Origin of the sequence: Pseudomonas sp. SB113, assembly GCF_040754745.1 — a bacterium.
Classification (GTDB): domain Bacteria; phylum Pseudomonadota; class Gammaproteobacteria; order Pseudomonadales; family Pseudomonadaceae; genus Aquipseudomonas; species Aquipseudomonas grimontii.
Window position 1 is genome coordinate 1 of the sequence record NZ_JBFMHW010000006.1, and the last position, 230686, is coordinate 230686.

The window sequence follows — 230686 nt, forward strand, 5'->3', positions numbered from 1 at the left end:
GGCGATTTATGTCGGTTACCACGTGGTCTGGAACGTAACCCCCGCACTGCACACGCCGCTGATGGCAGTGACCAACGCCATTTCGGCGATTGTGATTGTCGGCGCCATGCTCGCGGCAGCGCTGACCATGACCCCGCTGGGCAAGACCATGGGCACCCTGGCTGTGGCCCTCGCAGCAGTGAACGTGTTCGGCGGCTTCCTGGTGACTCGCAGGATGCTGGAGATGTTCAAGAAGAAAGCCCCGAAAGTAAAAGAAGAGGCGCCGAAGTAATGAGCATGAATCTGGTGACGACGCTGTACCTGATCGCGTCGATCTGCTTTATCCAGGCCCTTAAAGGCCTGTCACACCCAACCACGTCGCGGCGCGGCAACCTGTTCGGCATGCTCGGCATGGCGCTGGCGGTACTCACTACCGTGGGCCTCATCTATAAGCTCGGCGCTGAGCTGGCCACTGCCGGCATCGGCTACGTGATCGTCGGCCTGCTGGTCGGCGGCACCGCCGGTTCGATCATGGCCAAGCGCGTCGAAATGACCAAGATGCCGGAGCTGGTGGCATTCATGCACAGCATGATCGGCCTGGCTGCGGTATTTATCGCGATTGCCGCCGTGGTCGAGCCGCAGTCCCTGGGCATCGTCAAACACCTGGGCGACGCAATCCCGGCGGGCAACCGCCTGGAGCTGTTTCTCGGCGCAGCCATCGGTGCGATTACCTTCTCCGGTTCGGTGATCGCGTTCGGCAAGCTGTCGGGCAAGTACAAGTTCCGCCTGTTCCAAGGCGCACCGGTACAGTTCGGCGGCCAGCACAAGCTGAACCTGGTGCTCGGCCTGCTCACACTGGGCCTGGGCCTGGCTTTCATGTTCACCGGCAACCTCAGCGCGTTCGCACTGATGCTTGCCTTGGCGTTCGTGCTGGGCGTGCTGATCATCATCCCGATTGGCGGCGCTGATATGCCGGTCGTCGTTTCGATGCTCAACAGCTACTCCGGCTGGGCCGCAGCGGGGATCGGCTTCTCGCTGAACAACTCGATGCTGATCATCGCCGGCTCCCTGGTGGGCTCCAGCGGCGCGATCCTGTCGTACATCATGTGCAAGGCGATGAACCGTTCCTTCTTTAATGTACTGCTCGGTGGTTTCGGCAATGCACCGGATGCCGGTGCTGCAGCGGGTTCTAAAGAAGCACGCCCGGTGAAGTCCGGTTCGGCCGACGACGCCACCTTCCTGCTGACCAACGCCGACACCGTGATCATCGTTCCAGGCTACGGCCTGGCGGTGGCACGGGCACAGCATGCGCTGAAGGAACTGACCGAGAAGCTGACCCACCGTGGCGTGACCGTGAAATACGCGATCCACCCGGTGGCCGGCCGTATGCCTGGGCATATGAACGTCCTACTGGCCGAGGCGGAAGTGCCTTACGACCAGGTGTTCGAGATGGAGGACATCAACTCTGAGTTCGGCCAGGCCGATGTGGTGCTGGTGCTGGGCGCGAACGACGTGGTCAACCCGGCCGCGAAGAACGACCCCAATTCGCCGATTGCCGGCATGCCGATCCTGGAAGCGTTCAAGGCGAAGACCATCATTGTCAACAAGCGCTCGATGGCCAGTGGTTATGCCGGGCTGGATAACGAGCTGTTCTATCTCGACAAGACCATGATGGTCTTTGGTGATGCGAAGAAGGTCATTGAAGACATGGTCAAGGCCGTCGAGTAGTAAACGGCGCGGTCTTGCCGTTTACCGCAGCCTACAGCAAGCTTCTGGGCATGAGTTGTACGCGCCAGAGGCTCGCGCGGAGCGGTACTGCTCGAAGACGGGATGTTAGCGTATAGTAATGGTCAGTGCGCAATCTTCTCGGCCCAGAATATAGGGCCGTGTAGGGCTGTTTGATTACGGAGCTAACATCTCTTCAAAATGGAAATGTAAAAATGCAAGATAACGAATCCACTCAGCTCGACGCTCAACCGGTAAAACGTTCGCAAAGAAAAAGCAAAAAAAATCTGGTGAGTCAGGACGAAAACTGGGATCAGCGCGTTGGTTTTCTGATGCACGATGTGTCGCGTCTGCGGCGTGTTGTGTTCGATGCAATGATGAAGCCTTTAGGTGTAACGCGTTCTCAGTGGTGGGTGCTGGCTCATCTTTCTCGCCACGATGGGATGATTCAAAGTGATCTTGCTGATTTGTTGGATCTGGGTAAGGCCGCGTTAGGTGGCTTGGTCGATAGACTTGAAGCCTCAGAGTTTATCGAGCGGCGACCAGACAGTACGGATCGTCGTGCCAAACGTGTTTTCCTTACTCGCAAGGGAAATCAGATGGTCAAGGAAATGCATCAGATGAGCCATGAATTGAGTGAGCAAATTCTTGACGGTTTTGATCAAGAGGAGCGGCTCCAACTGGCTGATTTGCTCATGCGCGTTAAGAAAAATCTTGTGCTGATCAAACGTGAAAATGACATTGATGAGAGCTGATTGTAATCAGCCTCCCATCCCTGGGTTCAGACTAAAGTCTTGGACTGCGTCTCAAAATCCAGTCCTACCCGCACCTCGTTTCCTAGACTACCTGCGCTCGGAGCGTCTGCGCCAATACAATATAGTATGTATATATACTATATTTGCTATGGCTCAGCTTCTCATTTGGGCGCGATGTCATACACCACAACAGCATGCATTCATGCTTCACCTACAGCTCCCGGAACCACGGGCGGGTCGCTTGAAATGCGAGTCCGTTCAAGCAGTTCTTCGGGTCAGTGGTTTGACGCATCGTATGCGCGAGGGGCTGTAGGCGTAAGTAGATTTCGGTAAGGACAAGCACACACCTGACATAACTTCCTCACAACTCTTAACTGAGGTGGCATTGGGAATGACAGCATGAAGCGGGTATTACTTGTCGGTGCCTCCGGCGGCGTTGGACAGGCCGTCGCCAAACGGCTGCTCAATAGCGGCTACGAGGTCTGGGGTTCGGCACATGACGCGCTTGATCTCGAACGAACTCAGCGTGATATACCCGACCTTCGCCATGGCTTTGTCGCCGATCTCTCATCCCCCGATAATGGCCGGGCACAGCTGGAAGTCGCGCTTTCGGGCAGCAAAGCTCCGCTTGTTGGGGTAATCGGATGCGCTGGAATCAGCTCGTTGGGCCCTCTGGAGACTGCTCCATTGGACGTTCTGCGCCGGGTGATGGAAGTAAATGTGCTGGGCAACCTCGCCGCGTATCAGGTCGCGATGCCGTATTTGCGAGAAACGGCAGGGCGATTCATCTTCCTCGGTTCGTTCCTGGGAAAGGTAGGTTCACCTCTAATGGGCCATTACGTCGCATCCAAATATGCTCTTGAAGGGCTGGCTGATGTAATGCGGCTGGAGGCTGGTCAATGGGGTGTTTCTGTATCGCTGATCGAGCCTGGGGGCATCAAGACATCGATGCTCGCTTCCTTCAACGAAAGTCTCGATACGCGGCTGCAAAGCATGGGGGAGGAAGAGCGGAGACACTATGGCCCGTATTATGACCAGTACAAGCAATTTTCCACCAGTTCGGAATCTGAGTTGTTGACACCCGATGATGCGGCGTGCGCGGTGCAACACGTGCTGGAAACTAAGTATCCAAAGCCCCGTTACCCCCTGGGTAATGCGGTGGGCTTGCTCGAGCAGCGCAAAATGGCCTCCGATGAAGAGATGGATGCTTTTTGGCGAGGTTTGATGCCTGGAATCGGCAAGCATGGGACGCTTGGATAGGAGTACATGGATCGACGAATAAACGCTCCGGCGTGTTGACCTCGGGGCTTTCAGGCGATTCATGGCACGCGATAACTGACGAAAGCGGTACCTGGGCAGCGGGAGCTCCCGTCGGCTGCCGAAGCATCAAGAGTATCTCCTAAAGCCTTTCCCCACTGTTCCGCCTCTTCATTTGACCAAGATGCTTGAAATTGCTCTATCTGGCGCGTAACCGACAGGTTGCTCTCGGTGTCGATCCGTTTTTATGAGCGTGTCAACGCGGCTAGCTAAGGGCTACCCAGGACTTCCCTTATGTCCTTAATATTGTATGCATCAATACGATATGCTAACTTAGTTGTGTTGTGGTCGTGATTGCATCCGCATTCACCGATGACCTGGCGCGAGTGCAATCGATAGCCAATATGCAGGGGAGAAAACATGAATTTCGAGCTCACTGAAGATCAGGTCGCTATTCGCGCGGCAGTGGAGAGCGTTTGCTCGTCATTCGATGACGAATATTGGCTACATAAAGATCAAGAGGGTGGCTTTCCCGAAGATTTCTATTCGGCGTTAGCCGGCGCAGGCTGGCTGGGTATTGCTATGCCCTCAGAGTATGGGGGGGCAGGGTTAGGGATCAGCGAAGCGGCCCTGATGATGGAGACTATTTCCGCCACGGGGGCGGGGCTCTCTGGTGCCTCAGCAGTACACATGAATGTTTTTGGACTGCATCCCGTGGTTGTGCATGGCAATGCGGAGCAAAAGGCACGGTGGCTGCCGCCGATTATCAATGGTCAGAATAAAGCCTGTTTTGGAGTCACCGAACCCAACACTGGGCTCAACACGCTAAAGCTGAAGACAATGGCCGTGCGTCAAGGTGATCGATATGTCGTAAACGGGCAAAAGGTATGGATTTCTACCGCGCAGGTGGCGGACAAGATCATGCTCTTGGCAAGGACGACGCCGATTGAAAAGGTTACGTCGCCGGGTCAAGGACTCAGTTTGTTCTATACCGACTTGGACCGCAGCAAGATAGAAGTTCGTGAAATCGAAAAACTCGGCCGAAAATGTGTAGATTCCAATCAGCTCTTTATCGATGGTTTGGAAATACCACTAGAGGATCGTATCGGTGAGGAGGGGCGGGGCTTTGAATATATCCTGCACGGCTTGAATCCGGAGCGGATATTACTAGCGGCTGAAGCTACCGGTTTAGGCCGAGCTGCCTTACGACGCGCTGCGCGCTATGCCGGGGAGCGTATTGTCTTTGATCGCCCGATCGGAAAAAACCAGGGCATCCAGCATCCGCTAGCTGAGCGCTGGGTTGATTTGGAAGCCGGCACACTTTTGTATCAGCGTGCGGCTTGGTTATACGATAATCACAAATCCTGTGGTGCAGAGGCTAATGCGGCAAAGTTCTTTTGCGCCGAAGCTGGATTCCGTGCTTGCGAGACCGCCGTACTCACCCATGGAGGAATGGGGTACGCAAAGGAGTATCATGTGGAGCGTTATTTTCGAGAGGCGATGTTACCGCGAATAGCCCCGATTTCTCCGCAGTTGATTTTGTCGTTCATTGCTGAAAAAGTGCTCGGCTTGCCGAAATCTTACTGATCTTCTTCTGAGATTTTCACCGGTAGGGTGAGCATGATTCAAGGTCTTGCCGAAGCGTTCATAGCTTCGGCGTCCTTGTTTAATAGCAAAAACTATATAAGTTTACCGGATGCTGATTATTACCGATGAAATGTCACTGAGTCAGTAAGTGCGACGCGGTCCATTTTCATGCGATTGCCGGGTGCATTTTCGTCCGGGTAGCCAAACGAGATACCAAATAGCATCTTCAGGTCGTCAGAAATACCGAGTACATCTCTGATCGTCTCAGCAAAAAAACCAAGCGAAGTCTGGGGTATACCGCCGAGGCCTCGTGCAGCAAGAGCAAGAAGAAAAGTCTGGGCATACATGCCAATGTCTCCTGCGACTCGCACGTTGTCACCAAAGGACGGCATGAATAGAAGCGCTATATGCGGTGCGTTAAAGAACTTGTAATTGTGCGCTGCGGCACGATGACGAGCTTCTTTATCGTCCCTAGGCACTTCCATGGCTTCATAATAAGCCCTGCCTTGAGCATCCTTGCGTGTTGCGTAAGCGCCATAATATTCATTCATATCAAACGAAAAATCAGGCGTGTATTGACCTGCATCGTTTTTTTCGAGCATTGCTTGTGACAGTTCGACAAGTTTTTGATCAGAAACGATATGTACGCTCCATGGCTGCGTGTTGCAATTGGACGGGGCGCGCTGAGCGTCCTCAAGTATATGAGTCAGTGTTGATTCAGGAACTGGAGTTGAGAGAAATCCACGATATGAGCGCCGCACGCGGACTGTCTCACTGAATGTAAGCGTTTCGTCTACCTGATTCGAAAACTGTGTGTCGATCATGTTTGCCTCCAGGGGAGAGTGGCTTCAATCTCGGATCATTGAGAAGCGCATTCAGGACGTTATTTGTTTAGGTCAGCGATTAGGTGGATAGGGTTGCTGTACGAATAGCAGGCCCAAAGCAGGTGTGTATCTAGCATGCTATTAAGTAGTGCGCTAGATAATACCATGCTGAAGATCCTGCCTGTCAAGATGAACTAAATTCTTAGTGCTTTGGCCAGGAGGTGGAGGTACATTTCAGCCCACGCTTCATTGCTGTCTTGGAAGGAGGGCATCGGATGCTCGCCTGAATTGCAGTCAGGATGCCCTTGGGTCTGGTGAATCACAGGTCGTGCTGACATGAGAAGTGACCCGCGCCACTCGTTCCTGCATGTCATGGCGTCCAAATCTGCGCGTCCCAAGCATCCACTGCCTTGGGCAACAGTCGGCTGCAGCCTTGCCTGCTCGTTGCCTAACAGCCTCTCGGGAGCGTTCGCTGCATTGAAAAACACATTCAGTGACGCTCCCGCAACTTCATGAGTGTCAGGCTCCACTGCGGGATCGACTTTGTTGACCCCATTACCTCGTGCTGAGTTGTTCTATGCCTCAGTCGGCGGAGTATTCAGCATGCTCGGTTGATCGAGGATTTATGGGGTGGTCGCGTACGCATCATTACACAGCAACCAAGAACGAGGCGCGCTGAGGTGCTGGCTCCACATTTGGTTATGCCTGCTATTTGAATACCTAAGATTTTCGGGTATCAGAGTCTGTTTCGCGATGCGTGAGAGGTCGCCGATCACTAACAAAAATCACTCGCTGGAGAGCCAATAATATAAGGGGGCGCTATTTTTAGCGCTAATTCTGGCTGGGGTTCTGTGCGAGGTATAGACAGAAACCAAAGCATTGGCCTGATTCATAGCGCCGGTTTTCATTTGGCGCAGTTGACCGATACGGCCAAGGCCAAGTCCGATGAATTGGTGCACGTGTCTGATGAGTTGGATGTTTTGGTTCGACGCTTCAATCTTGATTAACAGAGGAGGAAAGACCGTAGTGAATTTTATCATCGCGCCTGTTCTTTCATGTGCTATTAACCGGTGCTTAATCATGATCGCTGAAAGTTAATGGCCATTCATGTGTATCGGCTGAAGGAAATTGATGTTATGCAAATTATTGATAGTAAGGTCAGGCCATGTTCGTGGCTGACGGTTGTATCTGGTTTATCGGTTTTGTGTTTTCAACTGTCCGCCTATGCCGCTGTGCCGATAGAAAGCAAGAGTTTGGATCAACTATATCAGGACGCGAAGATTGAAGGCGGAGCATTGGTGGTCTATGCCGGGGGGGATACGCCAGGGCAGCAGGACGGTATCAAGAAAGCTTTCGAGGAGCGATTTCCCGGTATAACCTTGGATGTCATCGTTGACTACAGCAAGTTCCACGATGCGCGTATCGACCATCAGTTGGCGACCCAAAAATTGATACCTGATGTGGTCCAGTTACAGACGCTGCAGAACTATCCTCGATGGAAAGCCGAAGGTGCCTTGCTCGATTATAAGCCGCTGGGCTGGGACAAGGTTTACCCAGCGTTTCGCGATAAAGATGGTGCATGGACTGGAGTGTTTGTCGATGCATTCAGTAACGTGGTGAACACCCAACAGATCCCACAGGCCCAATGGCCGCTTGAAGCCAATGACTATTTGCGTGAAGACCTCAAGGGCAAGATTGTCGTGACCTACCCCAACGATGATGATGCTGTCTTGTTCTGGTTCAAGCAAATGGTGGATAAGCATGGCTGGTCGTATGTCGAGCGGTTCAGGGATCAACAACCTCGCTACGTGCGGGGTACTCAGGCTCCAGCGGACGACGTTGAAAGCGGACAGTCCAGTGTGACGTTCTCCACCGACGGCGCGTTGAGGCCGGACCCAGCAGCCCATTCGCGTTTTGTCCTGCCAAAACAGGATCCTTTCGTATCCTGGGCCCAGCGCGCGGCGATCTTGAAAGGCACTAAACATCCAGCGACAGCGAAGCTTTACCTAAGCTGGTTGCTGGACAAGAAAACCCAAAGTGAGGTTTGGTACATGTGGTCGGTACGGACGGACGTCGCACCGCCAAAGGGTTATAAGCAGATTTGGGAATACCCCAACACCGACCCTACGGCTTTCGAGCACTTCATGGCTGATCGTGCAGCAGTCGAGCGCTTCCGTGCTCAGATCGGCCTTTACCTCGGTGAAGTCAAAGGTGAGCCATCACCGGGTTGGCTTGGTCTTTATCCCACCAAAGCGTTGGCACACTGACCGTTTGGAGGCGAGCGCGATTTTGCGAGCTCGTTTCCCCACGCCCAAAACAAATCCAGAACCTTTCGCTATGAAGGGGGACCCGAGCGGGTAAAGGAGATCGTTCGATCTCATGTCCACGCACACTATTTCGTAGCAATGTCAATCTGGGTTACGAACAAACCCACTGCAGCCAATGCTGCCGTGTCTGTGTTTCGACGAGGCTTGTACGTTCGCTTGAGATTATCTGTTGGTGATTTATTCCAGCAGTAGGACCTTACATCAACGCCTTGAGTTAGAGTTCATATTCAGTCGAGCCTTCATTCAACGTCGACAGATCCAGCGGTCGAACCTCTCCCATCCAGATGGCATGATCGCGATGGTCAGCCAATTCGTTACGGGTGATGGGGTGAACGAAGATGACCAACTCACCCCGGTTAAGCGCCAGCCAGGGAACCAGTTCTCCAAAGACGGCCGGGCGAAAAGCTAACTGACAACTCCAGTCGGGGTGTGGCCCAACCGGCTCTGTATGCATACGTCCCATTTTTAACGTAAATAGCTTGCTGGCGTGCTCACACAAAATGCGGGCTTGCTCAAACGTCTCGGCGCTGAAATACACATGTGCGTGAAATCCACGAATTCGACTCATGAGTACATTTATCCTGTTGAATAGATCGAGCCACACTATCCTAAAGCTGTGGCGGCGCCCTCACGTTCGACCGGATGATAGTCTGAAAAACGGGCCCTTTGGGCCCTTCCTCAAGGCAACATCAATCGCCAACTGTCAGTGATCTCCCGACCAAGCCGTTTCAGGCGGGAGACCCTGGGCACTCCGGGGCAAAGCCTTTCCACCACTCTGGTCGGTCAGGTTGCTGTTGATAGGTCTGCACCTGATCAGCCGCACTGCCCAGCAGTTGCTCGACGCTGAGACCTCGTTTGACTACATATTCATCCAGCTCGCGTACAGCACGGGACAACACTTCATAGCCGCCCGTGAACACCGCGGAGGTCATCTCTGTGGCGCAGGCCCCGGACAGCAAAAAACGCGCGACGTCCAGCCCGCTGCGAGCGCCGTTGGTGGCGATCAGCGGGTAGTCGTCGCCCATGGCTCTGCGCGTCATCATCAGCCAGCGTGCGGTCAGTGGTAGTGCCCAACCCCCACCTATTGCGGCACTGGTTCCCAGCAGGGGCCGCCCGGTTTCCAGGTCCGGCAGAAAACCCATGAAACGGCCCATCATCACGACGCTGTCGGCTCCGCCCCTGCGCGCGGCCTGAGCCAGGCCAACAACGTCCTCGCTTTGCCCGGTGAGCTTGATCCACAGCGGTAATGTCGTCGCCCGCCGGATACGCGACACAATGGCTTCAATGCGTGCCGCGCCTCGCTCAAGGACGATGGCGCCCTTGGCTGCTTCTTCACCGTGAGGGGCGCCAATGTTCAGCTCCAACACTCGCAGGCCTGCCTGTTCGATCCGTCGGGCGAAGTCCGCACATTGTTCGAGGTCACTGAGGATCAGGCTGGGAATAACGTAAGCATCCTGCTGCCGAGCTTCGAGGTCCAGCTTCGCCAGGTCGTCGAGCCATTCGGCAAAACCGCGTTGTACCAAACCTGAACGACCGAAAAGGCTGGCATCCGGTGGTGGAGAGAAGTCCCACGGCAAACGGTTCCAGGTCGAATCCAGCAGCACATAGTCCGTCTTATCCAGTTGGTGCTTTGCGGCTTGCGATTCGTTGGTGGATTTGGCTACCACCGCGCCAGCACCGCTGGCCAGGGCTGCGCGGATGGCATCGCGAGTCATGGTCTGCTCGCCAGCCCCGCAGAAGACCGGATTCTTAAAAGACAGTGAACCAATCTGGGTGATAAGTCGCGTCATGAGCGTGCACTCACAGATTCATCAAGCGGGAAGCGTTACCGGAGGTCATCTTGCGAATATCCTCGTCGCTGTAGTTCAGATCCAGCAGTTGGCCAATGACATTACGAAAGCCCTCGGCGATGCTTGGATTACCTTGCTGGCCCAGGTCGGAACCGAGAATGGTCAGGCCCACGGTTCCCGCTTCGATCACTTGTTGCAGAAATTGATCGTCATAGAACTTGAACTTCGACCCGGGTACCCACATGCACATGGAGTGCTCCATGTAGACGCCTTCCCTGGCCAATTGGCGCATGTCATCGAGCGTGGCATCGACGACGTAGGTCGGATGGTTGACCAGCAGTCGTTTGACGCCACGATTGCGAGCTTCTTCGAACAACGGCCAGATTTCCTTGATGTTCAGATGACCGGCAGACAGCACCACGTCTTCTGCGGCAATCAGGTCGAGGATCGCTTTCACTTCCTCCTTCAGACGGCCGTTTTCATCGAGTACGGTCAATGGGATCGGCTGTAGCATGCGTTGGGTGGTTTGCGGGAATTTTTCGGTAAATTTCTCGTCCTGATGGTGATGGGCGATGTGGTTGGCCGAGGAAAACGTTGGCATCCAGACCAGTTTCGCACCCAGCTTCAAGCCGTGCTCGACGGCATGGACGTTGAGCCCTCCGACCGAGTTGTTCAGGGGCACGCCCGACAGCATGTGAACGTCAAGTTCGCTGAAGTGCTTGTTCAGCAAGGTCGTCACGGGTGTGCAGCTGTAATAGTGATCCTTGAGCAACACCGCCTTCAAACCAGCCTCGCTGGCTTCGCGCATGGCTTCAATATGGTCGCAGTAGCGCGGCATGACTGAGGGGCCGCTGTGGCAGTGCAGATCAATGGCGCCGCGGATGAGACTGTCGATGCGAGCCTGACGTTCTTCGTTGACGGGTGTATGGATGATGGCGTTCATGGGGTTACCTTTTGTTGTTTTGCAGTCAGCTCAGCGAGTCAAACTGTGGAAATGACGTACCTGTTGAGTCCAGCCAGTACGCAGCACCGCCTGGTCCGAGCCCAGAATGAAAAAGCGCATTCCCTTGGTGCTGAAGCGCTCCAGGTCTTCGCTGTTGGAGACAAAAATCCCGGCAGCCTTGCCGGCTTGCCGTGCAGCTTCGATCACGCGGCTGACAGCGGACTCGACGCGCGGATCATCCAGTGAACTGACGCCGAGCGAGACGGCCAGGTCGGCACGACCGACCAGCAGGCAGTCAATCTGCTCGACGCTGGCGATCGCCGCCAGGTTGTCCAGTGCTGCACGGTCCTCTATCTGGGCAATGATCGCGTGACGACCGTCCTCAGCGGCCATGTGTTCGGCGAGGTTGGCGCGGCCGTAGCTGCCAGCCCTGGGCGAGTTGGAGAAACCACGACAGCCATTGCGATACCGGGTTGCCTGCAATATCTGGCGTGCTTGAGCCCCATCGACGATATGGGGCAAGACCAGGCCGTCGGCACCCAGGTCAAGGGCTTGCAGCAAGGTCGCGGGGCGGTCATCGGCGACACGGATCAGCCCGGCGACATCAACGGCGCGGCACGCCAGCAAACCACGGTCCAGGCTGGCCGGATCGAAGGGCGCGTGTTCGGCATCCAGCACCACCGCATCCAGCCCGCACTCACCGGCGATCTCGACGACCGCATGGCTGGGGGTCTTGATAAAGGTGCTGACCAACGACTCTCCGGCACGCAACCGTGAAGCGAACCCCAGGCGGTTCATGCCTGCGACCGCTCGGCTTCGGCGAACTCGGCGGCCTGGTACTCGATCAGGTGTCGATAGTCATCGCGAATCGGTGAGAACACATCGAGGTTCATCACCACCTCGTCGCCGACGGGCTCTGCGTAATGAATCACATGCGCCGGAATGCGGATCATGCTGCCCGGGCCGCCTTCGACCACGTCGGCGCCCAGGTGAAAGCGCACGCGACCCTGCACGATGATCACCAGCTGTTCGAAGGTATGGCTGTGGGGAAACACGTCCATGCCCGGGGTCAGCCAGTTCATTACACACAGGGTGTCATCACCCCGGAATGCCACGCGCTCGACGCCTTTGCGCACAGTCTCGCGCGGCAGTTCGTTCCAATTGTGAAGCAGGGCTTTGGCAAGGCTCATATGTTGTTCCTTTTGTTTCTTTTGTAGGAATAGTATTTCTTTGTAAGATAAAGCTAGCGCTCGCAATGAGGGATCGTCAAGTGGCTTTTTCGACCTTGACAGTGAAGCCGTACAAAACCTAGGATTGAGTCGTATAAAGAAATCATGTTTCTTTCAGTGAAATAAAAATCATCCTTTGAAGGCCTTCTACATGCGCGTTATCGAATCCCTACTGATTGACGGTCAATGGTCCTCCGGAACCCATCTCCACCAGGCTGATGTGTTCAATCCCGCCACGGGTGAACAGATTGCCAAGTTGAGCCTGGCGTCCACGGCCGATCTGGACCGCGCCTTGGCAGCGGCCCAGCGTGGTTTCCAGGTGTGGCGCAAAACATCCGCCTACGATCGCTCGAAAATCCTGCGCAAGGCGGCGGATCTGGTGCGTCAGCGCTCGGATGAAATTGCGGCCTTGATCACCCTGGAACAGGGCAAACCGCTGGCCGAAGCCAAACTGGAAGCGTTCGGCGCGGGGGACCATATCGACTGGTACGCCGAAGAAGGTCGGCGTGCCTATGGCCGGGTGATTCCGCCGCGCGTCCGGGGTGTGCGCCAGACGGTGCTGCGCGAGCCGGTGGGCCCGGTGGCCGCGTTCAGCCCGTGGAACTTCCCGGTCAGCCAGTTGGTACGCAAGATCGCCGGGGCTCTCGCGGCCGGGTGTTCGATCATTGCCAAGGGCCCGGAAGAAACCCCTTCGTCCTGCATCGAACTGTGCCGTGCCTTCCAGGACGCCGGCGTACCGGAAGGGGTGTTGAATCTGGTATTCGGCGTGCCTGCCGAAGTCTCGGATTACCTGATCCGCTCGGACGTCATCCGCAAGGTCTCCTTTACCGGCTCCGTGCCCGTGGGGCGGTCCCTCGGCGCCCTGGCCGGCCAGCACCTGAAGCGTTGCACGCTGGAGTTGGGTGGGCACGCGCCGTTCATTGTGTGTGATGACGTCGATGTAAATGCTGTGGCCGCTCTGGGTGCCGGCCTGAAGTTTCGCAATGGCGGGCAGATCTGTGCCTCGCCGACGCGCTTCTACGTGCAATCTTCGGTGTATGAGCAGTTTGTCGAAGCGTTCTGCAAGGCCGGTGCCGCCATCAAACTGGGTGACGGTCACGACGCGTCGACGCAATTGGGCCCGTTGGCTAACCCGCGTCGCGTCACTGCCGTGCAGGAATACGTCGATGACGCCCTGGCGCTGGGTGCGCACCTGGCATTGGGCGGCAAGGGGACCGGCGGACCGGGTTTCTTTTACCCCGCCACGGTGCTGACGGATGTGCCTGAAGGCGCACGGGTCATGTGCGAAGAACCCTTTGGCCCGATCGCCTCCGTCGTGCGTTTCGACACCGTCGAAGACGTGATCGAGAAAGCCAACAGCCTGCCGTTCGGTCTGGCCGCGTTTGCCTTTACCCGTTCGATCCAGCGCGCCACCTTGCTGGCGGACGAGTTGGAATCCGGGATGGTTTCCATCAACCACTTCGGCCTGGCCGCGCCCGAGACGCCTTTCGGCGGTGTGAAAGACAGCGGTTACGGCAGTGAAGGCGGCAGTGAAGGCCTGGACGCTTACTTCACCACCAAGTTCGTCAGCCAGATCGGCTGAGAACCCCACGACGCATCGAGAACAATAACAATGAAAACCGTTGACTACATTGTCGTTGGCGCGGGTTCCGCCGGCTGTGCGCTGAGCGCACGGCTGGCGAGTGCGGGCAAGCAGGTACTGCTGCTGGAGGCCGGGCCTGCCGACAACCATCCATATATCCACATTCCCGGTACCTTCATCAGGGTCCATGGCACTCGCCGTACCTGGATGTACCGCACGGAACCCGAACCCTTCGTCAACCAGCGCCAGGTGTACATCCCCCAGGGCCGAACGCTGGGCGGCGGCAGTTCGGTCAATGCGATGATCTACATTCGCGGCCAAGCTCAAGACTACGACCATTGGGAGGCTAGCGGCTGCCCGGGTTGGGGCTGGCAGGACGTGCTGCCGGTGTTTCGCCGTTGCGAATCCAACGCCCGGTTGGGGGGGGAACTGCACGGTCAGCAGGGCCCGCTCAACGTCAGCGACCCCCGTCACCATCACGCCTTGAGCCGTGCTTTCGTGCAGGCGGCCGTCGAGGCCGGGGTGCCGGCCACCGATGATTTCAACGGCACACGCCAGGAGGGCGCAGGGTTCTATCAGACCACTACGTCCCACGGTCGGCGCGCCAGTTCGGCGGTGAGCTACCTGCGGCCGCTGCGTAACGACCCGAACCTGAACGTGCTTACCGATACACACGTTACCGAGTTGCTGTTCGACGGTGCGCGCGTCATCGGCGTGCAAGCCAGCGGTCGCGACGGCGTGGCGCGCAGATTCACCGCGCGTGCCGAGGTGATCGTCAGCGCCGGCGCGATTGCTTCGCCCAAGCTGCTGATGCTGTCCGGCATCGGGCCACGGTGTCATCTGGACGAGATGGGCATTACCACCCGCGTCGATGCTTCGGGTGTCGGCGAGAATTTCCAGGACCATCTCAGTGCTTCGGTCTACGCCCAGACACGCAAACCGGTGAGCCTGTTGGGCCATGATCGCGGTCTGCACGCGTTGGGGCATGGCCTGAAGTACCTGGCCAATCGCAGTGGCCTGCTGAGCTCCAACGTGGTGGAAAGCGGTGCCTTTGTCGACGCCACCGGCTGCGGCCGCCCAGACGTGCAGTTCCATGTGGTGCCTGCGCTGGTCGGCGACATCGATCGCTTGCCGCCCAGCGGTCACGGGATCTCGATCAACCCTTGTGTCTTGCGCCCGCGTTCCCGTGGCCAGTTGCGCCTGAAAAGCGCCGACCCGATGCAAGAGGTGTCGCTCAAAGCCAACTACCTGAGTGACGAATACGACCTGCGCACCCTGGTCGCCGGGGTGAAGTTCGCGCGGCGGATCCTGCGGGCCCCGGCACTGGCCAGTGTGGTTCACAACATGTTGCTGCTACCGGACCACGACGATGTGCCTGACCAGGTCCTGGAGGACTATGTACGCAGTGTGGCCAAGACGGTATTCCACCCGGCGGGCACCTGCCGCATGGGCACGGACGCCGCCGCCGTGGTCGGGCCGGACCTGCGGGTCCACGGCGTTCAAGGGCTGCGGGTGGCCGACGCGTCCATCATGCCAACCATCGTCAGTGGCAACACCAATGCGCCGAGCATCATGATCGGCGAGCGCTGTGCCGACTTCATCCTGGGGAGTGCCGCCTGAGTCACTGACCCTCGCCTTGACCGGCGCTTCTTCGCCTATACAACAATTACAAGAGTACAGCGATGAACCTCATATCCCGGAACACCTTCGACAGCGCGCAGGACTGCGCGCTCTACAATCGGATCGCCTGGCGCATCCTGCCGTTTCTGTTCGTGTTGTACGTGGTCGCCTTCCTGGACCGGGTCAATGTCGGTTTCGCCAAGTTGCAGATGGCCGCCGACATTGGCCTCAGCGACATGGCCTTCGGCTTTGGCGCCGGTGTGTTCTTTATCGGCTACTGCCTGTGCGAGATCCCTAGCAACATGGTGTTGCAGCGCGTGGGTGCGCGGTTCTGGATCACCCGCATCATGATCACCTGGGGGTTGTTGTCGATCGCCATGCTGTTCGTCAAAACCCCGAACGCCTTCTATGTGCTGCGCTTCCTGCTGGGCATGGCGGAAGCCGGGTTTTATCCCGGTGTCGTGCTGTACATGACCTACTGGTTTCCGTCCTATGCCCGTTCCCAAGGCATGGCCTGGTTCAACCTGGGCATCGCCATGGCGGGGGTATTGGGCAGCCCGTTGTCCGGCTGGATCATGCAGACCTTCGCCGGTTACGGCGGTATGGCGGGCTGGCAGTGGTTGTTCCTGCTCGAAGGCTTGCCCGCCGTATTGCTGGGCATCGTTGTGTACTTCTACCTGGATGACCGGCCTGGCAACGTGCACTGGTTGACCCCGGAGCAGAATGCCCGGGTGGTGCAGCAACTCGCCACACAGCGTCAGCAGCATGAGGCCGCGGGCGCCAGTCACAACTTTCGTGGGGCATTTGTGAACAAGGCGCTGTGGTGCCTGATCTACGTGAACTTCGCGTTACTGTGCGGCACCTATGGCGTGTCGTTCTGGTTGCCGCAGATTGTTCAGGGGCTGGGCATCAAGAGTCTGTTCCATACCGGGTTGATCGCGGCCATTCCCTTCGCCGTGGCTTCGGTGGTAATGGTGCTGGTCAGCCGCCATTCCGACAGAACCCGTGAACGGCGTTGGCACGGCACGCTGTGCAACCTGGCTTCCGCGCTGGGGCTGGCGTTCGCGGCGTATTTCCACGAGCACCCGGTGCTGTCTCTGGCGGGGCTGAGCCTGGCGATGTCCGGTGGCCTGGCAGGTTTTTGTGTGCTCTGGGCGCTGCCGGGCGTATTGTTGACGGGCACCGCAGCGGCAGCGGGTATCGCGCTGATCGCAACGGTGGGCAACCTGGGGGGGTATGCCAGTCCTTTCATGATGGGCTGGGTCAAACAGAGCAGCGGGCACTTGGAATATGGCCTGTATGTACTGGCGGCCATGACGTTGCTCGGCGCGTTCGTGATGTTTCGCGTCAAACTACCCTCGGCGCGTGCCGCCTCGGCGGTGGGCGAAGCGTCCGTCATTTGATGTCGCAGACCAACACAAGTGTTTCTTCAAGCGATACAATCGGGGCTTTCCCAGCTATCGCTTGAGGTGACCTCTTGGTACAGGATGACGAAAAGCCCAGCACCGGCCCCGTACTGCTGGAATCAGTGGAAATGGTGTTCCGCCTGCTTGATGAGCTGACGGCCGCGCGCCGTCCGCTGGGGGTGACCGAACTCGCTCATCAACTGCAGACCGCCAAGCCGAGGACCTACCGGCACCTTGCGTCGATGCGCCAGCTCGGTATTCTCGAGCAAGACCCTGTCAGCGAAAAATACCTGCTCGGTGCTCGCCTGGTGGCCTATGGCGAGGCCGCTGGCGAGCAGTTCGATTTGCGCGCCATCGCTGACCCTTACCTCACCCGTATCCGCGATGCCACCGGGCAGACCGCGTTGTTGGCGGTCGCGACCCATGACACGGCGTTGGTAGTGTCGTGCGTCGAATCCAAGGCCAATGTGTGCATTTCGGTGAAGCCGGGTAACCGCGTGCTGCCGTACTGTTCTGCCCAGGGGCGAACGGTGCTGGCGTTTGCGGACGCGGCCAGCCAGCAGCGGGTGCTGCGGCGCAAGATGCCGCGCCTGACTGAGCGTACGTTGCATGATCCCGATGAATTGGTGCAGCGCCTGGCGTTGATCCGTCAGCGCCTGTACGACGACGCCGACGGTGAAGTGACCCTGGGTATCAATGCGCTGTGCTGCCCGATCTTCCGCGAGAACGACCTGATTGTCGGGACCATCGGCATTGTTGGCCCAAGCGCGGCGATCCCATCGCCGCCACCGGCCGCCATGCTGCGCGAGTTGCAGTCGGCCGCCGCAGAAATCAGCGAACGACTGCACGCGGGTACCTACCGCCGCCTGTAGTTCTGGCTCTCCGGCCACGTCCCGCAGCGGGGCGTGGCCGGGTAATGCCTGACTCAGAAGACGTTGATCGGATACTCGGTGATCAGCCTCACCTCGTTGAAGTTCAAGCCTCGGTCCGGGCTGCGAAAGCTGGCCTGACGAACCCGGAATGACAGGTTCTTGGCCGACCCGGATTGCACCACGTACTTGGCTTCGATATCCCGCTCCCACGCGTGACCGTCGTCGGTTTTGGCGGTGTGGAAGTCGGTACCCTTCAGATAGCGCGTCATAAAGCTCAACCCCGGCACACCCAGAGCGGCAAAATCGAAGTCGTAGCGCGCCTGCCAGGAACGCTCGTTTTCGTAGTTAAAGTCCGAGTACTGCACGGAGTTGGCCAGGAAAACGGTGCTGTTGCCGTCCACGCCGTAGCTGTAGTTGCCATGGCCAGTGACGCGCTGGTGGGCAATCAAGAACGTGTGCGGGCCGGCTGCCAGCGAGGCCGAGAGGCTCCAGATGCGGTTGTCCAACACACCGCCGCGCTGCTGACCCTGGCTCTTGGTGTCATAGCCGTTGAAGTCGAATTTGGTGCTGTAACCTTCGCCCAAGGGCAGGCTGGCGGTGGCGCCCACGTAGTGCTTGCGCCAATAGTCTTCGACATCCGAATGGTAGACCCGGGCATTGAGGTTGCGGTTGATCTGGTAGCTGCCGCCAAACAGGTCGAGGGAACTGAGGTGGCCGCTGTCGTGCTCGCTCTGGTCGCGACTGCGCATGGCGGTGAAGTGGCCGGCGTGCAGCGTCAGGTCGGTGATTTCCTTGCTGGTGACAAGCCAGCCCTGAGTGGTCTCCGGCAGCAGTCGGTTGTCGCTGGTGGCTAGCACCGGCAGGCTCATCAGTTGCTCGCCATATTTCAATACGGTATTGGATATCTTGGCTTTTACCGCCACGCCGCCCTTTGAGTATTGAGATTTGGCGCCGTCACTGTCCTCTTCGAGCAGCAGCGTCCCGCCGCCCTTACGGCCGTTACCGGTATCCAGCTTGATGCCGAGCAGGCCAATGGCGTCCACACCGAACCCGATGGTACCCGTGGTGAAGCCTGATTCGAAAATCCCGATAAAGCCTTGTGCCCATTCCTCAGAATAATTCTGGGAAGTACGGTCATCGAGAAAGTTGCGGTTCATATAGAAATTGCGGGCTTTTATGGAGAAGTGTGAGTCCTCGATAAAGCCACTGTTATCGGCCAGCGCGCTCAGGGGCAGGGCGCAGGTCAGCGCAACATGAAACACATATTTGTTGTTCATTTTTATACCCCAGGTGCAGGCGCACACGCGTCGGCCAAAGAAGGCGGCCGCACGGTGCTCTTTCAGTTAGATAGTGGCGTTGCTGTTTTTATTGGAGCGCCGGGCGTCTCGTGTTGACCCAGTCGTTGTGTTGCTCATAGGCGTACGCCAGTTTGAGCAGGCCCAAGTCGTCACGGGGGCGCCCGATCAATTGCATGCCCATCGGCAGTCCTTGAGCGCTGAAACCCACCGGAATGCTGATGATCGGGCTGCCCGATAACGTCCATGGAAAGCAGGTTTCCATCCACCGATGGTAGGTATCCATCGAGCGCCCGTTGATTTGTGTGGGCCAGTGTTCGTTGACGTCAAACGGGAACACCTGGGCGGTGGGGGCCGCCAGATAATCATAGTGTTCAAACAGCGTGACGAGGGACTTGTACCAGGCACTCCGCGTTTTGCTGGCGTTGAAGAAATCCGCGGCGGAGAGCTTCAGCGAGCCTTCGATTTCCCAGATAGCCTCGGGCTTGAGCAGCGCGCGTTTGGCCTGATCCTCGTAGTATTTCAGCAGGCCATTGCCAATGCCGAAGTGGCGGTGTACCAGCCAGGTGTCCCACAGGCGTTCGGGCGCAAACGGCGACTTGAGCGGTTCGATGAGCATGCCTTGGTCGGCCAGGTTGCCCAGGGCTTTTTCACAGAGCGCCAGGATGCCGGGCTCCATGGCCAGGTAACCGTCCCAATCCCCCAGCCAGCCAATTTTCTTGCCCGTTTGTCGAGACTGAAGGACGTGTTCAACGTTTTGCGGGGTCAGTGCGGCCAACTCGGCAGAGGTTTCCAGCGACAGCGCATCGGACAGGTCCAGGCCCGACTGGGTGGCCAGCAGCAACGCCAAGTCCGGTACTGTGCGCGCCATCGGACCGCTGTAGCCAAGCTGAGAGATAAACACTTCATCTGCCGGGCTGCGGGGTACCCGGCCCTGGCTCGGGCGCATGCCGTACACGTTGCAGAATGCCGCCGGGTTGCGCAGGGAACCGCCGAAGTCACTGCCATCGGCCACCGGCAGCATACGCAACGCCAGCGCCGTGGCGGCGCCACCGCTGCTGCCGCCGCTGGTTTTCTGCGGGTTGTAGGGGTTGCGGGTAGGTCCGTACACAGGGTTGTACGTTTGGGAGCCGAGGCCGAATTCGGGGGTATTGGTTTTGCCGATCATCAACGCACCGGCAGCCCGCGCTCGGGCGACGTGAATCGAATCTACCTTGGGTTGATTTTTTTGCAGCAACGGCGAGCCAAAGGTGGTGACGATATCCTTGGTCAACGCCAGGTCCTTGGGTGCTTGCGGGATACCATGCAGCCAACCCAGGGATTCGCCCGCCTTGAGTTTGACGTCGTAGGTCGATGCCTCTTTAAGCAGGGTGTTGGAGTCGCGCAGGGCGACGAGGGCGTTATAGGTGGGATTGAGCTGCTCGATGCGCGCCAAATAGGCCGCCATCACCTCACGGCAAGACACCTGCCGCCTATGAATGGCCAGGCTCAATTGGGTCGCACTCCAGTCGACAATCTCTCCCGTCGCTTTCGCGGGTGTTTGGGGGCTGCCCACGGCGGGTTGAACGGCCGCAGACCAGGCAACGCCGGGCAGCGAACCGGCGATAACCCCGCCGACAAGTCCTTTTAAAACCTGGCGGCGGCCTGCATCGGTACCGCCCGTGCCTTGCGGGGTGTTTGAGTCGTTTTCGGTAATGGACATCAGTATTCCTGTCAGTGGCAGTTTAAAGGCTTATGGAGTTTTTCTTGTTGTGGTTGCCGGGTTTCACCAGCAAAAGGCCTAAACGTGTAACGCAAGAAAAAGCTGTCATCTCATTGGTTGGGCAGTGTCCTCGGGTCGGTTCAGATGAGGTGCATGGTGGCTCTCTGTGCTTGGAGGCCGGCGACGTGACGCAAATGGATAGGTGTTGGCAGTGAGCGAAAGTGCATGACTATCTGTTTCTCTGTGGGAAACATCATTTCTTTGTGTGTTTCGATGTTAGTAAGGCTTCGCTCAGCGTGTCAAGCACCGAATACAGGTTTCTAAGTCAGGCTTTTCAAGGGCGTGCGCCGGCCCACGGGCTTGGCCCGTGAGCGGTTGGGGGCAGGGCCTGCGAGGCAGGCCGCGGGGGTTAACTAGCGGCGGCTCACCGAGCGCGACACCAGTAGCAGCAGCGTGGCAAACAACACCATGATGGTGGCTGCCGACAGCAGCACCGGGCTCAGTGCTTCGCGGGCGGTGGTGAACATTTCGCGGGGCAGGGTGCGTTGATCGGGGCCGGCTAGAAACAGCGTCACCACCACTTCATCCAGTGAGGTGGCGAACGCAAACAAACCACCCGACACCAGTCCTGGCGAGACCAATGGCAGGGTGACTTTGCGTAACGTCATCCAGGGCGTCGCGCCCATGCTTGCGGCAGCCCATAACAAGCGTTGATTTAGACCCCCCAGCGCCGAGCCGACGTTCACCACCACAAAGGGCACTGCCAGCGTGGTGTGCGCCAGGATCAGGCCAAGGTAGGTACGGGTGAGGCCGGCGTTGGAAAATACGAAGTACATACCCACGCCGACGATGACCGCCGGCACGATCATGGGTGCGATCAGCAGCACCTCAATCACGCGCTTGCCCGGCATCGCCGGATGGCGCAGCCCCAGCGCTGCCAGTCCGCCTAGCACCACCGCCAGCACCGTACTGGCGAGGGCAATGGCAAAACTGTTGAACAGTGCGCCCAACCATTGCCTGGAAGAGAAGAAGTCCTCGTACCAATGCAGGGTGAAATGCCCCAGCGGCAATGACATGTAGCGGTTGTCGCTGAACGACAGGGGCAGCACGATCAGGATCGGCAGCAGCAGAAATGCCAGGACCAGCCAGCCGCCTAAGGACAGCCCCAGGTTGCCGAGCCAGGCAACCGGCCCGCTGTTTGGGTTACGAACCATCACTTCGCTCCTGTGGTGCGGCGCGCCAGATGCGCTTGGATAAGATAGAGCAGGGTGGTCGCCACCAGCAGCACCAGCCCCAGCGCCGAAGCAAGGCCCCAGTTCAACGTGCCGGTGGTGAACTGTGCGATGTAGAAACTGATCATCTGGTCAGCAGGCCCGCCCAGGAGTGCCGGGGTGATGTAAAAGCCCAGCGTCACAATGAACACCATCAGCGCGCCTGCCGCCACGCCCGGCAACACTTGCGGCATGTACACCTGAAAGAACACCCGCAGCGGCCGAGCGCCCATGGAGTAGGCCGCTTGCACCAGCAAGCGATTGCAACTGGACATGGCTGCGAGCAAGGGGAACACCATAAACGGTAGCATCACATGGACCAGCGCCAGGATAACGCCGAAGCGGTTGTACAACAGGTGCAGGGGGCTGTTGATCAAGCCCAGTTTCAACAATGCAGCGTTGACGATGCCATTATCTTGCAGCAGTACCATCCATGCGGTGGTACGCACCAGGATCGAGGTCCAGAACGGCAGCAGGATCAGCAGTAGCAAGGCATTGCGCATCCGGGGTGTGCGGCGGTCGAGATACGCGCACAGCGGGAACGCCAGTAGCACACAGACCAGGGTGGTGATGGCGGCGATGCCGAATGTCCGCCCTAGGATAGAGCGGTATAGCCCGGCTTCATCCTTGCTGACCAGACCTTGCTGGTAGTCGTGCTTCATGTCCACGGCGGACAACAGGTGATAGGTCCCGACGGGGCCAGAGGCACGTTTGAAGGTTTGCCAGGTGGCGTTATCCAGCCAACGTGGGTCCAGCTGTCGCATCTCTTCGGTGCTGCCCTTGAGTTTGCCTGCCTCACGCTTGGCGGCCATGAGCAGGGCGCGTAGTGCTGGCGCCTCGTAAGCCAGGCGTCGTGCGGCGGACGCCAGGTCACGCGGTGCGACGGTTTTCAGGTCTGCGATCAGCGGCTTGAACAGACGCTCGTCGGGGGCCGAGTGGCCGTCCCATTGCGCCACCGCGATGGCGGTGGCCGGCATTGCCTGGGGCAGTTCGTTGTCGGCGACCGCGCGCCAGAGCAAGGTGCCGATCGGGCCTACGAACGTCAGCAGCAAAAACACCACCAAAGGCACCAGCAGACCATAGGCGCGCCAGAGCGCGCCTCGATCCTTGCGGGCAACCACGGGCACTGAGTCATTCAAAACAATTGTGCTCATGTCGTGTACTCGATCTGCGTCACTGGGCCGACCAGGCGGTCCATTTGGCGTTTAACTCGTCGATACGATCGACCCAGAACTTGTCATTGAGCACCAGCACGTTGGCGCTGTTCTGCGGTGCACTGGGGGAATCGGCCAGGGCGGCAGGATCTGTCTCGGCAATGCCCTTGACCGAAGTGATGCCGGTCGGTTGCAGGCTTGGCCATAGCTTCTGATTTTCCGCCTTGCCCATCACGTTGAGCAGGCCGTAGGCCTTGTCGACGTTGGGCGAGTTAGCCAGGATCACCCAGCTGTCCATGGTTTGCAGTGACTGGTTCCACACCAGGCCGAACGGCTTGTGGTCCTGGTGGATGGCATTGGTCACCCGGCCGTTGTACGAGGTGGTCATGCTCACTTCGCCTGACGCCAGCAATTGCATCGGTTGGCCGCCGGCTTTCCAGAACAGCAGTTGGCTTTTAATGGTGTTGAGTTTCTTGAAGGCGCGCTCGACGCCGCCTGGGGTATTGAGGGTCTTGTAGACATCGGCCGGCGCAACGCCGTCGGCCATCAGCGCGATCTCCAGGTTACCCTTGGGGCCTTGGCGCAGCGCGCGTTTACCGGGAAAGGTCTGGGTGTCGAAGAAGTCGGTCCAGTCTTTCGGGGCACGGCTGACTTTGCTGGTGTCGTAGCCCAGCACGAAGTTATAGACCGCACTGCCGACGCCGCACTCGCTGACGGCGCTGGGAATATAGTTGTCCTTGCCGCCGATGCGCTGGAAGTCCATCGAAACAAACAGCCCTTCGCTGCACCCCAGTTGCAGGTCTTCAGCTTCGACCTGTACGACGTCCCAACCGCTGTCCGCACCTTCCGCGCGGGTGCGCAACAATCCGATACCGCCGTCCCAGCTGTCATCGATCACCTTGTTCCCGCTGGCTTGGCTGTAAGGGGTGAAGAAGATCTTGCGCTGAACATCCTGGTAAGCGCCGCCCCAGGAAGCGACTGTCAGGTCGCGGGCTTGGGCGGTGCCGTGCAGCAGGGCAAGCCCGCACAGGATGAAGGTAAAGCTACGAATGGAGCATGGATTGAACATGATGTGACTCCCAGCCATTTGGTGTGGTTATTGTCGGCAGCAGTACGGCAACAGATCGATACAGTCATTATTCTTTTGGGTGGTTCAGCGCAGGATCATTGCCTGCATGCCTGGCAAGGCCAGCGCGAGCATTTCACCCGGTATCGGCGGCGTTCGCCCCAGGCTGCCCGGGTTGTAGGTCATAGACAGCTCAGTGCCGTTGGTCATGTGCAAGCGCAATTTGCAGTGGGCACCGTGAAAAATGCTGTCGATCACGCAGGCCTGGACCGCCACTTCGCCGGGTGCGGCGAGGCGCAGGTTTTCGGGACGAATCGCCAGCGCGGCTGCGCTGCCCGCCGCCAGTTTCGGGTCGGCGCAGGACGCTTCATGGACCGAGCCATCTTCGCTGAGGCGGATCTGCGCCTGGCCACCCGAGGTACTCAGCACAACGCCTTCCAGCACATTGGTTTCGCCAAGGAAGTTGGCGACGAAGCGGGTTGAAGGGCGGTTATAGATGGCTTGCGGGGAATCGATCTGCGCAATCTTGCCTTCATTGAATACGGCGACACGGTCGGACATGGTCATCGCTTCGTCCTGGTCATGGGTGACGTAGACGAAGGTGATGCCCAGCTGTTTATGGATGGCCTTCAACTCCAGTTGCATGTGCTCACGCAGTGCCTTGTCCAGTGCCCCCAGCGGCTCGTCCATCAACAGCATGCGCGGGCGATACACCAACGCACGGGCCAGTGCCACACGTTGCTGCTGGCCACCGGACAGTTGGCCGGGATTGCGCTCTTCGAAACCCTCGAGGCGTGCCAGCGCAAGAGCTTCCTTGACGCGCTCCTTTGCCTCGGCCGAGGGCACCTTGCGCAGGTTGAGCGGGAAGGCGACGTTCTGTGCCACGCTCATGTGCGGGAACAGCGCGTAGCTCTGGAACACCACGCCCATGTCACGCTTGTAGGCGGGCAATTTGCTGATGTCGTTGCCCTCCATGAGGATGCGCCCCCGGTCCGGCGCGTCGAAACCGGCAAGCATCATCAAGGTCGTGGTCTTGCCTGAGCCGCTGGGGCCGAGCAGGGACAGGAACTCGCCTTGGCGGATGTTCAGGTCCAGGTTGTCGACCACCCAGCTGCGTTCGTCATAAGTCTTGTGGACACCTTCAAAGCGAACCAGCACCGGGCTCTGCGGGTGGGGTGAGGAAGTATCGGGTACAGGCATAGGGACCCTGGGTAGCGAGCGAATAGGCTGTGCGGTCATGGGCGGATACTCGCAAGGACTTCATCCAGTGCCTCACCCACAGCGTTGAGAATAGTCTGGATCTGATCGGCATCGACAATCAGCGGCGGCGCCATGACCAGGGTGTCGCCCAAGGCGCGTAACAGAATGGACCGGCTCTGCAGCGCGTTACTCACCTGAGTCGCCACTTTCAGCTCGGCCGGGAAAGGCTCGCGTGTGTGTTTGTCAGCGACGAACTCCAGCGCCGCCATCAAGCCGATACCCCGCGCTTCACCTACCAGAGGATGGTCGGAGAAGGCTTTTACGCCCGCCTGGAAGGCCTTGGACACTTCGACCACATGCTCGACGATATTCAATTCGTCGTACATGCGCAGGGTTTCCAAGGCCACCGCCGCTGCGACGGGATGTCCACCGTAGGTGTAGCCATGACCGAGGCCGCCGAGTGCATTGCTCTGGTCGGCGATCACTTGATATATCCGATCGCTGAGCAGCAGGGCCGAGATCGGTTGGAACGCGGCCGAGAGCCCTTTGGCGCAGGTCAGCATATCCGGCTGGATGCCCATCGCCTGGCAACCCCAGTAGTAACCGGTACGACCAAAGCCGCAGATTACCTCGTCGGCCACCATCAAAATGTCGTATTTGCGCAGCACCGCCTGCACCTTGGTGAAGTAGCCCGCCGGCGGCAGGATCACGCCGCCGGTGCCCATCACCGGCTCGGCAAAGAAGGCCCCGATGGTGTCCGGTCCGGCGTCAAGGATGGTTTGTTCCAGTTCTTCTGCCAGGCGTGTCGTAAACGCTTCTTCGGTTTCCCCAGGCAGCCCTTGGCGATACAGGTGCGGGCAGCGTACATGGATCACATCTGCCAGCGGGTCGCCCCAACCTTTATGCATGTTCGGCAGGCCGGTGAGGCTGGCGGCGGCCAGGGTGGTGCCATGGTAGCTGCGCTGCCGGGCGATGAGGCGGTGCTTGCCGGGCTTGCCGAGGGCGATGTGGTAATAGCGCACCAGCTTGATGGCCGTGTCGATGGCTTCGGAGCCCGAACTCTGGAACACCACTTTGTCGAGCCCGGCAGGCGCGTGAGCGATCAGTTCAGCGGCCAGATCAGCAGCCGGGCCGTGGCTGCGGTGAGCGAACGTTTGTTGATAAGGCAGCTTGAGCATCTGCGCGTAAGCCGCTTCGGCCAGGCGCGGCTGGCTGAAACCCAGCGTCGCGCACCAGAGCCCCGACATGCCCTCAATGTAACGCTGACCCTGGTCATCAAACACGTAGATGCCTTCCCCACGCTCGATCAGCAACGGCCCCACTTGTTCATGCAGCCGTAGGTTGGTCTGCGGATGGAGATGGTGGGCGATATCTCGCTTGGCCATCGCCGAATCACGGGCGGTCATGACGTCATCCTCTTTGTTTTGGCGTATGCGTATGCGGTACGTGGTTTTATTTTTACGATGATTGAACGCGCTCGTCAAATATTTTGTGTTTCGCTGTGGGTAATGTTGTTTCTGTTAGCGAACAATGGTTGATCGTTCTCCGACTGTGCGAGGAAGACCTATAGTTAAATCAGAGGGTTGTAGGATGAGAGCGGATTATGTGGAGTCGACGGCGCTCGCTGGGTGAATCACCAGAAGGGATCTTGTGAGTATTCATTGTGAAGCGGTATCGTTTCGCCTGTGCGAACAAGGTATTTTATTTGCAGCATAAAGCTTGCCAGGCCGACTAGCCCCACGGGCGAACGTTAAAAAAAGGGACCAACGATGAGTGATAAAATAGGTAAGGGTGGGGTCAGGTCCGTACAACTGGCGCTCGATGTATTGGAGCGTGTCGCCGGGGCCAGCGAGGAGGTGGGCGTCAGCGACTTGGCGATGCAACTGGGCACCACCAAGGGCTCTGTGTTCAGGCACCTGAAAACCCTGGTGGAGCGTGGCTACCTGAGCCAGAACCCGCAGACATCCAAATATCGCCTAGGTATCCAGGCCTACGTCCTTGGGAAAATCGCCGCCGACGGTATCGACCTGCTAAGCGCGTCGGCTGACGCGATCCGCGACCTGCGCGAGGAGTTGGGACTGTCGGTGGTCTTGTCGGTTTTGCAGGGGCGTCGCCTGATGGTGGTCGAGACCCAGTTGGGCAAGTCTACCCTCGAAATCGGCGTGCGCACCGGCACTGAATTGCAGCTGCATTGCAACGCCCAGGGCAAGGTGGTGCTGGCTTTCGCCAAGCAGTTGGGGCGGGAGCAACTGCCCCTCGAACTGCCGGCCATCACGCCCTATACCGTGGTTGACCACGCCCAACTGGCAGGCCAGATCAGTGAGGTGCGTACCCGAGGTTGGGCCACTGCGATCGAGGAAGAAACCTTGGGTATTTCTGCGATTGCCGCACCAATACTGGGCATCAATGCGGAGTTTATCGGCACTGTAGCGCTGGTGGCGACCGTGCAGAATATTTCCCGAGAAGTGAATCCTGAGCAGGTAAGGGCATTAAAAAAAGCAGCGTTGCGCGCGTCTTGGAACCTTGGGTTCAAAGGCGACTTTTGACGGGTGTAGTCATTACTGGCTAGCCGCATCCAATCGAGATGCTTCACATATACGACGTCACGAACGAGCCGGCGTAGGGTTACTTTGGAAGGGTATATGCCGATCTTCTACTGCTTCCTACTATGGGGTCATGTTCAATGCCCCTTTTGGGGTAACAGGGTTGGTATCGTATTCCGCTTTCGACATGTCCCCTTGGAGACATAGGCAGCGTGCGCGGTGCATTTGAAGATGACGATAGAGGCATTTGCCTTGAGCCCGATTTGGAGGATCACCGCGTGGACAGATCGACAATAAAAGCGCCGACTGCGGCCGTTAACCCGTCAGGGGTCAGTTATCAAAGTGTGGAAAGTGGTTACTTTGAGCAACGTCGCCTGCAGCGTCATGCAGGTTTCTTCACCCTGCTGATTCTCGGCGTCGGTGCGGTGGTGGCGGGGCAGTATTCCGGTTGGAATCTGGGTTTGGCGCAGGGCTTCGGCGGCATGTTTCTGGCCTTGCTGATCATTGCCGTGATGTACCTTTTCCTGTGCTCATCCATCGGCGAAATGGCCGCTGCGCTGCCGCATACCGGCGGCGCCTATTCATTTGCACGCACCACAATGGGCCCGTGGGGTGGGTTCAGCACAGGCCTTGCCGAGAACATCGAGTTTATCCTGGCGCCCGCAGGGAATATGTTTTTCATGGGGGCCTACCTGACCGCGATTTTCGGCACCGGCCCCGAATGGCAACCGGTGTGGTGGGTGGTCGGCTATGCCTGCATGCTGCTGCTTTCGAACCGGGGGCTGGGGGTGTCGATGCGCGCCGTTGTGCTCATCACCCTCGCGGCAGTATCGGTGTTGGTGGTGTTCTTTATTGCGGCTTACCCGCATATGGACTTCAGTGGGAATGCCCTGAACCTTGCGGCGGACGCCAGCGGTAAGGTGGTCGAGGTGCAGGGCGGTAACGGGCCTTGGCTGCCGTTCGGAATGACCGGCGTCATGCTGGCATTGCCATTCGCTGTCTACATGTTCCTGGCCATCGAGCAATTGCCGCTGACTGCCGAGGAATCGCACAACCCGACTCGACATTTACCGCAGGCGTTAGTCTGGGGCACCCTGATTCTTGCGGTGCTGGCATTGGGCGTGCTGTTTTTCAGCGCCTCGATCGGCGGTGGCAGCTTCTTCATGAGCACCTCATCGGAGCCCCTGCTCGATGGCTTCCGCGAGATTTTTGGGCACACCGCCAGCAAGCTGTTGTCGGCCGTTGCCGTGCTGGGCCTGGCGGCGTCATTCCTGGCCGGCAGCTTTGCCGCAGGGCGCAATATCTATTCGCTGTCGCGTGCCGGTTACTTGCCCACCGGGCTCTCGGTAACGCACCCAATCCGCAATACGCCGAATATTGCGCTGGCCACGGGCGCTCTGGCGGCTCTGGGTATCCTGATGCTCTGCTGGTTTACGTTCGGCAAGGACAACAACCCATTGATGGGCGGAATCCTGGTGAGCATGATTGTGTTCGCCGGCATGATTTCCTACATCCTGCAAAGCATCGCGTTCATTCGCCTGAAGCGCTCCTTCGCGGATCTGCATCGGCCATATCGCAGCCCGTACGGGATATTCGGAGCGGTCGCGGTGATTATTATTGCGACGGCTACCCTGATTTATCAGTTTCTCGATCCGCTCTACAAATGGGCGGCCCTCGCGGCTGCCGGCTGGTACCTGATCGGGATGGCCTATTTTGCTTTCTATCGTCGTCATCGCCTGGTGCTGTCACCGGAAGAAGCATTCGCCGTGAGTGGCGGTCGTGAAGGAAACCCACACAATGACTAGTGTCGAATTGTCCAAAGGTAAGGGCCGCCTGGCCGGCAAAGTGGCCATTATCACCGGTGGTGCGGGGGGTTGCGGCGCTGCCGCAAGCCGCTTGTTCGCTGTGGAAGGGGCCAAGGTGATAATCATCGATTTGAACGGCGAGGCAGCCGCCGACCTGGCCTCGGAGATTAATGCCGAAGGCGGCCAAGCCTTGGGGTTGGGCGCCGACGTCTCGCAAGGCGTTCAGGCTCGCGAAGCGGTCGCCCGAGGGCTGGCGGAATTCGGCCCAGCGGATGTGCTTTTCAACCACGCGGGCACCTTGATCGTAAAACCTTTTCTGGACGTACAGGAGCATGAGTGGGACTGGCTCATGGCCGTGAACGTCAAGAGCATGTACCTGGTCACTCAGGCGGTGCTGCCACAAATGCTTGCCAAGGGCGCGGGCAGCATTGTGTGCACCTCGTCGATTTCTGCGCAATACGCCACCCCTGGCGAGGTGGTGTATAACGCCAGCAAGGGCGCATGCCAGATGTTCGCGCGTGCCATTGCCGTCGAGTTTCGTGACCGTGGTATCCGCTGTAACGCGGTGGCCCCTGGGTTTATCCGCACCCCTCACGGCGAGCGAGAAATGCGCGAGTTGCAGCGGATGGGCGTGGACGCCAGCGAGGCGGCGATCAGCCTGCAGCAAGGGCGGCTGTGCGAGCCCGAAGAGGTCGCGCGTGCCGCGTTGTTTTTAGCCAGCGATGACGCTTCATTCGTCAGTGGCACGCAGCTGTTTGTGGACAACGGTTTCTCTGCTGTTTAAGGCAGGCGTGGCAAGAAATATGCTTGTTCTTTATCGCTGGTTCACCCTCGCGCTCACTTGGCGGAGCGCATTGGATAAAGACAAGGGGATAGCATGGCAACTTCAGTTCCGGATGGCGGATATGGCATGGATGCCGCGCCCGTCCTTGACGCATGGCACTCGGCGACGCCCGGTTTGGTCGCACTGCTGCAGTGTGAGGGGTTTGCCCGACAACTGGATGAGGCGCTGTGGGCCATGGTCAATTTCGACCAAAGCTGCGTGCTGTTCTACCCAGCGGACGGTGCGCCGGTGTTACTGCACGACAATCTGCAAGGCATTTGCGAACCGGGTGCGATGCACAGCTATCTCAACGGCACGTATTTGCTGGACCCGGTCTACACCGCCTGCGCCCACGGCCGGGCGACGGGGCTTTATCGCATGAGCGAGTTGGCCCCTGATGCTTTTTTCGAGGGCGATTACTTCAACTCCCCCGATGTTCATCCGTGTATTTCCATGCAGTCGGGCACATTGGCCGAAGAAATCGTGTTCATCTCTGTATTGCCAGGCATCGGTCACCTGGCCTATTCGCTGATGCGAATGAACGCTTCCGTGCCTTTTTCGCCTGCGCAGTTCAAAGGTTTACAACAGTGTCGGGCGATGGTCGATGTGTTGTTGCAGCGCCACTATCAAGGTGTTTGCGCGCATATCGACGACAGTGCCTCCGCGTTGAAAGAGCACTTGAACAATGCGTTTTCGCGATTCGCCGACGACCAGCTCACCCCCCGCGAACAATTGATTGTCAGCATGATCCTGCGTGGGCATTCGAGCCTTTCGATTTCACTGCACCTGGGGATCGCGGAAGGCACGGTCAAAAATCACCGTAAGCACCTGTATTTCAAGCTTGGCATTTCCAGCCAATCCGAGTTGTTTCATTTGTTTGTGAATTTTGTCCTGAGTCAAACCGCGAATGTCCCGTTTGCCAACGCTGGTAAGGTGTTGGAGTTGCATGAGGCTGCTGCCGTTTAGGCGGCTTTTTCCAGGAATTGCCCCGAATGGATCGATCAATATCACGGGTTTATCGTGTAACTTTCATGACCTCAACCAACGAGGCTCAATATCCCGTCGGCAAATTTTTCCGGCGTCTCTTGGGGTAGGTTTTGGCCAACGCCTTCCAAGACATCTCGGCGATACGGCCCGGTAAAATGACGCGCGAATGGGTCGTCCTCGGCAGGTGGATCGACCGCATGAGCACCACCTCCAGAACCAGTGAAGGGACAGTGATCTTTGGTGGCGCGGCAAGCCGGGATTCTATGTCTCGATAAGCTGAGTCACCTTCAACCACTCCGAAACGATGACGGTACAAGTGTGTGACCGCTTCAACAAAGTCGTCGTTCTCAAACGCTGCGGCAGTCGCCTCAAACGCCTCTTGTGCGAAACCCTACGTGGGGGACCACATGGGCCATGGCAAATGGCAGAATTCGTTTCTGTTCGCGGTCAATCCAGCGCGACCACTGCTACCGTGAAGATAGTACTGATACCAAAGGAGATGCTCAGCTTCGGGTGAGACAGGCGCGTGCTCTTCAGCGATATTCTGAATACTGTAGCCGCCACAGCTAACCGAACCGAAATCACGAGTCACGCCTTCGTGCCTCACGCTCAAAGCGCAGGCGCTGATTTCAATATGTTGGCGGGGTTTAGTCGCTAGCGCTCCTCCGTTAGGTTAAGGGATATGGTCATTCTAGCGAGCCGGGGGAGCAGTGCTGTCACGTATCGTTAGCTTAAAAGGCAGTATCACCGTCTGCTGGACGGTCGATTTTTTCTCGATCACGTCGATCAGCATATTTACGGCCAGGCGCCCAAATGTTTCTGAAGGTTGTGCGATGGTAGTTAGCGGTGGGTCGCAGTACTGCGCCAGTGGAATATCATCGAACCCCACCAATGAAATGTCGTTGGGTACACGTAGGCCCGCTTCCTTGATGCGCTTGAGCGCTCCAATGGCCATCTCATCGCTCTCACAAAACAGCGCTGTAGGGCGGTCCGGCACCGTCAGCAGGGTGGCGGCGCCGTCGTAGCCGGCACGCAAGCTGAAGTCTCCGTGGCAAATAATCGCCGGGTCGCAGGGGATGCCTGCCTGATCCAGGGCGGCCAGGTAACCCGCGACTCGATCCTGGGTCAGGGGGCTGGTTTGAGGGCCCTTGATCAGGCCGATCCGCCGATGGCCCAGACTGATCAGGTGTTCGGTCATTGCCTTGGCGGCTGCGTGGTTGTCGAGGCTGATGGTGGGGTGGCGTCCACCCTTGATCACTTCGCAGGCATTGACCATAGGCGGGGTCTCAAGGCTGTCGGCGGGGAAGGGGTCGAAGGCGCGCAACTGGATCACGCCATCAGCCTGGTGGGCATAGACCAGTTCGGCAAATTCACACTCGATGTCTTCGCGGCCCTGGGTGTCGCACAGCAGCAGCCGGTAACCGGCGGCCTGGGCGGCTTGTTGGGCGCCGCTGATCACACGGGCAAAAAAGGTATTGGCAATTTTCGGCACCAGGATCACCAGGTTGGCGGTGCGCCGTGAGCGAAACTGCACCGCCATCAGGTTGGGCCGATAACCGGCCTGCTCGACGGCGGCGTTGACCTTGTCCCGAGTGGCCTGGCGCACGCAATCGGGTGACTTCAAGGTGCGCGATACGGTAGCTACCGAGACACCGGCGAGCCGGGCAACTTCACGAATATTGGACAAAACCACCTCATCTTCAAACAGTGCGTCGGGCGAGCTTACAGCAGGTCTGCCTGCGCTGAAATCCTTGCGGAGGACGATCAAGTATTTGACAGGCTGCGTAACAGCGCATAGATTTCTGTTCAAATGTAACCGGTTACATTTTGGCTTCAAATAGCCATTCAACCGGCCCGAACAGAGAAGAGCAGTGATGAACACAGTGATACCTAAAATAAGAATGGGCTTTGTCGGTGGAGGGGAGGGCTCGTTTATCGCCCAGGCTCATCGTCAGGCTGCGGGCCTTGATGGGCGCTTTGAGCTGGTCTGCGGTGCGTTCAGTCGCGACGCGCAGAACAACCTGCGCACGGGCAGCCACCTGGGCCTGGCGCAATCACGCTGCTACAGCACGTGGCAATCGATGCTGGAGGCCGAGCGCGCGCTGCCGGCTGAGCAGCGCATGGAACTGCTGGTGATCGTCACCCCCAATCATCTTCACGCACCGGTGGCCAGCGAAGCATTGGCCGCCGGTTTCCATGTGTTCAGCGAGAAGCCCGCAGCCTTGAACCTGGCTGAACTGCAGGCCCTGAAAACCCGCTTGCACAGCAGTGCCGGGCTCTATGGCCTGGCCCACACTTACCTCGGTTACCCCATGGTCTGGCAAGCGCGGGAAATGGTGCGCAGTGGCGTGATCGGTGCGGTGCGTAAGGTGCTGGTGGAGTATCCCCAGGGCTGGCTCAGCCAGGATGTGGCCGGGCAGGGCAACAAGCAGGCTGAGTGGCGGGGGCAGCCGGCGTTGTCCGGGTTGGGCGGCTGCATTGGCGATATCGGCACCCATGCCTTTTCCCTGGCGGAGTTCGTGGCCGATCAAGCCGTCACCCACCTGTGCGCCAGCCTGGGCGTGCACATCGAAGGCCGTCAGCTGGATGACGACGCCGCCATGCTCTTGAAGATGGAGCAGGGCGCCAGTGGCGTGTTGATCGCCAGCCAGGTCTGCGCAGGGGAAGAGAACCCGTTGAGCATTCGGGTCTACGGCGACAAGGGCGGCCTCGAGTGGCGCCAGGAACAACCCGCCAGCCTGATTCACCGTTCGTTGGATCAACCGATGCGTGTACTGCGCTCCGGCATCGGGCAGCCGTGGTTGTGCGAGGCGGCGGCCCAGCGCATGCGCTTGCCCGCCGGCCATCCCGAGGGCTACCTGGAAGCCATGGCCAATCTGTATGGCGACTTTGCCCTGGCCATTCGCGGCAAGGTTGAAGGCCATACCGCGCCGGGTGTGCCCGGTATCGAGGTGGGCCTGCGTGGGATGGCATTTATCGAGGCCGCCATCGTCAGTCACAACAGTAACGACAAGTGGACACCTGTGGAGTGCGGCCTATGACCCAACAGACAGCTGAAGGCCTGCGTGGCCCAGGGATATTCCTGGCACAGTTCATCTCGAATGAAGCGCCGTTCGACACGCTGGCCAATATTGCCCAATGGGCAGCGTCCCAGGGCTACACAGCCATTCAATTGCCGACCTTGGGCACGCGCTACATCGACCTTGAACGCGCAGCCGAAAGCCAGAGCTATTGCGATGAACTGAAGGCCGTGTGCGCCAGCGCCGGGGTCGAAATCAGCGAACTGTCCACCCACCTGCAAGGTCAGTTGGTGGCGGTGCACCCGGCGTTCGATGCGCTGTTCGATGACTTTGCGCCCGCTCATTTGCGTGGCCAGCCCCAGGCACGCACCGAGTGGGCGATCGAGCAATTGAAGCTGGCGGCGCGGGCGAGCCAGCGTCTGGGCCTGACCGCCCACGCGACGTTTTCCGGGGCCTTGCTGTGGCCCTACATGTACCCCTGGCCACAACGCCCGGCCGGTTTGGTGGAGCAAGGTTTTGCCGAACTGGCCAAGCGCTGGCTGCCGATCCTCGACTGTTTTGATCAGGCCGGTGTCGACCTGTGCTACGAAATCCACCCCGGGGAAGACCTGCACGACGGCGCTTCATTCGAGCGTTTCCTCGACGCCGTCGATCACCACCCCCGTGCGGCCATCCTCTATGACCCCAGCCACCTGCTGCTGCAGCAAATGGATTACCTGGGCTTTATCGACCGTTATCACTCACGCATCCGCATGTTCCACGTCAAGGACGCGGAGTTTCGTCCCGATGCGCGTTCCGGTGTCTATGGCGGTTACCAGGGGTGGGTCGAGCGGCCCGGACGCTTCCGTTCGCTGGGTGACGGCCAGATCGATTTCAAGTCGATCTTCAGCAAGCTGACCCAATACGGCTTCAGCGGCTGGGCCGTGCTGGAGTGGGAGTGCTGCCTGAAAGACTCCGCCCAAGGCGCTGCCGAAGGCGCGGGGTTCATCCGCGATCACATGATTACTCGAAGCCAAAAAGCCTTTGACGATTTCGTCAGTGTGGCCAGCGATGCGGCTTCCAACAGGCGCTTGTTGGGCTTGCCTGACGCCTGAGTTTCACCAGTTTCTTTCAATAACAATAAGACGGTGACTGTTATGACCTGGATGACTGCGCGCCTGAGCGCCATGATGTTTCTGCAGTTCTTTATCTGGGGTGGCTGGTTCGTCACCCTGGGCACTTTCCTGTCCAGCCAATTGGGCGCCAGCGGCGGCCAGATTGGCATGGCATTTTCGACCCAGTCCTGGGGCGCGATCATTGCCCCGTTCGTGATCGGACTGATCGCTGACCGCTTCTTCAATGCCGAACGCATCCTGGCGGTGCTGCACCTGGTGGGGGCGGTGTTGCTCTATCAGCTCTACCGGGCGCCGGACTTCGGCACGTTCTATCCTTACGTGCTGGCCTACATGATGATCTATATGCCGACCCTGGCACTGGTCAACTCTGTGGCTTTTCGGCAGATGCACGACCCGGCGCTGGAGTTCTCGCGCATTCGCGTGTGGGGCACTGTGGGCTGGATCGTCGCGGGTGTGGTGATCAGTTTTGTCTTCGCCTGGGACTCGAAAGCAGCGATTGCTGGCGGTGGCCTGCGCAACACCTTTTTGATGGCGGCGCTGGCGTCCCTGGTGCTGGGTCTGTACAGCTTTACCCTGCCGAGTACCGCACCGCTGAAGTCCGAGACCCACCGCAGCGGCCTCAAGCAGATGCTTGGCCTGGATGCCCTGGGCCTGCTGAAAGACCGCAGCTACCTGGTGTTCTTCATTGCCTCGATCCTGATCTGCATCCCGCTGGCGTTCTATTACCAGAATGCCAATCCGTTCCTCGCGGAAATCGGCGTGACCAATCCCACGGCGAAGATGGCCATCGGGCAGGTCTCCGAAGTTCTGTTCATGCTCCTGCTGCCCCTGTTCATTCACCGCTTTGGTATCAAGATCGCGTTACTGATGGGCATGCTGGCCTGGGCCCTGCGCTACGTGCTGTTCGCCTACGGCAATAACGCCGACCTGGCCTTTATGCTGTTCACCGGCATTGCACTGCACGGTATCTGCTACGACTTTTTCTTCGTCTCCGGGCAGATCTACACCGACGCGAAAACCCCCGAGCGCTTCAGAAGCTCCGCCCAAGGCCTGATCACCCTGGCCACCTACGGCTTTGGCATGCTGATCGGCTTCTGGGTCGCGGGCCATGTCTCCGACTACTACGCCACCCCGGCGGGCCATCAATGGCAAAGCATCTGGTTGTTCCCTGCGTGCTTTTCCCTCGGCGTGGTGCTGGTGTTCCTGTTTGCCTTCCGCGATACGCGAGCCGTGGAACTGGCGCCCGCCAAGGCTTGAGCAGCCACGAATCCATAACAACAAATAAGGAAATTACGATGCGCCTACTCAAAAAAATGGCACTGGCCCCCCTCGTTGCCGGCTGCGTACTGAATGCCACAGCGCTGCTGGCAGGCCCCGCGGCCGATCGATAGATCGCCTTGCAGATGTAGGCCCTGCGCAATGTCGGCACCCTGGAGCAGCAGTTTTTCCTGGCACAGAGCGCCGGGTTTTCCGCAGTCGAGTTGGTCGGTGACCAGGGTGTCAGCGCGGATGAACCCAACCGGCTGCTGAAAAAATACAACCTGACCGTGACCTCTGCCCACGTACAACTGGAGGCCTTGCGTCGCCAGTTGCCTGAAACCATCGCCTTCAACCGTGCCGCGGTCATTAGGGTATCCAAGCTGAATTTGCAACGTGAACTGCTGCGTGAGGGCCGCGAAAGAAAACTGGAATAATCCAGCTGCCGCGAGAAGCACCGAGGAGCCAACCACGGGAGCTACTTTTCCAACAGAATCGGCCGAATGCAGTCCTCTGAGCGACTACTCAGACGTTGGATGGCAACACCAGCGAATGGATGATGGTGTGCGGCTTAGGTTGATCGTTTCCCGCTCCAAGCATTAAGAAAAAGCCACTCAATAGAGTGGCTTTTTCTTGCCTGTCATTTTCGTTTCTGCGACCGCCACCGGGTTCCAATGGCACCCACCATAAACTCACGTTATTGCAGCGGCCCCACCACTTGCCGATAACGTTCTTCCCCTTGCGGCGTCTGGCGGGTCAGGTTGATTTCCAGGCCGATGGGATCGGCTTTGCGGTTGCCGGCGAGCTGACGCCAGCCTTGGCCAGGTTCCCAGATGCGCACCTGCAGGTCGCTGACTCCGGACAGGACGGCCACCGCTTTTTTGGGGGCCGGTAACGGGTATCGATCACTGGCCGCTGATGCTGCGCGGTACAGCGTGTCACCGTCCAGCCACCAGCGCACGCGTTGCAAACCGTTTTCGGGAAGCGCTGCGCTACGAATGACATTCAGCTGAAAATCATGCCTGTCGGAGCTGCGCACGTTGATTGCCGCGAGGCCGTCCGGCTGCTCGTCGTCGCTCAGGCTTGGCGTTCTCAGTTCGATGCTGGCGCGCAGGGCCAGGTCGCGGTCCAGCTGGTTGAGGGTGCGTAATAACGCCTCGGTCTGTTCAGTGCTGGCCTGCAGATGGCTGTCGGCCCGGCTCACGCTGTCGAGGCCGCGCCAGGCAATAAGGCTGACAATGGTCATCAGCATGATCGCCACCATGACCTCAATGAGGGTAAACCCCTGTTGGTCGGTTTTCATGGTTGGTCCGCCACGCGTATTTGCCCGGTCGCCGTGCGTTGAAGGGTGAGGTGGTGCTGGCCATCCGAGAGCTGCAGTTGAAAGGGGGAGGCGAACCATTCGGCATTCAGTATCACCGGTTGCCTGGGGATTACCCGAACGCTCATCGAGGGTGTTTCCCACGCACGGGGACGCAGTTGCGGGTCGTTCATGAAGTGATCCCAGTCCTGGCCAGGCGCGTTGCGCCGACTGAAGCGAAACCCTTTATTGTCGGCCCGCCAGGTGATGGGGCGGCCGTCGGCCCGGGCTTCGGCCTGGGCGATTTGCAGCATCTGGACCACGCGGTTGGCGTCCTTGCGCAGCAATTGCAACGGGTCGGGTTTGATGCTCAGGCTGATCGCCGCTGAGGCGATGCCGATGATCACCAGGACTACCATCAACTCGATCAGGGTGAAGCCTTGCTGATTGGTCTTGGTCATGACACAACGCTCCTTCGTCGTGGGTCTCTCCTGTAGACTGCCCGGCAGGACAACAGGGAGGTTTTGTCGTGGTCGCTATTTTTCGTTTGACCGCGCCGCAAGTGGTACAGGCAATGGCATTGGCCACGGCGCTTGCGGGTGTGGTGGTCTGGTCTTCGGTGTTGTTGACGTCGGCCGAGTCCCAGGTGCCGCAGGTCGAGCCGCCGATTATGGCCGCTCGCCCGGATACCCCGGCGTTGCGGTGGTTTTCCAACCAGCCGGTGGCAGTGGACATCAAGGTCTCTGGCCTGATGGCCGGTGCGCGCGGGGCGGTGGCGATCCTGAGCCTGAACGAGGGGCCGCCGCGCAGTTTTCTGGTGGGCGAGTCGTTGGCCCAAGGTGTGCGCCTGGCGGCGATCGAGGGCGATGCGGTGGTGATTGAGCGTGGCACGCAGCACACTCGCATTAAGGTCAGCACGCTGCCGGACTTGCTGGTTCTACCGCGATTGACCCGACCCTGAGCACGCTCATGGTTGGGTTTGCCTCGGTGGGTTGAGCAGCGTTTCCACCCGCGCCAACGGCGGCGCCTCGCGCTTGCGCTCCGACACCAGCAGGGTGATACGCATCATGCGCCCATCGGCGCTCGGTGCGATGCTCTGCTCGCAACGCAACTGCAAGCGCCCCTGATCACAGTCAAACGCTTTGTGCCCCCTGGGCAGTTGCCCCTCCAGGCGCAGTTCGGCAAGCCTGCCCTGGGCCGACAGCAGCGCTAGCGAACGGTCGCGCAGCAACCCATTGCTCTGGGTCATCAAGCCTGCCACGCGGACCGCCGCCGCCATCGCCACGGCAATGATCGCCAAGGCCACGAGCACCTCGATCAACGTAAAACCTTGCTCCTTGCGCGACAGCTCCATGGGCCACTCTTGGCGTAAAAACACGCCGTAGAGTAGCACTCAGAGCGCAGCGGGCAGCGGCCAATTATTTTTGCTATCCAGATAGTTAGTTTTGTTACACTGCGCGCCGAATTAGGATCAAGCCAAGGATGGTGGATATGGATTTCGCGCGCATCAAATACGGGCCTCGCGCCCGCCACGCTCAGCAAGGGTTCACGCTGATCGAGATCATGGTGGTGGTGGTCATCCTCGGTATTCTGGCGGCGATTGTCGTGCCTAAAGTGCTCGACCGTCCGGACCAGGCCAGGGCGATTGCGGCCAAGCAAGACGTCGCCGGCCTGATGCAGGCGCTCAAGCTTTATCGCCTCGACCACGGTACCTATCCCAACATGAACCAGGGCCTCAAGGTCTTGGTCGAGCGCCCGGCAGATGCAAAAAATACCAACTGGCGTTCTTATCTGGAGCGCCTGCCCAACGACCCCTGGGGCCGTCCTTACCATTACTTGAATCCCGGCGCGAACGGCGAAGTCGACATCTTCTCCCTCGGTGCCGACGGCCAGCCTGACGGCGACGGCGTGAATGCCGATATCGGATCCTGGCAGCTCTAAGCGCCGCCATGAAATCGCACTCGCCGACAGTGGCGAAACAGCGCGGCATGGCGATTATCAGCGCGATGCTGATCGCGGCGGTGGTCGCTGTGTTCGCCGCCGGCATGCTTACCCGCCAGAGCGTTTTTACCCGTTCACTTGAGGCCGAGCAGGCGCGAGTGCAGGGCAGTGCATCACTGCTGGGCGGCCTGGAAGTCAGCCGGAAATTGCTCCGCGATGCTCGCGAGCATGATGTGCTGACGCGGCTTGACCAGCCTTGGGCCCGGCCGATCAACATCGCTCGGGACGGCGAATTCGAAGGTCGCCTTGAAGACCTGCAAGGCAAGTTCAATCTGCGTAATTTAATCGCCCAGGAGTCGGTTGATCTCGGGCAGATGCGCAGCTTTGAGCGGTTGTGCGAGATGATCGGTGTCGAGACCCGCCTGGCGCAGCGCATCAGCCAGCGCGTGATTGCGGCCTACCCACATAGACCGGTTGCCTCAACAGTGGGGCAGCCGCCCCCGCCATTACCCGCGACCCAGCCGATGCTGCGCAGTCTTGATCAATTACGCGGTATCGAAGGCCTCAATGAGCGGGTCTTGGCGCGGCTGGAGCGCTACGTCAGCATTCTTCCGGTCAACACCTGGGTCAACAGCAATACGGCCAGCGCTGAGGTACTGGCCGCGGTGGTGCCGGGTTTGTCCTTGGCGCAGGCCAAGGCGTTGGTCGCTGAGCGTGATCGTGGCCAGTGGTTTGTCAATCGCGGCGACTTCGTTAACCGTGCGCGACTGCCCAACCTGAACGTGGATGAACTCAACGTCGGGATCACCAGTGAGTGGTTCCTGCTCCAGGGTCAAGCCCGCCGCAATCAGCGCCGTGTTCACATGGCTGCGCTGCTGTATCGTCCAGAAGACGCAATGCCCAGGGTGATCTGGTCGAGGCTGGGCGTATGACGCGCCTGCGCCTTGCCTTGCCGCCGCTGGAGACCTTGACGTCGGACACCGAGCTTGAGTTCGCGCAACTGGACCGCAAGGGGCGCGTCAGCCAAACCGGCATCAGTACCCTTGGCCAGCTGGGGCAACAGGCCAAGTCTCAGGCCGTCGACTGTTTCCTTAACCCCGTGGACACGGTACTGACGCGCATCGAGCTGCCGCCTCTGTCAGCGTCCCGTATCGATGCGGCCGTTACCTGCGCTGCGCAGGCGTTGATCCTGGGGCCCAGCGAGCAGATGCATGTGGCGCACAGCGCTCGAGATGCCGATGGACAGGTGCATCTGAGCTGGCTGCCCAAGGCTGTACTGGATCGCCTCGGTCAGTTGCTTGGCCTGCACCGATTTAAGCTGAGCGGCCTGTATCCAGCGCCTTACCGCTTAGCCGTGCCAGCGGCCGGGCAGGTCAATGCGTGTGTGGTAGAGGGCCAGTTGCTGCTGCGTTTCACCCTCGCCCAAGGGGCGGTGGAACCGTTGGTTAAGGACCGTCTGGAAGCGCTCGCCGCCACCGGCGAAAGTGTGCGGTGGCCCGTGGACCACCAGCGCTGGAACGGCGCTGCACCTGGCTGGGGATTGCACGCCGGGGTCGGCCGGCGCACTGCACAGGCGGCCGGATGGGGGCGGGCGTTGGGCTGTTGTGCGTTGGCTGCGGGTGTCTGGGTGGCCGGATTCAACCTTTACGCCGCTCGCGAGGTTGCGCAAGGGCAGCAGCTCAAGCAGCAGATGAGCCAGCGCGTGAAGCACGCATTTCCCGAGCTGCCGGTGATTCTCAATCCTCTGCAACAGGCTCGTCAGCAATTGGCGACCCGGCAAGGGGGCGGGCCCGCGCAAGCCAATCACGACTTTGCTTACCTGGTGCAGCAAGCCGCCATTGCGCTGCCGTTCATGGCCGGCAGCGTCGAGCAGTTGGCCTTCAGCGAACGCCAGTTGCAGGTGCAGATGACCGCCGAAGCCACTCCCGCTACCGACGGCGCTGTACAGGCTGCCTTGAGCCAGGCGGGACTTTCCGCCCACCGCAATGAGCGCACCTGGACGCTGAGCGCGTTGGCCGAACCCGTATCGGGAGAGGGTGATTCCAGCGTGGAAAACGACGATGAATAATTCGCGGCTGATGGCATTCAGAAGACGCTGGACAGCGTTGGCCCCGCGCGAAAAAACCATGGTCAGCGGTGCGGCGGTGTTTCTCGCCAGCCTGTTGGTCTGGCTGGCGCTGATCCAGCCCGCGCTCAAGAACATTGACTATTGGCAAGCCGAAACCCCGAAGCTGCGCGCCCAGAGCCAGGCACTGGAGTTGTTGCTTCGCGAGGTCACCACGCCTGTCGGGCTGGACCTTGAACACTCATTGCGCCAATCCCTCGACGCCGCCGGACTGGCGGGGCACTACCGGTTGCAGGCCCAGGATCTGTCCTGGCTACTGACACTGGATGCGGCCCCCGCCGATGCGGTGCTCGGCTGGTTATTGAGTGACCCAAGGCAATTTGCGCTGGACGTGGTCGAGGCTCGCTTGCAACGCGCTGGCGACGCCTCGGCCGACAACATGGCAGGCACTCTCACAGGAACCGTCCGTATGGATCGGATGCACGGCGCTAAGGAAGCATCATGAAGTGGTCAGGTTCCCATTATGTACGTACGGCTGCGCCGTTTCTGTTACTCGCATTGGGTGCGTGCAGCTCGCAGCCCACGGCGGATTTACCCCAGGACAGTGAGCTCGGGTTGCCCCTGGCTACCACCCAGCGCAGCGGTGATGCACTGGTAGACCGGCAGCGGGCGCAAGTGCAAATCGAACGGCAGCCGCGGCCATTGCACAAGGTTACCAACCCCGCGCGTGGCGGCAGTGCCGGTCACAGCGGCGCTGCGCCGAGCAAGCCCTTGGGCGATCAACCGGTCACGCTGAATTTCGTCGAGGCCGACATACAAGCCGTGGTGCGCGCGTTGTCCCGCGCGACGGGGCAGCAGTTCCTGGTCGACCCCCGCGTCAAGGGCTCCCTCACGCTGGTTTCCGAAGGGCAGGTGCCGGCGCATCAGGCGTACGACATGCTGCTGGCGGCATTGCGCATGCAGGGCTTCAGCGTGGTGGATGTGGGCGGTATCGCGCACGTGGTGCCCGAGGCCGATGCAAAGCTGCTCGGCGGGCCGATCTACAGTGCCGACAAACCGAGCGGCAACGGCATGCTCACCCGCACCTTCCGCCTGCAATACGAAAATGCGGTGAACCTGATCCCGGTGCTGCGCCCGATCGTTTCGCCGAATAACCCGATCAATGCCTATCCAGGCAACAACACCATCGTTGTCACCGACTACGCCGAGAACCTGACGCGGGTGGCGCAGCTTATCGACAGCATCGATACACCGAGCGCCATCGACACCGATGTGGTGCAGGTTCAAAACGGGATCGCCGTGGATATTGCCGAGATGGTCTCGCAACTGCTGGAGCAGCCGGGCAGCGACCCGACGCAGAAAATCACCGTCGTGGGCGACCCGCGCTCCAACGCGATCGTGATTCGTGCCGGCAGCCCGGAGCGAACCGAGTTGGCGCGTAACTTGATCTACAAACTGGATAACGCCCAAGCCAACCCAAGCAATTTGCACGTGGTGTACCTGCGCAACGCCCAGGCGGCGAAACTGGCGCAGTCGTTACGCGGTTTGCTGACCGGTGAAAGCGACAGCGGTGGCGGTGACAATGCGCGGTCGGTGCTCAGCGCGATGGGCGCCAATACCTCCGGCGGCCAGACCGGGCCGGGCAGTAGCCAAAGCAGTACCACCAGCGGCAATGAGCCGGCGCAGATGAGCAGCAACTCGAGCAGCCAGCCCGGTGGACAGTCGAATGAGCAAAACGTTGCCTTCACTGCCGGTGGCGTAACCCTCCAGGCCGACTCGACCACCAACACCCTGCTGATTTCCGCCCCGGAGCCGTTGTACCGCAACCTGCGCGAAGTCATCGACATGCTCGACCAGCGCCGCGCCCAAGTGGTGATTGAAAGCCTCATCGTTGAAGTCGGTGAGGACGATGCCAATGAATTCGGCGTGCAGTGGCAGAGCGGCGACCTAGCCGGCAAAGGCGTGATTGGCGGCACTAACCTGGGCGGCGCGGGGTTCAACCTGAATGGCAAGACCAGCGTTGACGTGTTGCCTGGCGGGCTCAGCCTCGGCTTCATCAACGGTACCGTGGATGTGCCTGGCATTGGCAAGGTCATGGACCTCAAAGTGTTGGCCCGCGCGCTCAAAAGCAAAGGCGGCAGCAACGTACTGTCGACGCCGAACCTGCTGACCCTGGATAACGAGGCGGCGAGTATTTTTGTTGGCCAGACCATCCCGTTTGTCAGTGGCAGCTACGTGACCGGTGGCGGCGGTACCAGCAATAACCCCTTCCAGACGGTCACCCGCGAAGAAGTCGGCTTGAAGCTGAATGTGCGCCCACAAATCTCTGAGGGCGGCACGGTCAAACTCGATATTTACCAGGAAGTCAGCAGCATCGATGAGCGCGCGTCCAGCAGCGCCTCGTCAGCCGGGATCGTCACCAACAAGCGCGCGATCGACACCAGTATTTTGCTCGATGACGGGCAGATCATGGTGCTGGGCGGGCTGTTGCAGGACGGCTACAGCCAGAGCAATGACGCGGTGCCGTGGCTGTCGGATATTCCGGGGTTGGGGGCGTTGTTTCGCAATGAGAAGCGCAGTGTGAACAAGACCAACCTGATGGTGTTTTTACGGCCCTACATCATTCGCGACAGTGGGGCGGGGCGCAGTATTACCTTGAACCGCTATGAGTTTATGCGCCGGGCGCAGAGCGGCTTGCAGCCGGAGCACAGTTGGGCGATGCCGGATGTGCAGGCGCCGCAATTGCCGTCGGTGGAGAAGGCGATTCCGGGCGGGCAGCAGCAGGGGCCGAGGGCGGTCATCCGCGCCGTACCGGTAGGCGCACGGCCATGAGCCTGCTGTTCGCTGGGCCAAATGTGGGAGGGGGCTTGCCCCCGATAGCGGTGGGTCAGTTTGTACACCTGTGGCTGACACACCCTCATCGGGGGCAAGCCCCCTCCCACATTTGCACTGTGTATTCCTGTGGGAGAGGGGTATGAGCCTGCTGCCCTACGCCTGGGCCAAATCCCAACGCATCCTCCTGCGCCCCGGCGAGGACGGTCTGCTGCTGACCGTCTGCCCCTCAACCCCCGGTTGGTCGATCAGCGAAGTGCGGCGCCAGTTCGGTCAGTCGCGGGTTGAGCAGATACGCGATGACGAACTCGACGGCCTGCTGACCAGCGCCTATGCCGACACCGGCAGCGCCGCCGCCGTGGTCGGCGCGGCGGAAAACGAGGTCGACCTCGACCGCCTGATGCAGGACATGCCCGAGATCACCGACCTGCTCGACACCCAGGACGGCGCGCCGGTGATCCGCATGATCAACGCCTTGCTCACTCAGGCCGCGCGGGACGAGGCCAGTGATATTCACATCGAGCCGTATGAAACCCATTCGGTGGTGCGCTACCGCGTCGACGGCACCCTGCGTGATGTGGTGTCGCCGCGCAAGGCGTTGCATGGCGCGTTGGTGTCGCGGATCAAGATCATGGCCCAGCTCGACATCGCCGAAAAACGCCTGCCCCAGGACGGGCGTATCGCCCTGCGCGTGGCCGGGCGACCCATCGACATTCGTGTCTCGACGGTGCCCACCGGGCACGGCGAGCGCGTGGTGATGCGCCTGCTCGACAAGCAGGCCGGGCGCCTGCAACTGGAGACCCTGGGCATGGAGCCGCAGTTGCTCGCCCGCCTCGACACCCTGATTCGCCAGCCCCACGGCATCGTGCTGGTCACCGGGCCCACGGGCAGCGGCAAGACCACCAGCCTCTATGCGGCGCTGGCACGGCTGGATGCGAGCACCAGCAATATCCTCACCGTGGAAGACCCGGTGGAATACGACCTGCCGGGCATCAGCCAGATTCAGGTCAACGCCAAGATCGACATGACCTTCGGCCTGGCGCTGCGGGCGATCCTGCGCCAGGACCCGGACATCATCATGATCGGTGAAATCCGCGACCTGGAGACCGCACAAATCGCGGTGCAGGCCTCGCTCACCGGGCACCTGGTGCTGGCGACCCTGCACACCAACGATGCGGTGTCGGCGGTCAACCGCCTGATCGACATGGGCGTCGAACCGTTCCTGTTGGCCTCGTCGTTATTGGGGGTCCTGGCGCAACGCCTGGTCCGCCGCCTGTGCCCGCATTGCAAACAGGAAGACCCCGCCGCGCCTGGCACCTGGCGCCCGGTGGGCTGCGCGCAGTGCAATCAGATCGGTTACAGCGGGAGGACCGGTATCCATGAATTGTTTTGCGTCGACGACGAGGTGCGTAGCTTGATCCACCAGGGTGCCGGCGAGCAGGATCTGCGCGTGGCCGCGCGCCGTGCGGGGATGTTCAGCATGCGTGAAGACGGTGAGCGCTGGGTGCGCAGTGGCGCCACCGCGCCGGAAGAAATCCTGCGCGTAACACGGGACGCCTGATGAATCGCTATCGCTATGAAGCCGCCGACGCCAACGGCAAAGTCGAGGCCGGGCATTTGGAAGCCGACAGCCAGAGCGGGGCGTTTGCGGTGCTGCGCAGCCGTGGCCTGACCGCGTTGCTGGTGCAGGTCGAGGGCGGTCAGCAAAGCGCCGCCGGCAGCAGCCTGTTCAGCGCCAAGCTGTCGGACAACGACCTGGCCTGGGCCACGCGGCAACTAGCGAGCCTGCTCGGTGCGAGTTTGCCCTTGGAGGCGGCATTAAGCGCCACAGTGGAGCAGGCGGAGAAAAAACACATCGCCCAGACCCTCGCCGCTGTGCGTGCCGATGTACGTGGCGGCATGCGTTTGGCGGATGCCTTGGCCGCACGGCCACGGGACTTTCCGTCGATTTACCGCGCGTTGATCGCGGCGGGGGAGGAGTCCGGTGATCTCGCCCAGGTGATGGAACGTCTGGCCGACTACATCGAGGAACGTAACAACCTGCGCGGCAAAATCCTCACCGCGTTTATCTACCCCGGTGTGGTCGGGCTGGTCTCGATCGGCATCGTGATTTTCCTGCTCAGCTACGTGGTGCCCCAGGTGGTCAGCGCGTTCTCCCAGGCGCGCCAGGATCTGCCCGGGCTGACATTGGCGATGCTCAATGCCAGCGACTTTATCCGCGCCTGGGGCTGGCTGTGTTTCGGCGCCATCGTCGGTAGTTTCTGGGGTTGGCGCCTGTACCTGCGCAACCCCGTGGCGCGCCTGAACTGGCACAGCCGCGTGCTGCGCTTGCCGCTGATCGGGCGCTTTGTGCTGGGCCTGAATACCGCACGATTTGCCTCGACCCTGGCGATTCTCGGCGGCGCAGGGGTACCGCTGCTGCGTGCACTGGAAGCGGCGCGGCAAACCCTGTCCAACGAGCGCCTGAGCCAGTGCGTCAACGATGCCACGGCCAAGGTGCGCGAAGGCGTCAACCTGGCCCCGGCACTGGCGGTGGAAAAGGTCTTCCCGCCGGTGCTGATCCACCTGATCGCCAGCGGCGAAAAAACCGGCTCGCTGCCACCGATGCTGGAGCGGGCGGCGCAGACGTTGTCGCGGGATATCGAGCGCCGGGCCATGGGCATGACCGCACTGCTGGAACCGCTGATGATTGTGGTGATGGGCGCGGTGGTGCTGGTGATCGTGCTGGCGGTGCTGTTGCCGATCATCGAGATCAACCAGCTGGTGCAGTAGCTGCACAAAAAAGCCCTCGTCACCGAGGGCTTCTCATTTCACGGGTGACCGTGCTGCTTAGAGCTTACCGGCGCCGGCCTTGGCCTTGACGTCGGCGGCGACCTTATCTGCGGCCAGCGGGGTGTAGCTGTATGGCGGGGTCCAGCCGATGCTCGTGCTCCACGGGCAGCTCAATGCGCTGCCGTTGAGGGTCGAACCGGTGTCACGGTAGACGCTGCCACCGTAATCGCCGGCGATCTTGTCGCAACCGCTGATACCGCTGATCTCGAAGGCATTGCGCTCGGAGAAGATCTTCGAGTTCTTGCCCACGCCATGGGCGTACGAGAACGGGTACACCTTATGGCTGGTGCTGCCCACGTGGTAGTTGTTGTACAGGTGCACCTGGCCGAAGCGCACGCGTGGCGCACGGGCAGAGATGTTCTCGAACAGGGTATTGTGGATGGTGACCTTGAGCTTGCCGTCATCGGTGGTGCGGCTGTCGCTGGAACCGATCAGGTTGTTCTTCTCGTGCGACTTGAACGCCGAGTACGAGATGGTCACGTAGTTGGCGCCGTTTTTAACATCCAGCGCGCCGTCGTGATGCTGCTTCGGACGGCCGTTGGCGCTGCCGTTCTGGTCATCGGTACGGCGGCCATCGGTGAAGGTCACGTGATCGACCCACACGTTGTTGGCACCTTCGATGGTCAGGCCGTCGTATTCCGAGTTCCAGTTGCCGGCGCTGCCGTCTGTAGGGTCCCACTTCGGCTCGGGATCCCAAGGGTTTTCGATGGTGATGTTGCGGATGATGACGTCGTTTTCCTTGGCATAGAAGAAACCCTCGCGGATTTCAGCATTGCTGGTGGTACCGACGATGGTGGTCTTGCCAGGAATATCCAGGCGACCGCGGACCTTCATATCGGCAGTCGTCGTATAAGCCTTGCCTTCGCTGATATCGATGATGCCGGTGATTTTGATGATGCGGCCGTTGGTGCCCACCGAAGCCTTCAGTGCAGTTTTCAGCTCAGCCGCGTTTTTCGCCGTGTAGATATTATTCGCCGCGGCTCGCGAGCCGCCCTTGGTGCCGCCGTTTTGAGTGGCCCAGCCGGTGGTGGCTGAATCCAGCCAAATGTCCGCGGCATGCGCAGGAACGCTGGACAGCAGCAGGGCACCGATAACGGCACTGGCCAGTTTGGAGGCAGTGAAGGTTGAGGGGTTTGTCATGAGTAATCAGATCCTTGATTAACTTGAGTGTTTAAACGCGCACAGGCATGCGCGTTTCTCGAGCGGACGTCCTTGCCACTGGTGCAGCGAATCGAACGTCCGCTGCATGAGAAATACTATCATGTGTGTCCGTGTTGTCGTACAACTGTTTATAGAATAAACAAGTAAACGGTTTTGTTTACCACTCCCAGGAGATCCTTTTCACGAGTAAAAAGAGGGGCGTTTGTCGGCCCGGTATCGCTGCAAAATACTTAAATCGGCTAAAGCTTTTAAAGCACTCATTACCATTCAAGGGATTTGCCGCTGATGCTTCTTCAACCGGTAGGCAAATTGAGCGCGGCTGAGCCCCACGAGCCTGGCGGCGGCGGCCAGGTTGCCGGCGTTTTGTTGCAGCGCTTCATTGATCAGGCGCGACTCCAGGCCTTCGATGGAAAAGCCCTGATCCAACTGGCCAAGGGTGTCCAGCAGTGCAGGGCGCGGCGCTGTTGTTGTCATCTGCGGCCCTGTGTTGGACAGGCTGCCATGGTCGTCCAGGCCATAGGGATCGGCAGGCATCGGCTCGTTGCGAAACAGGTGCACGAGGTCAATGGGTTGGCCTTCGTCACTGGCGATCAGGCCGCGTTCGATCAGGTTTTGCAACTCGCGCACATTGCCCGCGAAGTCATAGCGCAGCAAAACTTTCAGGGCGCGCATGGTCAGGCCTACCGGCGTTCGCGCGTATTCCTGGCAGAAGCGCGTGAGGAACGCATTGATCAGCAGTGGGATGTCGTCCCGGCGTTCGCGTAGCGGGGGCAGGGCGATGGGGTAGACATTCAGGCGGTAGAACAGGTCTTCACGAAAGCTGCCGTCAGCCACGGCTTTGCGCAAGTCGATATTGGTGGCGGCCACTACGCGCACATCCACCTTGATACCGCGCACCCCGCCGACCCGTTCGATTTCCCGTTCCTGCAAGGCGCGCAGCAACTTGCTTTGCCCGGCCAGGCTGAGGCTGGTGATTTCATCCAGGAACAGCGTGCCGCCCTGGGCCCGCTCGAAACGTCCAGGGCGCGAGTGCGTCGCCCCGGTGTACGCGCCGCGTTCGACACCAAACAGCTCGGCCTCGATCAGGTTGTCCGGAATGGCGGCGCAGTTGAGCGCCACGAACGGGCCGTCATGGCGGCGACTGAGCTGGTGCAACTGGCGCGCAAACATCTCCTTGCCCACTCCGGATTCACCGCTGATCAACACCGTTGCCGGGGTCAGCGCGACCCGTTGCAGGGCTTGCATCGCCGCGTTGAACGCCGCACTGGCGCCCACCAACGGCTGGGGCTGGCTGATGCCGCCGCCGCTGCGCAGCGGATTGGCGAGCGTGGGGGCGGCAGGGTGGGTCACGGCTTGGGACACATTCAGGTAGCGCAGGTCCTGCTCGACGTCACCCCATTGTTCGGCGGTCTTGCCGACCACCTTACAGCTGCGATGGCCCATGCCCCGGCATTCGACTTCGCGGAAAATCACCATTTGCCCGAACAGGCCACTGACGAAACCAATGGCATAGCCGGTTTCAGTCCAGCACACCGGGTCCTGGCCAATGCCGTAGGCACTCACATGTTCATCGGCCTCGCAGGAGTGGTGCCAGAGGAACTCGCCTTCATAGAACCCTGAGTCGGCATCGAACTTGAAGTGCAGCGGTTCGACCTTGGCCATGCCTTCCAGGGTGTGCAGGTGGGTCCCGGCGCGAAACACGGCGGCGGCATCGGCCTGTGGCCAGCGCTCGCGTATCAACCGCGCATCCCGCGCGCCGGAGGCATAACCGGTGCGGGTGAACAGGCCACGCGCCTGCTCCAGCCCCAGGCGCGCGATGACCTCCCCGCGCAGGGCGCCGAACGACGAACTGTGCAGCAATACCATGCGTTGATCGTTGAGCCAGATACGCCCGTCTTCGGGCGAAAAGAACAGGCAGTCGGCCAGCTCCGCCGGCGTGGGTGAGCTGCTGTCGCTGAGTTGGCGACTGTCGCCGCGCGGATGATAGGGCGCGATGGCCACCCGGTCGTCGGGCAGCGCGCTGTGGGGATTAGTCATTGTTATGCCCCTGCAAAGCGAGTGATCGATATGAGTAACTGCTCAGATAGTTATTAAACATAACCTTATCAATTGAACAAGTGGCAGCGCTCCGGTTTTTGCAGGTGATCGGCGGGTGAGGCATGAGCGGCGCGTGGCAGGCCCCGTCCCAAAGCCCTCGACGCTTTATGTCGGCGCCGTTGCGTACAAGCGGCACAGCCTTTGCTCAAGGCTTGATGCGGCGTTTGCACCCTGTGCAGGCGATGACAATTACAAGAACCGGGAGTTGCCATGTCAGTGTCTGAAACCACCCACTTTCTACAGCGGGCCATTGAGTCCGAATGCCTGTTCAACGGCGATTGGATACCCGCCTCGGGTTCCGTGATCGCGGTGATCGAACCCGCCACCGGCGAACCCCTGATGCGCTGCGCCATGGCCAACCCGGCCGATATCGCCATCGCCTGCCGCAGCGCGGCCCTGGCGCAGCCGGCCTGGGCTGCACTCGGCCCCCGGGAGCGCGCCGAGGTGTTTCGCAAGGCGGCGGACCTGGCCCAGCAGTCCTTTGCCGAACTGGCGCTGTACGTCGCGCGGGAAACCGGCGGCGCGTTGTTCAAGGGCGAACACGAAGTACGCGAAGCGATTGTGCTGCTGCATCAGGCGGCGGGGCTGTTGTCCCAACCTCACGGAGTGGTACTGCCCAGTGAAGCAGGGCGCCTGTCCTATGCCCGGCGTCAGCCCCATGGCGTGGTCGGGGTGATTTCACCGTTCAATTTTCCGCTGGTGCTGTCGCTGCGTTCGGTGGCCCCGGCGCTGGCGGCGGGCAATGCGGTGGTGCTCAAGCCCGACCCGCAGACCCCGGTCAGCGGTGGTTTTCTCATCGCCCGGCTGTTCGAGGAAGCGGGCTTGCCCAAGGGCCTGCTGCAGGTGTTGCCCGGTGCCGCGCCAGCGGGTGAAGCGCTGTGCCGCGATCCGAATGTGCGGATGATCGCGTTCACCGGCTCCACGGCGGCGGGGCGCAAAGTCGCCGAAGTGGCCGGACGACACCTGAAAAAAGTCGCGCTGGAACTGGGCGGCAAAAACCCGCTGATCATTCTTGAAGACGCCGACCTCGACCTGGCCGCGAGCAATGCCGCCTGGGGTGCCTGGCTGCACCAGGGGCAAATCTGCATGGCGACCGGCTTGATTCTCGCCCATGAATCCATCGCCGAACGCCTCACGCGCAAGTTGGTGGACAAGGCCCGTGCGCTCACGGTCGGCAATGCCGCCCGTGGTGAAGCAGCGCTCGGCCCGTTGATCAACCAACGGCAATTGCAGCGCGTGCACGAGATCGTCAGCGACAGCCTGCACGCGGGCGCGCGGTTGGAGGCGGGTGGCGAATACGACCAGTTGTTCTACCAGCCCACCGTGCTCAGTGGCGTGCGCCCGGGCATGCGCGCGTTTGAGGATGAAATCTTCGGTCCGGTGGCCACGGTGGTCAGTTTTGCTACGGACGAGGAGGCCATCGAACTGGCCAACCGCACCGAGTACGGCCTCTCGGCCGCCATCATCTCTCCATCGGTCGGGCGCGCCATGGCCATCGGCGAGCGCCTTGATTGCGGCCTGCTGCACATCAACGACCAGACCGTGGCCGACGAATGCATCAACCCGTTCGGCGGGCGCGGCGCTTCTGGTAATGGCGGCAGCGTGGGCGGGCCGGCCGACTGGGACGAGTACAGCCAGTGGCAGTGGGTCACGGTGAAAAATACCCCGCCCAGATATCCATTCTGAGCCCTGGCTCATCGGTTTGATCCACCCATGCCTATACAAAAATAAGAGGGCTTGAACATGAACCTGCACAATAAAACCTTGATCGTCACTGGCGTCGCTTCCGGCATTGGCGCTGAACTGGCGCGGCTCGCGCGGTTCCAGGGCGCTACGGTGATCGGCGTTGATCGCCATGAACCGCAACTGACCCTGGATGGCTTTTTCCAGGCTGACCTGGGCGATCCTGCCAGCATCGATGCCTTGGTGGCGCGCCTGCCGGCGCGGGTCGATGGGCTGTGCAACATTGCCGGCGTGCCCGGTACGGCGCCCGTGCCAGCGGTGGCCACGGTCAATTACCTGGGGTTGCGGCACCTGACTCAAGCGCTGCTGCCACGTATGTCGGCGGGCGGCAGCATCGTCAATGTTGCCTCGGTGCTCGGCGCGCAATGGCCGCAACGGCTGGAGCTGCACAAGGCCCTGGCCGCGACGCAAAGCTTCGAGGCCGGGCAGCAGTGGCTGGCGGCCAATCCGGTGGAGCAGGCCAGCTGTTATCAGTACTTCAAGGAAGCGCTCATTGTGTGGAGCTTCCAGCAATCCCAAGGCTGGTTTCGCGATCACTCGGTGCGCATCAACTGCGTAGCGCCAGGGCCGGTGTTCACGCCGATTCTCGGCGATTTCGTCAGCATGCTCGGGCCGGAGCGGGTGGCCGCGGACAGCCAGCGCATGACCCGTCCGGCCCTGGCCGATGAGGTGGCGGCGGTGATTGCCTTCCTCTGCTCGGACGCCGCGCGCTGGGTCAACGGGGTCAATCTGCCGGTGGACGGCGGGTTGGCGGCGACCTACGTGTAGGGGTTGCAACAGCGATAAACCCCGGCGCGGATCCACCGTGCCGGGGGTCTTGAACAACAACAAAAATACAGGACATACAAGATGCTCAAGCCTATCTTGCGGGCGGTTGCGGCCACGACGTTTGTCGCACTGACATCGACTGCTTACGCTTATGATTTGCCCGGACTCAACCTCGGCAGCACCAGTTTCTACGACGGCTCACCGGCCCCGGCCGGCCCTGGCTGGTACCTGGAGGAATACCTGACGTACTCCCGGGCCAGCCGCTTCAATGATGCCAACGGCAACAAACTGGCGCTGCCCAAGCAGGACGTGGAAGTGGTGGCGCCTACCACGCAGATCATCTACCTCGGCCAACCTCTGGCCAACGGTGCGATGCCGGGGTTCACCCTGATCAACACCTCCCTGGCCCATGTGGATGTCGACGATGGGTTGAACAATGCGGCGCTGAGTTCTCGCGCCGGCTTTGGTGATGTGATTGTGGGGCCCTTCCTGCAACTGCCGACCCTGAGCCGCGCCGATGGCAGCCCACTGCTGACCCAACGTGTCGAAGCCGATATCTCGGTGCCGGTGGGAGCCTATGACCGCAAGCGCTCGATCAACCCCGGCAGCAACTTCTGGTCATTCAACCCATATTACGCGGCGACGTATTGGTTCAGCCCGAAGTGGTCGGCGAGTGGGCGTTTCATGTACCTGTGGAATGGCAAGAATGATGATCCGCAGGCCGGCTTTGGGGATGTATCCGATACCCAGGCCGGCCAGGCGTTGCATGCCAACCTGACGCTGCAATATGCCTTGAGCCAGCAACTGAGCGTGGGGGTCAACGGTTATTGGTTGAAGCAGATCACCGATACAAAGGTGGACGGGGATGCCGTGAGCGGGCGTCGGGAGAAGGTCTGGGCCATGGGCCCAGGCCTGGTCTATGCCTTCAGCAAGGAAGACGTGCTGTCGGTGAACGCTTACTTCGAGCAGCAAGCTGAGAACCGCACACAGGGCAACAAGCTGGTGCTCAACTGGCTGCACAAGTTCTAGGTGGTGCCTTACGCACCATGACGCTGATGATGGTCAGTGCGGCGATCACCACACCAGGGGCGGTCGCCAGCAGTACCCCGGCGGTGCCGGCGCCGGCGGCGAGCAGTTGCCCCGCCGCCAGTGGCCCGGCCACCGAACCCAGGCGGCCAACAGCCACGGCGGCACCGACACCGGTGGCGCGCACCGAGGTTGGATACGAGGGCGGTGCCGACGCATACAGCACCAACTGCGCGGCCATGACGAACAGGCCGGCGGCAAAACCGGCAATGGCCATGGGCACGATGCCCACCGACAACCCGACCCCTGCCAACGCCGCCAGCAACCCGGCATACACCGACAGCACCACTTTGACGGCATTGCACCGGTCCAGCAGCACGCCACCGAGCAGCGAACCGAGGGCGCCGCCGATATTGAAGAGCATCTGCACCATGCCCGCCTGGGGTTTGCTGAAGCCTTGTTCCAGCAACAGCGACGGCAGCCAGTTAAGCAGCATGTACATCACGGTCAGGGTGAAGAAGTAGCTGAGCCACAACGCCAGTGTGGTGCGCGCGCGACCTTCGCCGAACAGCGCCTGGCCGGTGGAAGGGCGGGCGGCGTGCGTGGTGTCGAGCTGTTGGCGAAAGGCGCTGGATTCAGGCAGCAGCAGGATCATCAACGGTACGGCCAGCAAGGGCGCCAGGCCGCCGATGATAAAGGTGGTCTGCCAGTGCTCACTGGAAAACATCGCCACCACTGCGGCCAATGCACCCCCCAGCGGCACCCCGCAGTACATCACGCTGATGGCCGTGCCACGGTTGCGTTCGCTCACCGCTTCGGCGCACAGCGCGATCAGGTTGGGCAGCGCAGCGCCCAGGCCCAGGCCGGTGAGAAAACGCACCAGCAACAGGCTTGAATAGCTGTCGACAAACGCGGTGCTCAGGGAAAACAGCCCGAACAGCAGCACGGCGCTCACCAGGATTTTCTTGCGCCCGATGCGGTCGGCGACCCAGCCGCCGAAGAACGCCCCCGGCAGCAGGCCGATGATGCCGACGCTGAACACCCAGCCGAGCATCTTCGGATCCAGGGCGAACGTTTGACGTAACCCAGCGGCGGCAGTGCCGGCGGCTTGCAGATCGAACCCCTCGATCAGCGCAACGATAAAGCACAACGCAATAGTCAGCGTCGAACGACGCGATGGACTGTCCATGGGCAAACCTCATTGTTGTTTTTGTTGTGGTGGCGAGCGCGAGTGGCTGCTGACGATTAAGATAACAAAGATAACTAAAAAATGAATCGTGGATTAAAAACACCTAAAAGACTGAATAAATTCACTGGATTCAAAAGGTTGCGATCTAGATCCATATACAACTAAAAAATAGATAGTTTTATTAATGTTCGATTATCGCTCAGTTGCGGTTGACGGGCACCGTCGGCTGTTTCCATTCTTGGCTCGCGAAGCCGACCGGGCCGAGCGTGTGCCACCCCAAAAACAACAACAAAAAATGGACATCGAACATGCCAGAACTCCCTATGGAGCACGCCGTTGCAGCGGCGCCCGTCGCCTGTGTGTCAAACAACACTCCATGCCTGCTCATGGCATGCCTGGCCTTGAGCGTGCTGCCCGCTCCGCTGTGGGCCGCAGGCTTTATCGACGACAGCCACGGCACCTTGACCTTGCGCAATTACTACCTGGACCGCGACTACAAGGACGACGGTGCGAAGACTGCCGCGCGGGAATGGGCCCAGGCGTTCATCCTCAACCTGGAATCGGGGTACACCCCAGGCCCCGTGGGTTTTGGGCTGGATGTACGCGGGCTGATGGGGGTCAAGCTCGACTCCTCGCCAGACCGCAGCGGCACCGAGTTGTTGCCGGTGTCGGCCAGCGACAAGCGCGCCGCCGATGAGTACTCGCGCCTGGCTCCCACCGCCAAGCTGCGGTTTGCGCAAACCACGGTGAAGGCCGGCGATGTGTCGATCTTCCTGCCGTTCGCCTTTGCCAGTCCGTCGCGCCTGCTGCCGCAAACCTTTCGCGGCACCACCTTGAGCTCCAAGGACATCGATGGCCTGACCCTTAACACCGGCTACATCGACCGTATCAACAAACGCGACTCCACCGACTACCAGGCCATGACCATCGCCTCGCCCAACCGGCGTTTCAACGCCACCGCCACCACGTCGCACCTGGCGTATGTGGGCGGTGACTATCAGGTCAACAAAGACCTCAGCCTGCGCGTCTATCACTCGCAGGTCGCGGACCTCTACCAACAGGACACCCTGGCGCTGCTGCATAACCTGCCGTTGGGCGATGGCGTGTTCACCAGCGACCTGCGCAGTTTTTTCAGTCGCGAAGATGGCAGTGCTAAGGCGGGCAAGGTGGATAACCGCAACCTCTCGGCGCTGTTTGGCTACCGCCTCGGCGGCCATCGCGTCAGCCTTGGCTACATGCACTCAAGCGGGGAGACGGCCACACCTTATATCTCCGGCACCGAGTTGATGGGCATGAGCGAACTGACCATGAGCTCGGACTTTCTCAACGCCAAGGAGCGCACCTGGCAGGCCATCTATGACTACGACTTCGCCGCAGCGGGTGTGCCGGGGTTGAAGACTCGGCTGCGCTATGTGCGGGGCGACAACATCGAACTGGCGGCTTTCAACGCCGAGGATCGCAAGGAGCGCGAGTTCCAGATGGAGCTGGGGTATGTGATCCAGGACGGCCCGCTGAAGAATGTCGGGTTCATGGCGCGCAAGTCGATCTACCGCAATGACTTCCCGAGCGGCGCGGCCTTTCGTGATGAAAACCAGACCCGTTTCCTGGTGCTCTACACCGTGGCGCTCTGGTAAGCCGATCAGTCCTGGTAGACCTTCTTCAGCAGGCGCAGCAGCTCTTCGCGTTCCTGGCCGTCGAGGGCGGCCGTGGCGTCCAGGTCGCTTTGGGCGGCGATGGCCTTGAGCTCCTTGAGCAGGGTTTCGCCGCTCTTGCTGAGGAAGATCCCGTAGGAGCGCTTGTCCGGCTTGCAGCGCACCCGCACCGCAAGGGCGCGGCTTTCCAGCTTGTTCAGCAACGGCACCACCTGGGGCGGCTCGATGGCCAGGGCGCGAGCCAGATCGGCCTGCATCAGCCCAGGGTTCTGCTCGATGATCGCCAGGGCCGAGAACTGCGCAGGGCGCAGATCGTGGTCCGACAGCCGGCCGATCAGGTTCTGGAACAGCTTGAGCTGGGCGCGGCGCATGGCGTAGCCGATCAGATCGTCCAGGGCCGAATCCAGCGGCGGCCGTACCTCGTCGTTGTCGGGCAGGGCCTGGCTGGCGGTGGCGATGTTGGAAGGCTTGGCCATTGGCAGTGCAATCCTCAGAAAGTGGAGGTTAAGAAGGCTATCTAGTTTGCCGGGGTTGGCGCGCTATGGCTATGCCGGGTTTTCACGGCGCCTGCACCGTGCGGGTTTTAAGCAGGAAAAATATTGGTTATCTGGATTAATAGTTAATTGACATAACTATATTTGCGGTTTAATTTCGAATCATCTTCACAACCAGAACAAGAGCGTACCGCCATGAGCAATTACGAAGGCCGTTGGACCACCGTCAAGGTTGAGATCGAAGAGGGCATCGCCTGGGTCATTCTCAATCGTCCGGAAAAACGCAACGCCATGAGCCCGACCCTGAACCGGGAAATGATCGACGTCCTCGAAACCCTCGAGCAGGACCCTGCCGCAGGCGTGCTGGTGCTGACCGGTGCGGGCGAAGCCTGGACTGCGGGCATGGACCTCAAGGAATACTTCCGCGAGGTGGATGCCGGCCCGGAAATCCTCCAGGAAAAAATCCGCCGCGAAGCCTCGCAATGGCAATGGAAACTGCTGCGCATGTACGCCAAGCCGACCATCGCCATGGTCAATGGCTGGTGCTTCGGCGGTGGCTTCAGCCCGCTGGTGGCCTGTGACCTGGCGATCTGCGCCGACGAAGCGACCTTCGGCCTCTCGGAAATCAACTGGGGCATCCCGCCGGGCAACCTGGTGAGCAAGGCCATGGCCGACACCGTGGGCCATCGCCAATCGCTGTACTACATCATGACCGGCAAGACTTTTGGCGGGCAGAAAGCCGCCGAAATGGGCCTGGTCAACGAAAGCGTGCCGCTGGCTCAACTGCGCGAAGTAACCATTGAACTGGCGCGCAACCTGCTGGAGAAAAACCCGGTGGTGCTGCGTGCGGCCAAGCATGGCTTCAAGCGCTGCCGCGAATTGACCTGGGAGCAGAACGAGGATTACCTCTACGCCAAGCTTGATCAGTCGCGCCTGCTCGACACCGAAGGCGGTCGCGAGCAGGGCATGAAACAGTTCCTCGACGACAAGAGCATCAAGCCTGGCCTGCAGGCGTATAAACGCTGAAGGGCGCGGCCGCCTGGCCGCGCCGTTGTACCCTGCTTGAACGTATTCCCGATAAAGACAATAAAGAGGAATCACCATGCTGGACGTGCCCCTGTTGATCGGCGGCCAGTCGTGCCCCGCCCGCGACGGTCGAACCTTCGAACGTCGCAACCCGGTGACCGGTGAAGTGGTCTCGCGGGTGGCCGCCGCGACCCTGGAAGATGCCGACGCCGCCGTCGCCGCAGCCCAAGCCGCGTTCCCCGCGTGGGCGGCGCTGGCGCCCAACGAACGCCGCACCCGCTTGCTCAACGCTGCCGAGCAATTGCAGGCGCGCAGCGCCGAATTCATCGCCGCCGCCGGCGAAACCGGCGCCATGGCCAACTGGTATGGCTTCAACGTGCGCCTGGCGGCCAATATGCTGCGCGAAGCGGCGTCGATGACCACCCAGATCACCGGTGAAGTGATCCCCTCCGATGTCCCCGGCAGTTTCGCCATGGCCTTGCGTCAGCCTTGCGGCGTGGTGCTGGGCATCGCGCCGTGGAATGCCCCGGTGATCCTCGCCACACGCGCCATCGCCATGCCGCTGGCCTGTGGCAATACCGTGGTGCTCAAGGCCTCGGAGCTGAGCCCGGCGGTGCACCGCCTGATTGGCCAGGTGTTGCAGGACGCCGGCCTGGGCGATGGCGTGGTCAACGTCATCAGCAATGCCCCGGCGGATGCCGCTGCGATTGTCGCGCGGTTGATCGCCAACCCAGCCGTGCGTCGGGTCAACTTCACCGGCTCGACCCATGTGGGGCGGATTGTCGGCGAGCTCTCGGCGCGTCACCTCAAGCCGGCCTTGCTGGAGTTGGGCGGCAAGGCGCCGTTGCTGGTGCTCGACGACGCCGACCTCGACGCTGCGGTCGCGGCGGCAGCCTTTGGGGCCTACTTCAACCAGGGCCAGATTTGCATGTCCACCGAACGCCTGATTGTCGATGCCAAGGTCGCCGATGCGTTCACCGCCAAGCTGGTGGCCAAGGTCGCGACCCTGCGCGCGGGCGATCCCATTGCAGCGGATTCGGTCCTCGGTTCCCTGGTGGACGCCGGCGCCGGCACACGCATCAAGGCCCTGATCGACGATGCCCTTGCCAAGGGCGCGCGGCTGGTGGTGGGTGGCCAACTGGACGGCAGCATCCTGCAGCCGACCCTGATCGATGGCGTCACCGAACACATGCGTTTGTACCGCGAAGAGTCCTTCGGCCCGGTGGCGGTGCTGCTACGCGGTGACGGGGATGAAGCCTTGCTGCGCCTGGCCAACGACTCCGAGTTCGGCCTTTCGGCGGCGATCTTCAGCCGTGACACCGGGCGTGCACTGGCCCTGGCGCAACGGGTCGAATCGGGCATTTGCCATATCAACGGCCCGACCGTGCATGACGAGGCGCAGATGCCGTTTGGCGGGGTCAAGTCCAGCGGCTACGGCAGCTTTGGTGGCAAGGCCGCGATCGAGCACTTCACGCAATTGCGCTGGGTGACCTTGCAGAACGGGCCACGGCATTACCCGATCTGAGCAGGCGTCGCGACATAACAATAACAAGGCGGCTGTGATCCGCCTTGCTGGAGGACACCCTTGTGAGTTCCGAATTCAGACCGCAACCCCAGCCCGCACCGCGATACCGCGAGGTCTCCATCGGCCACCCCCCGGTGGCGGTCACTGAAGAACACGGCGTGCTGCATATGCGCTCCCTGGAGCCCCTGGCCGAGTTGCCGGCGCGCTTGCTCGACCGCCTGGTGCATTGGGCCCAGGTGCGGCCCGAGCAGACGTTTATCGCGGCCCGCCAGGCTGGTGGTGATTGGCGCCGCGTCAGCTACCGCGAGATGCTCGACAGCGTGCGTGCGATTGCCCAGGGCCTGTTGAGTTACGGGCTCTCGGCGCACAAGCCGCTGGCATTGCTGTCGGGCAACGATATCGAACATTTGCAGGTCGCCCTCGGCGCGATGTACGCCGGCATTCCCTACTGCCCGGTATCGCCGGCGTATTCGTTGTTGTCCCAGGATTTCGCCAAGCTGCGGCATGTGTGCGACCTGCTGCAACCGGGGCTGGTGTTCGTCAGCGATGCGGCCGCTTACCAGCGCGCCATCGACGCTGTCCTGCCGGCCGAGACCCCGCTGATCAGCGTGCGCGGCCACGTGCCTGGGCGCACTCAGGTCAGCTTCGCCAGCCTGCTGCAAACGCCGGGCGGCGCCGAGGCCGATGCGGCGTTCCAGGTCACCGGCCCCGACAGCATCGCCAAGTTTCTCTTCACCTCGGGCTCGACCAAATTGCCCAAGGCCGTGATCACCACCCAGCGCATGCTCTGCGCCAACCAGCAAATGCTGTTGCAGACGTTTCCGGTGTTCGGTGAGGAGCCGCCGGTACTGGTGGACTGGTTGCCGTGGAACCACACGTTTGGTGGCAGCCATAACGTCGGCATCGTGCTCTACAACGGCGGCACCTTTTACCTCGACGACGGTAAACCCACGGTCCAGGGCTTTGCCGAAACCCTGCGCAACCTCAAGGAAATTTCGCCCACCGCCTATTTGACGGTGCCCAAGGGCTGGGAAGAACTGGTCAACGCCCTGGAACAGGACGCCGAGTTGCGCGAGCGGTTTTTTGCACGCATGAAACTGTTCTTCTTCGCCGCCGCCGGCCTGTCGCAAAGTGTCTGGGATCGCCTCGACCGCGTGGCCGAACAGCACTGCGGTGAACGTATCCGCATGATGGCCGGGCTGGGCATGACCGAAGCCGCGCCGTCCTGTACCTTCACCACCGGGCCGTTGTCCATGGCCGGCTATATCGGCTTGCCTGCGCCGGGCTGCGAGGTGCGCCTGGTGCCGTTGGACGGCAAGTTCGAAGGGCGTTTTCGCGGGCCGCACATCATGCCGGGGTACTGGCGGGCGCCCGAGCAAACCGCCGAGGTGTTCGACGAACAGGGTTTCTACTGTTCAGGTGACGCGATCAAACTCGCCGACCCGCACCAGCCGCAACTGGGGCTGATGTTCGACGGGCGGATTGCCGAGGATTTCAAGTTGTCTTCCGGGGTGTTTGTCAGTGTCGGCCCGTTGCGCAATCGCGCCGTGCTCGACGGTTCGCCCTATGTGCAGGACCTGGTGATTACCGCGCCGGACCGCGAATGCCTGGGAGCCCTGGTGTTCCCAAGGCTCTACGAATGCCGGCGGCTGGCCGGCTTGGGCGCCGACGCCAGCGACGCCGAGGTGCTGGGCAGCGCGCCGGTACGCCAGTGGTTCGGCGACTGGTTGCAGCGCCTCAACCGCGAGGCCACCGGCAATGCCAGCCGCCTGGAATGGATCGCCCTGCTCGACGAGCCGGCGTCCATCGACCGTGGGGAAATCACCGACAAAGGCTCGATCAACCAGCGCGCCGTGCTGCAATGGCGCGCGGCCAAGGTCGAGGCGTTGTATCGCGGCGAAGAGGCCACGATCCTGCGCGCCGGGCCCAAGCCTTGAGCAGCGCCGGGCAGTACTCGGCGTTTGCCGATGCGGCGATTTTCGCGGCGGTGCGCACGCCGTGGGTCGACCTTGGCGGCGCACTGTCCCAGGTGTCGCCCATCGACCTGGGCATCAAGGTGGGTCGTGAAGTGTTGGCCCGGGCCGGCATCGACCCCCAGGCGGTGGACAGCGTTCTGGCCGGCTCCATGGCCCAGGCCAGCTTCGATGCCTACTTGTTGCCACGGCATATCGGCTTGTACAGCGGGGTGGCGCAAGCGGTCCCGGCACTGGGGGTGCAGCGCATCTGCGCCACCGGTTTCGAGCTGCTGCGCCAGGCCGCTGAACAGTTGCGCGACGAGGTGCAACTGGCCCTGTGCGTGGCCAGTGAATCCATGTCGCGCAACCCGATTGCGGCCTACACCCATCGCGACGGGTTTCGACTCGGCGGCGAGGTGCAATTCAAGGATTTTCTCTGGGAGGCCCTGTACGACCCGGCCCCTGGCCTGGACATGATCGCCACCGCCGACAATCTGGCGCGCCGTTATGGCCTCAGCCGCAAGGCCGTGGACCGTCACGCCTGCGACAGCCATCAGCGCGCCTTGCAGGCGCAACGTGACGGCGCCTGGACGGAAGAAATCGTCACGGTCGATAACCAGGTGTTCGAGCTTGAGGGGTACCAGCCCAGGGGCATTAGCCTCGCGCGCCGGGCCAGTGCCGTCAGCGTCGACAGCCACCCACGGCCCACCGACCTTGCGGCCCTGACGCGCTTGCGCGCCGTGCATCCAGGCGGCGTGCAAACCGCCGGCAACAGTTGTGCGGTGGTCGATGGGGCGGCGGCGGCGCTGGTGGGGCGTGCCTCGGCCAGCACGCGTCCGGCCCTGGCGCGGCTGCTGGCCAGCGCGGTGGTCGGTGTGGCCCCCGAGTTCATGGGCATCGGCCCGGCTCCGGCGATCCGCCTTCTGTTACAACGCAGCGGGTTGAATTTGGGCGACATCGGCCGCTTCGAGATCAACGAAGCCCAGGCCGCCCAGGTACTGGCGGTGGCCCATGAACTGGAGCTGGACAGCACCCGCGTCAACGTCCAGGGCGGCTCGCTTGCGCTGGGGCATCCCTTGGCCGCCACCGGCCTGCGCCTGGTGATGACCCTGGCCCGACAACTGCGCCAGCACAACCTGCGCTACGGGATTGCCGCAGCGTGTGTGGGCGGCGGGCAGGGCATGGCGTTGCTGATCGAGAACCCTGTCTACCGCGCTTGATGGTTTTTTTGTCGAAGAGGTGTCCCGATGTGGAGCTATGAGGCGCCCCTGGGCGATATGCAATTTGTCCTGGAACACTGGTTGCAGGCGCCCGATACCTGGCAGCGCACCCCGGCGTTCGCGGCCCTGGACCTGCCGCTGGCGGTACAGGTGCTGGAGGAGGCGGCTCGCTTCAGTCAGGGCGTATTGGCGCCGTTGAATAGCAGCGGTGATCGCCAGGGCTGCCGCTGGCAGGCGGGGCAGGTCAGCACCCCGGACGGCTTTGCCGAGGCCTATCGCGCCTATGTCGACGGCGGTTGGCCGGCGCTGGCGTGTGCCGAGGAGCAGGGCGGGCAGGGCTTGCCGCAACTGCTCGATGCGGCGCTGCAAGAGATGCTCTACGCCAGCAACCATGCCTGGGCCATGTACACCGGGATCGCTCACGGCGCTTACCTGTGCCTCAAGACCCACGCCGCCCCTTGGCTGCAGGCGCGCTACCTGCCCGAGATTGTCAGTGGCCAGGCCTTGCCCACCATGTGCATGACCGAGTCCCAGGCCGGCAGCGATGTCGGCTTGCTGCGCTGTCGTGCTGAACCCCAGGCGGATGGCAGTTATCGCCTCAGCGGCAGCAAGCTGTTTATCTCCGGCGGCGAGCACGACCTCACGGCCAATATCCTGCACCTGGTGCTGGCGCGCCTGCCCGATGCGCCGTCGGGCAGCCGTGGCATTTCACTGTTCCTGGTGCCCAAGCACCTGGACGATGGCCAGGCCAACGGCGTGCACTGCGACGGCATCGAACACAAGATGGGCATCAAGGGCAGCGCCACGTGTTCCCTGGTGTTCGACGCCGCCCAAGGCTGGCTGATCGGCGACGCCAATCGTGGCCTGGCGGCGATGTTCGTGATGATGAATTCGGCGCGCCTGCATGTCGGCCTGCAAGGCCTGGGGCATGTCGAGGCGGCTTGGCAGAACGCTCGCCAGTACGCCGCCGAGCGCTTGCAAATGCGTGCGCCGTCAAGGCCGGAAGAGGTAGCGGCCCAGGCGGCTGATCCGATCCGTTATCACCCGGCCATGCGCCGTGTGTTGCTGGAGCTGCGCACCACCAGCGAGGGCATGCGCGCCATCGGCTACTGGGCGGCGCACCTGCTTGATCAGGCCGAACATGACCAGGACTCGTCGGCCGCCCAGTTGGCGCCGCTGCTGACGCCCATCATCAAGGCGTTTTTCACCGAACAGGGCTTTCGCCAGGCCAGCAATGCGCTGCAGGTGTTCGGCGGTTACGGCTACGTCACCGAGTTCGCCATCGAGCAAACCCTGCGGGACAGCCGCATCGCGATGATCTACGAGGGCAGTAACGAGATCCAGGCCAATGACCTGTTGCTGCGCAAGGTGCTGGGGGATGAGGGCCGGGCCTTTGGCTTGCTGCTGGCCGAGTTGCGCGCCGAGGCCGCGCAGGGCAGGCATTCTGTCGAATGCGCAGGCTTCTGCGGTGCGTTGGGCAGCCTGTGCGACGCGTTGGCCCGTGTGGTGAGCGCCATACGTGAACGCGCGCATGAGGACAGTGAATACCCCTATCGGGCGGCGCCGGATTTCCTCCAGCTCTGTGGCGTCGCGTTGCTGGCCTTTGCCTGGGCGCGGGCCGCGCGGGTCTCCAGGGCACTGCCCGACGATCACCCCTTGCGCGCCGCCAAGCTGCAAAGCGCCGGGTTCTTTTTCGATTACCTGCCGTCGCGGCTGGCACAGCACCTGGGCGCCATAGACGGGGCACGGGCAGCGCTGGCGTTCATCTGACGCGGCCAGGTGATTGCGGTTCTACTTGCGGTACCATGGCGGCTCACGTTTTCTGGAAGTTGCCTGGATGAGTAAACCCGGTCAATTGGTGCTGGTTGCACTGCGCAAGATGATTGCCAGCGGGGAGTTGGCGGCGGGCGAACGGCTGATGGAGATTCCCACGGCGCAACTGTTCGGCGTGTCACGCATGCCGGTGCGCATGGCCTTTCGTACCCTCGAACAGGAAGGGCTGCTGGTGCCGTTTGGCGGGCGCGGTTATCAGGTGCGTTCGGTCAGCCCCAGCGACATTGCCGGCGCCGTCGAAGTGCGGGGTGTGCTCGAGGGCCTGGCTGCGCGTCAAATCGCCGAGCGTGGTTTGTCCGACGAGGCACGCAGAGTGCTTGAGCGCTGCCTGGTGGAAGGCGATCAACTGTTCGAAAAGGGCTACGTGACCGAGGATGACCTTGAGGTCTATCACGACCTGAACATGCGTTTTCACCAGGTTATCGTCGAAGGCAGCCACAACCCGGCGATCGCCGACGCGCTGGCCCGCAATGATCACTTGCCGTTCGCCTCGGTGACCGCGCTGGCGGTGGATCGCGAGGACATGGCTCGCGAGTACCGACGCTTCAACTATGCCCACATGCAGCATCACTCGGTCTTCGACGCCCTGGTTAATCGCCAGGGCGCGCGGGCCGAAGCCATCATGCGTGAGCACGCCAATGCAACGTTGCGCTATGCCGAGATCTTCAGTTCAGCCACCGCCGCCGCGCGCATGAAGGTGATTTTGCCCGCGTCGTGAACCCTGTCAGATATCGAGCACCAGCAGCGGGGTCTTCGAGCGTGAGCAGCAGGGCGTGAACTGATCATTCAGCGCCTGTTCCTGCTCGGTGAGGAACAGGTCGCGGTGCTCCGGTATGCCCTCCAGCACGCGGGTCAGGCAGGTGCCGCAAATCCCCTGTTCGCAGGACACGGCAATCTCGATGCCATGGCTTTCCAGGACCTGGACCACGGTCTTGTCGGCGGGAATTTCGAAGACCTGGCCGCTGCTGCCGAGCTTCACCGAAAAGCCGCCGTCGAGGCTGCTGTCCACCGGGGCCGCGCTAAAGTATTCGCGGTGCAGGCAGTCTTCCTGCCAGCCCTGTGCGCGTGCGCTGTCGAGCACATGCTGCATGAACCCGCCAGGGCCGCAGACATACAGGTGCACGTCGTCTGCGGGCGCCGCCAGCACCTCGGCAGCCTTCAAGGCCGTGTGCGGCTGCTCATCGAAATGCAGGAACACCCGCTCGGCAAACGGCGACGCCTTGAGCCGCTGCACAAACGCTGCACGCTCACTGGCACGGGCGCAGTAATGCAGTTCGAAGTCGGCACCCGCATGGTCCAGGCGCTCGGCCATGCACAGGATCGGGGTGATGCCGATGCCACCGGCAAACAGCAGGCTGCGCCGCGCGTCGTGGGCCAGGGGAAACAGGTTGCGTGGCTCGCTGATGGTCAGGTGTGCGCCCTCGTGGACCTGCTCGTGCAAGGTGCGCGAGCCGCCCCGAGAGGCCGGGTCCTTGAGCACGCCAATCACATAACGATGGCGTTCCTCAGGGTGATTGCACAGCGAATACTGGCGCACCAGCCCATCGGGCAGGTGCACGTCGATATGCGCGCCGGCACTGAAGGCCGGCAGCGGCTGGCCATCGACACTGGCCAGTTCATAGCTGCAAATGTCCTGGGCTTCGTTATGACGGGATACCACCACCACATCGATCATGTTCGGTCCTCGCAAAGTTGTCGCGCTGTTCAGGCGGTGGTGGTGGTGATCAGGTGCGGTTCGAGGGCGCGTTCCCTGGCAATCAGTCGCTCCAGGATCTTGCGCGACTGCACGCCGCCCGCGTCGATATTCAACTTGAGCAGGTTGCGCTGCGGGTGGGCCAGCAGGTTCTGCTGCTGGCGCTCGAGCATCTCCAGGTCTTCACTGAAGATCTTGCCCTGGCCCTCGCGAATGCTCGCGGTCAGTGCCTCATCGTGGGGGTTGAAGTTGCGCGCCATGCCCCAGAAGTACCAGATCGAGGTGTCGGTCTGCGGGGTGATGAAGTCGACCACGATGCTCGCGGCCTTGTGTTCGGGGGCGGCGTTATAGCCACCTTTGCCGGCGTGGGCCACGCCGACTTCGATCAATACATGGCTGGGCGGGGTGAAGCGGCAGATCTGCCAGCGGTCCACCGGCACGTCATCGGCGAGGTTATTACCGCGCAGGGCCATGCGCCAGAACGGCGGGGCCATGATGTTTTCCATGTGCCGGGCAGTGACGACTTCATCGCCGTCCACCGTGGTCACGGGCGGCGCTTCGTCGATTTCCTTCTGGCCGATGCTGGAGGCGTGCACGTAGGTTTCGTGGGTCAGGTCCATCAGGTTGTCGATCATCAGGCGGTAGTCGCACTGGATGTCAAACAGCCCGCCGCCATAAGCCCATTGGTCACTCACGGCCCATTCCAAGTGGTGGATCAGCGCCGGGTCGGCCTGGGCCTGATCGCCGGGCCACACCCAGATGAAGCCGTAGCGCTCAACGGCGGCAAAGGTCTTGTTGCACGGAAAGCCGCGTACCCGCTGGCCGGGCATTTCCACGGTCTTGCCGTCGCCGCCCATGACCAGTCCGTGGTAGCCGCAGACCAGGTTGCCGTTTTCGACATACCCCAGTGACAGCGGCGCACCGCGATGAGGGCAGAAGTCCTCGACCGCCACCACGGCGCCTTCCTGGCCACGATAAAACACCATCTTTTCGCCGCAGATCTGTCGACCCAGGGGCTTGTGCGCGATTTCATCGGGGGTGCAAGCGACATACCACGTGTTCTTGGGGTACATGATGACTCTCCAGGCAATGGATTATTCTTTTAATGGATCCATTAAATGGCTGGCCTGATAGAGAGTCAATCTTGTATCGCTGTTTTATTGGGCGATTATCGGACACTTATACTTCAATGGATCCACTGGATGAAGTCAGTAGCGAATCATCACCGACTTCAGCTCGGTGTAGTCATCAATGAACGCACTGCCGAACTCCCGGCCTATCCCCGAGGATTTGTTGCCGCCAAACGGCACCGCCGGGTCCAGCATCGTGTGCATGTTCACCCACACTGTGCCGGCCTCGATGGCAGGCACCATGCGCAAGGCCTTGCCCAGGTCGTTGGTCCACAGGCTGGCGCTCAAGCCGTAGGGTGTGTTGTTCATCAAGGCCAGCAGTTCTTCTTCGCTGTCGTAGGGCAAGAACGTGGCAATGGGGCCGAAGGTCTCTTCGTTGAGCAGGGTGTCGTTGACGCTGTTGGCGAGGATGATTGTCGGCTCGACGTAACAGCCAGGACGGTCGATCAGGTTGCCACCGTGAATGATGCGGTTGTTTTCGGCGCGGGCCTTGGCGAAGAACTCGCCGAGTTTGAGTTGGTGCTGGCGGTTGGTGACCGGGCCGAATTCGGTGCGCTCATCCAGGGGCGAGCCGATGTTCAGCGTGCTCAGGCGCTGGGCCAGTTTGTCCATGACCGCTTCGATCTGCGAACGATGCACAAAGAAGCGTTCGGCAGCGGCGCAGATTTGCCCGGAGTGCAGAAAGCCCGCTTCGATGATGCCGTTGACGGCCTTGTCCAGGTCCACATCGCGCAGGAACCCGGCCGAGTTTTTCCCGCCCAGCTCAAGGGTGGCCCGGGTCAGGCCGGCGCCCATGGCACTCTGGCCCACTGCAATCCCGGTCGGCACGGAGCCGGTGAACGACACCTTGTCGGTGCCGGGGTGTTCGATCAGGCCTTTGCCGACGCTGCCGCCGCCGGTCAAGACGTTCAGCGCGCCGGCGGGAAGGCCGGCGTCAATCGCCAGTTCGGCGATGCGCAGGATGGTCAGTGGCGTGAACTCGCTGGGCTTGATGATGATGCTGCAACCGGTCACCAGCGCCGAGGCGAGTTTCCAGATGGCGATCATGGTCGAGAAATTCCACGGCACGATGCCGACCACTACCCCGACCGGCTCGCGCAGGGTGAACGCGGTGTAGCGCTCGCCGGCGAAGGAGGGCAGCGACGGGGTGATGGTCTGGCCGCTGATCTTGGTGGCCCAGCCGGCGTAGTAACGCAGGAAGTGCGCGGCCTGGTCGACTTCGAAAGCACGGGAAATCTGGATGATCTTGCCCGACTGGCAGGTTTCGATCTGCGCCAGTTCTTCGCGGTGTTGCTCCAGCAGGTCGGCCAGCTTGAGCAGCACGTTGCCGCGCACTGCCGGTGCGACCTGCGACCACTGCTTGAAGCCTCGGCTCGCGGACGCCACCGCTGCGTCGATGTCGGCCGGGTCGGCGTCGGCGACGTCGGCGATGACCTGCCCAGTGGCCGGGTTGATCACCTCCAGGCGCTGGCTGGAATGACTCTCGACGTAGCCACCGTCGATGAACAACGCATGGTTTCGACGGAGGAAGGCTTCAACCTGGGGCAGCAGTGGAATATCGCTCATGGGGTTTTTCCTGGTGGCAGACATTGAAAAAACCGAGGTTAATCCCCGTGGCCGGAACGGGCTTGACTGTGGCTGCCGAGCGGCATGTCTGTGGCTGCCAGTGCTTGTGCACGGCGGACCCGCCTGAGCCTTTGAAAAGTACAATCTTGACTCTGGAAGGTGCATGTTCTGCCTGGAAGGCGCGCTCCATACTGGCCCTGCATCCGGCGCCATGCCTCGATTTATGGCGGTGCCCGGACATCCAATAATAAGCAGGGCCATCCATGAAAAAGCCAAACCCGCTCCTCGAAGACCTCAAGTCCATCCTGCCGACCATCGCCGCCAATGCCTTTGTGGCCGAGCAGGACCGCAAGGTGCCCGCCGAGAATATTTCGCTGCTCAAAAGCATCGGCATGCACCGTGTGTTTCAGCCCAAAGCGTTCGGCGGCATGGAGTTGTCGCTGCCGCAGTTTGCCGACTGCATCGCGTTGCTCGCCGGAGCCTGCGCCAGCACGGCCTGGGCCATGAGCCTGTTGTGTACCCACAGTCATCAATTGGCGCTGTTCTCGGCCCAACTGCAGCAGGAGGTCTGGGGCACTGACCCGGATGCTACTGCGAGCAGCAGCATTGCGCCGTTTGGGCGCACCGAGGAAGTCGAGGGCGGCGTGTTGTTCAGCGGTGAAATGGGCTGGAGCAGCGGCTGTGATCACGCTGAGTGGGCGATCGTCGGGTTTCGCCGCCACAACGCCCAGGGCACCCCGGATTATTGTTTCGCGGTGCTGCCGCGCAGCGACTACCAGATCCGCGATGACTGGTTTGCCGCCGGCATGAAAGGCAGCGGCACCAAGACCTTGATCATCGACAAGGCCTGGGTGCCGGAGCACCGCATCCAGAAAGCCAAGGACATGATGGAAGGCAAGTCCGCCGGCTTTGGGCTGTACCCCGACAGCAAGATTTTCTACTCACCGTACCGGCCTTACTTTGCCAGCGGCTTTTCCACCGTCAGCCTGGGCGTCGCCGAGCGAATGCTCGAGGTGTTCCGCGAAAAAACCAAGACCCGCGTGCGCGCCTATACCGGGGCGGCAGTCGGTGCCGCGACCCCGGCGTTGATGCGCCTGGCCGAGTCGACTCACCAGGTGGCCGCCGCGCGCGCCTTCCTCGAAAAAACCTGGAACGAACACGCCGAACACAGTGAGCAGCAGCGCTACCCAAGCCGCGAGACCCTGGCGTTCTGGCGCACCAACCAGGCCTACGCGACCAAGATGTGCATCCAGGCGGTGGACCGTCTGTTCGAGGCCGCCGGCGGCAACGCCTGGTTTGAGCACAACGAGATGCAGCGCCTGTTCCGCGACTCGCACATGACCGGCGCCCATGCCTACACCGACTACGACGTCTGTGCACAGATCCTCGGCCGCGAGTTGATGGGCCTGGAGCCCGACCCGAGCATGATCTGAACCCGTTTTTGAAAACAACAATCAGGGCCGCGCCTGACGCAGCCCGGGAGTCTTGCATGTCTGAATCGACCTTCGACCCACGCGCCTTTCGCCGGGCCTTGGGCAACTTTGCCACGGGCGTGACGGTGGTCACCGCCGCCGACGCCTCTGGCCGCAAGGTGGGTGTTACCGCCAACAGTTTCAACTCGGTGTCCCTGGACCCACCGCTGGTGCTGTGGAGCATCGACAAACGCTCCAGCAGTCACGGGGTCTTCGAGGAGGCCAGCCATTTCGCGGTCAACGTGCTGGCGGCCGACCAGATCGACCTTTCGAACAATTTTGCCCGGCCCAAGGACGACCGCTTCGCCGAGATCGCCTATGAGCCGGGGGAGGGCGGGGCGCCGGTGTTCGCCGATTGTTCGGCCCGTTTTCACTGTGAAAAATACCAACAGGTGGATGGCGGCGATCACTGGATCATGATCGGCAAGGTGGTGGCCTTCGACGATTTTGGCCGTTCGCCGCTGCTCTATCATCAGGGCGCCTACTCCATGGTCCTGCCCCATACGCGCATGACCAAGCGGGACGAAAGCCAACCGCCGAGCAGCCACTTCCAGGGGCGCCTGAGCCACAACCTGTATTACCTGATGACCCAGGCGGTGCGCGCCTACCAGTCCAGCTACCAGCCCCGGCAACTGTCCACCGGCCTGCGCACCAACGAGGCGCGGATGCTGATGGTGCTGGAGAACGACGCCCGCCTGAGCGCCAGCGATCTATTGCGGGAAGTGGCGATGCCGGTGCGGGAAATCGATGACGCCGTGGCCAACCTCAAGCGCAAGGGGCTGGTCGACGACGATGAACACGGTGTGCGCCTGACCGCTGCGGGCATTGAACAGACCGAAGACCTCTGGGCCATTGCACGGGAACAGCAGGACAAGGTGTTCGCCGAGTTCAGCCAGGACCAGATCGAAACCTTCAAGACGGTGTTGAAGCAACTGATCAGCCACTGCTGAGTGCCCGAAATCCGATACCGGTAACGGCATCGGATTTTTTTGCGTCACGCTCAGCGGGCTTCGGCCAACTCATCGATCAAGCGTAACTGAAACGCCGCCAGCGCCGCTTTCGGTTGCTGCAACTGCACAAACTCCAGCATCGGGTCACCGACCTGCGTCCTGACACCCACCAATTCCTCAATGGCCGCCAACCCGCAAAACGGTACATAGGCTTCGGAATAGCCGCCTTCGTGCACCAGCACCAGACGGCCCTGGCACAGGCGTTCGGCTGCTTGGCGTACAAGACGGGTCATGTGCCGGAACGAGTCACTGTGCAACAGCATTCGCGCCAGGGGGTCGACGGCGTTGGCGTCGTAGCCGCAGGCGACGATGATCAATTCCGGCTCGAAGCGCTCCAGCGCTGGAATCACGATGCGTTCCATCGCGTGCATATAAGCCTCATGACCGCTGCCGGGGGGTAGCGGGATATTGATATTCGCGCCCAGCCCGGCGCCGCGCCCGCGATCGGCTTCACCGCTGTAACCTGCCGGGAAACAGCCGTCCTGATGCAGGGAAATCGTCAGCACGTCGCCGCGCTCTTCGAAGATCGATTGGGTGCCGTTGCCGTGGTGCACGTCCCAGTCGATCACCACGACGTTGCCTAGGCCACGCCGGGCTTTTGCGGCTTCGATGGCGATGGCGATGTTGGCCAGGAAGCAGAAGCCCATGGCGCTGTCGGCGAGGCAGTGGTGGCCTGGTGGGCGCGACAGAGAATAGGCATTGTCGACGTCGCCGGACAGCACCGCATCCACTGCCGCCATGGCCAGCCCGGCGGAGAGCCTGGCTATTTCATAACTGCCAGGCCCGATGGGCGCGTGTGGCCCCAACTCGCCGCCCCCGGCATCGCTCATCGCTTTGAAGCGTTGCAGGTAGTCGGGCGTGTGCACCCGCAGCAAGTCTTCATCGGTGGCCGCGACGGCACTTCGCACCTGTAAGTGGCGGGTCAGGCCGGAAACGTCCAGCAGGCTCTTCAAGCGACGCTTGGTTTCCGGTGACTCGGCGTGGCCGGCGGCGGCAGGCGGCTGCACCCACCCGCCCACCGGCAGGGTCAAGGCGTGCAGCCCGGCGCTGTGCCAGAGGCTGAGTTCGTCGAAGAAAAATGCACTTTTTCGGCTCATCGTCTTTCCATTTTCGTTGGGGTAAAAGGGCTTTTCAGGCACTCGGGCGGCTGCTCAGCATCAACACCAGGGACAGCGCGGTGACGCACGCCCCTGCGATCAGCAGTGATTGGAAGCCGCCGCTGGCTTCGATCATCCGGCCAGCCACGGTCGGGCCGATGGCCAGGCCTCCACCGATCACCAGGTTGGAAGCGTTCATCAGTTTCCCGGAGCGGTCGAGGTCGGCCAGGCAGGCCAGGATCAGCGGCAGGATGAAGGTCCAGGTGAACTTGAAGAGCAGCGCCGCCACGGCAAAACGCAGCATGTCGGGTTGGCCCAGCAGCAACAGCACGGCGCCTGCCATCAACGCGTACCCCAGCAGTAACAGCAACAGGCGTGGCAGACGGTCGCCGATCAGTGAGGCACAACCGGCCCCGACGATGCCCATCACCGTGGCGAGCGCCAGAATCTCACCGCTGGCCTCGGCAGAGAGGCCGGAGTGGCTGCTGATGGAGCCGATAAATGTCCACACACCGCTCAGGCTGACGTAGAAACTCAGGATGCCCAGAATGCCCAGTGCGGCTTTCCATCGGGAAACGAGGGTGGTGCGCTCGGTGGTTTTCTCAGGCGCCGGGCTGCCCTGGGGAAAGTGTCGCGCCAGGGGCAGAAAGAGCGTCATCAAGGCGGCGAGGATCATGTAGCAGGCTGACAACCCGTAGTGCTCGAACAGCTGGGGCAGGATGCTCAAACCGATCGCCCCGACCACCAATTGCCCCATCACCCATAACCCGTAGACGCGCCCGGGATTGGCCGTGGAGGCCGCACTGGACAGGCAGATGATCATCAACGAGCCGCCGGCCAGGGCGCTGCAAAAGCGCAGTGCCAGGAGTATCGGGTAGTCGTGGGCCAGCATTGAGAGCAGGTTGGCGGTGATGAACAGCAGCCCGGACAGCAAGGCGGCGCGGCGCCAGTCGACACGCTTGAGCCACCACAGTGCGGGCAGGGTGGCAAGGCTCATGGCGCCGAGTTCGGTGGAGAACAGGTCACCGATCTGCGACGGGCTCAACTGCCATTGCGTCGCCAGTTGCGCCGCCACGGCCGGTGCGGTCATCAGAATGGTCGGGGTGATGGCAGCGAACAGCACAATGGCGGCCAGCAATGCCAATGGGGATGAGGCGCGCGAACGTTCATCGGTCAGCGGTTGGGTCTGGGTGTTCATGGGCAAGCTCCGATGAGGGGGTTCAGAACACATGGACCAGGCGCAGCAGTGCGTCGGTACCGTGATAGCCGTTGTCGGTGGCGACGTTCTGCGAGAGGCCGAACATCAACTGGTTCTGTTTATCCAGCCAATGACCGACCTCGAAGCCCATCTGGGTGTAGCGCTTGTGGGTGTTGTCGATGCGCTGGTCATTGATCCGCAGTTCGCCGCCATCGGCGTGGATCAGTCGCAGTGCGCCGTAGGTGCCGGGTGTGAAGTCGTAGGAGGCAAAGGCTTGCAGGCGATACAGCGGATCCTGTTTCAGGTCGCTGCCGAAGTAGTCGTCGTTCTTGCCATAGAGTTGGGCTTCGAGGTTGGCTTCCAGCACCCATTTTTCACCGATGCCCTGGGTGTAGTTGTAAACGAAGGTGGTGCCCCAGCGATTGGCACCGGGCGATACATCGGGATTGTTGCCGTGGTATTCGCCGACTGGCAGGGTGATCAGGGTCAGTAGGCCGCTGTAGGTGCGCGAGGCAGGATCGTTGATGAAAAACACGGTACCGCCGACCTGGGGATCACCGAAACCGCTTTCTGCGCTGTGCTGGCCGGCACCCGGCAGGCGGGCGTTGATGTCGGCGAAAGGCACGATGAACTGTGGGGTACAGAGTGTGCCGCAGATGTCGGTGAAGAATACTTGGCGGTACGCCACGGCGTTGACCTTCAGGTCGGCCTTGCCGGTGCTGTCGGCCGGGCCGTGGAAGTCGCTGGCGCGGCTTGCCGGCAAGTACAGCACGCCCAGGCTGGTGCCCGAGGGGGCGCCGAAAAAATCCCGGGCATTGAGGTCGGCTGCACTGGCGTGCAGGCTCGACAAGCCGCCGAGCAGGGCCAGTGCGGTGTTGCGGGTGAAGGTCTGGGTCATGGGCATGGCATCTCTTCTTTGAGGTGTGGTGCGGCGAATGGCTCGCCCTTGGGTGGCAGAGGGACAAAAAAAGCGCAAAGGCGTCCCGTGGCCGTCAAAACGACAGCGAAAAAGTCAGCGCGGGTCAGTGGTGCCGATCAGTCAGGCGGGGCGTGCAGCAGGTGGGCGATTCGGGCTTTGTCCTTGACCCCGAGTTTGCTGTAGATGGCGCGGATGTGATGGCGCACGGTATTGGGCGACATACCCAGGTCGCGGGCGACTTCCTTGTAGGTCTTGCCTTCACCGAAACCCTGGGCCACCGCATTCTCCCGAGGGCTCAGTTGCATCAGCACCGTGCGGCTGCGGGCGGCCAGCAGGAGCAGGTCGCCGACTGTCGAGGCCTCGACCTGCAGGTGCTTGCCGTCATAGCCCCCGGCGTCCATCGCTACCGGCAGGCAAGGGCCGGTCCAGTCCGGCCACTCGCTCAGCAGCAAGTCGACGAAGCCACGTTCCGCACAGTGCAGAGTGCCGCGCTGGTCGCACACGGCAAGCGCGAGATTGCGCGGGTGGGTGAGGGCTTCGCGCATGGCCACCAGGGTGCGAATCTGATTGGCCGAGACCGCCGCCACCAGGTGCCGCATGAGGTTGTTCAACAGCAGGCAGTCCTGCTCGGTAAAGCGTGCGGCGTCGGGCGCACGGTAGAGCGCGAGGTGATCGCTGAGGTGGGTTTGCGGGTCGATGTACACCACGCACAGCAATTCACCAATCGTGTAGCACGTGCCGAGCCAGTTGAGCCCGGGGCCGTTGGCGGGGTTGCGCATGTCGACGATGACCGCTTGCCCAGGCACATCGTGGACCCTGGCGATGGTCACATCGATATGGCGAATCGATTGCCAGTCGGCCAGGTAGCTGCGGGGCAGGTTGTAGAGGTAGGAGCTGTGCTCTTCCGGCAGGCCGTCAATCAGCGCGGCTCGGCCCCACCAGGCGCTGTCGAAGGGCAGCAGCTGGCTGATGCAGCGCAGCGCCGCTTCGTGGAAATGCTCGATGTCTTTGTCCTGTGCCAGGCGTTGAAGCTCCAGTGTCATCGCGCTGAACGCCTCCAGGAGGCTGGCGTGACCATGATCATGACGGCTCATTCGTATGTACCTCTGTGCGACATTTTTATTGTTTTCGTCACGAAGTCATTAAGGGCCGGAACGTCGTTTGGACGTGGGCAGGGCCTGGGGGGAAGTATCGACGGGCTGAAAGCCGATCACCATCCTACAGATGCATGATAGCGCCCGACGCCCGGCTTTTTGTGGATGGCAGCCACGCGCAAAGGCATTGCAGGCTGGTACAAGCAATCACGCTCGGTTTGCGATCAGATCCGGGGTTTCGACTCGATCAGAAAGGGCCAGGCCGATGTTCTTCAAGAAAAAACCGCCGATGCAGGACCTTGCCGCCGTCGTCAAGCAACTGCTGATCGGTGAGGCGTTGCAAACCCAAGCGCTGCATGCTTATCCGTCGGTGCAGGCCGACTTGGAGCAACTCGCCATACAACGTGCGCAGGCTGCGCGGCAGTTGCTGTTGCTCGAGGAGTCAGCCCGCGACCAGGCTGCCCAAGGGGCGCGCAGCGAACAGGCACTTGCCGTGCTTCGCCAGCAACTGGAACAGGCCGGGCTGCGTGAACAGGCGCTGGAAGCCGAGTTGCGTGAGCACGCGCAGCGCGCCCTTGCGCATCAACACGAGACGCAGATCTGGGAGCTGCTGCTCTGCACCATGACCGAAGGCTGCTGGGACATCACCGTGGTCAACGGTGACGTGCAGGACCCCGCCAGCCGCATGCGGATTTTCAATCAGTTCCGCCTGCTCCTCGGCTACGCGCCCCATGAGTTGCCCGACGGCTGGGACGCGCAGGTCAGCATCACCCACCCCGACGACCTGCCGAAGATCATGGCGATCTTCGACCGGGAAATCCTTGCGCCCCAGGGCAGCGGTGAGTACGTGTTTGAATACCGGATGCGCCACAAGACCCGGGACTACATCTGGTGTCGCGAGCGCGGGCGAGCGGTGCGCGATGCCCAGGGCCGTCTGACGCGGGTGCTCGGCGCGGTACGGGACATCAGCGATGAGCAGTCGGCGAAGACCACTCATCAGCAGTTGCTCGAGCACAATCAGGCCACCTACGGCCAGATCGCCACGGTGGTGAGTGTGATCAAGGGCATCGCCGACCAGACCAACCTGCTGGCCTTGAACGCCGCCATTGAAGCGGCCAGGGCCGGCGAGGTCGGGCGTGGGTTTTCGGTGGTCGCCGATGAGGTGCGCAAGCTGGCGGAAAACACTCGCCAGGCAACCCATCAGATCCAGACGATGCTGCATCAGCACGAACGCTAGGAGGGAGCTGCGTTGCGCAGCTCCTGAGGCCGGTCAGAAGGGCACGGCCACGGTCAGTTGGCTGTAGAGGTTGGTGCCGTTGCCACCCACCTGGTTACCGCCGCTGTCGGCATCCTTTTTGGGTTGGTAAATGCCCACCAGCGGGCTGATGATCAGGTGGCTGTTGACCGCCCATTCGGCGTACAGGTCCAGTTCCCGGGCGTCGAGGTTCAGCGCATTGTTTTTGCGCAGGGTATTGAAGTCGAAGTACAGCGCGCCGACTGTCAGGTTCTCCAGGGGCGTCGCCTTGAGACCGACGTGATGGATGCCGGTGTTGCTGTTGAACGGGCCGGCATAGTTGGAGGCGACTTCACCCTGGAACCAGGTGCCGTAGCCGGTGCTGAGTCCAGTGAACAGCGGGTCCCATTTTTGCGAGTAGCGCGTGTAGCGGTAGGTCACTTTGGGTGACCAACCGACATCGGCGAAAGTGTAGCCGGCCTCGGCGTACCAGGCTTTTTCCGGCCCTGCGTCCTTGTCTTGCCAGGCGTATTCGAAGGCGAAGCTGGCGTTGTCGATACCGGCGCTGCCTTCGCCGCGCACGCTGTAAGTGTCCAGGCCCTCACGCTGTTTCTGGAAGTCGCTGGCCCACTGGTCGGTGACGTTCATGCCGTGGACCCAGGTCAGCCCCAGCGTTCCGGCGGCGGCCGTGTAGTCGAGGGTGCCCGCCGCCAGTTCGGTTTCGGCCTGGGCGCGGTTGTCTGACTTGAGCCACAGCACCGAGCCGTGCAGCCCCTCTTGCCCGCCCAGGCGCAGCACCGCAGTGCGGTCGAAGGCGTGGCGTGCCGCCAGGTAATAGGCGCCGCCTCGGTTCAGCGCGCCGTCAGCCGGGCCTTTGCCGAGGTTGGGGCCGTCGTCGTTGATCAGGAAACCCCGGCCGATCTTGACCACCTGGCGTCCGACGGAAAAATCCACACCGTCCTTGCCCAGCGCCGGGAACAGGTCGGCCGAGCGCCATCCCAGGTAGGCGTCTTCGATTTTGGTGGTGCGTTCGCTGCCATCGGTGTTGCCCGCCGCATCGCCGTCGCCCCAGGTGCCGGAGCTGACCCAATTGAGCGCGCCATACGCGGTGCCGTTCCCGGCCAGGCCCTGGTCGCCGCTCACCCCGTACTTGATGAACCCTTCGCGCCAGGTCGAGCCGCCCGCTGTGCCGTCGTAGTTGTGGCGGCTGTTGAACAGGCCATATACCGCCAGGAAGTCCGCATTCAGGTGGGTATCCTCGTCGGCATACAGCTCATAGGCCTGGGCCGACGAATGGCCGATCAACAGCGCGATACCCAGGCCGACGGCCAAGGACAGCGTGCGTGGCTTCAGTGTGTGCTCCATTGTTATATTCCCCAGCATGGTTAGGTCGAGGGCGCATTAAGATGACCCCAGGCGTGGGAAGTCTTTCACCTGCGTGCCATGGAATTGATCCTGCCCGCCAAGCCGTATGCCTTGGCAGGCAGCAACAAAAGCCACGGCAGACATGGGCAAGACGCTCGGTGCTCGGGAAGTGCACAGTGATTTTGCGCACGATGCCGTTTCGATCAGGGACTGGCTGGGGAGGGCTTTATCGCCGGCTCCTTGAACGGCTCGATGCATCCACTCAGAAATCCGCTTTCGAGGATCCGCACCATGTCGATCAATGACCGGCTCACACAGCATTTGAAACGCGGCAGCGTCGGGTTTCCGACCGCGCTTGCCAGCACCATTGGCCTGATCATGGCCAGCCCGGTGATTCTCACCGCGACCATGGGCTTCGGTATTGGCGGCAGCGCCTTCGCGGTGGCCATGCTGATTGCGGTGGTGATGATGTTGGCCCAGGCGACCACCTTCGCCGAAGCCGCCTCGATCCTGCCGACCACCGGCTCGGTCTACGACTACATCAATTGTGGCATGGGCCGTTTCTTTGCGATCACCGGCACGTTGTCGGCGTACCTGATTGTGCATGTGTTCGCCGGCACCGCCGAGACGATTCTGTCCGGGGTCATGGCCCTGGTGAACTTCGAACACCTCAATACCCTGGCGGAGTCTGCCGGCGGTTCCTGGCTGCTGGGGGTGGGGTTTGTCGTGGTGTTCGGCATTCTCAATGCCTTTGGCGTCAGCGCCTTCGGCAGGGCCGAGATCATCCTGACCTTTGGCATGTGGACCACCCTGATGGTGTTCGGCGTGCTCGGCCTGATCGCGGCACCGGCGGTGCAACTGGAGGGCTGGTTCGGCGTGTCGCTGGTGGGCACCGACCTGATCACCATTCTGTCGCTGGTGGGCATGGCCATGTTCATGTTCGTCGGTTGCGAGTTCGTCACGCCGTTGGCCCCGGACTTGCGCAATTCGGCCAAGGTCATGCCCAAGGCCATGATTTTCGGTTTGTTGAGCGTGGCCACCTGCATGTTCATCTACGGCGCGGCGATGAAACGCCAGGTGGAAAACGTGGTGCTGGATGCCGCCACCGGCGTGCACCTGCTCGACACGCCCATGGCAATCCCTCGCTTTGCCCAGCAGGTCATGGGGGATATTGGCCCGCTGTGGCTGGGGATCGGTTTCCTGTTTGCCGGTGCCGCCACCATCAACACGCTGATGGCGGGCGTGCCGAGGATTCTCTACGGCATGGCGGTGGACGGCGCGTTGCCCAAGGTCTTCACCTATTTGCACCCGCGCTTCAAGACGCCGCTGCTGTGCATCCTGGTGGCGATGCTGATTCCGTGCCTGTATGCCCTCTGGTTGGGCGGCAACACCGACAACATCATGCACCTGGTGCTGGCGGCGGTGTGTGCGTGGAGTTTCTCCTACCTGCTGGTGACGCTGTCGGTGGTGATCCTGCGCATTCGTCGTCCGGATCTGCCACGGGCCTATCGTTCGCCGTTTTTCCCGTTGCCACAGATTCTTTCCAGCGTCGGCATCTTGCTGGGCATGTGGTTCATTACCCCGCCGGGCATGAACCCAGCGGACATTTATGTGCCGTTCGGGGTGATGCTCGGAATCACGGCTTCATACGCGCTGTTCTGGACACTGGTGGTACAGAAGGTCAATCCATTCAAGCCGGCTTCGGTAGAAGAAGTGCTGGCCAAGGAGTTTTCCCATGAGCCTGGCAACCCTCACAACCGTTATCTCGAGCAGGCTGCAAAAGCTGTCTGAACTGTTCAGCGCCCAACGGGCCCCGTCCGGTTACCGGCCTGGGGTTACGCTTGAGTACGTGCGGCGCAACCTCGGGCTGGCGAGTTTCACCTCGACGGGGCCAGCCCAGGCAAGGTTTTGCCTGGAGGACATCGGTCTTCAGGTCGACGTTGCCGAGCGCACGGAAGCGCAATTGCTGATGCACCTGGTCATGACCGAATTCATGTTCACGGTGCCCGCCTCAGAGCAGGGCAGTGCGCGCTTTGAACTGCACCACAGCGGGTCGATTCGACGCACGGGGCTGGCCTGTCGACAACGGGCAGGAGCGCCGGTTTTGCTGGCCAGGCTCCAGGCTGCCTTGAACGACGACCCTGGCCTGCATCCAGCCTTGATGGGGCTGGACTTCAAGCAACTGCACCTCGATTTGAGCGGGCAGCAATGGCACGTACGGCTTGAACACATGGGCGGCAGCGAGGTGGTCAACCGCATGCCGGCGTTTCGGCGCTACATCCCCTTGAGCGGCGCGCAGCGAGCAGGGTTGCTGACGGTGCTCGCAGGTTTGCAGCGGGTATTGGGCGCGCTCTGAGTTGAGGAATTGGCATCATTAGTGCTTCTACAGTCGGTATCACGGACTTGTTGCGCCTATATAGATAACATGTTAACTATTAGCCAACAAAAACAAGAAACCATTGTGGAGATGCCATGAGCACCTATCAGTCTGCGCACTATGGATTGGAAACCTGGACGCGGGATCTGCGAGCGGCCTGCGGTCATTTCGACACGGAACTGGCCTTCAACCGTTCACTGTTCATCGGTGAGGTTTCCAAGCACTCCCGCGGCGGCCTGTCACTGGCCAACCTGCGGACCAATGCCGGCCTGATCAAGCGCGAGCGGCCCAATGCCGATCACGATATGGACCAGCATTGCTTCCTCGTCAGCCAGCGCAGCGGCTATTGCCAGATCACCCAGAATGGCCAGGTCATTCAACTGGCCCCCGGCGATATGTTGCTGATGGATTCCACCGGTTCGATCGAGATAAGCCCCTTTGGTCTCATCGAACATGCGTCCCTGTCACTTTCGCGCAACGAAGTGTGCAAGCAACTGGGCAGCGCCTCGAAAACCTTCGGCAAGATCTCTTCGAGCAAGGCCTGTGGGCGCATGCTCCACGTGTTGATGGACCAGCTGTGCCGCGAGGGCCTGGAGGGCCAGGATTCGATTGAAGAGGCCGAGGCGCTGCAAGCGGCGTTTGTCTCCCTGCTCGGTTCAGCCTTTGAACTGCATGACGCCCCAGGCGACAGCGCCGTGTCCTTGCAGGGCAGTAACCTGCGTAGTTATGTGCAGAAAGTCATCGACGAGTCCCTGACCCAACCCGGCCTGAGCCCGGTGGGCCTGGCCAGCCGCTTGAACATTTCGGTGCGGCATTTGTACCGCTTGTTTGAAGAGCAGGACGACAGTGTCTGCCGCTACATCCAGCGTGCGCGGCTCAAACGCAGCGCGGATGATCTGACCAACCCCTTCCTCAAGAGCGAGTCGATCACGTCGATCGCCTACAAGTGGGGCTTCACCGATTCCGCGCACTTCAGCCGCTCGTTCAAGAAGCAATTCGAGCTGTCGCCCAAGGATTTTCGTTCCACTCATCTGCAGCAAGCGGTCGGTGCGGCGTAGGGTATCCATCGATCAATGAAACCGCTCACCCTGTCGGCCCATAACATTTGCGCAGTCGCGGTCGAACACTTTGCCGCCCATGGCTATGACGCCTCATCGCTGAACGAAATCGCGGTCGGGGCGGGCATGCGCAAGGCCTCGCTGTATGCGCATTTTGTCAGCAAGGACGCGCTGTTTCAGACGGTCTTCGAGATTGCCCTGGCCCATGAACATCAGTACATCGCGCAGTGCTTCAAGGAAGAAGTCGCCCACACCCGTGTGCCGGGGCAATTGCACCTTGAGCGGTTGAGCGGGCGCTATGAAGGGTCGGCGCACCTGCGCTTCCTGTTGCGCACGGCGTACTTTCCGCCGGCGGAAATTCGCAGCGTCATTACGGCGGGATTTGAGGGTTACCTGGCCAGCATTCGCCAAGACTTTCAGCGTGCCGCGCAAGGGCGGTACAGGACGGTACGACCCGAGGCGCTTGAAGTGTTTGGCGACGCCTACCTGGGGATCGTCGACAGCTTGCATGTGGAACTGATCTATTCGACGGCCCAGGGCTACGTCAAACGGCTTGCGGCGTTGTCGCGGGTGTTCAGTGATTCACTGGCGCTGCTTGAAGCAGCCGAGCGCTATTCAACGGATACACCACGGTCAACATGTGGGAGGGGGCAAGCCCCCTCCCACAGCTGATCCGGTTTACATCCCGACAGAGGTCATTTCACCTCAGGCAGCGTCGAGCCGCCGTCCACCACGATGGTCTGCCCGGTGATGTAGGTCGCCAGGTCGGACGCCAGGAACAGCATCGCACCGGCAATATCCTGAGCGGCTCCCAGCCGTCCCAGCGGCACGCGACTGGCGATGTCGGCATTGACCTGGCTGTCGCCCAGGTTATCCATGGCCGGCGTGGCAATCATCCCCGGCTCTACGCCGTTGACGCGCACCTGATCAGCAGCCAGCTCCAGCGCGGCATTGCGGATAAAACCGTTGACCCCGGCCTTGGACGCCGCGTAGTGACTGAGCCCGGGATAGGCGACCCGTGGCCCGGTGACCGATGAGGTGACCAGCACGCAGCCACCGCCCTGGCGTTGAAACATCGGTAAGGCGGCCTGGGTCAGCCAGAACAGCGCCGAGAGGTTCACCGCCAGCGTGCGTTCAAGCATGGCCGGGGTGATCTGCGCGAACGGTGTCAACGGAAAGTAGCCGGCGTTGTGCACCAGGATATCCAGGCGACCCCAGTCCTGCTCTATGCCCTTGATGCCTTCGAACACCGCAGTCGCGTCGGCCAGGTCAAGTGCCATGGCCTCGACCAGGCAACCTCGCGCACGCAAGCCTTCGGCCAATGCCTGGGCTTGTGCCAGGCGCAGGTCTGCGATCATTACGCGGGCGCCACGCCAGGCGAACGCCTCGACGATGGCCTGGCCGATACCCTGGGCGCCGCCGGTGACCAGCACGGTCTTGCCGCTGAAATCCAAGTCTTCAGGCATGTGCGCGCTCCATATGGACGTAAGCCAGTGTGGGCACATCGACGATGCTCGAACCGCCATCGGCGACCACGCTGGCCCCGGTGATGATCGAGGCATCCGGGCTGGCCAGGAAGCGGCACACCTTGGCGATTTCTTCGGCGCTGGCGGGGCGCCGCAACGGGACGTCGGCGCACACGCGGGCATAGGCTTGCTGCAGGGTGTCGCCATGGAAGCTCATCAGCGGCTGCATTTCCTGGTCGGCCATCGGCGTGGTAACCCAGCCTGGGCACACCGCGTTCACGCGCACGCCGCGTGGGCCGTAATCCCGCGCCAGCGAACGGTTGAGCCCGAGCAGCGCATGCTTGGCGGTGGTGTAGCCGCACACGTCGGGCCCGGCGGCCAGGGAGGCGATGGAACCGAGCAGCACGATATTGCCGCCGCTTTCGATCAGCTGCGGCAGGCAGGCGCGGGCGCTGTAGAACGCGCTGTCCAGGTTGCTGCGCAAGGCCGCCTCCCAGGTCTGCGGGCTGGTCTGGGTGGCGCTGCCCACGCCATGCCCGCCGGCGCAGGCCAGCAGCACATCGAGGCGGCCGTAGCGCTCACCCATCTGCGCCACGAAACCCTCCCAGGTGGCCGGGCAGGCCGCATCGCCCACCAGCACCAGGCCACCGGTGTCCTGCGCAACCTGCTCCAGCGGCTCGCGGCGCCGGCCGATCAGCACCAGGTTGGCGCCTTCGGCGGCGTACAACCGCGCGCAGGCGGCACCGATGCCCGTGCCGGCACCGGTGATGACAACGGTGCGTGGATCAGGCATCGGGATACTCCGTGCGGTTGAGCACTTGGCAGTAGGAGCTGACCGGAAAGTTCGACAGCTCATCGAACGACGCACCGGCATAGCCGAAGATCTTGCCGTCGCTACGGTGCTGTTGCAGGTCGATCAGTACCAGGCCGAGGGTCGGGATGATCTTTTCGCGCCAGACAAACAGGTACAGCTGATCGGCGATTTTGTAGTAGTGGCAGCGATCGGTATCGCACAGGCCCTGCTCCACGCCCTTGAGGCATTGCCAGGCATAGAACTGATCGTTCAGGTAGATGTGCTCGTAGACTTCGCTGGGGCTGTAGCGATACAGGTTGCGCAGGCCGGTCAGTTCCTGGGTGGGCGCGTGCGGGCATTGGCCGGGCTGCCAGGCTTGATCGAGGCTGCCGTGCAGGAAATCTACTTCTACCGAGGTCAGGGCCTTGCCGGCCAGGGCGCGGCTGTAGAGGCCTTGCTCGGTTTGTTCGCGGTCCGGCATGCGCCCGATCACGGCGGTGAACGACGATGTGATGGTGTCCAGCACCAGGCTGATCGACCAGGCCTGGCCGGCTTCATGCTTGATGAAATCGACCAGGTACAGGCCCGGGCGTACCGAGGTGGCACGGTAGGCGGCCGAACCGCTGGAGTGGCCGTCGGCGGCGTGCCAGTGCAACTGCTCGGTGTCGAAGCGATGCTCGATTTGCCAGCCGTTGGCGAAGTGCAGGGTGAAGGCCTTGCCGTTGAGGTCGGCAAGGTTGGGCAGGATAAACGCGTCGGGGGCAAAACCGTCGGCGAGGGCGCCTACGGTGATCCAGTCGGATGAAGTGGTCATTGCATGGCTCCGGTTGATGGAATGGACGTCCCGGATCATGCGGTTGGCAACCTGGCTCGCCTATCAACCAAAGGGTTGAGGCGGCTTAAAGAAACAGCGCGGCGACCAGTTCGGTACGGCTGGTCACACCGGTTTTGCGAAACAGGTGGATCAAGTGGGTCTTGATGGTGGGCAGGCCTACATCCAGCTCCTGGGCCAGTTGCTTGTTGCTCGCGCCCTGACGTAATAACCAGGCAATCTGGCGTTCTTTGGGCGTGAGACCGGCCAGTGCATCGTCACAGGGCTGCATATTGGCCACGGCCATTTGCAGCAACGCCTGCAAGGCGTTGAGCTGAGCCAGTTGGTCGAGGGTAAACGCCCCTTGTTCCGCCGTGCGCAGCAAGGAAATAGCCGCCTGGGGCTGGTCGGCGCGATGGGCGACGATCTCCACCACATCGACCACGCCATAACGCTGCAGGAAGTCTTGATAGCGGCGGCTGTCACGCAGGGGCTGGCGGGCCATGGCGAACCCCAGCGGCACCACCGCCAGCCCACTGGACAGGCAATTGCGCGGTTGCAACGGGTCGAATTGGCGGTAGTTGTCCAGGTAGTCGCGGTGCATCTCGCCGCTCATGCCTTGCAGCCTGAAATCACGCGCTTGCAGCTGGCGGTCGACACAATAGAAGGCTGCCTGGCTGGCGGGTACCAGTTGAGTGAAAGCCTGCAGGCAATGACCGGCGACTTCCTGAGCGGGGATGGCATGCATGATCAGTCACCTGCGCCGGAACAAACGCTGCCGGCCGAAGCCGGCAGAGAGGAGCGATCAGACTACCGCGAAATAGTGCTTCACAAAACCTTCGCTCACCACCTCCCACAGCACCGGCGTGCCCTTGGTCACGAACCAGCTGTCGCCGGCTTTGTAGCGGGTGCTCTGGCCGGTGCTTTCGTCGGTCAACACCACTTCGCCGGTGACCACGGTGGCTTGTTCAGCGAACGGGTAGACCATCCGGAACTTGCCTTGGGTGGTGCCAAAATAGGCGCTGCTGACGGCGTCGGTCGGTGCGCCGAAGGTCATTTTGCCAAAGGCTTTGACTTCGCCTTCGAGGATCTCGGAACCGAGGTCGGCAACGGTGCCCCAGGCATCGAGGTCCGATAATTGGATGTCTTTCTTCAGGGTGGTAACGGGCATGGCAGTTCTCCTGTGAATGAAACAGCGGGGCTCAACGGCGACCGTTGAAGTAGCCCGAAAGTTGATGAAGGCTTTTGCCGGCCGTAAGCAGCAGCGGGCGGATATGGTCCTTGCCGAGGATCTGCGCATGTTTGACCGCGCTGATCAGGTCGTAGCGCGACGAGCCTTCGCTCATGCCTTCGGCCAGGACCTTGCAGATGATGTGGCTGGGCGTAACCCCAAAGCCGGCGTAGCCCTGCACATAAAAGGCATTCGGTCGCCCGCTGAGCGTGCCGATCTGCGGGAACAGGTTGGCCCCGGTCGCCATCGGCCCGCCCCACGCCAGGTCGATCTTGACGTCCTTGAGGTAGGGGAAAATCTTCAGCATCAGGTTGCGGTTCCAGGCTTTGAGGTCCAGCGGGATGTGCTCGACAAAAGGCGTGGCGGCACCGAACAGCAAGCGGTTTTCGTTGGTGACCCGGTAGTAGTCGATCACCGGCCGGATATCGCTGTAGGCGCCGCGTATCGGGCTGATGCGGTTGATCATCTCGTCCGACAACGGCTCGGTCATCAACTGGAAGGCATAGGTATTGACGGTGGTCTTGTGCAGTTCCGGTTCCAGCTTGTTGAGGAAACTGTCGCAGGCCCACAGCAACTTGGAGGCTTTGACCGAGCCTCGGCCGGTACGCACGGTGATGCGTTCGCCATAACTGACTTCCAGCGCCGGGCTGTGCTCAAAGATGCGCACACCGTGGCCGGCCAGGGCCTTGGCTTCGCCCAGCAACAGGTTCAGCGAGTGCACGTGCCCGCCGCCCATGTGCAGCAGCGCGCTGGTATAGGCGTCGGAACCAATGATCTGCTTGACCTCGGACCCTGCCATAAAGCGGATTTCGTCCTGGGTGTTGATCGACTTGAAGTCCTTCTCCCAGGCGCGCAGGGTTTTTTCCTGGCGGGCGTTGAAGCCCATATAGCCGTAGCCGTGGCAGAAATCGGCGTCGATCGAGTACTTGGCGATGCGATCCTTGATGATGCCGGCGCCCAGCTCACTGATTTCAAAAATCTGGCGCAGGCCTTCGTCGCCGACCTGGTGCTTGATCTTCTCCAGGTCATGGCCGATCCCCGCCATGATCTGCCCGCCATTGCGGCCCGTGCCACCGAAGCCCAGGTAGCGCGCTTCGAGCACCACAATGTTGGTGATGCCTTTTTCGGCGAGCTCCAGTGCGGTGTTGATGCCGGAAAAACCGCCGCCAATCACCACCACATCGGCTTCCACGTCCTGTTCGAGGGTGGGGAAGCTGAGGTTGTATTTCTTGGTTGCCGAGTAGTAGGTAGGCGTTTCGATATTGATCATGGCGCAGCCTGGGAAAGTGAAGGGAAACTCACTGCAGAGCCGACAAGAAGCTCTGTGCCTGTTGGGTGTATTAAGTGCCTTCCGAGCGGTAGGTGTCTTGATTCTGTGTGCCGCCACTCTTGACCGTGGCTGCCAATTATCAACCCTGAATCCGGCCGGGCGGTAAAGCTGCACACGCTGATCGGTCGCCAATGCTAGAATGTTGTTAATCTGTTAACTAATTGCGACGCCACCACCCATGTCCAAACCGCGCCAATCCCTGACCCTCACTTTGCTCCATGCGCGTGAAGCCGCCATGGGTTTTTTTCGTCCTTCGCTCAATCAACACGGGTTGACCGAGCAGCAATGGCGGGTCATTCGGATCTTGAGCCAGCACGATGAGCTTGAGATCAACCGCCTGGCCGAGCTGGCGTGCATCCTCAAGCCGAGCATGACCGGGGTGCTGGTGCGCATGGAAGCAGCGGGCATGGTTGAACGGCGCAAGGCGCAACAGGATCAACGCCGCGTGCTGGTGCGGCTGGCCGAGAAGGGCCGAGCCTGTTTCGACTCGATGGGCCAGAGCATGGAAGCCAATTACCAGCGCTTGCAGGCGGGGTTTGGCGAGGAGAAGTTGCAGACGTTGCTGACCTTGCTCAACGAGCTGAAAACCCTCAAGCGCTGAACCGAGGCCGGCATGCCGGTCAGATAAACCTGTGGCGAGCGGGCTTGCCCGCGTTGGGCTGCGCAGCAGACCCAAGACCTGACACTCTCAAACGACCTGACCCCCCAGTTGTTTTACTGGGGCCGCTACGCGTCCCAACGCGGGGCAAGCCCGCTCGCCACAGGGGGGCCTGCGTCTCTACAGGTCACTTTTCGTTCGCACTAATAGATAGCGCCGGCCGCGCTGGCAGGCGCCGGTGAGTCCTTGAAGGCCGCCGCCAGGCTTTGCAGTCCGCGCATCAGCACGGTGGTGTCGACGCCCACCGCCACGAACGCCGCGCCCAGTTCGATGTAGCGCCGGGCCAGTGCCTGGTCGGCGCTCAGAATGCCGGCGGCTTTGCCGGCGCTGCGGATGCGCGCGATGGCGTCTTCGATTGCCGCCTGCACCTCAGGGTGGCCGGGGTTGCCGCGATGGCCCATCGACGCGCTCAGGTCGGCCGGCCCGATAAACACCCCGTCGACGCCTTCCACCGCCGCAATCGCATCCAGGTTGGCCAGGCCTTCGCGGCTTTCGATCTGCACCAGCAGGCACATTTGCTCGTCGGCTTTGTCGAGATAACCGGCAATGCTGTTCCAGCGTGAAGCCCTGGCCAGTGCACTGCCGACACCACGCACGCCGTTGGGCGGATAGTGGATGGCTTTCACCAGCGCCCGCGCCTGTTCTGCGCTTTCCACCATGGGCACCAGCAAGGTCTGTACGCCAATGTCGAGCACTTGCTTGATCAACGCGGTGTCGCCGATGACCGGGCGAATTACCGGATGGCTGGGGTAGGGCGCCACGGCCTGGAGCTGGCCGAGCATGCCGCGCAGGTCGTTGGGCGCATGTTCGCCGTCGATCAGCAGCCAATCGAAACCGGCATTGGCGGCCAGTTCCGCGCAGTAGGCATCGGCCAGGCCCAGCCATAGGCCGATCTGCGCTTCACCGCTGTGCAGGCGATGTTTGAAGGTGTTGATAGGCATGTCCATGAGCACGCTCCCGTTAAACGAATCGGCAGGCAATCGATCCCAGCATGTCGTAGTCGACATGGAAGGTATCGCCTGGGTTGGCCGCCACTGGGCGGGTGAAGGAGCCACCCAGGATGATTTGCCCGGGTTGCAGGGTGACGTCATAGGCGGCGAGTTTATTCGCGAGCCAGGCCACGCCCTTGGCCGGGTGATTGAGCACGGCGGCGGACACGCCGGACTCTTCGATTACGCCATTGCGGTAGAGCACCGCCGGCACCTTGCGCAAGTCGATCTCGGTGGGGCGCACGGCCCGCCCGCCCATGACCACGCCGGCGTTGGCGGCGTTGTCGGAGATGGTGTCGAACACCTTGCGGGTCGCCTTGGTGTGGGGGTCGACCTGCTGGATGCGCGCATCGATGATCTCCAGCGCCGGGATCACCCATTCGGTGGCGTCGAGCACATCGAACACCGTCACGTTCGGGCCTTTCAGCGGTTTGCCCAGGATAAATGCCAGCTCCACCTCGACGCGCGGCACGATAAAGCGCTCGAAGGGGATGTCGGTGCCTTCATCGAAGAACATGTCATCCAGCAACGCGCCGTAATCCGGCTCGGTGATGTTGGACGAGACCTGCATGGCCCGTGAGGTCAGGCCGATCTTGTGGCCGACCAGCTTGCGCCCGTCCTTGATTTTTTGCGCGACCCAGGCGCGCTGGATGGCATAGGCGTCATCGAGGGTGATCGCCGGGTGATCGAGGGAAAACTGACGCACCTGTTCGCGTGAACGTTCGGCCTGGTCGAGGCGCGCGGCGGCTTGCAAAATGAGCGATTGATCAAGCATGGCAAGAGTCTCTTATTGAGGGTTGACGATGGCCGCTTGGGTGCGCAGCACCAGCAAGCCACCAAGAGCAATGAGCAGCGCCAGGACGTACAGGGCCAGGCTGGCGCTCTGGGTGGTGTCGCGCATCCAGCCGATGAGGTAGGGCGCGAAGAATGACGCGATGCTGCCGAACGAACTGATCAGGGCGATCCCGGCGGCTTGGGTGTTGTTGGACAGGAACGCCGGGGGCAGTTGCCAGAACATCGGCAACGCCGCGCTGGCGCCCATGCCGGCGACGATCAAGCCGCCCAGCACCACGGCCGGGTTGGCGGGGGCGAGCCCGGCGATGGCAATGCCGGCGGCCGCCATCAGCAAGGGCACGCACAGGTGCCAGCGGCGTTCACGCTGGCGGTCGGACGAGCGCCCGCAGCCGATCATGAAGAAACACCCGGCCAGGTACGGCACGGCACTGAGCAGGCCGACCTTGCCGTCGCTGCCGATGCCGGCGCCGTGGATCAGCGTCGGCATCCAGAACGCCAGGGTGTTGACCGCCAGCATCACCGCGAAGTACACCGCCACCAGCAGCCACACCTGCGGGTTGCTGAGAATCGCTGAAAACGAGGTGATCGATTTGCGCTGTTCTTCAGTGTTTAACTGTTCGCGCAGTTGTTGCTTCTGCTCCGGCGTCAGCCACTTGACCGTCTCGAAGCTGTCCGGCAAGCACTTGAGTACCACCAGCCCGAGCAGAACCACGGGGGCGCCTTCGATGACGAACATCCATTGCCACCCGCGCAGGCCGCCCAAGTCGTGAAAGTGTTCAAGGATGCCGCCGGAAAGCGGGCCGCCGATCACCCCGGCCATCGGCACCGCGATGGCAAACAAGGCGGTGACTTGCGCGCGACGGCCGGCAGGGTACCAGCGGTTCAGAAACACCAGGATGCCCGGGAAAAAACCGGCCTCGGCCACCCCCAGCAAAAAGCGCAGCACATAGAAGCCCATGGCGCTGTCGATCAGGAACATGCAGGTCGACAGCACGCCCCACACCACCATCAGCGTGGCAATCCAACGCCTGGGGCCCACACGGTCCAGGGCCATGTTGCTGGGGACGCCGAACAGCGCGTAGGCCACGAAGAACAGGCCGGCGCCGAAGCCATAGACGGTGTCGCTGAAGTTCAGGTCCGCGCTCATCTGCATTTTGGCGAAGCCGATATTGATGCGGTCGAGGTGGGCGAAGAGGTAGCAGATCAGCAACAACGGCATCAGCCGCCAGGTGATGATGCTGTGGGTTTGGTCGCGTACGACGGTGTCTAGCGTGTCGGCGGTATTGGCTGTGCTCATGGTTTTATACTTTTTGTCTGAGAGGCCGAGGGTGTGAGCGGGCAGGGCGCCTTAACCGACCTGAGCGTTGAGGAACGCGTGCACGTTGTTCTGCTTGAAGTTGAGCTGCTCGTGCAGTTCGATCATTTCAAACGACAAGGCCAGCAGGCGCTGGGCCTGAAGCTCGTCGAAGTGCTGGGTGATGACCGCGAACAGGCGCTCGGCGACTTGCTGCCGTGTGGCCAGGTCGCGGCCATGGCCGACCTTCAACGTCATGTGCACGAAGGCGTAGTCATGCTTGCCGTCGGCCATGCGCCAGGTGTCCAGGCGCACGCCACGGCTGCGGATGCCGCCCAGGGGAAACACGCCGCTGTCGCCCAGGCTGGCGTGGACTTTTTCAAACAGGCCCGGCAGGTCTGCCTGCTGTTCGATGTTGTCGGTGTATTCAGCGATGAAGTGGGGCATGGAACCTCCTGCGTCGGTAGCTTTTAGCGGCAAGCTTCAAGCGGCAAGTGAGCGTGATCGGCTTGTAGCTTGCGGCTTGAAGCTTGTAGCTGTTCTTATTCAAACCGGGAAAATGGCGTTGATCTGCCCGGTACCCGAGCTGCCGAAAGGCGCGGTGATGATCTCGGCCGGCTTGTCGTAGTCCGGCCCGCCGAGCAACCCCAGGAGCATGGCGGTGTCGTGCATCTTGCCTTCGCCAAAGCAATGCTCGGCATAGTCCGGGAGCATGGCGCAGAATTCCTTCCAGCGACCCTGGCGCCACAGCTCCACCACATGCAGGTCGACCTGCTTGTCGAATTCGCGGGTCCAGTTATGGATATTGGCTTCGGCATTGCGGTCATCGGAGAAGCGGTGCGACAGCGACCCCGAGGCCAGCACCACGACTTTACGGTCGCTCTTCTCGATGGCCCGGCGCACGGCGGCGCCGAAGGTGAAGCTGTCTTGCAGGCGATGCCAGGCACACCAGGCGGCTATCGAAACGACGTTGAATGTCTGCTCGTCCGGTACACCCATGTGCATGTAGCGCATCGGTACCAGGGTGCCGTATTCCAGCTCCAGGCTCGGGATGTTGTGGGCCAGGGTGCGCACGTCGGCGGCGTTGGCCTCGGCGGCGATCAGCTCGCCCAGCTCCGGGCAGCCGGGGTATTCGTACGGCATGTTCTTGATGAAGTGCGGCAGTTCGTTACTGGTGTAGATGCCCTTGAAGTGCTCGCCGCTGTTGACGTGATAGGCGCTGTTGACCAGCCAGTGCACGTCGAACACCACGGCGGTATCGGCGCCCAGCTCGCGGGCGCGCCGACCGATTTCCTTGTGCCCGGCAATCGCCGCTTCGCGGCAGCCGTGGTGCTTGCCAGGCAGCTCCGACAAATACATCGAGGGTACGTGGCAGATTTTCGCCGCCAGGACGACTTCGCCCATGATGATTCTCCTGAAATTGTTGTTGTTGTCTTCGGGGATTCTGGTGTGGCTCAGACGCCCCAGCGTGGAATGTGATGGCTGCCCATCGAGATGCACACGTTCTTAATCTCGGCGAACACCTCAAAGCTGTACTGGCCGCCTTCACGGCCGGTGCCGGAGCTCTTCACGCCGCCGAACGGCTGGCGCAGGTCGCGCACGTTCTGGCTGTTGATGAACACCATGCCTGCTTCGATGCCGTAGGCCAGACGATGCGCCTTGCCGATGTCCTGGGTCCAGATGTAAGAGGCCAGGCCGTATTCGGTGGCGTTGGCCAGTTGCAGCGCTTCGGCTTCGTCCTTGAAGGGAATCAGGCACACCACCGGGCCGAAGATTTCTTCCTGGGCGATACGCATGTTGTTGTTCACGTCAGCGAACACCGTGGGCTGGATGAACTGGCCTTTGCTCAAGTGCGCTGCCAGGTTGGCCGGGCGCTCCAGGCCACCGGCGAGGAGGGTGGCGCCTTCTTCGAGACCGATCTTGATGTAGCCGGTGACCTTGTCGTAGTGGGCCTGGGTGATCATCGAGCCAACCTGGGTTTTCGGGTCTTGCGGGTCACCGACGATCAGGCGTTTGGCGCGCGCGGCAAACTCGGCGACGAACTGCGGGTACACGCTTTCCTGGATAAAGATCCGGCTGCCGGCGGTGCAGCGTTCGCCGTTGAGCGAGAAGATGGTGAACAGCGCGGCGTCGAGGGCACGTTCCAGGTCGGCGTCTTCGAAGATCAGCACCGGCGACTTGCCGCCGAGTTCCATGGAATACTTTTTCAGCCCTGCGGTCTGCATGATTTTCTTGCCGGTGGCGGTGCCGCCGGTGAAGGAAATCGCGCGCACATCGGGGTGGCGCACCAGGGCGTCACCGGCGGTCGCGCCGTAACCCTGGATGACGTTGAGCACGCCTTTTGGAATCCCGGCCTCCACCGCCAGGCGCCCCAGTTCGTTGGCGGTCAGCGGCGACAGCTCGGACATTTTCAGCACGGCGGTATTGCCCAGCGCCAGGCACGGCGCGGTCTTCCAGGTGGCCGTCATGAACGGCACGTTCCACGGCGAGACCAGCGCGCAAACACCCACCGGCTGGTACAGGGTGTAGTTGAGCATCTGGTCATCGACCGGATAGCTGTGGCCGTCCATGCGCGTGCAGACTTCGGCGAAAAAATCGAAGTTGTGCGAGGCGCGGGGAATCAACACGTTTTTGGTCTGGTGAATCGGCAGGCCGGTGTCGAGGGTTTCCAGCTCAGCCAGGTGCGGCACGTTCTGTTCGATCAGTTCACCCAGCTTGCGCATCAAGCGCGCACGTTCCTTGGCCGGGGTGCCCGCCCATTTCGGGAAGGCTTCCTTGGCGGCGGCCACGGCTTGCGCGACTTCCTCGGCGCCACCGCTGGCTACTTCGCCGATGGCTTCGCCGGTGGCCGGGTTGTAGTTGACGAACACATCTTTGCTTTCGACCTCACGGCCGTTGATCCAATGTTTGATCATGCTGCTCAAGCCTCTTTACGGGCGCTGAAGAACGCCGTTTCGCTGACAATTCGGTTGACCAGGCGGCCTACGCCTTCGACTTCCACGATCACTTCATCACCGGGCACGACGTCGGCCAGGCCTTCAGGCGTACCGGTGGCGATCATGTCGCCGGGTTGCAAGGTCATGAAGCTGGACAGGTATTCGATCAGGTAGGGAATGTCGAAAATCATGTCCTGGGTGCTGCCTTCCTGGCGCAGCTCGCCGTTGATCCAGGTGCGCAGTTTCAGGTTGCCTGGGTCCGGCACGTCGGCTACATCGACGATCCACGGGCCGACAGGCGTGGTGGCGTCGCGGTTTTTCACGCGCAGGTTGGGCCGGTAGTAATTTTCCAGGTAGTCGCGAATGGCGTAGTCGTTGCACACCGTGTAGCCCGCCAGGTAATCCAGGGCGTCTTCGCGCTTGACGTTGCGTGCCGGCTTGCCGATGACCGCCACCAGCTCGCACTCGTAGTGCATGTAGGCGACGTTATCCGGGCGCCAGGTCACCTGGTTGTGGCCGGTGTACGTGCCCACGGACTTGATGAAAGCCAGCGGTTCGGTCGGTGGCTTGAACGCCAGTTCAGCGGCGTGGTCGGCATAGTTCAGGCCCAGGGCGAACATGTTGCCGGTTGCCGGTGGCAGCCATTGCACCTGGTCTTCGGCCAGCAGGCGGCCGTCAGCCAGGCGTACGGCGTTTTCAGCTTCGACCTGAACCGAATGGACTTCACCTTCAAAGCGAATACGGGCGTGTTTCATGAGTGCTCCTCTGCCTTGATGTGATTGACCAGGCGGCCCAGGCCACTGATCTCGACCTCCACGGTGTCGCCAGGCTGCACATTCACCCGGCCTTCGGGAGTGCCGGTGATCAGCACATCGCCCGCGTGCAGGGTCATGAATTCGCTGATCTCGGCGATCAGCAATGGAATGTTGCGCACGAAGTTGGCCGTGGTGTTTTGCTGGCGAATCTCACCGTTGACGTACAGCGTGATCGCGAGATTGTGCGGGTTGGAGACCTGCGCCGCAGGGATCAGCTCAGGCCCGATGGCACAGAAACCGTCGCGGCATTTGGCTTTGACGGCGGGACGGTAGTAGCTGTCTTCCGGCAGGCTGAACTCATTGACCACCGTATAGCCGGCCACGTAATCGAGGGCTTCGGCCGGGCTGACGCGGCTGGCGCTCTTGCCCATCACCACCCCCAATGCCGGCCCAGGCTGCAAGCGTTCGCCCTGGCCTGGATGCACCACCTCGGCGCCGTGTTGGTTGCGCGTGTTGGGCGTCTTGATAAACAGCACCGGTTTGACCGGCGGTTTCTGATACGGCGGCTGTTCGAACTCGGCGAGGCGCTGCTTGAGCAGCCCCTGGTAGTTCAGCGCGACACCGAAAAGGGTGCCAGTCGCGACGTCATGCAAGGCGCGGCTCATGCTTTCTCCTGGCAGAGCCATGGGGCCCTGCATTTAGTTAATGTGTTAACAGTTATAATTAAGATGTTAACTATCGTCAAGGGTGGCAGACTGTTTGTGCGGTGGTTGTGCCGCCCAAATCGGTGCAGGATGAGAGTCGCTGCACTGCAGCCATCACAATAAGAACGAGTAGCGTGCGATGAGCGACCGTCAACCCATTCCGAACATCAACATTGGCCAGGTATACGACCAGCGTTACAGCGACGCCGAAGTCCACTACGACAAACTGGCGAACCTGGCGGATTTCTTCGGGCGCAACATGCCCGTTCACCGGCATGACCGGTTCTTCCAGGTTCACTACGTAAAAAGTGGCACCGTGCGTGTGTACCTGGACGACCAGCAATACGTCGAGTCCGGGCCGATGTTCTTCCTCACGCCACCCACGGTCCCGCACTCGTTTGTGACCGAGGCCGACAGTGACGGGCACGTGCTGACGGTGCGTCAGCAACTGGTGTGGCAACTGATCGAAGCCGACGCCAGCCTGGCACCGGCCGGCGCGCAATTGCCGGCCGCGTGCGTTGCCCTGGCGCAGTTGGAGCCGCAATACGCGGGCGATATCAGCCGCTTGGATTATCTGTTCGAGGAACTGAGCGAAGAGGTAAAAGCCCAGCGTTCCGGGCGCAGCGCAGCCCTGGACAGCCTGACGCGGTTGCTCATGATCAGCCTGTTGCGGCTGTGCTCCCACTCGTTGAAAGCCACGCCTGCGCGCCACGAAGACTTGAAAATCTTTCATCGCTTCAATGAGCTGATCGAAGCGCACTACCAGCAGCACTGGCCGTTGTCCCGGTATGCGCAAGGCATCGGGGTGACCGAGGCGCGGCTCAACGATGTGTGCCGGCGCATCGCCGACCTGCCGTCCAAGCGCCTGATCCTGGAACGCCTGATGCAGGAAGCCAAGCGCCTGCTGATGTTTACCGGCAGCTCGGCCAACGAGATCTGCTATCAGCTGGGGTTCAAGGACCCAGCCTATTTCAGTCGTTTTTTCCAGCGTTACGCACAGCTCACTCCGGGGGAGTACCGCCAGCGCCAGTCGGGGTTGCGTTGAGCCAGGCATAGGGGCTTCGCGCCTTGGTTTTGTTGATCTTGTACGGATCATCATGCGCATCGCCGCGGTGCGACAGAATGGCTTTTACGCGGAACCGATTGTACTTTTCACAGCGCCAGCGCCGCTTGCAGCCGCTGGCCGACGACACTAAGCTGCCGACTCGCCCATTCAAATGGTGCCGTCATGGCCAACCCCAGACCTTCGCTGACATTGACCCTGCTGCAAGCCCGTGAAGCCGCAATGGCTTTCTTCCGCCCGGCCCTGAACAAGCATGAACTGACCGAGCAACAGTGGCGGGTCATTCGGATCCTGCGCCAACAGGGCGAACTCGAAAGCCATCAGCTCGCCCAGCAGGCCTGCATCCTGAAACCGAGCATGACCGGAGTGTTGACGCGCCTGGAGCGCGACGGCCTGGTGCGTCGACAGAAGTCCAGCCAGGATCAACGCCGGGTGTTCGTGGGCCTCACCGAGCGCGGCCAGCAATGCTTCATCTCCATGAGCGAAGGCATGGAAAGCAACTACCAGAAAATCGAAGCGCAGTTTGGCGCCGAGAAAATGGAGCAGTTGCTGGGCTTGCTCAATGAGCTGAAAAACATCAAGCCTTGAACAGGCAAAAATTTCATTAATAGGTGAACGTCTTTGCCCGCAGATGGCATCGCGGGCGCAAATCCTCACTATCCATTTTCGGCACAAATGCGCGATCTGCCCCGGGTTCGGAATGGAACTTGCGTGCGATATGACCTGTAAGCCTTGCAACTGAAAAAGGTTGGGTCAATGAACAATAATAATGTGCTGATGCCTGCGGCCTCGGTGGTGCTTCCGCCGACGTTCCCCCTCCAGCGTTTTCTGACCAGCGACATCGACGAACACGCGCGCAACATGGATGGCTGGCAGGTTCGCTACGATCAGTTATCCCCCGGCCCCTTTACCGGTGAGTTGGTGGCGTTCCGTTCGGACTGGATGCAACTGGTGCGCGACCGCTCTAATCAGGCCATGATCAAACGTGGCGCGGCCTGGAAAGGCGCAATCACCTTCAGCATTCCGTTGAGTGCCAACGGCCCGGTGTATTGCTCGGGGCATCCGATCCACGAGCCCAGCCTGTTGGTGGCCCACGGTGAAAATCTTCCCGAGCTGCATACCCCACAGCACCTGGATCTGCTCGGCGTGGCCATCGACGAACGCGCACTGGAACATGTGTTGGAGCGTCAGGGCAGTCAGTTTCGAATTACCGATCTTCCCAAGTGTTACCGCTTGGGCCATTCATCCGTGCAACGTGACCTCGCGGCGTTGTTCGATGAACTGGCGGGCTGCGATCAGGGCCGTGATGCCGTGCTGGGACACGATTCGATCCGGCGCGGCATACGCGATGCGGTGATGCTGCATGTGCTGGAGTTGATCGCGCCGGACCAGGCGCCACCCCTCAACCCCACGGCGCGCAAAAGGATGGTCGACCGCGCTCGCGAATACGCGCTGAGCCACCTCGACGAACCGCTGTCGATCCTCGACCTGTGCAACCACATCGGCGCCAGCCGGCGCAAACTCCAATACTGTTTTCAGGAAACCCTGGGCATCAACCCGGTGGCCTATCTGCGTGCGCTGCGCCTCAATGCAGTGCGTCGCGAACTGCGAACGAGCACCCAAGCCCATGGCGTACAGGAAGTGGCGGCGCGCTGGGGTTTCTGGCATTTGAGCCGGTTCTCCAGCGATTACCGCACCATGTTTGGCGAAAGCCCCTCACAGACCCTGCGTCGCACGCAACTCTGCTGAAAACGGATAACCGGCTCACGTCGCGCGTTACTAGGATGGCCCACACCACTTGATGGGAGGGGCATTCGATGATTCATAACAATAACGCAAGCGCCGCACGCATGACGCTGTTCACCCTGGGGCTGCTGGGGTGCTGCGCCAGTGTCCAGGCCACCGAGAACGGCGCGCCGACGACGGCCGTCGGGGTGTATGACTTTGGCGCAGGGATGATGCCGCCGGCCACGCCTTTTGGAACCGTGGGGCTGCGTACGGCGTTCTATTCGGCCAACGTGCAGAAGGATCGCCAAGGGCGCTCTGTCGACAACCACTTCTCACTGGATGTGTTGTCCATCGGCCTTGCCTATATGCGCATGACCGATTACAGCGTATTGGGCGCCACCTATGGTTTCGGCGCCGTCGTGCCGTTTTTCAAAATGGACGCTTCCATCAAGGTACAGACGCCGGTGGGACCGCTGAGCCTGGAAGCCGATCCGTTTCGATTGGGCGACGTGCAATTTCTGCCGGTGATCCTGCAATGGAATCTGTCGCCTAATCTGTTTATCAACACGCAGTTGCAGATCCAGGCGCCCACCGGTGACTACGACAAGAATCGTTTGATCTCCCCAGGGCTCAATCACTGGACGTTCTCGCCGATCGTCAACGCCACCTACATCACCGACAGTGGCTTCGAGGTTTCTTCCAGCTTTGAAGTCGACGTCAATACCCGCAACCCCGCGACCGATTACAAGAGCGGTGTCGAGTACCGGCACGAGTTTGCCGTGGGCCAACACGTGGGGCCATGGACCCTGGGCCTGGGCGGCTACTACTACCGCCAGTTCAGCGATGACGATGCGCCCGGCCTGCAATCAGGCAACCGCGCGCGGGTGCTGGCTGTCGGTCCGGCAGTGAGTTACTTCAAGCCCGGCCTGCCGCCCGTGTGGCTGCATGCCTATAAGGAAACCGATGCCCGCAACCGTGCCGAGGGTTACACCGTGGCGCTGCGTATTTCTCAAAGTTTCTAAGGGGCTGGCCATGAACTCATCACATTCCGATTCCCCATTGCCACGGCAAGCCACCGGACGCCGTGAAGGGCTGGTGCTGATGCTCGGCAGCAGCCTGACCATCATGGGCGCGGTCATGGTCGCGCCGATCCTGCCCAAGCTCGGCGCCGAGTTCGGCCCGCTGGAACCGCGTGCCGATCTATTGGTGCCATTGGCGGTGACCGGCCCGGCGCTGGCGATTGCACTGTGCGCGCCCCTGGCCGGCTGGTTGGCCGACCGGGTCGGGCGCAAGGCGTTGCTGCTGATCGCCACGCTGTTGTATGCCGTGCTCGGAGCCATCCCGGCGCTGCTGGATAACTTGCCCGCCATCGTCGGCGTGCGCCTGTTGTTCGGCGCGGCGGAGGCTGCGGTGATGACCTGTTGCGCCACGCTGATTGCCGACTATTGGCACGGCGAGGAGCGGCTGCGCTACATCAACCGGCAGGTGGTCACCATCGGCCTGGTCGGCTCGCTGTTCTTTGTGGTGGGCGGAGCGTTGGGTGAACACTCCTGGCGCCTGCCGTTTTTGTTGTACCTGCTGCCACTGCTGCTGGTGCCGGTGATGATGAAGGTGCTATGGGAACCCACAGCGACCCGGCACACCGTCGTAACGCCCGGCCAGGGCAGGGTGGCGATCGTGCCCTTGGTGCTCGGTTATCTGCTGATCCTCAGCGGTATGGTCCTGAGTTTTATCGTGCCGATCCAGGCGCCGATTCTGCTGGTCAGCCTGGGTGTCACGTCGAGCACGATGATCGGGCTGTCGGCCGGCTTGGGGTTGCTGGCGACCTTGGTCGGTTCATTGGCCTGGCCGCTGCTGCGCCGCCGCATCGGCATCCTCGGGTGCAATGCGTTGCTGCTGACCCTGCTGGGCCTGGGGTTATGGCTGCTGATGCGCGGGCAAAGCTACAGCGCGGTGTTGGTAGCGGTGCTGATTCACGGCCTGGGTGCGGGGCTGCTGGTACCTAACGCGATGACGCCGGTGATGAATGCCCTGAGTGCCAGCACCCGAGGGCGCGGTCTGGGCGGGTTCACCGCGTTTCTGTACTTCGGCCAATTTGTCAGCCCGCTGGTGGTGGCCGTGCTCAGTGCTTACTCGGGCGACCTGCGCCACTCCATCCAATGGCTGGCGATTGCCAGTTTCGCCTCGGCCCTGGTCTGGGCGCTGGCAGGCCTGCAAGCGCGGCGCAAAGCACACGCCCAGGCATTCGGCTCAAGTCATTCGTAATTAAGAGGAGATAAGGATGGACATCCAGAACCTGCTGGACATCGAAGACGCCACCGGCCTGGCCGAATGGGTCAGGCGCGGCGACGTGCAACCTGGCGAGCTGCTGGAGGCGGTGATTGATCGTATTGAACGGGTCGAACCTCAGCTCAACGCGGTCGCCGAGCGGCTTTATGATGCGGCCCGTACGGCAGCACTCGCATCGCGGCCGGGTCACGGCGTGTTCGCCGGGGTACCGACCTTGATCAAGGACCTGTTTTCACCGGTCAACGGCGCGGCGATGACCAATGGCTCGCAAGCGCTGGGAGGTTTTCGCGCGGACTTTGAAGCCGAACACGTAAGCCGTATCCGCCGTGCCGGGTGTGTGATTCTCGGCACCAGCACCTCACCCGAGTTCGGCACGTCGTACTCCACCGAATCCAACCGCTTTGGCGCCACGCGCAACCCCTGGAATATCGGCCACAGTGCCGGCGGTTCCAGCGGCGGCGCGGCAGCCCTGGTGGCGGCACGTGTGGTGCCGTTTGCCCATGGCAACGATGGCGGCGGGTCCTTGCGTGTGCCGGCGTCCTGCTGTGGGGTGTTCGGCCTCAAGCCCAGCCGTGGGTTACTGCCGTCCGGGCCGATGGTCGGCGAAGGCTGGGCCGGGATGGGCACCCCCCATGCGATTACCTTGTCGGTGCGGGACAGCGCCGCGCTGCTGGATGCCACGGCCGGGATCGACCTGGGCGCACCCTATGCCGCGCCGCTGCAGGCGCAACCCTATGTCACCGCGCTGCAGCGTGACCCTCGGCCGCTGCGTATTGCCCTGGTTGAGCAACTCGGGCCCTGGCCGACCTCCGGCGAAAGTGTGGAAGCCGTGCGCCAGGCCGCCAGGTTGTGCGAATCCCTGGGCCACCGCGTTGAACCGGTCAGCTTGCCGGTGGCGCTGCCGGCGTTTCTCGATCAGGTCTTCACCATCATCGGTGCAAGTACTCGCCACTACGTCGATGTGTTGGGGCAGATGCGCGGTTTCGCCGTGCAGCCTGAAGAGCTGGAAGCTCGCACCCGCATTATTTTGCGCAGCAAGGGCGATGTCAGTGGTGCGCAGTATGCGGGTGCCGTGGAGTGGATTCATGCCTTGGGTCGGCAGTTGGCGGTGTTCATGCAGGATTACGACCTGATCCTCACGCCGACCCTGGCACGCGAGCCGGTGCCGATCGGTGAGCTGGACCTGCAAGACGACCGCCTGAGCCTGGAAGAACTGATTGAACGGTTCCACAGCTACTCGCCGTTCACGGCCCTGTTCAATGCCAGCGGGCAACCGGCGATGTCAGTGCCGTTGTACTGGAGCGCTGCCGGCTTGCCGATGGGCGCCCACTTCGCCGCTCGCTTTGGCGAAGAAAGTACCTTGTTTGCCCTCGCGGGGCAGTTAGAGCGGGCCCAGCCCTGGCGCGGTCGGATACCGCCGGTCAATGCCTGTCGGTTATAAGCGTCCGAGGAATTCTGCATTGGGCGGGTAATCGACCTGCCTGATGCAAAACGCGCCCTTGTCACTGCGCTGCAAATCGGTGCCTTTTTATCCGGTACATATCACCGTCCGCATGGCTGAGCAGGGTATCGGCATCCTCCCCGTCAATCGGATAAACCGCCACGCCGATACTGCAGGACGGCATCTTCACCCCACCAAACTCGGCACCCAGCGGCTCGGCCATGACCGCGAGTATCTGCACCACCTTGGCAGAAATAGCCTCCCGCGACGGGGTATCCGTCAGCAGCACCGTGAACTCATCACCGCCCATCCGCGCCACCAGGTCGCTGTCGAGTACGCAGCGTTCCAGCCGTCGTGCAATCACACACAGCACGCGATCGCCCATGGCATGGCCATGCACATCGTTGATGCCCTTGAAGTCATTGATGTCCAGAAACAGCAATGCCAGGCTGCGGTTGCGGGACTTCGCACCGTGCAGCGCCTGGTCCAGCCGATCATTGAACAGTGACCGGTTGGTCAGGCCGGTCAGCGGATCATGGTGGGCGAGGAAGCGCAGTTCTTCCTCGGCCTGGGTGAGCGCCGTCACGTCCCGCGCGACCCCGATTCGCGCGCCCACTTCTTCGGACCAGAAGGCCGCCCACAGGATGTGCACGACACTGCCGTCCTTGCGTATATAACGGTTACGGAAGTCGACATGGGATTGGCCATTCATGACCCGCACAATGGAGGCGCGGGTGCGCGCCAGGTCTTCAGGGTGCATGTAGTGGGTGATCAGGGTGCCAACCAGTGCGTCGGCACGGTAGCCGAGCAATGCCTCACAGGCATCGCTCACGAAGACAATCTGGTTGTCACCGTCGACGACAAAGACCGTATCCAGCATCAGGTGGATCAGTTTGGGGTAGAGAGCGTGCAGGTCAATGGGCATGGGGGCATCGAGCGTCCGGTTCATATCGGCCGATCATAGCCCGATCATGAGCGGGGGCGTTGAGCAATCCTGCACATTTTAGTGCCCTCCCTGACGTTAAAACACGCAGCGCACCTTCGCCCGGTAAAAATCAAACGCATTGATCGCGCCTTGAATCGCCTGTTGTTCCTGCTCAGCATCCAGCGCCTGGCTGTCGAGTAAGGCGATGAACTGCCGCCAGTGCAGGCCTCGGCCGCCGGGATGGGCGGCCAGGTGGCTGGCGCCGTGGGTTTCGCCCAGACCCAGTTGCTGGGTTTCCTTAAACAGAAATGCCGCGCCCAGGTTGGAACCTTCGCTGCAATACAGCCAGCCCAGTGCTTCGAATGACCCGTTCACAACGGCCGGCGCGGGTGCGTCGGGCACGACCTGGTCGAGGTCCAGCAGGTCACGCTTGACGGCTTCAAAGCGTGGCAATTCGCTCAGCCCCGGCAGGCGCCGGTTAAGCTCAACGTCCTTGTACAGGCCGTCGATGGCGCCATGGAACGCATGTTGCAATTGCAGGAATTGCACGTAGCGCTCACGGCTGTCGAACGGGCGTGCCTGCATCACCAGTTCGTTGACGTTGTCGTGGTCGCGGGTGGTGGCGGCCTTGATGCGTTTGGCTCGCGACAATTCAGGGGCTTGGGGGGTCTGGGTGGTCATGCTGGCACCTGCACAATTAAGAGGCAGGAATCATGGCGAATCGAGAACCCTGCCGACAATCACGCAACTATTAAGAACGCTTCATGCAAGCGCCTAGAACGCCGACTCGCGAATCAGCACGGCCAGGATCCTGCGCCAGATCCCCATCACCAGGCTGTGTGACTGACCCTCCAGGACCACTGTACCGCGCAGCGCGATACTCGGCGTCGGGCTGCCAGGATCGGTGCGCAGCAAGGCGCGGTAAAGGGCTTTTTCCGGCTGGGGCAAGCGTTCGTGATCGAGGGTTGCGGCAATCGCGCCCTGGTACACCGAGGCCAGCTCCGGTGTGGACGTCAGGCGCCGCGCGGCGGTTTGGCCGAGGCTTTCGAGGCTGACATCGAGGGACGGGTATGCCAGGTTTTCCGGGTAGAAACGCGCACGACTGCCTGGGCTCAGGCGCGCCAGGTCCTGTTCCTCGACAAACGCCTCGACCCGCCCGCCCTGGGCGCCGGTCAACGTGCCCAGCCATTCACCGGCGGCCAGCCATTCACCGGGTTCCAGCGGCTCGGCCAGGTCGGCCAGCACGCCGTCAAACGCGGCGTATACGGTGAGCTGGCGCATCTGCTGGCGCAGTAATCGCTGGCGTTCCCGCGCAGCCGCCAACTCCTGGCGCACCACCAGCAGGTTGGCGGCGGTTTCGTGGTTGAGCACCTGGAAGCTATCCTGCCATTGCAGGGTCAGGATGCGCCGATCCAGGCTTTGCAGCTCCTGGCGCAAATCCGGTGCCTCCAGTTGGAACAGCGCCTGGCCGGCCTGCACGTGCTGCCCCGGCAGCACCTCTATACGTTCCAGGCGCGCCGCAATCGGCACATACAACCCGGCCTGTTGTTCGGCGCGCAGCAAGGCCGGGGCGTGCACGCGACTGCTCCAGGGAATGCAGGCCAGCAGCAATACGCTGCCCAGCACCAGCAAGGTGGTCAGGCCATGACGGTTCATGCGGTAGTCCTTGCGGCGCGCGTACCATTCGCGCAGTTCATTGAGGATGGGCAGCAGTACGAAGTACAGGATCTCGACGATAAACAACACAATGCCCAGCAGCTTGAAGGCAAAGTGATAGACCAGCAGCGCGATGCCTAAAAACAGAAAGAAGCGGTAGATCCAGGTGCCGATGGAATAGGCCACCAGTGTGCGCTCCAGCCACGGCTCGAAGCGTTCCGGGCGCGGCTCGTTGAAGGCGAACAGCCCTTCGCGCACGCGCCAGCGCGTCAGGCGAAAGGCGCGTTGTTGCAGGTTCGGCACCTCCAGCAGATCCGACAGCAGGAAGTAACCGTCAAAGCGCATGAACGGGCTGAGGTTAATCGCCAGGGTCAGCACCCAGGTGGTAGTCGCCAGCATAAAGGCAGCGCTGCGCAACATGCCGTCGGGCAGGAAACTCCACAGCAGGGTGGCCCAGGCTGCCAGGCTCAGTTCGGCGAGCATGCCGGCGGCACCGATGGCCAGGCGCTGTCGGCGGCTGCGCAAACGCCAGGCGCCCGAGGTGTCGGTGTAGAGCACCGGCCACATCACCAGCAGCGCCACGCCCATGGTCGCGACGCACCCACCATAACGCTTGCAGGTATAGGCGTGACCCAGTTCATGCAGCACCTTGGTCAGCAGCAGGGTCAGGCCAGCCAAGGCGGCGCCTTCCAGGGTGAAAAAGTGCAGGAAGGTGTGGATGAAACTGTCCCATTGGCGAGCGACCAACAGCAGCCCTAGCAACGCCGCGCCGACGGTCAGTCGCAAGAACCCACGGCTGTAGAACACTTGCACCCATGGCAGGCTGCGTTCCAGGAAGCGGTCCGGGCGCACCAACGGGATGCGCACGAACAAGTAATTCTTCAGCAACCAGCGACCCCAACCGGTTTTTTGCCCGTCAGCGATCCGTGCCAGCTGCGCGTTGTCCTCGTCGCCTGTGCTTTGCAGCAATTGGTTGTGCTGCAAAAAAAACTTGAGCTGTTCGACGTCGCCTTTCTCCAACCCCAGGGTGGTGGCCTGGCTGACGGCGTGGGCAATCGCCTCGGGCTCGCCCAAGGCCCAGCGTCCCAGGATCTCCACCTCGGCCCAGCCCAGGCGAAAGAACTGTCCGCGCGTCGGGTCTTCCAGGGTCCAGGAAGGAGAGCCGTCGCGATGTTGCGGGCCTTCATGCAGCAACAGTTCCTGGCGCAGCGGCGGCAGGTTCACAGGGCCAGCCAGATACGCACGGTGGCCAGGGGGCGACGCAGCAGGAAGTAGATCAGGCTGGTGCGCCCCGCATAGACCTTGGCTGTGCCTTTGAGGCCGACGCGCAGGCGCGGGTCGGCGCTATCGAATTCGGCTTTGAGACGGTACGCCATACCGCCGTCGGGCGTTGGGCTGGCGCGGTAGGCCAGGCGTTGCAAAGTGGCCGGCAAGGGGGCCGACGGGTCAGTGTTGAGGAACAGCAAGGTGGCGGCGCCCGGTTGCAGGTCGATGGCGTCGCCCACCGGCAGCAGGATTTCCAGTTGGGTCTGCTGCGGTTCGGCCACCAGCATGATGCGTTCGCCCAAGGACACGGGCCGTCCGACCCAATCACTGGAGTCGTCAAACACCGCCACGCCGGCTCGCGGCGCGGTGATCAAGGTGCGCTTGAGGTTTTCCTGGAGAAACGCCACCTCGCTTAACGCCTGCTCACGCCGACCTTGCAGTACCGCCAGGCTGGCTTTACTGCGCTCGTCGCTGAGGGCTTGCTGCTGGGCCTGGCGAAACTCCGCATCACTGATGGACAACGCCTGGCGAGAAGATTCAAGGCGGCTTTGCAGTTCACGGGCATCCAGTTGCACCAGCGCCTGGCCTTCGCTCACGGTTTGATTCGGTTGCACCAGCATACGTTCGACGACGCCCTGCATCGGCGCGCGCAGCACACTGGGGTGCAGGGCGACAATTTCCGCCGGGGCCAGTACCGACTGACGGATCGGGATAAGTAACAGCGCCAGCAACAGGCCCGCGCCGATCAGCACCTGGCGACGCTTGAAGTCGGGGCGTCGCAGGCGTCGCGTGCCCGGATTCAGCAAGGCCTGCCAGGCATGCCCGACCGCGTCCAGCCAGAGTTCCAGCAACTGCTGCTGCGCGTTGCTCAGCGGCGCGTCCCGGGCCAGTAGCAGTGCGCCCAACAGCTCGCCCGCAGGGTTTTTGATCGGCAGCCACAGCAGCACCTGTGGCAGGTACTCACCCCATATCGCTGCATCGGCAGGGGAGAGGTTGTGGCGGTCGATCGGATGGATCACCCCGGCGTTATCGGAAGCCTGCCAGTCTCGACAGCGTTGGCCGAGCCAGGTGGTGAAGGGCGCGTCACGCTCCACCACGGCCAGCCCGGACAGCGTTTGCCAGCGTTGGTCGGTACCGTGCCAAAGCAGCGCCTGGCGGTAGTCAAGCAGCAGGCGGGTGTCATTCACCAGCAGGAAACCCAGCGCCTCCAGGCCGCCGGCGGCGCGCAGGCGTTGTTCCAGGTGCAGCAGGTCGGCCAGGACGTTATTGGCGCTCATGGCCGGGGGGCGTCGGGCGGTACGAGCAGCGCATTACCGCTCATGCCGGGGAGCAATTGCGGGTCGTTGCTGGTGATACGCCCGAACACTTTGATCGACTGGCTGATGGGGTCGATCACTGAGCCCAGGCGGGTGACCTCGGCGGGATATTCCTGGGCGGTTTCTTCCAGGCGCACCTTGAACCGATGCCCAGGCTTGAGCCAGACCATCCAGTGTGACGGCACGATCAGTTCTACTTCAAACGAACTGTCGTCATAGATCGCCAGCAGCTCCTCGCCTTCTGCCACGTATTCGCCCGGTTGCGCCTTGCGTTCGGCGACGCGCCCGGAAAACGGCGCGTCGATGGCGCAGCGCTGCACCATCACCTGGCCCACGCCACGCTGGGCCCGGGCCATGTTCACTTCAGCCTGGGCCTGGGACAGATCGGACACGCTGATCGACTGCAGCTTATCCAGGCGCCGGGCCACGTCGAGTTTTTTGCCGGCGGCGGCTTCGGCGGCGGCCGAATGGGTCAACTGTGCGCGGTGCACGGCACAATCGAAGGTCACCAGGCGCTGGCCCTTCTTGAAGCTGGCGCCTTCCTTGACGTCCAACTCCAGCACCTTGCCCGCCAGTTCGCTGGACAGGACCGTACGCCGGCTGGCGCTCAGTTGCACGCGCAGTTGTGGCGAATTCGCGACCTGGCTGGAGGGCGCTTGCAGCGGTGCAGGTTCCTCAGCCACGGCGGCCATAGCGGTGAACGACAGGCACAGGGGCAACGCGACACAGTGAAAGTTACGCATGGGGCGGTGGGTCTCGGCAAATCGGGGGAGAGCCCCGGCCACCTTCGGGCGGCCGGGGCGGCCATCAGCGTTTCTGGGTGACGGGCACCACGGGTGTGCCTTGCAGAGAGCCGAGGCTGTTCCACATATCCAGGCTCTGCACCGGGCGCGGCGCTACGGCCACCGGTGCCGGCGTCGTAACGATCACGTGGCTCGGGTTGAGCCTTGGCAGGCGGGGCACCTGGGTCTTGCCCTGGGCCAGTGCGACGCCGTTGTCGAGGATCGCCTGGCTCAGCGCGGCCACGCTGTTGTCGGCCATACGCTCCGGCAACGGGTCCAGCCCCGCCGCCTGGTACACCGCACCGTAGGCGCTTTGCAACTGCGCGTAGCTGCGGTCACGAATACGTGTGGCCAAGACCGTTTCGGTACGAGTGCGCACGCGTTCCACGAGGGTTTGGGCGTCGCTTTGCACCGCGTTTTCGGTCTGGTGCAGGATGCCACGCTGGATGCGCTGCAGTTCGTTGGAGCGATCAAACAGCGTGTTGGCCTGCTGGAACTGCTGCCACGCCACGTTAACCTGGGTCAGTACCGCCATGCGCAGTGCCTGGCGGCGCACATCGGCCACCGCACTGCGCGCTTCGCCGGCACGGGTGATGACGGGGTAGGACAGCACGCTCATCAGGTTCCAGCTCACCTGCACCCCGGCATCGGCCCAGCGATTGTTCACGGCAAAACTGTTGCTGTCGTAGTTGCTGCCGACGAACAGCGAAGCCCCTGGCAGCAGGCGCAGCAACGCCGAACGGGTTTCCAGCACGACGTTGCGCGCCAGGTAGCTTTCTTCGCGCACTTCCGGGCGCTTGACCATGGCCATGGCTTCCAGATCATCCAGGCTGTAAGCCAAGGCGGGTTGCTTCATCTGCTGATCGCTTGGCAGCACCAAGCGGTAATCGGTGGCCGGCGGCAGGTTCATCAACGCGGCCAGGCGCGATTTGGCGCTGGCCAATTCGCCGTCCACGGCTTCCAGTTGACGCACCATTTCCAGCAGGCCTTTTTGGAAGCGCAGGGCGTCCAACGGTGCCAACAGACGCTGTTGTTCGGTCTGGCGCGCATTGGCCAGGGTACTGCGTGCCTCTAACAGCGCTTGCTGTACTTCTGGCTTGAGGCGTTCGGCGGTGGCCGCCTCCCAATAGGCGCTGCGCACCTGGGCGATGATGTCGGCGACGATGCGGCGGCGGCGTTCTTCGGCGGCCAGACTTTTGTTGGCCTGGGCCTTGGCGCCGAAATAACCGAGGCCGAAGTCCAGCACGTTCCATGACAGTTGCAGGTCGGCGCTGCGGCTGCTGCGATCCTGGCTGGTGGACGGCTCCAAGGACTGGTTACCGGTGCGGATCGACTCGCTGGACGACGCCGAAATGTTATCGCGACCCCGCCAGCCCGCGCGGGCGGCCAGCTTGGGCAGCATGTCGAGGCTCTGCACGTCCAGCAGGTTATCTTCCAGGGCACGCTCCATCAGGCCCAGGCGCTGTTGCAGGTTGTATTTCACCGCGCGGGCCATGGCTTCTTCCAGGCTGATGGGGCGGGTAACCGGCTCCTGGCCGTTGAACATCCGTGCACGGTCGGCGCTGGCCTGGGCGATCTGCTGGTCCAAGGTCTCGGGTTCGGGTGTCACCGCGCAGGCACTCAGCGTGAGTGCGGCCAGGCCGATAGCGAGACGTAACGGCAGGCGTTGGGCGAGCGGTTGCTGCTTGATCACATGTATTCCCCTGAAAAAGTGCGGTGCAGGCTGCCATCTTGGCGTGGCGTGACGCAGTGGCGGCAAAGATAAGAATTATTCGCAATATCGGCCATGCCGGGTTCATTAAGATTGCTTAATGAACCCGGCTGATTCAGGCGGCGTTTTTGTCGTCACCGCCCAACAGTGCGCGCAGCAACGCCTGGCCGCGCGCCAGCAGGCCGCTTTGGCCGCTGGCTTGCAGCTGCGCCTCCAGGGTTGCCTGAACCGCAGTACCGGTCTCGACGCCGGCGTTGTCCGGTACGTGCAGCTCCACTGGGATCTGCACAGGCATGCCGCGGCTGTCGCGCGTTTCCAGGTGCAGCTTCAAGCGCTGTAACTCGGCCAGATGCCGGCTTTCGACGTGGATGCGGCCGGTATGGCTGTCAAACCGAATCCATGCCGGCAGCGGCTTGCCGTCGGCCTGGCGCAAGGTAGCCCCGGCAGGGCTGTCGGGCAGTTGGAAACGTGTCAGCAGGCTGCCGCGTTCAACGGGCACCAGGGCGTGATTGGCAGTCGGGACACTGATGGTTTCCAGGCCTGCCGGATCGTGGTCACGCAAGCCATCCACGCTGCCCAGGCCGAGCCAGGTCGGCAGTGTCACCGGGTCGACCGGAGCGCGGATAAAGTCTGCCTGGGGTGCACGGCCCCAGGTGCTGGCCGGCTGCTCGCGGACCGGCACCGGTGCAATCCAGCCGGACGGCTGACCGGGCACTACCGGGGTCACCATGGGCACTGGCGCGATCACCGGCTCAGTCACTGGCTCGGTCACCACCGGCGCGGCCTCGACCTCCAGCGTCAGGGTGCGCGACACACTGGCGCCAGCCGGGTCGCTGGCGACCAGTGTGAAGGTCAGCGTGCCCGCGCTGTCGAGGGTGCCGGACAAGGTGCGGCTGACCGTATCGAAATGCAGGCTCTCAGGCAAACCGTCCACGCGCAGGGTCAGCGTATCGCCATCCGGGTCGCTGAACAGGTCAGCCGGCAATACCACTTGGTACGGTGTACCCACCTCGGCGTTCGGCGGCACATAGGCGCCGGGGCTGACTTGCGGCGCCTGGTTCGCCTCGGTGTTGAGCACTTGCAGGGTCACCTGTTGCGCCTGGCTGTTTTGCTCACCGTCGTTCAACACCACATTCAGCACGAGGGCACCCTTGGCGGTGGACATGGCGCTGTTGTTGTAGGTCAACTGATGCAGGATCGCCTGGGCCTGGGCGCTGCTGACGGTGGTGCTGAAGGTCACGGTCAAGGTGCCGCCGCTGTCGACAAAACTTGCCAGCACGCGTGTGTCTTGCAGCAATTGCCCATCAACCAGGCGGATGCCGTTGCCCTCGACAAAGCCGAAGTGATCGTCGGCCACCGCGCCGGTGCTGCGGCTGACGCTGAGGCTGGCGCCCTGATAATTGTTCGCCGCGTCCAGCTCGGCATCCGACAGCAACAAATGTTCGCTGAAGGTCACTGGTGTCGCGCCGATTTCATAAGGTATCGGCGCCATGGCCTCGGCGCGCAACACGGCAACACCTGTGCCCAGCACCAGTACGCCACCGTCAGCCGACAGGCCGATCTGCCCTGCGTTGACCAGCGCCGGCGAATCGCTGGCGCGCAGGGTGTTGATCAGGATCAGCCCCTGATTAGTGGTGTTGTAGCGCTGCACGTCGCCATCGGCACTGCTCAGGTAGAGCAACTCGCCGTTGGCCGATAAGGCGATATCACTCACCTTGCTCAGATCGCTGACGAGGGCGCCCAGGCTGGTAAAGTTGCCGTCGACGGCATTGAAGCGCAGGACCTGCACCGAACTCGCCCCGGCCACGTAGAGCAGTTGCCCGTCGGCCGATACCGCGAGGTATTTTGGATCGGCCATGGACACCGTTTTACCGGCGCTGTCGGCCTGGGTGTCACGCACGAATCCGGCCACGCTCAAGTTGCCATCAGCGGCGCGCTTATAGGCGATCAGGGTATTGGCAAGGTTGTCTGATGTGGGGTCGGTGACCACGAACACATAGTCGCCGGCCGTCACCAGCGCCACCGGCTGATGCTGGTAAGGCGCCGACCAGGCATCGTTGCCGAGGTTATTGAGGTAGCTCAACTGGCCATTGCTGCGGCTGAGGATGGTCACGCCGTTGTCGGTCAGCAGGTAGATATTCTTGCCGTCGGCTGACTCTTGCACGCTGATCGGGTTGAAGAGTGCGTAGTTGTTGCTGTCGTCACTGCTGAGGGTTTGCTGCACGCTCAGTTCACCGCTTGTTGCGTCTCGTTGCAGCACCACCAGGGCGTTGCCGCTGGCGCCGCCCAGCGCGTAGACCTGGTCGCCATCGGCCGACACCAGCAGCTGCTTGACCGAGTCCAGGCCGCTGTCGGCCAGGGTTTTCACGTAGCTCACGCTGCCCGTCACGGGATCGCGCGCGAGCAGGGCGATGGCGGCGCTGCCGTCGCTTACGTAGACGCTGCGGCCGTCGGCCGAGAGGCTCACCTCGGTCAGGCTGCCGAGGCCAGGCACCTGGGTCAAGTTCTGCACAATCGTCAGTTCCCCCTGGGACAGCAGCGGGTCGTTGCCCACCACCGGCGTGTCGTTGATCGCGGTGATGTCGAGGTTCAGCGCCAGCACGCTGGAGGTGAGGCTGCGGTCGCTCAGGGTCACACTGATGGCGACGTTGGCGGCCGGTGCGAGGCTGTCGCTGGCATAGGTAATCTGGCGCAAGGCGTTCTGCACATCGGCGGTGGTGGGGATAGTCCCGGCATCGTCGTTGAAACGGATGCTCAGCACGCCATTGGCGTTGCTCAATTGGCCGATGGTTACGCCGTCCTTTTGCAGCGCGGTGCCGTTGAGGGTCAGGCCGTTGCCCGCGCTGAAGGCCAGTTTGTCCAGGCTGGTGGCACCATTGAGGGTCACGCTGAGGGTCGCGCCGTTGTAGTTGCCCAGGCCATTGTTGAAGCGGTCCATCTGGTTGTCTTGCACCACTGCATTCGGCGCAACCGACACCGCCTCACTGCGCTCGGTGTAGCTGACGCTGCCACTGTTGGCCAGGGTCGGTGCGGTGTTGGCCTCATTGGGGCCGGCGAGGGTGACTTTGACGGTGTCGGCCAAGGTTGTACGGGTTTCACCGGTGCCGGTGTGGTATTCGTTGATACTCAGGCCGATGTTGCGGGTGCCGGCCAGGCCGGTGCCGCTGTTGTTGTAGCCGATGCTGTCAATCAGCGCGGCGGTCTCGCCAGCTTGACGCATCAGGTACAGGGTCACGGTGGTGACATTGCCGCTGATGCCGATGCTGTAGGACAGCCCGCCCGGTGTCTGCCGGGTGCCGCTGGTGGCGGTGTCGAGGTCGATTTTTTCGCCGCCCACCCGCAGCAGATCATGGACATTGGCGGCGTCGAGGGTCAGCACCACATGCCAGATCGGCTGGGTGGCTTCGATGGTATCGATGGCGGTGTCCTTGAACAGGCTGACGAACTCATCGTCCTCGTGCAGCGTCGGATCAAGCACGGTGCTGTCGAGGATCGCCGGGTCGTTGACACCGACCAGGTTGACCTTGACCAGCGCGGTGGCGCTGTTGCCGTCGCCGTCGTTCAGCACAATCGCGAAGCGTGGCGCACCGCCATTGGCGGCGGGGTCCTGGCTGCCGTTGGAATAGGCAATCTGGCGCAACACATGTTGGGCATCCGCTGCACGGGTGCTGGCGATAAAGGTCAGGCTAAGCACACCGTTGGCTGCGCTGAAACGCGCAATCGCAATACCGTCCTTGAGAATTTGTCCGTTGACCAGGCTCAGGCCGTTGCCATTGATGAAGGTGTAAGCGTCGGCACTGTTGGTGCCGTCTTCGCGGGTGATGGTCAGGCTGGCGTTGTTGTAATCGTCGGCGGCGTCCAGTTGCGCATCGGCCAGGTGGCCGCTGGGTAGCAGCGCCACGGCGCTGTCGCCCTCGGTGTAGGTGACTTCGGGCAGGCCAACGTTGAGGGTCATCAGGGTCTCGTTCCAGTTGACTGAGCCGCTGATATACAACTGTTTGCCGTCAGGACTGAGGCTGACGCTGGTGAGGTCGGCGAAACGGATATCCCACGGGTTATTCCAGCCGCTTAAGCTCAGGCGTGGGCTGAGGTTGCCGCTGCTGTCGCGGCTGAACACCTGGATCGCACTACCGATTACAAACACCGCGCTGCCGTCGGCCGAGACCTGGATGTCGGTAACGCCTTCGACCTCCAGGCTACCGACCAGGCTCAGCCGGCCGTCCGCGCCGATGGCCAGCACTTGCAGGGTTTGTTGTGTGTCGTCGTTCAGCGCATAGAGGCTTTTGCCATCGGCCGACAGGCTCAGGGCCTTGATGAAATAGCTGCTGTCAGCGCTGCTGCCGGCCAGGCTGTTGATCAGGCTCAGGCTGCCGTCTTTATTGATCTGCAGGGCGGTGGCGATGTTGTTATCACCGTTGGCGCCGATAAACAGGAAGCGCCCGTCGGCCGACACCAGCATCTGCGCCACGCCTTGCAGGCCCTCCATGCCGGCGAGGCCGTCAGTGTAGGTGTTGAGCAGGCTCAACTGGCCATTGCTGCCTTGCTCGTAGACCCGCACTTGATCCGCGCCGGCGACGAACACCCGGTTGCCCTGGCTGGCGATGGCGGTGATGGTCTGGCTATCGCCACCTTCCAGGGTCGAACCGAGGGTCAATTGGCCGCTGCTGCTGTCACGGCTGAACACCACCAGGCTATTGGTGTCACTGCCGATCACATACAGCGTGTTCTGGTCGCTGCTGATCTGCACCTTGAGTGCCCCAGCCAAGCCGGGTATGTCGGTCGCCGGCAGGCTCTGCACCTGGTTCAGGCTGCCGTCGGCGGCGCGGCTGAAAACACTGACCGAGGCCGATCCTTCAGACGGAATGCTCGCCACGTAAACAAACTTGCCATCGCTGGACACCACGCTGTCCCGCGCGCCGGCCAGGGTGCTGGCATCCGTGGTGCCGGCATAGTCCAGAGCGCCGGAGTCGCCGCCGATGCTCGGCAGTTGTGCGGGATCCGCTGCCACATCCAGGGTGCTGCTGGAACTGACGGTGCGCGAGGCGTTGGCGTCAGTCTCGTCCCCCGTGTGGGCGGCATGGCTGGCCTCGGCGCTCAGGGTCGGCGCCTGGTTTTGCGCTTCGGCCTGGGCCGCGGTATCGGCCGCCGTGGCGACTGCCGCCGCATCGAACATCATCCTGGGTTCAAGGGCCAGCGCCAGGGTATGCAGGCGTGGGGAGCGGGGCAGTGTGGGCGCAGTCATGGCGGGATCCTTGGCGGAAAGAGGGGGCGTTGGCATTACTCGATCAGCCGCGCATAGCGCTCGTGCTTGATCTTGTCGGCGATGTTTTGCAGCAAGGTGTCGATCTGGTCTTCACCCTCGACGAAGTTCTCGGCGTCAGCGAACACCATGTTTTTGTCGCCGTTGGTGCACACGCGCAGGCCGGGGCCGGCGACCCGATCAAACAGCTGACGGCCGAAATCCTGCGGGTCGCCTGGGCGCACACCGATGAAGTAGAACTTGAGGTTGCGCTGGCGGAAGCTGTCGCACAGGCGTACGAAGCGGCGCCCGGCTACGTCCGAGGACGGGGTGGTATTGCTTTCGCCATCGATGGCCTGGCCGACTTCGGCGTTGTAGCTGTCGGTGTCGAACCAGTTGCCGGTGGTATTGGCCAGCATCACGATGATCTTCACATTGTCGGCGTTGCCGTCTTCGTTGAAGTCCAGGGGCAACTCGTTGTCACCCCAGCCGTTGATGCCGCGCATGTTCGGTGACAAGGCCGAGCCGGCCCAACCCATTGCGATGGCGTAGTTGGTGTTGAAACGGGTGGTGATCAGGTCGAGGCGCTTGTCGATCTCATCGCGGTCCTGGGTCAAGGGCAGCAAGGCTGCGTTCGGGCAGCCTTTGTCGGCGACCATGAAGCGTGTATCGACCACCCCGTCGGCCTCGCCGAAGTCCGGGTTGGGCCCGCGCCAGGAAATCGCCGGAGCGCCGGGGCTGCCATTGACCGGCAGGTCATGGCGGTAATGGATCTTGAATTGCCCGGCCGGCGGCTGATCCCAGTAGTAATTCTGGCCCAGGCCCAGGCCTCGGTAGACACACAGCAGGTTGGCACGGCGATCGGGAATACGCCGGTCGGCCAGGCTGCTGTAGCCCGTGCGGAACAGGCTGCGCAGTTCAATCGGATTCAGCGCGCCGGGCGCTGCCCAGCGGTTGATGCGTTGCGGATCCTTGGGGTCGTAGACGTTCACCGATTGGCTGTAGGGAATCAGCGACAACCAGACTTTATTGTCGCTGTCCTGGTCACTTTCTTCGCCCAGCAAGTTGCCGGCGAAGGACTTGCCCAAACGCCGCAGCGCCGCGAGGTTGGGTGCTGTTTCGCTGAGGGTGGTGGGCAGGATCAGCGCGACTTCGGTGGGCCGTGACACCACTTCGACGGTGGAGTGCACCTGCTGTTGCCGACGCTCGCCGCCGATCAAAAACGCCTGTGCGTGCAGACTCACCTCCACACGCAGGGTCACCGGGGCATCGCCGCCGCCGGCGCTGCTGACTGTCAGGGAGTCGTACTCCAACTGTTCGAACAGATCGCTGTCCATGCCCAGGTTGTTCTGCACATAACCCCAGGCGATTTTTTTCAACTCGGCGGCGGTGGTGCGGCTGTCCATCAGTTGCTGATTGCCAATGGCAATCGCGGCGGCGTCGGTGGCGCGCTTGACCTGGCCGGCGTTGTTGGTCATGCGCGACAGGTCGACGGCATACGCCGTGGCAAGCAGCGCGCCGCCGATGGCCAACACCATAAACGGCGCGACGCCGCCGTGCTGCTCGCGGCACAGGCGCTTGAGGGTGTTTTTCATGTAGGTTTGACCGCAGGCAAGACGTCGCAGGGCAGGTGCAGGCCTTCGTAGGCCAAACCCGCGTTGACCAGCAAGAGCAACAACCATTGGGTGGGAAACCGGGAAAGCGGGCGTGTCATAAGGGCTCATCGTTGGCTGCGCAGTGCGGGCAAAGATAAGAACTATTCCCAATATCGGGCAATCGTCGGTTCATTAAGAATGCTTAATATGGAGGGCCAAGGCAGGCCATCAGCCCGCATCTTCGTCTTCCAGCCCAGCCTCCCGGGACAATTGCTTATCCAACTCCGGCTCGTCATACAGCATGCGGCTGAACGCCAGGGCCTCGATGTCCTTGTCCATCAGCAAGCCGCTGCCCAGCAGCAAGGTATTGGTGTTGCGGCACAGTTGCACCACCAGCAAGGAGCGCTTGCTGGTGGTGGTCTCGCCGGTCTCGTCGTTGCTCGGCGGTTGTTCCTCGGGCAAGCCGCCGACGTAGTGCTGGCCCTGGCTGTAGCTGGGGCAGATCCCAGTGACGGCGCCGCGTTGCAGGGGCTTCCAGGTCATGTTGCGGTCCAGGGACACCTTGCTGATCACCAGTTGGTAGTCGCCGAGGATTTTCGGCGACGCAGCCTGGCGCAGCAGTGCGTCGAGGCCATCGCTGTCCAGGCTGGGCTGGGCGGCGAGGACCGAGGCGATGTTGTGCACCGACTGCTCCATGTAGGCCCGCGCCTGATGCACGTTGTACAGGTCGGCGCTGACCAGTGCGGTGCCGATCAGCAGGGGCAGCACCAGGATGCCCTCCATCATGGCCGTGCCGCGTTGGCGGCGGGGCAGGCTGCGCATCAGGTGTCGTCCTCGCTGGGGTCTTCGCTGGGCAGGTTGCCCAGCAGGTGGCGGTATTGGTACTGGAAGCCGCTGCCCAGCCCGAACAGACCGGGCAACGGGGTCATGAAGGTCTGGCTGAGGTCCACAGTGATGCTGAGGATCGGCGGCGACTTGAAGTTTTGCGCCTGCTCCGCCTGTTCCGCTGCGGTGGCGCTCTGGCGGTCCTGGCCGAACAGGTGCAGGTTGTCGAACGGCAACACATCGATCTCCAGGTTGTTCTCGCCGAGAAAGCCATAGGAGTAGCTGAGCATGCGGGTCTCTATGTCGACTTGCAGGGCGTCGGCGCTTTTCAGGTAGAAGCTCTCTTCTGCGCGAAAATCCTGCACCGCATGTTCCAGGGCCAGGCTGCCGATGCCGATCACCATGGCGATACGCGCCAGTTCGAACAGGATCATCACGGCGAACAGCAGCACCGGCAGGATGAACGCGGTTTCGGTGGCAGTGACGGCATCCTGTCCGCGCCACAGACGCTTCAGCGCACGGCTCATCAACGTTGCTCGGCGAGTGCCAGGGGGCGCTGGCTCGCGGCGAGTAATTCGCTGGCCAGCGGCGCACCGTTGGCGATGCGCTCGCGGGTGGCCTGGAAGTCGCGCAGGATCGGTTCGGCGTAGCTTGGGTCGATACTTTCCAGCAGCACGCGGCGCGCGGTGTCGTCGTGGCCGTCGAGCACGTAGGCCAGGGCCAGGTTGAGTTTGAGTGAGGCGTCGCGGCTTTCCCGGGGCTGGGTGAGCAGGCCGATGGCCTTGGCGCTGTCGCCGCTTTGCAGCCAATTGAGGGCCAGGTTGTTGGTGGCGGCGACATTCGAGGGGTCGATGGTCAGGGCTTTTTCAAACGCTTCGCGAGCGGCCCGGTTTTGCCCCTGGATATTCAAGGCGACGCCCAGGCCATTGAGGTTTTGCGGGTTTTCGGGCTCCACCTCGAGGGCGCACTGGAAGTCCTTGGCCGCGAGGGCCGCGCCGCCCATGGCCAGGCGCGCGCGGGCCAGACCGCTGCACAGCGCCACACGCTGGTCGCCGGGCATTGCTTGCAGATTGCCGCCCAATTCCTGGCGGGCACGGTTGTACAGCGCAAAGGTCTCGCGGGGCGGGCGCACCTGGGCGGCGACGCTGGCGTACTCGATCAGGTACACGCCCTTGAGTTGCTGGCGCTGGTCCATGCGCTCGTAGATTTCATAGGCGCCTGGCAGGCGGCTATTGTCGCGCAGCACGCGGGCCAGGCGCAGGGCTTCCTTGGCTTCCTTGCTGTCGAGGCCGGTGACGGCAGTGGTATCATGGTTCAACGACGACAGGCTGCTGCAGCCACCGAGGGTCAACACGCTGAACAACAGCACAAAAGGCAAGGCACGGGACATAGTAGTGGGGCTCCGAAAAATCATGCTCAACTGCCCAGCAGGCGGATGATGCGCACCATCGCCGGGGCACCCATCATTGCGATGATCGGCGGCAGTATCAGGGTCATCAGCGGTACGCTGAGTTGCGCCGGCAACTTGCCGGCCTTTTCTTCAAGGTTGAGGATCAGGGTCTTGCGGCTTTCATCGGCAATCGTGCGCAGCGCCTGGGACAACGGCGTGCCGTAGCGCTCGGCCTGAATCAGCGTGGCGACCATCACTTCCACGCTGCGCACGCCGGTGCGTTCAGCGAGGTTGAGCAGGGCCTTGGGACGATCGCTGAGGATCTGCAATTCGGCCTGGGTGTAGCGCAACTCATCGGCCATTTCCACGGCCGACAGGCTCATCTCGCGGGACACCACTTGCAGCACCCGGCCCAGCGGCAGGCCGGCTTCGGCGCAGATCACCATCAAATCCAGGGCGTCCGGCAGGCTGCGATCCAGACGCCCGCCACGTTGGCCGGCGCGGACCTTGAGCCAGAGCTCCGGCAATGTGGTGCCGACAAACAATGCGATCAGGCCACCGGCGATACCGTTCAGGCTCATGCGCGAGCCAGGTTCCAGCACGCCGAATAACACCGTGCACAGCAGCGCCAGGCCCAGGACGTACTTGCCGCTCATCAACAGGCCCAGGGCTTCGCGGCTGCGAAAGCCGGCCATGCCCAGTAGGCGGCGCAAGTGTTCGCGGTCGCTGGCGGTGCCGGCCAGCTTATCGCCTACCTGCGCCAGGGGCAGCAACAGCGCGCGCAGGCGCGGTGACAGTTGCAGGCCCTGGCCACGCAGAATGTTGTCGTCGATAGGCGCGTGCGTGGCATCCATGATCTTTTTACCCAGGCGCAGGGCCAGATCGTCTGGCCGCTGCTGCCGATACGCACCGATCAGTGCAACGCCCAGGCCGCATAACAGCAGGCCGAGAGCGCCTTGGATGAGGGGATCATCAAGTGGGTTCATAGCACTCTGCGCACCATCATGTGGGTGATCAACAGGCCCAGGGTCACGCTGCCGAAGGCATAGAACAGCACGCTGTTGCCGGTGGGGTCGTTAAGCAGGAAGTGAAAATCCTTGGGCGAATTGAGGTACATGTAGCCCAGGGACAACGGCACCAGCGCGCCGACAATCTTTGCCGAGGCACGGGCTTCGGAGGTCTTGGCCTGGATCTTCAGCTGCAACTCGTGGCGCTCGCGCAGGGTGGCGGACAGCCGATCCAGGGTCTCGCCCAGGCGCCCACCGGCTTCCTGGTTGATGATCAGGATCACCGCGAAAAACCGGTACTCGTTCAGCGGCACACGTAACGTCGAATCCTGCATCACTTGGCGCAGTGGCACACCCAGGCGTAGCCAGTTGTCGATCAGGGCAAATTCCACCGCCAGGGGGCCGGGGATATTTTCCGCGACCAGCGTGAAGGCGTTGCTGATCGGCACTCCGGCGCGGGCGGTGCGGGTGATTGCGTCAATGGCCTGGGGCAGGCTCAGGCGCAGTTCCTTGAGGTGCTTGCCCAATGCGTTGCGGTACAGCACGTTGCCGATACCAAAAAAAGCGAGCAAGCCGAATAGACTGCCGAACAGCAGCGGCATCGGCGTTTCACGGCCCAGCAGCACCGCGATCATCAGGCTGCACAGACTCAGCAGGATGACGCGCGTGCGCAAGCTGCTGTGCCAACCCAGCACTCGCAGGTTCAGCCACACCCGTGCGATGGCCGGGCCAAGCACTGGCAGGGTTTCCAGGGGCGGATTTTCCAATTCGCGCAGCACGCTTTCGGCCTCGGCCAATGCTCCGGAAGGCCTGGCTGCCGGGGCTTCGTGGCTGTCGAACAAGGCCTTGAGGCGTTCCAGGCGCAGGCGGTTGGCCTCGTCGGCACGGCGTCGGCGGTTAAGGCTGCGCGCCGCCAGGAAAACCAGCAGCACCAGCACAAACACCAGCAGGGTAAACAGGTCGAGGAGGGCGTCCATCAGCATTGCCCTTCAAACAAATGGGCGTGGCTGGTATAGAACTGCGGGCGCTGGCCGCTGGCGACAAACTCGCCGATCAGATGACCCTTGGCATCGACGCTGGTGGTCTTGAAGCCGAACAGCTCCTGGGTCTGGATCACGTCGTTTTCCATGCCGCAGATTTCCGTGATAGACACCACGCGCCGCGCGCCGTCGCGCATGCGTTCGATCTGCACGATCAGGTTGACCGCACTGGCGATCTGGCGGCGGATCGCTTCCAGCGGCAGTTGCATGCTCGCCATCATCACCATGTTTTCCATGCGCATGATCGCGTCGCGCGGGGTATTGGAGTGCACGGTGCACAGCGACCCATCGTGGCCGGTGTTCATCGCCTGGAGCATGTCGAAGCTTTCACCGCCACGCACTTCGCCGAGGATGATGCGGTCGGGGCGCATCCGCAGGGCGTTGCGCACCAGGTCGCGCTGGTCGACCTTGCCGGTGCCTTCGGCGCTGACCGGGCGGGTTTCCAGGCGCACCACATGGATTTGCTGCAGTTGCAGTTCGGCGGCATCTTCGATGGTGATGATGCGGTCGGCATCGCTGATTTTCTGCGACAGGGCGTTGAGCAAGGTGGTCTTGCCCGCGCCGGTGCCGCCCGAGACGATGATATTGAGCTTGGCCAGCATCGCCCGTTGCAGCACCTCAGCCATCTGCGCCGACATCGCGCCGCGCTCGGCGAGGATTTCCAGGGACATGTTGCGGCGCATGAATTTACGAATGGAGATGGTGGTGCCGTCGATGGCCAGCGGGTAAGTAATCACGTTGACCCGGCTGCCATCGGCCAGGCGTGCATCCACCATCGGGTGGCTTTCGTCGATGCGCCGGCCGACGGCGGCGGCGATGCGCTGGGCCGTGTTGAACACATGCTCTTCGTCGATAAAGGTGATGGGCGACAGTTCCAGCTTGCCGAATCGCTCGACAAACACTTGGCCGGCACCGTTGACCAGGATGTCGTTGACCGAGTCGTCAGCGAGCAACGGTTGGATTGGACCGATGCCGACCATTTCGTTGAGCATCTCTTCGCCGATGCTTTCTTCTTCCTGGCGCGACAGCTGCAGGCGATTGTCATCGCAGATGCGGCGGATCACTGTTTCTATCTGCACCCGTAGTTTGTCACGGCCCAGGCTCGCGGCTTTGAGCGGGTCGATCTGATCGTAAAGCTGGCTGCGAATCAGCTTGCGGTGGGCGAGGGCGGTGAGGTCCACGGCTTTGCTGGCGGCGCTGCGTTGCACACTGGTGGCGCGCACTTCCTGAGGGGCAGGGGCGGCGGCAGGCATAGGTGTTGCGCGGGCCTGGGGCTTCTTCGGTTGACGGATGAGCATGCGCGGTTCTCCTTGGCTCAGGCCGCTGTACGTGGGCGCCCAAGGGCGTGCTTCAAGCGGGTGATGATGCTCAATGGGGTGCCCGAGCGTTTGGCCGGTTGGCGGCCGCAGGCGAGGTCGGCGAGGTCTAGCAGGGCGTTTTCGAACGCCGGTACGCCGGCCAGGCTCAGCGGTCCGCGCAACAGGCTTTGGCTCAGCACATTGCCGACATGGGGCAGTACCAGGTCGATGCGCCGGCCCACGAAGGCTTCGAATTGCGCCCGATCAATCAGGCCCGCACCGGCATTCCGTGTCGGGTTGACCACCAGCAGCAGGTGCTGGCCGCTGCTCTCGTCGCCGATTTCGCGCAGCAGGCGCAGGGTGTGGCGGGCGTCCTGTACGGTGAGGTCGGTGAGGATAATCCGCGTCTGCGCGTTGTCCAGTACCTCCAGGGCCCCCGAGGGCCGCCCGGCGGGCAGGTCCCAGATCACCTGGTTGAACATATGGCAAAGGTTGCCGCCCAGGTTCATCAAGTGCTCGGCATCCAGCGTCGGAGCGGAATGCAGGTTGGCTTCCTGGGCGAGCAGGAACAGGCGTTCGTTGATCTGGCCCATGGACCGTTGCAAAAAGCGCGTGTCGATTTCTTCACTGGCCAATACGGCCGTCAGTCCGGCTTCGCCCTCATAGCCCAGCAGCAATGCCTGGTCGCCGTTGGCACGGTCGAAGTCGACCACCGCGCAGTGGGTATGACGGTGCTCCGAGAGCAAGCGCGCCAGGCCGCTGACTACGGTGCTGGTGCCCGCCCCCCCACTCGCGGCGGTGACCGCGATGGTGCGGCCGGTGCGCGCGGGCAGGTGCTGATCGCTGCCGGTAGCGCGGGTGAGGGTGTCGGCCAACTGGTCCAGCGGGACGGGTTTGATCAGGTAGTCGAACAGACCATGGTGCAACAACGTGCGGTACAGGTTGATGTCCTGGCGACTGCCCAGGGCGATGATCTGGCACGCCGGATCGCAGCTCTCGCTAAGCTCATTGATCGCGTGCAGCGGCAGGGCTTCGTCGTCCAGGTCGACCAGTAACAGGGCTGGCACCGGATGGGCGCGGGTCCATTCGATGGCCGCACCGACGCCGCCGGTACGCGCGCTTTCGGCCGCGTAGCCGAGGCGTACAAGGTGTTCGCCGTAGAGCCGCGCCTGCTCGGCGTTGGCGGCAAACAGCAGCAGGTCCGGCAGGCTGCCCGAGGTTTTCGAGTCGTTCATGGCGTGGCTCCAGGGTCAGTTCTTGCTGAAGTCGATGTCGAGCAACTCGCGCGGCTCATCGTCGTAGTAGCGGGTCACACTGTTGACTGCGGTGTTGCCATCGCCACTGTCCAAGGCCTGGGCGCGGACCAGGTCACGCGGGTCGGCGACCATGCGCGCAATGTTGGCGCGATTGGCACAGCCCAGTTGCCCGGTGGCCTGGAACGGCTTGACGGTCCAGCTCTGGCCATCGGCAATGACGCAGTCCGGGACTGTCACCACCATGGCCTCGGAGACCACTTGCAGGTCTTCATCACTGGTGTTGCCGGCGCGCAGTTGTACCGGCGCGACGATGATTTGTTGTACCGGTGTGCCCAGTTCACGCAGGACCGTGGCCAGGCGTTTGCTCAGCGTTTCACCGGCCGGAGTGAAGGGCCGCAGCGTCAGGGTCTGGTTATGCAGGCGGCCCTGGCTGCGCAGCAGGGTGTTGAGGTTGGCCAGGGAGTCGGGCGTGAGGCTGCCAGTGCCATTGGTATGCAGGGCGGCCATTAATGCTTGGGGCTTGACGCTCGGCGCCTGGGCCTGGTTGTACGGCTGGAAGCGGTTTTCGCGCATCTGGTTGATCTGGTGATCGCAGCCAGCCAGCAGCAGGGCCACGGCCAGCAGGGGCAACAAGGGTTTGATCGCAGGCATGGGCATCTCTCCGTGACTCAGTACAGGTAGCCGGCGGATGCCTGGCTCGGCAGTTGGGTGTCGAGGGCGCGAATGCCGCGTCCGGGTGTCTGCAAATCGCCGGGGCTGGTGGGCTCGACCACGTAGGCGGTGGCGATGATCACCAGTTCGGTGTCTTGCTGGTCGCTGTTCTCGGTTTCGAACAGGCGGCCCAGGCCGGGAATATTTTTGAGCCCCGGCACGCCGGTGACGCTCTGGTTGATGTTGCTGCGCAACATGCCGGCCAGGGCGAAGCTTTGGCCGCTGGCCAGTTCGACGGTGGTGTCGGCGCGGCGCACCTTGAACGCGGGGATCACGTTGCCTTCCAGGGTCACGGCGCCTTCGTCCGACAGGTCGCTGACTTCCGGGGCCACGTGCAGGCTGATGCGGTTGGGCGAGAGCAGGGTGGGGGTCATGCGCATGATCACCCCGTACTGTTTGTACTCGATGCTCACGTTGTTGTTGGTGATGATCACGATCGGCACTTCGCCACCGGCGGCGAAGCCTGCAGTCTCACCCGACATGGCGGTGAGGTTGGGCTCGGCGAGAACCGTGGCCAGGCCGTCTTCGGACAGCGCGGTGAGCAGCCCGGCGACGCTGGTGGATCCGCGGGTGTGGGAGCCGCCCGCGACCGCATTGGTGGCCGTGCGCAGCGGGGTGATGCCGCTGTTGGTGGCGGTAAACAAGCTGCTGGCGTTGCTGAAGAAGTAGTTGTTGTTCTTCAGCGTGGCTTCCCAGTTCATGCCCAATTGGCTGCTCAGGCTGCGCGACACTTCGACGATGCGCACGCTGATATTGACCTGGGCCGACAGTTCCACCTTCAACTGGTTGATCACCCGGGGTGGCGGTACGTCACCGCCTGCGCCACCACCACCGCCCTGGCCACCGTTTTTGTCATCGCTGGAGCCGAGGTAGGCCTGCACGCTGCTGATCACCTGCTTGGCTTGTTGCGGGGTACGCACCTGGCCGCGCACGATCAGGCCATTGCCCGAGGAGGGGCCAAATTCGACGTGGGCGCCGGGGATTTCGTTATTGATTTGCTCGCTGAGGGCCGCCAGGTCGTGGCGGGCCACCAGGCGGATTGCCGCGATGACGTCGTCGTTGTGGTCCAGCGCATACAGGGTGGTGGTGCCAGCCCCTTCTGCAAACAGGAACACGCTGCTGCTCGAAGGCATTTGGAAGCTGGCGACCTTGGGATCGGCCACCAGCACTTTGGCCGCCGCGCGCGGTAGTTGCAGCAGGCGACCTTGCTTGACCAGCAACTGGATGTCTTCGGTCTCTTTGACCTCGGTGAGCTTGGCCGGCAAGCGCGGGTTTCTGGCCGGTGGGGTGTAGAACACCTGCTCGGCCCCATCAGCCTGGGCGTCTTCGGGCGTGTCGGGATGCACCGGGCCGATGACCTGATCTTCGGGATAGTCCTGGGCGGGTTCTTCGGCCAGGGCGATGGTTGGCCAGGTCGAGCTGATGCTCAGGGCGCACGCCAGCGTCAACGCCGGAGTCTTCGAGGCGAACTTCATGGTGTCGGGTTCCGAGTAGGCGAGTACGGCCAGCGTCACGGCTGGCTATGAATAGGGGTGAATGTCGGCTTAGTTGACCTTGACCATTTCCAGCTGGGCGCCGCGAAACGCCTGGATCGGTGGGTTGAAACCGTCGTAAATCCGGGTGGCCTGGCGCAAGGTGGTCGCGCTCTGGCTGCCTGGTTGCGGGCCGTCGCCTGAGGTTTCTGCGATGCCGCGCAGCGCCAGTTGCAGGGTGCCGATTTCCCGCGCCAGCGCCAGGCGTTCGGCCTGTGACGGAGGCACCTCAAGGGTCACGGTTTCGTAGAACTCGGTGTCGCGGCGTTGCTTCTTGCGTAAGGCCAGGTCGGCTGGGCTTTCACGCAGGCTGATGTCGCTGCGGGTAACGTTGTTCAGGGCCAGGACGCGGACGTTACGCAGCAAGGTCTGGGACGCCAGCTTCGGCAGGCCGTCGGACGCACCCGTGCTTCTTTTGCTTTCGGCGGCGAGGTTCAGGCTCAGGATCACGTCGACCCGGTCGCCGGCCGAGACCAGGCCGGAACTGCTGGCCACGGCATTGGTCGGCACGGCCACGGCACGCATCCCCGGTTTGAGCACGGCGGCGACGAAGCCAGGTTCGCCAGGACGCACCACGAGGTTGTTGATCAGCGGCTGGCCCTTGGCGATGGGTTGGCGCACGGTGGCGCCGAGCAGCACGTCGATGGTGTCCTGTTCGCGCAGGAAGTACTGCCGGGGCGAGTATGTGTGCTCGGTGGTTTGCCATTCCACGCTGGCGGTATCGATGAATTCGCCCGGCTTGATGTTGCGTGAGGCCACCAGGACCGCTTGTTTGGGCTCGGGCTCGACGACCGGCGCCACGACCTGTTGCACCACCGGCGGTTTCGGTGGAGTGGCGAGCAAGGCCCGGGCGAGCAGGGCAGCACCGCCGGCCACGACCAGGGCACCGGCCAGCAGAAGAATGGAGGGGGTTTTCATGGGATCAGCCCGAGATCAAGAGTGAATAGGAAACAACAAGGTGTAGAACGCACCGCTGGCAATGGCCAAACCGTAGGGAATGCCTTGCGGACGATCTGGCGTGAGCACCGTGGGCACTGGAATGTTCAGTTGCGGGTAACGCCGGCCGACCTTCAGCCAGCCCCGCGCGCAGGTGTTTTCCATCAGGGTCAGCAGCGGCAGTGCCAGGGCGAGCATGCCGCCGGAGAGCGCGGTAATGATCAGGAAAGCCATCAGGTCATCACAGTCGATCCACAGGCACATAACCGCCATCAGCTTGACGTCACCGGCCCCGACTTGGCCCAGGCTGAACAGGCCGTAACCCACCAGCAGCACGATGACGGCGCCGGTCAGAGAACCGGTGAGTTCATGCATGATCTCGCCGTGCCCAAACGCTGCCCACGGGCCCTGACCAAGCAATGCCATCACTGGCAAGGCGACCCACAGCGCGATCAGAGTGAGTACCAGGGTGTTGTGGATGCGCCGGTACAGCAGGTCGGTACAGATCACCCAGCACAAGGCCGGGATCAGCACCAGGAAGGCAAGCGTGGATGGCATGACTCGCTCCGTCGCCAGCGCTTACTTGCTGGTACCGGGGTTGTTGGTGTTGGTGATCTGGTCGGCGATGGACGCGAAACGTTCCTTGAGCGCAGTGACGAACACCCCTTCGGAGCCAAAGATCACACCGATCGCGGCGGCCATGGCGGCGGCGAGAATCCCGTATTCGATGGCGGTCACACCACTTTCGTCAGCGAGAAAAGCTTTAAGGCGGTTGGCCATGGAGAGGCTCCTGAAGGGTTGAAAACAAAGGGGTGCCAGGAGAAGAGACGCTCCCGGCGAGGTGGTGATATTAGGATTTATTCTCAATTGGAGATCAACAGCCGAATTATTAAGAATGCTTAAGGAACGCGCTGTTTCAGGCCGTCGGGTGCTTTTGCAGCTGGATCATGGCGCGTAGGCCAGGCTGGTTGTCTTCCAGGATCAAGTCCCCGCCGTGCAGTTCGGCAATCGCACGGATCATGGTCAGCCCCAGGCCATTGCCCGGTGTGCCACCGCTGGTGTCCAGGCGCTGGAACCGCTCAATTGCGGTAGTGCGTTGGGCTGCGGCAATGCCTGGGCCGAGGTCGGCGACACAGAGGTAGCAGTACTCCGGGTTCTGATACGCCTTGAGCGTGATGGGCAGGCCAGCCGGTGCATATTTGAGGGCGTTGTCGATCATGTTGGCCATGGCCTGGAACAGCAGGGCCTTGTCACCGTAGAGCCAGCAGTCGCGGGGGGCTTGAATCAGCAGCGGGCAGCAGCGCTCCTCGGCCAGCGGCAGGTAATACTCGACCACATCTGCCAGCAGGCCATGGGCGGGGAAGGTTTCGAACTGATAGGCCAGGCGCCCGGTCTCCACTTCGGCGACCCTCATCACCGCGCGGAACAGGTTCTGGATACGCTCACTGTCCTGCACCGCTTGCAGTAGCTCAACGCGGGCTTGGCCGTCGACCATGTCCACTGCGCTCAGCAGGCGGCTTTGCAGGCGCGTGAGGGGGGTGCGCAGTTCATGGGCGATGTGGGTGCTGATGTTCTTCACTTCGTCCATCAGCTTGTTGATGCGCAACAGGCCCTGATTGATCTCCAGGCCCAGGCGGTCGAACTCATCACCTTGTTGGGCATAGGGTACGCGCACGCTGTGATCGCCACCGGCATAACGTGCCAGTGCATCGCGGATGCTGTTGATGCGGTACAGGTTGCGCATGCTGAACGGCAGGCTGATCAACACGATGGACAGCAGGATGACCAGCAGTCCGGCACCGGCGATCAGCGGGATCATGCGCGTGCGTTCAAGCATGGGGCGCAAGTCATAGGCGCTGAAATACTGGCCACCGCCCGGCAGTGGCATCAGTAGGCCAAGGATGTCTGCTTCGCGTCCTTTGGCGGTGCGCAGCGTGCCATGGCGCCAGTTGGTATTGCACGGAGCAGGGCAGTCCATCTTCGGCAGCAGCCGGGCATCACCGAACAGGGCGTTGCCAGCTTCGTCAAAGACGATCGAGTGGCGGTCCTTGCGCACCTCCAGGGCCTGGCCGTTGAGCAGGTTGCGCGCGGCTTCGCGGGCATCGCTCAAGCGCCCGTGATATTGCTGGGTGCGTACGTCGGTGAGGATCATGTCGCGCACATGGCTGCGCATCACAACCACCAGCAACTGGTTGCTGAGGATGATCGACGCCAGGGCTACCAATAGGCAGATGAAGGCAATCGTGGTGGCTTGGCGAAAGTTACTGGTGTTGAGCAGCAGTTTCAGGTTGCGGTTAACCAAATACATAGCCGATTGCCCGAACGGTACGAATCATTGCGCGCTCGAAGCCCTTGTCGAGTTTGTTGCGTAATTTTGACAGGTGTACGTCGATCAGGTTGGTTTGTGGGTCGAAGTGATAACCCCAGACTTTCTCCAGCAACATGCCCCGGGTCACGGTCTGGCCGACATGTTCTGCCAATACCTGCAGCAATTTGAACTCTTTATCGGTGAGGTCGATGCGCCGCCCGGCACGAGTGACTTCCCGGCGCGCCAGGTCGATCTGCATGTCTTCGACCTGAATGCAGTCTTCCTGGGCGGTCTGGTTGTGACGCCTGGCCAGCAGCTCCAGGCGCAGCAACAGCTCGGTAAAGTCAAAGGGCTTGCCCAGATAATCGTCGGCACCGGCGCGAAGGCCTTCCACGCGATCGCTGGATTGGTCGTTGGCCGACAGGATCAGGATGGGCGGGCGCGCCACGCCGTGCAGGCGGTTGAGTACTTCTATCCCATCCATGCGCGGCAGCATGCGGTCGAGGATTACCACATCGAAGGCTTCATTCTTGAGAATCTGTAACGCACCTTCGCCATTGTCTATCAGCCGACAGTTGTGGCCGTAGGCATGCAATTTGCTGCCAAGCCAGTGACTGACTGAGCTGTCATCTTCTACCACCAGAACACGCATGCAGAACTCCTTTCTAGTGTGGGATAGAGGCGGGGGTCTTGTACCAAGCGCCGTGGAAAATGCTCAGTTAAGAATTGTTAAATGGGTGAGTTGAGAATCATTATCAGTTGTGGCGAGCCAGGAGTAAATGCTCCATCTGGCTTTTTTATCGTTTGGTCGGCGTGGCGAGTGCCCGGCCCAGGGGGGAGGCTGTGTTTAGCCGCGCTGGTGCGTGAGATCACCGCGCGGGTGCGCTGCGAGCTACAGGAAAGGTTGTCGTACAACCGAATGCGCTATGATGCGCGTTCCTCCGCCAACCGAGATACCCGTTCTTGATGGACAACCCGAACGTCCAGCCCACCGTTCGCCGCCGGCACCGCAGCCTGGCCGAAGAACTGGTCACCGAGCTTTCCCGGCGCATCTGTACCGGTGAGCTCCCGCGTGGCACCAAGCTGCCCACCGAATCCGAAGTGATGGCCGAACATGGTGTGAGCCGCACGGTGGTGCGCGAGGCCATTTCGCGTCTGCAGGCTTCGGGCCTGGTGGAAACCCGGCACGGCGTCGGCACCTTTGTGAAGGATATTCCCAGCCCCAGCGGGTTTCGCATCGATCCGGACACCATCGTGACCTTGCAGGATGTGCTGGCTGTGCTGGAGTTGCGCATCAGCCTGGAGGTAGAGGCCGCCGGCCTGGCGTGCGTGGGGCGGACCGACCAGCAATTGCAGGTGATGCGCGACTCGCTGGATGCGCTGAACTCGCGGGCGGTGAGTGCCGACTATGCGGTGTCGGCAGACTTTCAGTTTCATCAGCAGATCGCGTTGGCCACGGGCAATCGCTACTTCACCGATATCATGTTGCACCTGGGGGTCAACATCCTGCCGCGCACACGCCTGCACTCAAAACGCTTGGCCAACGACAACAAGGAACCCTTCCTGCAGCGCTTGAGTCGTGAGCATGAGGACATCTACAAAGCCATCCTGCGCCGTGACGCCGATGCGGCTCGGGCGGCGATGCGCCTGCATCTGTCCAACAGCCGCGAGCGTATGCGCCGGGCCTATGAAGCCGCCGCCGCCGAATTGTCGAATGGCCCGGCCGCGGTGAACGCGCCGCCCTGAAGCCCGCTGCCCGGTTCATCAGCCGCCGCTGGCGGTTGCTGCTCGACCTTGGCGCGAAACTGCTCCGAACTGTCCTTGGGTGCAAAACCCAGGTGCTCGGTGTGCCGAGTGCTCCACCAGCGATCCCGATTGGCCGACACGCCATACACCACACTGTGCCCGACGTCCTTGGCCAGCAGGGCGCGCGCCACCAGATGGTCCAGGTCGCTGTAACTCAGCCACGTCGAAAGCATCCGCCGGTTGCGTGGCTCGGGGAACGACGAGCCGATGCGCAAGCTCACGGTTTCAATCCCGTAGCGGTGAAAGTAGAACGCCGCCAGGTCTTCGCCGTAGGCCTTGGAGAGCGCGTAGTAGCCATCCGGACGGCGCTGTGAGTGCACGTCCAGTTCAACGTCCTGGGGATAGAAACCGGTGACGTGGTTGGAGCTGGCAAACACAATCCGCTTGACCCCCTGTTGTCGCGCCGCCTCATAAATGTGGAACGTGCCGCGAATATTGGCGTCGAGAATCTCCTCGAATGGCCGCTCCACTGAAATCCCGCCCAAATGAACGATGGCGTCGACGCCGTTGACCAGCGCCGCAACGGCGGCCTTGTCGGCCAGGTTGCAGGCGATCACTTCGTCGTGCTCACCACGGCTCGGCGCCATGGGGCTGATGTCCGAGACGCGGACGATGTCGGCATGGGCCTGCAAGGTTTCGCGCAGGATTTGCCCCAGGCCGCCGGCGGCGCCGGTGAGCAGAATGCGCGTGAAGGGTTTGGGTTGTGTGGTCATGGTCAGGTCTTCCATTGAACGCTGAATGCAGGTGGCTTGCCTGTCGAGCGATGCGCGCTCGCCAGGCAAGTCGTGGGGGCTTTACATGAAGTTGTACTGGATGCCCAGGCGCCACCGCGCCTGGCGGTCTTCGGACGTGGAGTTGACCTTCACATCACCAATCTCCATGAACGGAGCCCATTCCTTGGTGAGCTTGTATTTGACAGATAGGTTCTGTTCGTAATCGCTCTTCTTGTTGTCGTAGCGGATGTAGTCAGTCTTGAAGTAAATGAACTGATATTCATACGCCCACTTACTGGCCGGCGTGTAGCCGAGCCAGCCCTCGAAACGATGGGTGGTCTGGTCATCCTTGATGTGGTCGGGCAAGTCCTCGTCCACCTGATCGCGGTCCAGCTTCTTGGTATCCAGGCGATAGCGCGTGGCGGCGTAGAAGGCGTCGTTGATCTTGTAGTTGTACTTGAGGCCTAACTTGTAGGTGGTCGAGTCTTTCGAGCTGTCCATCTGGAACGCCGGAGTCAGCGTCGATTGCGCGCTGAGTTTGTAGTTGTAGCTCACGGTGAACTCGTGTCCGTTGTTGACCATGTTGTCGTAGGCGACGTCTTCCCGGTCTCCGGCGGTGCGGTATTTCATTTCCGCTTCAAATCCCAGGCCACTGTCCAGGCGGTAGTTGAGCTTGATTCGGTCAGCGTGGGCGCTGTCCTCCTCGGTGAACTGGTGGCGGTAGTTGATGCTGGCAGAGTCAGCGCTGACATACAGCGGCAGGCCGAGGGTCAGGGCAGTAACGAGCGTGCGTAGGGTGGTGTTCATACGGTCTTCTTTTTTGTTTTTGTTAGGGTCGTTTGACGGTTGCTACGGCAGTGCGTTGTTGCGTATGGATCTCATCTAAGGTGCCGATATACGTTATCGTACGACAAGACGACTCGTCTATGGGTTATCGGTGGTTTTGAAACATCTTGAAATATATGTGCCCAGTGAATAGGGCTTTTTAGCAATTCAGGTTATTCCTTGGTTGTCTTTAAAAATAAGGGTTTTGTCGGGATTTGCTGAAAATGTACACAGATGGGAGGCAGGTTATTGGGTCTTTTCAAGTGTTGTACGATGACCTATGATCGGTCGCAACAGACGACACTCCCGTCACAAATCCAATAAGAAGGCTTACGACGTCCATGAGAATCACAGCAGTCAACGTCCAGGTATTTTCCTACCCGACCCGCCGCGCAGTGGACAGTGCCGGCCATGCGCACCCGGGTGATGTCACCCAGGCGCAGATGGCTTTGCTGCGCATCCAGACCGAAGACGGCCAGGAGGGTTATGCCTTCGGCGCGCCCGAACTGATCCGTCCGTATGTGCTCGATGGTTTCGTGCGCAAAGTGCTGGTGGGGCAGAACGCCTTCGATCGCGAAAAGATCTGGCACGACCTCGCGCATTGGCAGCGTGGCAGTGCCAGCCAGTTGACCGACCGCGCCTTGGCGCTGGTCGAGCAGGCCCTGTGGGATTGGGCCGGGCGCAAACTGGGTGTGCCGGTGCACAAGTTGATTGGTGGTTTCCGCGACAAGGTGCCGGCCTACGGCTCCACCATGTGTGGTGACGAACTGCCCGGTGGCCTGGCCACCCCTGAAGACTACGGGCGCTTTGCCGAGACCCTGGTGCAGCGTGGCTACAAGGCCATCAAGTTGCACACCTGGATGCCGCCGGTGTCGTTCGCGCCGAGCCCGCGCATCGACGTCAAGGCCTGCGCTGCGGTACGCGAAGCGGTCGGGCCGGACATCGCCCTGATGCTTGACGGTTATCACTGGTACAGCCGCACCGAAGCGCTGTACATCGGGCGTGAGCTGGAGAAGCTCGACTTCGCCTGGTTCGAAGAGCCGATGATGGAAGAGTCCGCCGAGTCCTATGCCTGGCTGGCGGGGCAGTTGGATATTCCGGTGCTGGGCCCGGAAACCCTGTCCGGTAAACACCTGAGCCGCGCCAGTTGGGTCAAGCACGATGTGTGCGATATCTTGCGCGCCGGTGTGGCGGGCGTCGGTGGGATCGCGCCGTGCCTGAAGGTTGCGCATCTGGCTGAATCCTTCGGCATGGATTGCGAGATTCATGGCAACGGCGCCGCCAACCTGGCTGTCGTCGGCGCGATCAAGAACTGCACCTGGTATGAGCGCGGCCTGTTGCACCCGTACCTGGATTACGACGAAGTACCGGCTTACCTCAAGCGTCTGGTAGACCCGATGGACAGCGACGGTTTTGTGCACTTGTCCGACTTGCCGGGCCTGGGTGAAGACATCGATTTCAACTTCATCGAGACCAATACGCTTAAAAGCTTCTGACGTGCACACGGTCAGTCCGGCATGAGTCGGGCTGATCAAGAGCACCTACCAATACAAGAATAAATATAAAAAAGGCACTCTTGTTATGAGCATTTTCCCTTCGCTGTGGGCGCGGGTGTTCGTCGCCGCCCTGGCCGTTACCGCTGTACCTGCAAGCTTTGCAAAAACCCCGGCTGATCAACTGATCGTCGGCATGAGCATGATCAACCTGCTGTCCCTTGACCCGGCGGCCGCCACCGGGCTGGACGTGTCGGAGATCAACGCCAATCTCTATGACATGTTGCTGGTGCAGGACGTCGCCCAGCCGGATCGCCTGGTACCGGCGCTGGCCGAGCGCTGGCAGGTCAGTGATGACCGCAAGACGCTGACCTTCAACCTGCGCACCGGAGTGAAATTCCAGTCCGGCAATGACCTGAGTGCCGAAGACGTTGCCTGGTCGTTGCAGCGCGTGCTCAAGCTCAACCTGGCGCTGGCTTCCACCTGGAAGGCCTATGGCTTTACGGCCGAGAACGTCGAGCGCTACATGCGTGCCACGGATGCCACGACCTTCGTGATCGAGCTGCCTCGGCCGACCGACCCGCTGCTGGTGCTCAACACCTTGGCGACCTCGCCGAGTGCGTTCATCCTCGATCGAAAAAAAGTCCTCGAGCACCAAAAAGGCAGCGACATGGGCGCCGCCTGGCTGGTGACTCACGCCGCCGGCAGCGGTGCATTTGTGCTGAATGACTGGCGCGCCAACGACGTGATCCTGATGACCCGTTTCGACGGGTACTGGGGCGGCCCGGCCAAGCTCAAGCGCATCGTCATGCGCAACATGACCGAGTCGCAGTCGTTGCGCCTGATGATCGAGCGCGGCGACCTGGACATCGCCAAAGGCATGTCCGCGCCGGACATCGAAGCCCTGCAGAAAAGCGACAAGGTCCGCACCCAGACCTTGCAGCGCGGCACCCTGTACTACGTAGCCCTGAGCGTGAAGCAACCGATGTTTGCCGATGCGCGCGTGCGCAAGGCCGTGCGTGCGCTGATCGATTACCAGGGTATCAACCAGACCGTCATGCCCCATTACGGGGTGATCAACCAACGGCCGCTGCCGCTGGGCCTGGCCGCGCGCCTGCCGGATCCGGGTTACACGCTCAACGTCGAACAGGCCAAGGCCTGGCTGGCCGAGGCCGGTTACCCGAACGGTTTCAAGACCACCATCCGCGTGCTCGCCGAACCGCCGTTTATCAACATTGCCTCCAACCTGCAGTCGACCCTGGCCCAGGCCGGTATCGACGCCAGCATCATCACCGGCACGGGCAACCAGATCTACGGCGCAATGCGTGAGCGCAACTTCGACATTATCGTCGGTCGCGGCGGTGGCGGCGCGGAACGGCATCCGCACTCCAGCCTGCGTACGCTGGTGTACAACCCGGATAACCGCGATGAAGCCAAGCTCACCAACTTCCAGGGCTGGCGCACGTCCTTCTACAGTCCTGAGCTGAACCAACTGATCGAGCGCGCGGAAGTCGAGCCTGACACAGGCAAGCAACTGGCCCAATACCGCGACATCCAGGAACAGGTCGACCGGCAGGTCGGGGCCATTTTGCCGGTCTCGCAAATGACCGACACCGTGGTGGTGTACGACGACGTGGCCGACTTCCAGGGCCATACCGCCGCGACCACGCGCTACAAAGACGTCTACAAGAAGCGCTGACCGATTATCAGGAGCTCACTATGTTTGTTATGACTGCCTCTGTCATGGGCGCTCGCGCGTCCAACACAGCCCGGCGTGCCGGTACGGTGCTGGTGACCTTGCTCGGCCTGCTGGCCCTGACGTTCATCATCGGCCGGGTCATGCCGCTCGACCCCGTGCTGGCGGTAGTCGGGCCGGATGCCGACAGTTCCACCTACGATCAGGTGTACCGGTCGATGGGCCTGGACAAGCCGATCTGGGCCCAATTCGGCCTGTACCTCAATGACCTGCTCCACGGTGACTTCGGCAATGCGCTATTGACCGGCCACCCGGTACTCGACGACATCCTGCGCGTATTCCCCGCGACGATCGAACTGGCCACCCTGGCGATTCTGTTCGGCGTGCTGATCGGCTTGCCGCTGGGCGTCTGTGCGGCCAGCAACCAGGGTCGCCTCGGCGATCACGTGGCGCGGGTGATCACCTTGTTCGGCTACTCCACGCCGATTTTCTGGCTGGGCATGATGGGGCTGCTGGTGTTCTACGCCTGGCTCGGCTGGGCCGGTGGAGCGGGGCGCATCGACCTGGCCTATGACGGCATGGTGCCCGAGGTCACCGGCCTGCTGCTGATCGACTCGACCCTGGCACGTGACTGGGATGCCTTCGCCAGCGCCCTGCGCCACATCGTGTTGCCGGCGCTGATCCTCGGCCTGAACTCGGTGGCGTATATCAGCCGCATGACCCGCAGCTTCATGCTCGAGCAGCTGTCCCAGGAGTACATCATCACCGCGCGGGTCAAGGGCCTTTCCCGTCGCCAGGTGGTGTGGGGGCATGCGTTTCGCAACATCCTCGTGCAGTTGCTGACGGTGGTTGCGCTGGCCTATGGCTCGTTGCTGGAGGGCGCGGTGCTGATCGAAACCGTATTTGCCTGGCCGGGGTTCGGCCAGTACCTGACCAGCAGCCTGATGCTCGGCGACATGAACGCGGTGATGGGCTGCGTGCTGGTGATCGGCTTGATTTTCGTCGCGCTCAACCTGATCAGCGACGCCTTGTACAAGGTGTTCGACCCCCGTACCCGTTAACGCACTGCGCAGTACCGATAAAACTATAAAAAGAAGGAATTTTGCATGAAGACGGTATTTTCAACACTGCACCTTGGCCTGTTGACGGCGGTACTCGCCCTTGGGCCGATGACAGCGGCCAGCGCCAAGACCCCCGCCGATCAATTGATCGTCGGCATGAGCATGGTCAACCTGTTTTCCATCGACCCGGCCAATGCGCCCGGCCTGGATGCCTCCGGCGTCAACGCCAACCTCTATGACACGCTGATCAAGCGCGACCAGGGCAATCCGGAAAAACACCTGCCGCAATTGGCCGAACGCTGGGGCATCAGCGAAGACGGCAAGCAGGTGACCTTTCATCTGCGCCAGGATGTGAAATTCCATTCGGGCAACCCGCTGACCGCCGAGGACGTGGCGTGGTCGCTGTACCGGGTGATGAAGCTCAATTTTGGCCTGGCCACCACCTGGAAGGCCTACGGCTACAGCGTCGAGAACATCCAATCGCTGATCCGCGCCACGGACGCCCACACCCTGGTCATCGACCTGCCGCAGACCATGGACCCGCTGCTGCTGGTGGACTCCCTGGCGATCTCGCCGAGCGCCGTGGTAGTGGACCGCAAGACGGCCCTGGCGCATGAAAAAAATGGCGACCTCGGCGCCGGCTGGCTGGTGACGAACGAGGCGGGCAGCGGCCCCTTCGTGCTGACCAAATGGAGTGCCAACGATTCGCTGCTGCTGACCCGTTTCGACGGCTACTGGGGCGGCGCGGCCAAGCTCAAGCGCGTGGTGGTGCGGCACATGACTGAATCCCAGTCGCTGCGCCTGATGCTCGAACGCGGCGACCTCGACCTGGCCTACGGCATGGCGGCACCGGACATTCGCGCCATCGACGGCTCGGACAAGATCCAGGTGCAATCATTGCCGCGCGGCACCATGTACTACGTGGCGATGAGCATGAAGCAACCCGAGTTTGCCAAGCCTAAGGTGCGTGAAGCGGTGCGCAACCTGATCGACTACAAGGGCCTGGATGAACAGGTGATGCCGTATTACGGCAAGCTCAATCAGCAGCCGATGCAGCTGGGGCTGGAAGCGCGCTTGCCGGATCCGGGCTATCACATGGATGTGGCCAAGGCGAAACAGCTGCTGGCCGAGGCGGGTTACCCCAACGGTTTCAACACCACCATTCGCACGCTGTCGGAACCGCCGTTCATCGACATCGCCGCGCGCCTGCAAGCGACCCTGGCTGAGGGCGGGATCAAGGCCAGCATCGTCACCGGCACCGGCAACCAGGTCTATGGCGCGATGCGCGCGCGCAATTTCGAGATCATCGTGGCCCGCGGCGCCGAGCGTTATCCGCACCCGTATTTCAGCCTGCGCACCTTCGCCTACAACCCCAACAACAGCGATGACGCCGGCTTGCCGAACTTCCAGGGCTGGCGCGCTTCATTCTTCAATCCGCAGCTCAACAGCCTGATCGACCAGGCTGGGGTGACGCGCGATGCGGCGCAGCGGGTCAGCCTGTATCACCAGGCGCAGACGCTCTATGACCAGCAGGTGGGGCCGATCCTGATGATCTCGCAGATGACCGACACCGTGGTCAGCGCTGCCGACGTCAAGGGTTTCAGCGGTGACGATGCCGAGGCCACCCGTTACCTGGGTGTCTACAAGCAGCGTTGAGTGGGGCTGCGGCCCTTCAGAATTCACACAGAGAAGATGCTTATGAATGCCAATCTGTCTTCCATCGAAACGGCGGCGAAGCGGCCGGTGGATCGCTCGCCGGGCTCCAGTTTCGATGCCTTCTGCAAGAGCGGCCTGCGGGTGCTGCGTCACCTGTTGCGTAACCCCATGACCCTGGCGGGTCTGCTGGTTGCGCTGCTATTGGTGGTGGTCGCGGCCTTTGCGCCGTGGATCGCCACCCATGACCCGGTCGCGCAGAACCTCGCCACAGCCTTGCAGGCGCCGGGCTCGGCGCACTGGTTCGGCACCGACGAATACGGCCGGGATATTTTCAGTCGGCTGGTCTATGGCTCGCGGATCACGCTGTACATCATTGCCCTGGTAACCGTGATCGTCGGTCCCATCGGGCTGTTTATCGGCACCGTCTCGGGCTACTTCGGCGGGGCGGTCGACACGGTGTTCATGCGCCTGACCGACATCTTTATTTCCTTCCCCAGCCTGGTCCTGGCGCTGGCCTTTATCGCTGCCCTGGGCCCTGGCCTGGAGCATGCGGTGGTGGCGATTGCCTTGACTTCCTGGCCACCGATTGCGCGGCTCGCGCGGGCTGAAACCCTGTCCCTGCGCAACGCCGACTTTGTCGTCGCCGTGGAACTGCAAGGCGCGTCGCCGGCGCGGATTATCCTGCGCCATATCGTGCCGATGTGCCTGTCCTCGGTGATCATCCGCCTGACCATGAACATGGCCGGGATCATCCTCACCGCGGCCGCTTTGGGCTTCCTCGGCCTGGGTGCCCAGGCGCCGCTGCCGGAGTGGGGCGCGATGATTTCCACCGGGCGCCGCTACATGCTTGAGTGCTGGTGGCTGGTGGCGGTTCCCGGGGCGGCGATCATGTTGGTCAGCCTGGCCTTCAACCTGTTAGGCGATGGCCTGCGGGACATCCTTGATCCGCGCAGCGAATAATCGGAGAACACCTTATGTCCGCCATCAAACTGAATGTCGAAGGGCTTAATGTGCGCTTCGTCAGTGGCCAGAAAGAAACCCACGCCGTGCGAGATGTGTCCTTTACCTTGGGTCGGGAGAAGCTGGCGATTGTCGGTGAGTCCGGCTCAGGCAAGTCCACCGTCGGGCGCAGCCTGCTCAAGCTGCATCCGCCCAGCGCGAAAATCACCGCCAAGGCCATGGCGTTTGGCGAGGTCGACCTGCTCTCGGCCAGTGAAAAGGCAATGCAGAAGATTCGCGGCCAGCGCATCTCGATGATCATGCAAGACCCCAAGTACTCGCTGAACCCGGTGGTCAAGGTGGGCGACCAGATTGCCGAAGCCTACCTGGCCCACCACAAGGCCAGTCGCAGTGATGCGCGCGAGCGGGTCATGCAGATGCTCGAGCAGGTGCATATCCGCGATCCGAAGCGGGTCTACAACCTGTACCCGCACGAAGTGTCCGGCGGTATGGGCCAGCGCATCATGATCGCGATGATGGTAATCACGCGTCCGGAAGTGATCATTGCCGATGAGCCCACGTCGGCGCTGGATGTCTCGGTGCGCCAGCAAGTGCTCAACGTGCTGGAAGAACTGGTGGACCAGCAGCAGATGGGGCTGATTTTTGTCAGTCACGACCTCAACCTGGTGCGCAACTACTGTGACCGCGTGTTGGTGATGTACGCCGGGCGCGTCGTCGAATCCCTGGCCGCCTGCGACCTGCAATACGCCGAGCATCCCTACACCCGTGGCCTGCTGGCCGCGCTGCCGAGCATGGATAATCGTCGCGTGCACCTGCCGGTGCTTAAGCGCGATCCACTCTGGCTGACTCAATAAGGAACCTGACCATGCCCATGATCCAAGCGCACGCCTTGAACCTGAGCTTCGGCACAGGCGCTGCCATCAACCAGGTGCTGCACGATGTGAGCCTGAGTGTCGCCGACGGCGAATCGTTCGGCCTGGTGGGGGAGTCCGGTTCGGGCAAGACCACCGTACTGCGCTGCCTGGCCGGGCAATACCGGCATTGGCACGGGGCGCTGAGCATCGCCGGCGCGCCGTTGCAGCACAAGATTCCCAAGGAGCACTTTCGCAAAGTGCAGATGGTCTTCCAGGACCCCTATGGCTCCCTGCACCCCCGGCACACCATCGACACCGCCCTGCGCGAACCGCTGATCATCCACGGGGTAGGGGACAAGGACGACCGGATCAACGAGATCCTGCTCAAGGTCGGCCTGAACGACAGCTTCCGCTTCCGCTATCCGCATCAGTTGTCCGGTGGGCAGCGCCAACGCGTGGCGATTGCCCGCGCATTGATCCTTGAGCCCCGCGTGCTGTTGCTGGATGAGCCGACCTCGGCCCTGGATGTGTCGGTGCAGGCCGAGATCCTCAACTTGCTGGCGGACCTGCGCGAGCGCGAGAAACTCACCTATCTGCTTGTCACTCATGATCTGGGGGTGGTCACTCACTTGTGCGACCGGGTGGCGGTGATGCAGCACGGCAGGATCGTCGAATTGCTCGACTGCCAGGCCCTGAGTCAGGACCAGGCCGTGCACGACTACACGCGCATGCTGGTGCAGGCCAGCCGTGACTTCAGTCAGGAATCTGTAGGGCGTAAGGTCGGCTGATTCCTATAGTCATCGTATGACTTTGATTGAGTGATGATGCGTGTCTTCAAGTTTTTTGCACGTAATAAGCTGGTTTTATTGATTAAATTATATTGGCGCAAACAAAAGCGCTTAGAGGGTAGCTAACTCATCTGCACAGTTGTACGATGACGTACCTCTTGAGGTATTCCCTTTATTTTTCGATTTGAGGTTTGCGAACATGACGCCACAAGAACTAAAAACAGTCCTGTCTTCCGGCTTGCTCTCGTTCCCGGTTACCGACTTTGACGCGGCCGGTGACTTCCGCGCCGACACCTATGCACGCCGCCTGGAATGGCTGGCACCCTACGGCGCCAGCGCGTTGTTCGCGGCAGGGGGCACCGGCGAATTCTTCTCCCTGGAAGCCAAGGAATACACGCAGATCATCAAGACTGCGGTGGACACCTGCAAAGGCCAGGTGCCCATCCTCGCCGGTGCCGGTGGCCCTACACGCCAGGCTATCGCCTATGCTCAGGAAGCCGAGCGCCTCGGTGCCGCCGGTATTCTGCTGATGCCACATTACCTCACCGAAGCCAGCCAGAAAGGCCTGGTGGCCCACGTTGAGCAGGTGTGCAACTCGGTGGATTTCGGCGTGGTGGTGTACAACCGCAACCTGTGCCGTCTCAATGCCGACAGCCTGGAACAGTTGGCCGAGCGCTGCCCGAACCTGATCGGTTTCAAGGACGGTATCGGTGAAGTCGAATCGATGGTGTCGATCCGTCGTCGCCTCGGCGACCGCCTGACCTACCTCGGCGGGCTGCCGACCGCCGAAGTCTATGCAGCGGCCTACAAGGCCCTGGGCGTGCCGGTGTATTCCTCGGCGGTGTTCAACTTCATCCCGAAAACCGCGATGGATTTCTACCGCGCGGTGGCCGCCGACGACCACGCCACCGTGGGCCGCTTGATCGATGATTTCTTCCTGCCGTACCTGGCGATCCGCAACCGCTGCGAAGGATATGGCGTGAGTATCGTCAAGGCCGGTGCACGCCTGGTCGGCCACGACGCCGGCCCGGTGCGCGCGCCGTTGACCGACTTGCTGCCTGAAGAAGTGGAGCAGCTGGACGTGCTGATCAAGGCGCTGGGCGCCCAGTAAACAAGGCGTTCTAAAAACACTGGAGATCAATGTGGGAGCTCGACAGCTCCCACATTCAACCTGCTTGTGAGGATCCACCATGCCCCACTGCATCATCGATTGCCCAGCGGCCTTGGCCCAACGCATCGGCGAACACACCCTGCTGGCCACCGTACACGATGCCCTCGACCGCTTCGGCGTATTCAAGCCCGGCGACATCAAGGTGCGGCTCAACGGCTTCAGCCATTACCGCTGTGGCAGCACTCAAGATGACTTCGTGCACGTTGCCCTGTACCTGTTCGCCGGGCGCACTGCCGAACAACAGCGCAGCCTGGCTTCGGCGACGCTGGGCGCCCTGATTGAACTGCTGCCGCAGGTCGAGGCGCTGTCCATGGACGTGCGCGAAATGCCCCGCGAAACCTTCGTCAATCGCAGCCAATACCTCGAAGAGTCCGGGCGGCAGATGTAGCGCCCCTCGGTGTGAATACCGGCAAAAACAAGGAGAACAACATGCCGTATCAACCCTCGAAAACAACCCCGGTGCGTTGCGCGCTGGTCCTCGTGGCCCTTGGATGCAGCCCGCTGGCATGGGCGCTGCAAGCCCCGTCAAAACTGCAAGTACCGACGCTGGCTTTTGATGACCGGCAAATCATCCTGGTGTGGGAAAAGCCTGCCGAGCATGCGGGCATCAAGGATTACCGGGTATACGCTAATGGCACGCTGCTGGGCAGCGCCAATGCCAACAATGACCAGGTGTCACCGGCCAAACCCTACATCGACCAGTTTTATCGGCAAGACACTGCCAACTTCCATCATCGCATTGGCATTCACAGCTTCACCGCCCACGGCCTGAAGCCCGACACGGCGTACCGCTTCACCGTGCGTTCGGTGGACGGCAACGGCAAAGAGTCCGCCGACAGCGCCCCGGTGCTGCAACGCACTACTCAGGTTGCGGCGGTATTTGACGTGAAAAAATACGGCGCCAAAGGCGACGGCAGTCATCTCGATACCCAGGCGATCCAGAACGCCATCGATGCCTGCACCGTCGGTTGCAAAGTCTTGCTCCCTGAAGGCACCTACAAAAGCGGCGCGCTCTACCTCAAGAGCAACATGACCCTGGAGATCGCCGAAGGCGCGACCCTGCTCGGTTCCGAGCGCGCCGAAGATTACCCGTTGGCCGGCTACATCCAGTACCCGTATTCCACCACCGTGCGCCCGGCCTCGCTGATCAACGCGTTGCCCCGCGATCCACGCCAGCATCAGTCATTCGAAAACATCCGCATCGTCGGCAAGGGCACCCTCGATGGCAATGGCTGGAAGCGTAACGCCGATGTCGTCGACGAGCGTGGCCAGGCACTGCCGTTCTACCTGCCCAGCGACAATACCCGCTACGCCCAGGACGGCATCCTGGCCAAGGCGCAGGTGGAGCAGGCCGTGGCGCGCGGCATGAACGTCAAGGATGCCTACGGGCAGATGCGCTCCTCGCTGATTACCCTGCGCAATGTGAAGAACGTGTTCTACGGCGGTTTCACCGTGGTGAACCCGGCGTTCCACGGCATCATGAACCTGGAGACCGAAAACGTGGTGCTGGCCAACACCACCCACAAGACCTACGACGCCAACAACGGCGACGGCATCGAGTTCGCCAACAGCAAGGGCGCGATGGTGTTCAACAACTTCTTCGACACCGGTGATGACTGTGTGAACTTCGCTGCCGGCACCGGTGCCGATGCCGTGCATCAACCGCCGCAGGAAGACGCGTGGATCTTCAACAACTACTTCCGCAAGGGCCATGGCATGGTGGTCGCCGGCAGCCATACCGGTGCCTGGATCCAGAACATCCTGGCCGAAGACAACGTGTCGGACGGCACCGATGCCGGGTTGCGCATGAAAAGCACCAACTTCATGGGCGGCGGCGCGCGCAACGTGACGTTCCGCGACTCGGCGATCCGCAACACCGTCAAGCAGGCGTTCATTTTTACCCTCGACTACAACGACCCGAACGCCAAGCTCGACTATCAGCGCTCAACCATAGCGGGGCAGTTCAAGGACGTTCGGGTGAGCGACGTGAGCGTAGAAAATGCTCAAGGCGCGGCGATCGAGGTCAAGGGCGATGCAGCGCACAACGCCTACCATCAGGGCCTGGTGTTCGAGCGTGTGCGTTTTCGCGGCGCGGCCAAGGCGCGTATCGACGGGCTGAAAGACTCACGCTTCGACCGCGTGGTCTTCAGCCAGACCGGCGATGCCAACCCGTGGCAGGTCAGCGGTAGCCAAGGGCTGGTGTTCAAGGAGGTGGAGCCGGCGCCGTAAGCGCAAACGTTATGGTGAATGGACCCTTGTAGTGAGCGGGCTTGCCCCGCGCTGGGCTGCGAAGCAGCCCCAATAAGAACGCTGCAGTGTGCCAGACAGTTCCGGGCCTGTGTTTTGGGGCTGCTGCGCAGCCCAGCGCGGGGCAAGCCCGCTCGCCACAGGTACGGTGTTCGCTGTTAACTGAACGGCCCGCTCATCACTGGGGAATCTATTACGTCCTACGTTAATAGACCTGCGGCACAATGATTTGCGCTGGCGTCGGGCTGCGCGAGTAGTCCTCCTGCCTGACCCGTTGCGGCAGCTCGATCACCGGCAGTTCCACTTCCTCATAAGGCATCTGCCCGAGCAGGTGGTGGATGCAGTTGAGTCGGGCTTTCTTTTTGTCATCGGCCTGCACCACCCACCATGGCGCTTCGGCGATGTGGGTGCGCTCGAGCATGACTTCCTTGGCCTTGGTGTAAGCCTCCCAGCGCCGACGCGACTCCAGGTCCATGGGGCTGAGTTTCCACTGTTTGAGCGGGTCGTGAATGCGGCTGAGAAAGCGCAGGTGCTGTTCCTGGTCGGAAATGGAGAACCAGTATTTGATCAGCTGGATGCCGGAGCGGGCGAGCATGCGCTCGAACTCCGGCACGGTGCGGAAGAACTCTTCGTACTGGTCCTCGTTGCAAAAACCCATGACTTGTTCGACGCCGGCGCGGTTGTACCAACTGCGGTCGAACAGCACGATTTCACCGGCCGCCGGCAGGTGCGAGACGTAACGCTGGAAGTACCATTGCGTCTGTTCGCGGTCGTTGGGGGCGGGCAGGGCGGCGACGCGGCAGACCCGCGGGTTGAGTCGCTGGGTAATGCGCTTGATCACACCGCCCTTGCCGGCGGCATCGCGGCCCTCGAACAGGATCACCACTTTGGCGCCGGTCTTGACCACCCAGCTTTGCAGCTTCACCAGTTCGCCTTGCAGGCGGAACAATTCGCTGAAGTAAATCCTGCGCGCGGCCTTTTCCGGGCTTTCCTCGACGTGCTCATCGAACAGCGCGTTCAGGTCGTGCCCGTCTTCGGATAATTCCAGTTCCAGCTCTTCGTCACTGTGATCCAGCAGCTCTCGGTGGATGCGCTGGATCAAGGCGTCGTCTACTGCAGACATGGGAGGCACTCGCGTCGTGGGGGGATGGCAAAGTCTTAGTCGCATTTTGTTACCAACCAATTACATCGAAATGCGTGGCTGTGGCGAAAAGGAGGGGCGAAATAGCGGTTTGCCACTCAATTTTCATAAAAGCGTAACAAAGCTGCTGCAAAGTGCCGGGAGCCCGTAATCACAAGGATTTCCCTGAATGAAACGTCTGATGAAGTCAGCTGCACTCGCCGTTGCGGTTTCTCTAAGTGCCACCTCGGTATTTGCTGCCGAGAACGTCCGTCTGACAGGTTCTGGCGCCAGTTTCCCAGCGCCGATCTACCTCACCTGGTTCAAGGATTTCAGCAAGAAGACCGAGGGCGTCACGGTTGACTACCAATCCAAAGGCAGTGGCGCGGGTGTACAGGACTTCCTGAACAAAACCGTGGACTTCGCCGCCAGTGACTCGGCGATGAAAGATGAAGACATCGCCAAGGTCGCCGAAGGCGTGCAGTTGCTGCCGATGACCGCAGGCGAAATCGTGCTGGCGTTCAACCTGCCGGGCAATCCTAAAGAACTTAAGTTGCCACGCGATGTGTACTCCAACATCTTCCTGGGCAAGATCACCAAGTGGAACGATCCGCAGATCGTCGCCGCCAACCCTGGCCTGAAACTGCCGGATATGCCGATCACCGTGGTCGTGCGTGCAGACTCCAGCGGTACCACTGCCGTTTTCACCAAGCACTTGGCGGCCATCAACCCACAGTTCCAGAAGGACTTGGGTGAAGGCAACACCGTCAACTGGCCAGCCAGCGACAAATTCATCAAATCGCCGAAGAACGATGGTGTGACCGCCACCGTACGCCAGACCCCAGGCGCGATTGGCTATATCGAATACGGCTTCGCCAAGCTGGCCAAGGTTGACTTCGCCCAGCTGCAAAACAAGGCCGGCAAGTACGTGGTACCTAACGCCGAAAGCGGTGCCGAAGCCCTGGCGGCGGTGAAGATGCCGGAAAGCCTGGTGGCCTGGCTGCCGGATCCGGACGGTGCCAAGTCCTACCCGATCACCTCCTACACCTGGATGATCTTCCGCAAGGACAACGGCAACCCGGCCAAGGCCAAGGCCATGCGTGAAATGGTCGAGTACAGCCTGACCGAAGGTCAGAAAACCGCCGACTCGATGGGCTATATCCCGCTGCCGAAATCGGTGGTCGATCAGGTTCGCAAAGCGTCTGCCAACATCCAGTAACGCTCGTGAGGCCTCTCTCGGCGGGTGCTGTCAGCCTTGCCGGGAGAGTTACCCCCCTGTTCCGGAATTAGCCAATGAACACACCGTTTGTCGTACCGGGTAACCCGGATTCTGCCTGCCAGCCACCTTCTACGAAGGACTTCCTGGTTGACCGCACCTTCCGTGCGCTTGCGCGAATAGGCGTGGTTCTGGTGCTGGCGTTGGTGTTTGCCCTGGTCTTCGAAGTCGGCCGCAAGGCCCTGCCAGGCATGGAGAAGCACGGTTTTGACGTGCTGCTGGGCAGCGTCTGGGACGTCAACCAAGGCAAGTACGGCATTCTGCCGGCCATCTGGGGCACGCTTTACAGTGCCTTTATCGCGTTGCTGATCGCAGGTGTTTTCGGCGTCAGCATGGCGATTTTCCTCACTCAGGATTTTTTGCCGGCGAAGCTGGCGGCGGTGTTTCGTACCATCGTCGAACTGCTCGCGGCCATCCCCAGCGTCGTTTACGGCCTCTGGGGCATTTACGTGGTCATCCCGGCGATTCGGCCGTTGACCGCATGGTTGAACACTGAACTTGGCTGGATCCCCTTTTTCGGCACGTCCCTGAGCGGGCCGGGGTTGCTCCCGGCAGCATTGGTGCTGGCGATCATGATTCTGCCGACCATCGCCGCCGTGTCGCAGGATGCGCTTACGGCCGTGCCGATGAAAACCAAGCAGGCCGCCTACGGCATGGGTACCACCCACTGGGAAGCGATTCTCAAGGTGATGGTGCCGTCCGCCGCCACCGGCATCTTCGGTTCCCTGGTGCTGGGCCTGGGCCGCGCGCTCGGTGAAACCATGGCCCTGGCCATGCTGGTGGGCAACGCCAACAACATTTCTCTGTCGCTGTTTGCACCGGCCAACACCCTGGCGGCCTTGCTGGCGCTGAACTTCCCTGAAGCCGGGCCGAACGAGATCGAGGTGCTGATGTACGCCGCACTGGTGCTGATGTTGATCACGCTGATCGTGAACATCTTCGGCTCCATGATCATGATGTACGCCCAACGGGGTAATAAGTGATGACTGATCTCACTGCTGCAACCGACCTGACATCCCCCGCCGGCGCGATGCCCAGCCTGCAGCGCCGGTTCGAAGGCCGTGCCCTGCGCAGCCTGGTATTGACCACCCTGGTCTGGACGGGCGCGCTGCTGGCCAGCGTGCCGCTGATTTCCGTGCTCTACATGCTGATCATGCGCGGCGGCGCGCGCCTGAGCCTGGAAGTGTTCACCGAACTACCGCCCACCGGTTTCGAGACCGGCGGCGGTTTCGGCAACGCGATGGCCGGTACCTTCGTGATGGTCGGCATTGCCGCTGCCATCGCCGTGCCGGTCGGCATCATGGCAGCAATCTTCCTCGCCGAACTGGGCCCGGACAGCAAGCTGGCGAACGCCGCGCGTTTTGCCGCGAAGATGCTCACCGGCCTGCCTTCCATCCTCGCCGGTGTGTTTGCCTACGCCCTGGTGGTGATGACCACCGGCACCTACTCGGCCCCGGCCGGTGGTGTGGCACTGGCGGTACTGATGCTGCCGATCGTGGTGCTGACGGCTGAGGAGTCGATGCGCATGGTGCCCAAGATCATGAAGGACGCCGCCTACGGCATGGGCTGCACGCGCTCCCAGGTGATCTGGAAAATCGTCTTGCCCACCGGCCTGCCGGCCATCCTCACTGGCGTGATGCTTGCCGTGGCCCGCGCCGCAGGCGAAACCGCGCCGCTGCTGTTTACCGCGCTGTTCAGCAACTACTGGATCTACCACGACGGCAACCTGGCGGTGATGAATCCGACGGCCTCGCTGGCCGTGCTGATCTACAACTTCTCCGGCATGCCCTTCGACAACCAGCTTGAACTCGCATGGGCGGCGTCGCTGGTACTGGTAATGATCGTGCTGGTCGTGAATATCGTGAGCCGTATTTTCGGCAAGCCAAAATATTGAAAACGGGAGCATCTGAATCTTGAACGTATCAACTGCGCAAATAGCCGCTCCGTTTGTCACCCAGGCGCCTGTGGTCATGGACTGCAAGCTGGACAAGATCTTCTACGGCAACTTCATGGCCGTGCGTGACAGCCATGTGCCGATCGAAAAGAACAAGATCACCGGCTTCATCGGGCCTTCCGGCTGCGGTAAAAGTACCGTGCTGCGTAGCCTCAACCGCATGAACGACCTGGTCAAGGGCTTCCGTTTCGAGGGCCATGTGCACTTCCTCGGCCAGGACGTCTACGGCAAGGGCGTGGACCCGGTGGTCGTGCGCCGCTATATCGGCATGGTGTTCCAGCAGCCGAACCCGTTCTCGATGAGCATCTTCGACAACGTTGCCTTCGGCCTGCGCCTGAACCGCTACAAAGGCGACCTGGGCGACCGCGTCAAACACGCCCTGCAAGGCGCCGCGCTGTGGGATGAGGTCAAGGACAAGCTCAAGGTCAGCGGCCTGTCGCTCTCCGGCGGCCAGCAGCAACGCCTGTGCATCGCCCGCGCCATTGCCACCGAACCGGAAGTGCTGTTGCTCGATGAACCCTGCTCGGCGCTTGACCCGATCGCCACGCGCCGGGTCGAGGAGTTGATGGTCGAGCTGAAGAAGGACTACACCATCGCCCTGGTGACCCACAACATGCAGCAGGCCATCCGTGTGGCCGACACCACGGCGTTTTTCTCGGTGGATATTTCCCAAGGCACGCGCACCGGCTACCTGGTGGAGATGGGCCCGACGGCGCAGATCTTCGAGAACCCGCGTGAACAAATGACCGGGGACTACATCAGCGGCAAGTTCAGCTGATGCCCCTGCGGGAGCTCGGATGCTCCCGTATTTTCAACTGCTTATGGGAATGCCAATGCCTGCAACACGACGCCTTGATTTGCCCGCGATTGAACGCGCACTGCGTGAGGTGCAACAGCGCTTTGCCGAACTCAGCCGGGACTTTACCGAGCCGCGCGACCCGTTGACCGACGAAGTGCTGCACAACGTGCTTGAAGGCTACGCACTGATTGACGACTATGTGGCGCGGGGCGTCGACCTGTTTGACCTTCAGCAACTGAACCTGATGCTGGAGATCAACGCCATCGTGCTCTGTGGCCGCGACCCGGCGCGCCGCCTGGAATACGCCCAGCACCTGGCGGCGACCGAGGAGCACTTCTTCAACAACGTTGAGGGCGGCATCAAGGATTTGTACAACTGGTACTGCGCGTACCGCAGTGAATCAGTCTGGAAGCGTGCAGCCGGGGTATATGTACGCATCCTCAGCAAGCCGCAGTTGTTCATCGAAGGCAACAACCGCAGTGGCTCCCTGATCGTCAGCTATTTGCTGATGCGTGCAGGTTTGCCGCCGTTCGTGCTGACGCTGGAGAACGCCGAGGGCTACTTCAACCCCTCGTCGGTCATCCGCAACTCAGCCAAACATGGAGTCAAGGCGTTGTATGAATTGCCCAAGATCAAGAAAAAATACGCCGCCTTCCTGGAAGAACAGGCGCCGGATCCGATGAAGTTTTTTCTCAAGGACCAGCCCTTGCCCGTCTATCAAGGGGGCCATTGATGAGCGCTTATCCCTTGTTCGCCAGGGTAGGGCAGGCCCTCCAGCGCGTGCTCCCGATGCAGCTGGTCAAGCGCCCGCGCATCCGCATTTCGTTTGATATCGACGACACCCTGGCCTGCCAACTGCATCACTGCGACGTCGAGAAAAGCCAGCTGCCGGCCTGCGTGCACCGCTGGCTGGGTGAGCCCTTGCGTATCGGCACGCGCTCCCTGACCCGCGAGCTACGCCGCCAGGGCTGCAGCATCTGGGTCTACACCTCGTCCGGTCGCACGCCGTCGTATATCCGCCGTTGGCTGATGCTGTACGGCATCCGCGTCGACGGTGTGGTCAACAGCGTGCTGCACAACCATGCGCTGACGGCGCACGGCCTGTCGAACGCGCCCTCGAAATTCCCGCCGGCCTTCGACATCGACCTGCATGTGGATGACTCCGAAGGCGTGCGCAGTGAAGGCCATGACCACGGTTTCCGCGTGGTGGTGGTGGACCCCCAGGACGAGAACTGGGCACAGCGGGTGCTGGAGGCTGTGGCCCAGGTTCAGGCGCAGCTCGCTCGACAGCAGCCGGTCAGGCACAAAACAGCAACACAGGGTGCGCGGAGGTTTTTTCTGCCTGAGGCACTCTGAAAACCCATGCAAAGGCCATCCTCGGCGTACTCTGCGCGACACCTCAACGCTCGTCACCCAAGTCGGCCACCTCAGTCAGAGCGTGCCGCCTCCATGCCGCGCCGAATGCGCATCAGGTCCTGATACGCCTCCGTGCGCTTGGCATCCGCCACCTGTTTCGCCTCGGTAAAGCGCAACCACGCGCCGGCATCGGCCAGGCTGCTGCCAATGATGGCGTAGGCCTGCGTTTCCAGGCGGTCGGCCTCGTAGAACAGTTCGGTGTTTCTGGCCAGCGCTGTTTCCCAGCCGGTTTGCTTCGACGCTTCACGCATGTTCGCTGACATGGCCTCACCCCAAGGTCGTCATGTGCGAGCGAAGACTGCAGGGGCCTGATCAAGGCCGCCGGGTTCGTAGCTCGCATAGGAGCGACACGAGCCGTTCTCGTGTCTGATAGGTCCTTCAGTGTTGATGGATAAAGCAGCGGGATCGTTCAAATTAGTTCGGGTTGCGGGATGTGCGGTGTGCCTTGACCATTCGTCAGGCCGCGAGGTGAGGAGTTGAACGAGCCCGCGCTTGTCTCGGCCAGAGAGAACAGTCCGGCCTCAGCCGAGCCCACATTTTGAGCCGGCTGGGACGAATACCGATTCACATCACGGGGGCGCTGGGCCGTGAACAACTCAAGTGGGAGTCGGGGTAAGTCGCAGCGCACCTTGGTCAATCGGCTGGTTTGGATGTGCCCAGCACTCGATTCAGCTCGCCAGCGACAGCGATGAGTTGCTGTTCCAGCGCTTCAACCTCAGAGAGGCTGATGCCATTGTTGATAACTTGCAGGGTTTTAGCCCGCTTCTTTGGGGCGGGCGCCAGATTGTGTGCTTGTTGCGAAATCAACGCCTGACGCAACAGATTGTTGATCACGGTTTGATAGCCCGTACCGGCGCTTTCTGCGCGTTCACGGGCGGCATCGATAACCGCATCGTCAAGCATGATGGTGATGCGGGTCTTGCCCTTGTTGCTGGCGACAGCACCGCGTTTGCCGTGGGTGAAATCGTATTCGTCTTTCATTGTTCAAGCCTCCAGATAACGGCGCCGTTCATTTTTTGATGCGAGCCTGGCGCTGATAACGCGTACGAAATTTGGATCGCGGTAAGTGTATGTCACTACCAAAATTCGTCCCCTCGCGTCAGTGCCCATGGTCACCCAGCGCTCTTCATCGTGATCGTGGTCTTGTATGGTCAGGGCGATCTCATCGTTGAACACCGGTTCCGCGTCGGCGAGGCTTATACCCTTGTGCTTCTGCTGGTTGGCGATGCTCTTTGCCTCATCGTATTGAATCCTGAATGTCTTCATTATGCATACTTTATATGTATGAAAAAGCGGTTGAAGGAACCGTCAGTCAGGAAGATGGCCAGCCATAAATAGCGGTAGTGTGAATTTGCCATGTTCCGCTCGGTCAGTTGGGTCTCGATCTTGCTGAGGTTGCCAACATATTTCCGTGCGTAATGGCTAATCCGTTACGTAGAAGGATTCTGTTTTGATTGTCAGAAGAGGCGAGCTTGAACAGGCGAGTAGTCGGATAGGTCAACGTGCACGAGGCCGGGTCAATACTAAGTTTGTGCGCATTGCCCCTTTATTCCCCGGCATGCTCAGGTTACTGACCACGCCGGGGAAAGTGCCGCGAGAACGACCTTCAACGCATATGCAAAATAATCGGACTGCTGCTGGCCGGGTCGGTATGCCCGCGCAGCTTGCCGACTGCCTTGGCGTCGACCGCGTCACCGTGGTTGCCCCAGGTGCTGCGCACGTAGGTCAGCACCTGGGCGATTTCCTCATCGGACAGTTGCTCACGAAACGCCGGCATGCGGTAGGCGTCCGGTACGCCGGCGGCGACTACCCGCTGTGAGCCGTTGAGGGTGATGTTGATCGCCGAGGCGCTTTCCTTGGCCAATGCCGAGGTGGCGCCGGCCAGGGGTGGCATCCATTCGGGTTGGCCCTTGCCGTCAAGGCCATGGCAGGAGGCGCAGCGGGTCGCGTAGGTGTGGGCGCCGGGAATGTCCTGGCGTGTGTCGGCGGCCGCGTACTGCCAGGGTGTGCCGTCACGCTGTGGGTCGCCGGGCAGCGACTTGAGGTAACGGGCGATGGCGGCCAGGTCGGCGTCTTCCATGAACTGCGTGGAGTTGTTGAAGGCTTCGGTCATCGAGCCGTAGACCACCGCATGGGCGTTGCGCCCGGTCTTGAGGAACTGCACGATCTGCGGCTCGCTCCAGCGCCCCAGGCCGGTGTTCGGGTCCTGGCGCAGGCTCGGTGCGTACCAACCGTCGAGCAGGGCGCCGGCGAGGAACGGCTTGCCGGATTCGTCCAGGGCTTTTTCGTTGAAGGCCAGGCCGCGCGGCGTGTGGCAGCTGCCGCAGTGGCCAGGGCCTTGGACGATGTAGGCGCCACGATTCCACAGCGCGTCCTGGTTGGGTTTGGCCGCGTAGGTGGCGGTCGGCGCGAAGAGGCCGTTCCACAGGGCGATGGGCCAGCGCAGATTGAGCGGCCAGGGAATATCGCTGGGGATGTTGGGCTCGTTGGCCGGTTGTACGCCTTTCATGAAAAACGCGTACATCGCGCGTATATCGTCGTCACTGAGCTTGGCGTAAGACGGGTAGGGCATCGCCGGGTAGAGCCGGCGCCCGCCCGGTGCTACGCCGTGGCGCACCGCGCGGTCGAAGTCGGCGAGGCTGTAGGTGCCGATGCCGTGGGTGCGGTCCGGGGTGATGTTGGTGGCGTGAATGGCGCCCAGCGGCGTGGCCATTTCCAGGCCCCCGGCGAAGGGCGCCTTGCCCGGCAGGCTGTGGCAGGCCACGCAGTCGCTGAGGCGGGCAACGTATTCGCCGCGACTGACCTGTGCGGGGTCGACGCTGGCAGCCTGTTCCTGCGCGAACGGTGTGGCGGGCTGACGGGTGACATACCAGGTCAGTAGGCCGGCGGCGACCAGGCAGGGCAGCACCAGCCAGCCTGCGGTTCTTGCGAATCGACGGTTGTTCATGGGCGGTCTCGCTCGGTTAGCTGAAGGTGTGTCGGCTTAATGGCAGGCTGCGCACACGCTGGCCGGTCAACTGCGCTACCGCATTGACCACGGCCGGCGCCACAGCGGGGAGCGGAGGCTCACCGATGCCGCCCATCTTCTCGCCACTCTCGACGATCTTTACGTGCACCTGCGCCATCCGTGAGGGCGGCAGGATCGGGTACAGGTCGTAGTTGCGCGCCCGTGGCTTACCGTCCACATACACCGCTTCTTCCAGCAAGGTTTGCGATAAGCCCAGGGCCACCGCGCCATTGACCTGGGCTTGCACAATCGCCGGGTTGACGATGCTGCCGGGGTCGATGGCTTCCCAGATGTTGTGCACCTTGACCTGGCCGTGTTCAAGCGACACTTCGGCGATCACCGCCGCGTGGGAGCCGAACGGCGAGGCCATGGCCACGCCACGGGCGCGCCGGGTGCCGTCTTCGGCGGTGTAGGGGCCACGCTTCCAGCCACCGGACAACTCGCCCACGGCCTTGAGCAGGGTGGTCAGCCGTGGGTTGTCGCGCAGCAGGTGCAGGCGCAGCTCATAGGGATCGCGGCCGCCTTTGTCCGCCAGTTCATCGAGGAACGCTTCGTAGAAGAAGTCATTCAGCGAATTGCCCACCGAACGCCAGTAGCCGAGCATGGCCGGGCCCTTGACGTAGATCTGCGCGATGCGTTTGTTGGGGATGGCGTAGCTTTTACCCGACAGGCCTTCAAGGGCGGTGGGGTCGAGTTTTTCGCCCTGCTTGCCGGCGATGGCTTCGGTAGGGCCTTCGGTGGCGCTCACCGCTTCGATCGCCACCGGCAGGCCGTCGGCGTCCAGCGCGGCGCGGAACTTGACCACCGCGACCGGGCGCAGCACGTCGCGCAGGAACTCTTCCTCACGGCTCCAGATCAGCTTGATCGGACGGCCCACCGCCTTGGCCAACGCAATCGCCTGCGGGTAGGGGCTGGCCGAGTCATAGAGGAAGTGCCGGCCGAAAAAACCGCCCAGCAGCGGCGAGTGCAGGGTCACTTGCGCGGGGTCGAGCCCGGCGCGCTTGGCGATGTCGGCGCGGAACATATCCGGCGCCTGGTTGGGCAGCCAGATCTCCAGCGAACCGTCGGGGTTGAAGCGCGCCAGGGCTGACGGCGGCTCCAGTTGCGCATGGTTGAGGTACTGGTTGTGGTAGGTGGCCTCGACCTGGGTCTTGGCGTTTTTCAACGCGCCGGCCACATCGCCCTCGTTCTCGTCGTCACGCGCCGGACCTTGCTGGGCCGCGAGAAAATCGCGAAAGCCGTCGCTGGAAAAATCAGCGGGCATGCCGCGCACTTTTGAGTCGGCCGTCGGTTCCTGCCAGTCGACCTGGATCGCCTCCACCGCACGCTTGGCGTGCCACCAACGTTCGGCTACCACGGCCACCGCACCGGGCAGCACATGCACCGAGTGCACACCTTTCATGGCTTCGACCTGCGATTGGTTACGCAGGCCACCCACGGTCATGCCCAGGCGCGGCGCGTGCTGCACGGCGGCGTGGAGCATGCCGTCGACCTTCATGTCGATGCTGTACTGCGCCTTGCCGGTGGATTTGTCATAGGCATCCAGGCGCTTGACCGGCTTGCCGATCCAGCGGAACTGGCTCGGGTCGCGCAGGGTGATGCCGGCCGGGTCGGGCACCGGCATGTCCAGCGCGCGGCCGGCCAACTCGCCGTAGCCCAGGGAGCGTCCGGACGCGGCGTGGACCACGCGGCCGGGTTGGGTGGTCAGTTCGGCCAGCGGCACACCCAACTGCTCGGCACCGGCCTGCAACAGCATGGCGCGGGCGAGGGCGCCCAGGCGGCGCATGACCGGGTAGCTCATGCGCACCGACATGCTGCCGCCGGTGATGCGCATGCCGTTGTCCATCACCACGTAGGCTTCACCGGGCGGTGCGGCTTCGACGATGAAGGTGGCGGGGTCGGCATCCAGCTCTTCGCCGACGATCTGCGCCATGGCGGTGTGGGTGCCTTGGCCGCCTTCCATAAAGGGGCTGAGCAGGCGCACGCTACCGTCCGGGCGAATCTCCAGGAACGCCGGCACCTGGGTGCCGCGTTCTGCGGCGGCAGCCGCCTGTACTCGGGCCGAGCCCAGCGGCAGGCCAAAACCGATGACCAGCGCACCCACGGCCGTGCTGGTCAGGAAGCGTCGACGCGACAGGTTGATCGGCTCGCCCAGGGTGAGGCCGGGGATGACTTCAGGCGTATTCATCAGACGCTCTCCTTCCCGGCGGCCAGGTCATGCATGGCGGCGTGGATGGCGTTGTAGGTGCCGCAGCGGCACAGGTTGACCATGGCCGCGTCGATCTGCGCATTGGTGGGCGCAGGGGTGTGCTTGAGCAGCGCGGTGGCCGCCATCACCTGCCCGGACTGGCAGTAACCGCATTGCGCCACTTGATGTTCGACCCAGGCACTGACCACCCGCTTGCCGACTTCATCGGCTTCGATGGCTTCGATGGTGGTGATCTCACGCCCGACCACCCCGGCCACCGGCGTGACGCACGAACGCACGACGTTGCCGTCCACCAGCACCGAGCAGGCGCCGCATTGGGCCAGGCCGCAGCCGTACTTGGTGCCGGTCAGCCCGAGGTCATCGCGGATCACCCATAGCAGCGGCGTGTCCGCGTCGGCATCGACCTGATAGGCCTTTTGGTTAATACGTAATTCCATGGCTGGCTCACCTGCTGATCATCGGTTGGTAGTGCTTGTTTCTTATAAGAAAGGCGATGGGCGCCCATTGTCGAACTCTAGACCAGGGCACAAGGGCTATCTATAAAAAAGCCGGCGACTCGGAGGATCAGGCAAGTATTCAAGAGGATTGAGCCAGTCAAGCAAGGTGGTCGATCAACTTAGGCACCCGCAGCCGCTTGATGTGTGAACGTTTATTGATTTGGGTCAGTACAAACCCCTATTGGCTCCAGATAGCCGTCCGAGAGCGGTAGCGCCGTTTTCATGGGTGATATTATGGCGCCACTATCTTGGCGTGACAGGCGCCAGTCTGACCCATGGACATGAGGCTTTAGGGAAATGCTTAAGAACGCTCCGCTGCGTCTGAAACTGTTGTTGATTCTGCTACTGCCCATGCTCGGGTTCCTGACCTTGGCCGGCGTGTTTGTGGTGGACAACTACAAAACGCTGCGTGACATGAACACCACGGTGATGGCCAGCGCCACCGCGCAGAAGTTGAGCCAGTTGATTACCACGTTGCAGCGTGAGCGCGGTGCCAGTGGGGTGTTCCTCGGCAGTGGCGGCAAGTCCATGGGCGAGCGGATGCTACAGATGCGCAGGGACTCCAGCGCGGCCGTCGAGGTGGTGCGCGGTTTGTCCACTTCCGGCAATGCGAACCTGGACGACGTAGTGCGGGCCCTGGACCAACTGCCGGCCATGCGTGGGCAGGTCGATAAGCTGAGCATCAACAGCACCGAATCCGGCGCGCGTTATACCGCGATCATTCAAGTGCTGACCGGTTACACCCACTCCCTGGAAGCGAGCGTCAACAACGCAACCATCGTTTACGCGCTGGGTGCACTGAATCAATTTATCGAAATGAAAGAGCGGGCCGGGCGCGAGCGCGTGGTGCTGGGCCTGGTCTTCAGCCAGGGGCATTTCGACGAGGCCCTGTTGTCGCGCTTCAGCCGCAACCTGGGCGAGTTCGGCGCCTATTACGATGCATTCCGGCGCAAGGCGCCCGCCGCCTCGCTTGCGCAGTTCGATACGCAAATGCAACAACCTGCCGCCGTCGAAGTCGCCAAGTTGCAGCGTCTGGCGTTTGAGGTGCCGATGGGGCAGGCGCTGGGGATCAAGCCCGAAGCCTGGTTTGAAACCTCCACACAGCGCATTGACCTGATGGGCCAAGTCGAGGAAGCCCTGGGCCAAAGTGTCAGCAGCCTGGCGATGCACGAGCGGGATGACGCCAGCCGCGCCCTGTGGCTGACCGTCGGCGCAGTGATCGTGGCCCTGTTGGCGGTGGCGGTGTTGTCCTGGCTGATCATCCGCATGATCGATTCGGCGGTGCGCGACCTGAACCGGGTGCTCAACGACCTGGCACAGCGCGATCTCACCGCGCGGGCGACCTATGAGAGCAAGGACGAGTTCGGTCAGATCTCGCGCAACCTCAACCGCATGGCGCAAGAGATCAGCGGCGTGGTGCAGGAAATCGGCAACGCCACCGCGCAGGTTGCAACGGCGGCGGAGGAATCCTCGGCCGTGACGATGCAGACCAGCCAAAGCGTCGAGCAGCAGCGCCAAAGCACTGAGTTGGTGGCTACGGCGATCAACGAAATGAGCGCCACCGTGCGCGAGGTGGCACACAGCACCAACGATGCGGCGCAACTGTCGCAACGGGTCAATACCAGCACCACCCAAGGGCGCACCGAGATCGAAGGCACCATCACACTGATCCGCCAGCTCTCGGGGCAGGCCGAGGACACCGCGCTGATCATTGACGAACTCAAACAGGAAAGCGACGGGATTTCCTCGGTGCTGGACGTCATTCGCGGCATTGCCGAGCAAACCAACCTGCTGGCGTTGAACGCGGCCATCGAAGCGGCGCGGGCAGGGGATCATGGGCGCGGATTTGCCGTGGTGGCGTCCGAGGTGCGGGTACTTGCTCAGAAAACCCAGGAGTCCACGGGGAACATTCGGCAGATGATCAGCAATCTGCAAAGTGGTTCCGATCGCGCGAGTTCGTCCATGCAGGAGACCTTGGGCAAGGCCCAGGACGGTGCGCGCAAGGTCGAACGTGCGGGTGAATTGTTGTTGGAGATCGCCGAAGGCGTGGCCAGTATCAGTGATCGCAACCTGCAGATCGCCTCGGCGGCCGAAGAGCAGAGCGCGGTTTCAGAAGACATTAACCGTAACGTCAACGAGATCAACGATCTGGTCATCCAGGTCAGTGCCGGCGCCGAGCAAACCGCAATCACCAGCCAGGAACTGGCGCGCCTGGCCGAGCACCAGCAGCGTCTGGTCAATCGTTTCAAGGTGGCGTGAGGTGTGATGAGTTTCGAGGGGCGCTACGCCCCTCGGTGGCCGGTGCTCAATCCGTCACACAACCCTGGGGTTTTTTCCCGGCGAAACTGTCCAGCAGGCTCGCCACCACCATGTCCCCCATGCGCGTGCGGGTTTGCAGCGTCGCGCTGGCGCGGTGGGGTTGCAGCACCACTTGCTCATTGGCAAAGAGCGCTTCGGGAACATTCGGCTCGTCGACAAACACGTCCAGGGCCGCCCCCGCGATCTCACCGGCGGCCAGCGCGGCCACCAGGTCCGCCTCGTTGACCAGCTTGCCGCGCGCCACGTTGATCAGGAAACCGTCCTTGCCCAATGCCTGCAACACCTGGGCGTTGATAATGGCTTCAGCCTGGTCGGCGGCAGCGGCCAGGATCAGCGCGTCGCTTTGGCTGGCCAGCTGTTTCAGGTCGGCGACAAAGGTGTGGTTCACATCGCCCATCGGTTGCAAATCGGTGTAGCTGATCGGGCAACCGAACGCAGCGGCCCGGGTGGCCACCGCACGACCGACCCGGCCCATGCCGACGATGCCGATGCGCATTCCCGAGACTTGGCGCGCCAACGGCAGCGGCGCTAAAGGTGTCGGGCTCTGTGGCCACTGGCCCGAACGCACATAGCGATCACTGGTGCACAGCCCACGGCACACGGCGATCAGCAAGCCGATGGCCAAGTCGGCGACGTCCTCGGTCAGCGCGCCGATCGTTGCGGTCACGCGGATCCCGCGATCCCGGGCATAGGCCAAGTCCACCGCATCGGTGCCCACACCATTGACCGCCACCACTTCCAATCGCGGCAGTTGGGCCATCAGCGCCTGGCTGATGCCGGTATGCCCGCCGGTGATCACGCCGCGAATGTTCGCACCGTGTTCCTGTATGTAAGCCTGCTTGTCGGCCTGCTGGAAGTAGCGCCTGACGGTAAACAATTCATCGAGCCGTGCGTTGATTTCGGGGATCAGGATCGGGCTGAGCTGCAAGACTTCTGGTTTCATTGAGAACCTCGTGTAACGGAATAAAAAAGCCGGTTTAACCGCGACCGGCAAACGGCATGGCGCTGGCCATGACGGTCATGTTCAGGACGTTCGCTTCCAGGGGCAGCGCGGCGATGTAGCGCACGGCATCGGCCACGTGTTTGACGTCGACCATCGGCTCCACGGCGATGGTGCCGTTGGCCTGGCGTACGCCTTTGGTCATGCGCACCGACATCTCGGTCAAGGCGTTGCCGATGTCGATCTGGCTGCAGGCAATGTTGAATTCACGCCCGTCCAGGGCCAGGGATTTGGTCAGTCCCAACACCGCATGTTTGCTGGCGGTATAGGCGCTGCTGAACGGCCGTGGGGTATGCGCTGAAATCGAGCCGTTATTGATGATGCGCCCACCCTGTGGCTGTTGATGGCGCATCAGCCCGAAGGCGCCACGCGCGCAGAGGAAAACGCCGTTGAGGTTGGTGTCGATCACGTTGCGCCACTGCTCGAACGTCAGTTCATCCAGCGGCACGGCAGGGGCGTTGACCCCGGCGTTGTTGAACACCACATCGAGACGTCCGTACACCTCGGCAATGGTTGCAAACAGCGCGTCGACACTGGCCGGGTCGCGCACATCCGTGGGGACGGCCAAGGCTTCGTGGCCCTCGCTGGCCGCCAACTCGGCCAATGCCTGCAACGGTTCCGGCCGGCGCCCGGCCAGCACCAGGGTGAAACCGTCCGCCATCAAGCCCAGGGCCACGGCGCGGCCGATTCCGCTGCCGGCGCCGGTGACCAGGGCCACCTTCAAAAGATTCGACATGGTGTTATCTCCTTTTTCCGTTCACGGGTAGGTGTGCCGGGTTCAAGCGCGCTGGCCGACACGCATTTCGAGTTGGCCGATGCCGTCGATCCCGGCGTTGATGAGATCGCCCGGTTGCAGCATATCGACGCCCGCCGGGCTGCCGGTCATGATCAGGTCACCGGCCCGCAGCGACACCGACTGCGAGATGCGGCTGATGATCTCGCTGACCGACCAGATCTGGCTGTCGAGGCTGTCACGCTGGCGCTCCTGGCCATTGACGTTGAGCCACAACTCGCCGCTCGGGTGCCCTGCGTGGGTCACCGGCACAATGGCGGTCATGGGCGCGGCGCCGTCGAACACCTTGGCGCCTTCCCAAGGCAGGCCCTGGCTTTTGGCTACGCGCTGCACATCGCGGCGGGTCAGGTCCAGGCCGACGGCATAGCCCCACACATACGCCAGTGCCTGGCTCTCCGGGATATGAGTGCCGCCCTCACCGATGGCCACGACCAATTCGATTTCGTGGGCAAATTCTTCAGTCAACGGCGGGAACTGCACTTCACCCGTTGCATCCACCACACTGCTCGCCGGTTTCATAAAGAACACCGGCGGCTGGCGGGACTGGCCTTGGGTATCCGGCCAAGGGTAGTTGCGGCCGACGCAAAATACCCGGCCGACGGGAAAGCGCTGCTGGCGACCGGCGACCGGCAAGGTCACGGGAAGATCGGGGGTAAACACGTACTCAGTCATGGTCATTTTTATCAGTGTCCTGTTGGAAGCAGCAGCGTAAGGCGGCATTCGTGGGTGAAGTTGGACGATTGCGGCCTGGTGTTGGAGAAAAACATGTTTTTGACTCAGCGCACCTTGAGTTCGATGCGGAACAAGCGGCCGAGCAGCAACGAGTAAGACAAGGTGCCAATCAGCGCGACACCGCCGATAAACCAGAACGCGTAGGCAAACGAGCCTGTCGCGTGAACGATGCCGCCAATCACGATCGGGGTGACGATCCCGCCGATATTGGCGGCCAGGCTGGTGATCCCGCCGGTCAGGCCGATCAGCTCTTTGGGTGCCACTTCCGATACGGCGGCCCACGACGACGACGCGATGCCCTGGGCGAAGAAGGCAATGGTCAGTACCGCGATGCAGATCACGTTCGAGTCGGTGAAATTGACCAGCACAATCGACATGCCCAGCATCGAGCCAACCACCAACGGCAACTTGCGCGCGAAGGACATTGAGTAACCACGGCGTATCAGCAAGTCGGAAACGATGCCGGCCAATAGAATGCCGACGGTAGCGCCCACGAACGGTAGTACCGCGAAGATCCCGGCCTTGATCATGGTCAGCTTGCGTTCTTCGATCAGGTACGTTGGGAACCAGGTCAGGAAGAAGTACAGCGCCGAGGTGCTGGCGAACTTGCCGATGCAAATCGCCCAGATCTGCCGGTAGCGGAACAGCTCGGCGATCTGCCGCCAATTGAAACGGGTGCGCTCCTGGCTGCTCTTGACCAGCCCGCCACCGGCTTCGATGTACTTTAATTCTTCCTGGCTGACGCGCTTGCAGTTCAACGGGTCGCGGTACAGGTACAGCCAGGCCACGCCGAACACGATGCCGAGCAACCCGGTGCTGTAGAACACATGGCGCCAGTCATAAGTGGTGGCCAGCCAGAGCAGCAGGCCGGTAAACAGGGCCGTGCCCAGGTACTGGCCGCACACATAGATGCTGCTGGCCACGCCGCGTTCGCGGGCCGGGAACCACACCGTCACTGCCCGGCTGTTAGCCGGAAACGCCGGTGCTTCCATGGCGCCGACGGCCAGGCGCAAGCCGAATAACGAGGCAAACCCGGTGGCGAAGCCCTGGCATACGGTCACGGTTGACCAACTGATCAGTGACACGCCGTAGGTGAGCCGGGAGCCGAAGCGATCGGCAACAAAACCTGCGGGCACCAGGGCGAGGGCATAAGTCCAGGCAAATGCGGAGAAAATCAGGCCCATTTCAATCTTGTCCAGGCCCAGGTCCTTGGCCATGAACGGTGCTGCAATCGAGATGTTCACACGGTCGATGTAATTGATGATGGTTGCAATCAGCAGCAACGACAGCATGAACCAGCGACGCCGGGTCGGCAGCCGCTGGGACAGGACGGCGTCCTGTACGCCGGCACTCACCGACGGCGCGGTGGACGGGGAGGGGTGCGAGTTCGACATGGGTAGACCTTTTTATTATCAGGTGAATCGTGAAGTTCGCGCGCAGCCGAAGCCGATGCCCCCCGTGTCGGGGCAGAGCAATCGCTGCATTAATGAGAGGCGCGGACAGCCGCTGTCAGATGCTCAGAGAGACCTTCGCACGGGCCGGGCCGGGGGAGGGGGGATAGGGCAAAAAAGCAGGTTCATGGGGTGCGCACCTTTTGATTGTTTTTGGAAGGTTCGGGCTGCATGGGTGATTACAGTGGTCGTACAACATTCCAAAATCAACGCGTGCGTTAGATCGTTTTTTCTTTATGAAAAGGCCTTGAATGCAGGAGTCCAAGAAAAAACGCATCAACTTGTTGCGCTAGAAACTCTCGATTTTTTCAATAATTTATTGTTTTTTAAGGATTAATTATTTTCTGGTGCGTACGTTTTTTTTGGACAGAGAAAATCGCAAACGCAGGTGAAAATAATCCGTCACCTCTGGCTGTTATCCGATGACATGTTGAAGCCGCGCCGGTCCGCCTGCACAATCGCCCTGACCATGTACCTGTCGAGGAGCCTCAGGCAATGTCATCACCCAGTCGAGTCCCCACTTACGTCATGCAGCAACGCAGCGAGTTGACCGACTTTTACATCCGCGACAAAAAGGGCCGCCGCGCAGAAACCAGCCCCCACCGTCATGAGTACTTCCAGATCCAGGTCAACCTGGGTGGCGACACCGTGCAGCACATCGGCAATGCCGAACGACCCTTTCCACGCAATGCACTGGCTTTCATCCTGCCGCATCGGGTGCATGTGATCCCCCATCCGGCAGACAGCAACTTCATTGTGATCAATTTCTCCCAGACCTTCCTGCTACCGCATTTGCAGTGCGACCCGATGGATCTGGAGGAAGTCTCTATCCTGCTGGCGCCCGAGTTGTCACCGTTCCGCTTCCAGGAGCATCTGGATTTCATTCTGGGCGATGAGGACTTCGGCATCGTCTGTGGCGTGATCGAACAGATGCGTGCCCTGGATGAAAACCGCCAGTTTGGCACTCGCGAGATGCTCAAGGGTTTGCTGCTGCAATTGATTGGACGCGTGTGCGCGCTGTATGCCGAACCGCTCAAGCGCTTGGCCGAAGAGAATGCCGCCGAGGTCAGTCGGCGCGATGCACTGAGCAGAATGTCTGAATACCTGCGCAAGAATATTGCAGACCCCGACCTCAACCTGATCAAGGTGGCGGCGGCGACTTACCTGTCACCGACCTACTTGACGCATTGGTTGCGCAAGGAAATCGGCAAGACCTTTACGGAATTGGTGCTTGAGCGCCGGATGCACGCGGCCCGTAATTATTTGCTCAATGGCACACGACCGGTGGGTGAGGTGGCCAGGTTGTGCGGTTTTGCCGACGAGGCGTATTTCTCCCGACGTTTTCGCCAGATACACGGCCAGCCGCCCGGGCAATTCAGGCGCCAGCAACTCAACCCTGACACGCCGCAATCACCCACCGGCACCTGAGTCGGCACGCGCGGTCAGTCCGCCCATCCGTCACGCACGGCGCTGCGAATCCCCTCCAGCAGCATCGCGAACGCCGGGTTGTCATTGTTCTCGCGCCAGATCAGGTGCAGTTCACTCTGTGCGCCTTCGCCCAGGTCGATATCGCGAAACACCACGTTCTTGAACACCACACTGCTGGCGCAACGCGGTACCAAGGCCAATCCCATGCCGGCGTTGACCAGGGCCAGGATGGTCAGGGACGAGCCCAGCCACTGCACGTATTCAGGGGCGACACGCGCCGAACGCAGCAGGCCGGTGAGCAGTTCGTTGAACGGCGGGTAGGCCGAATGGGCGTACATCAGGAACGGCTGGGCATCGAGGTCCTGGACGCTGACGTTCTCGGCGCTGGCCAGTCGATGGCTGCTCGGCACTGCCAGCACGAAGGGCTCGCGCACCAGGCATTCAGTGGCATAACCCGGCTCCAGCAGCGGCGCGCGGACGATGCCCAGGTCGATGCGGCGCGCACGCAGGGCTTCGTATTGTTGGTAGGTGTTCATCTCCGAGAGGTCGATCTTGACCTGGGGCTGCTTGAGCCGCGCCTCGGCAATGACCCTGGGCAAAAACTCATACACCGCGCTGCCGACGAAACTGATATTCACCGTACCAATGTCGCCCTCGGCAAAACGTCGCGCGGTCACGGCCGCCTGCTGGGCCCGCTCCAGCAGGTTCTGGGCCTCGATAAAAAACGCGCGGCCGGCGGCGGTGAGGGCAACGCTGCGGGTGGTGCGGGTAAACAGTTCCACGCCGAGGTGATGCTCCAGCAATTGGATCTGTCGGCTCAGGGGCGGCTGGGTCATGTTCAGGCGTTCAGCGGCGCGGCGAAAATTCAGCTCGGTGGCCACGGTGGTGAAGCAGCGCAGTTGCGTCAGTTCGAACATTGATCTAATCCAGGTATCAATCGAATGCCAAGTTAGATTAGACGGGAACAATCCCTGGCGTCCATCATCGGTGCGTCCCTAAAAAAACAATGATTGGGAGTTGCCCTTGGATACCGTCCAGAATCCGCCCGACCCGAGCGTGCTCGCCCGCGCAGCCGCCAAGGTCAAGCGTCATGTACTGCCGTTGTTCGTGGTGATGTTCATCGTCAACTACATCGACCGGGTCAATATCGGCTTTGTGCGCAGCCATATGGAGACCGACCTGGGCATTGGCGCCGCTGCCTATGGCCTGGGTGCCGGGCTGTTCTTCATCGGTTACGCGATCTTCGAAGTGCCGTCCAACCTGCTGCTGCAGCGCTACGGCGCACGGGCCTGGTTGACGCGCATCATGTTCACCTGGGGCGCGGCCGCGATGGCCATGGCCTTTGTCAAAGGCGAGACCAGTTTTTATATCCTGCGCTTCGTGCTTGGCGCTGCCGAAGCCGGTTTTTTCCCCGGCATCATCTACTACTTCACCCAATGGTTGCCGGCCGCCGAGCGGGGCAAGGCGATGGCGATTTTCCTCAGTGGTTCGGCCATTGCCTCGGTGATTTCCGGGCCGGTGTCAGGGGCGTTGCTCAACGTCAGCGGCTTGAGCTTGCATGGCTGGCAGTGGATGTTCCTGATCGAGGGCTTTGCCTCCATCGTATTGTGCGGGTTTGTGTGGTTCTGGTTGCAGTCTCACCCCCATGAGGCCAAGTGGCTCAGCGACGAAGAAAAACACGCGCTGGTGACGGCCATCGCGCTTGAGCAAACGGCGCGCGAAGCCACCCAGAGCGTGCGGCCGTCGATGTTCAAGCTGCTGGCCGACAAGCAGATCGCGCTGTTCTGCTTCATCTACTTTTCCATCGCCCTGACCATCTACGGCGCCACGTTCTGGCTGCCAAGCATGATCAAGAAAATGGGCAACCTGGGCGACTTCCAGGTGGGGTTGTTCAACTCGATCCCGTGGTTGATTTCCATCGTCGCCATGTACGGTTTTGCCGCCCTGGCCAGCAAGTGGAAACACCAGCAGGCGTGGGTGGCGCTGATGCTGGTGATCGCCGCCGTCGGCATGTTCATGTCCACCACCGGTGGGCCGGTGTTTGCGTTTGTCGCCATCTGTTTTGCCGCGATTGGCTTCAAGGCTGCCTCGGCACTGTTCTGGCCGATTCCCCAGGGTTACCTGGATGCGCGCGTCGCGGCGGCGGTGATTGCCTTGATCAATTCGGTCGGCAACCTCGGCGGGTTTGTTGCACCCACCACCTTCGGCCTGCTGGAGCAGACCACCGGTTCGATTGAAGGCGGGCTCTACGGCCTGGCCGCGACATCGCTGGTGGCCGCGGTGGTGGTGTTTTTTGCGCGCACCGCACCACGGCCCGGTGTGCCCCCCACCTCCACACCAACGACTCATCATCACGCCTTGCGTCCAGGCCCACAGGGAGCCGCCTCTTGAAAATCGTCCGCGTTACCGTCACCCCCATCGCGTTTCGCGACCCGCCGCTGCTCAACGCCAGCGGGATCCACGAAGCCTTCGCGCTGCGCTCGATCATCGAAATCGAGAGCGACACCGGCTACATCGGCCTTGGCGAAAGCTACGGCGATGCCCCGGCGCTGGCGATCCAGCAACAGGTCAAGGACCAACTGATCGGCCTCGATCCGTTCAACCTCAACCAACTGCGCGCCATCGTGCAGGCCACCGTGGCGGCGCACAAACCTGCGAGCATTGCCGGCGCCGAACTGGCCCCCGGCTCCCATGCGAGCAAGGCGGTGAGCAATGCCTATTCGGCCTTTGAGGTGGCGTTTCTCGACCTGCAGGCGCACTCACTGAATGTGCCGCTGGTGGACCTGCTGGGCGGCGCGATCCGCGACCAGATCCCCTTCAGCGCCTACCTGTTTTTCAAGTACGCCGAGCACATCGACTCGCCCTATAAACCCGACAGTTGGGGCGAAGCCCTCAACGAAGTACAGATCGTCGCCCAGGCGCGGCGGATGATCGAAACCTATGGCTTCAAAAGCATCAAGCTCAAGGCTGGTGCGCTGGATCCGGAGCATGAAGTGGCGTGCATCAAGGCCTTGAAAAAAGCCTTCCCTGGCGTGCCGCTGCGCATCGACCCGAATGGCAACTGGTCTCTGGAAACCTCGATCCGCATGGCCGAATTGCTCGGCGATGACTTGCAGTATTACGAAGACCCGACCCCCGGCCTGGAAGGCATGGCCGAGTTGCATAAACGCACCGGCTTGCCCCTGGCGACCAACATGGTGGTCACCGATTTTGACGAGTTCCGCCGCAGCGTGGCCCTGAACAGCGTGCAGATCGTACTCGCCGACCATCATTACTGGGGCGGCCTGCGCGACACCCAGGTATTGGCAAAGATGTGCCAGACCTTCGGCCTGGGCGTGTCGATGCACTCCAACTCACACCTCGGCATCAGCCTGATGGCCATGGCCCACGTGGCCGCGTCGGTGCCCAACCTCGACTACGCCTGCGACACTCACTACCCGTGGCAGGAACCGGACGAAGAAGTGATCAAGGGCGGCAAACTGCCGATCGTCGATGGCTGCGTGAAGATCACCCGCGCACCGGGGCTGGGCCTGGAGCTGGACCATGACCAACTGGGCAAGCTGCATGACCAATACCTCACCTGTGGCATTCGCCAGCGCGACGACGTGAAGCAGATGCAGCGCTATCAACCGGATTGGAAGACCGTCAAACCGCGTTTCTGAAGCTGGTCGCTTCGTTTTGCCCGGCGATGCCTGGAAAGGCCGCCGGGCTTTTTTTCAGCTGAAATCGTCCTCGAAGTGCTCGTGCTCACCGCGCGTCTCGCTCTGGCGTCGCACCACCTCCATCTGCCGCAGCTCCACCCGACGAATCTTGCCGGAAATGGTCTTGGGCAACTCGCTGACAAACTCGATCCGCCGCACCCGCTTGTACGGCGCCAGGTGCTCACGGGCGAAGGCGAGGATGTGCGCGGCCAATTCGGCGCTGCCGGGGGCGTCATGGGCCAATATCAGGAAGGCTTTCGGCACCGCCAGGCGCAACGGATCTGGGCTGGGCACCACGGCCACTTCCATCACCGCCGGGTGTTCGATCAGGGCGCTCTCCAGCTCGAAGGGGCTGATGCGATAGTCGGAGGCCTTGAACACGTCGTCGGCGCGCCCCACGAAGGTGATGTAGCCGTCGGCGTCGATCTGCGCGGTATCGCCGGTGCGGTAGTAACCGTCGCGCATCACCTCGGCGGTTTTCTCCGGGCTGTCTTCGTAGCAGAGCATCAGGCCCAGTGGGCGTATATCCAGCGGCAGGGCGACTTCACCCTCGGTGCCCGGCACGCCGTCGGCGTCCAGCAGGGTCACTTGGTAGCCCGGCAATGGGCGCCCCATGGACCCTGGCTTGAGCAACTGGCCCGGGGTGTTGCCCACCAATGCGGTGGTTTCCGACTGGCCGAAGCCGTCGCGCAGCGGCAGGCCCCAGGCTTGTTGGATCTGCTCGATGATCTCCGGGTTCAGTGGCTCACCGGCGCCCACCAGTTCGCGCAGGTTCAGGCGCGTTTTGTAGCTGGCCAGGTCTTCCTGGATCAACATGCGCCACACCGTGGGCGGGGCGCACAGGCTGGTCACCCGATACTTCTCCAGCGCGCCGAGCAACGCCTGGGCACTGAACCGCGCGACGTTATGGATAAAGATGCAGGCGCCGGCATTCCACGGCGCGAACAGGCAGCTCCAGGCATGCTTGGCCCAGCCCGGTGATGAGATGTTCAGGTGCAGGTCGCCGGGTTGCAGGCCGATCCAGTACATGGTCGACAGATGGCCGACCGGATAGCTCTGGTGGCTGTGCAGCACCATCTTCGGTTTTGAGGTGGTGCCAGAGGTGAAATACAGCAGCATCGGGTCCGTGGCCAAGGTACGGCCCTCGGCGTCGAACCGCTCGGGGTATTCAAAGGCGGCGCTGTGCGCGACCCAGCCAATAGGCGCCGCCCCCACGCAGACGCGGCTGCAACCCTCACCCAGGCCGTCGAACTTGCCAACATGCGCCTCGCCGACCACCAGGTGGCGTACCTGGCCTCGCTCGATGCGGTCGTGCAGGTCAACCGGGTTGAGCAGGGCGGTGGCGGGGATCACCACGGCGCCCAGCTTGAAGGCCGCCAGCATGGTTTCCCACAGTGCCACATCGTTGCCGAGCATCAGCAGCACGCGCTCGCCACGGCGTACGCCGAGGGCACGCAGGTGGTTGGCGACCTGATTGGAGCGCGCGGCCAGTTGCTGGAAGCTGTAGCGTTGCTCGCTGCCGTCCTCTTCGACGATCCACAGCGCGTCGGCGGCATTGCCCTCGGCCATGGCATCGAAGTAATCCAGGGCCCAATTGAACGTGTCCAGTTGCGGCCAGCGGAAGTCGCGGGCAGCGGTGGCGTAGTCGGTGCGATGCGCGAGCAGAAAATCCCGGGCAGCCAGGAAGGACTGGGTCATGGTCGGTGTCCTTAATTATTGTTGTGGGGACTGACCCCTCGGGTGCATCGAGAGGCTGGACCGAGTATAGGCACGCATAAATAAGAGCAAAACGCTCAAAAACACCGGAGCGTTGTGCAAAAAAGTCATGGGTGCAGTGCCTCAAACTACGAACCGAAATCCACCCGACAACTTGCCCTTCAAATAACCCACCAACGCACTCACCGACTTCGGTACATGGGGCGAGTACGGCCGGATCAGGTAGATTTCATCGGCAAACGCGCCCTTGAGTGTCCAGCCCTTGAGCACCTGCACCAGCTTGCCGCTGGCCAGTGCGGTGTGGGCGCTGAAGTCTGGGAGCAGGGCGATGCCCAAGTGGTTGAGCGCCGAGTCGCGCAGGGCTTCGCTGTTGTTGGTGGCGAAGCTGCCGGCGATGGGCACGGTGAGGCGTTCCACGGTTTTGTTGCCGCGCTCGAACGTCCACGCGGGCTGGTCGGTGCCGCGCGGGTAGAACAGGCAGTTGTGCGCGGACAGGTCGCCGGGTTCGCGCGGTTCGCCGTGGCGTTGCAGGTAATCACGGGTGGCGACCAGCACCGAGCCGGTGTCGCAGAGTTTCCACGCCACGTGGGTTTCCGGCACCTGGAAGCCATGCCGCACGGCCAGGTCGTAGCCTTCGGCCGCCAGTGAACTCAGCGCATCCGACACATCCAGCTGGATGCGCACCTGCGGGTACTGCTGCAGGAATTCCGACAAGTGCGGCACCAGTTGTTGCCGGGCGAATGCTACCGGCGCGGTCAAGCGCACCAGGCCTCGAATTTCCCCGGTGGAATCGCGCACCGACGAGAAACTGCGCGCGATTTGCTCATAGGCACCGCGCACTTCACGGGTCAGCGACAGTCCGGCGTCGGTCAGCCGCACACTGCGCGTGGTGCGCGTCACCAGCCGCGTGCCGGTGGCTTTCTCCAGGTCGGAAATGCGCTGGCTGACCGCAGATTTACTCACCCCCAGGCGCGCGGCGGCGGCGGTGTAGGTGCCGTGTTCTTCCAGCACTGACAGCCAGTGGATGTGGGTCCACAGGCCTTCGATCTCGGATTTTTCCATGTGTCTATTGTTCGCTTATAAGGACAATCAGTTCTGGATTCTGCTCTGGTTTGGAACAAATCGAAAGCCTATCGTATGTCCCAACGCAACCCACCTGGATCGACTGCCATGACGACAACAATCGAGCACTACATCAACGACCAGCGCGTAAGCCGCGATGATCGCTATCAGGACGTCTACAACCCGGCCACCGGCGAAGTGACCGGCCGCGTCGCACTGGCCAGCAGCCAGACCGTGTCCGAAGCCGTCGCCGCTGCCCAGGCCGCCTTTGCCGGTTGGGCCGACACCCCGCCCATCCGCCGCGCCCGCGTGCTGTTCGAATACCTGCACCTGCTGCGCGAGCGCAAGGACGACCTGGCGCGCATCATCGTCGCTGAACATGGCAAGGTCTTCACCGATGCCCAGGGCGAAGTCGACCGTGGCATCGACATTCTCGAATTCGCCTGCGGCATCCCCAACCTGCTCAAGGGCGAGCATTCCGACCAGGTCTCCCGTGGCATGGACAACTGGACGATGCGCCAACCCCTGGGCGTCGTGGCCGGCGTCACGCCGTTCAACTTCCCGGTGATGGTGCCCATGTGGATGTACCCGATCGCCATCGCGGCGGGCAACACCTTCATCCTCAAGCCAAGCCCGACCGATCCAAGTGCTTCGTTGTTCATGGCCGAGTTGCTGCGTGAAGCCGGCCTGCCCAAAGGCGTGTTCAACGTGGTGCAGGGCGACAAGGAATCGGTGGACGCACTGATCGCCCACCCGGACGTCAAGGCCGTGAGCTTCGTCGGCTCCACGCCGATTGCGCAGTACATCTACGAAACCGGTGCGCGCAACGGCAAGCGCGTGCAGGGCCTGGGCGGCGCGAAGAACCACATGGTGGTGATGCCCGACGCAGATATCGAAAAAACCGTCGACGCCTTGATGGGCGCCGCCTACGGCAGTGCCGGCGAACGCTGCATGGCCATCTCCGTAGCGGTGCTGGTCGGCGATGTCGGTGACAAAGTCATCGCCGCCCTGACCGAACGCGCCAAGCACCTGCGCATCACCGACGGCCGCGACCTCAAGGCCGAGATGGGCCCGATTGTGTCCCGCGCGGCACTGGAGCGCATCAGCGGCTACATCGAACAAGGCGTGCAGGCCGGCGCACAACTGCTGCTCGACGGGCGTGACTATGTACCTACCGAAGCCGGCCTGGAAAACGGCTTCTGGCTCGGCGCGACCTTGTTCGACCACGTGACCAAAGAGATGAGCATCTACCGCGAAGAAATCTTCGGCCCGGTGCTGGCCTGCGTGCGCGTGAATGACTTCGCCGAAGCGGTGAAGCTGGTCAACGACCACGAATTCGGCAACGGCGTCAGCTGCTTTACCCGCGACGGCAACATTGCCCGCGAGTTTGCCCGACGTATCGAAGTGGGCATGGTCGGCATCAACGTGCCGATCCCGGTGCCGATGGCCTGGCACGGGTTTGGTGGCTGGAAGAAGAGCCTGTTCGGCGACATGCATGCCTACGGCACTGAGGGGGTGCGCTTCTACACCAAGCAGAAATCGATCATGCAGCGTTGGTCGGAGAGCATCGAGCAGGGCGCGGAGTTTGCGATGCCGGTGTCGAAATAACGGCCAAAAGAACACAGCAGAACCCTGTGGGAGGGGCGGTGCGATGATTCGACTTGCCCCCGATGGCGGCCTCTGGGCCGACCATTTGCTGGGGTTGGAATGAGTACATATCCGTTGCTGCGGTAACGGCGGCTATGGGTTCCGCCCTTACGGCGGCTCACTTTTGAAAAGCGCAAAAGTAAGCAAAACGCTTCGCCCCACCACTCGGCACCTCGCCTAGGCTCGGTGTGCCCGTAATCCGACAGTGATTTGGGGGGCCGCCGCCACGCGCCATCCATGGCGCGGGGCGGCTAAACCGGCATCCCTGCCGGTTTACCCCCCAAATCACTATCGAATTCCGGCCAGCGTGGTTAACGGGGCGCCTGAGATCAAGATCAAGATCAAGATCTAAAGCAAGATCAAGGGCGGCTCGCTTCGCATCGTGGTTAGCGTTGGCGGCTACAACGTTGTGTAGATACCCATCGCCATCGGGGCAAGCCCCCTCCCACTTTTGGTTGTTTTTCACTTGAGGGTTGACGGCCAGGCGAATCAAGAATACTGTACATAAACACAGTGTTTAAGCGCTGACCAACCAAACCCGGCAACCTCAGCCATGCCAAACACCGTGTGTAAGTTAATGGATTAACTTAATGCCCAGGCTCGTTATACCGAGCCGTTTTTTATTGATAGAGAGGGAACTCATGTCGTACCCAGAAAGCAAACTCACCGGCTTGACCGGTTTCGCCCTCGCGGCAAAAGTCAGTGGCGGCTGGTCCGGTCCTGTGGTCAGTATCACCACCCTGGATCAACTCAAGGCCAATATTGGCGACACCACCCCACGGGTATTGGTGATCAACAGTAATATCTCGGCGTCGAGCCTGACCAAAGTCAACTTGGGCGCCAACAAGACCTTGATCGGTTCGTTCCAGAACCGTACTTTGGAGAATATTCACCTGCGTGCAACCGCGCAGTCGCAGAACATTATTCTGCAGAATATTATCTTCAAGCATTCGGCGAGTATTAAGGCCAATGACGATATTCAGGTCTATCTGAACTACGGCAGCAAATACTGGATTGACCATTGCTCTTTTGTCGGGCACAGCTGGTCCACCACTGACGGCAGTGAAGACAAACTGCTGTATATCGGCGAAAAGGCCGATTATGCCACCATCAGCAACTGCTTCTTTGGCAGCCACAAGTACGGGCTGATCTTCGGTCACCCGGCAGATGATAATAAGGCAGAGTTCAACGGTTATCCGCGCCTGACGGTGTGCCATAACCGCTTCGACAATATGGAAGTGCGTGCGCCCGGCTTGATGCGTTACGGTTATTTTCATGTGTATAACAACTACATCAATAACTTCCACCTCGGTTTTACCCTGGCGCAGAACGCCAATATCCTGTCTGAAAGCAACTATTTTGGCGAAGGCAGCCAAAACAAAGGCATGTTGGATGATAAGGGTACCGGTACTTTTACTGATACTAACAGTGTGCCGCCGATCACCAACCAGAAGTCGCCCAAAGCACAATGGACGGCCAGTTCCAACTACGCCTATACCTTGAAGACGGCGGCGCAAGCCAAGGACTTCACACAGAAGAATGCCGGGGCACAAGCGGCGGCGCTGGTATTCGGTAGTTGATTAGCTAGCTTTCTACTGAGCTGTCATTTATTGCAAGTGCCACTGTATTTATATCAAGGATATAAATACAGTGATGGCCTTTGTAATATAAATAATTCTTCATGTTGCGATAAGCGAGTGCCCATGTTAAACCTTGGTGCGCACTTGCAGAGCCAACTATCTCTTGCTCTTTCAGTCAGTATTAAGTTGCTGGCTGCCAGGTGCTATTTAATCTTCGCTTGTCACTTAAGCGTTAGCAAAAGGACATCATCATGAAACATGCGAATCACACACCCACTCGCTGGACACGGGCCGATGCGCTGAAAGTTAATGAGAATGACCCGACGACTACCCAGCCGTTAGTGAGTCCTGACTTTCCTGTCATGAGTGACACGGTCTTTATCTGGGACACCATGCCATTGCGTGAACTGGATGGCACAGTGGTATCGGTGAATGGCTGGTCAGTGATCTTCACCCTGACCGCCGACCGTCGCCCCCATGACCCACAATTCATCAACGCCGATGGCCGTTACGACATCAAGCGCGACTGGGAAGACCGCCATGGTCACGCGCGGATCTGCTACTGGTACTCGCGCACCGGCAAGGACTGGATCTTCGGCGGCCGTGTCATGGCCGAAGGGGTGTCGCCGACCACCCGTGAATGGGCGGGCACACCGATCCTGTTGAATAACAACGGCGACATCGACCTGTACTACACCTGCGTCACACCGGGTGCCACGATTGCCAAAGTCAGGGGCCAGGTTGTCACGTCGGACACCGGTGTCACCCTCCAGGGCTTTGATCAGGTCAAGTCGTTGTTCGAGGCCGACGGCACCTACTACCAAACCGAAGCGCAGAATGCGACCTGGAACTTTCGCGATCCCAGCCCCTTTATCGATCCCGTCGATGGCAAGTTGTACATGGTGTTCGAAGGCAATGTTGCCGGCGAGCGCGGGACTCACGAAGTGGGCCCGAATGAAATAGGCCTGGTGCCACCAGGGCATGAAGATGTGGGCGGTGCGCGTTATCAGGTGGGCTGTATTGGCATCGCGGTTGCCAAAGACCTCAACGGTGACGAGTGGGAGATTTTGCCGCCGCTGGTGACTGCCGTCGGGGTGAACGACCAGACCGAACGGCCGCACTATGTGTTCCAGGACAACAAGTACTACCTGTTCACCATCAGCCACAAATTTACCTATGCGGATGGCGTGACGGGGCCGGATGGCGTCTATGGGTTCGTCAGCGATCAGCTGTTCGGCCCCTATACGCTGATGAATGCGTCGGGGCTGGTACTTGGCAATCCGCCTTCGCAGCCGTTCCAGACGTACTCTCACTGCGTGATGCCCAACGGCCTGGTGACGTCGTTTATCGACAGCGTGCCCACCACCGGCGATGACTACCGCATCGGCGGCACTGAAGCGCCGACGGTCAGGATCGTGTTGAAGGGCGCTCGCTCGTTTGTGCAGGAGGCTTACGACTACGGTTACATTCCGGCGATGCGGGATGTGGTGTTGAGCCAGTAAACGCAGTGCAAAAGCCAGCCTGATTCATCAGGTGTAAATCGATCCAAATGTGGGAGGGGGATTGCCCCCGATGGCGGAGTGTCAGTCACTGTAGATGTCGACTGATCCACCGCCATCGGGAGCAAGCCCCCTCCCACATTTTTTTGACCGCGTTTGAGCCTGTCTTCAACGCTCAAGTCCCAGCCCACCAAGCCGATACAGGCACTAGCACCACGAGCGATCCCGAACTCGTAGGTGCACGCCTGGTCGTCGCCCAGGTCAACGAATAAAAATCAAAAGGGGTGGCCATGACCATATTGCAACGTGTGATCGGCGGATTTGCGGTGTTGGTGCTGTTATTGCTGATCATGGCGGGGATCAGCTATCAGAACACGCAGTCCATCAGCAGTCGCTTGACCATTATCACCGGCCAGTCGGCCCCCTTGAGCCGCGCGGCCAGTGAGCTCTACGTGCATATCCTGCGCGCCAACCAGGCGTTGCTGGCCATTCAGATCAGCACCGACCCCAAGCAGATCGAGGACGGCAAGCCACCGTTTACCGAGAGCATCGCCCAGTTCAATCAATTGCTCGACAGCACGGTTGCCTATACCGGCGAGCATGAGGCGCTGCGGACAAACCTGGCGCAGCAGCGCCAACAGGTAGCGGCCTACGCCGAACAGGCGCAGGCGTTGATGACGTCCCACTTGCAACATGTGCAGCAGTTGGCGCTGACGCGCAAACTGCAAGGCTACAGCAGTGCGCAGGCGATGCAGCTGACCAGCTATTTGCGTGATTACATTGCGCATGCGCGCAGTGTCGACGAACCGCAACAGGTGGCCGCAGCGGAGAAGCTGCTGTTGGAAGTCAACAAATCCTACGATGGCTTCGCGGCTCATACCGTCACGCCCGCCATTGATAAATTACAGCGTGTGCTCAATCTGCAGGACGAAGTGATCAGCACCCGGGCCCAGGCCCTGACGGCGATTGACCCGAGGGTCGGGCGGATTGCCGGCGTCATGGTCAATCGCCTGCTGACTGACCTGACCGCTCCTGACGGCCTGTTCCAGGCTTATCAGGTGGAGGCGAAACTGGCCGCGCAGGTGCAGCAGCAGCGCAATGCGGTGGATGCGGCGCTGAAAACCACCCTGGACAGGATTGGCGAGTTCGGCAGCCAGTCCCTGGAGGTCGCCAACCAGGCCAGTCAGTCGGCCAATGCCACCATCGGCACCAGCCGCAGCTTGCTGTTGATCGCATGTGTGCTTGCGGTGCTGGCGGCGGTGTTGATTGGTACGTGGGTCGCCTTCAGCCTGCGGCGTCCGCTGGCGGCGTTTCGCGAAGTGCTCAAGACGCTCACTGCGGGGGACATGCGGGTCAGTTTCGATGTCAGCCGTAAAGACGAGTTCGGTGAGTTGGGCGGTTACCTGAACGAACTGACCACGGCCCTGCGCAAAACCTTCCGTGAATTGATCGGCTCTGCCGATGCGCTGGCCGTGACGGCCGGGAGCAATGCCTTGAACAGCGAGCAGACCACCCGTGTGGTGGATGAGCAGAAGGACCGCTTGCAATCGGCAGCCTCGGCCATGACGCAGATGGAAAGCACGGTCGAAGAGGTGGCCCGGCGCGCGCAGGACACCCGCCAGGCCGTGGACGACACCAGTGAACTCACGCACAAGGTGCAGGCGCGCGTGGCCGAGACCATCGTCAATATCCGCCAGCAGGCCGACCAGGTGAACAAGGCCACGCAGGTGACCGATGAGTTGCAGAAGTACGGGCAGAATATCGAGGGCATTGTTGTCGCTATTCGCACCATCGCCGAACAGACCAACCTGCTCGCCCTGAATGCGGCGATCGAAGCGGCCCGTGCCGGTGAGCAGGGACGCGGTTTTGCGGTAGTGGCCGATGAAGTGCGCTCCCTGGCCAGCCGTACCCAGACCTCGACCAGCGAAATCCAGGACATGATCGGGCTCATGCAGGAAAAGATTCACTCGGTGGTGCACGTGATGAACGAAAGCCAGGCGCAGTCCACCCAGTGCGTGTCGCTGGCCTCGGGCGCGGGTGACTTGCTGCTGTCGATGAGCGACTCGGTCGACAGTATCCGCGACATGAATATCCAGATCGCCGCCGCCACCGAGGAGCAGAGCGCCACGGTGCAGGAAACCAGTCGGATGGTCATCCAGATCAACGATTCGGCCCAGCAGACGGCAAATGGCGCCGAGCAGTCCGCCATCAGCAGCCACGAGCTGTCGGACATGGCCAAGGTGCAGCGCGAGCTGCTCCATCATTTCAGCGTTTGAGCCGCGGGAGTCAGAACATGAAAGCATGGTTAATGCTCGCCTTGGGGGCGACGCTGTTCATTCCGGCCCCAGCCCAGGCCGATACGCCCTTGCTGGGTGTGGGCATGGCAAAGTACGACGATAACTTCCAGACCCTGCTGCGCAATGGGGTGCAGCAACAGGCCAGTGTCATGAACGTCGACATCTTTATGGAGAACGGGCAGGACAGCGTGGATTTGCAGATGCGCCAATTCCGCAACCTGGTCAATTCCAAGGTGGACGCGATCATCGTCGCGATGGTGGACGGCAAAAGTGCGGCGCAGATGATGCAGCTGGCCTCGGACGCCAAAATCCCGCTGGTCTTCGTCAACCGCAATCCGAGCCCGGAAAAGTGGCCGGCGCAGACCGCGTTTGTTGGTTCCAACGAGCTGGAGTCGGGCACTTTGCAGATGGAAGAGCTGGCGCGTCGCGCCGGTTACAAGGGCAACGTGGTGATTCTGGTGGGCGACCCGGCCAACGCGTCCTCGTTGATGCGCACCGAGGACGTGGAAAAAGTCGTCGCCAAATACCCCGATATGAAAGTCGTACAGAAAAAAGTCGGTAATTGGGAGCGTAGCCAGGCCGCCACGATTGTCATTGACTGGGTCAAGCAGGGCGTTGATTTTTCGATCATTGCGGCCAATAACGATGAAATGGCGATCGGCGCGATCATGGGGCTGGAAAAGGCCGGCAAGCAGGCCAAGGACTATTGGGTCGGCGGCATCGACGGCACCCCGGACGGTTTGAAATTGATGGCTGAGGGCAAGATGGCGGTCAGCGTGTTCCAGGATGCCGCCGGCCAGGCCGGTGGCGCCGTGGACACCGCGCTACGCCTGGTTCGCGGCGAGGTGCTGGAGTCGACGGTGGTGTGGGTGCCGTTCAAGTTGATCACGCCGGAGAATCGGCAGGCGTTTGAATAGCACTGACCTCCTCGATCCAACCCTGGAATGCAGTCAACTGTGGGAGGGGCAAGCCCCCTTCCACAGTTTTTGACCCCGTTCAGGCAGTGCTTTTTGAGCCGTTCATAATCCACCGTGGTCTTGGCAATCTCCAGAAATGGCCACTAACCGATCATGCGAACCACCCGCCTGGCAATCAGCACACCCACCACAGGCGCCAGTGCAAACACTCCAAACAGCCACACCGCAGCGCTCGCGGTGCCTTCGACACCGCCGGGTTCAGTGAGGCCGGCGACGTTCGCGACCATGCCCGCCAGTGCCGCGCCAAACGCGGTGGCGAACAGTTGCACGGTGGTTATCGACGCGCTGGCGAGGTCCTGCTCACCGACCGGCGCCATCTGGAACACCCGGGTCAGCAAGTGCGGCCACGCCAGCCCCACGCCCAACCCAATCAGGATAAGCGCCAGGCAGATCGGTGTGAGCGTCTGCCCGCTGCCGTTGCTTTCGACGGGCATCAGGATGGCCAGCGCCACCATGCCCACCACGCCCAGGATCGGCCCGGCCAGGATCGCCCGTCGAATGTTGCCGCCCGTCACGCCCGCGCTGGCGATTGAGCCCAGCGTCCAGCCAGCCGCCATCAATGCCGCCAGATAACCGGCCACCAGCGGCGACTGGTGGTGCAGGACTTGAAGAAACAGCGGCACGAAGATTTCGCCACTGGTCACGGCCACCGCCAGCAATGACATCGTCGCGTACAGCGCGCCGAGTGCAGTGGTGATCCGAAACGCTCCGGCGGGCAACAGTCGATGGCGGGCGCGGCTTTCCGTGACGATCAGCAGCGCGGTGAACACCGCTGCCACGGCCAGCCCCAGCAGGTTCAGGGGCAGGGTGGACGAGACACTGCCAGCCGACACCGCCAGTACCGCCGCCGTCAGTAGCACCAGTTGGGCAAGGGGCAGTGGTGTCGGCTCAACGCTGTTGGTGCTGCGCTTGGGCAGGACCGCCGCCGCCAGCAGCGCGAATAACCCGGCCACTGGAATCAACGACCAGAACGCCGCGCGCCATATGCCCAGCTCGGCAAATATCCCGCCCACCGCTGGCCCGACCAGCGTCGCCACGCCCCACATCCCCGACACCAATGCCATCGCGCGCGGCCACAGGCTTTCATCGAACACCAACCGAATCATCGCGTAGGACAGCGCGAACAAGAACCCACCGCCCAGCCCCTGCACCACGCGTCCAACGAGCATCACCGGCATGGACGGCGCAAACGCACAGGCCAAGGCCCCGCCGGCAAACACCAGGCTGGCGACCAGGTACGCCGCACGCGGCCCGAATCTGCCGAGCAGGCGCGCCGACAACGCCGAACCGAGGATCGAGGCGGCGACAAATAACGTGGTGTTCCAGGCGTAGTAGTCGATGCCGCCGATGTCCTGGACCACCGACGGCAGAATCGTGGTGGCGATGTACACGTTGATCGCATGCAGCACCACGCCGCCTGCCAGTGCAAGCGAACGTACGCCGTTGGCACCGGACAACAGGGCGGCCCAGTTGGAGGGGGAGGGTTGGGATGTGTCCATGTAGGCTCCGATTCAAAAGACTGAAGGCTTGCCAAGGCAAGCCGACACCCTTTATAAAACCTCATGTTTAGATGAGGTCAAGAGCTGCATGGAAGCGAAAATCGATGTGCGCATCCCCCTCGGCGTGGGCGAATTGGCCCGCCGCAGCGGCGTGACCGTGGCCACGGTGCATTTCTACGAGGCCAAGGGGTTGATCCACGCACAACGCAGCGCGGGTAATCAGCGTCGCTATCAGCGTGACGTACTGCGCCGGATTGCGGTGATCAAGGTCGCGCAGCGCGCGGGCATTCCGTTGGCGACCATCAAGACCGCGTTGGACGAGCTGCCGTCAGGGCGGCCGTTGACGGCCAGGGACTGGACCCAGCTCTCCACACACTGGCGCGACCTGTTGAGTGAACGCATCAACAGCCTCACTCAACTGCGCGACCAGCTCGATGGCTGTATCGGCTGTGGTTGCCTGTCCCTGGATGATTGCCCGCTGCGCAATCCGGGGGATCGCCTCGGGCAGTTGGGGGATGGGGCCGTGTTGCTTGGAAAGTGAGACAGCTACCGATCAAACAATGGAATGCAGTCAAATGTGGGAGGGGGCAAGTCGAATCGTCGCACCGCCCCTCCTACACGGGATTTGTGGTGTTTATGAGGGTGGCGTCAGCGTCGACCCGTGCGCGTACTCACATCGACCCACACCGCCAATACCAGGATGCTGCCCTTCACAATCATCTGCCAGTAACTGTCTACATCCAGCATCGACATGCCGTTATCCAGGCTGGTGATCACCAGCGCCCCGAGCAACGCGCCATACACCGTGCCCGAGCCGCCGCGCATCGACGTACCACCAATAAAGCACGCCGCGATGGCGTCGAGTTCACCCATGTTGCCCGCAGACGGTGAACCGGCAGCCAGGCGCGCGGTATTGACCAGGCCGGCGAGGGCGCACATCACGCCCATGATGCCGAAGATCCACAGTTTCACCGCCTGCACGTTGATGCCTGAAAGGCGCGTGGCTTCCATGTTGCTGCCTACGGCGTACACGCGGCGGCCGAACACGGTCTGGCTGGTGACGTAGCTGAACACGCCGAGCAGTACCAGCAACAGCAGCACCGGTACGGGGATGCCGTCGTAGCTGTTGAGGGTGGTGACGAACCCGGCGAGCACCGCGCCGATCACCCCCACGCGCAGCACATCGCGCATCAGGGCGTGCGGTGCCAAGCCATGCAGCGCGCGGTTGCGCCGTTGTTTCCAGGTCAAAAACAGGGTCAGGGCAAACAGCAAGACCCCAAGGCCGATCCCCACCGCATGCGGCAAATACCCCTGGCCTACATACACCAGCGACGGCGACACCGGCGCGATGGTGGTGCCGCCGGTGATCCCCAGCAGAATCCCGCGAAACGCCAGCATGCCGCCGAGGCCAACGATAAACGACGGAATGCGCAGGTAAGCCGTCATATAGCCGTTGGCCAAGCCGATCATCAGGCCGCACAACGCCACCAGGCTGAGGTTGGCCAGCAGCGGGATGTGATAGACCACGTCCAGGATCGCTGCGAGCCCGCCCAATAATCCCAGCAACGAACCCACCGACAAATCGATCTCGCCGCTGATGATCACCAGCACCATGCCGCACGCCAGGATGCCGGTGATCGACATCTGCCGCAGCAGGTTGGACAGGTTGCGCGGGGTGAGGAAGCCGCCCTCGGTCTGCCAGCTGAAAAACAGCCAGATAAACGCCACGGCGATCACCAGGGCGAGCATTTTATAGCGAGTGAACAGCTGTTTGACCTGATTCATCTACGCGGTTTTCCGATTGTTATTATTTTGGCTGAGCGCGGCGGCGAGCACCTGTTCCTGGGTGAGCCCCTCGTTGATGAAGTCGCCACGCAACTGGCCGTCGCCGATCACCAGCACGCGGTTGGACACGCCGAGCACTTCGGCCAGCTCCGACGAAACCATGATGATCGACACGCCTTCGGCCGCCAGCGCGCCCATCAGTTTGTAGATCTCATACTTGGCGCCCACATCCACCCCGCGCGTGGGCTCGTCGAGGATCAGCACCTTGGGCTTGGCCATCAGCATTTTCGCCAGCACGGCCTTTTGCTGATTGCCACCGGACAGGCTGGTGATCGGCAGGAACGGGCTGGCCGTCTTGAGGTGCATGCGCGCGATCTGCTGGTCGATGCTGCCCAGTTCGGCCTCGGCATCGATGCGGGTCAGGTGGGCGTAGGTGTCGAGCACCGCCAACGTGATGTTCTGGCCCACGCCCAGGTCGGGAATGATGCCCTGGCGCTTGCGGTCCTCGGGCACCATGCACAGCCCGGCGCGGATCGATTTGAGCGGCGTGCGCGTGTCGATCAGCTGGCCGTCGAGCCACACCTCGGCGCTGTAGCGGCCGGGGTAGGCGCCGAACAATGCCGACACCAGCTCCGTGCGCCCGGCGCCCACCAGCCCGGCAATGCCGAGGATTTCGCCGCGCTTGAGCACGAAGGAAATATCGTCGACGCGCTTGCGCTTGGGGTTGTCGACGTCATAGCAGGTGACATTGCGCGCTTCGAAAATCACCTCGCCGATGGCATGGGGCTCGGTGGGGTAGAGGTTGCTCATTTCCCTTCCGACCATCTGCGTGATGATCTGCGCGATGTCCATGTCGGCCATGGCGGTGGTCGCGATGTGCTTGCCATCGCGGATCACTGCGATGGTGTCGCACACGGCCGCGACTTCATCAAGCTTGTGGGAGATGTACACGCAGGCCACACCTTTGGCCTTGAGGCCGCGGATGATGTCGAGCAACACCTCGATTTCCGAGCGGGTCAGGGCCGAGGAGGGTTCGTCGAGAATCAGCAGGCGCGCCTGTTTGTTCAGGGCCTTGGCGATTTCCACCAGTTGCTGGTAGCCGCCGCCGTACTGCGACACCGGCAGCGCGACGTTCATGTCCGGCACATTGAGCTCGCGCATCAACGCTTCGGCGCGGTGCAGCATCGCCGGGTAGTTCATGCGCCCGCCGGGCAAGGTCAGCTCGTGGCCCATGAAGATGTTCTCGGCCACCGACAGGTCGGGCACCAGGGTCAGTTCCTGGTGAATGATGACGATGCCGGCGGCCTCGGTTTCACTGATGGACTGAGCCCTGAGCGGTTGCCCATCCCAGAGGATTTCCCCCTCCCAGGTGCCGTGGGGGTAGACCGCCGACAGCACCTTCATCAGGGTGGATTTACCGGCACCGTTCTCGCCGCACAGGCCGACACATTCCCCCGGCCTCACCTTGATGTCGATGCCGTTCAGCGCGTTGACACCGCCAAAGGTTTTGACGATGCCGTTCATTTGCAGCAGGTAGTCGGCCATGGCGGTCACTGCCCGCCGATCTGCTCTTTGGTATAGAACCCGTCCTTTTCCAACAGGTCGATATTGGCCTTGGTCAGCGGGGTCGGGGTGAGCAGGATGGTGTCGACTTTCTTGCTGCCATTGTCGTACTGCGAGCTGTAGGTGGGCTTCTCGTTACGCGCCAGCTGCACCGAGAGCTTGGCGGCTTCGGTGGCGATCAGCTTGAGCGGCTTATACACGGTCATGGTCTGGGTACCGTCGATCACGCGCTTGACGGCGGCGAGGTCGGCGTCCTGGCCGGAGATCGGCACCTTGCCCGCCAGCTTCTGCGCGGCAAGGGCCTGGATCGCGCCGCCGGCGGTGGCATCGTTGGAGGCGACGATGGCGTCGATTTTGTTGTTGTTCCGGGTCAGGGCGTTTTCGACGATGCTCAGGGCTTCGGTGGGGTTCCACTCCTTGACCCACTGCTGGCCGACAACCTTGATGTCGCCCTTGTCGATGGCCGGTTGCAGCACCTTCATCTGACCTTCGCGCAGCACCTTGGCGTTGTTATCGGTAGGCGCGCCGCCGAGCAGGAAGTAATTGCCCTTGGGCGCCGCTTGCAACACACCGCTGGCCTGCATCTCGCCGACTTTTTCGTTATCGAAGGAGATGTACGCATCGATGTCCGCGTTGAGAATCAGGCGGTCATAGGACACCACCTTGATCCCGGCTTTCTTGGCTTCGGCGACGGCATTGGTCAGCACGGTGGCGTTGAACGGCACGATGACGATCACATCGACGCCCCGGGAAATCAGGTTTTCAATCTGGGAGATCTGCTTCTGCTCGTTGGCATCGGCGGACTGCACAAAGACCTTGGCATCGAGTTTTTCCGCAGCGGCGACGAAGTAGTCACGGTCACGGGACCAGCGTTCCAGGCGCAGGTCGTCGATGGAAAAACCGATTTTCGGGTGGGCGGAATCGGCCATCACCGGCAGTGCGAGCAGGGCCAGGGCGGTGGCAAGCAGGGTACGTTTGAATGACTTCATGGTGGTGCGTCCTTTTATTGTTGTTGGAAAGACACTGGGTGAAGACTCTAGGCGAACACTGTAATTGTGGCTAACCGGGTGTTGTGGCTAACCGGGCTTTTGTGGCGAGCGGGCTTGTTGTGGCGAGCGGGCTTGCCCCGCGTTGGGCTGCGAAGCGGCCCCAAACCCAGGCACCTCGGTGTGTCAGCTAAAAACACATCGCCTGCAATGGGGCCGCTTCGCGCCCCAACGCGGGGCAAGCCCGCTCGCCACAACAAGCCCGCTCGCCACAACAAGCCCACTCATCACAACAAGCCCGCTCGCCACACTGTCACCGATAAATAAACCGGTTGACTACCCCCTCCAGCATCTCCTGGCGACCACTCACGGCCTGCGGGTTCAGTTCGTGGGCAAACGCATGTTCGGCCAGCGACTCCAGGCTGAACTCACCGGCCAGCACGGCCTGGCCCAGCGGCTGCTGCCAGCCGGCATAGCGCTGGTCCTTGAACTGCTGCAACTGGTCGTTCTGCACCATGGCCGCCGCACGTTCGAGCGCCAGGGCGAGTACATCCATGGCGGCGACATGCCCGTGGAACAGGTCGACTTCGTCCAGGCTCTGGCGGCGGACCTTGGAGTCGAAATTGTAGCCGCCATTCTTGAAGCCACCGGCCTTGAGGATTTCATAGGTGGCGAGGGTCATCTCCTCGACGCTGTTGGGGAATTGGTCTGTGTCCCAGCCGTTCTGCGGGTCGCCACGGTTGGCGTCGATGCTGCCGAAGATGCCCAGGGACACGGCCGTGGCAATCTCATGGTGGAAGCTGTGCCCGGCCAGGGTGGCGTGGTTGGCCTCGATGTTCACCTTGATCTCGTGTTCCAGGCCGTACTCATGCAAAAAGCCGAACACCGTGGCGCTGTCGTAGTCGTACTGGTGCTTGGTCGGCTCCTGGGGCTTGGGCTCGATCAGCAGGTCGCCCTTGAAGCCGATCTTGTGCTTGTGTTCCACCACCATGCGCATAAAGCGCCCGAGCTGTTCGCGCTCGCGCTTGAGGTCGGTGTTGAGCAGGGTTTCATAACCTTCACGGCCGCCCCACAGCACATAGTTGGCGCCCTTGAGCCGCAGCGTGGCGTTCATCGCGCTGAACACCTGGGCGGCGGCATAGGCGAACACCTCCGGGTCTGGGTTACTGGCGGCACCGGCGGCAAAACGCGGGTTGCTGAAGCAGTTGGCGGTGCCCCACAGCAACTTGATGCCGGTCTGTTCCTGATGGCGCTCCAGGTGGTCGACCATCTGCGCGAAGTGGTTGCGGTACTCCTTGATCGAACTGCCTTCCGGCGCCACGTCGGTGTCGTGAAAACTGTAGTAGTCGATGCCCAGCTTGGAGAAAAACTCAAACGCGGCCTCCGCCTTGCCGATGGCCACTTCCATCGGCTCGCCACTGCGCTGCCACGGGCGCTTGAAGGTGCCCATGCCAAACATATCGGCACCGGGCCACACGAAGGTGTGCCAATAACACGCGGCCATGCGCAGGTGCTCGCGCATCGGTTTGCCGAGGATCAACTTGTTGGCATCGTAATGGCGAAAGGCGAGGGGGGCATCGCTGCTGGGGCCTTCGAAGCGAACCTTCTCGACACCGGGGAAGTACGGCATGGCGTTTTCCTTATTGTTCTTGGCGGTGCCTGGATACTAGCAACGGCACCTGGCCCACTGATTATGAAAATCACCAAGGTGTAGTGCGATTTTGACCGGCGAGGGCTAGTCTGTTGCGACTGGCCCCAGGACAAAAACAATGAAAACCCTACCGCCCGTCCACCGCATCGCCCTATTGTTTAACGGCAGCAAAATCTACGACCGCGGCATCATCGCCGGCATCGGCAATTACCTGAGCAGCACGCGCGCGTCCTGGGATTTGTTCCTCGAGGAGGATTTTCTCTGTCGCCTGCGCGGTATCGAGCGCTGGCAGGGCGACGGCATCATTGCCGACTTCGACGACCCGCTGATCGGCGAAGCGTTGGCCGACAGCAAGTTGCCGGTGGTGGCGGTGGGTGGCTCGTATGAAGACGCGCGCGCTTATCCCAAGGGCATTCCCTACGTGGCCACCGACAACCATGAGTTGATGAAGCTGGCGTACGAGCACCTGATCGAGGCCGGGCTGACCCGATTTGCCTGTTTCAGCCTGCCCGAGGCCCAGGCCAATCGCTGGGCCCAGGAGCGTGAAAAAGCCTTTCGCCGCCTGCTGCAACGCGATGGTCTGCACGTCGAGGTGTATCGCGGCCTGGGCACCAGCGCGCCGTTGTGGGACAGCGCGGTGGAACAGCAGATTGCCTGGCTGCACAGCCTGCCCAAGCCCATCGGCATCATCGCCGTCACCGACGCCCGCGCCCGACAACTGCTGCAAGCCTGCCTCACCGCCGGCATCGCCGTGCCGGAGCAAGTCGCATTGATCGGCATCGACAATGACCCCCTGACCCGCACCCTCACGCGCGTGCCGCTGAGTTCGGTGATCCAGGGCACGGAAACCATGGGGCGCACGGCCGCCGCCTTGCTGCACCAGATGCTGCACGGCAAACCGTGCGTGGGCACGCAGGTCCTGGTGCCGCCGGAGGCGATCAATGTACAGGCCTCCAGCTTGCATCAACCCTTGGGTAATCCGTACGTGATGCAGGCGCTGCTGTTTATCCGCCAGTACGCCTGCCAGGGCATCAAGACCGCGCAGGTGGCGGCCTATGTCGGCGTGTCGCGCTCATCCCTGGAAGCGCACTTTCGCAAGGTGCGCGGCTGCAGCGTGCATGACGAGATCCTGCGTTTCAAACTCGCCGCCGCCGCCAAGGGCCTGGAAAGCCACGAACTGGCGATTGCCGATATTGCCGCCAAGTGCGGCTTCAAGTCGGCGCAGTACCTGCATACGGTGTTTCGTCGCGAGTTTGGTTGTACGCCGCGGGAGTACCAGCAGGGCTAAAAGAGTAATCCCAGTAAGGAGGCTTTGACGGCAGCTTCTGCTTTGTTGCTGGCCTGGAGTTTGCGCATGGCGTTGACCAGATGAAACTTTACCGTTCGCGTATCGATGCTGAGGATCATGCTGATCTCGACATAGGTTTTGCCAAGGGCCGTCCATCTCAAGGTTTCTTTTTCCCGTGCGGTCAGGGGGCGGTGGATTTCTGGCAGGCATTTTTCGGAGAAGAAGCGCGTCATCGATTCGTGTGCCAACTGCGTCAGCCAGATCAACTTGTTTTCGATGTGCTCAAGCTCCGTGGTTGAAATGTATTCACCGGAGCGGGACACCGAGAGTAAACCAATCGCGTTAGGGCCGCGTTGCGAAGACAGGCACCAGCCATGGTTGAGCTGGTAATGACGCGCTTCCTCCCAGAAAGTCAGGTGTTGTTGCTGTTGTGCAGCGGACCAGTGCAGCGGGATGGAGCGGGTCAGGCCATGGGCGACGGTGGGGTCTTGGGAGAAGTAGTTTTCACTGACGTACTTCTCTTCCCACGAGGCGGGATAGTTTGAAATCAGCACATATTGCGAAGTGCTTGAGGGCAACGGAACTTTTAATCCGTAGGAGCAGAATTCGAAACCTAAGTTGGACGTTATCGTATGCAGCTTGTTGAATAGTTCATGTTCGGTCGCGCAGCCCGACACTGCCTCGATTAACGTTTCGCGCCATTCTTTCACCAATAATACCTTCCGTGGTCAGCGCCCCCTGAGTGTGTGAGGCGGGGGCAGATTATACAGACTCTGCAGCGGATAGAGGGCGCGCGGTTGAACGCTCGCGAGTGGCATACAAAAGTCGGTAACCCCTTATTCGGCGTGGGGCGTAGGCGAGATGAAGGAGGTGGTCGAAGCACTCTTGTTGTTTATTTATTAGTACGTCAGTACTAGAAAGTCGGTTTTCGACCAGTAAGTTCTGGCCAGGCAATGGGGGTTCCGATTGACCTGCCCATTCGGGCAGCTACTCACTCAGTGAGGGGTTTGTTGTACTTGCTTAATCATATTGGCGGGCTGGATGGTTGGCATGCTTACGGCAATAACAGGGACGGTTGGCGAACTTTTGCCAGGCATGGTTGGGGCGTTGGCTAAATATCGGTATGAAGTATTCGTTAAGGCGTTGGGTTGGCCGTTACATTGCGAAGAGGGTATTGAACTGGATGCGTTTGACCGTCCGGATACCGTCTATGTAGTGGCCTGTGATCGTGATCGCGAAATATTCGGTTGTGCCCGACTTCTTCCCACGAATGGTCCGTATTTGTTGGGGGAAGTTTTTCCTCATTTGATGGGCGTCAGTTCTCTGCCTTTTTCAGCCGACATCTGGGAGCTTTCACGGTTCGCCATCAGCCAGCCCAAGGGCCAGGTATTAACCGCTGCGCAAGCCTGGAAAAACACAGTGACGCTGGTTCGAGAGGTCATTGATGTTGCGCGCTCAAAGGGCGCTTTCCGATTGATTGCATTCAGTGCGGTAGGCAATGAGCGTCTGCTCAAACGCATGGGCGTCACTACCCGGCGAATTTCACCACCGCACCTTATCGATAACCAAAGCATCGTGCCCTTCTGGATCGAGATCGACGACCAAACCACCCGCGCCTTGTGCCTGGCCGCCTGAAAACCCTGCCATGCATGTGGGGCGAGAATATTGATGAGTAGAGTAATAGGTTTGGCGGCGTGCGACTGGTATGCCTTGCAGCGTCTGGACCAGCAAGTGTCGGTGGTAGGTCGCACACAGCAGCAAATCGAACAGCGGGTGATAGCCGCCTGCGAGCATTCAGCCACTGAGCATAACGTCCCGGTGGCCTGGCAGGATGAGCACGGTAACCTCGTCGCCTTCTGCATTGTGCATTTTGATCGGCGAGCAATGATCAACGGGCTGGATACTGCGTATTTTTCGACCCTGATCGCGCTACCCCAGGCAGATGCCTTGCAGGCGCTGATGCGCAGTTCAATCGACTATATAAACAGCTCGCGGTTGCTGCCCCGGCAGGTGACCGACCTGGTCGGCCCTATTCACAGTTCGTTCCTGGTCGAGCGCGGGCTGCGTACGTTCGAGTCTGATTTCAATGTGTTTTCATTGCCCGCCAATACGCTGGCGCTCGCGCATGCATTGACCGAAGCCGGTTTCCACAAAGAAAAAGACCTGATCGAGATTGTCTTCGAACCGCCTGCCCAGGGTTATCAGTACCAGGCCCTGGAAGAAAAACTGACGCAACGATTGGCGGGTATCAAGTTTGTTCATTGTGGCCAGGATGAACTGGTCGCCAAGAGTCAGCAATTGGCCGATTGCTATAACCGCGCCTGGGAACGCAATTGGGGCTATAGCCCGGCGTTGAAAGGGCAGTTTGAAGTGGCGGCTCGTAATATCAGGAATATTTCTGCGTTGATTGCCGAACGGGAGGGTGAAGTCATCGGCTTTACCATGTTTGCACCCGCCCTGAATGAACAAGGTTTATATGGCCGGGCGTTTTTCACTGGTGTTGCGCCGGAGTATCAACGCAAGGGCTTGTCGGTTGCGCTCACGCTGAAGTTATCCGCGATTGCATTAAGTGTGGTCGGACGCGGGCGCATCAGTGTGTCCTGGATGCTGGAAGACAACATCATGGTACTGCGCACCATGCGCCACCTCACTCAAGAGGGTGTTTGCCATGAGCGAGTTTATCGAATTTATAGATATGCCACGCCGGCTGAATGAGAGTGTTATGCGCATAGATGACGTCGCCTTCAAATCGAAAGAGTTGGGTTATTACACCTACTTCCCTAAAGTACGTTCGGCCTGTGGTCGGGACATGACCCTCGCAGATGGGCGCACATTGTTGAACTTTGCGTCGTGTGACTACTTGGGCTTGTCCAATAACGAACGTATGAAAGAGTCGGCCATCGCGGCCATTCGCGAGTACGGTTCGAATATCGGTGGGCCGATGATTTTCAGTGGTTTTACCGAGTACCACGAGCGCTTGCAAAGCCGCTACCGTGATTTGTTTGGTGGGCGCACCACGCTGATGTTTACCACGTCGTACCAGGCGAACTTCGGGGTGATCCCCCTGGCCGCTGAGCGCGCCGACCTGATTTTGCTCGACAAACTGTCCCATGTCTCGATCTGGGATGGCGTGAAATTATCCGGTTGCCCATTCAGGGCCTATAGCCACGCAGACGTGGAGATGCTCGGGCAATTGGTGCAGCTCAATCAGGATAAGAAAATCCTGATTATCAGCGACGGTGTGTTTTCTGCCGACGGCGATGTGGCTGATCTTGCTGCCATCGTGGCATTGAAGCAGGTGCATCCACAGCTCGAAATCTACATCGACGATGCCCACGGTGTGGGTATGTTGGGCGACTCCGGTCAGGGGGCTTGTGAATCGGCGGGGGTGGTCGCGCAGGTTGACTACATTGTCGGCACCATGAGCAAGGCGTTCGGCTCTTCCGGTGGGTTCGTAGTGTTTAAGGACGATGAGTTCGCCGAACGGGTACGGTTCCGTTGCCCGACCTACAACGCTTCGCGGTCGGTGTCACCGGGTGTCGCTTCTGCGTCGTGCACGGCGCTTGAAATCAACGCGACGCAGGGCGCGGAACGCCGACAGGCACTGGCCGAATTGACGCGCTATACCCACGAACAACTGAGTGCCCTGGGCGTGGACAAGCTCAGCTCCCGAACGGCGGTGATTCCCGTGGTGTTCAAGGACCCGATGGAGGCTGCACGGGTCAACGCCGAGCTGGTTAAGCAAGGCATCATGGGGTCGCTGTTTGTGCCGCCCTTTGTCCCTAATCATCAATCCCGGATCAGGCTGTGCCTGACGTACAACCATACGGTCGCCGATGTGGATTACTGCATCACAGCCCTGCGCAGCGTGATCTGAGACTGGCGTCTGTACCCAATGGTAGCGGGCGCCTGTGCCCGCTATTTAATACGTCAACGAAGTGGTAATGAAATGGTTCAGGTGGCTTCGGCTCTGTTAGGCATCGTGCTTTTCTATTTTGTGCTGTGTAAAGGCTTGGGGCTGTTGGTGCTCAATCACGGCGTGCGGGTGAACTACACGAGGAAAGTCGGGCACTTCTCGATGTTCCTGCTGCCCAGCCTGTTTTTCGTCCTGTTCAATATTCAAAGTACCCATGAGCGCCTGCTGCTATCGATGGTTTCTACCGCCATCCTGTTCCTGGCGATGTGTGGATGGTCGCGGCGTCGGTCCCTCACCGCACAGCATATGTTTGCCAGTATCGATCGCCCGGAAGACTCGCCGCACACCCTTTCCTGGCTGGTGAGCCAAACCGTGGCGGGGCTGTTCGTGCTGTGGGTGACCCAGTATTGCTGGCTGGCGCTCGGGGTGCCGGTGGAGCTGATGTACATCACGATTCTGGCCACCACCTTCGGTGACGGGCTGGCAGAGCCTGTGGGCATCCGTTTTGGTAAGCACGAGTACGTTGCCAAGGGCTTTTTTATCGATAAGAAGTTCAAGCGAACCCTTGAAGGGTCGGCCACCGTGTTTGTGATGTCTATGGTGTTTTGCGTGGCGTTCGAGCAGTACTTTTCAGCGGGACAGTTTTTCCTGCTCTGTGCTGTGTTTCCACTTGCACTGACGCTGACGGAAGCCAAATCCCCGCACACCTGGGATACGCCGTTTCTGTTTCTGGTCGGTAACGCAATCGTGACGGGAGTCTATCTGCTGTGATTTACCTGATTCGACATGCCTCACCACAGGTTGACTATTCGCGCTGCGGTGCGGCGCTGGCCAAGGTTCGCCTGGATGAGTACAACCACACCGCACTGATCGAAGAAGACGAAATCAGCGGTTTCTTGAACCGCGCGCAGTTGTCGCAGCCGCTGCTGAGTGCCGAAGCCACCATCTTGTCGTCACCCGTCAACCGAGCCTATGCCACTGCGTGCCGTCTGTTCGGTGAAGAGCGAGTCCAACGGGACAACCGTCTGCACGAGTACGACTTGCGCTTGAGCGCCATTCCCTTGGTGACGATGGGCTTGAGGCAATGGTTCGCTCTGCACCGGGTGGCCTGGCTGCTGGGCATTTCGTTGGGCGCTGCCTCCCGCAAGGCTGAGTACCGTCGAGCGGCAGCGGTCGCGGATGAACTCCACGCCGCCAGCACCGGGGCCGGCAAGACCGTGGTGGTTGTCTCCCACGGCATGTTTCTGCGAACGGTGCGCAAGCGCCTGCAAAAGCAGGGTATGCAGGCGCAAACGGTTTATCGCTCAGGGTGTTTCACGGTCGAAACTTTAACCCCATGAAAGGGATTGCGTGTACGTGAAGAAGATACTGCTGTTAGGCGCCAGTGGATTTATCGGAAGAGGGGTCTATGAACGCCTGGACCCGGTACCGGGCATTGAGGTGATCCGCCACTCGCGTTCGCCCAGGGCGGGTTACAAGGCCTGCGAAATCGGTTCGCCGGCATTCGCTGAATTGGTCGACGAAAGCGACTGTATTGTCAATTGCACCGGCATCGGTCTCAGCCGCCTGGGAACGGCCGGCGAAACCAATAAAGGCCTCACAGAGCAGATACTCGCGGCGATCAAACCCAGTGCCGCGGGCAAGAAGCCGCTGTTTCATTTGAGCAGCGTCAAAGCCCATAACCCCGAGCAACGGGTGGATGCCTACGCTGATGACAAGTACGCAGCGGAGCAGGTTATTCACCTCAATTGCGCCAAAGTGCAGGGCGTCATATTGCGCGTGCCGACGGTACTGGGTCGGCATGACAAGAACCTGCTGCCGATGATTTCGATGTGCCGGTTGAAACTGCTGCCGAAGGTCACCGGTCAACTTCCGGCCCTGCATGTGATTGGGGTGCAGAGCATTGCCAACTGCATTATCCAGTGGTTGTCGCGCGTTCCCGACCAGGCACTGCAGACGTACTACCTGCTCAGTGACCATACGGTGACCTACAACGATCTGGTAGGCGAAGTGTATGCCCGCCTGCAACCGGTCGGGAATGGCACGACGTTACGTTCGGCCAGCGTGCGCACGATGGCCAGGGTCTACAAAGTGCTGACGTTCATGGACGGCTTCAGGCGCGCACGCAAGCTGTTTCCATGGGCGCGCTTCAATGACCTGTTTGTCTGCCCCTGGCAAATCGAAAGCGGTGTAGGCGTGATCGAGACCCCGCTCAGCGTGTCGGCTTTGATAGGAGACTACTTTGAAAACGCTCAGGGTTGATGTCGCGTTAAGCCTTCTGATGCCGTTGGCATGTGCGTCGGCAATCCTCGTGTATTACGCCGGTCTGACATTCCTGGGGCCGATCATCATGGCCAGTGTCCTGCTGCTGGCCGAATTGTATTTTCTCCACGAAACCGACAGCGACAGCAGCTTCGATAAGGGCATCAAGAGCGGCTTCATGGTGTCCTGTGGCATATCGATCGTCATGTTGTTGCAGTTGCTGATTCGCAGTGATGTGTTGTTGCAACTTATCGGCTCACTGCTGATCGCCGTAGGGATCGGTTTGCGCGCTCATGGAAAGATCGTCTTGGGGCGGCACTTTTCCCACTCTCTGCGTGTGCTGGTCGATCATGAGTTGGTCAAGGTCGGTTCCTTCAAATATATCCGGCATCCGGCGTATCTGGGCACCTTGCTGATCGTGACCGGTTTTTCCTTGTACACGAGTATTTACGCGGCGCTGATCATCTTTTTTCTTGCACTTGCGTTGATTCTCAAGCGCGTGAACCAGGAGGAAAAGATGATGGTGGGTTATTTCGGCGCGGCGTACCGGCAGTACCAGTTCGATAGCTTCAAAGTTATCCCGTTTGTTATCTGAGTCGTTTTATTAAAAGGAGCATTTATGAACACTGTGCATGAAGCAAAGATCAAGCAGATCGTCGCCAAAGTATTGGGGGTCAATGCCTCGGAGATTCTCAACCACGAAAACTTTGTCGAGGCTTACGGTGCCGATTCGATGTCAGGTATAGAAATTCTGGCGGGTATCGAAGGGGCTTTCCAGGTGCGCGTTGATGAAGCGTATCTGCCACAGATCATCAGTGTTGATTCCATTCTCGGGTTTATCCACGAGACCCTGCCCGCGGCCGAGTGTGCATGATGAACGCCGACCAGGGCAGGAGGGTGGTGGTCACGGGGCTGGGGCCGGTCAGTCCGATCGGCATCGGCAAAGCCGCGTTTTTCGAGGCGTTGAAAGCCGGCGCTAATGGCACGGCGCCGCTTTGCAAAATCGACACCGATCGCTTCGAGCGCAAATACGGGTGTGAAGTGAAGTCGCCGGTCGAGCCCTTGATCCCGAATTTCGGCGCCTTTGCGCGTTCCGGGGTTGCCAGCCATTTTGCCCTTGCTGCCACTGAACTGGCTCTGGCAGACGCGGGTATCGAGCGGGCCGCGATTCGCGGCCAGCGGGTCAATTGTTATTTCGGTACCACCTACGGCGAGTCGGATCGGATCGACAGCATGGTGACGGCCATGGCTGACCCCCAGTCGGACTCGCAAGCGTCAGTCGATTCGGCGTTTGCCTCTGAAATAAGCCGTGATGTGCTCAGGTCAATCGGTTCGACCGGTGAATCGCTCACCATCGGCAATGCCTGCTCGGCCAGCAACACAGCGCTGATCTTCGGCTATGAGGCGATCAAGGCCGGGGACTGTGAGATTGCCATCTGCGGTGGCAGCGACGCGGTCTACAAAGCGACCTTCGCCACCTTCCATCGCTTGGGCAGCATGACCGACAAAGACTGCACGCCGTTCAATACCGGACGTAGAGGTGTGCTGACCGCCGAAGGTGGCAGTGCCCTGGTGCTTGAGGATTACGAGCGGGCGCTGCGTCGGGGCGCGCCTATCTATGGTGAGGTGCTGGGTTTTGCGATGAACTGCGATGCTGACCACATGGTGAGGCTCAATCACCAGCGTGTCGGCGAATGCCTGCAGGCGGCGCTGGACAGGGCCGCAGTGGCGCCGAGCGCGGTGGGGTATATCTGCGCCCATGGCACCGGCACCGTGGCCAATGACAGCAACGAATACCAAGCTATTGAAGCGGTCTTCGGGGCCTCGCCGCCGCCGGTGAGTTCGATCAAATCCATGATGGGGCACAGCATGGGCGCGGCGGCCGGTTTTGGCGCGATCGCCTGCATGCTGGCGTTAGGCGAAGGGCTGCCGCCGACAATCAATGTCACCGAGCAGGACCCGCACATCCCCCTTGATGTGGTTGCACAGGGGTTCCGGGCCGGCAAGGTCGATGTGGCGGTCAACAACGCTTTCGCTTTTGGCGGGAATAATTCAATTCTGGTATTCGGTAATCTGAAATGACGGGCGACGCTATCGTTGGATTGATCCTGCGTGATTGGGTCATGTTGCAAATGCCCGGTGAGTTCGAGCACGGCGGCGTGGAATTGAACCGGGGCACCTTGCCGGCGTGGGACTTGGCCGCTGGCGAGCTGGTGGCGAGCCGTGAGCTGAAAAATTTTGATCGCCAAGCCCTGTTGCTGCTGGCGGCGATGGCGTTGATCAGCGATGACAACCACGGTGACGCCTTGACGTGCTCGGCTCTTATCGGTGCAACGTCAAATGGGTCTATCGACAGCGTCATTCAGTTGATCAAGGAGTCCAACGACAACCGCTTTGCCTTTCAGGTCAATCCCGCGCAGATCCCCAATACCGTGATCAATTCGTCGTTGGGCCAATTGGCGATCAAATACGGCATCAAGGGCGCGAACGTCTCGCTGTGTGCAAAGGAGCTGAGTTTTTACAACGCCTTGGTTCAAACCTTGAGGATTGCCCGGCGCGGTGATTCGGAACGTCTCTACACCACGGCGCTTGAGACGTTCAGTGGTGAGTTTGGTAAGCGCTACGTACGTGCTATCGAACGGCCCGATGAAGAACGGCCGGACACGGCGGCGGTGTTCAGCTTTCAGGCCAGTACCGACACGCAGGCGCCGGGGCTGGTCGTACGGGCCTGTGTCACGGGGCGACTGCTCGCCGCCGACGCGGCCAGCCTGGGCGAGCTTATACGCGAGTTTCTGCTGGGGCAGGGCATTGAGTCGGGTGAGTGGCGCGTGAGCCTGGCCGCGCCGGATGCCTGGCCGGCGGCCTGCGTGCAGTTGAGCACGGCCCTGGGTATGCCGGTCGAGAGGCTCGATCGGGCCAAGGCCTTGAGTTTGTCCCTGGTCGGCGCCTATCAATTGGCGTACTTGGCCAAACACATCCCGGCGCAGGGCGGCGGTGTGATGGTCTGTGTGGATGAAGAAGGTTTTTATGGCGTTGCACTGGTTCAGCGTAACGATGTTCAAGGGGCCGCTTCAGGTGGGCCCGGAAATTCGAGTCAGGCGGGTAACTTATGATTGCGTTAGCCAGAGGGCTGCTGGTGTTGGTGTTGATCGTGTTGAGCTTTCCATTCCTGTGTCTCTACATGTTGATCAACCCCTCGAAGAATAGAAACCTGTACGTGGCCTGCCGAGCCTACTCGGTAATTAATAAAATTTTCTCGGTGCGCGTCGAGGTGCGGGGCTTTGACAGCATTCCCACGACCCGTCCGTATATCTACGTGGCCAACCACCAATGCAACTATGACGTGTTGATCGTGGCGCAGGCGCTCAATCCGGGCACCGTGATCGTCGGTAAGAAATCGCTCAAATGGCTGCCGCTGGTCGGGCAGTTGTATTGGCTGACCGGCAGCCTGTTCATTGATAGAAACAGCCCACGGGCGTCTATCCAGAGTTTGCGCAAGATTGCCAAGCGAGTGGTAGCAGACAACACGTCACTGTGGATCTTTCCCGAAGGCACACGAAGCCATGGCGGCGAGATGCTGCCCTTCAAGACCGGGGCCTTCCGGATCGCCAAGGACATGGGGGTGGGGATTGTTCCTGTCACGATCAGTCCTGCGGTCAACCATATCGCCTACAACGCCTTTCGCAGTACTGACGTGAGCATCATTGCCCACCCGCCCATCGAGGCTGATGAGGTGGCGGCGATGAGTGCAAAACAGCTGGCCAATCACGCCCGCGAGATTATCAACAACGCGATTCCTGTGGTTCAGCCATAGCAAACCGTGGTCGTATCGAACAGCAAGGAGCACACAATGGGTTTTCTCACGGGCAAGCGCGTGCTGATCGTCGGCGTCGCCAGCCGCTTGTCGATTGCTTCAGGCATCGCGCAAGCCATGCATCGCGAGGGCGCAGAGTTGGCGTTCACGTATCAGAATGAAAAGTTCAAGGGCCGCGTTGAAGCACTGGCGGCTGAATGGGGTACCGGAGCGGCCTTGTGCGTACCCTGCGATGTGGCGAGCGATGATGAAATTGCGCAGGTGTTCGAACATCTGGGGCAGCACTGGGACGCCCTGGATTGCATCGTGCATTGCGTGGGTTTCGCACCGCTTGAGCAACTCGACGGCGATTTCACCGAAGTCACCACACGCGAGGGGTTTCGCAGTGCTCACGATATCAGCGCCTACAGCCTGGTGGCGTTGGCCAAAGCCGGGCGTGCAATGATGCGCGGCCGCCAGGGTAGTGTACTGACGCTGTCTTATCTGGGGGCTGGGCGCACGATGCCAAACTACAACGTCATGGGCATGGCCAAGGCCAGCCTGGAGGCTGGCGTGCGCTACCTGGCCAGCAGCCTTGGCCCCGAAGGCACCCGCGTGAACGCCATCTCGGCAGGCCCGATCCGCACCCTGGCCGCGTCGGGCATCAAGAACTTTGGTGCCATGCTGACGACCAGCGAAGCCCATGCGCCGCTGCGGCGCAACGTCACCATCGACGAAGTCGGCAACGCGGGCGCCTTCCTGTGCTCCAACCTGGCGTCCGGTATCAGCGGTGAAATCCTCCATGTGGATGCGGGTTTCAACACGACCGCCATGGGTGTCTGAAACACGTCAGAACGTCGCCTTGACCTGCAACCCCAGCACCAGCGCATTGTCGATGTTCTCCCCCGAAAACGCCCCCGGCTCGATGCTCAAAGAACATTCCCACGCTCCTGCAGCCCGTGACGCTCCGCGCCACCTGTGCGTAGTAGCCGAAACTTGCAGCGCTCACCAGTGGGAGGGCGCTTGCCCCCGATGCCGGAGCGCGGTGCAGGGGCACCGCGCGGACAGAGAGGTTATGGCAGGGCGTAGGCGATCACGTAGTCGCCACGGTCGGTGGACTGGCGCGCACCGCCGGCGGTGACGACGATGTACTGCTTGCCGGTTTTCGGCGACACGTAGGTCATCGGGCCGCCTTGGCTGCCGACGGGCAGGCGGGCCTTCCAGATTTCATCGCCGTTGCCGCTGTTGAAGGCGCGCAGGTAGAAGTCCTGGGTGCCGGCGATAAAGATCAGGCCGCCCTGGGTCGACAGCGTGCCGCCGAGGGTCGGCAGACCGATCTTGATCGGCAGGTGCATGCGGATGCCCAGCGGGCCGGTGTCTTCAACGGTGCCCACCGGCACTTGCCACGCGACTTTCTGGGTCTTCATGTCGATGGCGGTGAGGGTGCCGAACGGCGGCGCCTGGCACGGAATGCCGGCCACCGACAGGAAGCGGTTTTTGTTCACCGCATACGGCGTGCCCTTGAGCGGTACCGCGCCCATGCCAGTGTTCAGCGCTTCGCCACCGGACGAAGTCTGGGCCTTGTTCTGCGACGGCAGCATCTGGATCCACAGGCCCAGGCGCATGTCGTTGACAAAGATAAAGCCGTGCACCGGGTCGGTGGAAATACTGCCCCAGTTCATGCCGCCCAGGGAGCCTGGGAAACTCAGGGATTTATCGGTGCCCGGCGCGGTGTACAGGCCGTCGTAGCGCATGCCCTTGAAGTCGATGCGGCACAGCAACTGGTCGTACGGCGTGGCACCCCACATGTCCGATTCGGTCAGGGTTTGCGCGCCAATCTGCGGCATGCCCACGGATTTCGGCTGGGTTGGCGAGTAGGGTTCGTTGGGGATATTGGCGGCCTTGACCGGGACTTCCTTGACGTCGGTGAGTGGCTGGCCGGTGGCGCGGTCGAGTACATAGATTTGCCCGGCCTTGGTGCCAATCACCACCGCCGGTACCGCCTTGTCGCTGCCCGGTGGGGTGAAGTCGATCAGGCTCGGCTGCATCGGCAGGTCGAAGTCCCACAGGTCATTGTGGACGGTCTGGTACACCCACTTTTCAGCCCCGGTGGAGGCATCCAGCGCCAATACCGAAGCACCGTATTTGTGGTTGAGCTGGGTGCGTTCCACGCCGTAGATGTCGGTGGACGAGCTGCCCATCGGCAGGAAGACCGTGTTCATCAACGGGTCGTAGGACATCGGCGCCCAGCTGTTCGGTGTACTGCGCACGTAGGTCTTGTCGCCGGTCGGGGCCTGTTTGTCTTCCGGGTTGCCCGGGTCGAACGCCCAGCGCATTTGCCCGCTGATCACGTCAAAGCCACGGATCACACCGCCGGGCATGTCGGTTTGGACGTTATCCGCGACGCGGCCGCCCACCACCACGGTAGTCCCGGCGATCAACGGCGCGGAAGACAGTTGGTAGTAGCTGTCCGGCACATTGCCCAGGCCGGCTTTCAGGTCCACCTGGCCGTGGGTGCCGAAGTCTTCGCAGAATTTGCCGGTGTCGGCATCCACGGCGATCAGGCGCGCATCGATGGTGTTGGTCAGCAAGCGGCGCTGGCATTGCGCACCGGCTGGAACGCTGGCGGCAATGATCGGCGAGCTGTTGGGCTGGGTCGGCTGGGCAATCGGCGCGGTGGCGTCGAAATACGCCATGCCCCGGCAACGCTGCCACACCGCCGACTTGGCGTTGACTTCGTTCTTCCACAGCTCTTTGCCGGTGTCGGCGTCGAGGGCGATCAGGTTGTTGTGCGGCGTGCAGATAAACACCTTGTTGCCGATCTGCAGGGGCGTGAGCTGGTCTTCGGCGCCATTGCCGTCGCTGAGAGCCACGTCACCGGTGTGGTAGGTCCACGCCACTTTGAGCTGGTTAATGTTGTCGCGATTGATCTGGTCCAGCGCGGCGAAGCGGCTGCCACCTTCGGTGTTGCCGTAGTGGGCCCAGTCTTTCTGAGCATCGGCCGGGGCTACCGGGGTGATACCAGGGCCTGCACCGGTTGGGGCGACACTGGGGTGGGCGACAAACATATTGCCCGCCGCAGCCGCCACGCCCACCGCCAACACGGCGGCAACGCCATAGGCACCGCGCGCAGGTCGGCCCGCCAGCAGCGGATACACCAGCGCCACCACCAGGCCGATGACCGCGAACATGAACAGCCGCGAGAACAGCGGCCAGAACACCAGGCCCACATCCGCCACCGCCCAGATGGCCGTGCCGATCAGGAACGCCGCGAACAGCCATGCACCTGCGGTGTTACGTCGGGCAATCAACAGGCCGGAAACCGCCATGGCTGCGCCGCCGATCACGAAGTACCAGGAGCCGCCTAGGCTGATCAGTTTGACGCCGCCGATGGCCAGCGCGAGGCCGAGCAGGGCGATGATCACGCCCAGACCCAGGAGTAAGAATCTAGAGACGCCAGTGGCGCGCGATGCTCGTTTCATGTCGAAAGGACTCGAGTGAGAGAGGGCAAAGACGCGATTTTAGCAAGATAAGTAACTGGTTAGTACATTAGAGTCCTGCAATAGTCTATTACAGGTGCTGCGATGATGGGCTGGGGCTAAATGTCGCGCGTGTCGGCTAAGTGTAGGCACCCCTTGGGCAACAGGTGGCAGCGCGCAAGCCCGTTGCCACATACGGGGTGGGTTTGGTTTTACGCCTCGGCTGGTTTTTTGCCGCGAGGTTTTTTCTGCGCCGTTTCCCCGTCCTCCAGCGCGTCGCCCCCCAGGCTGCGAGTCAACTCGACGGCGGCCTGCTGGAACAGCGGGTGCAATGTCTGCGCCTGCTCGGCGGTCAGGCGACTGGCCGGGCCGGACAGCACCAGGGCGCCGATCAGGTTTTCCCCTGGGCCGAAGATCGGCAGTGCCATCGAAGCGGCGTGGGGGTCGGTGGCGCCATGGGAAAACAACGGCTTGATCATCTTCGCCGCCAGCGAATACGGCGTGCGTAACGCTTCGGCACCGGCTGCACCGTCCATGGGGCGGGTGTCGCCCGGTTGCAGGTGCAAGCGCAGGTGATGCGGGGAGTTGACCCGGTAGAGGCACATTCGGTAGGCGCCGTGGCGTACATAGAATGAAGCGGTTTCGCCGGTTTCCTGGGTCAGACGGTGCAGCAGCGGGGTGATATGGCGCTCAAGGTCGAGGCCGTCCTGGTACACCGTGTTCAAGCGCATGATCTCGGTCGCCAGCTGGTAGCGGCCGTCCGCCAGGCGAGTGATCAGGCCGTGGTCTTCCAGTGACACCATCAGGCGCATGATGGTGCTCTTGATCAGCCCGGTGCGCGCGGCCAGTTCGGCCAGTTCCAGGGCTGTGTCCCCCATCTTGAAGGCGGTGAGCACGGTCAGCACCCGATCAGCCGAAGCAACTCCGGTGACGGCGGGGCGTGGGCGTGTTTTTACCATGGGGGGCTCCTTGAAGGGGGGGGCGGGTACGCTGCAAAATACTGGCATTGCCCGCAGGGGGCAATGCCAAGCGATTGACCGTACAGCGATTTCAGCGCATTAGCGGGCGATCAGTTCGCCTGTGCCGCTCAAATCCCGCATCTGCCTGCGCCCCATCAGCAGCACCATCACGGCACCGGCGGCACACAGCGCCGCCAGCGGCAACAGGGCCAGGGCGTAACTGCCGGTGGCGTGGTGAATGGTGCCGTACACATTCACCATGATGCCGCCACCAATCAGATTGGCCATCGCGCCCACGGCGGCCAGACCGGCGGCGGCAGTGGAGGACGAGAGCCAGGTCGAAACCAGCGCCCAGAACGGCCCCTTCATCGAGTACGCCCCGATCAACACCATGGACAGCATGAACACCGTCGCCACGAGCGAGGAGGTGACCAGTGCGAGCAGCAAGCCAGCGGTGATCAGCAGCAAGGTCGTCGCGGTGTGCCAGCGGCGTTCACCGCTCTTGTCGGAGCTGCGTCCCCACAGAATCATCAGCACCGATGCCAGCCCGTAGGGAATGGCATTGACGAGGCCGATTTCCAGGTTGTTCAGGCCAAACGTCTTGAGCAATTGCGGCGCCCACACGCTCATGGTGCTGCCCGCCGCCGACGCGCCGGAGTAGATCAGTGCCAGTACCCAAATGTGCTTGTGGCGCAGCAGTTTCCACAGCGAGATATGCCCGATGGCGGTCTTGCGGCTGCGCTCTTCGTCCAGGCGGCCGGTGAGCCAGCTGCGTTGCTCGTTGCTCAGCCACTTGGCCTGTTCGGGGCGGTCGGTGAGCACGAACAAGCAGGCGATGCCCAGCAGTACGGCGGGGATGCCCTCGATGATGAACAGCCAGTGCCAGCCGCGCATGCCGAACCAGCCGTCCAGGCTCAGCAACAAGCCAGACAGCGGCGAACCAATGAAGTTGGCGCCGGGAATGGCGACCATGAAGATCGCGACCATGCGCCCCCGGTATGCCGCTGGCAGCCAGTAGGTGAGGTACAGCAGCACGCCCGGGAAGAAGCCGGCCTCGGCCGCACCCAGCAAAAAGCGCATCACGTACAGCGAATTGGCACCGGTCACAAACGCAGTCCCGGCGGAAATCAGCCCCCAGGTGATCATGATCCGCGCAATCCACACCCGGGCGCCGAAACGTTGCAGTGCCAGGTTGCTGGGCACCTCCACCAGGAAATACGACACGAAGAACAGACTGCTGGCAAAGCCGAAGATCGCTGGCGTAAGGCCCAGGTCCTGGTTCATCTGCAGGGATGCCATGCCGATATTGCCGCGATCAATGATCGCCAGCAGGTAGCAAAGGATCAGGAACGGCAGTAGCCGCCACGCCACCTTGCGCATGGTTGAGCGCTCGATCGCGCTGATGTCGGTAGAACTGATAGGCATGACTCTCTCCCATTTTGTTTTTTTTGGAGAAGCGTAATGAGCCCGATCTTCCTTGGGTGAAGGCCGGGCGATGTGCGTTCAATCAGTGCGCGAACAGGTGGCGGTTGACCACCGCGCGCGGCTCCGGTGCGCTACCGTCCCAGAAGTCGATGATCTGTTGCACGGCCAGCAGGCCCACGCGATCCCGCGCCTCGGCGGTGTTGGCGCCTACGTGGGGGGTGGCGACCAGGGTCGGCAGGCCCCACAGCGCTGAGTCGGCGGGTGGTGGCTCGGGGTTGAAGGTGTCGAGGCCGGCGCCGGCAATCTGGCCGGTGCTCAGCGCTTGCACCAGCGCTTCGGTATCGATCAGCTCGCCGCGTGCGGTGTTGATCAACAGGCTGCCTGGGCGCATGCGCTTGAACTGCGCCGCGCCGAAAAGGTTGCGGTTCTGCTCGGTCAGAGGGCAATGCAGGCTGATGATATCGCAGCTCGCCAGCAAGGCATCGAAGTGCTCGGCGCGCTCGACATTCGGCAGGTCGGGCAAGTTGCTCAGGTAGGGATCAAATACCTTGATGGTCATGCGAAGCGGCGTTACTAGGTCCATCAGGATTCGCCCGATAGCGCCCAGGCCCACCAGGCCCAGGGTCTTGCCGGACAGTTCGATCCCCACGGCAGTGGCTTTGTCCCAATGACCGTCACGCATGCGCGCATCGAGCAGGGCGGTCTGGCGCGCAACGCTGAACATCAGCGCCAGCGCATGCTCGGCCACCGATTGCGCATTGGCGCCCAGGGCGATGGTGACGGGGATGCCGCGCTCAGCGGCGGCGGCGATGTCGATGGTGTCGTAGCCCACGCCGTGCTTGGCGATGATTTTCAGCGCGCTAGATGCATTGATCATGTCCCGGGTCAGTTTGCCCTGGCGCACGATGATTGCGTCCGGCTGTTCGTGGGCAATGATCGCGGTGAGTTCGTCGGCCGGGGCATACGGGGTGGTAGGGATGACGCGCACGCCATGGGCGGCGGCGTGGGCCATAGCTTCGGCGGTTAATTGCGGGCCGGTCAGCAGGAGGGTTCGGGTCATTTGGTGCACCTTGGTTTTCTTATCTGTGTGCAGTTGGCGGTTTGTGATGTCGCTCAACAGTGCTCGAAACCTAACATAATGAAATGGCGTTGCAATAAATAATTTTCGTTGGTTTGCGTAAAACGATTGAGTGCGTGCGTGAAAACCCGTGTTATTCAACAAGTAAAGGGGTTTTCTCAGCCTTAAATCGTTTTTCATGTGCCGAGGCCGCTGTGAGTGAGTCTTGTCAGTTTTAAATTGCGATGTTAATTTCGAAATACCATTTCATTTTATGAATTTTCACCCTTAATAAAAACCACAAGAGGAATGCCCCATGTCGATCGGATTCAGAGTGCTCAAGCAGCAACGTAAAGTCGCTGCCGAGTGGGTCGAGCGTTACCGGACAGTGCCCGTCGCCAATATCAGCGATTCGATGAACCGCATGACCGCCGGTGGCGCCGCCCTGCAACCGATGCACCACCGGGGCGTGTTGGTGGGGCCGGCGCTGACCGTCAAAGCGCGGCCTGGGGACAACCTGATGCTGCATTACGCCCTGGATATCGCCCAGCCCGGCGACGTGATCGTGGTCGACGCCGGCGGCGATCTGAGCAACGCACTGATCGGCGAAATGATGGTGGCGTACGCGATCAAGAAAAGCGTGGCCGGCATTGTGATCAATGGCGCCATTCGCGATGCGGCGAGTATCGGTGCCGGTGACTTCCCGGTGTTTGCCGCCGGCATCACCCATCGCGGCCCGTACAAGGACGGCCCGGGCGAGGTGAACGTACCGATTGCATTGGCGGGCATGGTGATCGAACCGGGCGATCTGGTGATCGGTGACGAAGATGGCTTGCTCTGCGTGCCCTTCGATCAGGTCGGTGAGGTGTATGATCGCGCCTACGCCAAGCATGCCGCTGAACAGAAGCAGCTTGAACAGATCGCGCTGGGCGAGAACGACCGCACCTGGGTCCTGAAATCGCTCACACAAAAGGGCTGCGAGTTTATTTGAATCCTGCTTCCTCCTCCCGCTGGCCGGCGCCCGTGCGCGCGCTGCGCCATCGAAATTTTCAGATCTACTTTGTCGGCCAGGGCCTTTCCACCCTGGGCAAGTGGGTGCAACAGGTCGCGCTGTCCTGGCTCGCCTATCACTTGACGGGCTCGGCCGTGTTGCTGGGGGCGATTGCGTTTCTGACGCTGTTGCCTCAGCTGCTGGTGGGGCCGCTGGCGGGCGCCTGGTCCGACCGCCATGACAAGCGCCGCCTGTTGATGGCGGTGCAGGCCGCCCTGGCCCTGCAATCGTTGGCCCTGGCCGTGCTGACCTGGCAGCAATGGATGGGCCGTGAAGTGATCATTGCCATGGCGCTTCTGCTGGGTTTGCTCAACGCCCTGGAAACGCCGCTGCGCCAGGCCTTGATCGCGAGCTTTGTCGACGAGCCCAAAGACCTGCCCAACGCTCTTGTGCTCAACGCGATGCTGATCAATGCCGCACGCTTTATCGGCCCGCCGTTGGCCGGCTTGCTGATCAACTGGAGCGGCGAGGCCGGTTGCTTTGTGCTCACGTCCATCGCGTTCGGTATGTTGCTGATCGGACTGGGCAGGGTGCAAAGCCGAGCGCAGGCCAGGGCCAAAGGGTCTACTGGGGAGATCTTCCGCGAAGGTCTGCGCTACCTGTGGACCACCCTGGCGATTCGACGGCTGCTGGTCAGTGTGGTGATGGTCAACCTGTTGGCGTCCTGCTACACCGTACTGCTGCCGATCCTGGCCAAGCATGCGTTCAGCGGCGATGCGCAAACCCTCGGCTGGCTGTGGGGCGCAGCCGGTGCCGGTGCGTTTGTGGCCACGATCTTCCTGGCGTTTGCCGGCAGTGCTTCGAACCTGGGCCGCATTATCGTGCTCGGCACGCTGGTCTGTGCGGTGTCGCTGTGCGCGGTGGCGGCCAACCCGCCGCTGTGGTTCACCCTGGCGGCGCTTGCCGGGCTGGGCTTCGGCATCACGGTGAGCAATGTCAGCAGCAATATGACCCTGCAAAGCGCGGCGCCGGAAGCGTTGCGCGGCCGGGTGATTGCCTTCTATATCGCCATGCGTTTCGGCTTTGAAGCCATCGGCGGATTGTTGGCCGGCCTGCTGGCGGCGGCGCTGAGCGTGCAATGGACATTGCTGCTGGCGGGGGTGTTGCTGGGGGTTTATCAGGGTGTCAGTGGGTACATCAGCCGCAGGCGTGGTTGACAGCAACCACGCCTGCGGCGAGTGTCTATTTACGAAACGCCGGCACCACCTGCTCGATAAACAGTGCCAGCGACTTCTTCTTCTCGGCATGGGGCAGGCTGTTGTCGCACCAGAAGCTGAACTCATCCACGCCCAGTTCCTGGTAGTAGCGGATGCGCGGGATGATTTCTTCGGCGGTGCCGATCATCGCGGTCCTGTGCAGGCTTTCCAGCTCGAACTCTGGGCGGGCGGCGAATTTTTCTTCCGGGCTCGGTGCCAGGAAGCCATTCACCGGCACCTCTTTATTGCCGAACCAGGCATCGAAGGTGCGATAGAACTTCGAGATCGCCTTGGCCCCGACTTTCCAGCCGTCCGGATCATCGGCGGCATGCACGTGGGTGTGGCGCAGCACCATCAGTTGCGGGCGCGGTACGCCGGGATTGTTGTCGAGGGCGGCCTGGAATTTGTTTTTCAGGTCGAGGACTTCTTCGTCGCCCTTCATCAGCGGCGTGACCATCACGTTGCAGCCGTTGGCTACTGCGAAGTTGTGCGAGTCCGGGTCGCGGGCGGCGATCCACATCGGCGGGTTGGGCTGCTGGATCGGCTTGGGCACGCTGGTGGAGGTGGGGAATTTCCAGATGTCGCCGTCGTGGGCGTAGTCGCCTTTCCACAACGCACGCACCACCGGCACCATCTCACGCAGCGCCTGGCCGCCGCTGGAGGCGGGCATGCCGCCGGCCATGCGGTCGAATTCGACCTGGTAAGCACCACGGGCCAGGCCGACTTCCATGCGCCCGTTGCTGATCACGTCGAGCAAGGCGCATTCGCCCGCCACCCGTAGCGGGTGCCAGAACGGCGCGATGATGGTCCCGGCGCCCAGGTGAATGGTGGTGGTCTTGGCCGCGAGGTAAGCCAGCAGCGGCATCGGGCTCGGCGAGATGGTGTATTCCATGGCGTGGTGTTCGCCAATCCATACGGTGCTGAAACCGCCGGCCTCGGCCATCAGGGTCAGTTCGGTCAAGTCTTCGAACAACTGGCGGTGGCTGACACTTTCGTCCCAACGCTCCATGTGTACGAACAGGGAAAACTTCATGACGCTTACCTCTAATCTGTTGTTATTTTCCGCAAATACCGGGTTTGCAGGGAGGGTCAGGCAGGCACGGGCAGGGTACCCATTTTGCCGTGGCAATACACCAGTGGACCATTGGCCTGCTCTGGCACGATCAGGTTCTTTACCGAGCCGACCATAATCGCGTGGTCGCCGCCTTCATATTCGCGCCACAGCTCACACTCGATCACTGCAGTGGCATTCGCCAGGATCGGGTTGCCCAGTGCGCTGAGCGTCCATTCGATGCCTTGGGCCTTGTCTTTGCCCTTGCGCGCGAAGGCGTAGGCTTCATTTTGCTGTCCGCCCGACAAGACGTGGATGGCAAAGTGCCTGTTCTTGATCAGAATGGGATAGGAGTCGGAGCTGTAATTGGGGCAGAACAGCACCAGGGCCGGGTCCATGGACAGCGAGCTGAACGCGCTGGCGGTGAGGCCGACGATCTGCCCGTCGTCATCGAGCGTGGTAATCACGGTGACCCCGGAAGGAAACGAACCCATCACTTGTTTGTAGATGGTGGCATCGATCATGTGACGGTCCTCTGGCGGTGAAACGGTTTTTATCGAGTTGTAGGTATGATGGTATACCGTAATACAAAGCTTGCAAGCGCTTTTTTAAATCCCTGATAAACGTCTTTTGTGGCGAAATATTCAATGAATACGGGGTGTTAGGTTGAGAAATCAAGGAATCAATACGACAAGGAACCGGATCAGTTGCAGGTAAAACCAGCGGATCAGTCTTGTGAAAATGTTGGAATACCATAATATGGTGTTCATCTGAGGGGCGGCCAGAGAGCTCCCCCGGTTTGGCGTCAAACAACTATAAGATCAGACAAACGCGAGTTCATTTCCATGCCCCAGATGTCCCGGCAAGACCCCCTGATCGAGCATCACACGGTCGATTACGTCCCCCTCGCAGAGCGCCATGGAAAGGCCCGCGACCTGTTCACCTTATGGTTCAGCACCAACATCGCGCCGCTGCCGATCGTCACCGGCGCCATGGTGGCCCAGGTGTTCCATCTCAATCTGGCGTGGGGGCTGCTGGCGATTGCCCTCGGGCATCTGCTCGGCGGCATCGTGATTGCCCTCGCATCGGCCCAGGGCCCGCGCATGGGCATCCCGCAGATGGTGCAAAGCCGTGGCCAGTTCGGCCGTTACGGCGCGCTGCTGATCGTGTTCTTCGCCGCACTGATCTACATCGGCTTTTTCATCTCCAATATCGTCCTGGCCGGCAAGTCCATCGTCGGCATTGTGCCGTCGGTGCCGGTGCCCGCGAGCATCCTGATCGGCGCCCTCAGCGCCACCGCCATTGGCGTGATCGGCTACCGCTTTATCCATACCCTCAACCGCATCGGCACCTGGGTGATGGGCAGCGCATTGCTGGCCGGTTTTATCTACATCTTCGCCCATGACCTGCCCGCGGACTTCCTTACCCGTGGCGGCTTCAACGCGGCTGGCTGGTTGGCCACCGTGTCGCTCGGCGTGATCTGGCAGATCAGCTTTTCGCCCTACACCAGCGACTACTCGCGTTATCTGCCGGCGGATATCGGCATCACCCGGCCGTTCATTGCGACCTACCTGGGCGCCACCCTTGGCACCATCCTGTCCTTCGCCTTTGGCCTGGTTGCCGCACTGGTCACGCCCGAAGGCACCGAAGCGATGGTCGCGGTCAAGCAAGCCACCGGCTGGCTGGGGCCGATCCTGATGGTGCTGTTCCTGCTCAATATCATCAGCCACAACGCCCTGAATCTGTACGGCGCGGTGCTGTCGATCATCACCTCGGTCCAGACCTTCGCCAGCCACTGGACCCCGAGCATCAAGGTGCGTGTGCTGCTGTCGGGCGTGATCCTCACCGGTTGCTGCCTAGTCGCCTTGGGCGCGTCGGCGGACTTCATCTCGCAATTTATCGGCCTGATCCTCGCGCTGTTGCTGGTGCTGGTACCGTGGGCGTCGATCAACCTGATCGACTTCTACATCATCAAGCGCGGGGTCTATGACATTGCCTCGATCTTCCAGGCGGATGGCGGGGTGTACGGGCGTTTCAACCTGCATGCGATCGTGGCGTACTTCATCGGCATCATCGTGCAACTGCCGTTTGCCAATACGTCGCTGTATGTGGGGCCGTGGGCCAACCTGGTGGAAGGCGCGGACTTGTCGTGGCTGGTGGGACTGGTGGTGACGTGCCCGTTGTATTACTGCCTGGCGACACGTCAACACACCCAAAAGGTCAGGGCGGCGCGGTTGGGCTACACCGACTGAGCCACTCCGCCGAACTCCTCCAACGCATCCCGCAACGCGCCCTCGAAGTATTCCTTCGAGGCGCGATCCCAGAGGATATGAAACGCCGGCAGCTCCACACTCCCTGTGTGGATGACAAGCGCATTGACCCGCGCCACCGACGTCTGCGCCACCATCCCCGGCTTGAAGGCCGGGAAACTCAGATCCACCCCACACAGCTTGGCCATCACCTGTGCAATCACGCCACCGCTGAGCCGCACACAGGCATGGCTGTCCTGGCGCGGCAGCAGGTAGTTGGCGCGGTGGTCCAGTTCCCAGCGCGCTTCTTCATCGGCAATGCGTTGCCCCTGATCCTGCGGGCTGCCCAGCACCAGGTATTCGTTCTGCGACAGGCGCGCCACCCAGCTGCCGTCCGCTTGCGCGCTGGCTTGGTTGGGCGTGCCCGGCAACGTAAAGCCGCGCGCGGTAAGGTACTCGGCGCTTTGTGCGCCGCGAAAGCCGACCCGGGGCAGGTCGGTCTGGTCCTGCAGCTGGCAGGGCGGCGTGAACAATTCTCGGGCTTTCAGACTGGTCATGGCTTAACCCTCCTGGCGTTGGTTAGTGGGGTCGAAGAACGGCAGTTGCACCACCTCGGCCTGGACGACGATGCCGCCCTCGACGCGAATTGGAATGCGCTGCCCCGGTGTGCTCTGGTCGATCCCCGCGTAGGCCAGGCCGATGATGCGGCCCAGGCTGGTGGAGTATTCGCAGGAGGTGACGTTGCCGCTGATGTCCGCGCCGTTGAGCACCAGGTGGCCTTCCAGCGGTTGCACACTGCCCTTGGGCAGGCTGAAACCCACCAGTTTGCGTTTCAGCGGCTGGGCTTCGAGGATGTCCACCGAGCGGCGGCCGACGAAGAACGGCTTGTTGCGGCTGACCGCCCAGCCCATGTCGATTTCTGCCGGGTGGGTCATGCCGTCGGTGTCCTGGCTGATGATCACGTGGCCTTTTTCCAGGCGCAGCAGGCGTTGGGTTTCGACGCCGAAGGGGCGAATGTCAAAGGCCTTGCCAGCCGTCATCAACGCGTCCCACAACGCCAGGCCGTGGCGTGCCGGTACGTGGATTTCATAGCCCAGTTCACCGACGAACCCGACCCGCAGCAGGCGCGCCTTGATCCCGGCCACCGTGCCCTGGCGCACGCCCAGGTAGGGGAAGCCTTCGGCACTGAGGTCGAGGTCGTTGCACACCTGCTCCAGCACCTTGCGCGAATCCGGCCCGGCGACGTTGACCGCACAGATCGCGGCGGTGACGTTGGTCACGTCCACGTCCAGGCGCCACTGTGCGTTCCACTTGAGCATCTGCTGGTAGATGCGGTCGACGCCGCTGGTGGTGGCAGTGACGTAGAAGTGGTTGTCGGCCAACCGCGCGCACACGCCATCGTCGATCACCACGCCGTGTTCGTTGGTCATCAGCGCATAACGCGAACGGCCCACTGCCTGCTTGAGGAACGCGAAGGTGTACAGGCGGTTGAGTAATTCGGCGGCGTCCGGGCCGCGCACGTCGAGGCCGCCGAGTGTGGACACATCGATCAACCCGACCTTGTTGCGCACGTGCAGCGCTTCGGCCTGCATGCACGCTTCGCGGTCGTCGGCCTTGCCGTAATAGGCCGGGCGCTGCCAGATACCGGCGGGCATCATCTTCGCCCCGGCTTGCACATGACGCGCGTGCATCGGCGTTTGGCGGTAAGGGTCGAAGGCGCGCCCGGCGACATGCGCGAGCTTCTCCGCCACGAACGGCGGGCGTGCGGTGGTGACCCCGGTTTCGCTGATATTGCGCTGGGTCGCCCAGGCCACCAGCCGTGCGGTCGGCAGCGCCGAGTGACGCCCCTGGGACGGGCCCATGCCGACCGTGGAGTAGCGTTTGACCAACTGCACATCGCGGTAGCCGATGCGGGTGGCGTTGACGATGTCGGCCACCTGCAGGTCTTCGTCGAAGTCGACGAAATCCTTGCCCTTGGGGTGCGGGAAGATCGGCCAGCTAAAGTTGACCTGGGCTTCGCTGCGCAGCGCTGCAGGCAAGCTGGCGCTGTTCAAACCGAGGGCGAGCAGGCTCTCGGCGGCAGCGTTGGTCGCATCTGCCAGCACGTTGTCCAGGTGATGCCGACCGTGTACGGAACCGGCCACGCCCAGGTTGCGCGGCAGGCCACTGAGGCTGAACTCCGCGCGCTGATCGTCATAGGCCAGCTTGCCACCGGCCTGGCACAGCAGCTGATAGACCGGCATATAACCGGCCGACATGCACAGCAGGTCGCAGTCAATCACTTGCCCACTGGCGCTGACCTGGCCCTGGCCGGTGATCTGGCGCACATCGACGCCCTTCACATGGCGCAGGCCTTTTTCATGCAGGGCCTCGAACACGGTGCTGTTGCTCAGGCACGGGATCTTGCGCTGGGCCAGGGCAGCCGGCAGGGCTTTGTCCGCCGGGGCGTGACGCAGGTCGATCACGGCGGCGACGTCCACGCCCTGGTCATGCAGGTCGAGGGCGGCGAGGTAGCCGTCATCGTTGCCGGTAAGCACCACCGCGCGCTTGCCGGGCTTGACCGCATACAGCTTCATCAGGCGTTGCGCGGCGCTGGTGAGCATCACCCCCGGCAGGTCGTTGTTGCGGAAGACCACCGGTTGGTCGAACGAACCGCTGCACACCAGGCACTGTTGCGCACGTACTTTGTACAGGCGCTTGCCCTGGATCACCGGCAGGTAGTTGTCGGTGAACCAGGCATTGCAGGTGGCGTCGGTGAGCACCTGGATATTCGCGTGTTGCTGCACCGCGCCGAGCAACTCGCGGCGCAAGGTGTCGGCGCGGGTGCCGGCAATATCGAAGCGCGCGTAGGTCAGCGACCCGCCGAGGATCGGTTGCTGCTCGATCAACAGCACCTTGGCCCCGGCATTCGCGGCGGTCAGCGCGGCCTGCAAGCCGGCGGGGCCGGCACCGATCACGGCGAGGTCGGTGAACAGGTAGGCCTTGTCGTAGTACTCGGGTTGGAAGGTCAGGTCGAGCACGCCCAGGCCGGCCTTTTTGCGGATGATCGGCTCCCAGACTTTCCACATGCCCTTGGGCTTGTAGAACGAACGGTAGTAGAAACCCACCGGCATGAACTTGGAGAACTTGCCCAGGTAGGCGTCCTTGTCGTTGTCCAGCGAGCCGTTGACGTTCTGCGCAGTCACCGCCAGGCCGGCGGACAGCGCGTGGGCGTCGGCCAATACGTTGGGTTCGCGGGGCAGTTGCACCAGGCTGTTGGCGTCCTGGCCGGCCATGGTCAATGGGCCGCGTGGGCGGTGGTATTTGAACGAACGCGACATCAGGAAGCGCCCGTTGGCGAGCAGCGCGCTGGCGATGCTGTCGCCCTGCAAACCTTGGTAGGGCAGGCCGTCGAAGCTGAAATCGAGTGGCTGGTCACGCTGGATCAGCAAGCCCATGGGGGCGGGGAGGCGGTTCATCCGGCGATCTCCTTGGCGGTAGTGAAGTCGACGCGGGTGGTGAACACTTCGCGCGGATCGAAGGTGCGCACGATCTCGTCGGTGACCGTGTGGCGCTCGGCGAGGAACCAGTAGCTGGATGGCGTGTGCATCCACCATTCGCGCACCACGCCGGCGAGGTTGTCGGTGTTGAACACGTAGTCGGCCCATTCGGCATCGCTGCACGTCACCGGGTCGGGCATCGGTTTGAATTCACCGCCGTAGGTGAACTCGCTGATATTGCGCGGCCCGTTGAGCGGGCAAATCATGATTTTCATCGTCTGCTCTCCGTCAGTGGCTGGCCGCTGTGGCACCCATTTCGTTGACTTGCTGGAAGGTCGAGAAACGTTCGAGGCCGAAGGGCTTGATCAAGTCCGGCACCTTGCCGCCGCTGGCGACCAGCTCGGCCATGGTCTTGCCGCAGATCGGCGTGGCCTTGAAACCCCAGGTGCCCCAGCCGGCGTCGAGGTAGTAATTCTTTACCGGCGACAGGCCCATGATCGGGCTGTAGTCGGGGGTCATATCGGTGATCCCGGCCCACTGGCGCATCAACTTGGCGTTGGCCAGGAACGGGAACATCTCGATGGCATGGGCCAACAGGCTTTCCTTGAGGTCCAGGGTCGAGCGCGTATTGAACAGCGGGTAAGGATCAGAGCCGCCACCGAACACCACTTCGCCACGGCTGGTTTGCTGCACGTAGCAGTGCAGGGCCGAGGAACTTACCAATGGGTCGAGGAACGGCTTGAACGGCTGGGTGACCATCGCCTGCAACGGGAAGGTCTGGATCGGCGAGCGGATACCGGCCTTGGCCATCAGCAGCGAGCTGTGCCCGGCAATCGCCTGCACCGCGCAGCCGCACTTAATGGTGCCGCGATTGGTTTTCACCGCAGTGATGGCGCCGTTTTCGATGATCAGGTCCTGTACTTCGGTGAGCTGATGGATTTCCACGCCGCGCTTGGCCGCCTGCTTGGCGTAACCCCAGGCCACGGCATCGTGACGCGCGGTGGCGCCGTCGATATGCCAGAGCCCGGCGAGCACCGGCAAGTGGCCGGGGTCGAGGTTGAGGCTGGGCACCAGCTCGCGGATCTGCTGGCGGTCGATCATCTCGGTACGCCCGCCGAAGTGCTTGTTGACCTCGGCACGCTGGCGGAACGAACGCACGGTGGCGTCGGTGTGGGCGAGGGTCAGTTGGCCGCGCTCGGAGTACATGATGTTGAAATCGAATTCGTTGGAGAGCGACTGGAACATCTTCACCGACTCGGCGTAGAAACGAACGCCTTCGCTGGTGAGGTAGTTGGAGCGGATCACCGCCGTATTGCGCGCGGTATTGCCGCCGCCCAGGTAGGCCTTTTCCAGCACGGCGATATTGGTGATGCCGTGGTACTTGGCCAAGTAGTAGGCGGTCGCCAGGCCGTGACCACCGGCACCGATGATCACCACGTCGTAACTCGACTTGAGTACCTTGGGCGGTGGCAGGTCTACCTCCACCGGGTACTCCGAACTCAGCCCGTATTTCAATAGATTGAATGGCATACGGCCTCCGATTGGCTGCGTAGGGCGTGGTGTTGCGCCAGGGCGGCGGCCACGGTGTTTTTCATCAGGAAGGCAATGGTCATCGGCCCGACACCGCCGGGCACCGGGGTGATGGCGGCGACATGGGGCAGGGCGCTGTCGAAGTCGACATCACCCACCAGGCGGCTGCGGCCGTCGTCGTCGATGCGGTTGATGCCGACATCGATCACTACGGCGCCGGGCTTCAACCAGCTCGCGTCAATCAAGCGGGCGCGGCCCACGGCGGCGATCACGATATCGGCCTGGCGACACAGGGCCTGGGCGTCGTGGCTGCGCGAATGCAGCACGGTCACCGAGCAATCGGCCTTGAGCAGCAGCGCGGCCATGGGCTTGCCGACGATGTTCGAACGGCCGATTACCACCGCGTGTTTGCCACGCAGGTCGCCGCAGGTTTGCTCCAACAGATACAAGCAACCGCTCGGGGTGCATGGCGTGAGCACTGCGCGGCCCTGGCTGAGGCCGCCGACGTTCTGGCTGTGAAACCCGTCGACGTCCTTGTCCGGCGCGATGGCCTCCAGGGCGCGCAGTTCGTCCATCTGCGCCGGCAACGGCAATTGCAGGAGGATGCCGTGGATTGCCGGGTCGGCATTCAATTGGCCGATCAGGATCAACAATTGTTCGGTGCTGGTATCGCTGGGCAGGCGATGCTCCACGGAGCGGATGCCGACCTCTTCGGCGCGCAGGATCTTGTTGCGCACATAGACCTGGCTGGCCGGGTCGCTGCCCACCAAAATCACCGCCAGCGCCGGTTGAATAGCCTGTCCATGCAGGCGCGCCACGTCCTCGCGCACTTGCAGCAGCACCCGTGCGGCGGCGGCTTTGCCGTCGATCAGTTTATGCGCGCTCACCGGAACACCACCGTTCTGTCCTGATTGAGGAAGACTCGGTGCTCCAGGTGGTACTTGACCGCCTTGGACAGGGCCACGGTTTCGGTGTCGCGGCCGATGGCGACCAGGTCGTCAGGTTTGTACACGTGGTCGACGCGCTGCACTTCCTGCTCGATGATCGGGCCCTCATCCAGGTCGCTGGTCACATAGTGCGCGGTGGCACCGATCAACTTCACGCCGCGTTGATAAGCCTGGTGATAGGGCTTGGCACCCTTGAAACCGGGCAGGAATGAATGGTGGATATTGATCGCCCGTCCCGACAGTTGCCGGCACAGGTCGTCGGAGAGGATCTGCATGTAGCGCGCCAACACCACCAGCTCGGTGCGGGTGTCGTCGACGATCTTCATCAACTCGGCTTCCTGCGCGGCCTTGTTGTCCTTGGACACCGGCAGGTAGATAAAGCGAATGCCCTCGCGCTCGGCCATCGGCCGCAGGTCCAGGTGGTTGGAGACGATGGCGGTGATGGTCATGTCCATCTCGCCCTTGTGGTAGCGGTAGAGCAGGTCGGTGAGGCAGTGGTCGAACTTGCTCACCATCAGCATCACGCGCATCGGCTCGCGGGTGTCGTACAGCTCCCACTGCATGTCGAAGGCCTGGGCGACATCGGCGAAACCGTCTCTGATCTCTTGCAGGTCCCCTGTGTGCCCATCGTTGAAGCGGAACACGGCACGCATGAAAAAGCGCCCGCTGAAGTCATCGTCGAACTGCGCCATTTCCCCGATGTAGCACGCCTTGTCCGCCAGGTAAGTGGTGACGGCAGCGACGATGCCGGACACGGCGGGGCACGTCACCTTGATGATGAAATGGTTTTTTTCGTGTTGCATGACACGTCCTCGGGATGATGGCGGCAGCTCATCGCATAGCGAAAAAATATCTGAGGACAGCAGGCTCATTCCTTGAGCGCGTTTTCTTGTGGGGAATAAAATATTCCTGAAGTGGCTTTATAGGGGAATGGTGGCGGGGCGTCTAGGGGTTTTGGGAAAGATTTTTAACTGAGGGGAAATTTTTAGCCGGCAGGACGGCATCGAATGCAGTCAAACATGTGGGAGGGGGCTTGCTCCCGATAAGGGTGGGTCAATGACAAATGCATCCACTGACACTCCCTTATCGGGAGCAAGCCCCCTCCCACAGTTGAATCTCTGTGCTTCAGGTGTATCGCGAGTTCGGATTATTCCTTGTCGTTACCGTAGTTCATGATCGACAACAACCGAATCGGCACCCGCACCAACTCCTCCGGCCCATGGGGAATCTCGCCCTCAAATGTCAGGCTGTCACCAGCTTCCATCCGATACAGCTGGTTGCCATGCCGATAAATCAACTCCCCCTCCAGCAAATGCAGAAACTCGGTCCCTGGATGGGCAAAGGTCGGGAACTCCTCACTGGCGTCATCCATGCTGACCATGTACGCCTCGAAGCTCTTCTTTGGCCCGCGCGTGTGGTTGAGCAGGTGATAGGTATGCCCTTTCTCGGTCCCCCGGCGCACGACTTCCATGCCTTGGTCGGCCTTGACCAGCAAGGCGCTGCCATCCTGCTGGTCGTATTCGCTGAACAACTTCGATAACGGCAGCCCGAGCACATCGCACAGACGGCTCAAGGTATCGAGGCTGGTGGAGACCTGGGCGTTCTCGATCTTGCTCAACATGCCCTGGCTGATATCGGCGATCTTTGCCACGTCGGACAGCTTCAAGTCCTGGGCCTGGCGCTGGCGTTTGATCTGCAGCCCCAGGTATTGCTCGAGCTTGAGGCGCGGGGCGGTTTCGGTGGACATGATCATCGGCTCCTGCACGGTTTCCGTTCAGTAATATTATTTTCGCACTGGGAAAGTGCAAGGTTTGGCGCTTGGAAGGTCACCCCGCTGTACATATTCCTGCGGGGAAAAGAATTTTCCCATATATACAGCACAAAAGCGCGGCTCCACCCACTTCGATGTGTCGATCACGAATCTGGCAAGGGTATTGCATTCCTGTAGGGAAACTAACTTTCTTTTTAGGAATAAAAAGACAGCCTAGGCCCACCCACACGGTTTTGCCTTTCGCGAGGAGTGACACGCAATGTTGCCAGCAGAAACCCAGCGCATCATCGACAAGCACGGGATCAAGTACGTGCTTGCGCAGTTTGTGGATATACACGGTGCGGCCAAGACCAAGTCGGTGCCCATCTGCGGGCTCAAGACGGTGGCCGAAGAGGGCGCGGGGTTTGCCGGGTTTGCCATCAGCGGCATGGGCATGGAGCCCCACGGTCCGGACTTTATGGCGCGCGGCGATCTGTCGACCTTGATCCCGGTACCCTGGCAGCCAGGTTATGGGCGCGTGGTGTGCGTCGGGCATGTCGACGGCAAGCCTCATCCCTACGACAGCCGCTACGTGTTGCAGCAACAAGTGCAGCGCCTGCAGGACAAGGGCTGGACGCTGAACACTGGCCTGGAGCCCGAGTTCAACCTGATGCGCCGCGACGAGCAGGGCAAGTTGCAACTAGTGGACCCCAGCGACAACCTCGACAAGCCTTGCTACGACTACAAGGGCCTGTCGCGTTCGCGGGTGTTCCTCGAATGCCTGACCGAAGCCTTGCAGGCGGTGGATTTCGAGGTCTACCAAATCGACCACGAGGACGCCAACGGCCAGTTCGAGATCAATTACACCTACAGCGACGCCCTGACCTCCGCCGACCGTTTCACCTTCTTCCGCATGGCCGCCGGCGAGATCGCCAATGACCTGGGCATGATCTGTTCCTTCATGCCCAAGCCCGACCCGAAACGCGCCGGCAACGGCATGCATTTTCACCTGTCGATCAGCAGCGCCGAAAACAAAAACCTGTTTCATGACGCCAGCGACCCGAGCGGCATGGGCCTGTCGAAACTCGCCTATCACTTCGCCGCCGGCTTGCTCGCCCATGGTCCGGCGCTGTGTGCGTTCGCGGCGCCCACGGTCAACTCGTACAAGCGCCTGGTGGTCGGCAACTCGTTGTCCGGCGCCACCTGGGCCCCGGCCTTTATTGCGTTTGGCGCCAACAACCGCTCGGCCATGGTGCGCGTGCCGTATGGCCGCCTGGAGTTCCGCCTGCCGGATGCCGGCTGCAATCCTTACCTGGTCAGCGCTGCGATCATCGCCGCGGGCCTGGACGGTATCGACCGCCAGCTGGAAATCGACCACGTCTGCAACGAAAACCTCTACAGCCTGAGCCTCGAACAGATCGCCGAGCGCGGCATCAAGACCCTGCCGCAATCCCTCAAGGAAGCCTGCGACGCGCTGGAAGCCGATGCGCTGTTCGCCGAAGTGCTCGGCGCGCAGATCGTGGGTGAGTTCATCAAGCTCAAGCGCATGGAGTGGGTGGAGTACAGCCGCCATGTGAGTGATTGGGAGGTCGCGCGCTATACCGAATTTTTCTGAGGCAAGGGGCGGCAGCTGTGAGTTGCAAGCTTCAAGCTGCAAGTCAAAGCGATTGTAGGAAACGCTCCAAGTCATCTGTCTACCCGGCTTGCTTGCAGCTTGAAACTTGCAGCTTGCCACTGCGAACAAAGTGAGGACTGTTCTTATGTGTGGAATCGTAGGCCTGTACCTGAAGAATCCGCAGCTGGAACCCCAGCTCGGCAAGCTGTTTGAACCCATGCTGCAAGCCATGACCGACCGTGGCCCGGACAGCGCCGGTTTCGCCATCTACGGTGATGAAGTCGCCGATGGCTGGGTCAAGCTGACCCTGCAAGCCACCACCGAAGCCTTCGATTGGAAAGGCTTGATGGGCGAGCTGGAAGGGCGCCTCGGCTGTTCCCTGGACTGGTTCCAGAACGCCAGCGCCGCCGTATTGAAGATCCACGCCGACGAAGCTCCGGTGCGCCTGGCCCTGGCCGAACTGGCGCCGAGCGTGCGCATCATGAGCGCCGGGCAGAGCATCGAGATCCTCAAGGGCATGGGCCTGCCCCAGGAAATTTCCCAGCGCTTCGGCCTGGCAAACATGCAGGGCAGCCACATCATCGGCCACACCCGCATGGCCACGGAAAGCGCGGTGACCATGGAAGGCAGCCACCCGTTCTCCACCGGCGCCGACCTGTGCCTGGTGCACAACGGCTCGCTGTCCAACCACTTCCGCCTGCGCCAGGAACTCAAGCGCGAAGGCATCCACTTCGAAACCGACAACGACACCGAAGTCGCCGCCGGCTACCTGACCTGGCGCCTGCAACAGGGCGACTCGCTCAAAGAGGCGCTGGACCATTCCCTGGAAGACCTCGACGGTTTCTTCACCTTCGCCATCGGCACGCGCAACGGCTTTGCGGTGATCCGCGATCCGATTGCGTGCAAGCCGGCGATCCTCGCCGAGACCGACGACTACGTCGCCATGGCCTCTGAGTACCAGGCGCTGTCGAGCCTGCCGGGCATCGAGAACGCGCGGATCTGGGAGCCGGCACCGGCCACGTTGTACATCTGGGAACGCCAGTCAGCTTAAGGAGCGCACACATGAAAACCATCGATCTTTCCACTGCCACCGTGCGTGACCTCAACCAGGCGCTGCACGCGCCGGTGCTCGACAATGAATGGCGCGTGACCCATTCCAACGGCAAGCACAACCTCGCGGTGGGCGTGAACCAGGCCGTGTCCATCGATATCGAGGGCCACGCCGGCTACTACTGCGCAGGCATGAACCAGCAGGCCTCGATCACCGTGCACGGCAATGTCGGCGTGGGCTGCGCCGAGAACATGATGTCCGGCTCGGTGCGCGTCAAAGGCAGCGCGTCCCAGGCTGCCGGGGCGACGGCCCATGGCGGTCTGCTGGTGATCGAGGGCGACGCGGGCGCGCGTTGCGGGATTTCCATGAAGGGCATCGACATCGTCGTCGGCGGCAGCATCGGCCATATGAGCTGCTTCATGGGCCAGGCCGGGCGCCTGGTGGTGTGCGGCGACGCCGGCGATGCGCTGGGCGATTCGCTCTACGAAACTCACATCTACGTCAAAGGCACGGTGGAGTCCCTGGGCTCGGACTGTGTCGAAAAAGAGATGCGCAGCGAGCACCTGCAAGAGTTGCAGGAGCTGCTCGACCGCGCCGGTTTCGCCCACCAGGCGGCGGATTTCAAGCGCTACGGCTCGGCCCGTCAACTCTACAACTTCAAAGTCGATAACGCCTCCGCGTACTGATCAGGAGCTCCACCATGACTGAACAAACCCCGCCGGTCCTGCGCGAGTCGGCCACCTTCGACCGCCTGACCATCCAGGAAATCCAGCGTGCCGCCGAAACCGGCATCTACGACATTCGCGGCGGCGGCACCAAGCGCAAGCTGCCGCACTTCGATGACTTGCTGCTGCTCGGCGCCAGCGTGTCGCGCTACCCGCTGGAAGGCTATCGCGAGAAGTGCGGCACCGATGTGATCCTCGGCAATCGCTTTGCCAAGAAGCCGATCCACTTGAAGATCCCGGTGACCATCGCCGGTATGAGTTTCGGTGCGCTGTCGGCGAATGCCAAGGAGGCCCTGGGCCGTGGCGCGACCATTGCCGGTACCAGCACCACCACCGGTGACGGCGGCATGACCCCGGAAGAGCGCGGCCAGTCCCAGCACCTGGTGTATCAGTACCTGCCATCACGCTACGGCATGAACCCGGATGATCTGCGCAAGGCCGACGCCATCGAGATCGTCCTTGGCCAGGGTGCCAAGCCCGGCGGCGGCGGCATGTTGCTCGGCATGAAGGTCACCGAGCGTGTGGCCGGCATGCGCACCTTGCCTATCGGCGTGGACCAGCGCAGCGCCTGCCGCCACCCGGACTGGACCGGCCCCGACGACCTGGCGATCAAGATTGCCGAGCTGCGCGAAATCACCGATTGGGAAAAACCGATCTACGTGAAAATCGGCGCCAGCCGGCCGTATTACGACGTGAAGCTGGCGGTCAAGGCCGGTGCCGATGTGATCGTGCTCGACGGCATGCAAGGCGGCACCGCCGCGACCCAGGAAGTGTTTATCGAGCACGTGGGCATCCCGATTTTGTCGGCCATCCCGCAAGCGGTACAGGCTTTGCAAGAGATGGGCATGCACCGCAAGGTCCAGTTGATTGTGTCGGGCGGGATTCGCAACGGCGCCGATGTGGCCAAGGCCATGGCGATGGGCGCGGATGCGGTCGCCATCGGCACGGCGGCGCTGATTGCCCTGGGCGACAACCACCCACGGCTGGACGCGGAACTGAAAAAGATCGGCTCGGCCGCCGGCTTCTACGACGACTGGCAGAACGGCCGCGATCCGGCCGGCATCACCACCCAGGACCCGGAGCTGTCCAAGCGCCTCGACCCGGTGGAAGGCGGGCGGCGGTTGGCCAACTACCTGCGGGTGATGGTGCTGGAGGCGCAGACCATGGCCCGTGCGTGCGGCAAATCGCACCTGCACAACCTCGACCCCGAGGACCTGGTGGCGCTGACGGTGGAATCGGCCGCCATGGCCCGGGTGCCGCTGGCGGGGACCAGTTGGGTGCCGGGTTCGGGTAGCGGTTACTGAGGCGGGAGAAGAACCTGTGGCGAGGGAGCTTGCTCCCGTTCGACAGCGCAGCTGGAGCCGGCTTTTTAGGGCTGCTTCGCACCCCAGCGGGAGCAAGCTCCCTCGCCACAATAGATAGGCAAATCAAGGAGCCCGCCTAGAGGCTCTCCAAACAACAACTGCTCGCTGCCCGACACTTCCCATTTCTTTTGCAGGAGCTTTGAACATGGTCAATCGTCTTCTCGGCAAATCCTTCTTCGGTTTATTCGCGGCCGGTGCCTTTGCACCCTTGGCGTACGCCGCTGATGCACCCACCTTGAACACCGGCAGCACCGCCTGGATGGTCACCGCCGCCGTGCTGGTGCTGTTCATGTGCTTGCCGGGGCTTGCGTTGTTCTATGGCGGCCTGGTCCGTGCGAAAAACATGCTCTCGCTGTTCACCCAGTGCTTCGGCATCGCCGGGTTGGTGGGCGTGCTGTGGGTGATCTACGGCTACAGCATGGTGGTCGACACGTCCGGCATGGTCGAAGGGCAGGTGACCTTCAACAGTTTTGTCGGCGGCCTGAGCCGCGCCTTCCTGGCGGGCATGACCCCGGAGAGCCTGGTGGGGGATATTCCGGAAGGGGTGTTCGTGACCTTTCAGATGACCTTCGCCATCATCACCCCGGCCCTGATTGCCGGCGCCTTTGCCGAACGCATGAAATTCTCGGCGGCGCTGCTGTTCATGGCCCTCTGGTTCACCCTGGTGTATGCCCCGGTGGCGCATATGGTCTGGGGCGGTTCGGGGGCCTTGATGCATAACTGGGGCGTACTCGATTTTGCCGGCGGCACCGCCGTGCACATCAATGCCGGTGTGGCTGCGCTGGCCGCGTGCCTGATCCTCGGCAAGCGCAAGGGCTACCAGAACACGCCGATGCCTGCGCATAACTTGAGCCTGACCATGGCCGGCGCGGCGATGCTCTGGGTTGGCTGGTTCGGCTTCAATATCGGCTCCGGTGGCGGCCTCAGCGGCACCTCGGGCATCGTCATGCTCAACACGCAGTTGGGCGCCTGCGCCGGGATTCTGGGCTGGATGTTCACCGAGTGGTTCAAGGTCGGCAAGCCAAGCGCCCTCGGCCTGGCCAGCGGTGCGTTGGCCGGACTGGTGGGGATTACGCCGGCGTGTGCTTATGTGGGTGTCGGTGGTGCGTTGGCTATCGGTCTGTTGTGCGGGGTGTTCTGCTACTTGAGCGTGACGGTGTTGAAGCGCCGCTTCGGTTACGACGATAGCCTCGATGTGTTTGGTCTGCATGGCATCGGCGGCATGATCGGCGCGGTGTTGACCGGTGTGTTCTGCGTACCGTCCATGGGTGGCCTGGTGGAAGGTGTGACCATGGGCGGGCAGGTGGTCGCCCAGCTTAAGGGGGTGCTGTTGACCACGGTGTATTGCTTTGTGATCAGTTGGATCATCCTCAAGGTGGTCAATGCCCTGGTTGGCTTGCGTGCCCATGAGTCGGTGGAGGAGATGGGGCTGGACCTGGCCGAGCATAATGAGCGGGCCTACAACCACTGATCATTTTCCCTGAGTAAACGCAGCTCAAAATGTGGGAGGGGGCTTGCTTCCGTGATGGCTCAGGAGCCGACGACTATCTAACTGATGCCCCACTACCTAAATGTGGGAGGGGGCTTGCTCCCGATGGCGGCCTGACAGCCGACCAGGATGTTGGATCAGTTCGAGTACATATCCGTTGCTGCGGTCACGGCCGCTATGGGTTCCGCCCTTACGGCGGGTCACTTTTGGAAAAGAGCCCCAAAAGTAACCAAAAGGGCTCTTGCCCCACCACTCGGCACCTCGCCTAGGCTCGGTGTGCCCGTAATCCGACAGTGATGTGGGGGGCCGCCGCCACGCGCCATCCATGGCGCGGGGCGGCTAAACCGGCATCCCTGCCGGTTTACCCCCCAAATCACTATCGGATTACGGCCAGCGTGGTTAACGGGGCGCCTGAGATCAAGATCAAGATCCAGATCAAGATCTACAGCAAGAGCAAGAGCGGCTCGCTTCGCATCGTGGTTACCATCTCTGCGCCGACAGCGGTCTGTCAGTCAGCTTGGTTGTAGCTGAGCTACGGCCATCGGGGGCAAGTCCCCTCCCTCATTTGCCTTGCTGCGTTGCAGCTGGCTCGCCACCAGGGTGTTTTTCAGCAAGTAGGCTATCGTCATCGGGCCCACACCGCCGGGCACCGGCGTGATCGCGCTGGCCACGGTGCGTGCGCTGGCGTAATCCACATCCCCCACCAACCGCGTGCCGGTCTCGGTAGTGATGCGGTTGATCCCCACATCGATCACCACTGCGCCGGGCTTGAGCCAACTGGCATCGATCAACTGCGGCCGGCCTACGGCGGCGACGACGATGTCGGCCAAACGGCACAACGCTGGGGCATCGACGCTGCGCGAGTGCACCACGCTGACCGAGCAGTTGGCTTGCAGCAGTAAGGTCGCCATGGGTTTGCCGACAATGTTCGAACGGCCAATCACCACTGCGTGCAAGCCGCTTAAGTCGCCGCAGGTTTCGTGCAGCAGGCGCATGCAGCCGCTGGGGGTGCAGGGCGTGAGCACTTCGATGCCTTGCACCAGGCCGCCGACGTTTTCGCGGTGGAAGCCATCGACATCCTTGATCGGGTCGATCGCGTGGATCACTGCCGCTTCGTCGATATGCGCCGGCAGTGGCAACTGCACCAGGATGCCGTTGACCGTCGCATCGGCATTCAACTGGGCAAGCAGGTCGAGCACCTGCGCCTGGCTGGCATCCTCCGGCAGCCGGTATTCCAGGGAGCGAATCCCGACTTCCTTGGCCCGCAGCAGCTTATTACGCACGTAGACGTGGCTGGCTGGGTCATCGCCCACCAGCAATACCGCCAGGGCCGGGTAGATTTGCTGCGAGGCTAGCAGCAGGACCTCTTCGCGAACCTCGTCGAGTACCTGGGCAGAGATGGCCTTGCCGTCGATATCGCGGGCAGGCGTGGGGAGAGAGCTGGTCAAAAGCGTCACCGTTGTCTGGGGAAATTAAGGCGCTGAGGGATAAGAATCCCTCAGCCATAGGCAGGCCAGAAGGCTCAGGCTACCAGTTGATGGCAGGCATATACCACCAGCACACCGGCGACCAGCGTGGCATAGGGCAGCCAGCCGGCGCGGCGTTGGCCGTCATCGGCCTGGATATACAGGTCAGTGAGCATGGCGGCGGGGAAGCGGCCCTTGTCCTGCACATAGTGGCGGTAGCAGAACACCGGCAGGATCAGCAGCGCCAGCAGCAACCCGGTGACCAGCGTGCCCGCGCCCCAGATGTCCGCGCCCAGGCCCATGCAGGCCAGGTTGACGAAGCTCAGCACGCCGCCGGCCGCCAGCAGCACGGTCGGGGCTTTGTACGGGCGCACCCAGTCGGGGCGGTCCAGGCGGTGGATCCAGCCGGCATTGAGGTTGAGGAAGTTGAAGATGATGTAGCTGACATTTGAAGCCGCAAGCACAAACACATAGTCCGACATCAGCAACAGCAGCAGGTTGAACGACAGGTCGGTCCACATCGCCGCCGTCGGCGCGCCATGTTCGTTGGTGCGCCCCAGGTACTTGGGCAGCCAGCCATCCACCGAGGCCTGATACAGGGTGCGCGACGAACCGGACATCGAGGTCATGATCGCCAGCAACGTCGCCAGCACCAGCATGATCAGCACGATATTGGCCACCACCTTGCCGCCGCCGATGCTGTCGGCCAACACCTGGCCAACGCCCATGCCGCTGTAGATCGCGGGCGAGAGCAGGCCGCTGTACACCGCGGGCGTGACGACTGCGCCGCTGGCATCGAGCACCGCTGGCGTCACCAGTTGGCCCAGCCCGAGGCTGCCTTGAAACGCCAGCGGCACCAAGGTGAACACCAGGATGCACAGCAGGCCGGCGTAGAAGATCGCCTTGAAGGTGTCGCGCTTGGGGTCCTTGAACTCACGGGTGTAGCACACCGCCGTTTCAAAGCCGTAGGTGGACCACGCCGCCATGAACAGTCCGCCGGCCATCAGCGACCAGCCGGAAATATCCCACGGGCCATCGATGACTTGCCCGGCCGCGTCATGGGCCAGGGGATACAGCGGCAGGAAGTTGGCCTGGGTCGCATCCCCAGTGAACAACGGCACCACGCCCACCAGCAGCAGCGGAATCAACGAGGTGACGCCGAGCACCAGGGTCAGGCGCGCCGACCGCAGGATGCCGCCGTGCTGCACGGCAAACACCGTGAGCAAAATCAACAAACCAATGGCGAACGTCGCGTTGATGCGCAACGACAGCCCGCTCTTGACCCAGCCCAGGTCCAGCAAGGTCAGTTGCCAGGTGTTGATCAACGCGTCGGCGGGAAACAGTGCCGTGAGGATATACCCCGCCGCCAGCCCCGAACCGATGGACAGCACCGGCGACCAGGCCAGCCAGTTGCACCACACTGACACCGGTGCGATCAGCTTGCTGTAGCGCACCCAGGCCACCGCGCCGTACACCGAAGCGCCGCCGGATTTGTGCGGGAACAGCCCGGCGATCTCGGCGTAGGTGAAGGCCTGGATAAACCCGAACAGGATCGACACGATCCACACGATCCACGCCGGTTTGCCCACCGTGGCGGCAATCGCACCAATGGAGAACAGCACCAGCGCGGGCACGCCACTGGCGACCCAGAATGCTCCGCGCCAATCGATCTTGCGGTGCAGGCTGCCCACCGAGCCGGCAGCCTGCGGTACAGCCTCGAACGTCGTCGCTTCCATCTTCGTATTCCCATGTCTGAATAGCGGTTAGGTTGGGGCAGTCAAAATGGGGTGGCACACACGTTTCGGGACGATCAGCTACGCACCCGGCTTTTGTCCGGGTCGTAGAAAATCGCTGCGCTGACCGTGGCGCTGATGCGCTTCTGCAGGCCATCGACTTTGCCGATCTCAAGTTCAGTGCCGGGCTCGGCGCAGCTCACGTCGACCCGGCACAGCGCGATATTGCTGGCCAGCAGCGGTGAGCGGCAGGCACTGGTGATCACCCCGACCTGGGCCCGGCCCTGGTACACCGGGTCGCCGTGGTGGGCGGCCTCGTTGCCGCTCAGGTGCAGGCCGACCAGCTTGTGGCTGGGGTGGGCGCTGCGCCGCAGCAGGGCGTCGCGACCGATAAAGTCATCGGTCTTGCTCTTGAGCGGCACGCTGAAACCGATACCGGCCTCGAATGGATCGGTCTGGTCGCTGAACTCGTAGCCGGCGAAAATCAGCCCGGCTTCGATGCGCAGCAGGTCCAGGGCTTCCAGGCCCAGGGGCACCAGGCCCAAGGGTTGGCCGAGTTGCCAGATGCGGTCCCAGACCCGTTCGGCGTCTTCGGGCTGGCACCACACCTCAAAGCCCAGTTCGCCGGTGTAGCCGGTGCGCGAAATCATCAACGGGCAGCCGTCGAAGCCGTCCAGCCGGCCGACCAGGAAGCGAAACCAGCCGAGGGTTTCCACACTCGGTTGCGTGGGCGGGGTCCAGACCATCTGCTTGAGCAACTCGCGACTGCGCGGCCCTTGCACCGCCAGGTTGTGAATCTGTTCGCTGGCGGACTTGACCCACACCTTCATGCCCAGTTTCTGTGCCTGTTCGCGCAACCACACGCCGGCGTAGTCTTCGCCGCAGATCCAGCGGAAGTTGTCCGGGCCCAGGCGCAGCAAGGTGCCGTCGTCGAGCATGCCGCCGTGGGCGTGGCACATCGCCGAATAGACCACCTGGCCCACCGCCAGGCGCCGTACATCACGGGTCAGGCAGTACTGCAACAGGGCTTCGGCGTCGGGGCCGATGATTTCGAATTTGCGCAGGGCGGTCAGGTCCATCACCGCCACCCGTTCGCGGCAACCGAGGTATTCCTCGGTGGCGCCGTAACCGTCGTAGCGCAGCGGCAGCCACCAGTTGCGGTAGTCGGTGAAGCTGCCGGTGAGGGCGCGGGTACGTGAGTGAAACGCGGACTCACGGGTGAGGATCGGGTCGGCATCCGCCGTGGTTCGAGTGCTCATGGCGATGGAAAAACGCTCCTTTTCGCTGTAGATGCGGACATGGATGTCGGTCGGGTTCCAGCCATTGGCCGGGTCAATGTCATCCGGGCACGAGGTACTGCCGCACAGCAGGTCGGTCATGGCCCGCAGCAGCACATAATCGCCGGGCCGAGACCAGGGTTCATCGAGGGTCATCTGCTGGTGCGCATCGATACCGGTGTTGAAGAAAAAATTGATCGCCGGCCAGCCGTTGCGCGCCTGCACGCCATGGGGCGCAAGGACGCGGCTGAGGTTGTCGCTGCAGTTGTCGTGCCCGAAATAGCCATGGGTTTCGTAGTAGCGCGCCGCGCAGGCCAGGGCGAATGAATCGTGGCGCCCGACCGTGTCTTGCACCACCTCCAGCATCGGTTGCATCTGGCGGTCGAAAAACTTCGAGAACAGCCCCGGTGCCGGGTAGGCGCTGCCGTTCAGCGTGCGCGTGACGGTCTGGTCCAGGTCCAGCTCGACGCCGCGATCCAGGGCCCGCCGGTCGAGGGCGACGAAGTCCGAACACTGGCGGCCTGCGACGTCCAGCACCTGGATGTACTGCCCTTTGGCGACGGTGTAGCTGTGGGCCGTGCCCGCGCGCAGGGTGAATTCGTCGAGTACATCGCCCAACGGCTCGGGCAGGGCCGGTACCAGCAACGGCGAGGGGTTGGCCCGCGTCACCAGCAGGCGCAGCTCGCTGGGCCGGTATTGCCGGTCGACGGCGGTGGCCTCGGCGGGTGCGGCGACGATTACCAGCAGCGCGTCCTCGGCGACAAACTGCCGGCTGTGGCCGGGCGGGCTGTCGGCGTCCCACAGCGAGGCAGCCAGCGGCAATGCCTGTGTGTCGATGCCGCGCCGCTGCAGTGCCTGGCCGATACGCCCAGGCACGCTGCAAACCGTTGACCCGCTCAGCCCCCAGCTCGCCAACGCGCTGCGACCGCCGGCGTCGAGGGCCAGCAGTGCGCAGGTTTGCCGGCCTTCGACGTCGATCACTTGCAGGCCGTCGCCGGGCTGCAAGTCGACCAGGGTCACACCGCCGGCGGCCACGCGGTAGCGTTCCAGGTTCGGCGCGCGGGCAAACAGCCCGGGCTCTCGGGGATGGGAAACACGCGGTGCATTCATCATCAGCCGACCGACTTGATGGGTGTCGTGGGCTCACCCAGGTACGCCGCCATCGAGTCATCCAGGGCCTGCAACCACGGCGTGTGGTGCGGCGGCGACTGGGTGCCG

General features: G+C 61.6%; 204 protein-coding genes (1 of these 204 cut by a window edge). 97 read left to right on the top strand and 107 right to left on the bottom strand.

The genetic code is table 11. From position 1 onward, the window contains the following. From AB1462_RS09670 to AB1462_RS09690, 5 genes are all read left to right on the top strand, one after another. On the top strand, nt 1–271 hold a 271-nt coding region (locus AB1462_RS09670), incomplete at its 5' end, for an NAD(P) transhydrogenase subunit alpha (RefSeq protein ID WP_367246642.1). Further along, complete coding sequence (locus AB1462_RS09675) at nt 271–1707, top strand: NAD(P)(+) transhydrogenase (Re/Si-specific) subunit beta (protein WP_090401238.1); 1437 nt, start codon at nt 271–273, stop codon at nt 1705–1707. The genes AB1462_RS09670 and AB1462_RS09675, both read left to right, overlap by 1 nt. Nucleotides 1708–1919: 212 nt before the next feature. Next, nucleotides 1920–2459: a MarR family winged helix-turn-helix transcriptional regulator gene (locus AB1462_RS09680; RefSeq protein WP_367246643.1), complete on the top strand. Its 540-nt coding sequence runs from the start codon at nt 1920–1922 to the stop codon at nt 2457–2459. Between the two features lie 399 nt (nt 2460–2858). Next, nucleotides 2859–3719, top strand: coding sequence for an SDR family NAD(P)-dependent oxidoreductase (locus AB1462_RS09685; protein WP_367246644.1), 861 nt, complete (start codon nt 2859–2861; stop codon nt 3717–3719). Between the two features lie 417 nt (nt 3720–4136). Continuing rightward, nucleotides 4137–5303: an acyl-CoA dehydrogenase family protein gene (locus AB1462_RS09690; RefSeq protein WP_367246645.1), complete on the top strand. Its 1167-nt coding sequence runs from the start codon at nt 4137–4139 to the stop codon at nt 5301–5303. Nucleotides 5304–5422: 119 nt separating this feature from the next. Here AB1462_RS09690 and AB1462_RS09695 read toward each other — a convergent pair whose 3' ends face one another. Further along, nucleotides 5423–6127: a nitroreductase gene (locus tag AB1462_RS09695; protein ID WP_367246646.1), complete on the bottom strand. Its 705-nt coding sequence runs from the start codon at nt 6125–6127 to the stop codon at nt 5423–5425. 1136 nt (nt 6128–7263) lie between these two features. Between AB1462_RS09695 and AB1462_RS09700 the strand changes: the two genes are divergently transcribed. Continuing rightward, on the top strand, nt 7264–8394 hold the full coding sequence (locus AB1462_RS09700; protein WP_367246647.1) for an ABC transporter substrate-binding protein: 1131 nt from the start codon (nt 7264–7266) through the stop codon (nt 8392–8394). Between the two features lie 274 nt (nt 8395–8668). Here AB1462_RS09700 and AB1462_RS09705 read toward each other — a convergent pair whose 3' ends face one another. The 5 genes from AB1462_RS09705 to AB1462_RS09725 form a co-directional block, all read right to left on the bottom strand. Continuing rightward, nucleotides 8669–9022 carry a DOPA 4,5-dioxygenase family protein gene (locus tag AB1462_RS09705; RefSeq protein ID WP_090402252.1) on the bottom strand — a complete coding sequence of 118 codons (354 nt, stop codon included), beginning with the start codon at nt 9020–9022 and terminating at the stop codon, nt 8669–8671. 160 nt (nt 9023–9182) lie between these two features. Continuing rightward, a complete protein-coding gene (locus tag AB1462_RS09710; protein WP_090402254.1) occupies nt 9183–10244 on the bottom strand; it encodes a dihydroorotate dehydrogenase in 1062 nt (353 codons plus the stop codon). Between the two features lie 10 nt (nt 10245–10254). Then, nucleotides 10255–11187: a DUF6282 family protein gene (locus AB1462_RS09715; protein WP_146371632.1), complete on the bottom strand. Its 933-nt coding sequence runs from the start codon at nt 11185–11187 to the stop codon at nt 10255–10257. Between the two features lie 30 nt (nt 11188–11217). Continuing rightward, nucleotides 11218–11985: an aldolase/citrate lyase family protein gene (locus tag AB1462_RS09720; RefSeq protein WP_090402258.1), complete on the bottom strand. Its 768-nt coding sequence runs from the start codon at nt 11983–11985 to the stop codon at nt 11218–11220. Beyond that, nucleotides 11982–12377, bottom strand: a complete 396-nt coding sequence (locus AB1462_RS09725) for a cupin domain-containing protein (protein WP_090402260.1) — start codon at nt 12375–12377, stop codon at nt 11982–11984. Before AB1462_RS09725 ends, AB1462_RS09720 begins: the two co-directional genes overlap by 4 nt. Before the next feature lie 190 nt (nt 12378–12567). Between AB1462_RS09725 and AB1462_RS09730 the strand changes: the two genes are divergently transcribed. From AB1462_RS09730 to AB1462_RS09745, 4 genes are all read left to right on the top strand, one after another. Then, nucleotides 12568–13998: an NAD-dependent succinate-semialdehyde dehydrogenase gene (locus AB1462_RS09730; protein WP_090409880.1), complete on the top strand. Its 1431-nt coding sequence runs from the start codon at nt 12568–12570 to the stop codon at nt 13996–13998. Nucleotides 13999–14028: 30 nt separating this feature from the next. Further along, a complete protein-coding gene (locus tag AB1462_RS09735) occupies nt 14029–15618 on the top strand; it encodes a GMC family oxidoreductase (RefSeq protein WP_367246648.1) in 1590 nt (529 codons plus the stop codon). A 62-nt stretch (nt 15619–15680) separates the two neighbouring features. Beyond that, nucleotides 15681–17021 carry an MFS transporter gene (locus AB1462_RS09740; protein WP_090402264.1) on the top strand — a complete coding sequence of 447 codons (1341 nt, stop codon included), beginning with the start codon at nt 15681–15683 and terminating at the stop codon, nt 17019–17021. A gap of 74 nt (nt 17022–17095) precedes the next feature. After that, a complete protein-coding gene (locus tag AB1462_RS09745) occupies nt 17096–17896 on the top strand; it encodes an IclR family transcriptional regulator (protein ID WP_090402266.1) in 801 nt (266 codons plus the stop codon). Nucleotides 17897–17949: 53 nt separating this feature from the next. Here the strand turns inward: AB1462_RS09745 and AB1462_RS09750 are convergent, their stop codons facing one another. The 7 genes from AB1462_RS09750 to AB1462_RS09780 all read right to left on the bottom strand — a co-directional run bounded on the left by AB1462_RS09750 (nt 17950) and on the right by AB1462_RS09780 (nt 26990). Continuing rightward, a complete protein-coding gene (locus tag AB1462_RS09750; protein WP_367246649.1) occupies nt 17950–19173 on the bottom strand; it encodes an OprD family porin in 1224 nt (407 codons plus the stop codon). 88 nt (nt 19174–19261) lie between these two features. Beyond that, nucleotides 19262–20893 carry an amidase gene (locus AB1462_RS09755; RefSeq protein WP_367246650.1) on the bottom strand — a complete coding sequence of 544 codons (1632 nt, stop codon included), beginning with the start codon at nt 20891–20893 and terminating at the stop codon, nt 19262–19264. A 413-nt stretch (nt 20894–21306) separates the two neighbouring features. Then, nucleotides 21307–22107 (bottom strand): ABC transporter permease, encoded by an 801-nt coding sequence (locus AB1462_RS09760; protein WP_090402272.1) that lies wholly within the window; start codon nt 22105–22107, stop codon nt 21307–21309. Then, complete coding sequence (locus AB1462_RS09765) at nt 22107–23318, bottom strand: ABC transporter permease (RefSeq protein WP_090402274.1); 1212 nt, start codon at nt 23316–23318, stop codon at nt 22107–22109. Before AB1462_RS09765 ends, AB1462_RS09760 begins: the two co-directional genes overlap by 1 nt. Nucleotides 23319–23337: 19 nt before the next feature. Next, nucleotides 23338–24387: an ABC transporter substrate-binding protein gene (locus AB1462_RS09770; RefSeq protein WP_090402276.1), complete on the bottom strand. Its 1050-nt coding sequence runs from the start codon at nt 24385–24387 to the stop codon at nt 23338–23340. 84 nt (nt 24388–24471) lie between these two features. After that, nucleotides 24472–25584, bottom strand: a complete 1113-nt coding sequence (locus AB1462_RS09775; RefSeq protein WP_367246651.1) for an ABC transporter ATP-binding protein — start codon at nt 25582–25584, stop codon at nt 24472–24474. Nucleotides 25585–25619: 35 nt separating this feature from the next. Further along, entirely contained in the window at nt 25620–26990 is a 1371-nt protein-coding gene (locus AB1462_RS09780) for an aminotransferase (RefSeq protein ID WP_367246652.1), read from the bottom strand. 363 nt (nt 26991–27353) lie between these two features. Between AB1462_RS09780 and AB1462_RS09785 the strand changes: the two genes are divergently transcribed. From AB1462_RS09785 to AB1462_RS09800, 4 genes are all read left to right on the top strand, one after another. After that, the gene (locus AB1462_RS09785; RefSeq protein WP_090402281.1) at nt 27354–28130 is read left to right on the top strand and encodes an IclR family transcriptional regulator; all 777 of its coding nucleotides are present in this window, start codon (nt 27354–27356) and stop codon (nt 28128–28130) included. Nucleotides 28131–28339: 209 nt separating this feature from the next. Beyond that, nucleotides 28340–29932: an amino acid permease gene (locus AB1462_RS09790; RefSeq protein ID WP_367246653.1), complete on the top strand. Its 1593-nt coding sequence runs from the start codon at nt 28340–28342 to the stop codon at nt 29930–29932. Continuing rightward, nucleotides 29925–30716 (top strand): SDR family NAD(P)-dependent oxidoreductase, encoded by a 792-nt coding sequence (locus AB1462_RS09795; protein ID WP_090402283.1) that lies wholly within the window; start codon nt 29925–29927, stop codon nt 30714–30716. The genes AB1462_RS09790 and AB1462_RS09795 overlap by 8 nt, the downstream gene beginning before the upstream one ends. Nucleotides 30717–30842: 126 nt before the next feature. Then, complete coding sequence (locus AB1462_RS09800; protein ID WP_367246654.1) at nt 30843–31721, top strand: helix-turn-helix transcriptional regulator; 879 nt, start codon at nt 30843–30845, stop codon at nt 31719–31721. A 712-nt stretch (nt 31722–32433) separates the two neighbouring features. On the opposite strand, the gene AB1462_RS09805 is transcribed toward AB1462_RS09800, so the two are convergent. Beyond that, complete coding sequence (locus AB1462_RS09805) at nt 32434–33429, bottom strand: LacI family DNA-binding transcriptional regulator (RefSeq protein WP_090402288.1); 996 nt, start codon at nt 33427–33429, stop codon at nt 32434–32436. Between the two features lie 187 nt (nt 33430–33616). On the opposite strand from AB1462_RS09805, the gene AB1462_RS09810 reads away from it, so the two are divergent. From AB1462_RS09810 to AB1462_RS09820, 3 genes are read left to right on the top strand one after another with little or no spacing between them, the layout of a single operon-like run. Beyond that, a complete protein-coding gene (locus tag AB1462_RS09810; protein ID WP_259194228.1) occupies nt 33617–34783 on the top strand; it encodes a Gfo/Idh/MocA family protein in 1167 nt (388 codons plus the stop codon). Beyond that, complete coding sequence (locus AB1462_RS09815) at nt 34780–35856, top strand: sugar phosphate isomerase/epimerase (protein ID WP_259194227.1); 1077 nt, start codon at nt 34780–34782, stop codon at nt 35854–35856. Before AB1462_RS09810 ends, AB1462_RS09815 begins: the two co-directional genes overlap by 4 nt. 42 nt (nt 35857–35898) lie before the next feature. Next, entirely contained in the window at nt 35899–37134 is a 1236-nt protein-coding gene (locus AB1462_RS09820) for a nucleoside permease (RefSeq protein ID WP_090402294.1), read from the top strand. A 44-nt stretch (nt 37135–37178) separates the two neighbouring features. On the opposite strand, the gene AB1462_RS09825 is transcribed toward AB1462_RS09820, so the two are convergent. The 3 genes from AB1462_RS09825 to gspH all read right to left on the bottom strand — a co-directional run bounded on the left by AB1462_RS09825 (nt 37179) and on the right by gspH (nt 38895). Next, a complete protein-coding gene (locus AB1462_RS09825; protein WP_259194226.1) occupies nt 37179–37607 on the bottom strand; it encodes a hypothetical protein in 429 nt (142 codons plus the stop codon). Between the two features lie 224 nt (nt 37608–37831). Beyond that, a complete protein-coding gene (locus tag AB1462_RS09830) occupies nt 37832–38437 on the bottom strand; it encodes a type II secretion system protein GspJ (RefSeq protein WP_090402299.1) in 606 nt (201 codons plus the stop codon). Beyond that, a complete protein-coding gene (gene gspH, locus AB1462_RS09835; protein WP_090402301.1) occupies nt 38434–38895 on the bottom strand; it encodes a type II secretion system minor pseudopilin GspH in 462 nt (153 codons plus the stop codon). The genes AB1462_RS09830 and gspH overlap by 4 nt, the downstream gene beginning before the upstream one ends. A gap of 68 nt (nt 38896–38963) precedes the next feature. On the opposite strand from gspH, the gene AB1462_RS09840 reads away from it, so the two are divergent. After that, nucleotides 38964–39395 (top strand): type II secretion system protein N, encoded by a 432-nt coding sequence (locus AB1462_RS09840; protein WP_259194225.1) that lies wholly within the window; start codon nt 38964–38966, stop codon nt 39393–39395. A 6-nt stretch (nt 39396–39401) separates the two neighbouring features. On the opposite strand, the gene gspI is transcribed toward AB1462_RS09840, so the two are convergent. Continuing rightward, complete coding sequence (gene gspI, locus AB1462_RS09845) at nt 39402–39788, bottom strand: type II secretion system minor pseudopilin GspI (RefSeq protein ID WP_090402303.1); 387 nt, start codon at nt 39786–39788, stop codon at nt 39402–39404. 137 nt (nt 39789–39925) lie between these two features. Here gspI and gspG point away from each other — a divergent pair, with 137 nt between their 5' ends. From gspG to gspF, 7 genes are all read left to right on the top strand, one after another. After that, a complete protein-coding gene (gene gspG / locus AB1462_RS09850) occupies nt 39926–40375 on the top strand; it encodes a type II secretion system major pseudopilin GspG (protein WP_027603442.1) in 450 nt (149 codons plus the stop codon). Between the two features lie 8 nt (nt 40376–40383). Next, on the top strand, nt 40384–41307 hold the full coding sequence (gene gspK, locus AB1462_RS09855) for a type II secretion system minor pseudopilin GspK (RefSeq protein ID WP_259194224.1): 924 nt from the start codon (nt 40384–40386) through the stop codon (nt 41305–41307). Next, nucleotides 41304–42443: a type II secretion system protein GspL gene (gene gspL / locus AB1462_RS09860; RefSeq protein WP_259194223.1), complete on the top strand. Its 1140-nt coding sequence runs from the start codon at nt 41304–41306 to the stop codon at nt 42441–42443. Before gspK ends, gspL begins: the two co-directional genes overlap by 4 nt. Further along, entirely contained in the window at nt 42436–42945 is a 510-nt protein-coding gene (locus AB1462_RS09865; protein WP_259194222.1) for a type II secretion system protein M, read from the top strand. The genes gspL and AB1462_RS09865 overlap by 8 nt, the downstream gene beginning before the upstream one ends. Further along, a complete protein-coding gene (gspD, locus tag AB1462_RS09870; protein WP_367246655.1) occupies nt 42942–45272 on the top strand; it encodes a type II secretion system secretin GspD in 2331 nt (776 codons plus the stop codon). The genes AB1462_RS09865 and gspD overlap by 4 nt, the downstream gene beginning before the upstream one ends. 142 nt (nt 45273–45414) lie before the next feature. Continuing rightward, nucleotides 45415–46833 (top strand): type II secretion system ATPase GspE, encoded by a 1419-nt coding sequence (gene gspE, locus AB1462_RS09875; protein ID WP_367246656.1) that lies wholly within the window; start codon nt 45415–45417, stop codon nt 46831–46833. Beyond that, entirely contained in the window at nt 46833–48044 is a 1212-nt protein-coding gene (gspF, locus tag AB1462_RS09880; protein WP_367246657.1) for a type II secretion system inner membrane protein GspF, read from the top strand. Before gspE ends, gspF begins: the two co-directional genes overlap by 1 nt. 57 nt (nt 48045–48101) lie before the next feature. On the opposite strand, the gene AB1462_RS09885 is transcribed toward gspF, so the two are convergent. Both AB1462_RS09885 and AB1462_RS09890 read right to left on the bottom strand, forming a co-directional pair. Then, a complete protein-coding gene (locus AB1462_RS09885) occupies nt 48102–49244 on the bottom strand; it encodes a polysaccharide lyase family 1 protein (RefSeq protein WP_090402319.1) in 1143 nt (380 codons plus the stop codon). Between the two features lie 288 nt (nt 49245–49532). Then, complete coding sequence (locus AB1462_RS09890; protein WP_367246658.1) at nt 49533–51302, bottom strand: sigma 54-interacting transcriptional regulator; 1770 nt, start codon at nt 51300–51302, stop codon at nt 49533–49535. A gap of 270 nt (nt 51303–51572) precedes the next feature. On the opposite strand from AB1462_RS09890, the gene AB1462_RS09895 reads away from it, so the two are divergent. The 3 genes from AB1462_RS09895 (at nt 51573) to AB1462_RS09905 (ending at nt 54902) form a co-directional block, all read left to right on the top strand. Then, nucleotides 51573–53048, top strand: coding sequence for a benzaldehyde dehydrogenase (locus AB1462_RS09895; RefSeq protein WP_367246659.1), 1476 nt, complete (start codon nt 51573–51575; stop codon nt 53046–53048). A 57-nt stretch (nt 53049–53105) separates the two neighbouring features. Then, the gene (locus AB1462_RS09900) at nt 53106–53873 is read left to right on the top strand and encodes a coniferyl-alcohol dehydrogenase (RefSeq protein ID WP_259194464.1); all 768 of its coding nucleotides are present in this window, start codon (nt 53106–53108) and stop codon (nt 53871–53873) included. 81 nt (nt 53874–53954) lie between these two features. Then, a complete protein-coding gene (locus AB1462_RS09905; protein ID WP_259194465.1) occupies nt 53955–54902 on the top strand; it encodes a transporter in 948 nt (315 codons plus the stop codon). Here AB1462_RS09905 and mhpT read toward each other — a convergent pair. After that, nucleotides 54880–56088 (bottom strand): 3-(3-hydroxy-phenyl)propionate transporter MhpT, encoded by a 1209-nt coding sequence (gene mhpT / locus AB1462_RS09910; protein WP_259194466.1) that lies wholly within the window; start codon nt 56086–56088, stop codon nt 54880–54882. The genes AB1462_RS09905 and mhpT overlap by 23 nt on opposite strands. Before the next feature lie 308 nt (nt 56089–56396). Here mhpT and AB1462_RS09915 point away from each other — a divergent pair, with 308 nt between their 5' ends. After that, a complete protein-coding gene (locus AB1462_RS09915) occupies nt 56397–57722 on the top strand; it encodes an OprD family porin (protein WP_259194467.1) in 1326 nt (441 codons plus the stop codon). Between the two features lie 5 nt (nt 57723–57727). Here AB1462_RS09915 and AB1462_RS09920 read toward each other — a convergent pair whose 3' ends face one another. Beyond that, the gene (locus AB1462_RS09920) at nt 57728–58216 is read right to left on the bottom strand and encodes a MarR family transcriptional regulator (protein WP_056858004.1); all 489 of its coding nucleotides are present in this window, start codon (nt 58214–58216) and stop codon (nt 57728–57730) included. 213 nt (nt 58217–58429) lie between these two features. Between AB1462_RS09920 and AB1462_RS09925 the strand changes: the two genes are divergently transcribed. From AB1462_RS09925 to AB1462_RS09950, 6 genes are all read left to right on the top strand, one after another. Beyond that, nucleotides 58430–59260, top strand: coding sequence for a p-hydroxycinnamoyl CoA hydratase/lyase (locus AB1462_RS09925; protein WP_010567568.1), 831 nt, complete (start codon nt 58430–58432; stop codon nt 59258–59260). A gap of 76 nt (nt 59261–59336) precedes the next feature. Then, entirely contained in the window at nt 59337–60785 is a 1449-nt protein-coding gene (locus tag AB1462_RS09930; RefSeq protein WP_259194468.1) for an aldehyde dehydrogenase, read from the top strand. Between the two features lie 62 nt (nt 60786–60847). Further along, complete coding sequence (locus AB1462_RS09935) at nt 60848–62722, top strand: feruloyl-CoA synthase (RefSeq protein ID WP_259194469.1); 1875 nt, start codon at nt 60848–60850, stop codon at nt 62720–62722. Continuing rightward, entirely contained in the window at nt 62719–63960 is a 1242-nt protein-coding gene (locus AB1462_RS09940; protein ID WP_367246660.1) for an acetyl-CoA C-acyltransferase, read from the top strand. The genes AB1462_RS09935 and AB1462_RS09940 overlap by 4 nt, the downstream gene beginning before the upstream one ends. 27 nt (nt 63961–63987) lie before the next feature. After that, entirely contained in the window at nt 63988–65730 is a 1743-nt protein-coding gene (locus tag AB1462_RS09945; RefSeq protein ID WP_367246661.1) for an acyl-CoA dehydrogenase, read from the top strand. Between the two features lie 67 nt (nt 65731–65797). Beyond that, complete coding sequence (locus AB1462_RS09950) at nt 65798–66511, top strand: GntR family transcriptional regulator (RefSeq protein WP_367246662.1); 714 nt, start codon at nt 65798–65800, stop codon at nt 66509–66511. 6 nt (nt 66512–66517) lie between these two features. On the opposite strand, the gene AB1462_RS09955 is transcribed toward AB1462_RS09950, so the two are convergent. The 3 genes from AB1462_RS09955 to AB1462_RS09965 all read right to left on the bottom strand — a co-directional run bounded on the left by AB1462_RS09955 (nt 66518) and on the right by AB1462_RS09965 (nt 70182). After that, nucleotides 66518–67468 (bottom strand): PDR/VanB family oxidoreductase, encoded by a 951-nt coding sequence (locus AB1462_RS09955; protein ID WP_315336637.1) that lies wholly within the window; start codon nt 67466–67468, stop codon nt 66518–66520. Between the two features lie 29 nt (nt 67469–67497). Continuing rightward, nucleotides 67498–68559: an aromatic ring-hydroxylating dioxygenase subunit alpha gene (locus AB1462_RS09960; RefSeq protein ID WP_315336639.1), complete on the bottom strand. Its 1062-nt coding sequence runs from the start codon at nt 68557–68559 to the stop codon at nt 67498–67500. 135 nt (nt 68560–68694) lie between these two features. Beyond that, nucleotides 68695–70182: an aldehyde dehydrogenase family protein gene (locus AB1462_RS09965; RefSeq protein WP_090402360.1), complete on the bottom strand. Its 1488-nt coding sequence runs from the start codon at nt 70180–70182 to the stop codon at nt 68695–68697. 263 nt (nt 70183–70445) lie between these two features. On the opposite strand from AB1462_RS09965, the gene AB1462_RS09970 reads away from it, so the two are divergent. Both AB1462_RS09970 and AB1462_RS09975 read left to right on the top strand, forming a co-directional pair. Beyond that, nucleotides 70446–71615 (top strand): p-hydroxyphenylacetate 3-hydroxylase oxygenase component, encoded by a 1170-nt coding sequence (locus AB1462_RS09970; RefSeq protein ID WP_367246663.1) that lies wholly within the window; start codon nt 70446–70448, stop codon nt 71613–71615. A gap of 56 nt (nt 71616–71671) precedes the next feature. Further along, nucleotides 71672–72604, top strand: a complete 933-nt coding sequence (locus AB1462_RS09975) for a p-hydroxyphenylacetate 3-hydroxylase reductase component (protein ID WP_090402365.1) — start codon at nt 71672–71674, stop codon at nt 72602–72604. A gap of 50 nt (nt 72605–72654) precedes the next feature. Here the strand turns inward: AB1462_RS09975 and AB1462_RS09980 are convergent, their stop codons facing one another. The 4 genes from AB1462_RS09980 to AB1462_RS09995 all read right to left on the bottom strand — a co-directional run bounded on the left by AB1462_RS09980 (nt 72655) and on the right by AB1462_RS09995 (nt 76972). Beyond that, nucleotides 72655–73761 carry a class II histone deacetylase gene (locus AB1462_RS09980; RefSeq protein WP_315336644.1) on the bottom strand — a complete coding sequence of 369 codons (1107 nt, stop codon included), beginning with the start codon at nt 73759–73761 and terminating at the stop codon, nt 72655–72657. Between the two features lie 34 nt (nt 73762–73795). After that, entirely contained in the window at nt 73796–74959 is a 1164-nt protein-coding gene (locus tag AB1462_RS09985) for an MFS transporter (protein WP_259194475.1), read from the bottom strand. Between the two features lie 22 nt (nt 74960–74981). Next, complete coding sequence (locus AB1462_RS09990; RefSeq protein ID WP_367246724.1) at nt 74982–75857, bottom strand: transporter; 876 nt, start codon at nt 75855–75857, stop codon at nt 74982–74984. 137 nt (nt 75858–75994) lie between these two features. Continuing rightward, nucleotides 75995–76972, bottom strand: a complete 978-nt coding sequence (locus tag AB1462_RS09995; RefSeq protein ID WP_090402374.1) for a helix-turn-helix transcriptional regulator — start codon at nt 76970–76972, stop codon at nt 75995–75997. Between the two features lie 265 nt (nt 76973–77237). Here AB1462_RS09995 and AB1462_RS10000 point away from each other — a divergent pair, with 265 nt between their 5' ends. Next, nucleotides 77238–78209, top strand: a complete 972-nt coding sequence (locus AB1462_RS10000) for a methyl-accepting chemotaxis protein (RefSeq protein ID WP_367246664.1) — start codon at nt 77238–77240, stop codon at nt 78207–78209. A gap of 33 nt (nt 78210–78242) precedes the next feature. On the opposite strand, the gene AB1462_RS10005 is transcribed toward AB1462_RS10000, so the two are convergent. Then, the gene (locus AB1462_RS10005) at nt 78243–79571 is read right to left on the bottom strand and encodes an alginate export family protein (RefSeq protein WP_259194476.1); all 1329 of its coding nucleotides are present in this window, start codon (nt 79569–79571) and stop codon (nt 78243–78245) included. 291 nt (nt 79572–79862) lie between these two features. Between AB1462_RS10005 and AB1462_RS10010 the strand changes: the two genes are divergently transcribed. From AB1462_RS10010 to AB1462_RS10025, 4 genes are all read left to right on the top strand, one after another. Next, nucleotides 79863–81362, top strand: coding sequence for an APC family permease (locus tag AB1462_RS10010; RefSeq protein WP_053139681.1), 1500 nt, complete (start codon nt 79863–79865; stop codon nt 81360–81362). Further along, the gene (locus AB1462_RS10015; protein WP_367246665.1) at nt 81307–81927 is read left to right on the top strand and encodes a DUF3156 family protein; all 621 of its coding nucleotides are present in this window, start codon (nt 81307–81309) and stop codon (nt 81925–81927) included. Before AB1462_RS10010 ends, AB1462_RS10015 begins: the two co-directional genes overlap by 56 nt. A gap of 116 nt (nt 81928–82043) precedes the next feature. Next, on the top strand, nt 82044–83006 hold the full coding sequence (gene feaR, locus AB1462_RS10020; protein ID WP_090402384.1) for a transcriptional regulator FeaR: 963 nt from the start codon (nt 82044–82046) through the stop codon (nt 83004–83006). Nucleotides 83007–83021: 15 nt separating this feature from the next. After that, nucleotides 83022–83678 (top strand): TetR/AcrR family transcriptional regulator, encoded by a 657-nt coding sequence (locus AB1462_RS10025; RefSeq protein WP_090402386.1) that lies wholly within the window; start codon nt 83022–83024, stop codon nt 83676–83678. 23 nt (nt 83679–83701) lie between these two features. On the opposite strand, the gene AB1462_RS10030 is transcribed toward AB1462_RS10025, so the two are convergent. The 6 genes from AB1462_RS10030 to AB1462_RS10055 all read right to left on the bottom strand — a co-directional run bounded on the left by AB1462_RS10030 (nt 83702) and on the right by AB1462_RS10055 (nt 88577). Further along, on the bottom strand, nt 83702–84472 hold the full coding sequence (locus AB1462_RS10030; RefSeq protein ID WP_259194477.1) for an SDR family oxidoreductase: 771 nt from the start codon (nt 84470–84472) through the stop codon (nt 83702–83704). Next, nucleotides 84465–85265 (bottom strand): SDR family NAD(P)-dependent oxidoreductase, encoded by an 801-nt coding sequence (locus AB1462_RS10035; RefSeq protein ID WP_259194478.1) that lies wholly within the window; start codon nt 85263–85265, stop codon nt 84465–84467. The genes AB1462_RS10030 and AB1462_RS10035 overlap by 8 nt, the downstream gene beginning before the upstream one ends. After that, complete coding sequence (locus tag AB1462_RS10040) at nt 85258–86079, bottom strand: molybdenum cofactor biosynthesis F family protein (RefSeq protein WP_090402393.1); 822 nt, start codon at nt 86077–86079, stop codon at nt 85258–85260. The genes AB1462_RS10035 and AB1462_RS10040 overlap by 8 nt, the downstream gene beginning before the upstream one ends. Before the next feature lie 85 nt (nt 86080–86164). Next, nucleotides 86165–86824 carry a response regulator transcription factor gene (locus tag AB1462_RS10045; RefSeq protein WP_090402395.1) on the bottom strand — a complete coding sequence of 220 codons (660 nt, stop codon included), beginning with the start codon at nt 86822–86824 and terminating at the stop codon, nt 86165–86167. Nucleotides 86825–86881: 57 nt separating this feature from the next. After that, the gene (locus AB1462_RS10050) at nt 86882–87247 is read right to left on the bottom strand and encodes a cupin domain-containing protein (protein WP_090402397.1); all 366 of its coding nucleotides are present in this window, start codon (nt 87245–87247) and stop codon (nt 86882–86884) included. A 31-nt stretch (nt 87248–87278) separates the two neighbouring features. After that, the gene (locus AB1462_RS10055) at nt 87279–88577 is read right to left on the bottom strand and encodes an FAD-binding oxidoreductase (protein ID WP_090402399.1); all 1299 of its coding nucleotides are present in this window, start codon (nt 88575–88577) and stop codon (nt 87279–87281) included. A gap of 238 nt (nt 88578–88815) precedes the next feature. Here AB1462_RS10055 and hpaR (AB1462_RS10060) point away from each other — a divergent pair, with 238 nt between their 5' ends. Next, entirely contained in the window at nt 88816–89238 is a 423-nt protein-coding gene (gene hpaR / locus AB1462_RS10060) for a homoprotocatechuate degradation operon regulator HpaR (protein WP_090402401.1), read from the top strand. 200 nt (nt 89239–89438) lie between these two features. Here hpaR (AB1462_RS10060) and hpaI read toward each other — a convergent pair whose 3' ends face one another. The 8 genes from hpaI to AB1462_RS10100 all read right to left on the bottom strand — a co-directional run bounded on the left by hpaI (nt 89439) and on the right by AB1462_RS10100 (nt 96729). Beyond that, nucleotides 89439–90242, bottom strand: coding sequence for a 4-hydroxy-2-oxoheptanedioate aldolase (hpaI, locus tag AB1462_RS10065; protein ID WP_259194479.1), 804 nt, complete (start codon nt 90240–90242; stop codon nt 89439–89441). A 13-nt stretch (nt 90243–90255) separates the two neighbouring features. Then, on the bottom strand, nt 90256–91059 hold the full coding sequence (gene hpaH, locus AB1462_RS10070; RefSeq protein WP_053139661.1) for a 2-oxo-hept-4-ene-1,7-dioate hydratase: 804 nt from the start codon (nt 91057–91059) through the stop codon (nt 90256–90258). 12 nt (nt 91060–91071) lie between these two features. Next, nucleotides 91072–92376: an MFS transporter gene (locus AB1462_RS10075; protein WP_259194480.1), complete on the bottom strand. Its 1305-nt coding sequence runs from the start codon at nt 92374–92376 to the stop codon at nt 91072–91074. Nucleotides 92377–92427: 51 nt separating this feature from the next. Then, nucleotides 92428–92820 (bottom strand): 5-carboxymethyl-2-hydroxymuconate Delta-isomerase, encoded by a 393-nt coding sequence (locus tag AB1462_RS10080; protein ID WP_090402407.1) that lies wholly within the window; start codon nt 92818–92820, stop codon nt 92428–92430. A 99-nt stretch (nt 92821–92919) separates the two neighbouring features. Then, nucleotides 92920–93777, bottom strand: coding sequence for a 3,4-dihydroxyphenylacetate 2,3-dioxygenase (hpaD, locus tag AB1462_RS10085; protein WP_090402409.1), 858 nt, complete (start codon nt 93775–93777; stop codon nt 92920–92922). Between the two features lie 50 nt (nt 93778–93827). Next, the gene (gene hpaE, locus AB1462_RS10090; protein ID WP_367246666.1) at nt 93828–95288 is read right to left on the bottom strand and encodes a 5-carboxymethyl-2-hydroxymuconate semialdehyde dehydrogenase; all 1461 of its coding nucleotides are present in this window, start codon (nt 95286–95288) and stop codon (nt 93828–93830) included. 5 nt (nt 95289–95293) lie between these two features. Beyond that, nucleotides 95294–96064 carry a fumarylacetoacetate hydrolase family protein gene (locus AB1462_RS10095; RefSeq protein ID WP_090402414.1) on the bottom strand — a complete coding sequence of 257 codons (771 nt, stop codon included), beginning with the start codon at nt 96062–96064 and terminating at the stop codon, nt 95294–95296. Continuing rightward, nucleotides 96061–96729 carry a fumarylacetoacetate hydrolase family protein gene (locus AB1462_RS10100; RefSeq protein ID WP_315336672.1) on the bottom strand — a complete coding sequence of 223 codons (669 nt, stop codon included), beginning with the start codon at nt 96727–96729 and terminating at the stop codon, nt 96061–96063. Before AB1462_RS10100 ends, AB1462_RS10095 begins: the two co-directional genes overlap by 4 nt. Nucleotides 96730–96907: 178 nt before the next feature. On the opposite strand from AB1462_RS10100, the gene hpaA reads away from it, so the two are divergent. From hpaA to AB1462_RS10130, 6 genes are all read left to right on the top strand, one after another. Beyond that, nucleotides 96908–97813: a 4-hydroxyphenylacetate catabolism regulatory protein HpaA gene (gene hpaA, locus AB1462_RS10105; protein ID WP_367246667.1), complete on the top strand. Its 906-nt coding sequence runs from the start codon at nt 96908–96910 to the stop codon at nt 97811–97813. Nucleotides 97814–97996: 183 nt separating this feature from the next. Further along, entirely contained in the window at nt 97997–98419 is a 423-nt protein-coding gene (gene hpaR / locus AB1462_RS10110) for a homoprotocatechuate degradation operon regulator HpaR (protein WP_090402420.1), read from the top strand. A gap of 168 nt (nt 98420–98587) precedes the next feature. Continuing rightward, on the top strand, nt 98588–99580 hold the full coding sequence (locus AB1462_RS10115) for a helix-turn-helix domain-containing protein (RefSeq protein ID WP_367246668.1): 993 nt from the start codon (nt 98588–98590) through the stop codon (nt 99578–99580). A 68-nt stretch (nt 99581–99648) separates the two neighbouring features. After that, nucleotides 99649–100581 carry a transporter gene (locus tag AB1462_RS10120; RefSeq protein WP_367246669.1) on the top strand — a complete coding sequence of 311 codons (933 nt, stop codon included), beginning with the start codon at nt 99649–99651 and terminating at the stop codon, nt 100579–100581. 10 nt (nt 100582–100591) lie between these two features. Then, nucleotides 100592–101824 (top strand): MFS transporter, encoded by a 1233-nt coding sequence (locus tag AB1462_RS10125; RefSeq protein ID WP_367246670.1) that lies wholly within the window; start codon nt 100592–100594, stop codon nt 101822–101824. Nucleotides 101825–101840: 16 nt separating this feature from the next. After that, a complete protein-coding gene (locus AB1462_RS10130) occupies nt 101841–103289 on the top strand; it encodes an amidase (RefSeq protein ID WP_090402428.1) in 1449 nt (482 codons plus the stop codon). A 61-nt stretch (nt 103290–103350) separates the two neighbouring features. Here AB1462_RS10130 and AB1462_RS10135 read toward each other — a convergent pair whose 3' ends face one another. From AB1462_RS10135 to AB1462_RS10245, 23 genes are all read right to left on the bottom strand, one after another. Next, complete coding sequence (locus AB1462_RS10135; RefSeq protein ID WP_259194487.1) at nt 103351–104214, bottom strand: sensor domain-containing diguanylate cyclase; 864 nt, start codon at nt 104212–104214, stop codon at nt 103351–103353. Nucleotides 104215–104310: 96 nt separating this feature from the next. Then, nucleotides 104311–104895 carry a biliverdin-producing heme oxygenase gene (locus AB1462_RS10140; protein ID WP_259194488.1) on the bottom strand — a complete coding sequence of 195 codons (585 nt, stop codon included), beginning with the start codon at nt 104893–104895 and terminating at the stop codon, nt 104311–104313. Between the two features lie 93 nt (nt 104896–104988). Then, nucleotides 104989–107094 (bottom strand): HlyD family efflux transporter periplasmic adaptor subunit, encoded by a 2106-nt coding sequence (locus tag AB1462_RS10145; protein WP_367246671.1) that lies wholly within the window; start codon nt 107092–107094, stop codon nt 104989–104991. Continuing rightward, the gene (locus AB1462_RS10150; RefSeq protein WP_259194489.1) at nt 107091–108413 is read right to left on the bottom strand and encodes an efflux RND transporter periplasmic adaptor subunit; all 1323 of its coding nucleotides are present in this window, start codon (nt 108411–108413) and stop codon (nt 107091–107093) included. The genes AB1462_RS10145 and AB1462_RS10150 overlap by 4 nt, the downstream gene beginning before the upstream one ends. Continuing rightward, nucleotides 108410–109195: an efflux RND transporter periplasmic adaptor subunit gene (locus tag AB1462_RS10155; RefSeq protein ID WP_074845926.1), complete on the bottom strand. Its 786-nt coding sequence runs from the start codon at nt 109193–109195 to the stop codon at nt 108410–108412. Before AB1462_RS10155 ends, AB1462_RS10150 begins: the two co-directional genes overlap by 4 nt. A 64-nt stretch (nt 109196–109259) precedes the next feature. Beyond that, nucleotides 109260–110927, bottom strand: a complete 1668-nt coding sequence (locus AB1462_RS10160) for a TolC family protein (protein WP_259194490.1) — start codon at nt 110925–110927, stop codon at nt 109260–109262. A 133-nt stretch (nt 110928–111060) separates the two neighbouring features. Further along, entirely contained in the window at nt 111061–116187 is a 5127-nt protein-coding gene (locus AB1462_RS10165) for a beta-propeller fold lactonase family protein (RefSeq protein WP_367246672.1), read from the bottom strand. 35 nt (nt 116188–116222) lie between these two features. Continuing rightward, nucleotides 116223–117779 carry a TadE/TadG family type IV pilus assembly protein gene (locus tag AB1462_RS10170; RefSeq protein ID WP_367246673.1) on the bottom strand — a complete coding sequence of 519 codons (1557 nt, stop codon included), beginning with the start codon at nt 117777–117779 and terminating at the stop codon, nt 116223–116225. Next, entirely contained in the window at nt 117776–117898 is a 123-nt protein-coding gene (locus AB1462_RS10175) for a hypothetical protein (protein WP_259194492.1), read from the bottom strand. Before AB1462_RS10175 ends, AB1462_RS10170 begins: the two co-directional genes overlap by 4 nt. A 109-nt stretch (nt 117899–118007) precedes the next feature. Beyond that, the gene (locus AB1462_RS10180) at nt 118008–118601 is read right to left on the bottom strand and encodes a TadE/TadG family type IV pilus assembly protein (protein WP_074845932.1); all 594 of its coding nucleotides are present in this window, start codon (nt 118599–118601) and stop codon (nt 118008–118010) included. Beyond that, nucleotides 118601–119131, bottom strand: coding sequence for a TadE/TadG family type IV pilus assembly protein (locus tag AB1462_RS10185; RefSeq protein ID WP_259194493.1), 531 nt, complete (start codon nt 119129–119131; stop codon nt 118601–118603). Before AB1462_RS10185 ends, AB1462_RS10180 begins: the two co-directional genes overlap by 1 nt. Then, on the bottom strand, nt 119131–119994 hold the full coding sequence (locus AB1462_RS10190) for a tetratricopeptide repeat protein (RefSeq protein WP_367246674.1): 864 nt from the start codon (nt 119992–119994) through the stop codon (nt 119131–119133). The genes AB1462_RS10185 and AB1462_RS10190 overlap by 1 nt, the downstream gene beginning before the upstream one ends. A gap of 26 nt (nt 119995–120020) precedes the next feature. Further along, the gene (locus AB1462_RS10195; RefSeq protein WP_367246675.1) at nt 120021–120980 is read right to left on the bottom strand and encodes a type II secretion system F family protein; all 960 of its coding nucleotides are present in this window, start codon (nt 120978–120980) and stop codon (nt 120021–120023) included. Then, the gene (locus tag AB1462_RS10200; protein WP_218023880.1) at nt 120977–121978 is read right to left on the bottom strand and encodes a type II secretion system F family protein; all 1002 of its coding nucleotides are present in this window, start codon (nt 121976–121978) and stop codon (nt 120977–120979) included. Before AB1462_RS10200 ends, AB1462_RS10195 begins: the two co-directional genes overlap by 4 nt. Then, the gene (locus tag AB1462_RS10205) at nt 121978–123339 is read right to left on the bottom strand and encodes a CpaF family protein (RefSeq protein ID WP_074845946.1); all 1362 of its coding nucleotides are present in this window, start codon (nt 123337–123339) and stop codon (nt 121978–121980) included. The genes AB1462_RS10200 and AB1462_RS10205 overlap by 1 nt, the downstream gene beginning before the upstream one ends. 17 nt (nt 123340–123356) lie before the next feature. Next, nucleotides 123357–124574 carry a CpaE family protein gene (locus tag AB1462_RS10210; protein WP_367246676.1) on the bottom strand — a complete coding sequence of 406 codons (1218 nt, stop codon included), beginning with the start codon at nt 124572–124574 and terminating at the stop codon, nt 123357–123359. A 15-nt stretch (nt 124575–124589) separates the two neighbouring features. Beyond that, complete coding sequence (locus tag AB1462_RS10215) at nt 124590–125246, bottom strand: CpaD family pilus assembly protein (RefSeq protein ID WP_259194495.1); 657 nt, start codon at nt 125244–125246, stop codon at nt 124590–124592. Between the two features lie 17 nt (nt 125247–125263). Next, nucleotides 125264–126781 (bottom strand): type II and III secretion system protein family protein, encoded by a 1518-nt coding sequence (locus AB1462_RS10220; RefSeq protein WP_083381357.1) that lies wholly within the window; start codon nt 126779–126781, stop codon nt 125264–125266. 69 nt (nt 126782–126850) lie between these two features. Then, the gene (gene cpaB, locus AB1462_RS10225) at nt 126851–127756 is read right to left on the bottom strand and encodes a Flp pilus assembly protein CpaB (protein ID WP_259194497.1); all 906 of its coding nucleotides are present in this window, start codon (nt 127754–127756) and stop codon (nt 126851–126853) included. 15 nt (nt 127757–127771) lie between these two features. Beyond that, complete coding sequence (locus AB1462_RS10230) at nt 127772–128332, bottom strand: prepilin peptidase (RefSeq protein WP_259194498.1); 561 nt, start codon at nt 128330–128332, stop codon at nt 127772–127774. A 21-nt stretch (nt 128333–128353) separates the two neighbouring features. Continuing rightward, nucleotides 128354–128554: a Flp family type IVb pilin gene (locus tag AB1462_RS10235; protein WP_074845961.1), complete on the bottom strand. Its 201-nt coding sequence runs from the start codon at nt 128552–128554 to the stop codon at nt 128354–128356. Nucleotides 128555–128690: 136 nt separating this feature from the next. Then, nucleotides 128691–130082 carry a sensor histidine kinase KdpD gene (locus AB1462_RS10240; RefSeq protein WP_074845964.1) on the bottom strand — a complete coding sequence of 464 codons (1392 nt, stop codon included), beginning with the start codon at nt 130080–130082 and terminating at the stop codon, nt 128691–128693. Further along, nucleotides 130069–130734: a response regulator transcription factor gene (locus AB1462_RS10245; protein ID WP_159934447.1), complete on the bottom strand. Its 666-nt coding sequence runs from the start codon at nt 130732–130734 to the stop codon at nt 130069–130071. Before AB1462_RS10245 ends, AB1462_RS10240 begins: the two co-directional genes overlap by 14 nt. Nucleotides 130735–131048: 314 nt before the next feature. On the opposite strand from AB1462_RS10245, the gene AB1462_RS10250 reads away from it, so the two are divergent. Next, complete coding sequence (locus AB1462_RS10250) at nt 131049–131828, top strand: FadR/GntR family transcriptional regulator (RefSeq protein WP_090402432.1); 780 nt, start codon at nt 131049–131051, stop codon at nt 131826–131828. On the opposite strand, the gene AB1462_RS10255 is transcribed toward AB1462_RS10250, so the two are convergent. Beyond that, the gene (locus AB1462_RS10255; protein ID WP_367246677.1) at nt 131768–132601 is read right to left on the bottom strand and encodes an NAD-dependent epimerase/dehydratase family protein; all 834 of its coding nucleotides are present in this window, start codon (nt 132599–132601) and stop codon (nt 131768–131770) included. The genes AB1462_RS10250 and AB1462_RS10255 overlap by 61 nt on opposite strands. 81 nt (nt 132602–132682) lie before the next feature. Continuing rightward, nucleotides 132683–133408 carry an oligogalacturonate-specific porin KdgM family protein gene (locus AB1462_RS10260; protein WP_315336707.1) on the bottom strand — a complete coding sequence of 242 codons (726 nt, stop codon included), beginning with the start codon at nt 133406–133408 and terminating at the stop codon, nt 132683–132685. A gap of 359 nt (nt 133409–133767) precedes the next feature. Here AB1462_RS10260 and AB1462_RS10265 point away from each other — a divergent pair, with 359 nt between their 5' ends. The 10 genes from AB1462_RS10265 (at nt 133768) to AB1462_RS10310 (ending at nt 145334) form a co-directional block, all read left to right on the top strand. Beyond that, nucleotides 133768–134922 carry a mandelate racemase family protein gene (locus AB1462_RS10265; protein WP_090402436.1) on the top strand — a complete coding sequence of 385 codons (1155 nt, stop codon included), beginning with the start codon at nt 133768–133770 and terminating at the stop codon, nt 134920–134922. 85 nt (nt 134923–135007) lie between these two features. Then, nucleotides 135008–136618 (top strand): ABC transporter substrate-binding protein, encoded by a 1611-nt coding sequence (locus AB1462_RS10270; protein WP_259194501.1) that lies wholly within the window; start codon nt 135008–135010, stop codon nt 136616–136618. A gap of 20 nt (nt 136619–136638) precedes the next feature. Then, nucleotides 136639–137676: an ABC transporter permease gene (locus tag AB1462_RS10275; RefSeq protein WP_367246678.1), complete on the top strand. Its 1038-nt coding sequence runs from the start codon at nt 136639–136641 to the stop codon at nt 137674–137676. Between the two features lie 45 nt (nt 137677–137721). Then, nucleotides 137722–139332, top strand: coding sequence for an ABC transporter substrate-binding protein (locus AB1462_RS10280; RefSeq protein WP_367246679.1), 1611 nt, complete (start codon nt 137722–137724; stop codon nt 139330–139332). 42 nt (nt 139333–139374) lie between these two features. After that, entirely contained in the window at nt 139375–140292 is a 918-nt protein-coding gene (locus tag AB1462_RS10285) for an ABC transporter permease (protein WP_090402443.1), read from the top strand. Nucleotides 140293–140306: 14 nt separating this feature from the next. Then, nucleotides 140307–141146, top strand: a complete 840-nt coding sequence (locus tag AB1462_RS10290; RefSeq protein ID WP_092488314.1) for an ABC transporter ATP-binding protein — start codon at nt 140307–140309, stop codon at nt 141144–141146. A gap of 11 nt (nt 141147–141157) precedes the next feature. Next, nucleotides 141158–141934: an ABC transporter ATP-binding protein gene (locus AB1462_RS10295; RefSeq protein WP_090402447.1), complete on the top strand. Its 777-nt coding sequence runs from the start codon at nt 141158–141160 to the stop codon at nt 141932–141934. Between the two features lie 199 nt (nt 141935–142133). Beyond that, on the top strand, nt 142134–143045 hold the full coding sequence (gene kdgD, locus AB1462_RS10300) for a 5-dehydro-4-deoxyglucarate dehydratase (protein ID WP_046035395.1): 912 nt from the start codon (nt 142134–142136) through the stop codon (nt 143043–143045). A gap of 79 nt (nt 143046–143124) precedes the next feature. Next, nucleotides 143125–143493: a 5-carboxymethyl-2-hydroxymuconate Delta-isomerase gene (locus tag AB1462_RS10305; RefSeq protein WP_367246680.1), complete on the top strand. Its 369-nt coding sequence runs from the start codon at nt 143125–143127 to the stop codon at nt 143491–143493. A gap of 41 nt (nt 143494–143534) precedes the next feature. Further along, complete coding sequence (locus AB1462_RS10310; protein WP_367246681.1) at nt 143535–145334, top strand: glycosyl hydrolase family 28 protein; 1800 nt, start codon at nt 143535–143537, stop codon at nt 145332–145334. Between the two features lie 223 nt (nt 145335–145557). Here the strand turns inward: AB1462_RS10310 and ppk2 are convergent, their stop codons facing one another. Next, nucleotides 145558–146475, bottom strand: a complete 918-nt coding sequence (gene ppk2, locus AB1462_RS10315; protein ID WP_090402453.1) for a polyphosphate kinase 2 — start codon at nt 146473–146475, stop codon at nt 145558–145560. A 187-nt stretch (nt 146476–146662) separates the two neighbouring features. Here ppk2 and pstS point away from each other — a divergent pair, with 187 nt between their 5' ends. From pstS to AB1462_RS10345, 6 genes are all read left to right on the top strand, one after another. After that, complete coding sequence (gene pstS / locus AB1462_RS10320) at nt 146663–147691, top strand: phosphate ABC transporter substrate-binding protein PstS (RefSeq protein ID WP_367246682.1); 1029 nt, start codon at nt 146663–146665, stop codon at nt 147689–147691. A gap of 74 nt (nt 147692–147765) precedes the next feature. Next, the gene (gene pstC, locus AB1462_RS10325; protein WP_053139617.1) at nt 147766–148731 is read left to right on the top strand and encodes a phosphate ABC transporter permease subunit PstC; all 966 of its coding nucleotides are present in this window, start codon (nt 147766–147768) and stop codon (nt 148729–148731) included. Further along, complete coding sequence (pstA, locus tag AB1462_RS10330; RefSeq protein WP_090402455.1) at nt 148731–149642, top strand: phosphate ABC transporter permease PstA; 912 nt, start codon at nt 148731–148733, stop codon at nt 149640–149642. Before pstC ends, pstA begins: the two co-directional genes overlap by 1 nt. Before the next feature lie 76 nt (nt 149643–149718). Then, complete coding sequence (gene pstB / locus AB1462_RS10335; RefSeq protein WP_010210300.1) at nt 149719–150480, top strand: phosphate ABC transporter ATP-binding protein PstB; 762 nt, start codon at nt 149719–149721, stop codon at nt 150478–150480. 55 nt (nt 150481–150535) lie between these two features. Next, nucleotides 150536–151234, top strand: a complete 699-nt coding sequence (locus AB1462_RS10340) for a hypothetical protein (RefSeq protein WP_259194504.1) — start codon at nt 150536–150538, stop codon at nt 151232–151234. Then, entirely contained in the window at nt 151234–151857 is a 624-nt protein-coding gene (locus tag AB1462_RS10345) for a hypothetical protein (protein WP_315336721.1), read from the top strand. The genes AB1462_RS10340 and AB1462_RS10345 overlap by 1 nt, the downstream gene beginning before the upstream one ends. 71 nt (nt 151858–151928) lie before the next feature. Here AB1462_RS10345 and AB1462_RS10350 read toward each other — a convergent pair whose 3' ends face one another. From AB1462_RS10350 to AB1462_RS10375, 6 genes are all read right to left on the bottom strand, one after another. Beyond that, the gene (locus AB1462_RS10350; RefSeq protein ID WP_259194506.1) at nt 151929–152180 is read right to left on the bottom strand and encodes a hypothetical protein; all 252 of its coding nucleotides are present in this window, start codon (nt 152178–152180) and stop codon (nt 151929–151931) included. A gap of 370 nt (nt 152181–152550) precedes the next feature. Beyond that, nucleotides 152551–152898 carry a BrnA antitoxin family protein gene (locus AB1462_RS10355; RefSeq protein WP_090402464.1) on the bottom strand — a complete coding sequence of 116 codons (348 nt, stop codon included), beginning with the start codon at nt 152896–152898 and terminating at the stop codon, nt 152551–152553. A 3-nt stretch (nt 152899–152901) separates the two neighbouring features. Then, complete coding sequence (locus tag AB1462_RS10360; protein WP_090402466.1) at nt 152902–153183, bottom strand: BrnT family toxin; 282 nt, start codon at nt 153181–153183, stop codon at nt 152902–152904. A 340-nt stretch (nt 153184–153523) separates the two neighbouring features. Next, nucleotides 153524–154864 (bottom strand): cytochrome c, encoded by a 1341-nt coding sequence (locus AB1462_RS10365; RefSeq protein ID WP_367246683.1) that lies wholly within the window; start codon nt 154862–154864, stop codon nt 153524–153526. Nucleotides 154865–154880: 16 nt separating this feature from the next. After that, a complete protein-coding gene (locus tag AB1462_RS10370; protein ID WP_367246684.1) occupies nt 154881–157112 on the bottom strand; it encodes a molybdopterin cofactor-binding domain-containing protein in 2232 nt (743 codons plus the stop codon). Beyond that, complete coding sequence (locus AB1462_RS10375) at nt 157112–157570, bottom strand: 2Fe-2S iron-sulfur cluster-binding protein (protein WP_315336730.1); 459 nt, start codon at nt 157568–157570, stop codon at nt 157112–157114. Before AB1462_RS10375 ends, AB1462_RS10370 begins: the two co-directional genes overlap by 1 nt. Nucleotides 157571–157927: 357 nt before the next feature. Here AB1462_RS10375 and AB1462_RS10380 point away from each other — a divergent pair, with 357 nt between their 5' ends. After that, entirely contained in the window at nt 157928–159889 is a 1962-nt protein-coding gene (locus AB1462_RS10380) for a methyl-accepting chemotaxis protein (protein WP_315336732.1), read from the top strand. Between the two features lie 46 nt (nt 159890–159935). Here AB1462_RS10380 and AB1462_RS10385 read toward each other — a convergent pair whose 3' ends face one another. The 4 genes from AB1462_RS10385 to AB1462_RS10400 all read right to left on the bottom strand — a co-directional run bounded on the left by AB1462_RS10385 (nt 159936) and on the right by AB1462_RS10400 (nt 163868). Further along, the gene (locus tag AB1462_RS10385) at nt 159936–160892 is read right to left on the bottom strand and encodes a 2-hydroxyacid dehydrogenase (RefSeq protein ID WP_090402476.1); all 957 of its coding nucleotides are present in this window, start codon (nt 160890–160892) and stop codon (nt 159936–159938) included. Between the two features lie 34 nt (nt 160893–160926). Beyond that, nucleotides 160927–161685, bottom strand: a complete 759-nt coding sequence (locus tag AB1462_RS10390) for an SDR family oxidoreductase (protein WP_090402478.1) — start codon at nt 161683–161685, stop codon at nt 160927–160929. Between the two features lie 42 nt (nt 161686–161727). Beyond that, the gene (locus AB1462_RS10395) at nt 161728–162420 is read right to left on the bottom strand and encodes a fumarylacetoacetate hydrolase family protein (protein WP_367246685.1); all 693 of its coding nucleotides are present in this window, start codon (nt 162418–162420) and stop codon (nt 161728–161730) included. 98 nt (nt 162421–162518) lie between these two features. After that, nucleotides 162519–163868, bottom strand: a complete 1350-nt coding sequence (locus AB1462_RS10400; RefSeq protein ID WP_315336738.1) for an MFS transporter — start codon at nt 163866–163868, stop codon at nt 162519–162521. A gap of 552 nt (nt 163869–164420) precedes the next feature. Here AB1462_RS10400 and AB1462_RS10405 point away from each other — a divergent pair. Then, the gene (locus tag AB1462_RS10405) at nt 164421–165353 is read left to right on the top strand and encodes an AraC family transcriptional regulator (protein WP_090402485.1); all 933 of its coding nucleotides are present in this window, start codon (nt 164421–164423) and stop codon (nt 165351–165353) included. A gap of 14 nt (nt 165354–165367) precedes the next feature. On the opposite strand, the gene AB1462_RS10410 is transcribed toward AB1462_RS10405, so the two are convergent. After that, on the bottom strand, nt 165368–166270 hold the full coding sequence (locus AB1462_RS10410) for a LysR substrate-binding domain-containing protein (RefSeq protein ID WP_090402487.1): 903 nt from the start codon (nt 166268–166270) through the stop codon (nt 165368–165370). A 106-nt stretch (nt 166271–166376) separates the two neighbouring features. On the opposite strand from AB1462_RS10410, the gene AB1462_RS10415 reads away from it, so the two are divergent. Both AB1462_RS10415 and AB1462_RS10420 read left to right on the top strand, forming a co-directional pair. After that, entirely contained in the window at nt 166377–167744 is a 1368-nt protein-coding gene (locus tag AB1462_RS10415; RefSeq protein ID WP_090409890.1) for an MFS transporter, read from the top strand. Continuing rightward, nucleotides 167741–169015, top strand: a complete 1275-nt coding sequence (locus AB1462_RS10420; protein WP_090402490.1) for a glucarate dehydratase family protein — start codon at nt 167741–167743, stop codon at nt 169013–169015. The genes AB1462_RS10415 and AB1462_RS10420 overlap by 4 nt, the downstream gene beginning before the upstream one ends. A gap of 54 nt (nt 169016–169069) precedes the next feature. On the opposite strand, the gene AB1462_RS10425 is transcribed toward AB1462_RS10420, so the two are convergent. Further along, nucleotides 169070–170752, bottom strand: a complete 1683-nt coding sequence (locus tag AB1462_RS10425) for an AMP-binding protein (RefSeq protein WP_259194511.1) — start codon at nt 170750–170752, stop codon at nt 169070–169072. A gap of 141 nt (nt 170753–170893) precedes the next feature. Further along, nucleotides 170894–171832, bottom strand: a complete 939-nt coding sequence (locus AB1462_RS10430; RefSeq protein ID WP_090402494.1) for a LysR family transcriptional regulator — start codon at nt 171830–171832, stop codon at nt 170894–170896. Between the two features lie 108 nt (nt 171833–171940). On the opposite strand from AB1462_RS10430, the gene AB1462_RS10435 reads away from it, so the two are divergent. The 5 genes from AB1462_RS10435 to AB1462_RS10455 all read left to right on the top strand — a co-directional run bounded on the left by AB1462_RS10435 (nt 171941) and on the right by AB1462_RS10455 (nt 179772). Next, on the top strand, nt 171941–173440 hold the full coding sequence (locus AB1462_RS10435) for a CoA-acylating methylmalonate-semialdehyde dehydrogenase (RefSeq protein ID WP_090402496.1): 1500 nt from the start codon (nt 171941–171943) through the stop codon (nt 173438–173440). A 629-nt stretch (nt 173441–174069) separates the two neighbouring features. After that, nucleotides 174070–175059 (top strand): pectate lyase, encoded by a 990-nt coding sequence (locus tag AB1462_RS10440; RefSeq protein WP_315338699.1) that lies wholly within the window; start codon nt 174070–174072, stop codon nt 175057–175059. 251 nt (nt 175060–175310) lie between these two features. Continuing rightward, nucleotides 175311–176561: a glycoside hydrolase family 68 protein gene (locus AB1462_RS10445; RefSeq protein ID WP_090402500.1), complete on the top strand. Its 1251-nt coding sequence runs from the start codon at nt 175311–175313 to the stop codon at nt 176559–176561. Nucleotides 176562–176848: 287 nt separating this feature from the next. After that, nucleotides 176849–178834 (top strand): methyl-accepting chemotaxis protein, encoded by a 1986-nt coding sequence (locus AB1462_RS10450; RefSeq protein WP_259194865.1) that lies wholly within the window; start codon nt 176849–176851, stop codon nt 178832–178834. 17 nt (nt 178835–178851) lie between these two features. Then, complete coding sequence (locus tag AB1462_RS10455; protein ID WP_090402505.1) at nt 178852–179772, top strand: substrate-binding domain-containing protein; 921 nt, start codon at nt 178852–178854, stop codon at nt 179770–179772. Between the two features lie 143 nt (nt 179773–179915). Here the strand turns inward: AB1462_RS10455 and AB1462_RS10460 are convergent, their stop codons facing one another. Next, nucleotides 179916–181331 (bottom strand): MFS transporter, encoded by a 1416-nt coding sequence (locus tag AB1462_RS10460; RefSeq protein WP_367246686.1) that lies wholly within the window; start codon nt 181329–181331, stop codon nt 179916–179918. Between the two features lie 88 nt (nt 181332–181419). Here AB1462_RS10460 and soxR point away from each other — a divergent pair, with 88 nt between their 5' ends. Further along, nucleotides 181420–181872 carry a redox-sensitive transcriptional activator SoxR gene (soxR, locus tag AB1462_RS10465; protein ID WP_367246687.1) on the top strand — a complete coding sequence of 151 codons (453 nt, stop codon included), beginning with the start codon at nt 181420–181422 and terminating at the stop codon, nt 181870–181872. Between the two features lie 107 nt (nt 181873–181979). Here soxR and AB1462_RS10470 read toward each other — a convergent pair whose 3' ends face one another. The 4 genes from AB1462_RS10470 to xylA form a co-directional block, all read right to left on the bottom strand. Continuing rightward, nucleotides 181980–183116, bottom strand: coding sequence for a sugar ABC transporter permease (locus tag AB1462_RS10470; RefSeq protein ID WP_090402507.1), 1137 nt, complete (start codon nt 183114–183116; stop codon nt 181980–181982). Then, nucleotides 183117–184661: a D-xylose ABC transporter ATP-binding protein gene (xylG, locus tag AB1462_RS10475; protein ID WP_367246688.1), complete on the bottom strand. Its 1545-nt coding sequence runs from the start codon at nt 184659–184661 to the stop codon at nt 183117–183119. A 5-nt stretch (nt 184662–184666) separates the two neighbouring features. Continuing rightward, nucleotides 184667–185668, bottom strand: a complete 1002-nt coding sequence (gene xylF / locus AB1462_RS10480; RefSeq protein ID WP_090402512.1) for a D-xylose ABC transporter substrate-binding protein — start codon at nt 185666–185668, stop codon at nt 184667–184669. A 310-nt stretch (nt 185669–185978) separates the two neighbouring features. Next, a complete protein-coding gene (gene xylA, locus AB1462_RS10485) occupies nt 185979–187295 on the bottom strand; it encodes a xylose isomerase (protein ID WP_090402514.1) in 1317 nt (438 codons plus the stop codon). Between the two features lie 139 nt (nt 187296–187434). Between xylA and AB1462_RS10490 the strand changes: the two genes are divergently transcribed. Continuing rightward, nucleotides 187435–188604 (top strand): XylR family transcriptional regulator, encoded by a 1170-nt coding sequence (locus tag AB1462_RS10490; RefSeq protein WP_259194868.1) that lies wholly within the window; start codon nt 187435–187437, stop codon nt 188602–188604. Here the strand turns inward: AB1462_RS10490 and AB1462_RS10495 are convergent. Beyond that, complete coding sequence (locus AB1462_RS10495) at nt 188601–189314, bottom strand: autoinducer binding domain-containing protein (RefSeq protein ID WP_259194869.1); 714 nt, start codon at nt 189312–189314, stop codon at nt 188601–188603. The genes AB1462_RS10490 and AB1462_RS10495 overlap by 4 nt on opposite strands. A 340-nt stretch (nt 189315–189654) precedes the next feature. Here AB1462_RS10495 and AB1462_RS10500 point away from each other — a divergent pair, with 340 nt between their 5' ends. After that, entirely contained in the window at nt 189655–190239 is a 585-nt protein-coding gene (locus AB1462_RS10500) for an acyl-homoserine-lactone synthase (protein WP_259194870.1), read from the top strand. Here AB1462_RS10500 and AB1462_RS10505 read toward each other — a convergent pair. Next, nucleotides 190160–190489 carry a hypothetical protein gene (locus tag AB1462_RS10505; protein WP_367246689.1) on the bottom strand — a complete coding sequence of 110 codons (330 nt, stop codon included), beginning with the start codon at nt 190487–190489 and terminating at the stop codon, nt 190160–190162. The genes AB1462_RS10500 and AB1462_RS10505 overlap by 80 nt on opposite strands. On the opposite strand from AB1462_RS10505, the gene AB1462_RS10510 reads away from it, so the two are divergent. The 11 genes from AB1462_RS10510 (at nt 190378) to AB1462_RS10560 (ending at nt 199418) form a co-directional block, all read left to right on the top strand. Next, nucleotides 190378–191319, top strand: a complete 942-nt coding sequence (locus tag AB1462_RS10510) for a GNAT family N-acetyltransferase (RefSeq protein ID WP_259194871.1) — start codon at nt 190378–190380, stop codon at nt 191317–191319. The genes AB1462_RS10505 and AB1462_RS10510 overlap by 112 nt on opposite strands. Before the next feature lie 7 nt (nt 191320–191326). Next, nucleotides 191327–192481, top strand: coding sequence for a pyridoxal phosphate-dependent aminotransferase family protein (locus AB1462_RS10515; RefSeq protein ID WP_259194872.1), 1155 nt, complete (start codon nt 191327–191329; stop codon nt 192479–192481). Nucleotides 192482–192553: 72 nt separating this feature from the next. Next, on the top strand, nt 192554–193291 hold the full coding sequence (locus AB1462_RS10520) for a hypothetical protein (RefSeq protein ID WP_259194873.1): 738 nt from the start codon (nt 192554–192556) through the stop codon (nt 193289–193291). Continuing rightward, entirely contained in the window at nt 193288–193860 is a 573-nt protein-coding gene (locus AB1462_RS10525) for a histidine phosphatase family protein (RefSeq protein WP_259194874.1), read from the top strand. Before AB1462_RS10520 ends, AB1462_RS10525 begins: the two co-directional genes overlap by 4 nt. 16 nt (nt 193861–193876) lie before the next feature. Beyond that, nucleotides 193877–194782 carry an NAD-dependent epimerase/dehydratase family protein gene (locus AB1462_RS10530; RefSeq protein WP_367246690.1) on the top strand — a complete coding sequence of 302 codons (906 nt, stop codon included), beginning with the start codon at nt 193877–193879 and terminating at the stop codon, nt 194780–194782. Continuing rightward, nucleotides 194763–195377, top strand: a complete 615-nt coding sequence (locus AB1462_RS10535) for an isoprenylcysteine carboxylmethyltransferase family protein (RefSeq protein WP_367246691.1) — start codon at nt 194763–194765, stop codon at nt 195375–195377. Before AB1462_RS10530 ends, AB1462_RS10535 begins: the two co-directional genes overlap by 20 nt. Before the next feature lie 24 nt (nt 195378–195401). After that, complete coding sequence (locus AB1462_RS10540; protein ID WP_259194877.1) at nt 195402–195656, top strand: acyl carrier protein; 255 nt, start codon at nt 195402–195404, stop codon at nt 195654–195656. Beyond that, nucleotides 195653–196864: a beta-ketoacyl synthase gene (locus tag AB1462_RS10545; protein ID WP_367246692.1), complete on the top strand. Its 1212-nt coding sequence runs from the start codon at nt 195653–195655 to the stop codon at nt 196862–196864. Before AB1462_RS10540 ends, AB1462_RS10545 begins: the two co-directional genes overlap by 4 nt. Further along, on the top strand, nt 196861–197895 hold the full coding sequence (locus AB1462_RS10550) for a hypothetical protein (protein ID WP_259194879.1): 1035 nt from the start codon (nt 196861–196863) through the stop codon (nt 197893–197895). The genes AB1462_RS10545 and AB1462_RS10550 overlap by 4 nt, the downstream gene beginning before the upstream one ends. Next, nucleotides 197892–198596 (top strand): lysophospholipid acyltransferase family protein, encoded by a 705-nt coding sequence (locus tag AB1462_RS10555; protein WP_330215298.1) that lies wholly within the window; start codon nt 197892–197894, stop codon nt 198594–198596. Before AB1462_RS10550 ends, AB1462_RS10555 begins: the two co-directional genes overlap by 4 nt. Nucleotides 198597–198632: 36 nt before the next feature. Continuing rightward, nucleotides 198633–199418 carry an enoyl-ACP reductase gene (locus AB1462_RS10560; RefSeq protein WP_259194881.1) on the top strand — a complete coding sequence of 262 codons (786 nt, stop codon included), beginning with the start codon at nt 198633–198635 and terminating at the stop codon, nt 199416–199418. Between the two features lie 230 nt (nt 199419–199648). Here the strand turns inward: AB1462_RS10560 and AB1462_RS10565 are convergent, their stop codons facing one another. The 4 genes from AB1462_RS10565 to AB1462_RS10580 all read right to left on the bottom strand — a co-directional run bounded on the left by AB1462_RS10565 (nt 199649) and on the right by AB1462_RS10580 (nt 205498). After that, nucleotides 199649–202057, bottom strand: coding sequence for a glucose/quinate/shikimate family membrane-bound PQQ-dependent dehydrogenase (locus AB1462_RS10565; protein ID WP_367246693.1), 2409 nt, complete (start codon nt 202055–202057; stop codon nt 199649–199651). Between the two features lie 209 nt (nt 202058–202266). Further along, nucleotides 202267–203013, bottom strand: coding sequence for an IclR family transcriptional regulator (locus tag AB1462_RS10570; protein ID WP_027603563.1), 747 nt, complete (start codon nt 203011–203013; stop codon nt 202267–202269). Nucleotides 203014–203112: 99 nt separating this feature from the next. Then, nucleotides 203113–204438 carry an MFS transporter gene (locus AB1462_RS10575; protein ID WP_367246694.1) on the bottom strand — a complete coding sequence of 442 codons (1326 nt, stop codon included), beginning with the start codon at nt 204436–204438 and terminating at the stop codon, nt 203113–203115. A gap of 82 nt (nt 204439–204520) precedes the next feature. After that, a complete protein-coding gene (locus AB1462_RS10580; protein WP_367246695.1) occupies nt 204521–205498 on the bottom strand; it encodes a hydroxyacid dehydrogenase in 978 nt (325 codons plus the stop codon). Between the two features lie 313 nt (nt 205499–205811). Here AB1462_RS10580 and AB1462_RS10585 point away from each other — a divergent pair, with 313 nt between their 5' ends. Next, nucleotides 205812–206486: an RraA family protein gene (locus tag AB1462_RS10585; RefSeq protein ID WP_367246696.1), complete on the top strand. Its 675-nt coding sequence runs from the start codon at nt 205812–205814 to the stop codon at nt 206484–206486. A gap of 32 nt (nt 206487–206518) precedes the next feature. Further along, nucleotides 206519–207703, top strand: coding sequence for an MFS transporter (locus AB1462_RS10590; protein WP_367246697.1), 1185 nt, complete (start codon nt 206519–206521; stop codon nt 207701–207703). A gap of 25 nt (nt 207704–207728) precedes the next feature. On the opposite strand, the gene AB1462_RS10595 is transcribed toward AB1462_RS10590, so the two are convergent. Both AB1462_RS10595 and AB1462_RS10600 read right to left on the bottom strand, forming a co-directional pair. Further along, the gene (locus AB1462_RS10595) at nt 207729–208775 is read right to left on the bottom strand and encodes an LLM class flavin-dependent oxidoreductase (RefSeq protein ID WP_367246698.1); all 1047 of its coding nucleotides are present in this window, start codon (nt 208773–208775) and stop codon (nt 207729–207731) included. A gap of 56 nt (nt 208776–208831) precedes the next feature. After that, nucleotides 208832–209317 (bottom strand): flavin reductase family protein, encoded by a 486-nt coding sequence (locus AB1462_RS10600; RefSeq protein ID WP_065925516.1) that lies wholly within the window; start codon nt 209315–209317, stop codon nt 208832–208834. Between the two features lie 321 nt (nt 209318–209638). Here AB1462_RS10600 and AB1462_RS10605 point away from each other — a divergent pair, with 321 nt between their 5' ends. After that, the gene (locus tag AB1462_RS10605) at nt 209639–211045 is read left to right on the top strand and encodes a cytosine permease (protein ID WP_259194883.1); all 1407 of its coding nucleotides are present in this window, start codon (nt 209639–209641) and stop codon (nt 211043–211045) included. Here the strand turns inward: AB1462_RS10605 and AB1462_RS10610 are convergent. The 7 genes from AB1462_RS10610 to AB1462_RS10640 form a co-directional block, all read right to left on the bottom strand. Beyond that, nucleotides 211033–211599, bottom strand: coding sequence for a sarcosine oxidase subunit gamma (locus tag AB1462_RS10610; RefSeq protein WP_143513858.1), 567 nt, complete (start codon nt 211597–211599; stop codon nt 211033–211035). The two genes, AB1462_RS10605 and AB1462_RS10610, sit on opposite strands and share 13 nt — an antisense overlap. A gap of 3 nt (nt 211600–211602) precedes the next feature. Then, a complete protein-coding gene (locus AB1462_RS10615) occupies nt 211603–214500 on the bottom strand; it encodes a 2Fe-2S iron-sulfur cluster-binding protein (RefSeq protein WP_367246699.1) in 2898 nt (965 codons plus the stop codon). Further along, on the bottom strand, nt 214497–214796 hold the full coding sequence (locus AB1462_RS10620; protein WP_065939715.1) for a sarcosine oxidase subunit delta: 300 nt from the start codon (nt 214794–214796) through the stop codon (nt 214497–214499). The genes AB1462_RS10615 and AB1462_RS10620 overlap by 4 nt, the downstream gene beginning before the upstream one ends. Nucleotides 214797–214809: 13 nt before the next feature. After that, entirely contained in the window at nt 214810–216051 is a 1242-nt protein-coding gene (locus AB1462_RS10625; protein ID WP_315338678.1) for an FAD-dependent oxidoreductase, read from the bottom strand. Next, on the bottom strand, nt 216033–216938 hold the full coding sequence (gene folD / locus AB1462_RS10630) for a bifunctional methylenetetrahydrofolate dehydrogenase/methenyltetrahydrofolate cyclohydrolase FolD (protein ID WP_090402532.1): 906 nt from the start codon (nt 216936–216938) through the stop codon (nt 216033–216035). Before folD (AB1462_RS10630) ends, AB1462_RS10625 begins: the two co-directional genes overlap by 19 nt. Next, nucleotides 216935–217801: a formyltetrahydrofolate deformylase gene (gene purU, locus AB1462_RS10635; protein WP_090402534.1), complete on the bottom strand. Its 867-nt coding sequence runs from the start codon at nt 217799–217801 to the stop codon at nt 216935–216937. Before purU ends, folD (AB1462_RS10630) begins: the two co-directional genes overlap by 4 nt. A 344-nt stretch (nt 217802–218145) precedes the next feature. After that, entirely contained in the window at nt 218146–218745 is a 600-nt protein-coding gene (locus AB1462_RS10640; protein WP_027603577.1) for a helix-turn-helix domain-containing protein, read from the bottom strand. Nucleotides 218746–219028: 283 nt separating this feature from the next. Between AB1462_RS10640 and glnT the strand changes: the two genes are divergently transcribed. The 5 genes from glnT (at nt 219029) to AB1462_RS10665 (ending at nt 224974) form a co-directional block, all read left to right on the top strand. Next, nucleotides 219029–220363, top strand: coding sequence for a type III glutamate--ammonia ligase (glnT, locus tag AB1462_RS10645; protein ID WP_090402536.1), 1335 nt, complete (start codon nt 219029–219031; stop codon nt 220361–220363). A gap of 145 nt (nt 220364–220508) precedes the next feature. Further along, on the top strand, nt 220509–221414 hold the full coding sequence (locus AB1462_RS10650) for a glutamine amidotransferase family protein (RefSeq protein WP_131698781.1): 906 nt from the start codon (nt 220509–220511) through the stop codon (nt 221412–221414). Between the two features lie 11 nt (nt 221415–221425). Next, nucleotides 221426–222100: a protein glxC gene (locus tag AB1462_RS10655; RefSeq protein ID WP_315338676.1), complete on the top strand. Its 675-nt coding sequence runs from the start codon at nt 221426–221428 to the stop codon at nt 222098–222100. Nucleotides 222101–222114: 14 nt separating this feature from the next. After that, nucleotides 222115–223443: an FMN-binding glutamate synthase family protein gene (locus AB1462_RS10660; protein ID WP_078732729.1), complete on the top strand. Its 1329-nt coding sequence runs from the start codon at nt 222115–222117 to the stop codon at nt 223441–223443. A 205-nt stretch (nt 223444–223648) separates the two neighbouring features. After that, a complete protein-coding gene (locus tag AB1462_RS10665) occupies nt 223649–224974 on the top strand; it encodes an ammonium transporter (protein ID WP_259194887.1) in 1326 nt (441 codons plus the stop codon). 530 nt (nt 224975–225504) lie between these two features. Here the strand turns inward: AB1462_RS10665 and folD (AB1462_RS10670) are convergent. The 4 genes from folD (AB1462_RS10670) to AB1462_RS10685 all read right to left on the bottom strand — a co-directional run. Then, nucleotides 225505–226440, bottom strand: coding sequence for a bifunctional methylenetetrahydrofolate dehydrogenase/methenyltetrahydrofolate cyclohydrolase FolD (folD, locus tag AB1462_RS10670; protein WP_367246700.1), 936 nt, complete (start codon nt 226438–226440; stop codon nt 225505–225507). 74 nt (nt 226441–226514) lie between these two features. Then, on the bottom strand, nt 226515–228194 hold the full coding sequence (locus AB1462_RS10675) for an APC family permease (RefSeq protein WP_090402546.1): 1680 nt from the start codon (nt 228192–228194) through the stop codon (nt 226515–226517). Nucleotides 228195–228268: 74 nt separating this feature from the next. Next, nucleotides 228269–230578, bottom strand: a complete 2310-nt coding sequence (locus tag AB1462_RS10680; protein WP_367246701.1) for a DUF1989 domain-containing protein — start codon at nt 230576–230578, stop codon at nt 228269–228271. Between the two features lie 2 nt (nt 230579–230580). Further along, nucleotides 230581–230686: the final stretch of an NAD(P)-binding domain-containing protein gene (locus AB1462_RS10685; protein WP_090402548.1), read on the bottom strand. Its footprint extends 1262 nt past the window's final position; the window shows 106 of its 1368 coding nt (coding positions 1263–1368); its start codon lies off the right edge, out of view; the stop codon is at nt 230581–230583.

Coding starts and splice junctions, on each gene's coding strand:
- AB1462_RS10345 (WP_315336721.1), top strand. CDS start 151,234: ATGAGCGCTTATCCCTTGTTCGCCAGGGTAGGGCAGGCCCTCCAGCGC.
- xylA (WP_090402514.1), bottom strand. CDS start 187,295: ATGCCGTACTTCCCCGGTGTCGAGAAGGTTCGCTTCGAAGGCCCCAGC.
- AB1462_RS10250 (WP_090402432.1), top strand. CDS start 131,049: ATGGACAACCCGAACGTCCAGCCCACCGTTCGCCGCCGGCACCGCAGC.
- AB1462_RS10195 (WP_367246675.1), bottom strand. CDS start 120,980: ATGAACCCACTTGATGATCCCCTCATCCAAGGCGCTCTCGGCCTGCTG.
- AB1462_RS10540 (WP_259194877.1), top strand. CDS start 195,402: ATGAACACTGTGCATGAAGCAAAGATCAAGCAGATCGTCGCCAAAGTA.
- AB1462_RS10005 (WP_259194476.1), bottom strand. CDS start 79,571: ATGGAGCACACACTGAAGCCACGCACGCTGTCCTTGGCCGTCGGCCTG.
- hpaR (WP_090402401.1), top strand. CDS start 88,816: ATGTCCAAACCGCGCCAATCCCTGACCCTCACTTTGCTCCATGCGCGT.
- AB1462_RS10575 (WP_367246694.1), bottom strand. CDS start 204,438: ATGCCTATCAGTTCTACCGACATCAGCGCGATCGAGCGCTCAACCATG.
- AB1462_RS10290 (WP_092488314.1), top strand. CDS start 140,307: ATGTCCGCCATCAAACTGAATGTCGAAGGGCTTAATGTGCGCTTCGTC.
- AB1462_RS10470 (WP_090402507.1), bottom strand. CDS start 183,116: ATGAATCAGGTCAAACAGCTGTTCACTCGCTATAAAATGCTCGCCCTG.
- AB1462_RS09905 (WP_259194465.1), top strand. CDS start 53,955: ATGCTCAAGCCTATCTTGCGGGCGGTTGCGGCCACGACGTTTGTCGCA.
- AB1462_RS10025 (WP_090402386.1), top strand. CDS start 83,022: ATGAAACCGCTCACCCTGTCGGCCCATAACATTTGCGCAGTCGCGGTC.
- AB1462_RS10255 (WP_367246677.1), bottom strand. CDS start 132,601: ATGACCACACAACCCAAACCCTTCACGCGCATTCTGCTCACCGGCGCC.
- AB1462_RS10215 (WP_259194495.1), bottom strand. CDS start 125,246: ATGCCTGCGATCAAACCCTTGTTGCCCCTGCTGGCCGTGGCCCTGCTG.
- AB1462_RS10405 (WP_090402485.1), top strand. CDS start 164,421: ATGTCATCACCCAGTCGAGTCCCCACTTACGTCATGCAGCAACGCAGC.
- AB1462_RS10295 (WP_090402447.1), top strand. CDS start 141,158: ATGCCCATGATCCAAGCGCACGCCTTGAACCTGAGCTTCGGCACAGGC.
- AB1462_RS09795 (WP_090402283.1), top strand. CDS start 29,925: ATGACTAGTGTCGAATTGTCCAAAGGTAAGGGCCGCCTGGCCGGCAAA.
- AB1462_RS10045 (WP_090402395.1), bottom strand. CDS start 86,824: ATGCATGCCATCCCCGCTCAGGAAGTCGCCGGTCATTGCCTGCAGGCT.
- AB1462_RS10620 (WP_065939715.1), bottom strand. CDS start 214,796: ATGAAAATCATGATTTGCCCGCTCAACGGGCCGCGCAATATCAGCGAG.
- AB1462_RS09725 (WP_090402260.1), bottom strand. CDS start 12,377: ATGAGCCTTGCCAAAGCCCTGCTTCACAATTGGAACGAACTGCCGCGC.
- AB1462_RS09700 (WP_367246647.1), top strand. CDS start 7,264: ATGCAAATTATTGATAGTAAGGTCAGGCCATGTTCGTGGCTGACGGTT.
- AB1462_RS10310 (WP_367246681.1), top strand. CDS start 143,535: ATGCCGTATCAACCCTCGAAAACAACCCCGGTGCGTTGCGCGCTGGTC.
- AB1462_RS10115 (WP_367246668.1), top strand. CDS start 98,588: ATGAACAATAATAATGTGCTGATGCCTGCGGCCTCGGTGGTGCTTCCG.
- AB1462_RS09915 (WP_259194467.1), top strand. CDS start 56,397: ATGCCAGAACTCCCTATGGAGCACGCCGTTGCAGCGGCGCCCGTCGCC.
- AB1462_RS10120 (WP_367246669.1), top strand. CDS start 99,649: ATGATTCATAACAATAACGCAAGCGCCGCACGCATGACGCTGTTCACC.
- AB1462_RS10240 (WP_074845964.1), bottom strand. CDS start 130,082: ATGTATTTGGTTAACCGCAACCTGAAACTGCTGCTCAACACCAGTAAC.
- AB1462_RS09925 (WP_010567568.1), top strand. CDS start 58,430: ATGAGCAATTACGAAGGCCGTTGGACCACCGTCAAGGTTGAGATCGAA.
- AB1462_RS09960 (WP_315336639.1), bottom strand. CDS start 68,559: ATGTACCCCAAGAACACGTGGTATGTCGCTTGCACCCCCGATGAAATC.
- AB1462_RS10615 (WP_367246699.1), bottom strand. CDS start 214,500: ATGAACCGCCTCCCCGCCCCCATGGGCTTGCTGATCCAGCGTGACCAG.
- AB1462_RS10570 (WP_027603563.1), bottom strand. CDS start 203,013: ATGGTAAAAACACGCCCACGCCCCGCCGTCACCGGAGTTGCTTCGGCT.
- AB1462_RS10610 (WP_143513858.1), bottom strand. CDS start 211,599: ATGACCAGTCTGAAAGCCCGAGAATTGTTCACGCCGCCCTGCCAGCTG.
- AB1462_RS09985 (WP_259194475.1), bottom strand. CDS start 74,959: ATGAACACCCAGACCCAACCGCTGACCGATGAACGTTCGCGCGCCTCA.
- AB1462_RS09705 (WP_090402252.1), bottom strand. CDS start 9,022: ATGAGTCGAATTCGTGGATTTCACGCACATGTGTATTTCAGCGCCGAG.
- AB1462_RS10460 (WP_367246686.1), bottom strand. CDS start 181,331: ATGGACACATCCCAACCCTCCCCCTCCAACTGGGCCGCCCTGTTGTCC.
- AB1462_RS09950 (WP_367246662.1), top strand. CDS start 65,798: ATGAGTAAACCCGGTCAATTGGTGCTGGTTGCACTGCGCAAGATGATT.
- AB1462_RS10155 (WP_074845926.1), bottom strand. CDS start 109,195: ATGCGTAACTTTCACTGTGTCGCGTTGCCCCTGTGCCTGTCGTTCACC.
- AB1462_RS10355 (WP_090402464.1), bottom strand. CDS start 152,898: ATGAAAGACGAATACGATTTCACCCACGGCAAACGCGGTGCTGTCGCC.
- AB1462_RS10555 (WP_330215298.1), top strand. CDS start 197,892: ATGATTGCGTTAGCCAGAGGGCTGCTGGTGTTGGTGTTGATCGTGTTG.
- AB1462_RS09690 (WP_367246645.1), top strand. CDS start 4,137: ATGAATTTCGAGCTCACTGAAGATCAGGTCGCTATTCGCGCGGCAGTG.
- AB1462_RS09995 (WP_090402374.1), bottom strand. CDS start 76,972: ATGAGCCGTCATGATCATGGTCACGCCAGCCTCCTGGAGGCGTTCAGC.
- AB1462_RS10000 (WP_367246664.1), top strand. CDS start 77,238: ATGTTCTTCAAGAAAAAACCGCCGATGCAGGACCTTGCCGCCGTCGTC.
- AB1462_RS10350 (WP_259194506.1), bottom strand. CDS start 152,180: ATGTCAGCGAACATGCGTGAAGCGTCGAAGCAAACCGGCTGGGAAACA.
- AB1462_RS09750 (WP_367246649.1), bottom strand. CDS start 19,173: ATGAACAACAAATATGTGTTTCATGTTGCGCTGACCTGCGCCCTGCCC.
- AB1462_RS10370 (WP_367246684.1), bottom strand. CDS start 157,112: ATGAATACGCCTGAAGTCATCCCCGGCCTCACCCTGGGCGAGCCGATC.
- AB1462_RS10055 (WP_090402399.1), bottom strand. CDS start 88,577: ATGATCAATATCGAAACGCCTACCTACTACTCGGCAACCAAGAAATAC.
- AB1462_RS10280 (WP_367246679.1), top strand. CDS start 137,722: ATGAAGACGGTATTTTCAACACTGCACCTTGGCCTGTTGACGGCGGTA.
- AB1462_RS10100 (WP_315336672.1), bottom strand. CDS start 96,729: ATGAGCCGCGCCTTGCATGACGTCGCGACTGGCACCCTTTTCGGTGTC.
- AB1462_RS10035 (WP_259194478.1), bottom strand. CDS start 85,265: ATGCCTGATCCACGCACCGTTGTCATCACCGGTGCCGGCACGGGCATC.
- AB1462_RS09775 (WP_367246651.1), bottom strand. CDS start 25,584: ATGCCTGTACCCGATACTTCCTCACCCCACCCGCAGAGCCCGGTGCTG.
- AB1462_RS10545 (WP_367246692.1), top strand. CDS start 195,653: ATGATGAACGCCGACCAGGGCAGGAGGGTGGTGGTCACGGGGCTGGGG.
- hpaE (WP_367246666.1), bottom strand. CDS start 95,288: ATGATCAAACATTGGATCAACGGCCGTGAGGTCGAAAGCAAAGATGTG.
- AB1462_RS10490 (WP_259194868.1), top strand. CDS start 187,435: ATGAAAACCCTACCGCCCGTCCACCGCATCGCCCTATTGTTTAACGGC.
- AB1462_RS10600 (WP_065925516.1), bottom strand. CDS start 209,317: ATGATCGATGCCACCATCTACAAACAAGTGATGGGTTCGTTTCCTTCC.
- AB1462_RS09785 (WP_090402281.1), top strand. CDS start 27,354: ATGAGTGATAAAATAGGTAAGGGTGGGGTCAGGTCCGTACAACTGGCG.
- AB1462_RS10385 (WP_090402476.1), bottom strand. CDS start 160,892: ATGAAACCAGAAGTCTTGCAGCTCAGCCCGATCCTGATCCCCGAAATC.
- AB1462_RS10210 (WP_367246676.1), bottom strand. CDS start 124,574: ATGAACGACTCGAAAACCTCGGGCAGCCTGCCGGACCTGCTGCTGTTT.
- pstB (WP_010210300.1), top strand. CDS start 149,719: ATGGACTGCAAGCTGGACAAGATCTTCTACGGCAACTTCATGGCCGTG.
- gspE (WP_367246656.1), top strand. CDS start 45,415: ATGAGCCTGCTGCCCTACGCCTGGGCCAAATCCCAACGCATCCTCCTG.
- AB1462_RS10340 (WP_259194504.1), top strand. CDS start 150,536: ATGCCTGCAACACGACGCCTTGATTTGCCCGCGATTGAACGCGCACTG.
- AB1462_RS09720 (WP_090402258.1), bottom strand. CDS start 11,985: ATGAACCGCCTGGGGTTCGCTTCACGGTTGCGTGCCGGAGAGTCGTTG.
- hpaI (WP_259194479.1), bottom strand. CDS start 90,242: ATGGACATGCCTATCAACACCTTCAAACATCGCCTGCACAGCGGTGAA.
- AB1462_RS10150 (WP_259194489.1), bottom strand. CDS start 108,413: ATGAGCGCCAATAACGTCCTGGCCGACCTGCTGCACCTGGAACAACGC.
- AB1462_RS09920 (WP_056858004.1), bottom strand. CDS start 58,216: ATGGCCAAGCCTTCCAACATCGCCACCGCCAGCCAGGCCCTGCCCGAC.
- AB1462_RS10400 (WP_315336738.1), bottom strand. CDS start 163,868: ATGTCGAACTCGCACCCCTCCCCGTCCACCGCGCCGTCGGTGAGTGCC.
- AB1462_RS09755 (WP_367246650.1), bottom strand. CDS start 20,893: ATGTCCATTACCGAAAACGACTCAAACACCCCGCAAGGCACGGGCGGT.
- AB1462_RS10095 (WP_090402414.1), bottom strand. CDS start 96,064: ATGAAACACGCCCGTATTCGCTTTGAAGGTGAAGTCCATTCGGTTCAG.
- soxR (WP_367246687.1), top strand. CDS start 181,420: ATGGAAGCGAAAATCGATGTGCGCATCCCCCTCGGCGTGGGCGAATTG.
- gspD (WP_367246655.1), top strand. CDS start 42,942: ATGAAGTGGTCAGGTTCCCATTATGTACGTACGGCTGCGCCGTTTCTG.
- AB1462_RS09685 (WP_367246644.1), top strand. CDS start 2,859: ATGAAGCGGGTATTACTTGTCGGTGCCTCCGGCGGCGTTGGACAGGCC.
- AB1462_RS09945 (WP_367246661.1), top strand. CDS start 63,988: ATGTGGAGCTATGAGGCGCCCCTGGGCGATATGCAATTTGTCCTGGAA.
- AB1462_RS10230 (WP_259194498.1), bottom strand. CDS start 128,332: ATGCCATCCACGCTTGCCTTCCTGGTGCTGATCCCGGCCTTGTGCTGG.
- AB1462_RS10680 (WP_367246701.1), bottom strand. CDS start 230,578: ATGAATGCACCGCGTGTTTCCCATCCCCGAGAGCCCGGGCTGTTTGCC.
- AB1462_RS10390 (WP_090402478.1), bottom strand. CDS start 161,685: ATGTCGAATCTTTTGAAGGTGGCCCTGGTCACCGGCGCCGGCAGCGGA.
- AB1462_RS10455 (WP_090402505.1), top strand. CDS start 178,852: ATGAAAGCATGGTTAATGCTCGCCTTGGGGGCGACGCTGTTCATTCCG.
- AB1462_RS10650 (WP_131698781.1), top strand. CDS start 220,509: ATGTGTGGAATCGTAGGCCTGTACCTGAAGAATCCGCAGCTGGAACCC.
- cpaB (WP_259194497.1), bottom strand. CDS start 127,756: ATGAAAACCCCCTCCATTCTTCTGCTGGCCGGTGCCCTGGTCGTGGCC.
- AB1462_RS10205 (WP_074845946.1), bottom strand. CDS start 123,339: ATGCTCATCCGTCAACCGAAGAAGCCCCAGGCCCGCGCAACACCTATG.
- AB1462_RS10305 (WP_367246680.1), top strand. CDS start 143,125: ATGCCCCACTGCATCATCGATTGCCCAGCGGCCTTGGCCCAACGCATC.
- gspF (WP_367246657.1), top strand. CDS start 46,833: ATGAATCGCTATCGCTATGAAGCCGCCGACGCCAACGGCAAAGTCGAG.
- AB1462_RS10640 (WP_027603577.1), bottom strand. CDS start 218,745: ATGTCCACCGAAACCGCCCCGCGCCTCAAGCTCGAGCAATACCTGGGG.
- AB1462_RS10430 (WP_090402494.1), bottom strand. CDS start 171,832: ATGGAAAAATCCGAGATCGAAGGCCTGTGGACCCACATCCACTGGCTG.
- AB1462_RS10550 (WP_259194879.1), top strand. CDS start 196,861: ATGACGGGCGACGCTATCGTTGGATTGATCCTGCGTGATTGGGTCATG.
- AB1462_RS09675 (WP_090401238.1), top strand. CDS start 271: ATGAGCATGAATCTGGTGACGACGCTGTACCTGATCGCGTCGATCTGC.
- gspL (WP_259194223.1), top strand. CDS start 41,304: ATGACGCGCCTGCGCCTTGCCTTGCCGCCGCTGGAGACCTTGACGTCG.
- AB1462_RS09955 (WP_315336637.1), bottom strand. CDS start 67,468: ATGATCGATGTGGTGGTGGTATCCCGTCATAACGAAGCCCAGGACATT.
- AB1462_RS09735 (WP_367246648.1), top strand. CDS start 14,029: ATGAAAACCGTTGACTACATTGTCGTTGGCGCGGGTTCCGCCGGCTGT.
- AB1462_RS10180 (WP_074845932.1), bottom strand. CDS start 118,601: ATGCGCAGCCTGCCCCGCCGCCAACGCGGCACGGCCATGATGGAGGGC.
- AB1462_RS10185 (WP_259194493.1), bottom strand. CDS start 119,131: ATGAGCCGTGCGCTGAAGCGTCTGTGGCGCGGACAGGATGCCGTCACT.
- kdgD (WP_046035395.1), top strand. CDS start 142,134: ATGACGCCACAAGAACTAAAAACAGTCCTGTCTTCCGGCTTGCTCTCG.
- AB1462_RS09815 (WP_259194227.1), top strand. CDS start 34,780: ATGACCCAACAGACAGCTGAAGGCCTGCGTGGCCCAGGGATATTCCTG.
- AB1462_RS09890 (WP_367246658.1), bottom strand. CDS start 51,302: ATGACTAATCCCCACAGCGCGCTGCCCGACGACCGGGTGGCCATCGCG.
- AB1462_RS09715 (WP_146371632.1), bottom strand. CDS start 11,187: ATGAACGCCATCATCCATACACCCGTCAACGAAGAACGTCAGGCTCGC.
- AB1462_RS10380 (WP_315336732.1), top strand. CDS start 157,928: ATGCTTAAGAACGCTCCGCTGCGTCTGAAACTGTTGTTGATTCTGCTA.
- AB1462_RS09895 (WP_367246659.1), top strand. CDS start 51,573: ATGTCAGTGTCTGAAACCACCCACTTTCTACAGCGGGCCATTGAGTCC.
- xylF (WP_090402512.1), bottom strand. CDS start 185,668: ATGAAGTCATTCAAACGTACCCTGCTTGCCACCGCCCTGGCCCTGCTC.
- AB1462_RS10075 (WP_259194480.1), bottom strand. CDS start 92,376: ATGAGCACAGCCAATACCGCCGACACGCTAGACACCGTCGTACGCGAC.
- hpaH (WP_053139661.1), bottom strand. CDS start 91,059: ATGCTTGATCAATCGCTCATTTTGCAAGCCGCCGCGCGCCTCGACCAG.
- AB1462_RS10520 (WP_259194873.1), top strand. CDS start 192,554: ATGGTTCAGGTGGCTTCGGCTCTGTTAGGCATCGTGCTTTTCTATTTT.
- purU (WP_090402534.1), bottom strand. CDS start 217,801: ATGCAACACGAAAAAAACCATTTCATCATCAAGGTGACGTGCCCCGCC.
- AB1462_RS10440 (WP_315338699.1), top strand. CDS start 174,070: ATGCCCAGGCTCGTTATACCGAGCCGTTTTTTATTGATAGAGAGGGAA.
- AB1462_RS09980 (WP_315336644.1), bottom strand. CDS start 73,761: ATGAGCCGAAAAAGTGCATTTTTCTTCGACGAACTCAGCCTCTGGCAC.
- AB1462_RS10015 (WP_367246665.1), top strand. CDS start 81,307: ATGAGCCTGGCAACCCTCACAACCGTTATCTCGAGCAGGCTGCAAAAG.
- hpaR (WP_090402420.1), top strand. CDS start 97,997: ATGGCCAACCCCAGACCTTCGCTGACATTGACCCTGCTGCAAGCCCGT.
- AB1462_RS10625 (WP_315338678.1), bottom strand. CDS start 216,051: ATGCCATTCAATCTATTGAAATACGGGCTGAGTTCGGAGTACCCGGTG.
- AB1462_RS10425 (WP_259194511.1), bottom strand. CDS start 170,752: ATGACCCAGTCCTTCCTGGCTGCCCGGGATTTTCTGCTCGCGCATCGC.
- gspG (WP_027603442.1), top strand. CDS start 39,926: ATGGATTTCGCGCGCATCAAATACGGGCCTCGCGCCCGCCACGCTCAG.
- AB1462_RS09710 (WP_090402254.1), bottom strand. CDS start 10,244: ATGACGCGACTTATCACCCAGATTGGTTCACTGTCTTTTAAGAATCCG.
- AB1462_RS10130 (WP_090402428.1), top strand. CDS start 101,841: ATGGACATCCAGAACCTGCTGGACATCGAAGACGCCACCGGCCTGGCC.
- AB1462_RS10175 (WP_259194492.1), bottom strand. CDS start 117,898: ATGACACGCCCGCTTTCCCGGTTTCCCACCCAATGGTTGTTGCTCTTG.
- AB1462_RS09885 (WP_090402319.1), bottom strand. CDS start 49,244: ATGACAAACCCCTCAACCTTCACTGCCTCCAAACTGGCCAGTGCCGTT.
- gspI (WP_090402303.1), bottom strand. CDS start 39,788: ATGGAGCTGTCGCGCAAGGAGCAAGGTTTTACGTTGATCGAGGTGCTC.
- AB1462_RS10080 (WP_090402407.1), bottom strand. CDS start 92,820: ATGCCCCACTTCATCGCTGAATACACCGACAACATCGAACAGCAGGCA.
- AB1462_RS10395 (WP_367246685.1), bottom strand. CDS start 162,420: ATGACCATGACTGAGTACGTGTTTACCCCCGATCTTCCCGTGACCTTG.
- AB1462_RS09930 (WP_259194468.1), top strand. CDS start 59,337: ATGCTGGACGTGCCCCTGTTGATCGGCGGCCAGTCGTGCCCCGCCCGC.
- AB1462_RS10560 (WP_259194881.1), top strand. CDS start 198,633: ATGGGTTTTCTCACGGGCAAGCGCGTGCTGATCGTCGGCGTCGCCAGC.
- AB1462_RS09990 (WP_367246724.1), bottom strand. CDS start 75,857: ATGACCCAGACCTTCACCCGCAACACCGCACTGGCCCTGCTCGGCGGC.
- AB1462_RS10140 (WP_259194488.1), bottom strand. CDS start 104,895: ATGACCACCCAGACCCCCCAAGCCCCTGAATTGTCGCGAGCCAAACGC.
- AB1462_RS10170 (WP_367246673.1), bottom strand. CDS start 117,779: ATGAAAAACACCCTCAAGCGCCTGTGCCGCGAGCAGCACGGCGGCGTC.
- AB1462_RS10655 (WP_315338676.1), top strand. CDS start 221,426: ATGAAAACCATCGATCTTTCCACTGCCACCGTGCGTGACCTCAACCAG.
- AB1462_RS10265 (WP_090402436.1), top strand. CDS start 133,768: ATGAGAATCACAGCAGTCAACGTCCAGGTATTTTCCTACCCGACCCGC.
- AB1462_RS10585 (WP_367246696.1), top strand. CDS start 205,812: ATGTCGATCGGATTCAGAGTGCTCAAGCAGCAACGTAAAGTCGCTGCC.
- AB1462_RS09730 (WP_090409880.1), top strand. CDS start 12,568: ATGCGCGTTATCGAATCCCTACTGATTGACGGTCAATGGTCCTCCGGA.
- AB1462_RS10235 (WP_074845961.1), bottom strand. CDS start 128,554: ATGGCCAACCGCCTTAAAGCTTTTCTCGCTGACGAAAGTGGTGTGACC.
- AB1462_RS10285 (WP_090402443.1), top strand. CDS start 139,375: ATGAATGCCAATCTGTCTTCCATCGAAACGGCGGCGAAGCGGCCGGTG.
- AB1462_RS10010 (WP_053139681.1), top strand. CDS start 79,863: ATGTCGATCAATGACCGGCTCACACAGCATTTGAAACGCGGCAGCGTC.
- AB1462_RS09900 (WP_259194464.1), top strand. CDS start 53,106: ATGAACCTGCACAATAAAACCTTGATCGTCACTGGCGTCGCTTCCGGC.
- AB1462_RS10125 (WP_367246670.1), top strand. CDS start 100,592: ATGAACTCATCACATTCCGATTCCCCATTGCCACGGCAAGCCACCGGA.
- AB1462_RS09810 (WP_259194228.1), top strand. CDS start 33,617: ATGAACACAGTGATACCTAAAATAAGAATGGGCTTTGTCGGTGGAGGG.
- AB1462_RS10435 (WP_090402496.1), top strand. CDS start 171,941: ATGACGACAACAATCGAGCACTACATCAACGACCAGCGCGTAAGCCGC.
- AB1462_RS10605 (WP_259194883.1), top strand. CDS start 209,639: ATGCCCCAGATGTCCCGGCAAGACCCCCTGATCGAGCATCACACGGTC.
- ppk2 (WP_090402453.1), bottom strand. CDS start 146,475: ATGTCTGCAGTAGACGACGCCTTGATCCAGCGCATCCACCGAGAGCTG.
- pstC (WP_053139617.1), top strand. CDS start 147,766: ATGAACACACCGTTTGTCGTACCGGGTAACCCGGATTCTGCCTGCCAG.
- AB1462_RS10270 (WP_259194501.1), top strand. CDS start 135,008: ATGAGCATTTTCCCTTCGCTGTGGGCGCGGGTGTTCGTCGCCGCCCTG.
- AB1462_RS09680 (WP_367246643.1), top strand. CDS start 1,920: ATGCAAGATAACGAATCCACTCAGCTCGACGCTCAACCGGTAAAACGT.
- AB1462_RS09765 (WP_090402274.1), bottom strand. CDS start 23,318: ATGAGCACAATTGTTTTGAATGACTCAGTGCCCGTGGTTGCCCGCAAG.
- AB1462_RS10660 (WP_078732729.1), top strand. CDS start 222,115: ATGACTGAACAAACCCCGCCGGTCCTGCGCGAGTCGGCCACCTTCGAC.
- AB1462_RS10450 (WP_259194865.1), top strand. CDS start 176,849: ATGACCATATTGCAACGTGTGATCGGCGGATTTGCGGTGTTGGTGCTG.
- AB1462_RS10135 (WP_259194487.1), bottom strand. CDS start 104,214: ATGCCCATTGACCTGCACGCTCTCTACCCCAAACTGATCCACCTGATG.
- AB1462_RS10595 (WP_367246698.1), bottom strand. CDS start 208,775: ATGAAGTTTTCCCTGTTCGTACACATGGAGCGTTGGGACGAAAGTGTC.
- pstA (WP_090402455.1), top strand. CDS start 148,731: ATGACTGATCTCACTGCTGCAACCGACCTGACATCCCCCGCCGGCGCG.
- pstS (WP_367246682.1), top strand. CDS start 146,663: ATGAAACGTCTGATGAAGTCAGCTGCACTCGCCGTTGCGGTTTCTCTA.
- gspH (WP_090402301.1), bottom strand. CDS start 38,895: ATGACCAAGACCAATCAGCAAGGCTTCACCCTGATCGAGTTGATGGTA.
- AB1462_RS10200 (WP_218023880.1), bottom strand. CDS start 121,978: ATGGACGCCCTCCTCGACCTGTTTACCCTGCTGGTGTTTGTGCTGGTG.
- mhpT (WP_259194466.1), bottom strand. CDS start 56,088: ATGGACAGTCCATCGCGTCGTTCGACGCTGACTATTGCGTTGTGCTTT.
- AB1462_RS10050 (WP_090402397.1), bottom strand. CDS start 87,247: ATGCCCGTTACCACCCTGAAGAAAGACATCCAATTATCGGACCTCGAT.
- glnT (WP_090402536.1), top strand. CDS start 219,029: ATGTTGCCAGCAGAAACCCAGCGCATCATCGACAAGCACGGGATCAAG.
- AB1462_RS09740 (WP_090402264.1), top strand. CDS start 15,681: ATGAACCTCATATCCCGGAACACCTTCGACAGCGCGCAGGACTGCGCG.
- AB1462_RS10365 (WP_367246683.1), bottom strand. CDS start 154,864: ATGAACAACCGTCGATTCGCAAGAACCGCAGGCTGGCTGGTGCTGCCC.
- xylG (WP_367246688.1), bottom strand. CDS start 184,661: ATGGCCGACTACCTGCTGCAAATGAACGGCATCGTCAAAACCTTTGGC.
- AB1462_RS10580 (WP_367246695.1), bottom strand. CDS start 205,498: ATGACCCGAACCCTCCTGCTGACCGGCCCGCAATTAACCGCCGAAGCT.
- AB1462_RS09970 (WP_367246663.1), top strand. CDS start 70,446: ATGAAAAAGCCAAACCCGCTCCTCGAAGACCTCAAGTCCATCCTGCCG.
- AB1462_RS09830 (WP_090402299.1), bottom strand. CDS start 38,437: ATGAAAACCGACCAACAGGGGTTTACCCTCATTGAGGTCATGGTGGCG.
- AB1462_RS10260 (WP_315336707.1), bottom strand. CDS start 133,408: ATGAACACCACCCTACGCACGCTCGTTACTGCCCTGACCCTCGGCCTG.
- AB1462_RS09800 (WP_367246654.1), top strand. CDS start 30,843: ATGGATGCCGCGCCCGTCCTTGACGCATGGCACTCGGCGACGCCCGGT.
- AB1462_RS09820 (WP_090402294.1), top strand. CDS start 35,899: ATGACCTGGATGACTGCGCGCCTGAGCGCCATGATGTTTCTGCAGTTC.
- AB1462_RS09965 (WP_090402360.1), bottom strand. CDS start 70,182: ATGAGCGATATTCCACTGCTGCCCCAGGTTGAAGCCTTCCTCCGTCGA.
- AB1462_RS10410 (WP_090402487.1), bottom strand. CDS start 166,270: ATGTTCGAACTGACGCAACTGCGCTGCTTCACCACCGTGGCCACCGAG.
- AB1462_RS10375 (WP_315336730.1), bottom strand. CDS start 157,570: ATGGAATTACGTATTAACCAAAAGGCCTATCAGGTCGATGCCGACGCG.
- AB1462_RS09770 (WP_090402276.1), bottom strand. CDS start 24,387: ATGTTCAATCCATGCTCCATTCGTAGCTTTACCTTCATCCTGTGCGGG.
- AB1462_RS09780 (WP_367246652.1), bottom strand. CDS start 26,990: ATGACCGCCCGTGATTCGGCGATGGCCAAGCGAGATATCGCCCACCAT.
- AB1462_RS10220 (WP_083381357.1), bottom strand. CDS start 126,781: ATGAAGTTCGCCTCGAAGACTCCGGCGTTGACGCTGGCGTGCGCCCTG.
- AB1462_RS09865 (WP_259194222.1), top strand. CDS start 42,436: ATGAATAATTCGCGGCTGATGGCATTCAGAAGACGCTGGACAGCGTTG.
- feaR (WP_090402384.1), top strand. CDS start 82,044: ATGAGCACCTATCAGTCTGCGCACTATGGATTGGAAACCTGGACGCGG.
- AB1462_RS10675 (WP_090402546.1), bottom strand. CDS start 228,194: ATGGAAGCGACGACGTTCGAGGCTGTACCGCAGGCTGCCGGCTCGGTG.
- gspK (WP_259194224.1), top strand. CDS start 40,384: ATGAAATCGCACTCGCCGACAGTGGCGAAACAGCGCGGCATGGCGATT.
- hpaA (WP_367246667.1), top strand. CDS start 96,908: ATGAGCGACCGTCAACCCATTCCGAACATCAACATTGGCCAGGTATAC.
- AB1462_RS10030 (WP_259194477.1), bottom strand. CDS start 84,472: ATGCCTGAAGACTTGGATTTCAGCGGCAAGACCGTGCTGGTCACCGGC.
- AB1462_RS10665 (WP_259194887.1), top strand. CDS start 223,649: ATGGTCAATCGTCTTCTCGGCAAATCCTTCTTCGGTTTATTCGCGGCC.
- AB1462_RS10360 (WP_090402466.1), bottom strand. CDS start 153,183: ATGAAGACATTCAGGATTCAATACGATGAGGCAAAGAGCATCGCCAAC.
- AB1462_RS10275 (WP_367246678.1), top strand. CDS start 136,639: ATGTTTGTTATGACTGCCTCTGTCATGGGCGCTCGCGCGTCCAACACA.
- AB1462_RS10190 (WP_367246674.1), bottom strand. CDS start 119,994: ATGTCCCGTGCCTTGCCTTTTGTGCTGTTGTTCAGCGTGTTGACCCTC.
- hpaD (WP_090402409.1), bottom strand. CDS start 93,777: ATGGGCGAAGTCGTCCTGGCGGCGAAAATCTGCCACGTACCCTCGATG.
- AB1462_RS10040 (WP_090402393.1), bottom strand. CDS start 86,079: ATGACCACTTCATCCGACTGGATCACCGTAGGCGCCCTCGCCGACGGT.
- AB1462_RS10445 (WP_090402500.1), top strand. CDS start 175,311: ATGAAACATGCGAATCACACACCCACTCGCTGGACACGGGCCGATGCG.
- AB1462_RS10165 (WP_367246672.1), bottom strand. CDS start 116,187: ATGACTGCGCCCACACTGCCCCGCTCCCCACGCCTGCATACCCTGGCG.
- AB1462_RS10565 (WP_367246693.1), bottom strand. CDS start 202,057: ATGAAACGAGCATCGCGCGCCACTGGCGTCTCTAGATTCTTACTCCTG.
- AB1462_RS09695 (WP_367246646.1), bottom strand. CDS start 6,127: ATGATCGACACACAGTTTTCGAATCAGGTAGACGAAACGCTTACATTC.
- AB1462_RS10515 (WP_259194872.1), top strand. CDS start 191,327: ATGCGCATAGATGACGTCGCCTTCAAATCGAAAGAGTTGGGTTATTAC.
- AB1462_RS09975 (WP_090402365.1), top strand. CDS start 71,672: ATGTCTGAATCGACCTTCGACCCACGCGCCTTTCGCCGGGCCTTGGGC.
- AB1462_RS10245 (WP_159934447.1), bottom strand. CDS start 130,734: ATGCGTGTTCTGGTGGTAGAAGATGACAGCTCAGTCAGTCACTGGCTT.
- AB1462_RS10500 (WP_259194870.1), top strand. CDS start 189,655: ATGCTTACGGCAATAACAGGGACGGTTGGCGAACTTTTGCCAGGCATG.
- AB1462_RS09760 (WP_090402272.1), bottom strand. CDS start 22,107: ATGGTTCGTAACCCAAACAGCGGGCCGGTTGCCTGGCTCGGCAACCTG.